The organism is Paenibacillus agaridevorans, from assembly GCF_018604145.1.
Taxonomy (GTDB): Bacteria; Bacillota; Bacilli; order Paenibacillales; family Paenibacillaceae; genus Pristimantibacillus; species Pristimantibacillus agaridevorans.
Window position 1 is genome coordinate 4,770,759 of sequence record NZ_CP075889.1, and the last position, 230,686, is coordinate 5,001,444.

Here is a 230,686-nt window from a genome sequence, read left to right on the forward strand (position 1 = left end):
CACGCCATCGGCTCGCTCGCCTTGTCTGGCGCTGGCTGAATCAGCAGAAGCTGGGTCATAACGATTTCGAGCTGCTGGCGCAGGGTTTGCTCGATCTCCGTCAGGTGAGCTTGCAGCTTGCCCGATAATATCAGACTGGCGTACAAGCCCTTCTGCTGTGTCTGAAGGTAGCTTTTGCGCAGCATCCCATACTTGCCAATCGGCGTTACCTCCTCCGACAGTGCCAGATTCGGAAGCAGATAGTCCCCCTGACGGGTGTAGGTCAACTCCATGCTCATCCTTCCCTTCCATTTTGTTAGCTTCATTGTGATGGAGCGATGTTTCTTTTGCAAGGCTGCGACTCTGATTTTGCTGTATGGAAGAACGCTCGGCTCGGCGCTGCTCTCGAATCGTTGATTCTAGTTCTCGCAACAGCATTTCTGACACATCGCTGATTGAAGCTCCCAGTTGAGAGAGCGTAGGCAATGTATTGAAATAGCCAATACCTGCTAGCTCTTCTTCGCCAATATAGTTCGTAGCGGCAAAACCGCAGCGTGTCAGTAGCATATAGGCTACGGCATGCTGTGCGTTCTGGCGAAACAACAGCTCTACATGCGATGACTCCAGCCCTTCCAGTAAGCTATACTCCAGTTCTTTCATCAACGCTTGCACATAATCGGCACTATTGTCCTCTACTGCCTGCCTTGCAGCGGCGATCAGCAATTGAGGCAAGGTGGCATATGCTTCCTCACTGTCCAATGTGTTGCTCAGTGTTTCGGCAATCGCAGCGCTGTCCTCTGCATTGACCTGCCAAAGTGTTACCTCCTGTGTCTTGCGGCTCTGGGTATCTGAAATATCAAACACATGGCGCAGGCCTAACGTGCTGCCCCGATCCTCAATCAGCGCAATGCCCTTGGCTCCCCGTTTTACCCAGCGATCCAGTCGCTTATTCCACACCTCTATGGGGGCGCAGGCCGTTGCATCCGGGCGCTGTGCAAATAGGAGCAGTTGGTCATGAAAAGCATATTTATAGTTCCATGCTGCCGTCCGCAAAAAGGCGGCCCACTGCTCAGGATAATCCGTAACCATACGAGCCGTTTGTGCGGAAAGCTCCACCATTTGCTGCATTTTTGCAGTCAATGCCCTCTCCTCCCTTTTTAGCGCTCAGCTCCGCGTGGCAGCTTTTTGTGTGGTGCTCGTGGCGCTTCTGATCCTTTCGCCAGCAGCTTTTCCAGCAGGTGCTCCTTGCGGTAGCAATACACATAGAAATTGTAATCGCCCGCAAAGGGAAAGCAGCGTAAATAGTAGCGATGCTCCTTGGTTTGCATGGAAAACCCATATACGTCTGTACTCCATGCACCACCAATACGCGCCTCCGGATGCTGACTGCAAAAGCGAAGCATATGACGGCGACTCTTCAATACCTCCTGCTCACCCATAGCTTGAAATACCTTGCTCAATTCATCTTTAAACGCAGGCGTTTCATAGGGAGAGCTTCTCGTAAACCAATTGACCCAAAACTCTTCCCCTGAGCGCCCAAAATCGCCGCGCAAATGCCCGATACAGGCTCGACCAATTTCCTCCTCAGCAGATGCGGAATAAAAATAAGCCGCATCCTCTGGTGCGGCAGCTTGCAGCTTTTCATCCATAGCTTTTCCTCCCGGCTGGTGTAGTTAATGGGTTCCCCCTGTTCCAAAGTCGTCATAGCTGGACAAATTGGCATGATAAAAGACAACATCTCCATCCAGCAGGGAAAAGGTTGCCCCATAGGGATCAACAAAGCTGCGTTGAAAGCCCTCCAATTGCCATTGATTGCTGAGCGGCGCATCCTTATATTGCAAATGCGGCTCCTTCAGCTTTTGATTGCGAATCGTTTCCAGCTTGAAATTCACAATAATGTAACCATTCCGAAGAAAAATCGGAGACTTATCGTCCAGCCGATTCGTGCGTCCGTACTCTGCTACATTAAATCCCTTGGGTACAACATAAGGCGCGGCTGGCAGGCTGTATTCCCCAAACCAGCGTTGTACCGAGGCTTGGACGCGAGCAGCATTAACGCCTGACGGAGCCTTCGTGCTGCCAATCAAGGTCCGCAATTGCGGCGGCAGCAGCATAACATCATACCCACCTATGTAGGTGGCCTGCTGCGCATTTTTCAGAAATTGACGAATATACGTCTGCTGCTCTCCAGTTGAACCGTTTAATGCCCATAGAGAGGTAGCCGTTTGCGTCAACTCCTGCTGGGAGACATTTCGCAAGCGCGTGTCCAGCGTCACCTGTCTTCGCTCTGTATCTGCACTGGAGCCGATTCGGATGAACCGTGTACTGCCCGAATGATAGTACAAGTCTACCTCCTGCCGACTTTTTCCCTTACTGTCTACAAAATAAAAGGTAGGCGTAATTTTAATGCCATCGCCTGAACCGAACATGTTACCGAGCGTCTTCACCTCAAATTTGAATTGATAGCCTGTTTTTACCCCAATATTTTTCTTGCCTATTTCCGGATGACTACCGGGACGAATTGGCAGCACAAATGGAGCGGTATTTCCTCGTGCTGCACCGTCAATGCCGTTTTTCCCAACCCAGTAGCTATTTCCGGTTGGTGTGGCACTGCCCTTAGCTGTACGAAACACCGTTTCCCACTGATAATCGGCAATATCCGTAATCCGAAAATCGTAAATGCGTCCGATTACCTCCACATCAATGGTCTGCGTGGCAACATGATGCGTATTGTCCAGATTGGCATGCATTTGTGAGGTGAAGGCTACTGGACTGTTTTCAGCAAGCGTTCGGAACAGCACAATATAGTTGCCTTCATCCACCCAAGCGGGCAGATAAAAGGCAGTCTGTAGCTCCCCGACAGGAATGGAAGTCCAGGTTTCCTTGGGAATCAGCGTTGTCCGATCTGCCCGATACACATCAAATGGAAACCAAACCTGCTTGTCCCGCATATATTTGGCATAATCGCGACTGCCATAGCCTGTAATGCTGCGATGCTGTCCGCTGGTTGGAATTGATACGGTGAATGGGCGATTTAAAATGAGCGCTGAACGGCCAGCAGTAGGCTGTGTTTTCTGGTTATGCGCCTTATCGTCGGATACCGTTGCCAGATTAACCACGGGAGTATGCACGGTTACAGGATTGATGCCTTGAATCGGGAAGCTTTGGGCTTGTCCACCACCAATCCCCTTCACCAGCTTATAGTCCAGCTTGCCTGTGCTTGGCTGACTGACCTTATTGCTCTTGCTTGCATCAATGACATAGCCATGACCATACAGCACATCCTGTCCAATCATCGGCGGCGCAGGAATGCTTCCCGGCGAGGGGGCGGTTTCCTCTGTTTGCCGACTATCCATTACCGTTTGTCCGTTGAACACCAGGGAATCGTTTTTCACCTTGATCTTGCCAATGGCTGCCTCCGCCTGTGGCTTCCAGTTTTCACTAGGGACACTCGGACGACTGCTACCGCCCTGTAAGGTTTGTCCGGGCAGCGTCACATTCTGATAGACGGGATCAGTCAGGTACGCGGAAGCGTCTGCTGTATGCGTGGTAGCTACATTAGGTAACGTATAACTCTTGGGCTGGAGTACCACCTGTCCAGTAGGTAGTGCATAATTTGAAACTGTAGCCCGTTCCAAGCCATACACCTCTAACCGATTAATCAGCCAATAGCTATACTTCCGCTCCACCGTATAGCTATTGGTCACCGTCTGTGTATCTGAGCGGGAAACAGGCACAGAAGTGCTGTTTCCCTTACTGTCTGGCGGGCCGGGAACATATTCTGTCCACCGCAGCGTATACGTCCGACTGACGGTAATCGGGTATGATTTCATTCCCTTTACCTCTGAAAACTTGCTACGATACAAATAGGACGTTGCCCCAGCCTGTACATAAAGGCTCTCCGATGTAGGAATCCCCTGTAGCACATCAAATCTCTCGGCTCCACGTGTGTCCGCACGAATCACCGCAGTGGCTGAAGGATTCATCATTTCCGCTTCCTTGGTTCCCCCAGGCTGCTGCTCCTCATCCGTCCCGCCATTGGCAGGCTTGTAGATACCGATGATGTTTGAGCCGCCTGAACCAACGAGAATAGAGCGCTCACGCAGCTTGCTGTCGCCCTTCTCCTGAATGAACATCTGCTCATCTGGCTTATTATTGTTGGTAATATAGGAACGAATCAGCTCATGGACTTCTCCCTCATGTGTGAGCTTCTCTTCAAAGGTGTGCTGCACCTCTGAGCCTGTGGCATGCTCGCCCTTATCGATTTCCTTGATTCGTGTTCCGCCGCTGGTTAAATAGATGACCTTAACCTCGTTTTTCTCATGATATTCCGCAATAAGGTCTGATCCGCCCAAGGCAACGGTAAAGCTGCGAATACGCACCTTGTCATTGGTTTCTGGATTTTCCTGTAGCCACTTCTTTTGCGTCTTATCCTGCTTGGGTGATAAATAGGAACGGACAATCGTATAGGTTTTGCCGCCATCTTCAATAACTGCGGGGAATTCGTGATTGATTTCCTCCCCGATTTTATACTTGCCCTTTAGAAAGGTAACCTGGGGCTGCTTAATGATTCTGCCGTCCACCGTTTTGGCAATGACATCGACAGGAAAGTCGGCGCTCCTGTATGGAATGTGCAGACCAAAGTAATCGTCCAGATCATCTGGATGCCGCCAGCCCTCAGCTCCCTTGATACCGGACAACGTATAAAACGGCCCTTTCCGAACCGAACCATCGCCATTGACGGATACCATAACTGCGTAAAAGTAAAGATCATCATTATCCTTGATGCCTTCCATGCCAGCTTTCCAAAGTCGCTGTGTCACGACTTCTTCGGGAACCTCATAAAATGAGGTTAGGGGTTGTCCTGGTACTGCTGGATCAGGATATTGTCCGATTTGCTTCACCTCTTGATCGAGAAACAAGGCATGTGGCTTGCTTCTTGGATCACTACATTGCTTGGGCGAGGTGGTGGAGCATACCTGCTCTCTTGTCACGACCCAGCCAACCGTCCGGTAACGTATCGAGGTTGTAGCGGCAGTGCTTGTGATTTCAAACTGAATAGCACCGTTTTTAATATTGATCTCTGGTGATGCAGCCTCTGCTGGCTGTATTGCAACAAATGGCATAAAAAAAGTGCATGCCAGCAGCATGCACAAAAGACGCTTATACAGTTTTATTTGCTTCATACAGCTATTCCACCTTTGAAATAGTGTGATTAAAAAATAGACTGGCCGTAGGTGAGACCTTTAGTGAACTCCCCCAGTCTCCGCCAACACTGGTCTTCATTTTTATGTCTGAGTATCCCTCATACCATACATTCTTCTTAAAGCCGGCATCCTTAGGAAACCACTCGTCGTAAATAAGTTGTTCGTGTTTGTTAAAAGAGATAAATTTAACTCTGAATTTAACACGAATGTAATCCCCTCCGAAACCATCATAATAAATCATGGATGGCTCAGGCTCCAGATAGCCAGTCACTTGGATCTTATTGGTTTTTACCCAGTCCACATACTGGCGAATATATTTCAGCTCTGCATTGGAATTTTGCATTTTGGTTGCAAATACAGCATGTGCCCATGCATCATCTATCGTTTGGTAATCCACATTTAGCCATAGCCCACCAAAGGTCTTTAATCTTCCCAACCATATGTCTATATTCTTCTTATTGTATTCAGGAATAACCCCGTAGAGTTTTGCGGATACCTTGCTGTTTGCAGGAAGTGAGTACGGATACGCCAACTCATACATTTCATTCGGTATGTCTGCCAAAATATACGGATAGTCCGCAGCATTTTTAGGGAGATTGGTCTTTCGGATTAGCCGTCCCCACTCATCTGTATCCGCTTTGGACAGTTCCTTTGTTTGAATCAGTACCGTTGCTGTCTTACCTTCCCATTCGACCTCAGCACCCAGCACCTCACTAACAAAGCGCAACGGCACAAACGTTCTACCGCCAGTCATGACAGCCTGTGTATCCAATTCCATTTGCTTCCCATTCACAATTGCAGTAGCGGAGCCGATGGTTAGACGAATATCCTGTCCATCACGAGAAATCGGTACAGAGCGACTTTTCCCCTCCCAGCCTACCTTGGCTCCAAGTGATTCCGCTACGAACCTTACAGGTACTAGCGTTCGTTTGTTGGCATCAATATAGGCCTGAGCATCTGGAAACCAAATCTTCTTGCCGTCCAGCACCACACTTACAAAGGTAGGCGGTAGACTAGATGAACTAGCACTTGCAACAGGCACGCTAACCAGCAGAATGACTATTAGCAGAGCCAGTGTCCACTTCCTCATCATGCTTAACCTCTCCGTTCATTTTAGTTTACATTATTGGAAGGATAACCCTATTACCTTAAGCATAGTCGCTACTGAAGGGGCTGTCCAGCCTCTCCGCTTATCTCTAGGGCAACGGCATATATCCATTTTGTGCAGCAGCCTTCTCGCTAGTGAACGTTTCCTCAATCGGATAATTGTAAGGGCTAGAGCGACGATAGTATACCTTCATCTCTCCCTTGCGTGCACCTACAATCTCGGGCAGCTTGATGATTCGACTACCACCAAACGCATAGCTGTTGTAAACCTTGCTACCCACCGGAATACCTTGCAGGAACGCAATGACACCCACATCATCAATGGTATTGTGCCAATCCTCCTGCGAGATGGAGGGCAGGGTAAAGGTATAGGCTACGCCGCTTCGCAAGGCATCCTCATTATGCTGATTAATGCGGAAGGCCAGTTCATCCTGAATGGCCTGAACAATGGTGCTCTGCCGGACTTGATTGAACAAGACTGCATCACTCATGAGTGGAATATCTGACACCTGCAGTTCAGAGCGAAGGCCCTCGTACCAGCTTCGAGTCTGTTCAGAGTAAACCAATACCTGCTCGTCGAGCGTAAAGGAAAAGCTATCGCCAGCCTTGTCAGAATATACATAAGGCTTCTTCAAGCCCCAGGCTGCTCCCATTACCGTCTGACCACTACTATCCGTCCATTCATCCTCCGAATACACATAAAACCCGTCATAGGCGACAATGGCTACTGCAGGGATATACCGTCTGAGAACGCCTTGCGCTGTCGGATCATCGGCAATACCAAAATTCAAGTACAAGGTTTCATAAAACGCTTGAATGGCCGCCTCCTTGTTAATGGCAACACGCTTGACCGATTCGTAGTGTGACTCCTTACGCTCCTCGGCATTCAGGATCAGCGCCTGCGCGGCCGCGTCTGCTGCTGCATCCAGAGCAGCATCGTAGCGCAGCTCCAGCAGCAGCGTTTTTCGTAGCAGGTCCGTTTCAAGCTGGTTAATCATTGCAAATGGAAAAAAGATCAGCACGCCGATCACTGCCCATTCAATCCACTTCATTGCGTACCACCCCACCATAGGGAATCACTATTTTCTCACTTGGGCTGATGGCGTTGTTCATAAAATCAAACATGACCGTGCCTGGCGTGCGGCTTTTATTGAAAACCGTTACCGCAAAGCTATCTCCTACCCGAAGCCTATAGCGGCGTAGTGGATCATCCTTTGACAAGGACTGGTCAGGAAATAGAGTCGCCATGATTTGTGCTAGGTAAAAGTTGTCCGTGTGAAGCTCATACCGATTTTGAAAGGTTTCAGGCCTCGTCACATCCATATAAACTGGTACATATTTTTTGCTTTCATGCAGCATTTGCACATCAAATACTAGCCCCGTTGCTGACAAAGCCTCTACAAAATCGTTATACATCGTAGGCGAGATGTATCCTTTATCCCGGACACTGTCTACAAACGTCGTTGTCGCTTTCATGGCAACAAGATCTGATATATCATCCTGCTGCTGGAAGGCGGAATAAATCGGATAAATGTACAACAGTAAAACTGCCAACAGTATCGCAAATACCTTCATATAACTGTTCATCGCATTCTCCTTTAGGATGATGCCAGATGGATGCGGAGCAGATCGCCATTCGGATCACGATCATAATTGACCTGATAACGTCCACTCATCCGAATTCGTGATGGTAGCCAGTTCACCCGCTCAATAGGATCAGAATACCGAGCACCATCTACCACTAGTTCCACGTCTTCATCCTCCAAGTGAGCAATCAGGTGAAATACCTCGCTGCCAGACAAACGCCCATCTCCTGCAATCGGGGTAAAAGACTGCTGAAGGCTGCGATTCAGTTCTCCTTCCGCCAGATAAGCAGCATCCGTCAAGGCAGCACCCGTTTGAAACAGCCATAGCCCACTACCTGCGGCCAGCAGAAACAACAGGCAAGATGCGCTCATCTCCAGCATGCTTCTGGTTGCATGTCCCATTTGATGGCCTCCTTAGCCAGAAGCAACGGGTAGACAAGTGTCCACCCGCAGCTCCACATCAATTCTTATTGCTGACGGAAAATAATACCGCGAATAACGTTGCTGCGATCCAGCACTAGCTGCGCTTTAAATTTGCCGCTCGGATTCACATAGTTCACATTCGCTTCATCCACCGTATGGCTCAGCTTCCCCGGCGCTTCTCCAACGACTGTACCGTAGGTAATGCTGTCCAGTGGCACGCCTGCATTTATCACCTTACCGTACCATTGTCCTGTCGGATTTTTACCCGTCACAATTTGAATGCCGAATTGATCCTGATCGCTGAACTTGCGCAGCGCATTCACCACTTGGCTGCCGGACAGGGTCGTATTGTCGTACACTGTAAATGCGGTTTGCGACAGCTCGGTTTGAATATTACTGAAGTTGCTCTGTGCCGCCTTTGTCGAATCCTGTGCCGACGTAAACAAAACGACAGCCAGCGTAATCAACGCGATGGCAAGGAAGATCCCCGCGGCCATCACCAGTGCTTTTTGTGCGTTAGACATTTATACATCTCTCCCTTGGAATAAAAAATACAAATCCAAAAGCCCTCTCCATGGGGAAAGAGCCAGTAAACACTATTGAATTCGTTGAAGCTGCTCATAATAAACCGACATTTGATTCAGGCTGGCCCAAATTAACGGCAGCACCAAATAACCAAAAATGAGGGTCATCATCGGGGCGAAGCCAATCCATCTGCCCCAGCCTGCCTTATGCTCGATTAATTGCTCGTACTCCTGCTTGCGTTGCTCCTGGGAGAAGGCATATTCTGACTCCAGATCATCAAAGACCTCGTCCAGCGGCAAACTCTGCACAGCCAGCTCCAGCTTTTCTACCGTGCGTGCAAAGGGAAGAAACGGTACATCCTCCTTGAGCTGCGCGAGCGCCTGCTCCGCTCCCTGGTCGAAATGAAGCAGGCAAGCTTGAAGTGGCTCCTTGAATAGACGGGCAAACTGCTCCAGCCAGATAAGCAAATCCTCCACCGACATACGCTCCATATCGGCTAGCATCGCAATAACCGTATGCAATTGATCCACCTCATGCTTCATTTCCATCTTCCGCATTTGGCGTTGAAACAGACGAATTCCCACTGGCAGACAATAGCCTGCCCAGCCTGCCAGCATGACAAGCAAGGCCTGCCACCACTTCACATAGTGCTGGTCAAGCTGCTCCAGCTTACCCAAAACCCGCCGCGCATCTGCATAAAGCTGCTCACTCGTTTTCCCTTCCTTGGCCTCACCTCCCAATAACGATAAAACCGACTCCATTGAACGCTCCCTCACCCCCTTTAATTGCTGGATAATCTGACGATCCAAAGCCACAGCTACCTGCGCACGCACTTGCTCCTCCGGCGTAAGCTGACCAAACAGGATGCCGGAGCGTGCCGGAGCATACAGCAATTGATGGCGGTCAGCAATATACAGTGCGGTAAAAATGCCTGCGGCAGTTAGAAAGGCCATTAGTCCAGCTACTATTCGACGCAAATAAAACCATTCCAGACGCAGCGGAGAGCCGCTTTCCTTGAGCAGCCTAATCATCCGCACGGCTTCATTGGAGCCAGGAGATGGCCCCAGAAGATGCACGAGCTTGCGTACCCAGCCCCAACAATACAAACGCTTTTCCCATGCAACTCCACTGGTGACTTTAGGTGCTGTCTCCAGCTCCTGAATATGCCGCAGCAGGATATAGGAGAGCCATACCACCAGCAGGAGGCCAAGCTTGGCTACCCAGCCAAAGGTACTGGCATAGAAGACCTCCATAGCCGAAAAATAACGGCTTGCCCATAACTCTAGCGGCTGTGTGAATAAAAGCGGCAGCAGCGCAATAACCGACAGTCCCTGCAGCAGAAAGCCAAGTCGTTCCCGTCTAAGCAGTTCTAGGCTTAGCTCATTTGTCAGCTTACCCAGCGCCTTCAAATACAGAGAACCGCCCTTCGTTTGCTTGTCCCCGTATTCTTTGATCAGGTGGGAGAGTCCAGCCAGTCCCTTTAAGTAGCGATTCGGCGCGGTTTCCAAATACTGCTCCAGTCGCTCCTCCGTGTGACTGTCAGACAGCACCTCCACTAGCTCCTGTCCATGTAACGCCATTTCATAGGCGGCGGAATCCGCTGCCTCATAGAGTGCCTCCTCCACCATGCCATGTCGGTGATAATGATGCCGAACGTCGCCAAAAAACTGTCGCAGTTGGCGCAGCAAGCGAACCTCCAAACGCTGCACGGCAACATCCGCCACCATCCCATGCACCACCCAGCAGCCAATGAGCAGCATAAATAGACTGATCGGATCACGCACCCACAGTAAGATTGGAATACTTGCCGATAAAAGCACACCCCACGCAAACAGCGTCATACGCATTGTTTCCAATCGCAGCTTCCATTCGTCACCGAAATGCAAAATGGTCAGCCTTCTCCGCATGTAGCTCAAATACGTGCGAAGCAGTGGAAGTCTGCTGCATAGGAGATAAAGGCGCTGCATTCCCTGATGCAGCACCTGCTTTTTGCTAGTCTTGGCAGGCTGTCGCAAGGCCTCGTATTGCCGAGCCGCGCCAACCTCTGAGCTGTATCGAGATAGCCATAGAAAGGCCACCGTAACACCAAAGAACAATACCATTACTGTTCCTAGCAGCAAGGAGAGTCCCTCAAGCCTCATGATCATTCCTCCAGTGGCTTAAAAACGCCAAAAAGGCTGCTTGATCTGGTCCAGACAGCCGCTCCAGAATCGCCTTGCGGCAGGCTGCGGATAAGGGCTGCACAGCGACATATTGTCCGTCCCGATACTCCACCACATTTCGGGACTCATACAACGCACGGTCTGTCGAGCGCTGAAAATATGCCGTCATCGTTTCCATGAAGGCGGCCATCTTCCCTTCCAGCGTGGGCTGATCCTGGTAACGCATCGGGTAGGCTGCCTCCTGCTCCAGCGGCACGCATTCTGTGATCCGCTCAATATAGCGTCGTCCATTCAGATCACGGCGCAGATGGATATCAAAGTTAATGACGCTGACCACCTGCTGTTCAGCTATTCGTTCATTGGTGAACACGCCTGTCTTTAGTAGAGAATTACGGAGCGCATAGACCAGATCTCGAAACGTCTTGGCATGATGGGTAAACAGCGTGAACAAGGAGGCGACCTGTGCCATTTGTATCATCCAGGCTGCCACAGGATCAGTCGCCACCTCTCCCAAAATATTGACCGAGCCATCCGTTTTTTTCTGAATGTCCAGACCAGCTTGACCAGAAATGGTATCTGTTTCACGAAGGCTGAGAATGTTACGATTCGGGTAAATCTTGCGTAGCTGTAATTCAAAGCTCATTTCCTGTACCCGAATAGGCAGCAGCGCTGAAATATGCCGTACCATCGCCATCAATAGCGTTGTCTTGCCGCTTCCCTGTGCGCCTGTAATCGCTGTAATGCGTTCGCCCATTACAAGATAACGAATCAGTCCAATCGGCAGCTCCGCATGTTCATCCTGAATCAATTGCTCCAGTGTTGCACTCCGTACATCAAATTTGCGTACAAAAAAAGCCCACGATTCTGACAATCGAGGGCGTAGCACAACAATACGGGAGCCATCTGCCATTTCATTGACCTTATAGCCGTTTGCTTCGGACAATTGACCGGGAAAATTATGCTTGTAAATGTTTTGGCACACCCTACGCAGCTCCTGCTCTGAGCCGAAGGACAAAAAACTCAGATGAATGGACTTCCCTTGATAAAACATCCAGACACTATCATAGGAGTGCGGGACTTCTCGAAGGCTTTCGCGATTCATCCCTTCTCCCTCCCAAACGAAAGGAGGGATACCAGATACACCGCCGGATACGCCATCAATGTGCATGTCCCGCAGCTCGTCCACCACACTAAAGCCCTTGTATTGCTGATAAATCCGTTGAACCACAAGCTCCAGCTTATCCTGCACCTCAAGCTGCGGCTGCTCCTTTCTGTAGATGTCGCCAATTTCCTTGGCTGTGATGCGATAAACCTCCTCTCCTTCATCCTCCAGCAGCTTTGGCTCAGCCAGCTCATACCGCTGAATCAACTGACTAAGCGCCTCATATCCATGATGCTTCTTATATACATGCAGCAAAACATCGAAGTAATCCTGCGGTGAAAGCTTATCCGCTTTATCAAAGGGAATCAGTCGATTCAGACTAGCATCGTCCAGCATGAACTGTCGGGAAAGCAAATCAGCAATCACCTGCTTCACATATTGTTTGTCCCGCAAATCACCAGAGGTAGCACCGCGTAGCGCCCGTTTTAGCTCTGCCCGCTTGCTTTTGCGCCGACGATACCCTTCCTCCGACAAGCCGTAGTCGGTCAGATTGGCGCTTGTCAGTTCATGCAGCGTGTCTTTAATGTAAGCTGTCATTCCCTCCAGCGTATATATGGGAGCTTCCTTCGGCTGGTCGGGCATGATACGGCTCATACGAAGAAACAGAAAAAAGGCTCCTGCCAGCAGTAAGCCCATAATCAGCAAGCCATGCCAAACCGCCATCATCGACTGTGATCCTCCCTTCCTCCGAAAAGAGGCTGATTTAATCCGCATTGCTTGATGAGAGCCTGCGCTAGCATCCTTACCTCTCGTACATAGTTGATATTTTCATGCACCTTTCCTACGTGCCGATTCCGAAAAAAATAACGGAGTGCATCGCCATTTTGACGATCATCCAGCCAGCGCGTATTGTAGCTGATCGAATAGGCATCGTGATGCTGCTTGCCAAGCGGTCGTAGCAAATTTTTTGCAGTTAATGCAGAATGGCGATCATACTGTCCAAAGACAAGCACATGCTTTTTGCTCTCCAGCAACTCCTGCATGCTGGAATGTCCAAAGAACTGCTGTAGCACCAGCTTATTCTGTGGCAGACAGATGACCAGCACATCCGCCTCCTGTAGCAGCGCCATCGTCCAGGCACTCCTTGCACCGCAGCCTCCATCAACAAGCACCAAATCATAAGCGCGTTTCGCCATATCCAGCATGGAGGTTAGCCAAGGCAACGCAGTAATGATAAAGCTTTCATCCGTTCGTTGCGAGCCTGGCAGCATATCCAGGCGATCCTTGAGCAGCGGCAGCGTGTAATTATAGATCATAGCAGGCTGAAGCTTATGGTTCTGTACGAGCCGAAGTAAGGCATCTACTCCCATATCTGTGCCGCTTAACATGTCGCCATTTTCCCGCGCTGTACGCGAAAAACCCTGCTCTAAGGCTGTAAAGCTACTGGGGCTGTGACCAAACAACACCGAACGCGCCGTATACTCCAGCCCTAGCAAGGCGGCTACCGCCGTCAGATTGCTTGTAGTTCCAGCCAGTCCGGATACCGGACTCCAGAACACAATCGTATGTCCCACTGATGGACTCCCTCCCTTTCTTCTCAGCTTCATTGCTTGTGCACTGTCAGTGTCTTCCCCTGATTCGTACCTTTCGCAGCCGCTTCCATGCCTGCTGCACTGTCCTTTCGTCCCATTCCAGCAACTGCTCAGCCATATTCAGCACGTTACGACGATAGTTGCCTGTTAGCCGTCTGACATCCAATCGACCATGATGCTGATTGTCCAGTTCCACCGATGCATCCCTTTCATCCAGCGTAAAACGAAAAACTGCATCCTCCCACTGGAAATGATGCGAAGGCAGTAGCTCGTCCAGATAAGCCTCCGTTACACTTACTGGCACAAGGCTGGTTAGCATTTTATAAAAGGACAACGGCTTTCCTTCTGCCTCATGTAGACACAAGCGCTGCATCAGGTCTGCATTTCGTTGTAAATGAAGCCGTCCAAAGCTGCTGCACCATACCCGCCTGTCATAGGCTGGCAAGTCTCTTCCCTTCACAAATTCAGTATGATCGGTGTCCAGCAGTAGAACATCATAATCCCAAGCTGCTATTTGCTGCCCAAGGTGGCGTTCCAGTTGATCAAGCGTAATAAAGCCGCTGGCAATGTCTATCCCTTCAAACTCACGGACAGGCGCACGGTAATCGCTATCTGGTAAATAGCTCTGTATACCCTGCGTCAACGTGGAATCCACCAGCAATACCTTTAACTCCATTGCGGAAAGCAGCTTACCCAAAACGAGTAGCAGATGGCTTTTATCTGGCGCACCTAAAAACACAATCCTTTTCATTGTTTTTCATCCCCCCCTTTACTGATTAAAAATCTCCTGAAGCTTGTCCGAATTGCCACTGAGCGACTCCGAATCCGTTGTTTGCTCCTGTTCAGAAGAGACAGGTGTTTTGGGTGCTTGCTGCTCTCGTGTCGAAGGTTCATCCCTTCCCTCACTTACTGGTAAAGTCGCAGGCATTTGCTCAACCGCAGGTTCTTCTGCAATCGGCTCTTGCACTGCTGCTGGCTCAGGCTGCGGCAACGTCGGCTGCTGTGCCAAATTGCTTTGCAGCGTAGCTGCACGCTCATTCATAAGCTGCTGCTGCACCGTAATGTTGCCGGAAATGACCCGTAGCTTGTCTGCCTCGCTCATGTTATCCAGGTTACTCTCCAGCGTTTTGCGAAGCCTGCGTGCCAGCTCCGTCGATGCCTTTTCAAGCATATTCGGGTTATGCTCCAGCAAATCCAGCACCACTTTACTGGCAGGATAGTTCGCCACAGCCGCTGCTTGCAGACCAGCCTCTACATAGGTCAGTGCATAGAGCCTGGCTCCCTGCAAATAGGCATCTATAGTAGCGCTGGAGAATAGCATCCGATCCGATTCGCTTAGCTCCAGCCAGATCACTGTTCCTTCCCGCTCCAGCACATGCTTTTTGGATAGCACAACAAAATCCTCACCTGTCGGAAACTGAATCCGTACATCAATGTACTGTTCCTTTTTCAGCAGCGTGGGGAGCTGTATAATTTGAAGCTCCTGAATACGTGCGTCCTTGGCAACGGGCTTGCCCTCATAAAGCATAAATGGATAAATCGGAGCATCCGCCTGTAATTCAATTTTGGCATATTTGCCGATTAGCGCATTTTTATCGGTCACTACATTGGCTTTCAGGGTAGCAGCAGGCACAATAACGGATCTCAAATCATCGGCGGCAATCCTACTGCCAGCAGGCAGGGGGCGAACCAATGCCCAGGCCTCCCCTTGCTCCTGCTGCTCCGTCACCTTCATTTGCTCGATTTGCTGCTCATATTGAGAAATGATGGCCTGTTGTTGCTGTTGCTGTCTGGCTTGCTTTTGGACATTAAACACAACCGCTGCTACCAGCAGTATCACGCTGAAGGTGATGCTGGCTATTACTAGCAGCCTACGATGGCGATACATCCATGACATATCCTCAAGCTCCTTTCCTGTGACAATTCACTTTCTTTTAAAATTCGTATCCATTACCTTTTCCATACCCTCGCTTTAACGGGCATCCCTCCTTTGGATCGGCTTCCGCTTCTCACTTGCCTGATGCTGCTCCAGACGCAGCTGCGCCCATGGCGGAATATGCTCCGGCTTGACGCTCCCCATCATGTCATCTCGGTTCCAGCGCTGCTCCTTACCCGAAAATACATTTTTGACATATACAGCCCTGCCTCTGGAATGAGCTGACATGCCAAAGCCACCTACAGCAACGACAAGCTGATGATTGGCCGTCCGATATTCAGGGCGAAGCCGTTCAGGACGAATAGCCAGTAGTTCATTTTCAAGGCTGGCTTCATTAGTAAGCAGGTTACACTCGTTTGCCGTTAGCACGGGCATATTGAGCGGCTGCTCATCTCTTTCGTTTCGCAAGGAAGCCACCTCATCCTGAATACGCTCCACAAAATCCTGCATCGCCGCTAAATAATCGCTGCCCGTCTCCGCTCCATAATACTGCTCCATATTTAGGGGATTTTGTCGCATGCAATAGCAAACCAAATAAGGCTTGTCCTGCTGCCGCTCGTCTACAGCCAGAATCACCTCAACCTTACCAATTTCGATGGCCTGAATAACCTTGTATGAATGCACCATCCGTATGCTATGTTCCATTAGGCATCCTCTTTTCCATGCTTTTCTTGTTCACCTTTCTGTTTCTTGCTGCTTGAGATACAAGGATATTGCTGATCCCGCTCATCTTCTTGCTCATGGCGGCTAAAGCCCGGCTTTTCCTTCATCATGCGCTCATAGGCGCGTCGCTTCCCCTTCGTATAATCCATTTCTCTCTCACCTCCTCTCCCCGGAAAAGGGCACAAAAAACTCTCCATTTTGCTGGAGAGCCGGTTAACCTATTCGGTTTTATTGCATATTGGAGCATTAACGTTCATGCTCGCGCTGCCGTTTGCGATACCAGCCCTCCAGCAGTTGCACAATGAGGTCTTCCTTTTGCTTTTCAGTGAATTCCCTTGGGAAAAAGCGGTCGATCCGTTCACGCTGGATATGCATCTTTTCCTTCTGGTTCGGCTTTTCCTCCGTAAGAATTGAGAAAATCACGTCCATATTCAGCCGACCGTCCTGGCTTAGCTTTTTCATACGTTGTGCCTGCGCCAGTGACGGCGTGCAATCCTCAGACTGCATGGTTTCGTACAGGTTTTGTTGCTCTTTTTCGGACAAGTAAGAAAGCTCTACTGCCGGATTAAAGGCGATTTGCTTCTCATCCACCATTTCGAGAATGGTTGGGGTGAGTTCGGTTAGGCGGATGTAACGTTGAATTTGATTGCGGCTCTCACCAACTTGTTCTCCAAGAATTTCGACCGAATACTTTCCTCTTAAATCCTGCCCAACTTGGGTAGCATTTTCTTTACTCGGTCTTCCTGCCTGCCTTTTCATCGCTTCCAGCTTCATCTTATAGGCAAAGGCCTTCTCACTTGCTGATATGTTTTCCCTCTGTAGATTGCTATCCACCATAATAATCGTTGCCTGATCGTCGTCCAGTTCCCGAACAATACAGGGCATCGTTTCTATACCTGCAAGCTCACTGGCCTTTTTTCGCCGATGTCCCGCCACCATCTCAAAGCTGCCATCTGGCTTTGGTCGCACCAGGCCAGGAACGAGAACGCCATATTGCTTTACACTGTCTGCCATTTCCAGCATCGCCTCATCTGCCTTTACCTTGAAAGGGTGGCCGGGAAACTCGCTAATTTCAGCAAGTGAAATGTCCATTACCTTTTCCCGCTGCGCGTCGGCGCGACTTTCATCTGTCGAGAATAAATCATCGACCGTGCTCAGCTTGATGCTGGCGCGTCTGTCGTCTTTCGCTGCCAATACGCTGCACCTCCTTCGTAAAAGCGGTATAAGCCTTCGCTACTTGACCATTTGGATCATGCGCATAGATGCTCTTTCCTTTAGCACTGGTTTCCGCAGCGCGGATAGACAAGGGAATCTCATCTTGAAAGACACGCAGCTTGTCCCCATACTCTTGTCGAAGCACATGGGCAATATCCTTAGCGAAATTCGTGCGGCTATCTACCATCGTAAGCAGCACACCATCCAGCGCCAGCTTCGGATTAATTTGACGACGGACACGGGCAATGGTTTGCAAAAGCTGGGCCATCCCCTTCGCTGGCAAATAATGCGCTTGTACCGGAATAATGACACTATCTGCTGCTGCCAAGGCATTGATCGTCAGCATTCCCAGACTTGGCATGCAATCAATAAGAACATAATCATAGTCAGACTTCACCCTGTCGATATACGAACGCAAAATCGTTTCGCGGCTCATCGTGTTCACAAGCGATACCTCAACCGCCGACAGCTCAATATTGCCCGGTATAAGCGCCACGCCCTCCTGATGCTGCAAAATTCCTTCCTGTGAATCGTAGGCCTCCTCCATCATCGTTTTGACAAGCAGAGTAGCCAAAGAAACAGGAATACTGTCCGGCTCCCGGTAGCCCAAGGAATCTGTCAAATTCCCTTGGGCATCTGCATCCACTAGCAATACTTTTTTGCCTTCCTTAACCAAGCCAATTCCCAAATTCACAGCCGTTGTCGTCTTGCCGACACCGCCCTTTTGATTAGCCAGGGCGATTACCTTGGTCATCGCATTTCCTCCCTTCAACGTAAAAAAGCCGACTGCGCTGAATTTCAGGGCAATCGGCTTTTAAAAGATATCTATATAAAAAGAGAGCGGCCAGTAATTCTAGGCGCTCTCTTGGTCCTATCAAATTGAATTTCAGATTAATTACTCTTCTATTTTAAATAATTTACTTTCTTGAGATAATTCAACAACAATATGGGCTTTATCAAGTAGGCTTACGGGCAACTTATCCTTCAGAATAGAAACCACTAATTGAATATTTTCTTTACTTACATAATCTGCAACTTTAATCAGTTGATTATCATGCATTAATTCTTTTTTGTCATTTAGAAGGAAGTGCAAACTCGGTATTTTTTCCTCATCAGCAAATAATATAGCCGCAAGATCAAAACATAAAATTTCACCTTGTTTTTTGCCTGAGCTTAAATTAGCATTAAATGCGCTGAATTTATATATTTGCTGCTGGCTCTTTTTATGAATAACTTTATCATACTTCAATGCATACTTCTCACCATACAATTCAAAAGAAATTTCAGAAAAATGTTTATTAAACTTATGAATTTGGCCTTTTAACTTTTCTTCAAAACTTCCTGAAAATAAAACATCATCAATGACTTTAATTTGAGCATCAATTTCACTAATATTTTTCTCTACTTCATCTAATTGCGAGATAATACTCTCATATTCACCCTTAATTCGATACTTATCATTCAACTCAGTTATAATCTTTTCTAACTCCTCAAAGGAGTCACCTTTAGATATAGTCATTGCCAACTCTTTCTCCTGAGATAACAATGTATTTAAGTTCTTTTCTTCAGTCTCAATTTTTACAGTTAAAGAAGGTAAATCAGCAGTTATAAACTTAATTTTTTCTACAACCATATTGTTGTGGTACGCTACTAACTCTTCAAAGGTCTTTTGTAAGTTAGAAATATTTGCATTAGCCTCAGCATACAGTACTTCCAATTGCTTCAAGTCAATATTAGCTTTGCTATTTTCAATCTCTTTTTTGGCCTCTTCTATGAGGTTCTTTCTAATTTTCATTTTACTTATGTTTGAGCTACTTTTATTTATTTGAAATTTTACGAAGTTAAGTTGATCTAACTGATTTTCAAAATTTTCGTTTAAATTGAAATTTGATTTTTTCTCATTTAATTGAGCTATTTCTGCTTCAATCATTTCTAAAGCAATTTCATAAGCTGTTTTTGTTTGCTTTTTTTCCAGTCTTTCCTTGAAGGCTTCTTCTTGTTTTATTTTTGCCACTAATGCTTGCTTCTTTGCCCCTTCATCAAAGTCACAACCTAATAAGAACAAATATAAAGTCTCATATTCCACATCAGAGGTATACTTGTCCAAAGTCTTAAGTGTATTACTTATATTCTCATCCTTGTATCTAATATTGTGAGAGATGATCTGTCTGAATGTGGGTTTCTCAGCCTTATGGTCGGGAAAAAGAAGCCTCTGTAACTCGTCTTCAAAATCCTTATCAAGTATTGACTTTCCATTAATTTTCCTAATATTCTTTTTTCTTGGCAAAAAATTGCGCTCAATTACTACTTCATCTGACGCCTCATCTGATAAATCCTCAACAAGAATAAGAGTAATCAGTACTTCTTCGGTTACAAGAAAATCTTTAACCAACTCATAGACTTCCTTTTTATTCTCTGTATCAGAATATATTATTGAAGCGTTAGACCCTAAACAAAAGTCGATTAGCTTTAATACTGTTGTTTTTCCTACATTATTCCCAGTAGATTTATCATCATTGGATGGTGTTTCGTCAATGATTAGGTTCAAACCGGATTGAAAAGTCAGCTCCCTTATTGTCCCTGTGCGACTCGTTATTTTCAGTGTTTTTATGAACATAATTCCACCCATCCATCATCGTCTATCTTTGCAGAATCAATTAGATAAAGCCAATCTAAACAAAGCATGAAAGTGGGAAAAGACATGTTATATTGGCTTTTAATCCTTTGATACAGATCAAACACTGGTTGTTTGGCATGTTGTTTAAGTTCTTTCAAAACTAAAAATCCATTATAGTAAATGCTAAGCTGTGGATGTATATTATCCGGCAATAACATGGCTATATCCCTCCGGATTCTTAAAAATTTTGCATCGTATAAAAGCATCTACGACTAAAATACAGACGCAGAGCTCCAATTCTTCATACGGAATTTCAATATAATTTTTGCTCTCGATAATTATCTTGGTTATGTTATCAATTATACTGTAGAAAAGTTCTTTAGAGTTAGCTTTTTCATGTTGATGCATTGTATACTGCTTTTTGATAATTTGAAAAACGGAAAAGCTTTTATTCGAGCCTTCCCTATCAAACTCAGCATATTTTTCATCTAACTTTTGGTAAAATATCTTGTAATCATCAATTGTGTCTTTGACATCCGATAAATCATTGAAGGTTATTTTCTTATCAATCTCAAAGGAATTAATCTCTGGAGATTCAATACAGTTAGCAAGATTCTCATTTGCAAGTATGTTTATGATGGTCGCAAGATTCGTATCTACTTTAAGTAGATCAACATCATTTCCAAGTTCCTTTTTTACAAACTCAAATACCTCACGCTGTTTGTCGATTTCCATGCTCAGTATAACATTTAATAATGTGTTTATATCCACAATGTCATCCGTGGGAGAAAAAACAGCATTATGTGGATTAATAAAACTCATATCCCGAAGTTTGGTTGCGTCCTTAGCAATTGAAACAAAAATGAAACGGTAGCCTGAATACTTACGGAATATATCCTTATTTAACGAGCCTTCAATTTTTTGTTTTGTACAGGTTGAAGATACTTGAGCAACAACTTTGTGGTTTACATCCACCAAATCAATACCTTCAACATTCTGTTTAAGTATATTCATATTAACCAACGTAAGTCCAAACAATAAATTCATTAATTCGGCAAAAAACGTCTCTGAATATATATTCAAATCCAATAAATTGATCTTTCCTCGTTTTTCAATTCGTCTTGCCAAAACTTCCAGCTTTTCTTCTATATAATTGAAGTATTTACTTCGATTCATTAGCCATACATACCCCTATTCAAAAATGATTTAAACCACGTTCATTGACTATTCGACAAATCATTGGAAATTCCTCTCCCATTGAAGTCCATAAAAAAAGCGTCTAATTAAAGACGCTCCACACACTTTACTACATGTCTACACACTCGACGTCAAAACCAAGGTCCAGCACGACCGAAACCTCGATTTTGTCCTTCAGTACCTTATTTTTGAAATCTGCGCCATCCTTCGTGAAGGTCATGAAACCCGCAAAGTGTTGAAAACAAAGGATTTCTACGTATCTATTCGTTGCATTCCTACTACGGCCTCCACATGACTCGTCCAAGGAAACATATCCACCGGAGTCACTTCCATCGTGCGGTAGCCGCCGTCCTCCAGGACTCGAAGGTCGCGTGCGAGTGTGGAGGGGTTGCAGCTGACGTAGACGACGCGTTCGGGCTGCATCTTCAGGATCGTCTCCAGCAGCGCGGAGTCGCAGCCCTTGCGCGGCGGGTCGACGACGATGACGTCGGCCATGGCGCCTTCCTTGCTCCAGCGGGGAATGACGACCTCGGCGGGCCCTGCTTCGAAGGTGGCATTCTCGACGCCGTTCAGCGCCGCGTTGCGCTTGGCGTCTTCGATCGCTTCCGGCACGATCTCTACGCCGTACACGTGGCCCGCTTTGCGAGCTAGGAACAAGCTAATCGTGCCGATTCCGCAATAGGCGTCGATTACGTTCTCGTTGCCCGTCAGCGCCGCGTATTCGACAGCCTTGCCGTATAGGGCAACCGTCTGCGACGGGTTGACCTGATAGAAGGAGCGCGCCGAGATGGCGAAGCGAATGCCGTCCAACTCGTCATAGATCACGTCGCTGCCCCACAGCGTACGGGTTTCGTCGCCGAAGATGACGTTCGTGTTGCGCTCGTTAACGTTCTGCACGATGCTCTTAAGGCCCGGCAGCTCCGCGCGAAGCGACTCGATCCACTCCGGCTGGCGCGGCAAACGCTGACCGTTAGTGACGAGAACGACCATGATCTCGCCCGTGACGAAGCCGGTACGCACCATAATATGGCGCAGTACGCCTTCTCCCGTCGTTTCATCGTACGGATTGACGCGCAGGTAACGCGCGATCCGCTTTACGACGCGCAGCGCTTCATCATTCCGATCATGCTGGATAAGGCAGTCGTCCATGTCGATGATGCGGTGCGTGCCGCGTTCGTAGAAACCTCCGACCAGCTCGCCGCTCGCGATTGCCGTTCCGATGGGCACGGCAGCCTTGTTGCGGTAGCGCCATGGGTTCTCCATGCCGATCGTAGGATGGACGACGATGCCGCCCTCTTCCCCGTCCCCCGCAACCGTCAGCTTGCCGATTCGCGTCAGGTTGTCGATGACATGCTGCCTCTTCCAGGTCAACTGGGCCTCGTAATCGAAATGCTGAAGCTGGCAGCCGCCGCATTCTTCGTAAATGTCGCAAGGTGGGTTCAGTCGATCCGGGCTTGCCGCTAGGAGCTCGTCCAGCTCGGCGTAGCCGTATTGTTTCTTCTGCTTCGTAACGCGCGCGCTGATCCGCTCGCCGGGCAAAGCACCGGGGACGAACAGCGTATAACCGTCGACTCGGCCGACGCCTTCTCCGTCATGAGTCATGCCGCTGACATCCAGCGTCACTTGCGCATGGTGCGCAAAAGGTCCAGCCGGCGCCTTCGCGGAAGCTTCCCTCCCGCGACGTCCCGTTCCCGAATTTGCCGTGGCAGTCCCCGTAACCGCGGCAGTTCTCCCCTCGGCTCCGCGCCTGTCTAAGCCCATTCTCTGCTCGGATCCACGCTTGTCCCGTCCGCTTCCGCCACGTTTCCCGCCAGCCTGCGATCTACTGCCCTGCGACTTTGCACCATGGGCTCCCGCCTGCACTCTACCGCCCTGCGGCTTCGCTCCTTGAGCCCCTGCCTGGCCTCTGCCCTTCTGTCCTTGCTTTGCTTTCTTCATAACACCGTTCTTCCTTCTCTTCCTGTCCGGCAGAACCGCGCCGCGCCTCTCAGCGAAAAACAGCTAGCCGAACGCGACTAGCTGTACACAGCGACTACCGGATAGGTTTATGTGGTCCGCGGCACGGGCCGCGGCGTTCTTATGCAGTGAGGCCTATCCCTGTTCCGAGGTTTTACTGATACGTCGATACTCCGCTTTCGTCCGCGAATATCCGAAGATGGGACGGAAGTACGGAGAAGGTACACGGCAGCGCACCGCCGTATTCGCCGTCGAGATTAATTTGCACGTAGTCCGGCGTCTTCACCTTAAGCTCGTTCGTGCGGAAGTGGATAACATGCGAATCGTTCAAATGTTCGCCGCGCAGCGCGAGCGTGACCAGCTTGATAAATTCGGCCAGGTTCATTCGCTTGATAAGCAGGACGTCCAGCAGCCCGTCGTCCAGCTTGGATTCCGGCGCAAGACGTTCGAAGCCTCCGACAGAGTTGCTGTTGCAGATGAGGAACATCATGAACTCGTCATGGAAATCGCCGACGCCGGCCGCCTCGAACTTCAGCTCCGTGGGACGCAGACGCGTCATTTTCTCCAGACCCTTCATATAATAGGCCAATTGACCGATCATCGTCTTAAGCTTGCTTGGCACGTCGTAAGTCAGCTCTGTCAAGGAGCCGCCCCCGGCAATGTTAATGAAGTAGCGGTCATTGGCCTTGCCTACGTCGATGGGTCTCGTATATTGCCCGATAATGAGATCGCAGGCGTATTCCCAATGCTTGGGGATGCCGGTCGCTCTCGCGAAATCGTTAGTCGTGCCTACCGGAAGTATGCCAAGAGGCGGTCGATTCGGCTTGTTCGCCAGTCCGTTGATGACCTCGTACAACGTGCCGTCTCCGCCAGCAGCGATGATCATATCGTAGTCGCGATCGGCAGCGTCTGCCGCAGCGAGGGTCGCATCTCCTTCGCCGATCGTCGCATGACAGGTCGCCTCGATACCGCCCTGGTCAAGCCGCTGAAGAATGTCGGGAAGCCTGCGCTTCATCTCTTCCCTACCCGAAGTGGGGTTATAGATTAGTCTTGCCCGTTTCATCGAAACCTCGCTCCTCCTCTTTCATTGTCTCCTGCTCCTGCTTATGTCAGGTATCCGCTGTCGCGCAGCCAATCCGTCATCCGTGCCTTTAACCATCGGGGTATAGCCGGATGGGGCAGCATCGCCCTGCCATTGTATCTGTAATTCAACCCTTGCAGTCTCGAAGGGATAACGTGATTGCTAAAATATCCGGGGCTCAAAAACAACGGCACGACGATTACTTCGCGGTCCCGTTGTTCGGCTTGAAGCATCCTCAGCACGTCGGCCGCCATATCCGGCAGCAGCATGGCAGAAGCAGCGCGTCCGAATCCGCCCAGCAGGCGCAGCCGCTCCGCAAGTCCGGACAACCCCGCTTGCCAGCGCTCGTGGAACACGGGCTCCTTGCTTCCATGTCCGATAACCAGCAAAGCCTCTCTGGCAGGGTCGGTAGATAACTCCGCAATATTCGCCAGCAGCAGCTCGGCGATCTCCGGATCGTCGTCGATCGGCTTCCCATAGGTTACGCGCGCCTTTACGCGGAACGTCCCCAGATCGCCCTCCAGCTTCGACAGCGGCGGCAGACCGAAGGCTTGACCGATCTCGTCCACATGCGTGCTACCCGAAGAGACAAACAAAGGGATAACAAAAATATCGTTCACGCCTTGCCGTTCCAGTTCGTCGATGCCATCCTGGATCAACCTTCCCGCTACGATCTCCAGGAACGACGAAACGACGGGGACTTTGGCATCCATTGCAGCCGCATTCACCGCTTCGTCAACAAGCTTGATCCAGTTCTCCTCGCGCGAGCCATGGCTAACGACCAATATGCCGGGTGTATGCATCCGATGCGCCCCCTTATTTGCCGAGACGCTCCAATGCCATCTTGTAACCGTCGTTGCCGTAATTGAGGCAACGCTTTACGCGAGAGATCGTTGCCGTGCTTGCGCCCGTCTCCGCTTCGATCTGGTTGTATGTACTCCCTTTGCCCAGCATGCGCGCTACTTCCAGGCGTTGAGACAAGGATTGAATTTCGTTTACCGTGCAAAGATCGTCGAAGAAGACGTAACATTCCTCTACCGACTTCAAGGTAAGGATCGCCTCGAATAGTTGGTCAATTGCTTTATCGTTCAGCTTCTTCAGCTGCATGCGCATTCACTCCCATAGTCACTATAAATTCTATTGTATCCTTTTGTCGGCGTTTGTTCAAACACAACCGTTCCCCTTCGCTGTATTTAGGAAGAATGTACGGGCTAATAACTATAAATTTATTAGGGAATCGGGACATTCGTCCAATCCAAGCGTTTGCCTATGCCATAAGCTAGTAGAAAAGAAGGGTTGTGATCCGTTGTGAATCCTTATCAGAATCCCGGAGCTGGCGGGCGCGGCAACAGCCACGGGAACGGTACAAGGAACATGCAAGTCAGCGAACAGGGCTTCTCGCATCGACAAGGCCAAAGCATGCTGAACCGTCCATATAGCGGCTTGCATGGCGGCTTCCAATATGACGACATGCCAACAAGGCAGCATCAGCCGCAATCGTACCCGACATATCCCGTCATTGTCCACCAGGAATCACCGCGAGAGGGTCAGTCGAACCTGCTGCCAACCGTCTTGCCGCCGACGCAGAACAGTCTGCTGCCGGCTCCCCCACCGTCCTCTGGAGGAGTTGGCAAAGGGTTCTCGCTTGCAAACTTGCTCAAATACGCGAATCCAACCGAGATCAAAGGTTTTGTTGACCGTATGGGCGGACTGGACGGCATCCTCTCCACGGTAACCAAGGTGCAGAAGGTCGTCGGAAGCGTCTCCCAGATGGCTCCGCTCATGAAAGTGTTTATGGGCTCCTTCGGCAAGAAATCCCAGCCTGCACCAAGCGACAACGGAGGTTCCGGACTGTCTCGTCCGCGACCTCGCAAACGCCGCACCACTAACAGTGGAAGCGGACGGAAGTCGTCAGTGAAACGCCAGAGCCGCCCAAGACGCAGAAGGTGAGAAAACCTCTATCGAGGCCTCTCGACGATGAGCGAACTCCAGCTTTGCAAAGCAAAGCCGCTTCGGAAGCATGAGGTAGGTTTTATCGCCAATAAGAAATCCGTTTTCGAGGACCGAAAACTTATACTTTCTTATGTGGTAAAAAATGCAACGACACAAGGGACATTCCGATCATCGTCTAGTCCGGAGAGGATAACGATGAGGGAGTGTCCCTTGTTAGTTGAGAAAACCTCAATCGGGGCCTTTCGAAGAAGGGCGACCGCGTTTAGAGGCAGGTTTGTGTTGATGTGTTGTACGGCTCACAGGAACAATGCCTTGATGATCAAGAAGAAGATCATCGCGAGCACGGCCGTAATCGGAATCGTAATAAACCAGGCCACTACGATTCTGCCCGCTACGCCCCAGCGTACCGCCGAGAAACGCTTCGCGCTTCCTACACCCAGTATCGAGGACGTGATGACATGCGTCGTGCTGACGGGAAGATGGATCATCGTAGCCGTAAGGATAACCACAGCGGATCCGATATCGGCCGCGAAGCCGTTGATCGGCTCGATCTTAAATATTTTGGTACCCATCGTCTTGATGATCTTCCAGCCGCCGATAGAAGTGCCTAGCGCCATCGCAGTTGCAGCGGAGAGCTGAACCCAGAACGGAATATGGTCCGTGCTGTCCTGGACCCCGGCAGCTACCAATGCGAATACGATAATGCCCATCGCCTTCTGCGCGTCGTTTGTACCGTGCGAGAACGATTGGAACATCGCCGTAATGACCTGCCCGCCTCGGAAGCCTTTGTTGATGGTATGCGGACTGCTCTTCGCGAAAATGCGCTTAAGAAGCCACATCAACAGGAAGCCGATCGTGAACGCAATGAGAGGGGATATAAGAAGAGCTTTTAGAATATCGATGAATCCGCTGGCATTCAGGGAATTCATACCCGCTCCCACGATTACCGCGCCGGCCAATGATCCGATGAGTGCGTGAGAGGACGAGGACGGAATGCCGAACCACCAAGTAATTAAGTTCCATGCAATAGCAGACAGCAAGGCGGCAATGACGATCTCGATGCCGAATTCCAAATCTGCCGGGTTGGCCACGCCGCTGCCGATCATCTTGGCTACGCCGGTGAACGTAATCGCGCCGACGAAGTTCATGACCGCAGCCATGAGGACGGCAAGTCTTGGCTTGATGGCGCGAGTCGATACCGAGGTCGCGATCGCATTGGCCGTGTCGTGGAACCCGTTAATAAAGTCAAAGGCTAGCGCCAGGAAAACGACGATCCATAATACATATATCTCCATGTGTACGACTCCTGCTCCTCTGGATTAGCTGTTACGCATAATGATCGATTCCAGTATATTGGCTACATCCTCGCAGTAGTCGGTCGTTTGCTCAAGACGCTCGTAAATTTCCTTGCGCTTGATAAGCTCGATCGGGTCCTTTACGTTAGCGAACAGACTTGTCACGCTGACGCGAAGCAGATCGTCGGCTTGATTCTCAAGTTCGTTAATGGCGATTGTATGCTCTCTCATCGCTAGCAGCTTCTTTTGCGTGAGCAATTGAATCGCCTTGCGAATCTGATGAGTAGAACGTACGATAACGTCGGCGAACAACGTAATATATTCGTCCTTCTCACGAACATTGTACATTTCGAACCGGGAAGCGCATGCTTCGATTCCGTCCAGGACATCGTCCAACGAGGTCGTGAGGGCCATAATGTCCTCGCGTTCGATTGGCGTGATAAAGGTTTTATTCAGTTCTTTTAAGATGGTGTGCGTAAATTGATCGCACTGGCTTTCCATCTCTTTCATTCGCTTGGCGAATGCCGTCAAGTTCGACAGATCCGAAACGCCTGCAGCGAAATATTCGGTGGCTTCAACCAACGTATCGCCCATCGCTTCGAGCGTTGTGAAAAAAATGTCCTTTTTCTTAAACATGTCAATCCCCTTATCCACTAGAAAATGGTATGTCGCTGACGGACAGTAACTCGCCCTAACGTAGTTTACACTACAATTGTTAAGGGAATGTAAACATCCATGAAAAATTTAAACATATTTTTTCGCGTACCACAATAGTTCCATCGTAATTTGTGATGAGAAAATCTCAACGTAAACACTCCTATGCGGTAAATAACGGGAAAAGAGGATTCCGCAGCGGAATCCTCTTTTAACGTTCCGCCTCCTTAGCTTATCCAGCGCTGGCGGATTGTACCCATGCCACATGCTCGGCGAGCGCCGGCTTGTTAGGCACGATATGTATATAAGTTTTGCCCGGCACCAGCGAGATCTCGGCGCCTTCCTTCGTTGCGAACCGGATCATGTCGTCCGGAGCGGACACCCAGTCGATATCGATCTTCTTTCCTTTCTGGAACAGGTAGGCATTGCCTCCCGACACCAGGTCGACGGACAGTCTTCCGACATCATCAAGCGTCCTGTGCGTTGTCTCGAATACAATCAGATTGGCCGCGGCAAGCGTAGCGTTGTTGTTCAAGTCGATATGAGGTTCGCCGTTGATCGACCGACTGTAAAGACCGGAGGTCTCATCGTAGATATAACCTACCTTATAGCTGTCCATCAGAAATTTGATCGTAATGTCGCGCGCATCCTCGGCGCCAGACGCGCCGGCGACCGTTCCGTTCTCCGAGAACTGATAGACGGGGACTGGCTTGTCATCGCTGTACTTCTTTTTCTCGGCGCCTTCGCGGAGCTTCTCCAGCGAAGAATACAAATTATGCGGAGCTTTGCGGTCCTTGCTTCTCCAGAAGTACGAGCCTGCGTTCGTGATTTCGTCGAGATAAGGTTTGCCCTGCTTCTGCAGAATACCGTAAGCCTCCGGACTCCCGCCCGCATGGGCCATTACCGCTCCATAGCTGTCGGCGATATCGATCAAATATTTGCGGTTGCTGCGAATCGGACCAATCGTGTCGGAGAGCGACTCCGTGCTTTGGAAGATCGCGACAAGCCTGGTAATGCCGCCTTCGGCGAGCACTTCCCAGATGACGTCGGCTCCCGTCAAGCCGGACTGCGGTCTGGCCGCGGAGAAGTTGTTGATCATAACGGCCATCGGTCTAAACTTTGCCTCTTGCGCAAGTCCGATGCCGGATAAGGGCGCTGTGTAGGGAAGCGGCGCAGCGGTCGGAATTGGAATTGCTTCCATCGTCGGAGAAGCCGTCGGCTCCGGCGGTACGTTAACGGGAGCTGCATTACTGCCGCCGCATGCTGCCGTCATCACGAATGTAGCCGCAAGCATAGCTGCGAGACTTCCTCGCAATCGGTTGTTCATGAATAACCCGCCTCTGCTAGAAAGTTGGTAATCATAGAATCTTTTACCGTCTATCTATTATTTAAGCACAGGTAAGGGCGAGATGTCTCGACAAAAATTATCTTTTTTCCGTCAAATCGACCAGTGAAGCCAATCCTGCTGCTTGCGGTCGAGGCCTGACAGCCACTCCGCGGTCACGCGAATCGCCTCTTCCTGATGCTGCTTGGAGGAATAGGTATGGCCCGCTTGGAAAATAATCTCTTTGTCGCACAGCCCCTCGCTTCTCGTCCAGAACACCTTCTGATACAGGAAGCTGTAGTCGACGGGAATGAGCTCGTCGCTCGTGCCATGAACAAGCAGCACCTCTCCGCCGAAACGTGTCGCCGATTGGAACGGCTGATGCTCCATCAGGGATTCGAAGAACACAGTCTGGAGAGAGTAACCGGCATAGTCGGTTCTGCCTTTCGTGACCGCCTCGTCATAGCCTGCCTTCCCGACAATTCGAACAATGTCGGTAAACGGATATCCGACGGCGGACCACATGATAAGCCGCTTGACCCGCTTATCCTTCACCGCGGTCAACAAGGCGACGGCGCCTCCCAGGCTGTGCCCCAGCAATACGATACGCGAAGGATCAACGCAATCCATTCCATACACATAATCGATGGCCGTCCTCGTCTGATCGATCATGGCATTGAAGCCGAGCGCTCCGTAGTCCCCGTTGCTCTCTCCGCAGCCGCCATAATCGAAGCGAAGCACGTAGGAGCCTTGCGCCGCAAGCTCCCTTGCCGCCTTTACGAATAGACGGTCCACGCCGACCCGGCTGCCGATAAATCCATGGCATATGACGATGGCCTGACGTTTCTCGTCCAGATGATGACCTCTCGTTGGATAATGCAGGGTAGCTTGCAGATCCAGATCCCCATGCTTAAGAGTCAATTGCTTCTCCATGACCATTCCTCCAATACCAAAATTCTATATATAATAATTCCTATAAGTTAACTATGAATTAGATGCATTCATCCTAACATTTCCACGGGCAGACTGTCAACGGGTATCCCGCATGGAGTTGGCAATTGCAGCGCACACTAATACAAAAAAGCCGATCCTCCCACAAGAGATTCGGCTTGGCGTGCAGTAAAACAATATCAACATCGGAGGTGAACGAAATGTCTGAAACGCCATTGTGGATTGCTTGGCTTCGCGACAACTGGCTATCGATTATGTTATGCGCCGGCGTTATTATCGCCGTCATATTCGTCATAGCCAATCGGAAGCTGCTTTTCTTTAAGGAGTAGACTGCTCCCGCTTATAAGGTATCGTGATCGTCGCGATCGTTCCCGCTCCCCGTTCGCTGTCGATACGAAGCTCGCCGCCGTGCAGCTCTATGATTTCCTTGCAAATCGCCAGCCCCAGGCCAGATCCGCCTTGACCGGAGCTGGCTTTGTAGAATTTCTCCGTAACATGGGGCAGATCCTCCGCTTCAATCCCGCATCCCGTATCCGAAACCGTCACCCGCGCCACGTGCAACTCTTCCGATACTGTAGTCGCCACGCGAATCGTCCCTCCCGGAGGCGTGAACTTGAACGCGTTGTCGATGAGATTAATAACGACCTGCTTGAGACGGTTCGCGTCGCCGCTGACGACAATCGGTCCCGCCGCGTAAGACGCCATCAGCTTCACTCGCGTCCCTTCCTCCCGCACGGCCAACTGTCTGACCGTTTCCTTGACAGGGCCGTTCAAGTCCAGAACCTCGGTATGCAGCTCCATAGAGCTTGCGGACAGCTTGGAGAAGTCCAGCAGATCCTCGACAAGACCGGTGAGCCGTTCCGTTTCCTTGCTAATGATGGAGAGCCCGAGCTTGACCTCTTCGTCGTCGCGGTCCGGCTCGCTTTCCTTCAACGTTTCGCTCCAACCCTTGATGGAGGTAAGCGGGGTTCGCAGCTCATGCGATATCGACGATATAAAATCATTTTTGAGCTTCTCCCGTTTGTTTAGCTCGCTCACCATCACGTTAAACGTCTCGGACAGCTGACCGATTTCGTCCCCGCTGCGTTTCATCGCCCGCTTCGTCCAATCTCCCTCCGCCATATACCTCGCCGCCCGCTTCAGCTCCTGAATCGGTCCCACGATGCGCTGCGCCAGGAACAGGCTTAAGCCCAGAAACAACAGGATAACGGATATCCCCGTGATGACGGCCATCTGGATCAGCTGCCCCACCATGCTGTCTACCCGCTCCAGCGACGACGTATACCGCAGCAAAGAAACGACGCGCGTATCCCCGCGCAGCGGAATCGTGACGGATGTCACCCGCTCGCCGTAATAAGGATCCACGCCGCTCCAAGTGCCTGTTTGTCCCGCCATTGCGCTTCTAACGTCGGCCGACGAATAGCGAATGCGGGGAGCGAATCCGTCCGAGTCAATACGCAGTTCTCCCTCGCTGCTGAGCAGCTGGATTCGAGTGGGACCCCCGTCGGCCATATTTTGAAGCAAATAATCGGCCTGGTCATGCAGACTAAGCGAAGTCAGCGACCGGCTGTGCTGCGTAAAGGCAGATTCGGCGCGCTGCTTCACGGAGCTCTGCGCGCTGCCGTAATAATAATTCCAGATGAGTATGACAAAAGCTGCTCCCAGCACCGCGACAACCAGCGCAATCAGCAGCAGATAGCTCCATACCATCTTCGCCTTAATGCTTCTCATTCCGCAGCTCCCCGTCTCCAGCGATAACCGAACCCCCAGACCGTCTCGATGAACGCCGGTTCCGAAGGACTTGCCTCCAGCTTCTGTCGAATGCGCCGGATATTGACGTCCACAACCTTAAGATCGCCAACATAATACCGACCCCATACCTCGGTCAAAATATGATCCCTGCTCACGCTTTTCCCCGCGCTCTCCATAAGCAGCCTTACCAGCGCCCACTCGGTAGGGGTGAGCACGATCTCCCGGCCGTTTTTCCATAACCGCCGCTGAGATACCGACAGACGGAACGGACCGCTGACGACTTCATCGGACGGACTCTGGATATTTTGGATACGGACCGGCAAGCTTTCCTCGGGAATGGCCTTCCCTTCGGATTGCGTCAATGCTCCGTCGATGGCGCTTGCTGATTCCGATGCAACAGCCGATTCCGCCTGAGAAACGGCTTCTCGATCTACCGCGGTCACCGGCTGCGGCTCCGCATGCATCCGCCGGTAGAGCGACTTGATCCGGGCGACTAGTTCGCCAGGGCTAAACGGTTTCTGCACATAATCGTCGGCGCCTAGCTCCAATCCCTTGATCTTGTCCTCTTCTTGCGACTTCGCCGTCAGCATGATGATACCCATCCGGGGATATCGCGCTCTAAGTTGCTCGCATACTTCGAACCCGCTGATTGTAGGCAGCATGACATCAAGCAGCGCGATATCGAACGGTCCGTCGCTTTCAGCGCAAGCAAGCGCTTGTTCGCCGTTCTCCGCCTCGGTGACGATCATATCGTTGCGCCTGAGATTAATGCGGACAAACCCCCGTATCGATTCTTCATCCTCCAGCAACAAAATTCGCATTGGATATTCCCCCCTTTCTCCGCTTATTCCGAGAATTCGATCCGAATCCGCTCCAGAAACTGCTCCTTCTCTTTCAGCATCTCCCCGGCCTCCGCCCTGGAATGCGCAGTTAATGAAGTCGCGTCGCCGAGCGTTTCATCGTACAATACTGCCGCATATAGGTTGCCCCCGTATGTGCCAAGCGTTCGGAAGGTCCGCTTCTCTTCCCGCCACACATGCTCCACGCCATCCCACTGATTTTTCGGTACGACATGGATGGAGACGAGATCGGCCCTCTCCGTCGTGTCCGGATTGTAATATTGCAGCGTGACGACTCCATAGCTTGCTCTTGGCGGTTTCTCCAGCGTGTACTTCCCTTGCCAGGCCTCAGGAATGTCGAGAAGCAGACCGTAGCTCTCGTCTACGTATTGCTCTGCGATCTTCCGGAATTCGTTCCTGCCGTCCCATTGCAGCCACTCCGTAATCCACAACGAATCGGAATAAGGGACGCCCTCTTGTCCCGGGGCCTCCCATGTCCGCTGAAGCTCGATGATACCATCGCCGTTCATATCGCGGCTGACCGTTGGCTTGCCGGCAAAGCCGTAGCCCAACTTTTCCTGCTCGGGCGTCGGGAACACAAGCGACAGATCGCGCCCGTTCCAGGCATACATATAAGTGAGCATGCTGTGCGCGCCAGTGCCGCCCTCCAGCAGTATCCCTTGATGGCGTGGAGAGATGCTCCCCATCTTTATGCGCTCGAACAGATTGACGCCTTCCGGCAGCGTTGTCTTGGCTCTTGATGCCAGCTTTCCGTCTTCCCACGTGTAGACGGCCAATTGAAAGACGGGCATGATGAGCTCCGCCGTCGTACCGGAGAAGGAGGTTCCGCTTATAACCGCGAGCACCTGCTTGCCGTCGCGATTAAGGTCCGCTGTATCGGCGAGACTAAACGGCAAAGAGGCTGCCGGCACCATCGTCAGCTTCCCCTTATCGTTGCGCGCCGCCTTGTTCGAGAACGAATACATCTCCAGCATCGATGGACTGTCGAACGCGCCTGCCCAGCCTACCGCGAGCTCCATGACGCCGTCTCCGTCCATATCTATGATGCTCAGCCAAGTCATCTCGCGAGCAAGAGGCTGCTGTACGAGCAGCCATTGCCGCCAGCCATTGTCCGTTTGACGCAGCGTCATAATCTCCGGCGAGCTGTATTCATTATAGTAGGTAACGACCGCTTCGTTTTTGCCGTCTCCATCCAGATCGATTAACCGGACCGCTTCCATGACATCGTTGCTATGCGGCAGCATGAGAATGCTGAACTCCGGCAGCGCCTTCGTCACAGCTGCCAGCAGCTGCTCCTTGTCCTCGCCGATTTCCGGCTTCAGCAGCAGATCTGCAGGAGCCGCCGTATATTGGCAGCCGGCAAGCATCAGCAAGCTTAACATCGCTCCCAGCGGCATCAGCCTCATGAATACCTTCAAGCTGCCGCCGCCGGATTTCCGAGAAACGCTTACGGATTCTTCGCTCGTTGCGCTCTCGCGGTATGCAGTTGGAGCAGTAGTCTGGCTGGCATGCGACATAGCTGATACAATCTCCTTCAAAGGTCAAGGCAGTTCGTCCACCGTAACGAGCGTGTAACCCAGCTTGTGCAGGTCGTCGATAATCCCCGGCAGAGCCTCGACCGTATTCTTAATATGCTTGCTTCCGAATGAATGCATTAATATTATACCATTAGGCTTCGTGTCTTGAATAATCATCTGACGCATGTCGGCGGGAGAAGTACCCGCCCAATCCCTCGTGTCCACCGTCCAGCCCGTGTGCACCCGGTCTTGCGCTTTAAGAATCTGCTTTACCGTATCCGACATCGACCCGTATGGAGCCCGGAACAATGTCGGCTTCTCGCCAAGAACGTCCCGGATCGCCTCATCCGTTTTATTAATCTGCTCCAGGATGACCGATTTCTCTTGTTTCTTGAGATCTTTATGATTTTGCGAATGATTGCCGATCGTATGTCCTTCGTCCGCAATGCGCTGCAGCACCTCGGGATACAACTTCACTTGCTGGCCAACGACAAAGAACGTCGCTTTGACCCCTTTTTCCTTCAAAATATCCAAAATCGCCGTCGTATATTTTTTATCAGGACCGTCGTCGAAAGTGAGTGCCACCAGCTTCTTGCCATTATCGCTATTTCCCTGTTCTGCCGGAACGGATGGTTTGTCCGGCTGACCGCCGGCATTGGCGCCTTCGCCAGGTTTGCCTCCGGAATTGCCGGAGCCCGTTCCTCCGTTAACGGAGCCATTACCGTTACCTGCTCCGACTCCCGCACCAGCACCCGTGCCGCCGCCTGCTCCGATACCGGCGCCGTTGCCCGTGCCGCCGCCTGCTCCGATACCGGCGCCGTTGCCCGTGCTGCCATTCTTTCCTCCGTCACCATTGCCGTTTTGACCGTTTGCTCCTTCTGTTCCGTTGCCGCCGGCATTATCGCCACCGTTGCCCGCCCTTCCTCCCGAGCTGCCGTTGCCGGAGGAGCCGCTCTGACTTCCGCTTCCCGTTCCATGCCCGTTTTGCGGCTCGCCAGAGCCGCCCTGGTCTCCGGAGCCTCCGACGCCGGTCAGCGTACCGTCCTGATCCGCTGCCCCTCCGCCTCCGTTACCCGAGCCTGAAGCCGTTCCGCCTTGGATCGTCTCTCCGCCCTTGACGACGGACGGGATGATTGCCGACATCCCCATCGACATCGATCTCCCTGCCGCGCAGCCGGCAACCCAGAAGAATACCGCCACAATAACCATTAATAGAACCAATCTCCGACGACGACGTTTTTTTGTCCTGTCCATCCTTCTCACCTTCTAATCTGCTGATAGTTTAATCTTATCGGAAGAATAGATTTAGAGAGTTACAAAAGAGTAACATCATTCGGGAAATAATGACAAGAAATAGTGACAGGGGGAATGGATTCAAGCAGACGGTTAAAAGCTTCCACCTCCAGCACACCTTCGCGGACCGTAGCCAGCCCTTCTTCACGATAAGGGTACTGGTCGATGGACAACCAGCCTTGGTAGCCCAGGCAATTGATCTCCCAATTTACTATGCCAAAGGACTCTTGTTGATGGAAAATTATTCATTTATAATAATTGTTGATATTTTCATAATTTTCAGCCAGGAGAGTGAGCGTATTGAAGAAAAAAGCATTTGCAGCCATTATAGGTGTATCCATGCTGGCCAGTATGGGAACGGGGGCATTTGCGGCGACGAAGCTGCAGGAGATTAAAGCCTTTCTAAACCCTGAAATAAAGGTACAGGTCGACGGAACTTACGCTGATCTGCGTGACGTAAACGGCAACGCCATTGCACCGATCGTCTATCAAGGCGCCAACTATTTTCCTATCCGCGCCGTGTCCGATGCGCTTGATGTAGCGGTAGATTATGACGAGGCAACCAAAACGATTATTTTGGGCGAGAAGGTTGAAGGCACCTCTATCGCCAAGGGATTCGATGATATGTATCACACGAAGGACCCGGTCCAAACGACCTATAAAGGCAAGGATTACAAAGAAGCTTTTTACGACAACGCTTCCGGCAACCGCAATGTTAGTTTTATGCTCTATCCGGATAAAAACTATCAAACGTTATACCTTCAGATTGCAGCTGTCGGCGGCGATCTGACAGACTTTACGATTAAAGACTCGGAAAACGACATTATTCTGAAAACAGAAAATGTCATCAAATCCGAAAATGGCCTGGTTACCGTCAAGGTTGATATCGGAGGCGTTGAAGAGCTGTACATCTATGGAAGTGCCAATAAGGACACAACTGTTTTTATCCCTTTGACTACATCCTATTATAAATAAGATTTATCTTCATAACGGATACCAAGAACCGATTGGCAGTTGTTGTCCGCACAGCAAAAAGGCCTCAATCCCTAACTTAGGGTTTGAGGTCTTTTTATTTTGAACCGATCAGTAGGGCAGCTAGCTCCTAACGAAGAGCCTTCGCCGCGATGTCCGTGCGGTTCTGCATCCCCTCGAAGGAGATGACGCTAACCGCCTCGTAGGCGCGCGCGCGAGCTTCCGCGATGTCGCGGCCGCGGCCGACGATGCCGAGCACGCGACCGCCGTTCGTCACGAACTGGCCGTCCTTGAGCGCCGTACCCGCGTGGAACACAAGCGCGCCTTGCGCTTCCGCTTCCGCGATGCCCGTAATGATGCGGCCTTTCGGATAGGAAGCCGGATAACCTTCGGATGCCGCCACGACGCATACCGCCGCTTCGTCGCTCCATTCGATGTCGAGATCGCCCAGACGTCCGTTCATCGCAGCCAGCACGATGTCGACGAGATCCGTCTTCAGCCGCGGCAGCACGACCTGCGTCTCGGGATCGCCCATGCGGGCGTTGAACTCGATCGTCTTGGGACCGTCCTTCGTGATCATCAAGCCAGCAAATAATACGCCGCGGAACGGACGTCCTTCGCTGACCATTGCCTTAGCCGTCGGAATGATAATGTTCGTGATCGACTCCTCGATGATCGCGGAATCGATATGGGGTAGCGGCGTGTACGTGCCCATGCCTCCCGTGTTCGGTCCTTTGTCGCCGTCAAAGATCGGCTTGTGATCCTGGGCCGGAACCATAGGTTTTACGGTTTCGCCGTCCACGAACGCCAGGATCGACATCTCTTGCCCTTCGAGGAATTCCTCGATGACGATCTGGTTGCCCGCTTCGCCGAACACCTTGTCGACCATCGCTTCGCGAAGAGCCTTCTCGGCCTCTTCCATGGAGTAGGCCACCGTTACGCCTTTGCCGGCAGCGAGACCGTCCGCTTTGATGACGATAGGAGTGGACTGCTCGCGCAAGTACGCGGAGGCCGCCTCGTAGTCGGTAAACGTCTCGTACTTGGCTGTCGGGATGTTGTATTTTTTGAGCAGATTTTTCATAAAAATCTTGCTGCCTTCAATCTCCGCGGCCGCCTTGTTCGGACCGAAAGCAGGGATGCCCGCCGCTTCGAACGCGTCCACGATGCCGTCCGCAAGCGGATCGTCGGGACCGACGAATACAAGATCGATCGACGCTTCCTTGGCGAAACGGGTCAGCTCGTCGAACTGGGATACCGGAATCGGCACGCATTCCGCGATTTGCGAAATGCCTGCATTTCCTGGCGCGCAGAACAGCTCCTTCACTTTATCGCTTTTCTTGAGCGACCAGCAGATCGTATGCTCGCGTCCGCCGCTGCCAATGACCAATATACGCATAATGAGTGCAAGCCCCTTTTCTTGTAACGTGGATTAATGTTTGAAGTGACGGACGCTCGTAAACACCATTGCTATGCCGTTCGCGTTCGCCGCAGCGATGGATTCTTCGTCCTTGATGGAGCCGCCGGGCTGGATGATCGCCTTGATGCCGGCTTTCGCCGCAAGCTCGACCGTATCGCCCATCGGGAAAAACGCGTCGGAAGCCAGTACCGCGCCGACAGCTTTCTCGCCTGCTTGTTCGATCGCGATGCGCGCCGCGCCGACTCGGTTCATTTGGCCTGCGCCTACGCCTACCGTCATGTCGTCCTTAGCGAGCAAAATCGCGTTCGACTTCACGTGTTTCACGACCTTCCATCCGAACAGAAGCTGTTTGAGTTCTTCCGGAGTCGGCTGGCGCTCCGTGACGACTTTCAGATCCGCTTCCGTAATGCTGTGCACGTCGCTCTCTTGAACGAGCATGCCGCCGTCTACGGACGTGACGACCCACTCGGATTTGCGTTCGGCCGCAGCCGTCAGCTCGCCGAGTTTGAGCAGGCGGATGTTTTTCTTCTTCGCGAGGATGTCGAACGCTTCAGGCGTGTAATCCGGCGCGATGATGATCTCCAGGAAGATGCCGCCCAGCAGCTCGGCCGTATCGGCGCCGATCGTGCGGTTAGCCGCGACGATGCCGCCGAAGATCGATGTCGGATCGGCTTCGTACGCTTTTTGGTACGCTTCGTGAATCGTTGCTCCGATGCCCACTCCGCAAGGGTTCATATGTTTGACCGCAACGACAGCGGGCTCGTCGAATTCCTTCAGGATGGAGAGCGCGGCGTTCGCGTCGTTAATGTTGTTGTAGGACAACTCCTTGCCGTGCAATTGCTCGGCAGTTGTGACGTTGCCCGTCGCCGCCAGCGGCTTGCTGTAGAAAGCGGCTTTCTGGTGCGGGTTCTCGCCGTAACGCAGATCCTGTACCTTCTCGTAAGTGACCGTGTACGTCTCGGGAAGCGGCTCGCCCGTTTGTTTGGAGAGGTAGTCCGAGATCAGCGCATCGTAAGCCGCCGTGTGGCGGAATACTTTCGCGGCCAGACGTTTGCGCGTCGCTAGCGTCGTGTCGCCGCCCTCTTTCAACTCTTCCGCAACGGCAGCATAGTCGCCGGCGTCGACGACAACCGTGACGAATGCATGGTTTTTGGCTGCGGAACGAAGCATGGTCGGGCCGCCGATGTCGATATTTTCGATCGCCTCCTCGTAGGTCACGTCAGGCTTGGCGATTGTTTCTTTGAACGGATACAAGTTAACGACTACCAGGTCGATATACTCGAGTCCCAGATCTTTCATCGCTTTCTGATGTTCTTCGTTGTCGCGAACCGCCAGCAGGCCGCTGTGTACGGCCGGGTGCAGCGTCTTCACGCGTCCGTCCATAATCTCGGGGAACCCTGTTACATCGGAGATGCCGATGACGGGAACGCCTTCCTTCTGAAGCAGGTTGAACGTACCCCCTGTCGAAATAATTTGCACGCCTTGCTCTGCGAGTGCTCTCGAAAACTCAACGATGCCCGTCTTGTCGGACACGCTGATCAACGCTCTGCGAATAGCCACTTTTAACGTCCTCCTTGGATTGGTTGGATTGGATTGAGTCAATAACGTTATGATTTCTAACGGACAACAGCGAAGCTATTTGCGCGTTTTCTACCGTTTTTAACTTTAACGGACAGGAGAAACGTTAATTGAACGTAATCAAGGTTAATATTGCCCAGATCGCGCAAATAAGGTCGCCTGTGTCCGTTGAACTATGATACTACTACGATACGGTGACATGCCGCCCCTCGAGCTTGACTCGACCAGCCGCGATTGCGCCGACCACGTTTGGCAGCAGCTCGCGTTCAACGGCTTGGATACGGGGAGACAATGTTTCGATGCCTTCTCCGTCGCCGACAGGGACAACTTCTTGCGCGATAATCGGTCCGCTGTCGAGACCGCCGTCGACATAGTGTACCGTAACGCCGGTCACCTTTACGCCGTAGTCCAGCGCCTGCCCCATTGCATTTACGCCGGGGAATGCCGGCAGCAGCGACGGATGCACGTTGATCATCCGGCCATAATAAGGCTCGACGATTGTAGGAGTGAGAATGCGCATGTAGCCGGCAAGCACGATGAGATCCACGCCGCGCTTCGTGAGTTCGGCGACGATTTCCGTTTCGTAAGCTTCGCGGTTCGGGTAATCCTTGGGTTTGAATACGAAGGCGTCTACGCCTGCCCGGCTCGCCCGTTCGACGACCGGCGCAGACGGCTTGTCACAAACAAGAAGCTCGATGGTCACATCGAGCTTCCCCTCCCGCACCGCATCCGCAATCGCCTGGAAGTTCGTCCCTTGTCCCGAAGCGAATACCGCAATGCGAAGCGGCGCCATTATACTTCCGCTCCCGTGAACGTTACGACGCGGTTGCCTTCCGTAACCGTGCCGATTCGGTAAGCCTTCTCGCCAAGCTCTTCGGAGATTTTAATCGCCTTCTCTGCTTGGTCGGCTGGCACAACGATAACCAGACCGATGCCCATGTTGAACGTCGTGAACATGTCGCGGTTCGAGATCGCGCCCTTGTCTTGCATCAAGCCGAAGATCGGCAGGATCGGCCACGAGCCATAAGCGATGTCTACGTTCACGCCGTCAGGCAGCACGCGCGGGATGTTCTCGATGAAACCGCCGCCCGTAATGTGCGCCATGCCTTTCACTTGCACTTCCTCGATCAGCTTAAGGGCTTGCTTCACGTAGATCCGAGTCGGCTCAAGCAGCACGTCGCCCAGCTTGGCGCCGTCCAGCTCGTCCAGCTTCTGATCCAGCGAGTAACCGGCTTCTTCGAGCAGCAGACGGCGAACGAGCGAGAAGCCGTTGCTGTGGATGCCGCTGGAAGCGAAGCCAAGCACCGCATCGCCAGGTGCGATCGTGGAGCCGTCGATCATTTTTTTCTTGTCGACGATGCCGACCGTGAAACCGGCGATGTCGTATTCTTCTTCGGAGTACATGCCAGGCATCTCTGCAGTCTCGCCGCCGATCAGCGCGCAGCCGGATTGGACGCAGCCTTCGGAGATCCCTTTGACAATCGCTTCGATCTTCTCGGGAACAACTTTGCCGCATGCCAGATAGTCGAGGAAGAAGAGCGGCTCTGCGCCTTGCACGATAATATCGTTCACGCACATCGCTACTGCATCTATTCCGATCGTGTCATGCTTGTCCATTGCGAACGCCAGCTTCAGCTTCGTGCCGACGCCGTCCGTTCCGGATACGAGCACGGGCTCCTCGTATTTGTCCTTGTCCAGTCCGAACAGGCCGCCGAAGCCGCCCAGCTCCGCCAGAACCTCCGGACGGTAAGTGCGCTTCACGTGTTTTTTCATCCGTTCGACCGCTTCGTTGCCCGCGGCGATGTCGACTCCAGCCTTTTTATATGCTTCTGACAAAAGGTTCCACTCCTTATTTCGTTCTCAGAAAAGTATCTTATCCCGCAAAATACAACTCAAGTGAGCAAACTCGCAGGTTTGGCAGACTAACTTTCGTCTTGCAAATAAGTCGACTACGCCGACTTATTTGCTCCGTGCAGCCGCTTTGCGCGAGATTAAGTCGGTCTCGCCGACTTATTCGCTCCGCGAAGCCGCCACTCTGTCGCACGGAGCGCTGACGCGGCTGTCCTAGCAGCTGCAGCTTTTGTCCGACTCCTCATTAACCGGAGTCGGGTAATCGTTGTCGAAGCAGGCGAGGCACATGCCGCGGTTGTACGCACCGTCGTTGCCGCCCACGGAGTCGACGAATCCGTCATCGCTCAGGAAGGATAAGGAGTCCGCATTGATTTCCTGACGGATTTCTTCGACTGTGCGGTACGAAGCGATGAGCTCCTTGCGATCCGGCGTGTCGATGCCGTAGTAGCAAGGGTTCTTGAACGGCGGCGACGTAATTCGCACGTGCACCTCCGTAGCTCCCGCTTCTCGCAGCAAGTTGACGATCCGGCGCGACGTTGTGCCGCGCACGATGGAGTCGTCGATCATGACGACGCGTTTACCTTCGACGACCTTGCGAACCGCGGACAACTTCATTTTGACGCCCTTCTCGCGCAATTCCTGCGAAGGCTGGATGAACGTCCGGCCCGTATACTTGTTTTTGATAAGCCCCAGCTCGTACGGAATGCCCGTCTGCTCCGCGAATCCGATCGCTGCCGAAATACTGGAGTCCGGTACGCCGGTTACGACATCCGCGTCGACGAACGCCTCGGTAGCCAGCTGACGTCCCATCCGTTTGCGCGCGGAGTGGATATTGATGCCGTTAATGTCGCTGTCCGGTCTCGCAAAATAAATATATTCCATTGCGCAAGTCGCTCTGCGTTCGATCTTCGCGTAACGATCCGTGCGTATGCCGTTCGCATCCAACACTAGGAGCTCTCCCGGCTGAACGTCGCGAACGTACTCCGCGCCGATTGTCTCGAACGCGCAAGTCTCGGAAGAGAATACGTACGCATCGCCCAGACGCGCCATCGCCAGCGGACGGAGTCCGTTGGGATCGGAAGCGACGATCATCTTCTCATTCGTCATGATGAGGAAAGCAAAGCCGCCGACGATACGCTGCAACGCTTCCTTGGCCGCCGTCTCGAAGTCCTTCGAGGAACGGGCGATCAAGTGCGCGATCACTTCCGTGTCGCTGGATGTCTGAAAGATGGAGCCGCTCATCTCGAGCTCGTGTCTAATCTCGGGCGCGTTCACAATATTGCCGTTTGTCGCAACGCCTAGGTCACCATCACGGTATCTGAAAATAAGCGGCTGCGCGTTCCCGAGTTGGCTCGAGCCCGATGTGGAGTAGCGGACATGGCCGATAGAGCGATCGCCCTTCAGCATGTCCAGCTTGTCCTTGTCGAACACTTCCTTGACTAACCCCATGCCGCGATGGTAGTTAAACGCATTGCCATTGTCCGTATCAACCGTACAAATTCCGGAGCTCTCTTCTCCGCGATGCTGCAGCGCATGGAGGCCGTAATAAGATAGTCCTGCGGCGTCGGGATGACCGAACACGCCAAAGACTCCGCACTCCTCGCGCAACTTGTCAAAAATATCGTCCCGGCCAATACCCTCATTGTAATGATCGCCGGTCCAAAGCACCTGGCCATCTAATGTTGCACCGTCGCGTACCTGGCCGCCGAGAGCCGTGCGATTAGGCACGGCGCTCGCTTGCGCAGAACGGTCGATTACTTCATGAGACATGGAATCGCATCCTTCCAAACCTTCTCCAGTTGTTGTACCGGCGCTGCGATGCCGGATTTGCCATTGACGTTAATGGTGAGGCTGCTGCCCGATACTTTCCCGATGACCGCAAATTGAACGCCTTGCTCGCTCAAAAGAGCTGTCAATGCGTCCGCCTGCTCCGGCTTCGCCGACAGCAGAATGCGGGATTGCGATTCGCTGAACAGCAGGTGGTCCGGACGAAGGTCGCTGGTCAGCGATACTTCCGCGCCAACGCCGCCGCTGATACAGGACTCCGCCAGCGCTACCGCGATGCCGCCTTCCGACAAGTCGTGCGCCGAAGCGACGAGCCCTTGCTGAATAGCGCCCAGGACGGCATCTTGAACTTGCTTCTCCACGTCGAGATCGATGACCGGAGGACGTCCCGCAGGAGCGCCGCTCAGCACGTATTGCAGCTCGCTGCCGCCAAACTCCGCTTTCGTGTCGCCGAGGAGCACGATGACGTCGCCTTCGGACTTGAAGCCTTGCGTCATGATATGGTCGACGTCATGCACCAGGCCGACCATGCCGATGACCGGCGTCGGGTAGATCGCGCCTTTGGCATTCTCGTTGTACAAGCTGACGTTGCCGCCGATGACCGGCGTATCCAGCTTCACGCAAGCTTCGGACATGCCATCCGCCGATTTCTCAAGCTGCCAGAAGATTTCCGGCTTCTCCGGGTTGCCGAAGTTAAGGTTGTCCGTAATTGCCAGCGGCTCCGCGCCGGAGCATACGATGTTGCGGGCCGCTTCCGCGACCGCGATCCGTCCGCCCATCTCGGGGTCCAGATGCACGTAACGTCCGTTGCAGTCCGTCGTCATCGCCAGCGCTTTGCGCGTACCGTCAACGAGAACAACCGCTGCATCGGAGCCCGGGCGCACGGCCGTAGCCGTACGAACCATGTAGTCATATTGGTTATATACCCACTCTTTGCTCGCAACCGTCGGGGAAGCCAGAACTTTCTCGAGGGTGCCGTTCAGATCCGTAATTTCGTCAAAAGCAGCCGTGTCGATCGCTGCGCTCTCGCGGAACGAAGCAGGCTCGCTGGACGGTTTGTTGTACACCGGACACTCGTCGACGAGCGCTTTGACCGGCATGTCGGCTACTTCTTCTCCTTGGTGGAACAACCGAAGACGTCCGTCATCCGTCACTTTGCCCACTTTTGCGCAAATAATGCCCCAACGATCGAAAATTTCCTTCGCTTGCGCCTCATGCCGAGGCTCGACAACAAAGAGCATACGCTCTTGCGACTCGGACAACATCATCTCGTAAGGCGTCATGCCCGTCTCGCGCTGCGGCACCTCGTCGAGATACAGCTCAAGACCGTTGCCTGCCTTGGAAGCCATCTCCGCGCTGGAGCAAGTAAGGCCGGCCGCTCCCATATCCTGAATGCCCAGAACGATGCCGGAGTTGATCAGCTCGAGCGTTGCTTCCATAACCAGCTTTTCCATAAACGGATCGCCGACTTGGACCGCCGTACGTTTCTCTTCGGACTCCTCGGAGAGCTCGACGGATGCGAATGTCGCGCCATGAATACCATCGCGTCCCGTTGCCGGCCCAACGTAGAAAACAGGGTTTCCTACGCCTTTGGCGACGCCGCGCTGGATTTTGTCATGATCGATCAGCCCGACGCACATGGCGTTGACGAGCGGATTGCCTTCGTAGCTTTCGTCGAACATCACTTCGCCGCCAACCGTTGGAACGCCGATACAGTTGCCGTAGCCGGCGATGCCGCTGACGACATTTTCGAACAAGTATTTAACGCGCTCATTGTTCAAGTTGCCAAAGCGCAAGCTGTTTAGTATGGCTACAGGACGCGCGCCCATCGAGAAAATATCGCGAAGAATGCCGCCGACACCCGTCGCCGCGCCCTGGTAAGGCTCGACAGCGGACGGATGGTTATGGGATTCGATCTTAAACACGACTGCCTGGTTGTCGCCGATGTCGACGATGCCCGCGCCTTCGCCCGGCCCCATCAGGACGCGAGGTCCGGTGATCGGGAATTTTTTCAGAATAGGCTTGGAGTTCTTGTAAGAGCAATGCTCCGACCACATGACGCTGAATACGCCGATCTCCGTGTAGTTGGGCTTGCGGCCCAGGAATCCGCAAATCAGTTCGTATTCGTTATCCGTAACGCCGAATTGCGTGTAAATGCGCTGATCCGCGATTTGCTCCGCAGTCGGCTCCTTAGCTGTTAATTGCTGCGCCATGTTGTTCCCTCCATGCATTCAAAATCGATGTAAACATTCTCAGTCCGTCTTCCGAGCCCAGAATCTGGCTTACCGCGCGCTCCGGATGCGGCATCATGCCGACGACGTTGCCCGCTTTGTTGCTAATGCCCGCGATATTGTCGACGGAGCCGTTTGGATTTGTTTCGCCCGCATAACGGAATACGATTTGATTATTCGCTTTGAGCTCGGCCAGCGTTTCTTCGTCGCAGAAGTAGTTGCCTTCGCCGTGAGCGATCGGAATATCGATAATTTCGCCTTGCGAATATTGATTCGTGAAAGCCGTATTGCTGTTCACCACTTCAAGAGGCGTACCATGGCAACGGAATTTCAGGCCCGTGTTGCGGATAAGCGCGCCAGGGAGGAGATTTGCTTCCGTCAGAATCTGGAAGCCGTTGCAGATGCCAAGAATATATTTGCCTTCGTCTGCCGCTTTCTTCACTTCGTTCATGACGTTCGCGAATTGCGCGATAGCGCCGCAGCGCAAGTAATCGCCGTAGGAGAAGCCGCCTGGCACGAGGATAGCGTCGTAGCCGGACAGGTCCGTAGCGGTGTGCCAGACGTAGTCGACCTGCTCGCCGATCGCTTCAACTGCCTTGTAGCAATCGATGTCGCAGTTGGAGCCAGGAAATACGAGAACCGCAAATTTCATGATCTTAACCCTCCAGCTCGAAGCGGTAGTCTTCGACCACTGTGTTCGCGAGCAGCTTCTCGCACATCACTTTCAGGCGGGCTTCCGCTTCCGCGCGATCGTTTGTGTCAAGCTCCACCTCGAGATATTTGCCGATTCGCACTTTGCCAACTTCCGCGAACCCCATGGAATGGAGCGCGCCTTGTACGGCCGTTCCTTGCGGATCCAAAACGTTTTCCTTAATCGTAACGTAGACGGTTGCCTTCATAATAGCCTCCTGAATGTGTGTTTATAATGGTAATTCGTTGAACATGCTTGTTGGATAGTTGATGCAGTTACTGTATGATGCTCGTTTGGTGCTTCTATGTCCGCTTCCTACGACAGCTCCTGCCCCGTCAAGCGACGGTAAATCTCGCGGTAGCGCGCCGTCGTGGCCGCAACGACAACCTCCGGCAGCGGATCCGGCATGCTGTCGCGGTCCCAGTCCGAGCCCAGCAGGTAAGTTCGGACCGGCTCCTTGTCCATGCTATCGATCTCCACGTCGTAGGCGTAGCTGCCTTCCGACCAGAAGCGCGACGAGTCCGGCGTGAAAATTTCGTCGATCAGGATGACCTTGCCGTCGATCAGGCCGAATTCGAACTTGCAGTCCGCGAGAATGATGCCGCGCTCCTGGCAATAGTCATGCGCGAAGCGATACAGAGTCAGGCTGCGGTCACGCAGCTCCTCGGCTAGAGCTTCGCCTACCAGCTCCGCCATCCGCTCGAACGGGACGTCTTCGTCATGGCCGACGTCATTTTTGGCGGCCGGCGTAAAGATCGGTTCAGCAAAATGTTCGTTCTTCCGCATGCCCTCCGGCAGCTTGATGCCGTTGATCTCGCCCGTGCTCGTATACTGTCTCCAGCCGCCGCCCGTAATGTAGCCGCGCACGACGCATTCGATATCGATGCGTTCGGCTTTGCGGGTCACCATGATGCGGTTCTTAAGCAGCTCCGGCTCCGTCACGATATCGCCCAGCAACGCCACGTCGGTATGCACCACATGATTTTCCTGCAGCTCCTTCGTTACCTCGAACCAGAAAGCCGACAGCCGATTCAGCACATTGCCCTTATCGGGAACAGCCGGGTCCAGCACGTAATCGAACGCCGAGATCCGGTCGGTCACGACGATCAGGAAGTGCTCCCCGAGATCGTACAGCTCCCGCACCTTGCCCTTGTAGACCAGCGGTGCCTTAACGTAATCGACGGCCGTTGATAATGCCTGCGGTCTTGCGCTTGCGCTCATTCCATTCATCCCCTCGTCCCCGCCTAGTTCAAGCCTAGTCTTGCGAAAATCGTATCCACATGCTTGAGATGCCAAGCAGGGTTGAAGCAGTCGTCGATCTCCTCGGAAGACAGCACCGTCGTAATTTCCGTCGTTTCTTCCACGATGGAGCGGAATTGGCGCTGCTCTTCCCAAGCCTGCATCGCACGCGGCTGCACCGTGTCGTACGCTTGCTCGCGGCTGAAACCTTTGTCGATCAGCTTCGTCATGACGCGGCCGGAGAACGGAACGCCGTAGGTCGCGCTCATGTTGCGTTTCATATTTTCCGGGAACACCGTCAGGTTCTGAATAATGTTGCCCAGTCTGTTAAGCATATAGTTAAGCAGCATCGTCGAATCAGGCAGGATGACGCGCTCCGCCGAAGAGTGGCTGATGTCCCGCTCATGCCAGAGCGGCACGTTCTCGAATGCAGTCAGCATATGGCCGCGAATGACGCGGGACAGGCCGGACATGTTCTCGCAGCCGATCGGGTTGCGTTTGTGCGGCATCGCCGACGAGCCCTTCTGGCCTTTGGCAAACGGCTCCTCCACCTCGCGGAATTCGCTCTTCTGAAGCGCGCGGATTTCCGTGGCGAACTTGTCCATCGACGTCGCGATCAGAGCCAGAACGCCTACATACTCGGCGTGACGGTCTCGCTGCAGCGTCTGCGTGGAGATCGGAGCGGCCGTGATGCCGAGCTTGTCGCAGACGAATTGCTCAACGAACGGATCGATGTTCGCGTACGTGCCGACGGCGCCGGACATTTTGCCGAATTGAACGTTGTGCGCCGCGTGCTGGAAGCGCTCCAGGTTGCGCTTCATCTCTTCGTACCACAGCGCCATCTTGAGACCGAACGTCGTCGGCTCGGCGTGTACGCCGTGCGTGCGCCCCATCATCGGAGTGTCCTTGTACTGAATGGCTTTCTCGCGAAGAATGCCGATAAATCTTTCGATATCCTTAAGCAGGATTTCGTTAGCTTGACGGAGCAAGTAGCCCATCGCCGTATCGACGACGTCCGTGGAAGTCAGGCCGTAATGCACCCACTTGCGCTCCGGTCCTACCGTCTCGGATACGGCCCGGGTGAACGCGATCACGTCGTGGCGAGTCTCCTGCTCGATCTCGTAAATCCGGTCGATGTCGAAGCTGGCCGAAGCTCGCAGCGCTTTAACGTCTTCCTGTGGAATAATGCCAAGCTCGGACCAAGCCTCGCATGCGCACAGTTCAACCTCCAGCCAAGCTTTGAATTTATTCTCTTCCGTCCAGATGGCTCTCATCTCGGGTCTGCTATAACGTTCTAACATGATGGCATCACACCTTCCAAATCGTAGTTTCTTCTATCCATTGCAATGCCGCCTCCACGTTAGGGGCCAGCACGTTCACATGACCCATCTTCCGCTTGAATACGGCGTCCTTTTTCCCGTACAAATGCACCTTCGGAGCAATGCCGGCATGAGTCGCCGCATCGTCGCCTTCCGCCAGCCTTTCCAGCAGCGGCTCCACATGCTGCCCCAGCACGTTGACCATGACGACGGAGCTCATCAGCGACGTATCGCCCAACGGCAGGCCGCAGATGGCGCGGACATGCTGTTCGAACTGCGACGTGCGACAAGCCTCCATCGTGTAATGTCCGCTGTTATGCGGACGCGGCGCGAGCTCGTTGACGTACAGCCCGCCGTCCTCCGTCACGAACAGTTCCACCGCGATGAGTCCGACGACGTTCAGCCCTTCCGCGATCCGTACAGCTAGCCGCTCTGCTTCCGCAATCACGTCTTCGCCGACGCGAGCCGGCACGATAGACAGATGCAATATATTATCGACATGAATATTTTCCGCAGGAGGGAACGCTTTTATTTCCCCTTTGGAGCTTCTTGCCGCAATGACCGATATTTCTTGTTTGAACCTGATGAACTGCTCCAGCACAAGCTGAGTACCCGCGCGGGATAACGTCTCGTAGGCTTCCGGAATTTCATCCTCGCTGCGAATGACCCATTGTCCCTTGCCGTCGTAGCCCCCGGTCGCCGTTTTGAGCACGCAAGGGGTTCCAAATGCGGCAACCGCATCCCGCAGAGTATCCTCGCTTGCGATCTCGCGATACGGCGCCACGCGGACGCCAGCCGCTTCGATCGCCCGTTTCTCGCGGAGACGATGCTGCGTCGTGTACAGCAGCTCGCTGCCTTGCGGCACATAGGACCGCTCCATCAGCTTTGCGGCGACGTCTGCATCAACGTTCTCGAATTCGTAAGTGATGACGTCCGACGCTTCCGCAAGCGCCAAAGCCGCATCCATATCGTCGTACGCCGCCACGATTTGCCGGGATACTTGTCCCATCGGAGAATCCGGCGTCGGATCTAGAGCGACGAACCGGTAGCCCATTGCGCTGCCTGCATTAGCAAGCATTCGTCCGAGCTGTCCGCCGCCTAAAATCCCGATCGTGCCGCCAGGCAGAATCGTCTTGGCGCCATCCGATCCAGTCGTTGCGCGCGTCATAACGTCTCGCTGCTTTCCAGCACTTCCTGCTTCACGCGGTCGCGCCTGGCTTGCACGCGTGCCGCGATGTCGGGCTCGAACGCTCCCAGTATCTGGGCTGCCAGCAAACCGGCGTTCGTGCCTCCGGCGTTGCCGATCGCGACCGTCGCCACCGGGATGCCGCCCGGCATCTGCACGATGGAGAGCAGCGAGTCGAGGCCGCTCAGATTCGAGGATTTGACGGGAACGCCAATAACCGGCAAAGTCGTCTTCGCGGCGACCATGCCGGGCAGATGCGCGGCGCCCCCCGCTCCCGCGATAATGACCTTAAGGCCGCGCTCCGAGGCGCTTTCCGCGTATTCGAACATCAAATCCGGTGTGCGGTGCGCTGACACGACCTTCTTCTCGTACGGAATTTCGAGCTCCTCCAGGATGTCGCAAGCCAATTTCATTGTGTCCCAATCCGACTTACTGCCCATGATGACGCCTACCTTAGCAGACATTGGTCCAAACCCACTTTCCTTTTTTAATAGAGGTTGTAACTCGCACTTATAGAATACATTGGTTCCAGGAAATAGAAAAAAGCCCCAGAGAGATCGGTTGCCGATCTGCCGCAGGACCATAGCCGAGAACGTCCGCCATGGAGGGCGATATCGTTCTTTTTCGATGAATCCGGGCAGGACCGCGCAATCCACCAGCCTAAAGACAGCATAAGGCTGCCCCATGCGGGAGCAACCTGTCATGCAGCCCCTTTGGCAAGGGCGTTGCGTCAATGTTCCGTCTATCGTTCCTATGAACTTGCCGAATGTCCGATTCATCTAGCTCGTAGTCCAGAAATTAAGGTTTCCAGGTAGAAACATTCGGGCCAATCCCGAAAATATACGAGTTAATAGGTTGTTCAAAAAGTCCGCTTTCCATTACGAAGTATTCCCTGAAGATTACTCGACATCGAATATTGAATGCAACCGAACCTTCCGTTGCTCACGTAGCTCTGCTACGCTCCGCTACTCAGTTTCTAGTTGCCTTCAATCTTCTCGGTACTGAAAACCAAACTTTTTGAACTTTCACTAAAAGGGACAGCCTTTCGTCCCAAGCCTTCTCTAGTTTAAACAATCGTTCTTCCACTGTCAACAAAATACGAACATTATGAAGCTTCTATATTTTAAAGTTCGTTTTTTTCTCAATATTGCTCAATAGCCCCGTCCTTCGCCTCTTTTTTGGGGCTCGAATCCCCATTTCTTCCATCCTTCGTCTAGGTACATGTTCTTCTGAATACATATAGAGATAAGGTTTAACGGGACGTACCGAATATATAAGGAGGTCATTGTCTTGATCATTCATACCGTCAAGAACGGGGACTCGCTATGGAAGCTGTCTCAAAACTACGGCGTTCCTTTGTCGCATATTCTCGTCGCAAACGGCTTGTCTCAGCAAAGCATATTGGTCATCGGGCAGGCTGTCATCGTGCCGACGGAGCCGTCTCCCGCTTCTCACAAGGTGCTTGCAGGCGAATCGTTATGGCAGATCGGCCAACGATACGGAGTCACGCTCCAGGAGCTCGCATCCGCCAACGGCATTCGGAATCCCGCCCTTATTTATCCCGGCCAGATGCTGAAAATTCCGACCGCGGCCAAGCCGGTTATCGAGGTCAATGCCTATACCGAGAAGCTGGAGCAGAACGGCGTGGCCATCGTGAACGAAATCGGAGAATATTTGACCTTTCTGAGCCCGTTCAGCTATCGGGTTCAGCCCGATGGAAGTCTCAGGCCGCTGGACGATACGGCCATCATCGCCGCGGCGTACGCAAAGCGGGCCGCTCCCATGATGGTGATCACGAATTTCGTGGACGGCAACTTCAGTCCCGATATCGCCCATGCCGTCGTAGCCGAAGAGGAGGTTCAAAATCGCGTCATCGCGGGTATCGTCGCCGTTATGGCGCAGAACGGCTATATGGCGCTGAACGTAGACTTCGAATATGTACCGCCTGCCGACAAAGAGTTGTATAACGCGTTCCTGCAAAAGCTTGTCGACACGCTGCGCCCGCAAGGCTATCTCGTCTCCTCCGCGCTTGCGCCCAAGCTGTCCGCCACGCAAACGGGCACGTTGTACGAGGCGCATGATTACGAGGCGCACGGACGCATTCTCGACTTTGTCATTCTGATGACCTACGAATGGGGCTGGTCCGGCGGACCGCCGAGAGCCGTCGCTCCTCTAAACGAAGTGCTAAAGGTCGTCAATTACGCGCTTAGCGTCATCCCGGCTGACAAGGTCGTCATGGGCATGCCGCTGTACGGCTATGACTGGACGCTTCCATACGTCTCGGGCGGCCGATGGGCGCCGACGGTCAGCCCCTTCGCGGCCGTGGAGCGAGCGGCGAAATACGGCGCCGAAATTGAGTACGACGAGGAGTCTCAGTCGCCGTTCTTCCATTATTATGACGAGCAGGGCAACGAGCATGTCGTCTGGTTCGAGGATGCTCGCAGCGTCCAAGCGAAGTTCGACGTCGTAAAGCGGCTTGGACTGCGCGGAGTGAGCTATTGGGTGCTTGGCGTCTCTTTCCCGCAGAACTGGTTCGTCCTGGGCGAGAACTTTACGATCAAAAAATACGTCCGGTAATTCGTAAGCGAAGGTAAAGACAAACAAGGGGCCGTCCGAGAAGTGAACTTTTAAGGTAGCCCCGTTGTCCTTATGGCTCGATTATATGGGTAGGCTTGTTCAAACATATATGAAAATTCATACACAATCCACCAAATAGGCCAGCAACTGACCAAACGTGTATGAAAATTCATACACAATCCACCAAATAGGCCGGCACCTGGCCAAACATGTATGAAAATTCATATACAATTCACCAAATAGGTCGGTATTTGGCCAAACGTGTATGAAAATTCATACACATGTCACCAAGCTGGCCTGCATCTGGCAAATGACTATCCAATAAATCAGTGAAAACGGAATGCTGGCCGCCTCGTTTTGGTTGAATGTTAAGTGGCAGGCATCCACTTCGCCACTTTCCTGAAAAAGCAGGTACGCAAAAAAGTTGGACGGAAGTGTTTTTCCGCCCAACTTTTTATTTTTGAGACTTATTGGACAGCCCCTTTTTTGTAGCCATTTCGAGGTTGAAACAATCAGATGCGGGTAACGGTGTAGCCCATCTCTTCCAGAAGCGCGACTACCCCGTCCTCGCCGGGCAGGTGCAGAGCACCTACGACGACAAAGAACGTTGAAGCTTCCTTGTTGTTCAAGTAGCCGTCGATACCTTCCGCCATTCCCACGTTGCGGTCCCTCAGCACGGCGTTGTAATATTCCTCGTTCGACTTCGTATCTTCCGCGAGCTCGGTCAGCATCTCGATATCTCCGTCCACCCACATCGAAGACAAATCCTGCACGCTGTCGCTTTCGTTGTAGAAGCCATAGACGGAACCCATGAGCATCCCTTCCTGCAGCTCGGCCGAGAAATTATCGAACATTCTGTACTGCAGCTCCGCCGACTCCAGCTCCAAAATCGGAATTTCCTTCTTGATGGCTTGATCCATAAAATATTGATCGATGCCAAGCTCCGCTTCGAATTCCGAATCCTCTTGAAGCCAGCTGTCCAGAACAAACGATGCGAACCAAGGTTTGAGCGTATCAAGCGTGTTGGTTTCCAGCTCCAGATCCGTCAAGAGTTGCACGACTGCTTCGTACCCTTCCGTAGACAAATGATTGCGAAGCGTCGTGCCGTCCTTATAGTAACCGAGATTACCTAGCAGCTTCTCATAATCAACCTCATCCGATTCTCCGTTCACTTCCACTGACAAGAAGTCCGCTTCCTGGAAGGCATCCGTGATTTCGTCGCGAAGAGGATACATCGCATCGTTGCCGACGTGGATGGAACCAAGCAGATAAACGACGTTTTCGCCGTTTTCCACCTTGTACATAAAGCCGCGGCTCTCTTGGATCGTATCAATGAGGACCGCGCGAACGTCCTCAAGCCATTCGATCTCGTAGCCGGATGCGCTAATGATAAATCGCAGCGGCACGTATGTAGTCTTGTTGAGGATCTTGGGAGCAGCATCCAGCTCTTGCGGCTTGGAATTGACATACGCCGTCTTGCGGTCGATCTCCAGGATGATGGTTGCCTTATCGCCGGTAGCCGTAACGACTCTCAGCTTTTCGTTCCAGTCCAGCTCGAAAGCCAACTCCTCCAGCAGCATGCGAACCGGGACGAAAGTAACGCCGTTTTGGATAAACGGCTTCTGTTCGCCGAACTTGACCGGCTGTCCGTCAATCCAGATGGAGGGAGGCGTTGGCGCGGCCGCCGATGCGCCGGTGGCCAAGCTTAAAGATAGTAATAGTGCTGCGATAAATGCCGTAAAACGTTTCATCTGCCGGCTCTCCTCTATCCATCAAATAGGTCTTTGGTCTTATTTGAACCAAGATAACTCCTATTCTATCAAATCTTTTCCATATTTGATAGAGCGGAAATGGTAAACAGGAGCATTGCTAAACCGAAAAAAGCCCCACCCCCGCCATCAGGCGGGAGTAGGGAACTCCAATGCAAATTCTCCAAACGATCAGCCTTCCAGCCATACCGTCTTCTCCGAGATCGGCGAGCGCTTTTGCGCAGGAGGCGCCATGTCCGGGTAGCCGAGGTAGATCAGACCTGTAATCTCTTCCTTGCCTTCCGTTAATCCAAGCGCGCTGCGCATCAACGGATTGTACATCGGCTCGCCCGAGCGCCAAATCGCGCCCAAGCCATGGGCGTGAGCAGCAAGCAGCAGGTTCTGAACGGCAGCTTGGGCAGCCGCCAATTCTTCCGAATATACGGCGCGCGCGTCCTCCGACTTGGAGTAGACAGCCGCGATGACAACGGGCGAACGGTATGCCTTGGCCCGCTCCTTCTGCAGCTTCCCCTCTAACTCCTCGGCACTCATCTCGGGCCAGCCCGACTTCGCCACATTGGCGTACCCTTCGCCAAGCGCCGCTCTGCCGTCGCCCGTCATGACGATAAAGCGCCAAGGCTGCGTGTTGAAGTGGCTAGGCGCCCAGCTTGCCGCTTCCAGCAGTTCCTCGATGACCGAGCGATCCACGGGATCGCTTTTCACTCTGCCGATGGAACGGCGCTTGCGTATCGCCTCCAAGACGTCCATAGACTTGCGCTCTACAGGCGCATTCGTTGCGGGTGTTTCCATGCTCATTGCTCCAGTCTCCTTCTGTGCCCATGTTTAATTAATATTTCAAATATAGCTTGCATTTCGTTATTGGTTAATTGCAAGGATAAACGGCTTCGCCGTCCTGCTGTGCAAGAACGCACCGTTTGCCGGTGAAATATAAGCCACTCACTGCCTATCGGACATAAACGACGCTATTCTTCGATTTTTTAGGTTTTCGAAAATCTAACAGACACATGGGATCTTATTGGCATCATCATCGCGCAAATTGGCTCCATTACGACTCAATATTGTCTTTCCGGTCCGTTAGATTTGGTTGAGGTTAAAAATCGGACTAATAGCGTCGCTGGTGTCTGTTAGATTTTTCATCTTTTTTAGTCATTGAACAAATAAGCGTATTCGCCATATCCTTCTTCGGCAAGCTTTTCCTTCGGCACGAACCGGAGGGAAGCCGAATTAATGCAGTACCGCAGCCCCGTCGGTTGCGGACCATCTTCGAAGACGTGGCCGAGATGGGAGTCGCCTTCCTTGCTCCGCACCTCGACGCGAACCATGAAGTGGCTCGAATCCGTATGCTCCGTCACCGCGGCTTTCTGAAGCGGCTTCGTAAAGCTCGGCCAGCCGCAGCCCGCGTCGTACTTGTCCTTGGAGCTGAACAACGGCTCGCCCGACACGATGTCGACGTAGATGCCGTCCTCCGTATGGTCCCAGTATTCGCCAGTGAACGGACGTTCCGTCCCGTTCTCCTGTGTTACGTTGTATTGAATGGGGGTCAGCTTTCGCTTCAGTTCCTGCTGGTCCTTCTTTGCCGACCAATGCTCCGAGATGAAGGCGTCGCGGCCGGAGCCTCTGCGGTACATTTTGTAACGGAACGGATTCTTGTTGTGATAATCCTGATGGTACTCCTCTGCAGGGTAAAAGACGTCTGCCTCCGTAATCTCCGTCACGATCGGCTTGTCGAAGCGTCCGCTGCTTGCAAGCTCGGCCTTGGAAGCCTCGGCCTCCTGCCGCTGCTCCTCCGTGTAATAGAAGATACCCGTGCGATATGATTCGCCGCGGTCGTGGAACTGGCCGCCTGCATCGGTCGGATCGATCTGCTGCCAGTAGATGCCGAGCAACTTCCGGAACGGGAATACCGCCGGATCATAAGTGATCAGCACGGCTTCCGCATGTCCCGTCGTTTCGGAGCAAACCTCCTCGTACGTCGGGTTGACGGTATGACCGCCTATATAACCGGATACGACCGAGACAATGCCCGGCATTTCCTCGAACGGCGTCACCATGCACCAGAAGCATCCGCCCGCGAATGCGACCTTCTCGTACTGGTTCGATTGTTGTTCTGCCATGGTTGCCACCTCACCTTTCTGCTAACATGTCTCTATTATAAACCAACATTTGCACTTTCGAAAACCAAGGACGCCGCCGCCCCTCTTTGTTACAATAAGATGACATTCGCAACCTTTCGGCATAAAAAGCGTCCTTACTGGTAGGCAAAACGGGACAGGGGCAATAGCGCACACAACGGTTCGTTCATCCGCGGCGACACAGAATTCAGGCTTGAGAGGTGAATGAATAGATGAATGAAGTAAGTTTGGAAAGCAACCTTGCAAGCCGTCAGGAGCATGCGACGCGCAAGCGCAGAAGCGTAGTATCGCTCGTCGTGTTCATATCCGTATGGGCGGTGCTCATCGGCGGCGGCTTCTATATGGCGAAGTGGTACACGGATCGGATGCAACAGGATATTACGGCAGATATCGAACGGCAAACCTCCGCTCAACTCCAGGTGATGCAGCAGGCGTACGACGCCAAGCTTGCGGATCTGGATGCCGGCTATGCGGCCGAAATGACGGAGCTTAAAGGCAAGATCGACGCTTTAAATGAACTGCTTACGTTTACCAAGGATAACGCCGATACCAAGACCGATAATAGCAACAAGCTATATACGCAGCTTAACGAGGTCAAGAAGCAACTGGACGAATTGAAAAAAAGCTTGGACGTGCTTAAATGAACATCACGGCCAAAACGTTGAATCGCACGGCGCTTCTCGCCTTGTCGCCCTTCGTCGGCATCTTGATCTGGCTTATCGCCAGCGGAATGGCCGTCCAGCTCTCAGGACTGGACGGAGCGGAGTTTGCCTCCTCCGAACCGCTCGCCAGAACGGAGGCCCTGTTATCGGAAGCCTACGGCGGACTGGATGCCGCTCGCGAAACGGCTATAGGAACCGGAGAGTCCATCAAGAAACAGCTCGACTTGTACAATCGAACCAACGCGGAGATGACCGCCATTTCCAAGCTTGCCGCCACGCAAGCGGCAAGGCCGCTCGCTATCTACGACGCGAAGATTACGTCGAAGCTCGGCAAGCCTTCCGCCACGATCGATACGGACAAGCTTCGCGCTCAGCTGTTCTATCTGAGCAACGATTCGTTTAAGAGTTACGCGGTCAAGATCAAGCTGAAGTCAGGCGATGCCATGAAGATGGTGCTCGGCGGCTCCGAGATCGGACAAGCCCAGACTACGATGCAAGCCGTCCAGTCGCATAAGGCGGCGGTCGGCGTCAATGCGGGCGGCTTCGCCGACGGCGGCGGCAAACGTTATCCGCTGAGCAACACGATCGTGGACGGCAAATATGTGACCGGCTTCGAAGCTTCTTATTCGGATTTGTTTTTTGTCGGGATGAACGATAAAAACAAATTGATCGGCGGCAAATTCGCCAGCAAGGACAAGTTGGACGCCCTGAAGCCAAAATACGGCGCTTCCTTCGTCCCCGTCTTGCTGCGCGGGGGAGCCGCCCAGAGCATTCCGCTCAAGTGGCAGGTCAGTCCTCGCCGCGCGCCGCGTACCGTCATCGCCAACTACAAGGACGATCAACTGCTCATCCTCGTTACTGACGGGTACAATGAAGCAGGGAGCTCCGGCGCGACGCTCGGAGAACTCCAGGATTTGCTAAAGGGTTACGGCGCGATAGACGCTTATAATCTGGACGGAGGCGGATCCTCATCGCTTGTCTTTAACGGCAAGCTTATTAACAAGCCGTCGGACGGATCGTTGCGCAAGCTGCCTACTCATTTTTTGTTTTTCAAATAAAAAAATAAAACTGCCCCGGAAAAACGGCGGTCGCGCTATCGGAATTTTAGCGCGACCGCCGTTTTTAGCATTCCCTTCGACCTTATAAATGGCTTCTGCGATCGCGTCCGATTATCCTGCATTCTTTGCTGCCATGTTGTACAGTGCGACGTGCTGCTTCACATGGTGAGGCTTCACATGCGTTACTCGCACGCACTCCACAGCCGCGAATAACAATACTTATATACTTCAAAACAGATATTATTTGTTGTTTTACGATAAATCTCGTGATAAACTCAACCTAACATTAAAGAACCGAGGTGTTGTTTTTGAAACGAGAAACGTTATTTTTAAAGGCAGCTGTCATCGTGATGGGAATTCCGATCCTTGCTTTATGCGCCTTCGGCTTGCCGACGATCGCGAGCGATCCCGCCGAACGGTATCCCGAATATTGGCTGTATGCCATTATCGCTGGTATATACGCTGCGGCAATCCCCTATTTCATCGCGTTATTTCAAACCATGAAGCTTCTCGCTTATATTGACAAGAACCTGGCGTTCTCGGAGTTGTCCGTTACGGCACTGCGGAACATCAGAAATTGCGCCATCGCCGTCAGCGCCTTGTTCGCGGCTTGTCTGCCCTTCCTCTATCTCATCGCGGACGTGGACGATGCTCCGGGTATGATCGTAGTTGGGATGGTATTCGTATTCGCTCCGCTCGTCATTGCGGTTTTCGCTGCCGTGCTGCAGAAGCTCCTTAACAACGCCATTGCGATTCAAGCAGAAAACGACCTAACGATATGAGGTGAATGAAATGGCTATAATCATTAATATTGATGTTATGCTTGCGAAGAGGAAGATGAGCGTAACGGAGCTTGCGGAGAGAATCGGCATTACGATGGCGAACCTGTCCATCCTGAAGAACGGCAAGGCCAAGGCGGTCCGCTTATCGACATTGGAAGCAATTTGCAAGGCGTTGGACTGCCAGCCCGGAGATCTGCTGGAATACAGAGCGGATGAATAAACATCGATTCATAGCAAAAAAGCGGCACCATGACATGATTTCTTGTCCTTGGCTGCCGCTTTCTCATGGATCCATCCAATACCTCTGCGTCAACAACGTCAACTCGTCAGGATACTTCAATGACTTCTCTCACATCCGTCGCGGTTCCTTCTGCAGGATACGTATTGGTAAGTTCCCCCGCAATCTCGACGTTGACCTCGTCGCCTACTTCAATACCTTCCAACAGCGACTCGTCCGATACGGTCACCCATACGGCATCCGGCTTCACGACGTCGAGCAGCTCTTCGAGCGCTTCCTTCGTCGGCGCCAGCTCCAGATCGGTAATGTCCGCACTCTGCACGACTAGCAGCTTGGGCACATCAATGGCAACGACTCGCCCTTGCTTGTAATCCCACTCTTCGTTAGCTGGATCCGTTGCCCGTTGTTCTTGGTGCTGCTCCTCCTGCGGCTGATCCTGGACGTTGCCCGCTCCTGTCTCGTCCGAACACCCCGTAAGGAACAGCGCCCCCGCCAATACCGTTACTCCAAGCTTAATCATATGGATCACCCTCCATGTACAAGAAATATGTTGCAATCTCTTACATAGGCTTACCCCAACATGAGCGATGAGAAACAGGCATTAAAGGAAAGCAGCCGCGGACAACAACTTTTTGGAGCTATAAAGCGTTTTTAACGCCTACAGTTCTCGTTCGCCTTCCTTCTGATGCCATAAGCGTTACTAACGCCTATGGACACTAATCAGAGTTACTTTCCGGCCCATAAGCGTTTTTAACGCCTATGAACGCTAATTAGCGTTACTTTCCAGTCCATCGGCGTTTTTAACGCCTACAGCTGCTCGTTCGCCTTCTTTCAGAAGCCATAAGCGTTCCTAACGCCTATGGACACTAATCAAAGTTACTTTCCAGCCCATCGGCGTTTTTAACGCCTACAGATGCTCTTTCGCCCACTTTTTGGATCCATAGGCGTTACTAACGACTATGGACACTAATCAGAGTTACTTTCCGGTCCATCGACGTTATTAACGCCTACAGCTGCTCGATCGCCCACTTTTTGGATCCATAGGCGTTACTAACGACTATGGACACTAATCAGAGTTACTTTCCGGCCCATCGGCGTTTTAACGTCTACAGCTGCTCGTTCGCCTACTTTTTGGAGCCCATAAGCGTAACTAGATGCTAATCAGAGTTACTTTCCGCTCCATCGGCGTTTTTAACGCCTACAGCTGCTCTCAGTATCTTCAGTCTGGTATGTCGCATAATTTCCTAAACAAAAAAAAAGCAACAGCGCCGGTCCAGCGCTGCTGCTTTCCATTTGATTATTCGCCGCCCATAAATACGTAACGGCAGATGATCAGTACCGCGAGTATCCACATGAGCCAATGTACTTTGTATTTGCCTTTGCCAGCAATATTTGCAACGGATGCAAGCAAGACGTAGGATACGATACCGAAGGAGATGCCGTTCGCGATGCTGTAAGTGAAAGGCATCATCGCAAGCGTCAGGAATGCCGGAATCGCATAAACCATATCGGAGAAGTCGATCTCCTTTACGGATTGCATCATCAGCACGCCGACGATAATCAGTGCCGCCGCAGTCGCCGTTCCGGGCACAAGCGCTACGAGCGGCGAAAGGAAGATCGCCAGCAGGAAGCAGATGCCCGTCGTTACCGCCGTCAAGCCGGAACGTCCGCCTTGCGCGATACCCGCGGAGCTCTCGACGAAAGCCGTTACCGTGCTCGTTCCAAGGACAGCGCCGCCACCAACGCCGATCGCGTCGACCATCATCGCTTTGCCCACAACTTTTTTCCCTTTTTCGGGGTCCTTCATGACGCCGGCGCGGTTAGCCGTGCCGACAAGCGTACCGAACGTATCGAACAGCTCGACGAACGTGAAGGTCAGAATAACTGTAATCAAGCCCACTTCCATAACGCCCGCGAAGTCGAAATGCCATACGTTCATCGTGGAGAAGTCGGGAATCCAGGTTTTTCCTTCAAGCGCTTCGCTAATGTTAACATGACCGGAAATCAGCGCGATAACCGTCGTACCCAGAATACCGAAAAGAATAGCTCCCGGCACGCGCAGGACCATCAGAATCGCGATCAGAGCGATCGCAATGACGGTAAACACCACATTTTCATTGTGGAAGCTTCCGAGGGAGATAAGCGTACCCCCGTCCTCGAAGGCGATAATCGTCATCAGACCGCTGTTCTTAAGACCGATTACGGCGATAAACAAACCAATGCCGACCGTAATCGCGTGCTTCAGGCTGTCCGGTACGGCCGTAATGAGCATCTGGCGGATCTGCGTGACCGTCAGGATGATAAAAATAATACCGGAGATGAACACCGCCGTAAGACCCATTGCCGGGGATATCGGAGTGTCCGTTGCGGCCGAAGCGAGAATAACCGATGCAAAGTATGCGTTAAGCCCCATGCCCGGCGCGAGCGCAACCGGGAAGTTCACGAACAAACCCATCGCGATCGTGAAGATGCCTGCTGCCAGTGCCGTAGCCAGGAAGACAGCCGTCCAATCCAGACCCGTCGGCGACAAGATTGCCGGGTTGACGGCCAGTATGTAAGCCATCGTCATGAAAGTCGTCAGTCCCGCCATGACTTCAGTTCTGACATTTGTTCCCAGTTCCTTCAAACGAAAGAAACGTTCCATTTTGAATAACCCTCCCAAAATTGTGTTGGAACAAACAAAGAAGCCTAGTAAAAAATGCATAATGGCATTTCTTCTAGGCTCTGCAAAAAGGGAAGAAAACATTCGCCGGACCGCAGCGAACTTGCTTTCTTCACCCTTTTCGTAGCCTGATCATTTACGGTGACCGAGTAGAGACTCTCAAGCCGATTCTTGAGATTATACGAAAAGTTCCTATGCGGTTGTTGTCTTCCGACTTTAATTCTAATGAGAGAGCAAACGTTTTGTCAACATTTTTCACGAATAATCAACTCGAAATTTATTCCATTATTCGTAAATGGAACGTTTTCATTTAAATTCCAGTTACCAATTGATCGGAACTGCCTACTCGATGATCAAAGGCAGCCCTACGGCGACCAAAATGATGAGAACAACAATGATCCACACGACCGGTCTTGCCATATTCATCGTCCATCCGATGCCGAACCGCTTTTCGACAAACAGAGCCGGGTCATTCGGGTTAAAATAGATAACTCCCAGCTTCCAATGGCGATCGTGATCTGCGGCCGACGCAACCGTTGTTTGCGGCTTGCCTCCGCCCTCCGACTTGAGCCGGCTTCCGCCTTGTCCCGTTTTGACGGACAGCGCTATGGAGGATACCACCATCAGTCCCACCACCAAGATCGTGGCTAACGCAGAAACATTGCCGGACCAGTCGAGCAACATCCCCACAGGTATCATGCCGATGGCTGCCATAATCATAAAACCGAAGATGATCAAATAAGCGGACCAGATTCGGCGGAACCTCAAGTTGCGATGCAGCGATCCTTCCGGATCGGATGCTTCCGCCACTTGTTTGCTGCGCCCAATGACGACATTCGTAAAGACGAAAACAATCAGAAGGAAGGCTTGCACGAATACGGGCCAAAGGACGGAAGTGTAGCTTTTTGCCACGCTGCGTGTCACTTCTCCGTTAAAATCGTATTTCATCGGCATGAGCTCCGGGAACCGGTCGTAACCGAGCACGCAGACGAGTATCGTCCCCATAATAAGCAGCAAATGCGGGATAAACCAGTAATGAGGCTGGGTAAGCTTTTCCGTGCGGAAGGCCGTGCTGACCATAATGCGCTGAGGCGCGTCTTTAAGCCATTGTTCTTTTTCTTTGATGGCCTTTACGGCCCGATGAATCTTGTAATAGATGCCAAAGGAAACGATTATATACAATACGGTATGGGCGGCGAGCGCGATTCCCCAGGCGTTGTCGCTGGAGATCCGGAACGTAATAATCATCAGCGAAGCCGTCAGCAACGCGCCGAGCCCTCCGTTCCACCACAAGTAGCTTTTGCGCAGCGCTCTGATGTCCGGGTGGTTCTGCCCTTCTTCCGGAATCGTCACGCCGAAGCTTTCGATCCTCCTCGTCAGCAGCGGAATGACGGTTGTCGTCAGCACGACGGGAATCATAATAACAAGTACCAGCAGCAACATCCAATTATTAGCCATTCGTATTCTCCTCTCTCCTCATGTCTTCGAACACTTCGTGGCATAACGCGCCGAACTGCTCCTTCGTCAATCCCCGACAGATCGCATCCGCGATCAGCGGCTTCAGTTGTTCATTTAGGCGTTGATGGTAAGATTCGTCGGCGGGGGGCATCGTGTCCGGATGTACGACGACGCCTTGCTTCCGGTTAATCTGCACGTACCCCTCCTGCTTCAAAATTTGGTACGCCTTGTTCACGGTGTGAAGGTTGATGCCCAAATCCGACGCGAGACTTCGAACCGATGGCAGCGGCTCGCCTGGACGCAGCCGTTTCCTTGCAATGCCCTCCACAATGGCATTAACGAGCTGCGTATACAGCGGCACCTCCGATTGCAGATCGATTTCCAACAGCAATGGCTTCACCTCCGAAAATACATCGATTAGTTGTTATATATCAACTATAACAGCTGACACTATAAGACGCAATAGGCAAATGAAATACGCAGACTGTTGGGCCAAAGATGACCAACATATATGCAGCCTACTGGAGGACAGCTCGAAAGCTCGAACAAATAAACGGAATTCCTCCCTCTATTGCTGAAGTCTGCTGTCTTGAAGACGAAATAAAGGGAAAAGTGCCCTATATTCCAAGATATTTTAGGCTCTGCACGTGATAAGCCATGGATTAGATGGAGAAATTCCCCTTATTGTCTCAGAACCAGGTTCCGACGCCAGAATAAAGGGGGTTTTTCCCATTAATTCGCTTCGGCTATAACTCCGCTGCGCTCAACTTTCCCATCACCCTGCAGATTACTACCCCATCATTGCAACCTTGCCGGTCTGCGGCAAGATGTTGCTGCCGAGCCCAGTCCGTGAACATTCGGTTGAAAGTAGGTCCGGGAATGCGGGGAATGCGGGGATTGCGCGAGCAAATAAGGGCACAAAAAAGACGTCCGGCTAGCCAAGGCCAAGAGCCTCGACAAACCGAACGCCAGGGAAACGCGCAACCGTTATTCGTTTTCGTTTTTAAAGAAATTCGGCAGATAGGCGCGATTCGCTTCCAGCATCTCCTCCAGCAGCGCCTTCGCAACCGTCACGCTCGGCACCAGCGGATGATGGACGAGCGCCTGCAGGGCGATGCCTCGATCGCCGGTAATCGCCGCTTGGATCGTGAGCGACTCGTACGTCTTGACCGCATGAAGCAGCCCCGTCACATGTTCCGGAATGGTGCGCAGCGGAATCGGCGTCGGTCCTTGCGCCGTCACGACGCAGTTGACCTCGATGCTGGCATCCTGCGGCAAAAACGGAATGATATTGCCGTTCTTCACGTTCAGCGTCTGGATGTCGCGCTTGTCCGTATACAATGAATGCATCAGGTTTACGGCCGCTTCGGAATAATAAGCGCCACCGCGCTGCTCCAGCTGCTTCGGCTTCTCCTTCAGATGGACGTCCTTGTACAATTCGAATAGCTCCGTTTCGACGCGGCTTACGATGTCGGCGCGCGTGCCGTCCTTTTCCATCGACGCCGTCATGTCCGCCAGCATCTTGTCAGTCATATAGAAGTAACGCAAATAATACGTCGGGATCGCGCCAAGCGAGCTCAGGAAGTCCGCGTCCCAATCCAGCGCGGTCACATTGGAAGCCGTATACTCCCGGCCTTGGCCGATCAGCTCCGGCAGCTTGTCTTCGCCGTTTACGTACGCCGCGGTTACCCAATGCAGATGATTAATGCCCACGAATTCCGGCAGCACTTCGCGTTCGGTCACGCCGTATTCCTTGGCCAGAAACTTATAGAAGTTGATCGGCGAATTGCAGAGCCCCACCGACTTGACCTTCGTATGTTTCAGCACGGCTTCCGTTACGATGCCAGCCGGATTAGTGAAGTTGAGCAGCCAGGCGTTCGGAGCGAGCTCCTCGATATCCTTGCAGATGTCGAGAATGACCGGAACGGTGCGCAGCGCCTTGAACATGCCCCCGGGCCCCGTCGTCTCTTGGCCGATGACGCCGTGGCTGATGGGAATATGCTCGTCGCGGCGGCGCGCCTCGAGCAGGCCGACCCGCATCTGAGTCGTCACGAAATCCGCGCCTTTGATCGCTTCCCGGCGGTCCAGCGTCAGATGAACCTCGATCGGCAAGCCGGATTGCTCCACCATCCGTTTGGCCAGCGCGCCGACGATGTCGAGCTTATGTTTGCCTTGTTCGATGTCGACGAGCCACAGCTCGCGAATCGGCATTTCGTCGTACCGTTTAATAAATCCTTCGACAATCTCCGGCGTATATGAGGAACCTCCGCCGATCACGGCGACTTTGAGCGGTTGTTTGTTCATTGCAATACCCTCCTATAAAGTGATTTTTCGTAATCTTGCGTCCATCTCCGCGTCTATCGACAATCCCGCGCTGTCCATCGCGCTCATAACCGCGCCGATCACGGGGTCGATCGTAAGCTTGACGACGGAAGCGCCCGGCGCCTCGGCGCGGATGGCCTCCCGGATCGCGTCGACCATATGCGGCGAGCTGCCCCGCATCATGACGCTGCCCGTCAGCACGACGTCGAACGTATCGTCCTGCATGCCCAGCCTGCGAATAAGCGCCAGCACGGCATTGGCATGCTCGCGGCCCGTTTCCTCCAGAATGCGGATCGCCACGTCGTCTCCTCCGGCTGCCGCCTCGAATACGAGTCTCGCCAGCCCGGCCGGCGGACGCAAGCCGTTGTAGAGCGCGTCGTCGTACATCGCCTCCACGGACGGATAACCAAGCTTGGCGGGGACGGTCTCCGACAGAACGGAAGGTTTCTCGCGCCCTTCCCAGGACCGGATCGCCGTGCGGAACGCATGAACCCCGAGATCGGTGCCGGACCCTTGACCGTCCCCGAACAAATAGCCGAAGCCGCCATATTGCAGCTCGTCTCCCGCAACGTTGCGTGCTGCCGCGTTAAAGCCCGTTCCGCTGATGATCACTGCTCCGTAGGACTGATGCGTGCCCGCGCGCATGCCGATCATCGTGTCGCAGGCGATTGCGTACCGCTCATAACCGAGCGAAGCGATCATCGGCCGAAGAATTTCGTAATCCGGCTCTCTATCGGCTCCGGCCAGCCCGAAGTACGCGAACGTCACTTCCCGCTTCGATACTCCCGCTTCGGCCAACGCCGCGTCGCAAGCCTCCTCGATATGGGTTTTTGCCTCTTGGAACGCCGTTTGATGGTTGCCGTTGCCGCTATGTCCGCGACCCAGCGCCTCGCCCCGTTCGTTTACCAGCAGGGCATGCGTTTTTGTTCCTCCCGCATCTATGCCTAAGTATAGGATAACCTTCACGCTCCTCGTTCATGGGGTATAGGTAGAGATTACTCCTGTATTAGCTCTACTATAATAAAGAAAAACACCGTCCCTCTACGCTAAAGGAACGATGTTCTGATACGATCTTACTGTTTTTGCCCGAAATCGGGGATTTTTAATCAAACCCTCAGCTCGGAGGGCAGCTTGCCGATATGGCTTTTGAACAAGCGGTTGAAGTTCGACAGATTGCGGAATCCGCATTCCGCCGCAATATCGATCATTTTGAGCTCCGTCGTCTCGATCAGATCGACTGCCCGCGACAGCCTGAGCTGGATCAGGTAGTCCATCGGCGACGTGCCGACGATGCTTACGAACAAGGCGCTGAACCGCGACGGGCTGAGATGGGCCAGCTTCGCGAGCTCGCCAAGCGTCCAGCCCTGCGCTATATCGCCTTCCATGGCGCGCAGCACCCGGCGGATCGTCTCCGTCCCTCTGGCAAGGGCTGCCTTTTCCCTGGATTTGTTGACAAAATATCGGTTTGCGTAAGCTAGAAACCTTACGAGCTGCGACCTTACAACGGCCTCGAAGTGAGGCTCTTTGCGACCGTATTCGTCCTTCATCTCCTCCAGCAGCGCTCTCAGCCTGGGCAGCTCCGGATTGCCCCGGTCAAGCACGTGATCGAACGTTCTGCCGGTTCCCCGGAACGGCAGCAGCAGCTCCGTATCATACCGCTGTTCCAGCGCGAGATAGGCCGGATCGAACATGATAACGCCAATCACCAGCCCGCCCGTATCGAATGCGCGATGCAGATCGCCCGAGTGGATGAGGACGATGTCGCCTTGCATCAGCTCGTACCGGCTGCCGTTGATAAGGATGTAGCCGACGCCGCTCACAATGTAGTTGATTTCCAGCGCATCGTGCCAGTGAAGCCGCTGGAAAAGCGGGCTTACGCCCTCCGTTTGCGACACAAGCAACGGAAAGTCCTGCGGCATCTCGATCCGATCCCGGATGATCGGCGGATTCGGTTTCATCGTCCCTCTCCTCTCCTTCCTAATTCTTTATAGGAAAGTATAGCAGAGTTAAACGAATCATGTCGCCTGATCCAAAGGCGGCTACACCATGCTGGCAGTCTTTGCTGTTGAGATCGCGCCCAGAGTCCATTACAATGGAAACAATACTTACTTAGTTAAAGAAAGGACTTTCTCCATGACCGAACAATCCAAATATCAAATCTTGTTGTATTATAAATTCGTTCCGGTGCCCGATGCGGAGCAGTTCGCTGCCGAACATCTGGCCTACTGCAAGGAATTGAATGTAAAAGGCCGCATCCTGATCGCGGACGAAGGCATTAACGGAACGGTTTCCGGAACAGTCGAGCAGACCGAGCAGTATATGCGGGATATGCACGCCAATCCGCTGTTCGCCGACATGGTGTTCAAGGTTGACGAAGCAGAAGGACATGCCTTCCGCAAAATATTCGTCCGCTACAAGAAGGAGCTTGTAACGCTCCGTTACGAGAAGCCGCTTGATCCCAATACGCTCACGGGCACGCATCTGTCTCCCAAGGAGTTCCACGAATATTTGCAAAGAGAAGATGTTATCGTCTTGGATGGACGCAGCGACTATGAATTCGATCTCGGCCATTTCCGCGGAGCGATTCGGCCCGATCTCAAGACTTTCAAGGAATTCCCGGAATGGCTTCGCGAGAATATGGCGGACCTGAAGGACAAGCCGATCCTGACCTACTGCACTGGAGGCATCCGCTGCGAGAAGCTGACCGGCGTCATGCTGAGCGAGGGCTTTACGGACGTCTATCAGCTAGACGGCGGCATCGTCACTTACGGCAAGGACGAAGAGGTAAAGGGCAGACTGTTCGACGGCAAGTGTTATGTGTTCGACGAGCGAATCTCCGTTCCCATCAACCGCACGGACGAAAGCATCGTGGTCGGCAAGTGCTACCATTGCGGAACTCCTGCCGAGACGTACATTAACTGCGCCGACGATACCTGCCACCGCCAGCACATCGTTTGCCCGGACTGCGAAACATCGCGCAATGGCTTCTGTTCCGCGGAATGCGAGGACAATGTTAAGATCGGTTAGTGTATATAGACATGCAACAAACTCTCTTCCGTTGCCAGTGGAAGAGAGTTTGTTGCTCACGCGCATCAATTCGCTTCTTTTAAATGACGTTCCGCCGGCGTCACTATTCGAATGACTCCTGTACGTTCATTCCACGTTATGTATTGTTTCTCCTCCAGAGCCCGAATAGCCGTTGCAATTCGCAATTTCGATCGACCGGTCAATCGCGCCAACCGATCCATATCGATATGTGCCGATTCAAATCGGTATAAAGCGTAAAACATCCGGAACAACTTACGCGCTGTCTCGTCCAACATTCCGAATCACCTCCACGTCCACAATACGTTCAAGGTAAAATAAACGGATTGACTGAGCTGAGTAACAGTACGCTTTCATGACATCCTTTACTATTGAAATAACCCGTATGTTCCGAATTGAAACGTTGCCGTTCCGGTCATTATATATGAGCTGAACGGTCTTGCCGACGTAACCTTCCATAGAGCCCACCTCATCGAGTACTTGATAGTAAGTTCATTATACACGAACATTTGTTCCTATTTCAAGTCAAAAAACGTAATAACCTCCTTCGTTCTTTCGGGTTGAACCGAAATCGAAGGAGGTTCCATGGACTCATTCGTTTATTTTGCTGATTGCTCCTTTAATCTTACAACAATAGCCGCAGCTTCTGCGCGGGTAACGATGCCGGCTGGCTTGAACAGCCCTGCTCCCGTGCCTTCCATCAACCCGCTGGCTGCAACTCGGGCTACATACGATTGCGCCCACAAAGGTATTTGCTCCGCATCGCGAAACTGGCTAAGCCCTGCATCGCCTCCAACATGATCCGTTCCGGCTATGACACGCGCCAGCACTGCGGCCAGCTCAACCCGTGTCATGCCTTTCTCCGGACGGAAGCTGCCGTCGTCGTACCCCGCAATCCAGCCTGCTTCCACAGCAGACGTTACTGCATCAGCGGCCCATTTACCGATCGTTTCTTTATCAGTGAAACTTGGGGCTTGCCCAGTGCCAGCTTGCGGCGTCAGAGTCCGTGCCAACATCACGATCAGTTCCTGACGGGTCACAGCCTGATCGGGACGGTAAGTTTGATCGGCATAACCCGTAACAATACCCGCTTGCACTGCTTTTTCAATCCAGGATTGCCCCCAGTGGCCGGCGATATCGTTCAGTTCTTTCGTTGGCTGCGGGCCGGCCGCCTCATCCTTCAATACCATGACGGCATAAATCCCCAATTGATCAACTTCGGCAATAAAGCTGTCGCCGTCCACTTTGCCCTCTACTTTAATCCACATTTTTTGTTTAACATCATAACGCATAAGAGTTGGTTTTTGCTCTTCCCCTGATTTGCCTGCATCGAATGCGATGCGAAGGATAACTTTCTTTTTGAATGCGCCTGCCGGATCCTGACTTAACTCGAATACCGGGCTAATCCGATTTTCCGCTTGCAAATCCTGCAGCTTTTGCTCTTCCAACTTGGCAATTGCAAACTGCCTGCTCGTATCTGTAGCTCCGGCCGGGATTGTCAGCTTAATTTGCCGGTCAAGGCTGACCTCCCCAGCCCCTCCGGCTGGCAAGTATAGCTGTCCCGAAGTAGATTCCGTCGCTCCCGGATAGATAGGCGGATTGACGACTGGCGATGCCGCAATTGTAATGGTCACAGTCGCCGTGTTCGAGTAACGATTGCCATCGTGAACCCGGAATGTGAACGAGTCTTCTCCAGTTGCGTGACCATGCGGCGTATACACGAATTCTCCCGTTTCCTCATTACTGAGTTCCACCGTCCCCAGCTTACCGTTTGCAACAATTTCATACCTCAAATCCGACACGCTCTCGGCTTGCAAAGTACCTTTTAATTGTTGATCTGCAGCTCCTGCTTTAAGATTGAGGGTAAAACTGCTATTATGGGCAATCGGCTCCACTTCCTCCCCCGTCAAGGGCAGTTCCAGCAATACAGGTTCACGGGCGATAAGCAGCAGGGATTCGCTTTCCGAATGTGTCTCGCCGGTGATAAGATTTTTCCAATTGGTCACAGTCTCGCCGTTAACGACAACGCGCACTGTTTTATCGCTCCATGTGTAATTCGTCGCATTGATCAGCAATTTTCCGTTATACTGCACGGATCGCCACTCCGCCTCGAATACCAGCTCGTTGGTATCGGTATCCATTAATTGCACATTTATCAAACCCTGCTCCTCAAACTCGCTTGTCATGGCATTGCGCAACGCGAGTGATGAAGCAGCGGCAGGGAATATTAGCGTATCTTCGTGCTGTAGCAGAACATCGCGCTCCACAGTCGGCAATGGACGATCATACTCATCGAAAGATAATGATTGATCACCGATAATGACTAGCTTCCCTCCATTGTCCACAAAGGGTTGCAAAGCATCGAAGGTACTTGCCTGCACATGTTTCGAATTTGGGATAAAGAGCGTTTTGACGTTCGCAAGCGCCCCGCTCGCGATCTGATTCTCAGATACAAATCCGACCTTCAGACCGTTGTAACTAATTGCCTCATAAGCTTTATTGCTTGCGGCAGGATGGTCAACGTCATACATGACAGCCGGGATCGAATAGAGAATAGCCACCTCGGTTTTATCCTGTTGAAAAGCCGTTACCTGATCGGCAAGCCGGTTCAAATCAAGATGCGTCCGACCCATAGCTGCGATGACATCGGGACGATGCAAAATACTGCCTTTGAAATCGCTGTTTTGATCGTACGTTCTTTCCCAGACCCAGATCGTTGCCGCGCTCAGGCCATGAATGCCTCCTTGCCACAACACGGAACGCACATGCGGTGCAAACTCTGGAATATAGCGCTCCTCGCCGTCCACGATCATATGATGCTCTGAATTGAAGACAGGAGCCTGCTTCATCGAAGTCTGCAAATCATAAAATTTCAATTCGCTTATAAAGTTTCTGGTTGGGCTGCCATAAATATTGTAGTTATCATTGCCATTAATTTGGGAGAGTTGGCTAAATTCCTCCGGATCTACTCCCCATGTCAAATTGCCAATCTCATCTAGCGCACGATTCATAATTTTTGCATGCAGAGGAATATCGGGCGCCATTTCATGGATGATATCCCCCATCCACTTATGCCAATCAGAGAAAAATTTATTATTGAATTTCACATAATCATAGAATGCAGGTGTTCGGGTTACTCTGTCCGGCAGCGCCACATCGGAAAAACTCGTATAGCTTGTGCGATGCAAGGCGTTAAGAGCTGCAATATCGCCCTCGTATTTCTCCTCCAAATAAGATTGCCATGCCGGCGTATTCGCTTCATCCATGTTGGAATGGTGAACGCTTTCATTAGATAGCGTAATACTATGCAACGATTTGTAATCCTTGACTAAAGGAATGACCAGCCGCAAATAGTCCTCCATCAATTGTCGCGCCCGCGGGTTGTCAATCGTGAATTTGATCCCTAAACTGTTGCTGCGAAGCTCAGGCCACTTCTCCAAAGCCCATGCCGGAAAATAATGCGGCGACAGCAGAAGCGTAACCGCAACATCGTTTTCCTCGGCTGCTTTCAGAGGTTCAATAACGTTTTTTTGAATAGGAACAATATCCCCAACATAATCGTCGTTGCCTAACTCAACGAATTTATTGGCATCAAAACTTCCATTGACCACCAGATTCTCGCCGGATCCATTTTTGACATACATGCGCACATCGTCAATCCATAGATTTTGGGTCACATTTTCTGAAGCAATCATCAATCGAAACTTGCGATCATTTTGCCCGCTCTTATACTCATAAGTGAACTCCTGCCAATCAAAGGTGCCTTGCGGGAACGAGGAGCGATGTACCCAGCCCGGACCTCCCGGAAACCATGCATTGTTCACCTCTTCTCCTTTGGCCCACACTTTGATTTCATAGGTCGTGTCCGGTTCAACATTTACTTCCTGCCAAACATTTATATATTTCCCAGGGCTTTTAGGAGTCTGATTGCTAATGCGAAGCGACCCGCCGCTATCGCCATGACCGATCACCAAATCACGTACTGCTTGAGCGGATACGCTTGATTTATCGATATTCCAATCCGTAAAGTTTTCCTTGGGCTTAATCACCGAGTTAGGTCCAATCTCTATTTGGATCGCATTAGCCCCGTATTCCTTAAATAAAGGAATATCTTTTTTCGCCTGTGCGAAATGGCCATATCCCGTGAACAACACGGGTTTACGCACAATTTCATCACTTATCGAGGAACGAGTGTCTGCAATAAAAGCCGTTTTGTCGATATCAATAGAACCTGTGACATATCGATCCACCGCAAACGGTATCTTCTCTTCGCTTATATACGCCCGCACATTGCCGGCAGCCTCCTCATACAGCTTCTCAAGCTCTTTAATTACATAGGAAGCCCGATCATAATATTGCCGATCAATATCCTCTAGTCCATAAGCAATAAACTGATCGATAATCGTATAATTTACCCGCTCATAATCAACGGCAAGCCCGGCTGTTTCAGCCGTCGTCAACAATGCTGCGAGCGCCGGCAACTTTAAACGCAATTGCTCAAATTCCACTGCCAGATCCTGCGGATTGGCCAACACATTAATCGCCAACTGATCCTGCTTTACCAGATTACCTGCTAGTGACTGTGCAGATACAGAGAGTGTGTAACTGCCCTGCTCCCTCATAGTAAGCGGAAGCTCCTTTTTCCACACTTTTCCCCCCGGTATCACTACTTCATAGTTTTGAAGCCCTAATATTTCAGAGGTAACGGCCAGTGTAACGGTTTCCTCGCCAAAGTTAGGAATTGCGAGATCGTATTGTTGATTGAAACCGGCAGCGAACTCTGTAGGTCCATCCAGTACGACTGTCCATGTTTCGTCTTCCTGGAGCAGCAGCAATTCAGCCATATCCTTCGGGTTTTTCCCTCTGCCGATCGCTCCCGTCCATTCAATCCAGCCCCTTCTGGCATTACCATCATTATCATTGATGAGCAAAGTCATCGATACTTTGCTGTCGGGTTTATCTGCCAAAATGGCCTCCCAAGGCAGCTTGGCTTCATAATTTGTCGTGGTACCGTTTCTGCTGACATGATATTCCACCGCCTCCTTGGGCAGCTTTGCCTCTCCATCACTCCATCTCCAAATTTGCTTTCGCCCGTCGTTAAGTACGTTGAAGCCATACTCGGGCCCATACAACTCTGTATCAGGCGTAAACGCAAGTTGCAAACTGTCCCCTAGCCACATGTCGCCGTCTGCCACTCCGTGATGGATGTTATCTTCAACCTTAATCGCAATGTACAATGCATCATCGTCGTAAGCAAACTTGGCCTCTGCCGACAAATCCTCCGGGCCCTTCCAATCCGACATCAATACTTGCCGTTCTTTATCACCAGGCAATAAAATACCGGTGGACGAATGCCATTTGTCCCAGTTGCCGTCAACTTCCAGCGGCGCCGTTTTTCTAATCGGGACCTTCCGTCCTTTTCCGGCGGCTGCTATGTAAGCTTCAAAATCCAGCAACTCCTCTCCTTCCGCTTCAGCAGCAATCGTATAGTTGAACGCAATCGGCTCTATTTCCCCTCCATCACTTGTTCGCGCGTAAGCTTTAATCTGAACCGCCTTATCAATCATTATGGGCTGTTCATACGCTTTCGCCGTCGCAGAATGATTTGGATCGCTTCCGTCAGTCGTATAATAAATGGTTGCTTCCTGTCCTTCTGCAGCCAAGGAAAGCTTCGTCCCTCTCTTTACTTCTCCTGAGGGAGGATTGGCTGAAAGTACAATCGACTTGCCCTCGAAACTTCCATTTCGAATCAGATTGCCGTCGGTTCCCTGCTTAACCATTCTCACTTCATCTACCCATAAATTCGTGGTCCGCCCCTCCAGCAAAATCATAAAGTCAAAGGAGGTTTGGTTTGATCCGGTTTTATAATTGATGCTGAATTCCTTCCAGTCGTATGTTCCTGTCAAGTTGCTCCGAAGCGCCCAGCCTGGTCCCCCGCCAAACCAGGCTCTCCCTACGGAGTCCCCCTTCGCCCACAGGCTGATGGAGTAGTTTGTATCTGCTTCCACAGGAATGCTTTGTTTGGCAAAATAATATTTATTCGGCACACTATCCGCGTTAAACTCGAACTGCAACGCATATTTGCCTTGATGAACGTCAGGCTCGCCGACCAGCTCATAACTGCCGGCGGACACTCCTTCAAACTTCCAGTAGTCGACTTTCTCCGGTGCGCTGTCCGCAGCATAAACACTGACATGGAACAGGTTCGTTGCTAGCAACGATACAATCAAACTTACTGCAAGTACCCATCTTCTAAACTTTACTCGAGTCATCTTATCCCTCTTTTCAATTCATTTACGGATCATTCAAAGCTTTCGGTTAAGCGCTTTCACTTTCCCGCATCGAATACATTTCTCCTTCTGTTGCTCCGGCAAGAACATTCGTATTGCCGGAGTAAACCAACAGCAGAACACTTACTATTAGACATTTGGTTTGTTATAGAGTCGTTCACCCTTTAACAGCCGAGCTTGAAAATCCTTGAATAATATACTTCTGGCCCAGAAAGAAGACGATGAGCAGCGGTACGACGCCTGCGGTGGCGGCGGCCATCATCATGTTGTAGTCCACGCCCGCTTCCAGCATAAAGTTCTGCATGCCAAGCGGCACCGTGAACAGCCTTTTGTCCAACAGGAAAATCAGGGCGTTCTCATAATCGTTCCATGTCCATGTGAAATCAATAATGGCGAAGGTCGCCAGGACCGGTTTGGAAAGCGGCAGAAACAGCTGAAAAAAAATCCGGAAATGGCCTGCTCCGTCAATAAAAGCCGCTTCCGATATTTCATGGGGAATGCTCATAAAAAACTGCCGGATCATGAAGACGCCAAATACCGTAAACAAGCCCGGGAGAATGAGAGCCCAATGGGTGTTGTAAATATTCATCCAATCAAACATAATAAATTTCGGGACGAACAGCACTTGCTGCGGAATCATCATCAGACATAGATAGAGGAGAAAAACGGCGTCCCTGCCCTTGAACGGAATGCGGCTGAAGCCGTATGCGGCGAAAGCGGCCAGCAAAGGCGCTCCAATCATCAGAACAAGGGAGATTTTCAAGGAGTTTAAATAAAACATCGCAAATCCGTCTCCGGTCGTCCAGACCTTGATGTGATTGGTCCAGACCGGGTCGGTCGGAATCCACTGAATCGGATAAGTAAACACGTCGATTGCTTTCTTGAAGGAAGTGCTGATCATCCAGATCATGGGCGACAGCAGCAGCAGGCTGGCTAGCGCCATCAAGATCGTGTTAAAGGTTTTGGTCGATTGTTCTCTGACTTTTCTGATTTTTCTGTCTTTAATAGCATCCATGTTGCGAATTCCCCTCCGTTAGTAATGGACCCACTTTTTCTGGCCTGCCCACTGAATCAATGTAATAAACAAGATAATCAGGAACATGGTCCATGAGACGGCTGACGCATACCCCATTTCGTAGAAGCTGAACGCTTTCTTATAAGCGAAGATGGAGAAAACCGTCGTACTATTGGCAGGGCCTCCCTGAGTGATGGCGTAGATCATGCCAAAACCTTTGATGGAGCCGATAAAGCCGGTAATCGTCAGAAATAACGTCGTCGGACTGACCAAAGGAAAAATGATCTGACGCAGCAGTTGCCCGAAAGTCGCTCCGTCTATCCTCGCGGCCTCCAGCTGCTCCGAAGACAACTCCTGCAGCGCAGCCAAATAAATAATCATGTTGTACCCGATGCCGCCCGCGGTCATCATGACCAGCACCGCATACATCGCCGTATCCGGCGAAGCGAACCACAGCGGCGGCTCGGATATGCCCACGGAACGAAGAAATGCGTTAATCGGGCCGTTGGTGGGTTGGAACAGCACCATCCAGACGAAGGCAATGGCAATGCCGCTCGTGAAATACGGAGCGAAGAAAAAGGCACGCAGCGTCTTCTGGAAGTAAGTTCTGTTGTTAAGCATGACCGCGATCAAAAAACCGAGCATGATTGAAATCGGTACGGGGATCAACACCAACAGGGTATTTTTGACCGATTCAGCAAATAAATCGTCTCTCACCATCATCCTGAAATTATCCAATCCGATAAAACGCGGGGGTTGCCCGCTAGCAAATACCCAATCCGTAAACATCAAGTAAAAGGAGAACAGGGCCGGAATGAGCATAAACACCGTCATTCCGATCAGATTGGGACCAATAAATACATAACCAATCAGCCTCTGCCGCTTCATCCAGTTCACGATCGGTCACCGCCTTTCTCTATAAGTTGGAAGAAACGCAGGTTTCTAGTCCGCGCTTCTCCCGAGCATTGCCGTTATTGCGATGAAGTTTTCAAATTTGCGTTATGAACCCGCGCCAATTCCTTGGCGCCTTCCTCCGGAGTCAGCTTTCGGGAAAACACATTGTCGTAGATGGCCTGCTGTTCGCTTCCCGTCTTCCGATCCAGACGGCTTAAGCCCAGCGGAAGGTCCCCGAACATAACCCGCTTGATCGAATCCAGATCATAGGTATCCTCTACGCCTTTAAACATGAGAGCAACAGCTTCGTCGACAGGGAAATCCTTGGATGCAGGCACTCTTCCGCCAGCCGCCATCGGCAGCATGCCGCTATCCGCGTACCATTTGATAAACTTCTGCGCGGCTTCCGGATGTTTGGTACGGGGGTTTATCGAGATCACGTCGCCCAGACCGCCGGCGTTAATGTAATCGGATTGATCCTTGTTCACTCTGGGAGCCGGCGCTGCCGCCACCTTGAACGTCCGTGGATATTCCGCCATATTGTTCGTCGTGCGGAAAACTTGGTTGGTGGAAAACAGCATGGCCGTTTCGCCTTTCACAAACATCTGGTCCAATGCGGGCTTGGACGTTATCTGCTCCGTATGGGGCATCAAACTTTTGTCCGTGAACATCATGTCCGTATACACCTGCAGCGTTTTGACCGTCAGCGGATTATCGAAAGCCGAGGTGCCGTCCGGGTTGGTTAAGGTCAGGCTCTTTTTCAGCATGGAACCGTTGATAGGCACATTGAAGTAGTAATCGCTTTGCGCCAATCCCCAAACGTTGTCATCCTTCAACTTGGCTGCATATTCCCGAAACTCGTCCAGTCCCCATTCCGTCGGAACCGGCAGTCCTTTGGCATCGAGCATATCCTTGTTAAGCCAGACAAAGGACGGCCCCTTCGAGGTAGGTACGCCGTAATATTTGTCGTCCACCTTCCACAAAGCGGCTCCTTCGCCCATTTTTTCTTCCACGCCGAAATCGGTGAAATCGCCTACATCAAGCGCGTTGCCCGCTTTGACCCGCTTCTCGTAGAGGCTGTAATCATAGCTGACATACATGTCCACGGGCTGACTCGACACGAGCGCCGTATCCAGCTTCAGATTGCCGGCTTCGTCGTTGACGAACCGCACATATTCCACCTGGATATCCGGATTTTCTTTGTTCCAGTTGTCGACGACTGTCTGAGGCCCGTTCTCCACCGGCACAGCTCCCCAAAAGGTGAGCTTGATTGGATCAGCGCTTGCCGTCGCGCCGGGTTTGGCGCTAGGGGATGATGCCGGCCCCTCCGTTCCGCCGTTTCCATTCCCGTTTCCGTTTCCGCTGCAGCCGGCAAGCATGAGAGACGCCACTACAGACCATGCCACGCCTGCGGCCAACCACTTTCTGTTTTTCATTGTTCTTGCAACCTCCCTAATGAGATGTTTGTTACATCCCAACTATATCAATTGGCTCCCGGGCCAATAAGGGACGAAACTTGCCGATTAGCCGTACAAAACTTACTTATTCTTGTCTCTCCTGAAGGAGCTGGGCGTTTGTCCGGTCATACGTTTGAATGTTTTGATAAAGTAGGCATCGTCGGCAAAACCCGTCTGGCTTGCGATTTCTTCCACGCTCAATTTGGAATAAAGCAAAAGGCGTTTGGCTTGCTCGATCCGGATGTTTCGCAAATAAGCTATGGGAGTCAGCCCTGTTTTTTTGCCGAATATGGTGCTTAGATAGTCCACGTTGATAGCGACCAGCTTGGCCAAGTCAGTCACCTTCATATTTTCCCTGTAGTGCTCCAGCATATATTGAATAACCCGGTTAACCTCCGGATGGTCCGTATAGCTTACTTTCTCCTCCTGCTTCCGCCTAATGTGCTCCTGTATCGTCTGTTGCACTTGTGCGAGCAGCGATTCGTGGCTCATCGCGGCGTTGACGTACGCCTCGTCCTTGTACAAATCCGCGCCTTCCTCCGCATTCCTTCCGGCTAACATTTCCAATACATGCAGCAAGCGGACAGCCAGTTGCTTCACGTCGATATGCGAGAACGACATCCGCTTCATGCTCTCCCAGATCAAGGCAGCCGTCTCGGCGCATTTGGCTGCATTGCGTTCCTCGAATGCGCGCACCAGCGCCGCCTCCAGCTCGCCGATTGGCGGCAGCGCCGTCTCCTCCCCGACAGGCAGCTCCATGATGTCATACCAGCTGCCGTTCAATTGGTTCAGCACTCGCCGCCACTCCCGGGCGAATTGTTCCAGACCGCCGTCCGCCGCCGGCTCGCCGGGACGGCAGAACCCGCTGTCGCAAGCCTGGCCAGCCTTGTCGGGGAAGCTCCAGCAGAAGAAGGTCGTCTGCCCGCCGTCGCAAAAGGATTGCACCAGCAGATACTCCTCCGTCCGGATTCCCGCCTGATGGGGAAGCGCGGGATCGGCTCCGCTCAATACTGCTGCAATACTAAGCCTCAGACTATGGAATTTGCCGGCGGCTGCGGGCAGCGCGATCGGCGCTGCATGCGCAGGCACGCGATTTCCGCTGATTTCCGCCCAGATTCTATGATACAGCGGATACAGCGCCTCCCCCGCTTCCTTCAGCTCCCCCAGCAATTCCTCCCTGATCCTAGCCAGATTCTCCAATAGAACCTCATCACTCAGCGATAGCTTAAGCAAATAATTAAAGGCTCCGTATTGAAGCGCGTCGCGCGCATAATCAAATTGGTTCATGGCCGTCAACATAATAAACCGGCTGCGGATTCCGGCCTTCCGCGTTTCCTTAAGCAATTCAATCCCGTCCATGCCAGGCATGACAATATCGGCAATGACCACATCCGGCTTCCACTCCAAAATGGCCTCCAAAGCCTCCTTGCCGGTCCCCGCCTCGCCCGCAACGCAGAAGCCGTGGCTTTCCCAGTCCAGCGTTTCCCGAATCGCCTCGCGGACATAACCTTCATCTTCCACCAGCAAAACCGTCCACATGGCCACTATCCCCCTTCTCTGAATAAGGCGCGGCAATCAGTAATGGCAATCGAATCCTGACCGTCGTTCCTTGCTCCCCGGAAATAATCTCGAGATTGCCCTCCCGCTTGAACAGCAGTTGCAGCCGCTCCCTCAAATTGCTCAGCCCGATCCCGTGACCGCTGCGCCTGCCGGTCCTTGCAGCCGCCTTCTCCATGCCCATGCCGTTATCCGCCACTTTCAGCACAAGCTCGTTTCCCTCCGCGCGGGCCCCGACCCGAATGATGCCGCGACCTTCGGAGGCGTCGAAACCATGGACGATGCAATTCTCGACAAGCGGCTGCAAGCTAAGCTTGGGGACGAGCGCGTATTGCACCGCCTCCTCCGCCTCGTACACCATTGTAAATTGCTCCCGAAAGCGTAATACCTGAATCGATTCGTACGAACGCAGCAGCTTGATTTCTTCCTTCAAGGCAATCAACTCAATATCTGAATTGAGACAGGCTTCCAGGATGGACCCCAGCGAGGTGCAGATGCCGGCAATAGCGCTCTGCTTTTCTTTTCTTGCCATCCATTTAACCGTGTTCAGGGTATTCAGCAGAAAATGCGGATTCATCTGAAACAGCAGCATCTGGAAGCGGACAACCTGCTTTTGCCGCTCCTCCTGTTTCAGCCTGTCAATAAGTTCGATGACATCGTCTATCATCCGGTTAAAGCTTTCGCCAAGCGATCGTACCTCGACAGTCGCTCCTGCGCCCACGGATATTTTTACATTCAGTTTTTTGTCCGAGGCTTCCTCCATACTGCGCTTCAGAACATCGAGCGGCTTTGTCATACGCGTTGCCAAAAAGAAAGTAACCAGCACAAAAACGACCACCAGCACGCCCAAAAACAAATAAACGATTAGCCTGAGCCGCTGAACCTCCTGTTGCAGCTCGCTTAAGGGCATTTGGCTGACCACATACCAGTCCAGCTCTTCCACATAGCTGTAATGGACCATCGTCAAAGCTTTTGAATCCTTGTAGTGTCCTTCCTTCTCCCGGGCTGAGATCATTCTGTCCATATCGTTCGGGCCAAAGGAGGTATCCGCGTTCTGCAGCACGGTTTCCCCCTCGCCGGTAAAGATAGTCAGATCGCGGCTGGCCGGGCTGTCTTTTAACGTGTTACGGAACCATTCCTGTATGTTGATGCTGATGCGCGCCAGCCCGTATTTCCCCCTGAGTTGGTCATCGAGCAGCGTGTACAGGCTGAGCAGCTTGTCCCCCTGGCTGTCCTTTATATCATTCCAGTCATCGGCTACCCAGCGGTAAGGACGTGCGCCAACCTGCAGTCTGTCCTGCCAGGCTTGCAATTCCGCCAGATCATTGGTCAGCTGCGCGTTGGGGGCGTACGATGTATATACATGGCCTTTGCGGTCAATAAAACGAAAATAAAGCTCCGTTTGATGGAAAAAGAAGCTGTTGTTTATGCCGAACATCTTGCTCTCGATCACTTTTTTTCTGTGGAGAGGATCGTAGTTATCCGGGTCATACATAATCTGAATCAGGCTTTCGTCCTGACTCAGCATGGTATTGGCCTTATAGGCAAACGCCATCATATCGGTGAGAGAGGTATGAACCTGCTGCATGCGCTCGGACATGCGCTCCATCATATCCTGCTGCCGGATGGATTCGAAATGCTGGAATAACCAAAAAATGGCGATGCACAAAGGAAGCATCAAAAGGAGAATATAAGCCGTAAAAAGTCTGTATTTTAACGTGTTCGGAAGCCACTTCCGCCATTTCCGCGCCATCTCCGACTCACTCCCCGCCGATATAGTCATGTCTCCAATTCATCCTTTTTATTGTAACATGCCTTAGAGCGGGGACGGCATGCCGAAAACTTGCAACTTCGTATGACAATTCCTAGAACTGGACAGCTTGCGATACTCCTCCTAATCCCCGTGGTCATAAGAAAATACTCCCTTCTATTTGCTGAACAACGCAGATAGTAGGGAGTATTTATATGGAGCTACCGCTATTATTATTTTCCGGCTTCCATTTTCTTGATGTACTCGTTCATTTGAGCAACATATTCTTCGCCGCCATTTTTGTACCAGCCTTCAAGCAGCTCATCAAACTTCGTTACCGGTTCGGCGCCCATAATGATTTTCATCGTGGTCTGCTCCCAAAGCTTCGTGTAATCGATAAAATTCGGCTTTTTGGCAGCATCGGGCACAAAGGCGTTGTCCTTTGCCGGAACAACGGTTGCAATCGCCTTCTCAAGCCAAGGAACTACAAGGTCAAGCTGCTCCTTGGACATGCCTACCGACAGGAAGAAGCTGGTGTCATTTGCACGTCTCATACTGGAACGACGGAAGTGGGAAGCCGGCGCCGGAGGATCCATGGCAACCTTGATGCCATCCTTGACTTCATAGTCGATTCCTTCGTAGCCATCTGCCGTTTTCTCCCACATATCATCAGAAATCCATGAATTCAGGACATCCACGATTTTTTGCGGGTTTTTGGCCGTGTTAGTAATGGCCCAGAAGCCCCACAAGCCCGTCGAGGAAGCACCCAGGGAACCGCCTTCCACTGTGCCCTTATCATTTTGCACGAATACATATGCCAATTCGGCTTCCGGGTTATTCGCTTTCAGATCCTTATTGATGCCCACGTAATGGCCTGCGAAGCCAGGGAACACCCCGGTCAAACCTCTGACAAAACGCTCGCGCTGCTTAGCGCTGTCGTTTGTCGCGGAATCCGGATCAAAATATCCGTTTGTATACATTTTGGCCGTAAATTCGAGCGCTTTCTTGTAGTTATCCGTCTTGCGGTCATACAAAGGATTCATATACTCGAATTCTCCGCCGCTGGAAGCTTGCCAGCCGGTCAGACCGAAAGCTCCCGGCACGATGACTTCCAATACCTTATTAGTTGCATTGTATGCACCGCCATACCCGTAAGTATCCTTTGTGCCATTGCGGTCCGGGTCTTCGTTGGTAAACTTGTTTAAAATCTCTTCGAACTGAGCCAGCGTAATTTCTCCATTGTCCGGCAGAGTAAAACCGATGTTGTCCAGCCAGTCCTTACGCAAGTAAAAAGCATCATTTCGAACAACAGACGTACGCGGAATACCATAAATATGATCATCCTGTGTCACGCGCAGCTGATCCCAGGAAGCTTGATAAGTATGCCGTTGTAGAAATTCGGCATTTTTCGTGTATTCGTTTACAGGGATAACAATGCCTTCCTTGACCGCATTCAAGAAGTTTGCGTCCGCGGAATCAGGAAAGAGCACGACATCGGGATAATCGTTAGAGGCCAGCATCAGCTGCAATTGCTCGTTGTAGCCCGTAGCCGGCGGCACTACGAATTCCAGCTTGACATTATTTTTCTCTTCCAGCTCGGCAATAAACTTTTTATCGCTTTCCGTCTGCTCCGGCGTATTATAATTTGCCATAACTTTAATCGAGACCGTTTCTTCTTGCTGCGGCGGAGCAGTCGTATTGCCGGGAGACGGACTAGTCCCGCCATTTGTTCCCGAGTCGGTTCCCCCATTGCTGCCTTGCGAACAAGCTGTGACCAATAAAACGAGTATTATTATAACGGCCAATAACGGAGATTTTTTCATGGTATTGCAAACCCCTCTCTACATCGATAAATTTATGATTAGCCTTTCACTGACCCCAACATTATGCCTTTAACAAAATACTTTTGCAGAAACGGGTACACGCACAGAATCGGAACCATAACCAGAACCAAGGTTGCATACTTGATCGTTTCGCTGGTCATCATATCATCGCCCATTTCTGCTGCATTCGCCGTTTGAGCAATCGCGCTTGCTCCTTCTATCACCTCCCTCAAGTAAAGCATTAACGGCCAATTCTCGCTGCTGCGAATGTAGATAATCGCGTTAAAGAAATTATTCCAATAAGCAACCGCCGTAAATAAACACAGCGTAGCTATGATCGGCATGGATAATGGAACGACGATACGAAACAAAATATAAGGATCGGAGGCGCCATCCATCTTGGCCGCTTCCTCCAGTTCTTCCGGAAGCGATTCAAAAAAGTTTTTCATCAGGATCAAGTTAAACCCGCTGATCAATGCCGGCAGGATAAGGGCCGACAACGTATCGAGCAATCCCAGTGAGCGCATCAAATAAAAATTCGGGATAAGCCCTCCGTTAAACAGCATCGTAAACAGGACCATCAGCATCAATGCGCTGCGTCCCTTCAATATCTTTTTGGACAACGGATATGCGGTCAGAATATACAGCAAAATTCCGATGCCTACTCCTAATGCCGTAACGATTATCGTATTGAGATAGCTACGCCATAACAAGTCCTTCGCCATGATGTATTTGTAGGCGCTTAATGTGAATTCTTGCGGCCATATCATCATGGGATTATTGACATAAGCGTTGTAGGAGCTGAACGATACCGAAGCAACATTTAAAAATGGATACAACATAATCAAACAAACCAGCGCAATCAGAACGTAATTTACAATGTCGAACGGTTCCGGTCTTTTTCGGATCATAAGTTTTCTCCTGTTAGTTCAAGGAATTACTCCGTAATGGGTAGCGGACTTTTTGAACAACCTCTATAATTACCAAAGTTGTTTGCCGAAGAAGCGCGCAATCCGGTTGGCCAGCAGCACCATGACCAAGCCTACTACAGCTTTAAACAAACCTACGGCGGCCGCGAAAGCCATTCGTCCGTCTATGAGTCCGATCCGGTACGTGTAGGTTTCGAAAACATCCGCTACGTCATAGGTCGATGGATTATACAGCAGGAATACTTGTTCGAATCCATTGTCCAGAATATGTCCCATCTGCAGGACGAGCAATACGGTAATGGTCGTGGCGATGCCCGGCAATGTAATGTACCGAACTTGCTGCATGCGTGTCGCGCCGTCCATCTTGGCCGATTCGTACAAGGTGGGATCGATTCCGGTCATCGCGGCCAGATAGATGATCGTCCCCCAGCCAGCCGATTTCCAGACCTCCGCCGATACGAGAATCGTCCGGAAATACTCCGGCTTCAGCAGGAACGAAACCGGGTCGTAACCCATTTCCTTTATCATGTAATTGACTGGCCCCGTCGAAGGCGACAAAAAGTTAATTACCATTCCCGCGAGCACAACCCACGAAATAAAATGAGGCAGGTACAGAATCGTCTGGCTGACTCGCTTAAAGATCAGGTTCCTGATCTCATTAAGCATAAGGGCCAATAGGATCGGCGCCGGAAAACCAAACAAAATCTGATAGAAGCTGAGCAAAAGCGAATTACGCAGCACCTTGTAAAAGTTTGAGGACTGAAACAAGTATTGAAAGTTTTCCAGGCCTACCCAGGAGCTATCCCATATGCCCCGAACGATGCTAAAGTCCTTAAAAGCAATGACGATTCCAAACATCGGGATATACTTGAAAATGATTAAATAAGAGATACCCGGTATTAGAAATAGATACAGCCATTTATTTTTCGCAAAATGACTGAATGACGAACCGATCTTCATCGTCCTTGGATGCCCTGAGGCTTGCAGGACGTCGACGGTTTCCTCTTGCCTCATCTAGTGCCACCTCCTCTCTGTCGGGAATATAGCGGTCCGACATTCGACTTTTGTTCGCTGCCTTTAACCGCTTGTTCGTTCCTCTTACCTAAAGGATAGGTTTGATAGAACTTTCAAACAATCCCGCTGCATCTACATTTGAGGTGACAAATTTATCTCCTGAGACTGAAAACACTTTCAATCGAACTTCTTCAGCTAGCCTTGAACAGGATTTGCTCCCGCCTGCAGCAAAGGTATCGTCATCTCAACAATGGTCCCTGCCTTGGCTCTGCTGCGGACCGTTAGCCCATACTGCTCTCCGAAGGCCAGTCTGATTCGCTGATTGACATTTCTTAGGCCAATATGCTCATTCTCTTGCAGATGATCCCTGCGGAAGCTTTCATTTAGCTGCATGACGGCAAGCGAAGGTATGCCAATGCCATTATCCAATATCCGAACAACGATGACCCCTTCTCGGGTAAATATGCGAATTCGAATAATCCCCTTGTGCGGACTGTGTTTTATTCCGTAATAAATCGCGTTTTCTACGATCGGCTGCAGCGTGAGCTTCACGATTCTGCATTCCAATAAGCGGTCTTCCACCTGGCAATCGAAGATAAACCTATCCTTATAGCGAATCATTTGCATCTCCATGTAAAGCCGCACGTGCTCGATCTCCTTCCGAATAGGAACGAGATCCTCCTTCGTTTCCAGCGTCAGTCGCAATAACGTGGACAAGGACAGCAGCATCTGCGTCGCTTCGTTATTTCTGCCGGTCAGTCTAACCACCTTCCAATTAATTGTTTCCAGTGTATTAAACAGAAAGTGGGGATTGATCTGAGCCTGCAGCGCAATGGCCTGCGCCTTGCGGAGCAGTTCATACTTCTCCTTAAGCTTAACTTCGAAATTTTGTCCTTGATGGAATGAATTAGAAATATTGCTTAAAATGTAACCCGTCTCGTTCCATGACGTTGTAGCCGAGTCCTTGTTCAACATCATAAAAGGGTTATCCTTATGTTCGATAAGCGAAAGAATTTGCCGAATCGGACGATAACCTCTTGCCGCAATGATAAAAGCCAAAACAATCGAGGATATAGCGCTTACGGTAAGCACTACAACCATAAGCTCGATAATGCGGGTCCGCTCCGCATGATAAGCCTCTAAAGGGACGAGCGATACATATTTCCAGTTTTTAATGGACCGCGATGGCTGTACCGAGACTACCTGCTCCCGACCGTCCTGCTTCACGATTCGGGAATTGAACCCTTCCGCCACCAGCCTGTACAATGCCGGGTCCGCTTCTTCGAGTTTTTCATTTAGTTTGCTTGTATCCCTGCCGAACATAATGCGGTTCTGCTCGTCCAAAATAATGACATTTTGCTGCTGATCAGTAGGACCGAGCAGCGCCTTCAAGCTCTGAACGTTCATATTGATTCGTATCGAACCAACGCCGTTCTGCGCCTCGACGCCAGGAGACATCTTGTTGATGAAGGTCAACAGCGTTTTATCTCCGCTAGCCGCTTGATCAGTCATCCAATAGTAAGGTTGATCCCGGTTGATCTGATCATTGCGCCATGAATGATAATAATCGTTGGATAATCCGCCTCCCGCGTCGGCGGTTACTTGATAATCATGAAATCCGGAATGAATGAAGATGGAATCAATATAGGAGCTTGTCAGCTTGACCATTTGCAGAACTTGTTGAATTCGCAAGATCAATACGGCTTCATCATACTTAAGCGGTTCGGACAGCTTACTGCTTTGAAGCTGAATGACGTCGGGGTCGGATTTCAATCTGACGGAGAGTTGCTCGACATCGAATAAAATCATGTCAAAGGAGTCTCTTATTCTAGCCAGCTCATGAAAGGAGGACTTTTCTATCTCTACCCGCATGTCTTTATCGTTATGGGTATATACAATCAAACTGATGATAACCATCGGTACGATAATCAAAGTCATAATGAGAATGAAATTCCGCCATAATATACTGTTGAATTTATACTGCCGTATATAACTCCACCATTGCATGATTGCCGTCTTCATAGCTGATCCCTGTATTCGGAAGGTGTAAATCCGGTCTGCCGCTTAAATAGCTTGTGAAAATACTTTGTGTTCTTATATCCCACAAGATATCCGATTTCATATACCTTATATTTCGGATCCCTCAAATAATCCACGGCCTTCTTTATCCGCAAGTCGATGACGTAGTCGGAATAGGTCTGCCCTGTTTCCTGCTTGAACAGCCTGCTGAAATAGACCGGATTAAGTCCGACATGCATCGATACGCTTGTTAACGTCAGATCCATCTCAAAGTACTCTGCAATGTAGTGCTTAGCCGATCGGATAATGATCCGGTCATTATTGTCATTACGGGTCTCTCCCTCAGAAGGAGTCTGCACTTCTATATCCAGCACGGGCGACTGCTCCTCATTGCGGGTCAATAGCGCCAGCAAGCTTGGATAGATCTCCATTTGGTCCAGGCGGACCGTTAAACCCAATAAAGAGGACACCGAACGCTGAATTTGCAAAAAATATTGCTCTACCCGCTTCTGGAAGTCATCCGAGGCGCAATCGTTTAATGCATTGCAAATGATGACGAACTTGCCGCTCTCTCTATGAATACAAACATAATTGATTCGATCATATTCCTTGGTAATCGCGATGCTGATCGCTTGACGTTTTTCCGGCTCTCGCTGACTATTTCCTTCAACAGGCAAGCCAGACCAGCAAACGGTCATCAAGGAAGTCCGAGCTTTAGCGGGATCAATATCAAGCGACAGCTGCCGAAGCTTGCGGCTTAGCTCACCCTCGTCCTTGCTCCACCCTTCGCCAAATAAAAGATTGAAAAAAAATTGCTCCATCAGAAGCTGTTTAAGCGTTTTGACATGCTGGTTCTGAATGAGCTGCTGCTCGCGCGCCCGCCGCTCCTCATCCAATTCCTGTGCCAATCTCTTAAACACCGCCTCAACCTCATCCAGATCAGTCGGTTTCAGAAAGTAATGAACCACATTGTAGCGGATCGCTTCTCTGGCTAGCGCGAACTCTTGAAATCCGCTCAATATGATGACTTTGATTTCGAGTTTGTTTTCATATACATACCTTGCTACATCTATCCCGCTCGCAAAAACCATCTTAATATCCGTCAGAATGACATCCACTCGATGCGCTTGCAAATAGGAGATGGCGTCGCTTCCGTCGGGCAGCTTGGCCATCACGGAAAAGCCCAAACTGGTCCAATCTATCATATCTGCCAATCCTTCTCTAATATCTTCCTCGTCGTCTACGATTAACAGATTATACAATTGGAAGACCTCCTCTATGGTGCAATTAAGAAAAATCGTAAGCGCTATCATTCGCTTTACTCATTATAATTGTGCCCTTTCTGCTGAAACAAGACAACAACGTTTACTTTTAGGGGTGGGATTGCTACCTGAGTCCTTCCTGGAGGACCAAATAGGAGAAGGGGCTATCCCGTATTAGGAAGCCCCTTGATTTTGTGTCTCCGCTGATCAGCGGGCGGATTCCACCTGCTTTAAAACTTTCGCCAGCACGCTAAATGCTTGCCCGCGGGTCGCAGGAGCGTTCGGTCTAAAGCTTCCGTCGGGAAAACCTTTTACGATTCCCGCTTCGGCCGCGCGAGCAATCGCCTGCAACGCCCATGCAGAAATTGCGCTTTGATCTGTAAAATTGGCATCGCTTCCGTAATCGCCAAAACCCAATAATCTCATCAGGATGACGGCCATCTGCTCCCGGGACAAAGGCTCATCCGCTCCAAACCGATTGTCGCCGAGACCGCTTATCCACCCTAATTCATAGGTAATAGAAATCTGTTCCTTCGCCCAATGCCCCTCGGTATCCGCAAACACCTTGTTCGCTTCAGCCTGCGGAGCCAATGCGCGAACAATCAGCGTAATGAACTCGGCACGGGAAATGTTTTTCTCCGTTCTGACGCTGCCATCCGGGTATCCGGTGACGATGCCGCTCTCGGCAAGCTCCATGATGGCCTGCTCAGCCCAGTGGCCCGACAAATCCGTAAAGACGGTCGGCTGTGTCTCCTTGTCTCCGGATAAATCGCCATCGGGTTCAGTTGGATCGTCTGTACCTTCCAAATCTTCATCGGAAGGCGGCTCTCCCTTATCCTCTTCCGAATCTTCATCCGTATCGCCCGCGTCCGGTCCGTTACCCCCGCCTTGATCGGGATCCGGATTCGGGGCTTGATCGACAATCGCTTCGAACGGATGATCGTTAGCTCCGGCGTATTGTTCCGACGTCGATCCCGAATGCCCAATGATCTTTACGCCCTCCGGATTGGAAGCAAGTAAATCATTACCGATCGCGGTTGTCGGACCATCGATTCTTATAGCGGTTAGCGAATTCATTCGGAATGCCGCGTCTCCGATTACGGCTACGCTCCCCGGAATCGCGGCGGAAGTCAGCCCGTTATCCCGGAATGCCGAGTGGCCGATTGCCGTAACGGAAGACGGTATGACGACACTCGTAATCCCCGTGTTCTGAAAGGCGGATGCTCCGATGGAGGTAACGGGCAGACCGGCAATCGATTCCGGTATGCGGACGTCCCCTCTGCCGAGGAAGCCGACAATGGCAGCCTCCCCTTCATGCTCAACATACTGGAAGCTGCCTGAACGAGCGAATAGCCGATCCCAGACCCCAACTACCTGCGGATATACGGTTGCCTGGAGATCATACGCGCTGGTGTAATAAGCCTGATGGGCGACCTCGGAAGGAATGGGCACCGTCAGTACTGCCGTGCCGTCATCCCGTAATTCGCTGTCCAATATAAAGCTATCCAGACTCGTCATCGTTCCGTCGTTCAAACGCTTGAATTCTCCCGTTATTCTTAATCCCCCGAATGCCGTCTTTGTCGGCGTAACCGGGAAGTCCTCCTGCGATACAACGAAACGAAGCGCTTTGGGACTGCTGCTTGTACCGATCTGATTGACCTGTATATCCAACGGATGGTCAATCGGCGCAGGCTTCCATGACTTCGGCATATGGACGGCGACTTGAAAGGTATGCGTCGAATTGTAATCGGCCAGCGGCACGCCTGCAGTCGGCTCCACGACTAGCGTAACGTTGCCATTATTAGGAGCCTCATTATGGCGAATGACCGAATCCAGCTCAAGGACAGATTGATCGGACTTGGTAGTAAGCGAGCCTGTGATTCGTAGACCGTTCAATGTATTTGCAGCAATGGCAACCGGGAAGCTGGATACCGGCACAATGAGCCTGATTTCGTTCCTTCCCGTATTCATGCCGGCGCGATTGACATGGACCGGCAGCAGCTCATGCAGATTGGCCATATTTTCCGGCACATGAACCGTTAACTGGATATCGTGTTCGTCATATTGAGCCAACGGGACCGTGACGGTCGGACGGACTGCGAGCTTGTATGTCTGGTCCTCGCCAATCTCGCTTGAAACGATGACGCTGTTCAACGATCGCAACGTGCCGTCCGCTCGATCGCGCAATGTGCCGGTAATTCGCATATTATCCAGAAGATTCGCGCTCGGCAGCATCGGGAATAAATCTTCCGCCGGTATCACAAAACGGAGCGTTCCGTCCCCGTCATTCGCCTCTTCCTGCTCGGCCCAAGTATGGAACTCCAGAGTTGCGACCTGTTCCTCCGGCTCCTCTACGGACAAACCCGGCCGGGAAAAATCGTATGGCGCCAATTCGCCGCCGCCCAAAATTTCTTTGGATCCATCGGCAAGAGTCGCCGTTAATTGATAATGGAATGACGCTTCGGGATTGTCTACCTTGATCAGGAATTCGTATGGATACCCGATCTTTTCCGCCGTAAAATGCTCATCGCCGATCCTATAATCCATCGTTAGCTTGCTCGTCGCGTCATTTTTGTCACTCACATACACATAAGCATGATAGTTGTCAGGCGATACTTGGATGACATGTCCTTTCCCTCGCACATGCTCTATTACACTACCTTCTGTATCATTCGAAATGGCGTAATTCGCATTCGCGAAAGCGGGCGCCGTCACATCCGGCTTGTGCAGAATAACGGAACGAATCCCTTTAGCGGGAATGCTGATCGTAAACGAGCCGTCCACGACGTTAAGCTGCGTCATCGTGCCATCCGCCTCATATACGTCCGCCACGCCCGTATAGGAGCCAACGGGATCGACTTTATCGCCTAGCGTAATGGTCGAGTTAATCGCTTGATTGCCTTCGTTAATCAGGGCAAGACCGAGCACCCCGTCTTTACGCGCCGCAATATAATCGATTTCGACGGTATCCGGTTCAATAATTCCGCGATCAAGCCATAGCCACATGTCGTCCTCGCCATAAAACGTTCCCGGCGCATGGCCGTATTGATTCGACGTAAAATACGCATAACCCGACTGATGAAGCGATGGGAATTCGATATTCTGCTCGGACTTGGACCATACGCTGTTAATCAGGTAATCCTCGAGCATGCTAATAAATACGGGAATATGATGCCAATAAACCGAGGTATAATCAGGGCCTTCGTAAGGATAGTTTTCCATCATCTGATGAAAGATCACCCGGTCCTGATAATATCCCGCATAATTGCCAAACCGACCTAGCATCGCATGTCTGGCCATCGTTTCAAAGAACGAGTCTTTGGTATAAACGGATAGCTTCGTCAGCATGCCTGCCCAATTGTTCATCGTTATGACATTGCCGTGCCCTGGTGTCTGTGGATGCTCGGTTCCCATCCCTGTTCTTGCGGCAAGCCAGCCGGGAGCGCTAATCGTTTCCAGCACAGGTCCTACCTCTTGCGGCGGCTTGGCCTCCCCATCCACATTACCCAGTCTCCACTTCTGCTCGCCATGCCACCAGAAATCGAATCGTTCGGCAAATAACGGGCGAGGCGCCGTACTCTCATGCGTGACCGTATAACTCGACGAAGGATATCCGTTATGATAACCCTTCATGGTGAGTCCGGTCAGCAGCAGCTGCGCGTTAGCTTCGGCGCCATCCAGATATTTATGCTCTCCGGTAGCTTCGTACGCCGCAATCAGCGTCGCGACCATCGGGATGTAATCGCCGTAAACAAACGAGCTGATAAACAATTTTTCGCGATTCGCTCCCGTATTCGGATTTGCAACCAAATAACGGTCCGCCTGCTGAATCAGCTTTGTGCGGTTTTCTTCGTTCCCGGTATATTTATACATGGCAGCCTGGTCCGCGATTCCCGCGAAGTTTGCCTGCTCGGATACCGAACCTGCCGCAAGATCCAAAAGAACCGGCATTCGGCCTTGGGACATCTCGTACAAACCGCTGTACACATGCGACGAATATTGCGTGACGGGACCGCCTACCGAACTCGGAAGTTCGCCTGCATATTTGGAATCGCCAGTGCCCGTTATTTTGAAATGAGGTCTATTTCGGCTTAACATAAATGCCAACGTAGGAATCGCCCGCTTGTCCAAAATATCCTCGTCGCCAGTCAACAAGTACCGCTGCAGAGCCTCCATGCTGTTGGATACGGTCGTCAAATTTTGTTCTTCCATATTATAGTGGGCCATGTTGACCGGATCCCATCCGCCGTAATCGTCGTCCATCATCAGATCCGTCGCATTATAGATCGCCTCGTTAAGCGAATGGAAGTAATTGCTTCGAATATCCTTTACATTGTACAAATCCTCTGCCACATGTTTGAACGTATCGTACCATGAGCCCGCTTCATAAATAATCCGGTATGAAACCGAATAGCTGCCGCCAGCTTCGAATACGCTTTGCTCTGTTCCGAACATAGGCGCGGTAAATTGAGGGCGGACATCTCCCTGCGGTCCGCGTAATACGAGTCCAAAGCCGGATGTATCCGGATAGGCAACATCCAGCGGCACCGACGACGGATCCATGGCAATGCCCGCCGTTATCTCTTTGCCCTGATAACGAAGATTGCCTTCCGCATAATGAAGTGTAGCCATCGGGGTAAACAAATACGACTCCGGAATGATGGTCGCTTCTGCCGGAACCGCCTTTTTGACATACAGCAACGGCGCCGTTACGGTATCGTATCGTTCGTATTCCGTCTCGTCGCCGTTGAACAGCATAAACGAATAGGAGCCTTCATTCGGAAATGTTGCATCTAATGTCACCTTAGGCTCATAACTCAGATCATCCAGCTCGAATTGAACGCTCAGCTCGGCCTCTGTATTCTCGAAGCTCAGATCGATGCGATTATCGCCCACCTGTTCGAAGTCGCTCGGAATAAACCAGACCGGCACGCCCGTTTTAAAGAAGTTATTAACAAACGTCGTAACCGAGTCCGATCCAAGCGCTACCGCCTGCCTTAGCTGAATAAACTGCTCGCTTTCGCCGACGAACTCGCTGGACAAGGCTGCCATCATCAGGAAGCCGAGCTCCTCCGTCTTGCCCTTTACCTGCAGCCAAACGTCTGCCTCTTTGATGAAAATTTCATTTTGAACGAGGGATTGCTCGACTTCCCCTTGATAGAAAACGACCTTCACCTTCTCATTTTCAATCGTTGCCGTCTTCACCGGGGTGACATCCGCTTTCGCCCACTCCGGGAATTCAGCAGATGGAAGAAAGGAAAACGGATCCTCCGGCTCGGCGATCTCAAGCAAAGCATTTTTATCCTCGGGCGGAACCAGGTCCAGATCTTTGGTCAGGAAAAAACCTTCGTTCCGCGGGAAGAAGGCGGACGTATCCACAAGCGACAGCTCCACAACTCCCGCGTCCAGCTCGAAGGTTCCCGCTTCCGTCCAGCGGAAGCCTTCTTGTCCATGGGTGCCGAACGTCTTATTGACCCGCTGCCCATCGACCTCCACCTGGAACGTTCTGGTCCCCGGCATATTCGTAGCGTAATCCCGGTCACGAACCCACAGCTTATATGTGCCTGCCGATTGAATATTGGCCACGGCTACGGCCGGTTCTCCCTCATCAACCCCCTCGACGAGTCCTATGCTGCGTCCTGTCACATGTTCGCCGGTTAACGTCCATGTTCCGAAGGACACAAAATGCCGGGGAATCAAATAATAATGCTGCTTTTCAGCCAAGACTTCCATGGACGATTCCACAATCGACTCCAAGCTCGAATCCGTGCTTGGATCCATGGTCGAAGCCACCGCTTGTCCAAATGAGCCTGCAGGAACGAGCTGCACGACTATTACTATCATCGCCATCCATACTACTGCCAGTTTTTTCATAAATCCTCCTGTCCCCTTATGTAATCGAGCGTAATAACAAAGGTCCGCTCGTTTCCATGCTAGTTTTGAAAGGGCTTCCAAACAATCCCGCATTTTTTACAATTACGGAGACAGAATTATCTTTTTCATGTAAACCTTCATGAAACTGCTCGTAAAAAACATCAAACAAAAAGCTTGGATAATCTCTTAGTGAAAGAGATTTCCAAGCCCGTTAATTGCATTTTGTTTATTCCCACTCAATCGTGGCTGGCGGCTTCGAGGTAACGTCATACACGATACGGTTGACATTGTCGACTTCGTTAACGATACGAACGGAGATTTTCTCCAGCACGTCCCAAGGGATGCGCGCCCAGTCGGCCGTCATGCCGTCGATGGACGTTACAGCGCGGATGCCTACCGTGTAGGAATACGTGCGAGCGTCGCCCATGACGCCTACGCTCTTCATGTTCGGGAGTGCGGTGAAGTACTGCCAGATCTCGCGGTCGAGACCCGCTTTGGCGATCTCTTCGCGGAGGATCGCATCCGATTCACGCACGATGTGCAGCTTCTCTTCCGTTACCTCGCCAAGGACGCGAATCGCAAGGCCCGGACCCGGGAACGGTTGGCGCCATACGATGGCTTCCGGCAAGCCGCACTCTTCGCCGACTTTGCGCACTTCGTCCTTGAACAGCGCTTTAAGCGGCTCGACGAGTTTGAACTTGATGTCCTCCGGCAAGCCGCCAACGTTATGATGGGACTTGATCGTTTGCGCGGTAGCCGTGCCGCTCTCTACGATATCCGTATACAACGTGCCTTGCGCCAGGAATTCGAAATCGTCCAGCTTGCCCGATTCCTCCTGGAATACATAGATAAATTCGTTGCCGATGATTTTACGTTTTTGCTCGGGATCGTCAACGCCTTTCAGTTTGTCCATAAAGCGGTCGCGCGCGTCGATCTTCAGTACTTTCATATCGAATTTGCCGACGAATGTTTCCATAACGCCTTCCGCTTCGCCCTTGCGCAACAGATTATGGTCGATAAACATACAAGTCAGTTGATCGCCGATCGCCTTGTGAAGCAGAATAGCCACAACGGACGAATCAACGCCGCCGGACAATGCGCAAAGCACTTTTTTGTCGCCGACCTGGTCGCGAATTTCGCGAATCGTATCGTCAATGAACGTTTCCATCGACCAATTGCCGTCGCAATCGCAAATGTTGTACAGGAAGTTGCGGATCATCTCGTTGCCGAACTCCGAGTGGCGCACCTCCGGGTGGAACTGAACCGCGTACAGCTTGCGTTCCTCGTTGCTCATGCCGGCGATTGGCGCGTGCTCCGTGCTTGCATCGACTTTGAAGCCTGCAGGCGGTTCGATGACGAGGTCGCTGTGGCTCATCCATACCGTCTGCACGCGGTCAAGACCGTGCGCAATGTGGCCACCCTCCGCGAATTCCACTTGCGCTTTGCCGTATTCGCGTTTGCCCGCGCGTTCGACTTTGCCGTTTAGCTGGTGGGACATCAATTGCATCCCGTAGCAGATGCCGAAGATCGGCACGTTCAAGTCGTAGATCGCAGGATCTACAAGCGGCGAATTTTCTTCGTATACGCTAGCCGGTCCTCCCGAGAATATGATGCCTTTCGGCGCCAATTCGCGGATCCGTTCCACCGGCGTGTTATATGGCAGCAGTTCGCTGTACACGCCCAAATCCCGAATGCGGCGCGCAATCAGCTGGTTGTATTGTCCTCCGAAATCGAGAACAACGATAATTTCATTTTGCTTCGTCATGACCGAGCCTCCCTCAATTGATGCAGTAATTATACATAAGCCGCTCAAATAGAGTCAAGGTGCGAAGCGCGTTCTTGGGTGCTTCCTTCGACAAAAAACATCCCTCTCGCATCTATTCGAGAAAGGATGTTTCCGTCGTTCAACGTTTCTTCTCTATCCATGCGCCTAAATAAGAGGTTACGTTGCCCGCGTCTGATCCTTCGCTTGCATCTTATTGGAAGCAGTCCGCGTCTTGCCTCCGCTTCCTTGCGAGCGTTTCAACAATAAGCGACATATGCTGCGCAGCTCTTCTACTGTCGGCGCATTGCGCAATGCTCCAGGAGGCTCATAATAGGAAGCCTCCAGCCAATTTACCAATCGAGAGAGCCGGTCGCGCCCGCTTTGGTCCATCGTCTCGCCTAACAGATCGGCGGTTTCGCGCAATGTCAATGGGGTCGACTGCTGCGCCGCACGGCCATGCTTGATCGCCCGTCTCTGAAGCAGCTTGATGACAGTCTCCGCCGCTTGGATCAACTCGGCTCTCTGGCGTGCCTTCGCCGTATGCAGCCGAGCCGAAGCAGCGGCTTCGGCTGCCGCCCAGCTGCGACTGCGCGGCTTCCATTCGACAGTGCGATCCTGTTCGAGATCGCCGATGCCCGAATTTTCTCGACGCGGCAACTCCGCTTGGGTGTCCGTGCGTCTTAATTCTTCGCGCACCACACCGGGCGAGCTACTAGCACGTTCGACGTTCGCAGCCGGCACGCTGTTGCCTGCGTCATCAGTTGCGCGCACAGCGCCCCACGGCGGTTCGCCGCCCGCAGCGCTCCGCGCGAGCACAGCGCTCGCCGCGCCATAGCGCCGCAGCGCGCCCCGCAGGCGCAGTCGCTCCCGCTGCGCCACAGCCGCGGCCGCGGCTGCCGCCGCTAGCGCGGCTCCGCCTGCGGCGGCAGCTGCGCCCGGCGACGCCGCCGCAGCGTCCCAGGCGCTGCGCGCCGCGCTCGCGAGCCCTGCGGCCGCTCGCGCCACCGCAGAGGCGGCCTCCTCAGCCGCCGCCTCGAACCTCGCAAGGCCGGTCGCGCCTCCGGCTAGCCCGGCCGGCACAGAGCCGTCCGCATCCGCCGACGCTCCCGTACCATCGCCTGCGGCTGCCGAAGCGATCTCCGTCGCGCCGCCATAACCGGGGGTCGGGTCGAACGGCACCCATCCCGCCCCGGGAAAATAAACCTCAACCCAGGCATGCGCATCCGATCCGCGCACTTCATAGACGCGCTCGGCCGCCGCTCCCGCGCTCCCTCCGCTGCCCGTCAATGCGATCTCGCCCGTAGCATCGCCTGGCGTAAAGCCCTTGACCCAACGCGCCGGAATACCTTGCGAACGCAGCATGACGACCATTGCCGTGGAGAAATGGACGCAGTAACCTTGACGCTGCTCGAACAGGAAGTGGTCGACGAAATCGCCTCCCTCCGGCGGCAGCTCGCTGCCCGACTTCGTGTAGCCATACGTGGTCTCCAGGTAGAGCTCCACCGCCTTCACGCGGTCGTAGAGGTTGGTCATGCCCGCTCCAGCCACCTCGGCCGCCAGCGCGGACACCCGGCTTGGCAGCGATGCCGGCAGTTGGAGGTACGGCTTAAGCTCCGCCTCCGTCAGTAAGCCGCTTGAAAGGGTCGCGTTTGTCTCCCGCGATTTTTCGCCTGGCCTGCCGCCATTATCGATTGCTTGGACAGCGCCGCCGCTCCCCAGCGAATGCAACGCCTTCTCCTCCGTCACCGGCATATAGCTTGTAACGGAATAACGCTCCAGCTTCGCCGTCTCGGAAGCCGCATACAGCGCGTCCGCCGCCTCGTTAACCAAATAGCTGCCCAGCTTGCGCCTTGGGTCGGCCGCGATGAGCTCCGTCACTTTCCCGTTCACGCCAGACGCAATAATCGGCATCTCCGCCGCGGGGTTTTCCCACACTAACGTTTGGCGAATGGGCCGGCCAAGCAAGACAGCAGCACCGTCTCCACTTCCGTTGCTCGCCGTTCCTGCCGACTCCGTGCCTTTGTCCGTTCCCAAAACAGGCTTCAGGGTAAGCGCCCTGTCATCGCTGATCCAGCCCCTGCCGTCGTACGTGGATTTGGATTCGCCGCGCCAATACGCGCGTACGGGCGATAATCCTTTAAACATGATGCTATCGTCGCTGCTGAGCGGCATCCCTAACTCGCTGTCGTCAAAACCGTACCCGGTAAACGCTCTGCCGAGCTGTCCGCCGTTCCAGCTTCTCATCGTCGCCACGGCTTTGCCTTCCCCTCCAATGGATTGAAAGCTCTGCTGCAGCCGGTCCGTCATGGCCGTCGTCCATTTCGCGGGGGCCAGCTCGCTCTCCCTGTCCACGGTTGCGAGAAGCGCGCCGCCCGCGATAACCAGCGTGACAAAGAGCGCGCCGGCCAACCAGCTTTTGTCGATATCCTTTAGTCGCTTCTCGCTGATGTCCAGCACCCGACGAACTCTCGGCACAGCCACGATTGCGGCCAACAGCAGTCCTTCCGCCGTCGTGCGCAAAAATCCGGCAAGAACGTCCATCCCGAGCCAGATGTGCAAAATGCCCAGATACAACAGCGTTACCGCCGCAATGCCAAGCGCCGCCTGCCTGACCCAGACAAGCGCCTGCAGCGCCGGCGCCAGCATGGCCCAGCCTACGAATAACATAAGCGTCCGGAGCTCGCCCGACATGGCCCAGAGCCCGCCTCGCGCTATTTGCTCGATATTGTCTCCGATCAGTCCCGGGAAAGCCAGGAACCACTCCGCCGGGCTTTGATCCTGTCCCTTGTACAACCACATGATGCAAAATAGGCATATACATGCATGCAGCAGAACCGATATCATCCATGGCATGCGGATAAGCCCCGCGGCGAGCATGCAGCCTATAATGGCCAGCAGCGGCATGGGATGATAGATGACCGCCCATTCGCCCGCCCCCGTCCAAGGCAGCAGCCATTCCGCCAGCAAACCGAAAAGCAGGAGGCTGGTCAACAGTCTGTACATCAGCGTTCCTTCCGAATGCCGATCATAATCATTATCCGAGGGCATAACGATCCGCCCCCTTCCCGGCCTTGAGCCATGCCGCTCCGGCTTCTGCCGGAGGCAGCCAGCGGATACGTACGCCAAGCTTCTCCAGCTCCCTTTGGCTGCTCCGCATCTCGCTCGTCACATCAGTACCCTCCATAACCAGATGGAGTGCCGGTCTCCCGGCTTGCTCGGCGGAATAGATCGGCAGAGGCAGCCATTGATGAGCTTCCTTCCAATTGCCGCTGAACACATGCACGGCCCCTCGTGCAGGCAGCAAAGCATGGCTGAGCCAATCCCGCCCGCTTCCTTCCGTCTCGGCCCGCAAGCTTGCCAGCAAGCCAAACAACTCCTGCAGTTGGTTCGTATTCGCGGAAGTCCCCTCCATTTCGAACGTCCAGCCGGGCGTTACGAGCCTGACATGCGCTCCGGCGTCGAATAACGTTTTGGCTTCGAAGGCAGCCCAAGAGAGACAAGACTCGAATCTGGCATCCTGACCTCCATAAGACTCCGCCAACGTATCAATGTACATGGTCGAGGACGGATACTGCTCCAACATGGCCGATTTGACGCGCAGCCCTCTGCCCCTGGCAGCAGCCCGATAGTCAAGATGGCGAATAGAGTCTCCATCGCGGTAAGGCCTGCTCTCCGGCCCGGAACCGGATACGGTTCTTTTGCCCATGTCGCGGTCGCCAATCCTGCCGCCCCATTCCGCGGAAGCCTCCGAATCATAGGCTGTTTCGTCGCCGATTGCCCCTGTTACTGGCGGCATCGATAATCCGGTGCCCTCCGGCAAGGACGGCCATACCTTCAGTTCATCGCGTATGTTCAGCGTTGTCCGAATAGCCGTTAATCCCAGCCAATCGCCGACGGTAACCGTTATATTCCTGAAAGCGTAGACGCCTCTGTGTCGAAGAGGAAGCTCGTATGTCAAGACGCTGCATGCCTCCGAGCCCGCAATCGCCACGTTGCGGCAAGTCATCGTGGACGGAGACATCAGCGATTCATTGCAAATATCATCCTCCACGGCGATCCAGACAAAAGGAAACCGCCAGCGCCTTTCGATTTCCACGGAAATGACGGCTTCTTCCCCCGCGGCTTTTTCCCCCTCGCCAGGCAGCGTCCGAACGATTTTTAAACCTCTGGATGCCGCAAGTGGCAGCACGCCGCTAAACAAAGCAACGCCGAGCAAAACGGCAAAAGCGTACCATTCAAGCGCGCCGCCGCGTATGACAGCCGCGCCTCCGCAGCCCGCCAGTGCCAAAATAATGACGCACCAGGCAACCCGGCGCGTGCGGTAATAAGGTTTTTCAGCCTCGGGCCACCCGCCTGCCGCATTCGACTTCCTTCCGTCTTGCTTCGCTCGCTGCCTATCCCGCTTCCTTCCATCTTGCTTCGCTCGCTGTCTATCCTGCTTCCCTTCGTCTTGCTTCGCTCGCTGTCTATCCTGCTTTCTTCCGTCACGACCGGCTTCCCCCGGATTTTGTTTGCTCGCTCGTCCCGGCATCATCGGCGCCCCCTGCTGTTGTAGACGGCTCCCGCTTCCGGCGGGAAAGGCGTCGACCGAACGATAGAGGCCATGAGTCCGCTTGCGTCTTTGCCGCCGGCTCCCGATCTTCCCCTGAGCGCAAGTCTATGCGACAGCACAGAATCGGCGGTACCCAGCAAATCGTCGGGAATGACATAACCTCTTCCCTCGATATATGCGGCGGCCTGCGCAGCGCGCAGCCAATCCCTGAGCGCGCGCGGACTCAGTCCGAGTGCAATGTCAGGCGATCTGCGAGTAGCGTCCGCCACCGCGACCATATACTCCAGCAGCGAGGAATGGACATGAGCCTGCCTGGCTTCGGCTTGCATCTGCAGCCATTCCTGCGGCGCCATGACAGGTCTGATGCGTTCAGGCTCCACGCGTCTTCCCAGCGCATATTGCTCCAGAATACGTTTCTCGTCGGCAATGCCCGGGTATCCGATCGACAATCGCATCATAAACCGGTCCATCTGCGCCTCCGGCAGCGCGTTCGTCCCTTCAAAGTCTAGCGGGTTCTGCGTCGCGATCAGCATAAAGGGTACAGGAAGCCGTCTCGTTTTCCCCTCTACCGTCACTCTCCGCTCCTCCATCGCCTCCAGCAGCGCGGATTGCGTGCGCGGCGACGTCCGATTGATTTCGTCGGCCAATATGACATTCGCCATAATCGGTCCGGGACGGAATTGCAGCTCGCCCGACCGTCCGTCCAGGACGAGACCGCCCGTCACATCCGCAGGGAGCATATCGGAGGTAAATTGAATACGCTTGAACTCGCCGCCAACGGTTCGGGCGATCGCTCCTGCCAGCATCGTTTTGCCTACGCCGGGAATATCCTCCAGCAGCACATGTCCGCCTGCCAGCATGCTGATTAACATTTGTTTTATAAGGGCTCCCTTGCCGACCAACACTTGCTCCACCTTGCCCTGAAGTCTGTGAAGCAGCGCCTGCGGCGGCTCCGCCCAGGAATGGCCGGGACTGCCCGTCGTTTCTACTTGCTCGTAATCATTTCCTATAAATTGAGGGGTTATCATCGTACTGTCGCCTCCCGAAAAATAAATCTATCTATTTTTCAGTCTCGCCAGTATCGCCCCTGTTTAGACCTGCTAGATTTCCTTGCCGGTCTTACTCTGCACCGCATTCCCGTACTATCGTTAATCTCGCATTTCCTCTACTGCCCGATCCAGATCTCTCTCCGCTCCTTCGTCAATACATAATTCTCAATTTCCATCCCGAACTGAGCCAGTGTCGCCCGGATTGGCACATCCAGCTTCACCTCGTGTCCCTGTCCCGATGATGCCTGGTCCGTCAGCCAGAACCATTGTCTGCCGTCCAACGTCACTTCGATGACGCCTTCCTTCTCGTCGAGCTCGGCCTTGCCGCCGAGCCATTCGCTCAGCTTGTCGAGCGGAACGCGAATGGTGCCGTTCTGCAGCGTATATTCGGAAGCCTGGAGCTCCAGACTTTTTTCTCCGCGATGAATGATAAGCGCCGGTTCAGCCTGCTTCGTGATGCCCCCCTTCCGATCCAGCCTGGAAGCGAACGCTGCCAGCGATTGCTTGTCCGACTCGGTGACGCTCCCCCTGCTCCACTTCGATCGACTCGCAACCTTGAACTGCATAGGATCAACCCCGTCGCTCAGAGCGGCAAAAGAGTAACCCAATTGCTTATAGTAGGCAATGATAGAAGGCAGCGCCTTCACCGTCTCCGCGTGACCGCCGCTGTCGTGCATAAGCACGTTAAGCGTGTTTGCGATTTTGGATGCGCGTATGTTCGCGATTATTTCCGAGGCCGGCACGTCAACACGCTTGGAATCGCCGCTGTCGACGTTCCAGTCATGCACCTTGTAGCCCGCCGCCTTCATCGCGTCGAAGTATCCTTGGTCGAAGTTTGCATAGGTGCCGCCAGGCGCCCGGACGAGCGTCGTTCGGATGCCCGCGGCCTGGAAAATCGCGTCATCCGTCCGCATAATTTGGTCCGCGAAGTTCCGGAAGCCGCCATACAGCTCCTTGTAGACATGATTGTATGTATGGTTGCCGATGGCATGACCCTCGGCAACGATCTGCTTCACCAGCTCGGGCTGGCGCTCCACCTGCTGCCCCAGCAGAAAGAAAGTCGCAGTCACACCCTCCCGCTTCAAAATGCTCAGCACCTCCGGAGTATGCTTGCTCGGGCCATCGTCGAACGTCAAGTAGACGACTTTCTTCTGCTCCGGCTGCGTGGCGGCTTGTACATCCCCGGCTGTGACCGTTCCCGAGACGTCCGGCTTCGTGCCTTGAGAAGTTTGACCAGACTCCGCAACGCCAACCGATCCACCGTTGGCCGACTTTACGGTCTCTCCCCCGCTATTCGCTCCATCGTTGGTCGACTTTATTGTGCCCTTGTCGCTACTCGTTCCGTCGCTGGTCGACTCTACTGTGCCCTTACCGCCATTCTTTCCGCCGTCGGCAGACTTTGCGTTATCAGTGCCTCCTTGGTGTGCCCCGTCATGAGGGGTACGGTCGACACTATCCCCGCTTGCAACGGTACTGATTCCTTCCATCTCGGGTTGAATCTCATTGTTTCCTCCTCCTGCTGCTCCCGCTTTAACCTTCTCCAAATTAGTCGTTTCCGCTGTATGGCCATCTCTATCATTAGGCGAAGGAGCTTGTCCCGCTTTGCCGTCCGGCTTTGCAAGCAGCGACTTCGCCTCGTACTGATAAGTAACTGTCCGCAGATCCCCAACGTTGCTCGCCGCACCCGCCGCTTTCCCCTGCCAGCCCAGTCCGCCGTCCACTTGCATAACGCCAAACCACAATATCGTCACGCATAAAGATGCTTGTACTATTCGTCTCATCGGAATGCACCATCCTCTATCGTGTTCCTTCTTATTACCGAATTGATAGAGTATATGAATCAGCATTCCGCCTGATGCCTGCAATCTTGCGGCTTTTCTCGCATTATCTATGCCATGCAAAAACGCCTTCCGAAGTAGGTTCGGAAAGCGTCTTTTGTATATATTAGTTTGTCGGTCTCGACGACTTATAGGCCGCCAACCGAGCACATCGCTAGTTTTAGGCGGCCTCGACGACAATCTCGCTCGCCTCAGCAGCGCCGTCACCGTGCAGCTAACCCGCTCCCAGCTCGCATCGCAACGCTTAAGCGGCTACTTCCGCTTGGCTCTCGCGTTCAGCGTCTTAGCGGCCTCCAGTACTTCGGCTGCGTGGCCCTTCACCTTGACCTTGCGCCATTCGCGGACCAGATTGCCCTTCGCATCGATCAGAAAAGTCGAACGCACGATGCCCATGTACTCCCGGCCGTACAGCTTCTTCAACTGCCAAACGCCGTACTGCTCGCATACCTTGTGCGCCTCGTCCGCCAGCAGCACGTACGGCAGCTCCTTCTTCGCGATAAAGTTCAAATGCGACTTCACGCTGTCCGTGCTAATGCCGAGCACCACCGTATTGTGGTTCTCGAACCCGCTATAGTTGTCCCTCATATCGCAAGCCTGCTCCGTGCAGGTCGGCGTCATATCCTTCGGGTAAAAGAACAGAACAACCTGCTTCCCCCGCAAATCCATAAGCGACAGCATCTCACCAGTCGAAGCAGGCAGCTTGAATTTAGGTGCTTTTTTGCCTATTTCCAGCGTCATCGTTTCTCTCTCCTCTCTCAGCCACTCCGCAATCTAAGATCCCGCCCCGCGATACCGCTTCACGCCGTGATTCCATAGAGCAAGGCCGAGTCCGAATACGATCAGTCCCATGACCGGCGTCAGCAAAGCAAGCTGCGACAAGTCATCCGCTTTTTTCTCCAGGAAGAACGATGCCGGGATAACCCCCACGAACGCGAACGGCAGCAGCCAGGTGAGGAAAAAGCGGATGATTTTGTTATAAATGTTCACGGGGTAACGCCCGTAATTCTGAATGTTGTAGATCAGCGGCACGATGCCCGTCGGGGCGTCGGAGTAAAAGGATATCGCGCTCAGCGCCGTGTACATCCCCGCATAGATCAGCACCGCGCCAAGGACGAGTAGCAGCAGCACCAGCACATCAAGCACGCCGAACGGCAAGCCGAGCTCCGCCCAGCAAAGCCCCATAATGATAGCTCCGACCAAGGAGCCGATCAGCGATGGCGGATCAACATTCTCCAGCAGCACCTGGAACAGACTATGCGCGGGACGCGTCAGAACGCGGTCCATCTCGCCTTTCACAATATAACGTTCGCTGAAGTTCCAAATGCCGAAAAACGTGCTGAACACGCCGTACGGAATCATGAAGAAACCATAGACGAACACGACCTCCGCCTCCGACCAGCCGCCGAGCGTGGGCGTATGCTGGAACACGACGAGGATAAAGATAAGGTTCATCCCTTGGAACAATAAATCGGAGATGACCTCGATCCAGAAGTCGGCGCGGTAGGTGAGCCTTGTTTTGGCATAGTTTTTGATATACTCCCAAAATAAAGCCATATATCGAATCATGTCTTAACCCCCTTGCACGAACAGCCGCTTGCGAGCCGCACGCCATGTCAGCCCGATCGGAACGAGCAGCAGCAAGAACCAGAACGCTTGAAGTCCGAACACTCCCGCGGCTTCGCCGATCGGCGTACGTCCCGTGAAGACCGAGCTCGGCAAATACGTGATGGCCTGGAACGGCAGCCACTGCATAATCCCCGACAGCCAGCCCGGGAAAAAGGCGATCGGCACGACGACGCCCGAGAACAAATCGACCATGACCCGCTTCATCCGCATCATGCCCTCGTTGTTCTCGACGAAAAAGGCAAACAGTCCCGTCAAAATATTAATCTGCGAATTAATCAGAAAGCTGAAGAACAGCATGACCAGATACACAAGCCATACGACAGGATCGGTCGGAAGCTTTACCGGGAACAGCAGGCATACGATCGCCAGCCCCGGAATCATGAACAACATGAAGCGGAACAAACCTTCCCCGAAGCCCTGCATCATCTTAACCAGCAAGTAAGAATAAGGCCGAATAAGCTGCACGGATACGCTGCCGTCGCGAATCTCGTTCGCGATTTCCCGATCCAGATTGTTGAAGTAAAACGCCCGAGCCATCCAAGATACCGCGATGTAAGTCGTCATCTGGGGAACGGTGAAACCCGCCAGCGACTCCTGACTTCCGTAGATAGCCAGCCACAGAAAGTAATACGCCCCGATATTAATGGCATAAATTACGATGCCGCTGTAATAATTAACGCGATAAGCAAGCATCATCAGGAACCGGATGCGAATAAAATCCAGATAGGCGCTCGTCATGACGAAGCGATCTCCTTTTTCGCCGCTGCCGCCTCTGCTGAGCCGGATTGGTAGATCGCACGGACGATCTCGTCCGTGTTCGTCTCGAAAATTTTAATGTCGCGAATATCCGCTCCGCCGACGACTCTGGCCATCGCGTCGGATACGCTGACGGAATGCGGCACGAACAGCTTGGCCGTCACGTCGTTTTCGACACTCCATGACACATCCAGCCCTTCGGTCAATCCGCTCAGCCTGGCAATCGGCGTATGGGCGGCGAATTGGAACTGGATCTCGCGGCCTTTGCTCCACCTGGCTTTGAGCTCCTCCAAACCTCCATCGTAGATGATCTGCCCGTCGTCGAGCATAATGACACGTGAACATAACGCCTCGATGTCCTGCAGATCATGCGTAGTCAGCAAAATCGTCGTTCCTTCTTCTTTGTTCATCTGCATCAGGAAGTCGCGGATTTCCGTCTTGACGACGATATCGAGACCGATCGTTGGTTCGTCGAGAAACAGGATCGACGGATTATGCAGCAGCGACGCCACCAACTCGCAGCGCATCCGCTGACCGAGACTCAGCTTGCGGACGGGGCGGTTCAGGAGATCGCCCAGTTGCAACCTTTCGACGAGATTGTCGAGCCGCTTGCGGAAGTCGGGTTCCGACACGCGATAAACCTTGCGAAGCAGCTGGAACGATTCGATAACGCCGATATCCCACCAAAGCTGGGAACGTTGACCGAATACGACGCCGATTCCGTTCACGAACTTCTCGCGATCCTTGAACGGAACGTAGCCGTTCACCTTTAATTGACCGGCTGTAGGCACAAGAATGCCTGTCAGCATTTTGATCGTTGTCGACTTGCCGGCGCCATTCTCTCCTATGTATCCGCAAATCTCGCCCTGCGGAATCCGGAACGAAATATCTTTTACCGCACGGACCTCCCGATACTCTCGCTTGAACAGATCCTTGAAGGCGCCTGAGAGTCCTTCTCTATTCTTTTGCACGCGGAAGTCCTTGCGCAAATCTTTGACATCAATAGCTAACATTGCGTTGTAGCAGCCCCTCTCGCTTCGACATTTCCTGGGAAATAGCGATTATATTGTACCCCAAATGATAAAACTTGCAACTATATGCGCCTGAGCTTTATAATTTTATGATATGTAATCATACCTCAGTTATCGTGGGTCGTAAACGGAAGGTTACAGGGAAGTCCTATGCAGCCTTAATCTATAGCAGCGGCACAACCATGATCTGAATCAACTTGGCGTCTATTCGAAAGGAGACCTATTAAACGCAATGCGTACGCGGTCAGAATCCCCTAAAAAACAGTCACGTTGGAAGTGGCTTATCATTACTTTATCGATCATCATCGTCGCCGTAGTCGCGGCCCTCGTCTATTGGGGAGTCGGCGTCTACAGCGCGCTAGATGATTTTAAGAAGGAGCCGGAAAAGTCCCGGTTCACCGATGTCACTCCCGAGAAACCCGTCGAGGTTCCCAAGTGGGAAGGCAAGGAGCGCGTGAACATTCTGCTGCTGGGCGGCGACGTCCGCGACGCGGACGAGAACGGAATAGCGCGGTCTGACTCCATGATGGTCGCATCGTTCGATCCCGTCACGAAGAAGGCCCATCTTTTCTCCGTGCTTCGAGATACTTATGCGAGAATCGAAGACCACGGCAAGGGGCGCATCAACTCCGCCATTACTATGGGAGGACCTAATCTCGCCATGAAGACGGTTGGCGACCTGCTTGGCCTCGAAATCCAGTATTTCGTCTACACCGACTTCGAAGGGTTTAAATCGCTTATCGACACGATCGGCGGCATTTACTTCGACGTTGAAAAGGATATGCGCTATACGGACAACGCGGACGGCAATCGATACGACATCGATCTGAAGCAAGGCTACCAGTTGCTGGACGGCGACAAGGCGCTTCAGTACGTTCGTTTCCGTCACGACGCCATGAGCGATTATACGCGGACGGAGCGTCAGCGTAATTTCCTTAAGGCTGTTGCCTCCGAGCTGCAGTCCGGCTGGAACCTGATCCGAATGAAAGAAATTCTGGAGAGCGTTTCGCCTTATATCGAGACGAACTTGACCGTGGGAGATATGCTGAAGCTTGGACAGCTAGGCGTAGAGAGTCATGTCGGCGGTACGGCTCAAATCCCTCCGATGGAGCTTGTCAGCGAAGAGCATGTAGGCGGCGCGTCCGTCATCGGCATTCGCGACGAAGACGCGCTGATCGGATTCGTGCAGGAAATCCTGTCGACGGACGAGACGATCCCGGTGCCTTCGGAGTCGCCCGCAGCGGAAGGATCATCGGAGGGCGATGGCGGCGGCACGAATAGAGGCTCCGGATCTTCCGGAACTTCAAACCGCTCCGGCTCGAGTTCTTCCGCCCGCTAACGAGGCGCAAGACCAGCCGCCCCTCAAGATCCGGGCCCTGCAAACCTATATCGCGTAAAATGAATAGAGCACCTATGTGCTCTATTTCCTTGTTCCGGCTAAGTTGTAGGCGTTATAAACGCCTACACGCCCCATTTTCGGCGCTTGCGAGCTACATAGGCGTTATTAACGCCTATACGCCCTACTTTCGGCGCTTGCGAGCTCCATGAGCGTTATTAACGCCTATACGCCCTACTTTCGGCGCTTGCGAGCTACATAGGCGTTATTAACGCCTATAGCCCTACTTTCGGCGCTTGCGAGCTCCATGAGCGTTATTAACGCCTATACGCCCTACTTTCGGCGCTTGCGAGCTACATAGGCGTTATTAACGCCTATACACCCTACTTTCGGCGCTCGCAAGCTACATAGGCGTTATTAACGCCTATACGCACCACTTTCGGCGCTTGCGAGCTACATAGGCGTTATAAACGCCTATACACCCTACTTTCGGCGCTCTCAAGCTCCATAGGCGTTATTAACGCCTATGCGTCCCATTTTCGGCGCTTGCGAGCTACATAGGCGTTATTAACGCCTATACGCCCTACTTTCGGCGCTTGTGAGCTCCATGAGCGTTTTTAACGCCTATGCGTCCCATTTTCGGCGCTTGCGAGCTACATAGGCGTTATTAACGCCTATACACCCTACTTTCGGTGCTTGCGAGCTACATAGGCGTTATAAACGCCTATACGCACCCACCAATTTCGGAGCTCTCGAGCTCCAACTTTTTAACCTTATTAACTATTCATCTCCACTCGAAAGGGGTTCTCCTACTCATGACCATTCATCGTCCTACCTCCGATCGACTTTATCAAGAAGCGCTTCAGCATATCGTCGGCGGAGTCAACAGCCCTTCCCGCTCTTACAAAGCCGTCGGAGGCGGCGCGCCCGTCTTTATGAAACGCGCCGAAGGCGCCTACTTCTGGGATGTCGACGACAATCGATATATCGACTATCTGGCCGCTTACGGCCCCATCATTACTGGACATGCCCATCCGCATATTACGGAGGCCATTATCGAGTCCGTGCGGAACGGCACGCTGTACGGCACGCCGACCGAGCTCGAAATCAAGCTGGCCCGCATGCTCAAGGAAGCAATCCCTTCCATGGACAAGGTGAGATTCGTCAATTCCGGCACGGAGTCCGTCATGACGACGATCCGGGTAGCCAGAGCCTATACGAAGCGGAACAAAATCATAAAATTCGCCGGCTGCTACCATGGCCATTCCGATCTTGTCCTCGTCGCGGCCGGTTCGGGTCCATCCACGCTGGGCATCCCGGACAGCGCGGGTATTCCGACAAGCATAGCCCATGAGGTTATCACCGTTCCGTTCAACGATCTGGACGCGCTTAAGGAAGCGCTGGAGCGCTGGGGCGACGATACCGCCGCCGTTATGGTGGAGCCGATTGTCGGCAATTTTGGCATGGTGATGCCGCATGAAGGCTATCTGGAGGGTCTCTGCAATCTGACACGCGATGCAGGCGCGCTTGTGATCTATGACGAAGTGATTAGCGCATTCCGCTTTCACTACGGATCGTCGCAAACCTATCATCCCTTCCCTGATCACAAGGCGATCGAACCGGATCTCACCGCGCTGGGCAAAATCATCGGGGGCGGCCTCCCTATCGGAGCTTACGGCGGACGCCGCGAAATTATGGAGCAGGTCGCGCCGCTCGGCCCCGCTTATCAAGCGGGAACGATGGCAGGCAACCCGGCTTCCATCTCCGCGGGCATCGCCTGCCTGGAAGTGCTGCAGGAGCCGGGCATCTATGACCGGATGGATCGTCTGGCCGCCAAGCTGGCTGACGGAATGAGGGAGGCTGCGGCCGCGAACGGAATTCCGCTGACGGTTAACCAGATCCGCGGCTCGTTCTCCGCCCACTTCTGCGATCATCCCGTCACGAACTACGACGAGGCGCAGGATACGGACGGCGAACGCTTCGGCGCTTTTTTCCGCGCCATGCTGGACCAGGGCATCAATCTTGCTCCGTCGAAGTATGAAGCCTGGTTCTTGACGACCGCGCACACGGATGCCGATATCGACGCAACGATCGAAGCCGCCAAAAAAGCTATGGCGCAGCTGTAATTTCTGCACCGCGTGCAAATCCAACGCGCGTTTTGAGGCGGTACGGGATTCACGACCCACTACCAAAAGAAACATTCCATTCGGGAGAGGAGCTGCTTGGAGGATGAAGGAAGAGTTGCTGACTATTGTGAAACGTTTGGACGAACGCCGCGAGACGGCGCCGTTGTCGCCTGCCCAAGTATGGGACGCAAGCCTTGACGAGGATATCGTAAAGCTCGGGAACAAGTACCCTCCTGCTAACAAGCAGGCAATCGCACTTATGGCCGGCCTGCATCTTCGCAACGATAGTCTGGATCGTTCCCATTCTTACGCCCAGCAGATCGAAGACGACGCAACGGGAAGCTACTGGCATGCGATCATGCATCGGATGGAGCATGATTTCTGGAACAGCAAGTATTGGTTCCGCCAAGCGGGCCGCCATTCCGTCAAGGAACGCACACGATCTGCTATTGCGGAGTGGTTGTCGACTCAGCCCGGATTAGACACTTTCCCGGCCAATCCCATTGTTAACGCCCTTAAACGATTCCGGGACGCCGACGGCTGGAATACGGACGACTTCGTCGACATCATCTCCTTGCAGGAATCCGGCAAAGCCACCGAGGATACCCGAGTCCTGCTGGAGCAGCTTCAGCGGATCGAGCTGATGGAGCTGTTCCGCTATACGTTGGAAGCCGCGAATCGATAACACCGCACCGCGCCAAACAGCCTGTCTCATCGATGAGACAGGCTGTTTGCGCGGCAAGAAAGCTAGATGACAATCAAATGAAGCTGCAGTCCGAGACTCATGCACACCCGTGTAGCCATAATCCCACGCAGCCTTATAAGGGGAGTTCTCCCCCATCCTCGTCAAGACGGATAATCCATTACAACCAGCCGATCTTCCGCCTCCGAGGAGATTCCCCCGCGACCGTCGGTGTTGTTGGTGATGAAATAGAGCTTGTCGCCGACCAGCTTGACGTCCCGGATCCGGCCTTCATCCTTGTGAATGACCGCCATCTCGCCAGTAGACGGCGTATATCGGTAGATCGCCTCGCCTCGGAGCGTCGCGATGACCAGTCTTCCTTCGTCGTCGATGATTGTACCGGACGGCGCGATCGCGGGGTCTCCCGTATGGTACGCCGGAGGCGTCAGTCCTTCCTTCTTATCGTCTCCATAGACGGTCGGCCAGCCGTAATTGGCGCCAGGCTGGATAAGGTTAATCTCGTCATGGCCGCCGGGATTGCCCGACGGGCCATGCTCCGTGCTGTACATGCTGCCGTCCTTCGTCCACGCCAGCCCTTGCGGATTACGGTGGCCGTACGAATATACGTAGGAATTCGGGAACGGATTGTCGGCCGGGATGTCCCCGTCCGGCGTCATCCGCAATATTTTGCCGGCCAGACTGTCCCGGTTCTGCGCTTCGCTTCGATTTTCCGCATCGCCCGTCGTGGCGTAGAGCATGCCGTCCGGCCCGATCGCGAGCCTGCCGCCGTTATGGTTGGCACTGCCGGGAATACCTTCCAGAAGCGCCTTCTGCTCGGACCATTCGGCGCCTTCCCGCTTAAGCTGGACGATGCGGTTCAACGCCTTGCCCCCCTCCTCGTATGTATGATATACATACGCGAGCTGGGAATGGTCAAAGTCCTGAGCCAGCTGGAGGCCCAGCATACCTCCCTCACCTCGATGCAGCACGGCCTTCTCCAGCCTTACGTTCTGACGCTTCTGCTGCCCGTCGGAGATGACGACGATATTCCCCTCACGCTCTGTCACAATAAACTCGGATCCATGAATCGCAATGGACCAAGGAATTCGGAGCTTCTCGGCCAGAACGGCATACGGTTCTCCGTCATCGCTCTGAGCGGGTTCCTCGCTAGCGTCCGGCTTCTCCGTGGGCGCCAAACTCGGTTCGATCGTCTCCGTCGGAGACGCAGAAGGAGACGGAGACGATCCTCTCTCTTCATTCTCCGCCCCGCTGCAGCCAGCTAAAATCGCAAGGCTAAGCATCCATGCCAGGGTAGCCATCTTCGTTCTGGACATCGTAACATCCCTCCTGAGAGTTAACAGATTATTTATTAAGAGGTTGGTGAGAAAAACTTCTATCGAAGTCCCCTTGTTCTCTTTACGACTGCGGCACTCACATCACGATCGATCATCGTACCAAAGTCGTTGTTCCCTCTTTCCTGTATTCCAAGCAAACAAGGACAACATAGCGCCTTGGCGTTTCTGTTGTCCTATCCTTCGAGTATAATTAGCTTCATCAGCTATATGAACGGAAAGTCCCATTATCCAACCGCTTCCGCCCCTGCCAGCTTGTCTAGCAGTTCAGCATGCACAAGCCCGTTCGTTGCGGCTATATTCCGAACCGCAAGATTATAGGGGCGGCCATGCGTGTCCGTTACCAACCCGCCGGATTCTTGTACGAGCAGCGCTCCTGCCGCAATATCCCAGCTGCTGAGGCCGATCTCCCAGAAGCCGCTGAGCCTGCCGGCTGCAACATATGCAAGATGCATCGCCGCGGATCCTGCGATCCGAAGATTGCGTACCTCCGGCGCCACGCTCTGGATCCCCTTTAAGTTAAGCGGCAGCGCATAATGATGATCCGCCGGCAGTCCGGTCGCAATCAGACTGCCGCGCAGCGTCTCTTCTCCGGAGACGCTCATTTTTTTGCCATGCACGTAAGCGCCTTTCCCCTTCTCCGCCACAAACAATTCGTCCTTGCACGGATCATAGATGACGCCTACGATGACTTCGCCCTGATAGGCTAACGCAATAGAAACACAGAAGAATGGGAAGCCGTGCACGAAATTAGTCGTGCCGTCGATAGGGTCGACGATCCATAAGTATTCCGCGTCGCTCATCTCTGCAAGCGCTCTCGACGACGCTTCCGGACCAGGCTCTACGCCTTCTTCGCCCAAGAAAGAATGATGGGGGAAATGCGTTCCGATCAGGTTGCGGATCAGCCGCTCCGAGCCCTTGTCCACCTCGGTCACAAGGTCGTGAGCCGAGTATTTGAGCTCCAGCTTGGAGTAGCCGCCCAGCTTGGTCATAATCCATTCGCCCGCTTTGGCGGCGCAGTTGATGGCAACCGCGGTAAAGCTCTTGCCGCCAATGATCGAGCCGTTACTGCTTTCGTTCAAGTCTATCACTCTCCCAGCTATAGAGGTAGTTGTCCATTCCGAATTCATCTTTTTTCCGTTCATATCTCCTCATCTTATTATAATACGTCCGTTGCCCGTGACTGGTTTCATCGTAATCCATCGAATGCCCGCTGTTCGTCAGACGGCAGATATACCCTCGAATATGAGCTGGATCGCAAGCGCCAGCAGCGTAATCCGGAGCAGCCACAGCAGCTTGTTGCCGCTCAGCTTCACTGCGATTCGCGCGCCGATCCGTCCTCCGATCCAGGCTCCCGGAACCAGGGCAGCCACTAACAACCAGTCAATCTCGCCTAAAGCTACATGCATGCCGCTCCCCAGAATGGCGGAGAGGAAGATGACGAACATGGACGTAGCGGTCGCTACATGCGGCGGGAAGCGGTAGAGAAGCACCATCATAGGTACGAACAAGGAACCTCCGCCTATGCCGAACAATCCGGAGATCAAGCCGACGCAAAATCCAATAGCCAGAGCCGACCATAGACCGTATCCATACGTATGAACGTTTCCTTGCGCATCTGTGATCGAACGTTGGATAGACCACTCCTTCGCAAACGGTTTCATATAGTCCCGTCCGATCAATAGACCTGCCAGAAGCAACATCAGCGAACCGAACAAGAGCTGGAACACGCCCGCCTGCATAAGGCCGGTCAGCGCCGCGCCCAGAATGGAAGCAGGACCGCTCGTAATAAAGAAAAGCAGACCGCTTCTGAAGTCCACAATTCCTCTCTTTGTGTAGCTTAATGTTGAAGCAAGCGCCGTCACGATCAATACCGTAAGCGAAATACCGACTGCCGTCGCGTGTTCGATCGGTTCGCCGATCAGCGTCGGGGCGAATAAGAGCAGGCCGGGAACGATGATGATCCCCCCGCCCAACCCGACGAGACTTCCGAAAGCGGCAGCCACAACGCCCAGCAGCATTAACAAAATCCATTCCATTCTTTGAAAGCCACCTTATCTATTCCGAATCGCTTATGGCAAAATTCTCAATCGTAGAACCATGCCATTATTATTCGTTCGGTTCAATCTCCACACAGCCGCCGTCCAGCACCTTTACCCCTTCGCCTCTCCGCTCCAGCTCCTTCAGATCCTCCATCAGCTGGAACAGCGCCGCGTCCTTGTGCTTCGCCTCCAGCATACAATCAAGCGCCGACGTCGTTCGCGCCGCTTGCCGCAAGAAGGCCAGCACGGGCTCCGCAGCAACCAGATCGGCATGGCCGCGCGGATCGGACAAGCTCTTGGGACTGGAGACATGAATCTTGGGAGGCAACTCCTGCTCAGTGCCGAGTCCCAGTCTGTCCCGCTCTATCCGCCAGGTTTCCGAGATGCGAGGCCAAAGCGCTTCTGTAAGCTCGTCCTCCGGAATGTCGCCTGGATTAACGGCGTGATGATGGATGTCGAGCACCATGGGCACGCCTGTCTCCTCCGCCGCTGCCAGCGTCTCCTTTACGTTAAACGTCTTATCATCGTTCTCGAGCGTCACGCGCCGCTTTATTCGATCTTCCAGCTCTCCGAATTGGCGAACGAAACGTTCGGCCGAAGCAGGCTTGTCTCCATAAGCGCCGCCCATATGGATGTTATTTTTGCTGCGCTCGTCCAGCCCCATTGCTTCAAGCATCCGTACATGGTACTCCATATCCCTGATGGAGTTCTCCAACACTTCGGGACGCGGCGTACTGAATACGCAGAAGTGATCGGGATGGAAGGAGACGCGTATGCCCTGCTTCCGTGCATAATCGCCCACCTCGCGAAAGGACTCTTGCAGCGCCTGGAACGGGTCCCAGTCTGACAATGCATCATGAGTGGCGAGCGGAATCAGCTTGGAGGAGAACCGATACATTCGAATATCGTGCGCCATACAATGCTTCAGAATCCGCAGCGTGTTCCCCAAGTTCTCTTCTGCCAGCCTCTCCAGCCTTCTGAGCGCCGCATCGCGATCGCCCTGCTTCGAGAAGTTGGCATAAGTCTGCGTACGGGAAGGCGAGGCGTTCTGGACGGCCAGACTCATGGCGACGAATCCGAACCTTACAATCATGATTTATTCCCGCTCTCCGAAAAACATTTCGTGCGCAAGCGCTGTCTGCACCCTTGATTCTTCTTCCGTCAGCTTGCGCACAAGCTCCATCTCCACTTGGGTGACTTCTTCTCCCTGGAAATTGATCTCCGCGATCGACGCCAGTATGCGTACGATGGCAATGGCCTGGTTGCCTGGCGTATAGGCGATGACCTTCTGCCCTGTCGGGAAAACGCGGAAACCGCTTTTTACCATCTTGCCCTTGCCGTACTCCAACAATTCATATAACTCCTGCTCCGACTTAAACTTGCATACCGAGTTAAACTCCGTCTCGAATCCCATATGTATGCCTCCCTTGGATATCGATTAGCTGTAATCATAATTGCCCTATATGGACGGGTACAGCCGAGACGCTTCTTGCGCGCCCCGGCCGCTGCCGAAAGTCCCTTCCTACTTTTTGAACACTTATTGCACGCTTTCTCCCGTGTAATCGATGCGTTGCTTGGCAGCATGACGTTCGACAGCCAGATCGATCAAGCTGGTAAGCAACTTTTTATATGGCAGTCCGGATTCGCGCCACATGAGCGGGTACATGCTAAATGGCGTAAAGCCCGGCAGCGTATTGACCTCGTTAATGAACAGCTTGTTGTCTTCCTTGCGCAGGAAGAAATCCACGCGCGATAGTCCCGAGCCGTCGATCGCCAGAAATGCCCGCACGGCCAGCTCGCGTACTTGTTCCGCGATCCCTTCCGGCAGCTCGGCCGGAATGATCATGCTGGACTTGCCGTCGATATATTTTGCCTTATAATCGTAAAATTCATTAGAAGGCGCAATTTCGCCGGGCACGGATGCCTTCGGTTCATCGTTGCCGAGGACGCTAACCTCGATCTCGCGCGCGTCTACAAACTCCTCGACGATGACCTTGCGGTCGAATCGCAGCGCATAATTAACCGCCTCGATCAGTTCTTCTCTGTTGCGAGCTTTGGACACGCCTACGCTGGAGCCCAGATTGGCCGGCTTTACGAAGCAAGGATAACCGAGCGACACTTCGCATTCCATAATAAAGAAAGAAGCGTCCTTCTCCCACTGCGTGCGGTTGAAATAACGGAAGACGCATTGCGGCAGTCCCTCCTGCGCGAATACCTTCTTCATCATGATCTTGTCCATCCCTACGGCAGAGGCGAGAACGCCGGCGCCTACATAAGGGATATTCGCCATTTCGAACAAACCCTGGATCGTGCCGTCTTCTCCGAACGTGCCGTGCAAGAGCGGGAACATGACGTCGATCGGCGCCTCGGCCGACGTATCGCCGCTAATCGCGATAACGTCAGTCTGTCCGCTTATATGCGCATCTCCGCCGGGAACGATGGCCGTATGGCCAACTTGTCCCGAACCGTTGTCAAGCGCTGCAAACAGCGGCGCCAGCGAGCCGGACGAGCCGTTTTCGTTGGATTGGAATCTCAACGCCTCCGCCGACTCCGGCGGAGACAGCAGAACGGGACCGCTCTTCCATTCGCCTTGCTTTGTAATATAAAAAGGTTTGATTTCGTATTGTCCGTAATCGAACTCGCCCATTACGGCGAATGCCGTCTGCAGAGACACCTCGTGCTCTCCGGATTTCCCCCCGTATACAAGACCTACTCTAACTTTGCTCCCCATGGCAATCCTCCGGTACGTTTATATATTTGCGCTCAGGTCGCCTGCGCTGCCATGCCGAATCAACATCAGATCATATCGGAGATATGGAAGAAACGATATCTTGTCGCAGGCGTCCAAGCATAAGAATCGCGATAATCCCAGTAACGGTGCCTGCTGGCGACCGTATTGGCGTTCACGAGCGGCTGGCCTGCGGAATCGAAGGCGGTGACGATGGTGCTGTGCTGGAATCTCCCGTCGCCATTCCAATCATAAGTAATGATGTCGCCGAGCCCGAGCTCGCCCGCCGATTGCACCATAGTGGCGCGAAGTCCGGATTTGCGGGCGGCGCTCAAAAACGCCGTCATGGAATTGGCGACTGCCCAGCTGTAGCTCCACCACTCCTGGCCTTTGTTGCGGCCCTTGTACCACCATCCGCTGCCCCTTCTACCAGTATAGTCCATCGTTGCATTGCCTGCAAAGAGACATTGAGAAACGTAATTCGTGCAATTCACCTCGAACAGCTCATAAGCCGGGTTGCCTTCGTTCCACCAACGATCCGCATAGGCGGCAGCCAAATCCCTCCTGTAACGAATAGCTGCAGACCGGAGTTTGAAACCCGGCATTAGGTCATAATTTAAGTAAGGCATTGACGGCGCGATCGCCGCGGCGTCAGGAGCTGATTCCTGCTCCTCTTGCCATTCATGAACGGATGCCCCGTACTTGGGACGGCGTTCGGCAATGACGGGTTCGATCTGCATGACTTGCCATCCCCCGTCGGCAAGCCTTAGCCAGAGACGTTCGATTTCGTAACGCTCTTCCATGTAGAATAATCCCGACTGTTCCATTCTGCGTTTTACGTGCAGGCGCAGCAGGACGGACACTTCGCCGGCAGACTCGTTCACTCGGATCAACTCGGCTTTCGTCTCGCTCCCCGCGGGAAGAACGCCGCGGAGCAGATCCCGCTCGCGAAGCCGCTGCAGCCGTTTGCCGAATCGTTCGCCGTGAACGGGATCAAGTACGTAATCCGTCAAGACCCGGGCATGCTGATCCGTCTCCGCTTGATTGTACAAGCGGACATACTGCTGAATCGCCGCCTTCCAGTCCTTCTTTCCCTCCTGCGGCTGAGAGACAAGTCCGGAGGACTGCAAGAGCGAGCTGAGCTTCGCTTCCTTCTTCGAGGCATTGGCCATCCCCTCGGGCGCCGGCTCGGAGCGCGGCCGCCGATTCGGAGTCCCGGCTGTCGGCGACGTTTTCGCGGCGCGCTTCTGCCGCCCGCCGGCGGCCCCGATTCGGCTGCTTGGTTTGGACATCGTAATCCCTCCTGGCTATCAATATCCATGAATAAATAATGGCGCCGAACGCGTTTGCAAGAAGGGAGTCACCGTCCTTGCGAGACGCGCATAGAACAACTGGTTCATTATATGACGGAGCCCGCGAAATCATGTGAATTGTGGTCATAATTGGACTTTACGATGCCCTGTTTTAAAGCTATACTAGAGGCATAAGGTTTTTGAAATCGTGTTTCACAGGATGAAACAACGATCATTTTTTTAGAAGAGGAGAATAATGATGTCCAAACAAAATCAATATTCTGTTCGCACGACGCTGGAATCGGGCGGCAAATCTTATGCCTACTACCGTCTAGGCGGTCTGGAAGAGCAAGGCCTGGGCGACATTTCCAAGCTTCCGTTTTCCATCAAAGTTTTGCTGGAGGCAGCCGTTCGTCAATTCGACGGCCGCGGCATTACTCCCGAACATGTTAAGCAATTGGCCAACTGGGCAAACGGTCGCGAAGACAAGGAAATTCCTTTCATTCCCGCCCGTATCGTTCTGCAGGACTTCACGGGCGTACCGGTCGTCGTCGACCTTGCGGCAATGCGCGACACCGTAAAGAAAGCCGGCGGAGATCCGAAAAACATTAACCCGCTCGTGCCGGTCGATCTCGTAATCGACCACTCCATCATGGTAGACGCCTTCGGCAGCCCTGAAGCGCTTGAGTACAACACGAAAGTCGAATTCGAACGCAACGAAGAGCGTTATCGCTTCCTGCGCTGGGCGCAGACGGCATTCGATAACTTCCGCGCCGTTCCTCCGGGCACGGGCATCGTTCACCAGGTTAACCTGGAATACCTCGCTTCCGTAGCGGCTACAAAGACGGTTGACGGCGAGACGGTCGTTTATCCGGATTCCCTGGTCGGCACGGATTCCCATACGACAATGATCAATGGTCTCGGCGTTGTGGGCTGGGGCGTTGGCGGCATCGAGGCGGAAGCCGGCATGCTGGGCCAACCGCTGTACTTCGTTATGCCGGAGGTTATCGGCTTTAAGCTGACGGGCAGCCTGGCGGAAGGTTCCACGGCTACCGACCTTGCTCTGACCGTCACCCAGATTCTCCGCAAAAAAGGCGTTGTCGGCAAGTTCGTCGAGTTCTTCGGACCCGGCCTCTCCAACATCAGCCTGGCGGACCGCGCTACCGTTGCCAACATGGCTCCGGAATACGGCGCTACGATCGGCTTCTTCCCTGTCGATGGCGAGACGCTGGACTTCATGCGCCAAACAGGCCGCAAAGAAGAGCAAATCGCATTGGTAGAAGCTTACTACAAAGCACAGGACATGTTCCGTACGGACGAGACTCCCGACCCTGTGTTCACCGACGTAATCGAGCTGGATCTGTCCTCGATCGTTCCTTCCCTTGCAGGACCGAAGCGTCCTCAGGACCGTGTCGAGCTGACGTCGATGAAGGAAGCTTTCAACGATATTATCCGTACTCCGATCGACAAAGGCGGCTACGGCCTGTCCGACGAAAAGATCGCTGAGCAGGTTCCGGTACAGCACAATGATGGCGTTCAGTCCAAAATGGGCACTGGCGCGGTCGTGATCGCCGCGATCACAAGCTGTACGAATACATCCAACCCTAGCGTTATGCTCGGCGCGGGTCTCGTCGCGAAAAAAGCCGTCGAGCGAGGCCTTACGAAACCTGCCTATGTAAAGAGCTCCCTGACTCCAGGCTCTCTGGTTGTAACGGAGTACCTGAAAAAAGCCAACCTGCTTGACTCGCTCGAAGCGCTTGGCTTCCACGTTGCCGGCTACGGCTGCGCGACTTGCATCGGCAACTCCGGCCCGCTTCCTGACGAAGTAAGCAAGGCTATTGCCGACAACGATATGACGGTGGCTGCCGTATTGTCCGGCAACCGTAACTTCGAAGGCCGCGTCCATGCGCAAGTAAAAGCCAATTACCTGGCTTCGCCGCCGCTTGTCGTTGCTTACGCGCTTGCAGGCACGGTTAATATCGATCTTACGAACGATCCGATCGGTCACGACCAAGATGGCCAGCCGGTGTACCTCAAGGACATCTGGCCGACTAACGCCGAGATCAAAGACGCTGTCGCAACGGCGCTGAATCCGCAAATGTTCAACGACAAATACGAGAACGTATTTACGCAGAACGAGCGTTGGAACGCCATCGACGTGCCGGAAGGCGAAAGCTACGAGTGGGATGCGAAGTCGACTTACATCCAGAACCCGCCGTTCTTCGAGAACCTGGGCTCCGAACTTTCCGATATCTCCGATATCCCTTCGGCAAGCGTGCTTGCGCTCATGGGCGATTCCGTTACGACGGACCATATCTCCCCTGCGGGCAACATTACGGTTAACAGCCCGGGCGGCAAATATTTGATCGACAACGGCGTAGAGCGCAAGGACTTCAACTCCTACGGCTCCCGTCGCGGCAATCATGAAGTCATGATGCGCGGCACGTTCGCCAACATCCGGATTCGTAACCAAGTGGCTCCGGGCACAGAGGGCGGCGTAACGACTTACCTGCCGACAGGCGAAGTCATGTCGATCTACGATGCATCCATGAAGTATCAAGCCGAGGGCAAAAACCTTGTCGTTATCGCAGGCAAGGAATACGGAACGGGCAGCTCCCGCGACTGGGCAGCCAAAGGCACTTACCTCCTGGGCGTGAAAGCTGTCATCGCCGAAAGCTTCGAGCGTATTCACCGCTCCAACCTGGTCGGCATGGGCGTTCTCCCGCTGCAATTCCAGGAAGGCAATGGCTGGAGTACGCTTGGCATTACGGGACGCGAAACGTTCGACATCGTCGGCTTGTCCAACGATGTTAAGCCAGGCGAAACCGTAACCGTTAAAGCTACCCGCGAAGACGGCACTACGTTCGAATTCCCTGCGATCGTTCGTCTGGACTCCCTTGTGGACGTGGACTACTACCGTAACGGCGGCATCCTCCAAACGGTGCTTCGCCAAATGATCGCGAACATGAACTAAGAAATAGAGATTAAACAAAAAGAACCTCACAACACTATTTTGGTGTGTGGGGTTCTTTTTTCATCCCGCGCTTACTTGCTCATCGTCCCCATCCGCTTTGCCGATTCTTGGATGACCGGGGCATATCCGCGCATCGTCTTTAGCGTCATGCGGCTGGAGGGCCCGGAAACGGATAACGCCGCAGACAGATTGCCGGATCGATCAAAGATGGGAGCCGATAGCGCCGCGGCGCCGGCTTCGCGTTCCTCGAAGCTTGTCGCATAACCCAGCTCCGTCACCTCTGTCAGATTCCTCGAGTATTGCTTCTTGTCAAAAGAATCCGGCCACTCCAACGATTCGAGGATACTGTTCCTTACCGACTCCTCGGAGAAGGCAATCAACACCTTGCTTGACGCGCCGGCGTAGAGCGGCAGCCTGACGCCAATCGGCGCCACTCGGCGCACAGCCTGGTTGCTCTGCACTGCCTGTATGCGAATCCGCTCCGAGCCGTCCCGCACGTAGATACTGACAGTCTCGCCGAGCTGATCGCGCAGTCGCACCATCTCCGGCAGCCAGATTGTGGCCTGGTCGTCGGAGCCCGACAAATTGGCCGACAGCTCCCACATCCGCAATCCCAGATGGTAGCGGTCCGTCGAACGGTCGCGCTCGATAAAGCCCTTCTCTTCGAGGGTAGCGAGCATCCGATGTACGGTACTTTTGTGCAAGCCGACATGTTCCGCAATCTCCGTCATTGCCCAATCGGTTCGATGCGTAAAGCACAATAATATATCCAACGCGCGGTCAACGGCTCGCACGGTCGATTTCCCATCCTCCACGAACACGCACCTCCTCTATTTATAATATATATATCCCCATTAAGTTTCAATGAATGAAACCGAATTCCATAATGATTGAAATCTATTCTCATTAGTATACATGAATCGCTCCATGGACGTAAAGATCATTGAATCATTACAAAATGATTACAGTCTATTAACATCCCCCTAACAATGCCTCGACATGAATTGACAGGCCGCCCGTATAGGACTACGATTAAAGTACTATACAATTAATAGCGCTTACATCGTCTTCATAACATAATCGCTTTTTGCAGAAGGAGGGCCTGACGATGAACGCAACTATCGGAACTCCGCAGCCGCTTGAGAGCGTTGGACTAAGCGCCGTCCCTCAAGCCTTGCCCCTTCCACCCTTTCTAAAAACCAGTCTTGCTGTAGCCCAGCGGCGCAAGCATAAATGGATTGCAACGATTGCAGCTATTATCGCCATGTTTTTTATCGCGATTGTCATTTTCCATGGTTATGTAGCGTGGATGCTGGCTTATCCTTATGTTGCCCCGCTTGCCTCCAATCCCAAGGAAGCGATCGGCATCGATTACGAGGAAGTTATATACCCCAGTCATAGCGGCGAGACGACCGTCAGCGGCTGGTATCTTCCCGCTCCGGCAGTAGATGGTTCTAGCGATTTTTCGAAACGTACCGTCGTCTTTAGTCACGGATACGGCGCGAACCGCGAAGAAAGCTGGGTGCCCATGTACGATCTCGCCAAGCTGCTCCACGATCTAAGCTACAATGTCCTGTTATTCGATTACGGCTATGCCTCCAAACAATACAAGGCTCCCGCTACAGGAGGCCGAGAGGAATCGCAGCAACTGCTGGCTTCCGTCAACTACGCGCGTTCCCGCGGCGCGGAGGATATCGTCGTATGGGGATTTTCCATGGGTGCGGGCACGGCGCTCCAGACGGCGCTCGTAACGGACGAAATCGACGCGATGATTCTGGATAGTCTGTTCGTCCCGAGCTCGGAAGCGCTGTTCGATAATTTGATCCAGTTCGTGGAACTTCCGAGATTCCCGTCGCTCCCACTCATCGAGACGATGATTCCGCTCTGGACCGGCACAGACTTCGGCTCGATTCCGGCGGAGGAAGTTGTAGCGCATCCCTACGATATGCCCATCTACATCATACACGGGACAAAGGACGCCAAGGCGTCTTACGAGACGGCGCAAGCAATCTCGGCAAACCAAAAAAATGCGATGTCCCGCTCCTGGATTGTGGAGGATGGACAGCACGAAATGATCTTCCGGAAGCATCCTACAGAATACATCGGCCGAGCCGCGATGTTCCTCAGCCAGGTCGATTCCGTTATCGCGGCGGAGCATGAAGGCGAGCCCGCCGTCCAAGTCGCGGCTGCCGAATAACAGAAAGGAGCAAGGAGCATGCCCTGATAAATGCGGGCAGCTTCCTTGCTCCTTTCTTGCGTTCCTTCTAAAAGGTTATTGTTTCAGCAATGCCAGAAATTCCGAGCGCAGCGGCGAGCTTGTTCTGAACTCGCCTCGAACGGCAGAGGTTACCGTCTTGCTGCCAGGCTTCTTAACGCCTCTGGAGCACATGCAGAGATGTTCCCCCTCCACGACGACCATAACGCCATGGGGAGAAAGTTCTTGCTCCAGAATATCGGCGATCTGCGTCGTAACTCGCTCCTGCACTTGAAGCTTTCGCGTAATCGCATCGACCAGACGCGCCAGCTTGCTAAGTCCCGCGATCTTGCCGCTGGGAATATAGCCGATATGAGCCTTCCCGAAGAAAGGCGCCATATGATGCTCGCATAGGCTGTAATAGACGATGTCTCTGACGATGACCAGTTCTTCGTGCTGCTCGTCGAAAGACACGCCGAGCACTTCGCGGGGATCGACATCGTAGCCCGCGAAAATTTCCTCATACATCCGTGTAACACGCGCCGGCGTTTCGAGAAGTCCTTCTCGCTCGACATCCTCGCCGATCAGCTTCAGAATTTCCTTCACATGATGTTCGATTTGCTCCCGGTTGCTTGCCACTTTCGAATTGACGTAATCCTTCCGTCCCGCCATTCGCCACCGCTCCTTCCGCTCACTGCCGGTCCCCCGTTATTTGCGGGGAAACTTTTGATTTTTCATCATATTTTGAGCTTTCGACATTTGTTGTTTGTTTAGATTGTAGCCCATTTGCTTCGCCATCTTCTGAATCATCGCAGGATCGTTTTGCATACGCTCGATCTGTCTGCGAAGATAGAAAACGCCGATAAGAAATCCGCCAACCGCTCCGAGAATCAAAGTAACGATCGGGATTACGATATTGTACCATTCCATGCCGTTCACCTGCACCTTTCCATATTTCGATAACACTTACAAAGCTGACATCCATGTATCATAGCATGTCCAAGCCCTGCGGCGCAATGAATTCGCACAAGGTAAAACGGTTGTATAGTCCCCTGGCAGCCCAGCGCGTATAATTAGGCGAATTACGCGCGTTCTCGCTCCCGAATCGCCCCTATTGCCGCTTCGATCGAAGCAATGGCTTCCTCGTCCCGTTCCCTCATCGAAGCCTGTTCCAGAGCTTCTGCCGCGGCCTCGCCGCCGATCCGGCCAAGCGACCAGGCAGCCGTCCCGCGCAGCACCGGCCTGGGATCATCGTGGAGTACACGAATAAGGTCCGGTACGGCACTTGCTTCCTTAAAGTTGCCAAGCGCGATGACCGCGTTGCGCTGAATCGGCTTCCGTCCGCGCCAAGCGGAGGAGGTATGACCGTAACGCTCCTTGAACTCCTTGTTCCCCATCGTCAACAGAGGAATGAGAAGCGGCTTGGCGAGCTCGTTATCCGGCTGCAGCTCGGGCTGATTGGTCCAGTTTTTGCCCCGGTTGACGGGACATACGATCTGGCATGTATCGCAGCCGTACAGACGATTCCCGATCTTGCGCATAAATTCGTCCGCCACCATTCCCTTCGTCTGGGTCACGTAAGAGATGCAGCGCTGAGCGTTCAGTTGGCCCGGAGCGACGATCGCCCCGGTGGGACAGGCGTCGATACACTTCGTGCAAGAGCCGCAGCCTTCCGTTACGGGCTCGTCGGGGGGCAGCGGAAGATTGGTAATCATCTCGCCCAGATAAATCCAGGAGCCCAGCTCGGGGGATATAATCGAGCAGTTTTTGGCGCTCCAGCCAAGCCCTGCCCGCTCGGCAACCGCCCGATCCGACAGCTCTCCTGTATCCACCATGCTTTCGACTCGCACGTCCGGAACGCGCTCCATCAGCCATTGCTCGAGCCTCGCCAGACGGTCGCGCAATATTTTGTGGTAGTCCTCGCCCCATGCGGACCTGGACATGATGCCTCTCCTGGCGCCGGGTTCCGACTTCGGCGGGTCGATGAGCTTGGATGGGTACGCAACCGCTATCGCTATAATGCTTTGGGGGCGGTCGAAAATCAGCGACGGGTTCGTTCGTTTCTCGATATCTTGCTCCTCGAAGCCGGATTCATAGCCGAGCTCGCGATGGCGAATGAGGCGTTGCTTGAGCGTTACGAACGGGTCGGACGATGCGACGCCAATCGCGTCGATGCCCAAACTTTGCGCAGCCTCTTTCATCTCGTCTTTCAACGCTTGCCACTCGTCTGTCATCGCCATCGGCTTATAACCGTTTGATCGCTTCGCGCGCCAACTCGTCGCAGCGATTGTTCCATTCATTGTCGCTATGGCCCTTCACCTTTACATACTCCACCTTGTGCTTGCCCATCAGCTCCCACAGCTGCTTCCACAGATCCTGATTCTCCACGGGCTCCTTCTTGCTGTTCTTCCAGCCGTTGCGCAGCCAGCCATGAATCCAGCCCTTCTGAAAGCAATTAACGACATACGCGGAATCGCTGTACACTTTGACCGTGCAAGGCTCCTTAAGCAGCGCGAGCCCCTCGATCACGGCCTGGATTTCCATCCGGTTATTCGTCGTCGCCTTATCCCCGCCGGAAATCTCCTTTTTATGCGCACCGTAAAACAAAACGGCCCCCCAGCCGCCGGGCCCCGGATTGCCCGAACAGGCTCCGTCTGTATAGATCATGACATCTTTCAATGGTAACCCCCCATTCTTTCTAGCATAGTCTTGATATATCCTGACTTTTACAACCGCCTCAACTGCGGGATTGGCCATATTATCGCTTCCGCCCGGCCTATGATAAGTTCTCTCGGTACGGCATGAAACGTTCGGCTGTCCAGGCTCGCCCGCTCACGCCGATTGTCTCCCATGACAAAAAAATTCCCTTGCTGGATAACTTCAGGTCCGTAGTTCATACCTTCGATGGGCGAATCCGTATATGGCTCGTCCACCGGCTCGCCGTTAATATACAACTGCTGCCCCGCTATCTCGACCCGGTCGCCCGGCATGCCGACGATTCGCTTTACGAGATATCGCAACTTGCCCTCAGATCCCGACGGATCCTCCAGCACGATGACATCGCCCCGGCCGGGACTCCCCAGCAAATAGCCGATTTTGTTAACGAACAGCCACTCGTCCTGTACCAGCGTAGGCTCCATGGAGCGGCCATCCACGGTTGAGAGGTTAAATACGAAATAATGTAATAACAATACAAGTCCTAATGATAAAAGTATCGTCTTTAGCCAATCCATCAACTCGCGTCGCAGCGTCTTCATTGTTCGGCTTCTCCGAACCTCGTCAGCCATTCCTCGTAGTAACGTATCACCACGTCGTCCTGAAACGGTTCCCGACTGCGTTCAATCCGCGACAACAGAGCATTCAGCCCTTCTCGCACCTTATCCTCGACTTGTCTTGGATAATGGTACAACTGCTTGTGCTGTTCGTATTCGTCCTGATCGACGATATAACGACTTCCGTCGGCCGTTCGAATGACATCAAGATCATAGTCGATGTACGTCAATACGCCGCCCTGCAGATAAGGAGGGGATGCCACGTTGCAATAATAGCGCACCCCGCTTGTCTCCAGCAGCGCAACGACATTAAACCATTCGCCGGGGATAAAGAAAGAAACGGCCGGCACTCTGCTGATCCACTGCTTGCCGTCGGATTCCTGGATGGGAGTCTGCCTGTTAATGAGAACGATCATCGATTCGGCGCGATGCCCGGGTGCTAGCGCATCGTCCGGCACAAGCCAATTCTGCTGCCACAGCCGGTGGATTTGACCATTGTGTTTGAAGCTTTTGATCACGCATCGTTCATATATTTCCATGCTGTCCATGCTCCTTGCTAATGGTAGTTCGAACGCGCATATATAGTAATAAGAAAAGCATATCCGAGCGCCAATTGCAACGGCGATGCTGGATATGCCCCTAATATACCGTCCTTGAAGGACTAACTCTCTATTTACCCGGCAACAATGCTAAGCTTCTGGAACGCATGGAAGAAATCCGACGTTTCGTACCCCATCGATTCATACAGAGGCAGTACAGGCTCATTATGTTCGTCAGCCGTAATAAGGATCTTGCTGACGCCACGCTGTTCGAATCGTCCGCGCAAACCCGTTACAAGGGCCTTGCCGATGCCGATCCGTTGATGCTCGGGGGAAACCGCGATGCGATAATAATACCCTTTGTTATTGTCGATCGTGCCGATAATCATGCCCACGATCTCTGATTCTTTGACAGCGACAAGCACCAATTCGCTATCCCATGACAATTGGCGAGCAAATGCTTCCATCGTTTGCTCATAACATTCCTCGGTAAGCACTTCCTCAAGCAATGCAGTAAGCGGTTTGTAATCGGATAATTGGAAGGAACGAACGTTCATACCTTAACACCTTCTATACCTTGTCATAGTCGAGTACTTGTCTATCATACGACGAATTCCGCCAAAATCACACTAAAAAATTTAAAATTCTTAAAAAAATCTATATAAATCGCCCGTTTTCTATTGAAAACGCTTAATATTAAGCGCTTACACGATTTATCGCTCATGCAATTTTTATTTTTTCCATAATTATGCGTTTCTTTTGCATAAATCAAGGAAGCTATGGGAAATCTACAGGTTGATGTCGGCCGGAAAGTCGCGTTCAAGCATTGACTTTTTCAACAACGATGTTGATTTATTCATTCCGATAGAGGATAATGGGAATGATTACACACTACATACCATTTAGGAGGACCTTATCAATGGCACATCAACTTCCTGCTTTGCCTTACGCGCACAACGCTTTGGAACCGCACATTGACGCAACGACAATGGAAATCCATCACGGACGTCACCATAACGCTTATGTAACGAACCTGAACGCTGCACTGGAGTCCGCTCCCGAGCTGCAAGAGAAATCGATCGAAGATTTGATCGCTGATCTTGCAAGCGTACCTGAGTCGATCCGTACGGCTGTCCGCAACAATGGCGGTGGACATGCTAACCACAGCCTGTTCTGGGAAACAATCGGACCGAACGCGGGCGGCGCTCCTTCTGGTGCTCTTGCAGCGGCTATCGAGAGCGAGCTGGGCGGCTTCGACACGTTCAAAGCTGACTTCGCTAAAGCTGCAACTACTCGTTTCGGCAGCGGCTGGGCGTTCCTGGCAGTAGCTAACGGCAAGCTGAAAGTATACAGCCTGCCTAACCAAGACAGCCCGATCATGGAAGGCGAAACGCCAATCCTCGGCCTGGACGTTTGGGAGCACGCTTACTACCTGAACTACCAAAACAAACGCCCTGACTACATCGCAGCGTTCTGGAACGTTGTGAACTGGGACGAAGTGGGCAAACGTTACGAAGCAGCGGTTAAGTAATATCCGCTTGGATTATACAAAAAACGTCAACCTTCCGGAACACCGGCGGTTGACGTTTTTTTGTGGGCGTCCACGCCCGCCAGTTCCCCATTGTACTCGCTTTTTCATACACATTCGCTCGTCCACTCCCGCCAACGCCCCGTTGTACTCGCTTTTTCATACACATTTGCTCGTCCACTCCCGACAACGCCCCGTTGTACTCGCTTTTTCATACACATTCGCTCGTCCACTCCCGCCAACGCCCCGTTGTACTCGCTTTTTCATACACATTTGCTCGTCCACTCCCGACAACGCCCCGTTGTACTCGCTTTTTCATACACATTTGCTCGTCCACTCCCGCCAACGCCCCGTTGTACTCGCTTTTTCATACACATTTGCTCGCCCCCGTCTGCCAGCGCCCCGTTGTACTCGCTTTTTCATACACATTCGCTCGCCCCCGTCTGCCAGCGCCCCGTTGTACTCGCTTTTTCATACACATTCGCTCGTCCACTCCCGCCAGCGCCCCGTTGTACTCGCTTTTTCATACACATTCGCTCGCCCCCGTCTGCCAGCGCCCCGTTGGACTCGCTTTTTCATACACATTCGCTCGTCCACTCCCGCCAGCGCCCCATTGTACTCGCTTTTTCATACACATTTGCTCGTCCACTCCCGCCAACACCCCGTTGTACTCGCTTTTTCATACACATTCGCTCGCCCCCGTCTGCCAGCGCCCCATTGTACTCGCTTTTTCATACACATTTGCTCGTCCACGCCTGTCATAATTTCACTGAAAATTACCTAATCACTGGCTGCTAAAAGTTTAATCTCACGAACATCAAGAATTACATCCTTTTTTCTGAGAATTTGTGGTTCAGTCAAAACCACTCTTACACTGTCTCCTATCTTGTAATCATCATGTTTTAATTCATTCCCTTGCACATCTTTAAACATAATTTCACTATCGATTTTTATCGCACAATAGTATCCTATATCGTCACCTGGTCCATCATCAATCGGACAACTCACATAAAGCTCTTCATCATCAATTTTGAAAATAGAAGTATCGAAATATTCAATCTTTTCTTTGCCACACCCTACTAAAATTACACTCAAAGCAATTAGAAACGTGCAGATTTTTTTATTCATGTTATCCTCCTTTGAACTTTTTACAAATATACTTACGCATCTTATTATACACATTCCCTCAGGTATATATTTCCATATTAAACCAGCGCTCTTCTTACGGCTATACATGACCGTCTCGATACCTAGCTCATGGGATGTGAATGCGGCAATCACCTCGGCTTCGTTAAACAGAAACAGATTCATCTCCACGTTATGTTTCAAATTTGACAAACAAGGTTAATGAATGAACAAGCAGCCGATCACCTAGCCGCACAGTCGGTAACAATTCCCATCGACGCTGCAAATCTATGGAAAGAGGTGCTTTCGAAATGAGTACAACGAATACTTCTTACCGAACAGGTGAATACGCGGAACGGGAAGGCGATTACATCTGCGAGGCGGGACGCCGTCTTACGCTGAAAGAAGGCGACAAGTTCCCTTACTGTCCCATTACAGGTCTCGACACGAACTGGTACTACGCCGAATCTTAACAACCAGCCGTCTAAGTGAGAACAAATAAGAATATCTGCAGCGGAGAAGAAGCAGTCCCAAAAGCAGTTTTATTCGCTTGATGAGACAGCTCCTTCATGAAAGAAACAGCAAAAACAAAGAAATGGCGGTGCTCGGGTTCATTTTGCCCCTGCACCGCCATTTCTTGCCTTCTGATCCATTAATACTTTCTTCCGTGAACTGGTTTTCTGTACCGATCTGCACATTGTCGCCAGGTTTAAATCTTCACTTAACGTGTGCCTTGCGCATGCTCCTCCAGCTTGTGGAACAAATCCTTGAAAATCGCATCCCGATTGACCCCATTGGCGCAGCGAATGAAATGACGGCCGTAATCCACGCTCCAGGTCACCTGATCCGTCAGCAACGGACTATGCACAAAATCGGTCGGGACATACGAAGGATCCAGCAAGTACGCGACAGCTGACAAATCCCAAATAACCCGGGAATATCCAAAATGATCGCCACTGCAGCCTTCATAGCGTTCCGCCAGAAAATCGCCAATTTCCCCTTTGCCTCGCACATAACGCTCGATCTCCGGCAAACTTGTAATCAGATGAGAAGCAACGCCGGCGCATGGAATGAGGACGGACGGTACGCCGCTGTCCAGAATGACCCGCGCCGCATGTATATCTTGAACCAAATTGAATTCTTTCGTATCCCTCCATGAGAGCGCGTGACCACCGAGCCAAATGACAACGATTTTGCGAATAATGGAAGGTTCCAGCAAAATCGCCGACGCAACATTCGTGATTGCGCCGATCGCGGCGACGTATAGCGGTTCGTCATCGGGCATCGCGAGCGCTTTGGCAACGAGATCGCGCGCCGCCGGGCTGTCGACGGGCGTATGCGCGCCGGGCAAATAGCTTTCCGAGCCGCGAAATACGATCCCCTCTCTCATACGCTGCAGCCTGGTCAAAATGTGTACGATTTCGTCATAGCTTTTTTCCATCCCGTCTTTGGGTCCGTTGGATAGATCGTTAAAGAAAGGAGCGGCATAGACCGCCTCCAGCCGTAGTCGTTCCGGGGACAGAAGCGCATGGGAAAGTGCGAACTGGTCGTCAATCTCGTTGAAAGTGTCGGTGTCGAGCACCATGCGAATTATTCCGTCGCGGGGTTTCAAGCGTTCCATCCGAAAGTTCTCATCAAGCTCTGGATACATAAAATGCGCCGCCTTCTTGTTGGTCATTGACCGGACCTCCCTAAAATTATATGATTTGGTTTAATGATTTTATTTTCAACCCAATTGTACAGAAAATTAAGGAATGATGGTTACACCATCCGGCTAATTTATTTTATGATTCGGCTATATTCCAAGGAGAGGACGAATGAGTTGAGCGCTCGCACAGACTTCATCTTTCAAGCTTGGCACGAGGCCGGAACATCGGTTTCCATGCACCGGCATCGCTGTTATGAAATTGTTTATTACCGGCAAGGCAGAGGGTCAACCCGCATCGGCCGGGATGAATTCATCTATGAGCCCGGAAGCTACGCTGTCGTACCTCCCGACACGCTTCACGACGAGATTCGCCGCGAAGCTACGGAAGTGCTGTGCGCCGGCTTCCGGCTGATCGATTCCGAGTTTCCTTCTTCCGTTCGGGAAGGGTTATATCACGATGATGACGACTGCACAATTGGCAAGCTGCTGCTCGCGATGCAGCACGAAATCACAGCCAAGCCGCCGCTTTATGCGATTCGGCTTAATCTCTGTATAAGCGAGCTTCTCGTTGCCCACTTTCGTCTTTGGGGCGTGGCCGAACGGGACAAGCAGGATCGGCCGCTCTATTTTGCCCGCAACTATATGGACGAGCATTATCAAGAGCGGATCGATATCGCCAGCTTGGCGCGCATGTCGGGCTATAGCTACGATAGATTCCGTCATCTGTTCAAGTTGGCCTACGGTGTATCCCCGTTGAATTATGTATTGGAGCGACGAATCGACTTGGCGAAAAAACAGTTGGAGCAGACCGAAGTTACGGTATCAGCCATTTCCGCCGGCTGCGGCTTCTCGACAACCGCGCAATTCTGTACGTTGTTCAAGCGGGAGGCTGGATTGAGCCCACTGAGTTATCGAAAAATATCGAGAATGGCTGACTTCAAATCGTCTGAACATGCAAGTATGTCTTCGCGCCCTGTGGACGGCGGGGATGCTTTGTAGTCAAAGATAAGCAATGTATTGAAAACACCGCCCGGTGTCATCAGGCTTGAACTGATTGCCGCCAGTACCGCTGACGATACCCGCGTTATATAGAGGACGGAGCTACGGACCAATCTCCGGAATTCGCACGGAATAGGCGAAAGTGCATATGATACTTTATGTGCGTGTTCAAAAAGTCCGATTTTCAGTACCGAGAAGGTTGGATGAAGATTAGGGACTGAGGAGCGGAGCGTAGTGGAAGCTACGTGAGCACCTGCAATGTTTCCGGAGGAAACATCCTTCGAAAGCATACGCTTAGTCACGGCTGAGTTCAAGATTCGATGTCGACATACTTCCCGAGAGGCTTCGTAATCAAAATCGGACTTTTTGAACTACCTCTTTAGGATATTCGTCTAATTCGTTCAGATCGAGATCGGAGGTCAACATGACAGACATAAGCCCAAGCATCAACACCAAGGATCAACATAATAAAATGAGCGTACGATACGCAGCAACCAGAGGTTGTGGCTGCGGGGGCAACATTCGCAGCAGTGAACGAAGCTTGTTGCCCCTTCTATTGCCTGGACTGGGACTGGGAGGTTCAGGTCCTTGGGGACCCGGATCAGGACCTTGGGGACCCGGACCAGGACCTTGGGGGCCAGGGCACGGACCTTGGGGACCCGGACACGGACCTTGGGGACCCGGGCACGGACCTTGGGGACTCGGACACGGACCTTGGGGGCCGGGGCACGGACCTTGGGGACCCGGACACGGACCTTGGGGGCCAGGGCACGGGCCTTGGGGGCCAGGGCACGGACCTGGCGGCGGATCTGGGCACGGACCTGGCGGCGGACCGGGGGGACGCCTGCAGTTCCCTTTTGAAGATACATTAAATGAGCATGATTCCGACAATGAACCGAACATGTACGACACCCATCAGACCACTCGCCCGCCTCATGGTTCTGGCGGTTCCGGACACGGGACGGGGCATGGCTCTGGGCACGGGCAAAGTCACGGCTCCGGTCATGGGCACGGCCATGGATCCGGACACGGACACGGGCCGGGGCACGGTCATGGACCCGGACACGGCCATGGACCGGGGCAAGGTCATGGACCCGGACACGGCCATGGACCGGGGCACGGTCATGGACCGGGGCACGGTCATGGACCGGGGCATGGACCAGGACACGGACACGGTCACGGGCCTGGCTGGCATGGTCCTGGGCTGGGACCATGGGGCGGACCGGGCTTTTGGCCGCCTGTCCCCCTTCCGATTCCTCTCCCCATTCCTGTTCCGGTATCGGGTCCAGGACCGGCAATTGCCTCTGCGCCTCAAGCCTTCGTAACGGTTGTCATCAATGGCGGGGCCGCGTATCCGGGAGTGACGAACAGCTTCACGATTCCATATCGGCAAGGACTTACGATCGGAAGAGCGCTTGCTTCGACAGGCTCTGTCGGCTTCTCCGCAGACGACCAGATCGTCAGCATCGGCGGAGTTCCGATAAGCGGCAATGTCGGTTATCAGATCAAGCTGAACGGACGAACCGTACCGGCAACATTACTAAATTACACGATTCAGCCTTCCGATACCGTTACTTTAGAGCTTTACGCATTATAAGCCGCCATCCCGGCTGCTAACCTCTTTACCCTGCGAGTCATCTTCCGCCAAGCAATTACAGGCATTACACCAAACAGACGCCCCATCCTCCCAGTCAGGGTAGGATGGAGCGTCTGTTTTTTCAATGCCTAATCGCTATGGCAGTTGAAGTTGATCCCGACATGCTAACCGCATGTCCCCACTTAAAGCTTCACCGACAACCCGCTCGCTCTGCTCTCTTCCGCCGCCTCAAGAAACCGGATGATCTCCACCGTCTCCGAAATCTCAACCGCGGGTTTCCTTGTTTGCAAGAAAGGGATGACCTGCTCCAGCAAGCTGGCGTAAAAAGGTTTTGGCGCGGAACCGACCTGGACATAAACCGTCTCATCGAGGCGATGAATATGCGCACCGAACTCGTCATTGCCATTGAGATTGCCGCGCAACGTACCGATTCTCCCATCCCGCCATCTGCCTTTGATCAGCTCGTACTCTACCGTAGATTCCACCGATACTTCCTCGCAGCCAGGACCAAGGATGGCGTACAGCATCTCTGCTGCATGAATACCGTACCAAAAGTAATGAGACTGCGTAGCCTGAATATGCAGCGGACCAAAAGCTTCCGCTCCCGAGATTGAGGCAGCCGCTTCTCGACCAAGCTCCGCGCTAAGCGCTTCTGCGTATCGCAGCGAAGAAGAACTCATGATCGCAACGCCGTTAACGTCGGCGATTAACGCGATTTCCTTGGCTTCGGATGTCGTTAACGCCAATGGTTTATCAATGAATACCGGCTTGCCGTACTTCGCGATGGCCCGGAATTGCTCCAGATGGACCCGTCCGTCGGCCGACTCCAGCATAATCGCGTCGCACTCTTCCGCCACCTCTTCCAGCGAATCTGCGATACGCACGCCGTATTGCTCCCGCAGCTCCCCCGTATATCCCGCTACCCGATTGAAGCTGAGCGGGAAGTCCGGAGAGCCTCCCGGATACGCGGCGACAACTCGCCCGCCGGTCACATGATAGGGATGCGTTGCGTCATGCAACAGCTTGGTAAATATGGATACGTGCGAGGTATCGAGACCAATCATACCAATTCGAAGATTATTCATACGTCCATGTTATCTCCTTCCCCCATATGCGGCCTGAATATCGCCATACGCCCAATGATCGCTCGGCACGTCGGGCCAGAGAGGATCAGCATGAACATTTGGCTCTACGCCAAGCAACGCGTTGATCATAACAACCGCTTCGGCTCGTGTCAACGGCCGATCCGGACGGAAGGTGCCGTCTTCATACCCCTTCACGAGTCCGCTCGACTTCAAACGCGTTACGGCGTCGCTTGCCCAATGTCCCTCCATATCATGGAAGGATGCCGTATCGGATGGCTTCGCGCCGTCTGAGGCCGTCTCGTCGAGAGCCAGCGCCGCCAATACGACTGCCATCTCAGCCCGCGTAACATCCCGCTCCGGCCGGAACGTTCCATCCTCATACCCTCGCACGATTCCGGATGAAGCCAACTCATCAATATAACGCTTCGCCCAGTGGCTGCCTGTGAGGTCGTAGAACGCCACCGTCTCGCCCGTCGTCCAATCTTCGCTTTTCGCTGTTGCGTTCGTCTTAGGAGCCCCCCATGCACGCACGATCATGGCTGCCATCTCGGCACGAGACACTATTCGGTCGGGACGGAACGTTCCATCCTCATACCCTTGCATATAAAGCTGGGCGTCAGCCTCATTGACCTCCCAGCCGCTCACGACCGCTGCTGAGAATGTGCTAAATCGATCGACTGTAATGGAAACGTAGACCTCGCCGGGCTCCAGTCCATATACGAGCTTGCCTTTAACCAGTTCCATGCTCCCATCGCTATGCTCGATATATACGCCCAGTTCGCTTGCCGAAGTAGAAGAAACGATATCCGGATCGAGCGGAAGCAGAAGAGTGACAGGTTTGCCCCCGACATCCGTGTCAATATCGACCGGTGTTCCAATTAACCGGATCCTGCTCCCTCCAGCACTCTCCGCGATGCCTGCATCGTTATTGGCCGCAGCTTCCAGCTTCAATCTCTCCCCGCTCGTACGCAGAGCCTTGATGCGGAATGACAGTTCTTGATTTAATCCGAGCCAGCTATCGCCAGACAGGGAGATTCGAATCTCGGCGCCGGAAAGGACCAGGGATAACCCCGCTTTCGACAGAAGTTCGGAAGCGGACTGATCCAGTTCAAGCACCCACTCTACTGCCGCTCCTCCCGTTTCGGGCATACGAATGTCAATAACCGACGCGCCGTTTGCATTCTCCGTCAAGCGGCGAGCCAGTTCCTCTCCAATAGCCAGTCTGTCTGACAGTTGACCGTCCGGTTGCTTTGTGCGAATCACATGGAAGTCAATGCCTTCAAGCGATCCATTAGAGGTTGTCCCCTCTACGACTATCGTCTCTGTGCCGCCCGTTCCCGAAGGAGGTCCGACCGGTGATTCCGGCTCGCTCGAACCGCCGGTAACGGACACAGAAACTGCATTGGACGTCACCGTCACCCCGTCAAGCGTCACTTGAACCGTCAATTGGGCAGTACCCGCTCCGACAGCCGTAACGAGGCCGTCTTCATTTACTGCTGCTACAGCGGAATTACTGCTTGCGTATGTCGTAACGGCACCGGACAAGTCCTTCGTTGTACGTCTCTGCTCCAGCAATCCTGTCGTTTCGAGCATTGCCGTTTCCCCAGCCTTGAGCTCGGTCTCCGATATCGTCAGCTGCGCCCCCGTCAGATTGAGCAGCAACTCTTCAATCGTATATTTATACAAAATAGGCGTCTCCGGATCTGTAAACATATAAAAGTTTCCGAAGTCATCCTGCGTCAGCTTGCGCACGCCGGTCGCTAATACTTCGATTTCTTTCGACCTGGCATCCACCTTAAAGAAATTGCCGCCTACAGTGGCGTATACATTGCCATCCGTTCCCGTCGTCATCGAACCGTCGATCCAGCGGCCTCGAGCATTCGGAAAAGCAGGGTCCCTATGCACGATTTCCCTCGACTCGATGTCAAAAATAAATATGGTGCCGTTCGCGAGCCCCCACACATTGTCGTCCGGGCCGATATGCAGCGCCGTAATGGCTTGTTTCCCTGCTGCTGGAACAAGCTCGAGCACCTTTTCCTTTGCTGCCACATCCCAGACGAACAGCTTGGCGTCCGTTTGCGTCGTCGCCCCGCCTTGCCCCCCGTGTATGGAAGTGCCGCCGTACAAATAACCATTTTTATACACCAAAGAAAGAATGCTTTGATCCGGAACAAGATTGGGGTAAATGTCGGGCTCTCCCCTGCTTTCCAGATCATAGACGGCAAGCGCTCCGCCCAGCATGCCGTTTTTCGGAACAGTTCCGACGAACAGCTTGTTCATATCCTCCGAACCCGCCATGCCGAACGGACGATCCTGATTGATGTCGCCCATGGTAAACAAACGACTCGGATTCAATTGCTCGGAGTTGGTGCGGTCCCAGGGTTTGGACAGGTCATATTCAAAAATGGCGGCACCCGGATAAACGCCCAGATACAGCTTGTCGTGAACAACCGTCATCCCTTCGCCTTGCCCAATCCCTTCATAGTACATGCTTTCGCCTGATGAAGGCGCATACACGCCAAGATTGCCCTGCAGGTAGCCTGCGGAATATATTTTCCCGTTCGGCCCCTTCGAAATCTCATGAATATTGACAGGCTCGGCCGGCACTTGTACGTCAGTCAGCTTGACTGCGCCCGTTTCCAAATTATATTTGAACATCTTGCCCGTGTTGCCCGACAGTCCAACAAGGCTATACCCCGGGAAACCAGGCTCATTTAACTCGACATAAGCATACGCGATTGCGGCGCCTTCGATCGAAGCTCCCGTAGTGCGGTAACTGTCCGTGTCGAGGTTATACTCGAACAGCTCTCCTCCGGTTCCGGCGAAATAAATTTTATTCGCAATCGGCGATACAGGAGAAACTCCTCGGGAGAAGTTAATGAACGTCGTCGAAAGCTCGCCCGTATCTTCATTCTCGAATTCGATCATGTCGCCGCTCTCGATATCGATAACAAACGTTTCGTTCGGGTTATTGGCCTCCTTGCGGGCAAACAGCTTGCCGTCTGCGATATTTAAATCATAGACGGACACAATATTGCCGAAGCCCTCAGGCAACAAATCGCGTTTGGCTCCCGTGGCAAGATCATACTCCACCAGGCGCGGAACATTGCCGACGCCTGCATAGATTTTATGCGTCGTTTCATCGTAGGCGGTTACGCGAGTCCACCGTTCTCCGGACGTTTGAGTCGACAGCGTTCCGTAATCGGTAAATCCTCCTCCATCCGGATCATAGGCATATAGATGAGCCGTTGGATAGGTGCTGCCATACATAATGCCGTCTTTGCCGGCGGCCATCGGATACAGGACGGAATCCTTCGACGCCAGCGGATGCCCCAAATTGATCAGTTCGTCCGAATCCGGGATATATCGGTACAGCAATCCGAGATTATACGCTCCCAGGTAAACGGAGCCGTCGCTAGACATCGTTACGGACCAGGCGCCGGACGTATCCGGCATCGGAAGACTCTTCACCACTTGTTCCGCCTCGATGTCGATCACAGTGAATATAGAAGGCGCCCCCGCAACCACCGTATATATGACATTGCGGCCATTGTTGTCCTTGCCGATAGCTCCGCGCATCAAAGTCGCTTTACGAATCTGCGGGCCCAAATTTTCTCCCACCAGCGTAATCGAATTGTCCGGAGTAGGCTCCTCCGGAATATCATGCGCGCCTCGCAGCAGCTTGATGTCGTCTACATAATAGGAATAATTTTTAGTAGGGCTTCCGGCAAACAGGATTGCCGCATATTCCGCATCATCCGGTATAGTACCTGTCACGTAATGGTCGAACCACACGTCAACCGGTTCGGATACAATACTCCAGTTTTGTTTGCCCGTATAACTGCCGTCCACCCGGAAATAACGCATATACATATCGGCTGATCCGGCCTCGATCAAAGTGCGGGCTTTGGCCGTATACGTTGCTCCCGGCTCGACCGGAACGAGGTCGCTGATCACATTAATGAACGCCCCCTGCGTGTTCCGAATGTGCAAGCTGTGCTCCCCGGAGCTTTGATGCGTATCCGTAACAGAAAAAGAATCGGCATCGGCAGGTTTCGTCTTGCTCCAACCCGGGATGGCGCCATCGACAACAGGCTGCTCCATGCCGCCGTTGACCATCTGTTTCATGATATTGACCTCGTCTACATAGAAAGTAAAAGAATTTTTTGCTCCGGTTATTAGCGCCACTTTAAGCTTGTGCCCGCCCGGCTGTACGGTAAACGGCTGCTCGATATATTGCCAATCCTCTTTGGGTGCCGTGATCGCTTGATACAGATGGAAATCCCGTCCATCGGCGCCTTTTACGAGCTGTCCGTTCGTATCGTAAACGTATACATAAAAGCCTTGAATCGATCCAAGCTCCAGATAGACCTGGGTCGAAAACAAATAAGACGTGTTTTCCTCCACATTTATCAAGCCGGATTCGATACTTATCGCCGGCTGACCTTTATCCTTGACCAAATGAGCCTTCAAACTCCGCTCACCAACATGCGCTTGCTCGTTGCTTATGACTGGATTGCCTGATCTGATCAACCAATCTGGAATTTCGCCAGCTTCTCCTGCGTTCTCAAAGCCGGCGTTCGCAATATGGTACGTTTCGCTCCCGGAGCCATGAGATACCTTACCGGTCACACCCATGGACATGGCAGCGAGCAAAAAGCAAAGCAGCAACCTCAATGGCTTGGACTTGCTTGTAAACATCATTATAAACACTCCTTTCGAAATCACGCGCCTACTTCGCTGTCTGCCTTTTTCGTCCGCCGCACCAATAGATACGTGTATATTACATGTATACAACTGATCCTGGCAGCAGTCAAGTTATATTTTGTGACATAATTAATTTTAGTAAGCGGTTGCTTTTTCCACACAAAAAAATCATGTGAGTGTTATTGACACCCTTTAAAAAGTAAGTTTGATTAGTAGACAGGTAAAAATAGGTAGGATTAGGTGGGGCTATCGTAGGCTAGTTGCTAAACAGAAGATAGGGGAACATCCCCTTTTATACGTAAAAGGACCTCGAATTCCACTGTAAGTGGAACTGAAGTCCTTTTCTCAAGGCGAAACGGCTGTCGCCGTCCTTTGGCAGAGCCGCGCATTTCATTCCGAGAATTATAGGTCAAGTATGGACATAACTTATACTTTCTTATAATTTTAAAATCCGACTTAATGCGGGGGGCTCAAATTATTTGCGTATCGCCTTGCCTTTGCCGGAGATCAGCTTAAGCTGGTCGTTTTCGTAGCCGATCCGATAGCTGACTTGATATTTGCTCAGTGCGTACTTGCCGTCTTTGCGTTCGTCGACGGATAAAATCGCCGTTACGGTCGCTTCGTTGTCCTCTGGAGAAGAGACGTGCGTATCGTCAATGACGACGTTACGAGTTGTCAAATATCCCTCGCGGAATTTGACATAGCTCGTCCCTTCCTTCCATCCTTCTCCAAGCAACGAATAAGCATACACGTAATCGCGATTGTTCAGACTGTCGTAATAATGTTTCACCAAATATTCCGCCATCTGATCCAGAGAAACATCTTGTTCTTTCTCATCGTGCGTCTCCACAACCTTCAGATTGGGAAGCCTGTCCATCGGCTGCCTGGACCATCCCTCTGCCATCGACAATACGTTCGAGATCGGTATGCTAAAGCCGATGCCTTCATCCTCCAGGCCCGCCGAATTAATCCCTAGCACGGCGCCGGTATTCATGTCGACAAGCGGACCTCCGCTGTTGCCGCGGGCGATCGGAGCGGAGATTTGGTACAAATCCTTGTACGTGTACGGCGCGATCTGGAAGCTTCGTCCGACGCCGCTTATAATGCCTGTCGTGACCGTGTTCTGGAAGCCCAGCGGGCTTCCGATCGCCATGACATCATCGCCGACTTCCCCGCGCTCATATCGCATCATGGACAGCGGCTGGGTGCCGGCAAGCTCCTTCACCCGCACAACCGCCACATCCGTTTCGGTGCTGATTCCGATAACCTCTCCATCGAGATCGCGCGCATCAGCCGTCTTCACTCGCACATGCCCGACTCCTTCCACGACATGGGCGTTCGTAATGAGATCACCCTCGAGATTGTATAGAAAGCCGGAGCCCTGCAAGCCCGTTTCCGTCTCGATCATGACAACCATCTTCTGCGTTTCAAAAATAATATCCTTTAGCGACTTCTTTACTTCGCCTACGGCGATAAGCGGAGTGCCGTTTAATTGACCCGGCACTTGCTCGTTTACCGCGTAACCCGCAGCAGCGCCTCCCGCCATAATAAGAAGGGAGCCGATGAGCGCAATCCGCCATTTGATTCCCATATCCATGCTCCTTAATCCAAATACCAAGTCTTATTATCGATAACGGCAACGACATCCCCCTCATAAATGCCGCTCACTGTCGCCGTAAATGTCATCTCTTCGCCCGGTTCGATATATTCCGGCGTTGCGCTCGCCGTTCCGCTTCCCAGCACTTCACCGGTTGAACTCTTAACGGAATAAGTAATTTCGACGCCGTAAATCGGTCTTGTAGCCTTGTTTCTGAGCTTGCCGACAACCGAAAGGTCGCCTAAATCATCCAACGAATGATCAATGCTTATGACCTCGATCGCGTCCGTCTGATTAATCAAATCTTCCTCCGCCGCGTTTTCCATCGCCTGCTGAATTCGAAGCTGCTCCGCTTGCTCATAAGCATGTTTCTCTTGCTTGACGCGCTCCTTAAGAGCTAGCAGCTCCACATCCTCCTTTGCCCAAGTCAACGCTTTGTCGCAGGCTGACAACGCACCGGAGAAGTTTTTGCGCTGGAGCAAATACTCCGTTTCGGCAATCGTTATCTTCCGTATACTGGCCAGGATAAGAGCGCGAAGCTCCTCCGCCTCCTGCCCGATTAAGCCGTTCACGACGTTCAACATTTCTCCGTGCTCCTCGATCGTCGTCAAGGCGGTCAGATCGCCGGCCAGCTCCAGCAGTGTAAGCTCCATGGAAAAGCCGTCCGCCTTCTCCTTAAGCTTGTCGTAGATCGGCTCCTTGTGTCCGTTCAGCTCGGACTTCAGATGCTCGAGCTCGCTCAGGGCAACCTCCGCATCGCCTTTGTCCAGCCTTTGCCGAATTTCAACGGACAGTCGCTCGAGCTCCGCCGCATGATGAACCGTTTCGTTATCGTCTAAAATCGCGCGAAAATCCGGCCGGGCTTTTATCGCTTGCTCGAGCAGCGCGATCGCCTCGTCGTACTGCCCGCCCAAGGCTGCCGCCCTTGCTTCGACCTGCAGCCGCAGCACGTCTTCGTTCGTTTTCAGTTCATGCTTGTAGAACAGGAAAAGCCCCGACGCAACGACAAGAACCAGCGCCGCGAGTCCGAAGAAGACGGGCCAGAGCGTCTCGCGCTTTCGTACGGCTTGCGTTCCTTCCATCGTCTCGACGTCTCCCGGGAACTTCGTTTCTTTCGTATCGATCCGATTCCCATCCGCTATTTCCAGCGATGCCGCACTCTCCTGCTCCGCCAATCCGACCGCGCCGTGATCCCCTTGTTCCACTTGAATCGTTATGGCATGAAGCCTTCTTCCGCATTGGCTGCAGAACCTTGCATCCCTTGCGTAGCTTCTTATACATTGATGGCAATACAAGTAAGTCATCTCCCAGCCCAGTAACTCTCTCTATCTCTCTATTCTAGCTCAAACAGTAAAAAATCACCATTTCAAAATAGTGGCAGGCTTTCGACTCAGCGTTCTCCCTGCAGCCTGCCGCAACAAGGCGAAACGGCTGTGGCTTCCTTTGGCGGCGGGACGCGTTCTGTTCAGTTTTTTTGCAAAAAGACAGCCGACGCGGCGCTGAGCCATGAGCGACTGTCCCTTTAAGTGCGAGTTCAAAACTTCTATGGCTTAGAGGCCGCAGCCTGTAACGAGTCTTCGAGAAAGACACTCTACAAACAGTCTTTTTCTCTTAGACAGTCGACCGAGCCGTTTTAAGATTCCTTCGGCAAGCCCAGACTCTCCAGCATATAACGCCTCACATCCGCGGACAAATCATCCCGCTCCAAAGCGAAATCGATCGTCGCTTGCACGAAGCCCAGCTTGTCGCCGACATCGTGCCTGCGGCCATCGAAGCGGAATGCCGTCAGCGAAGACAATCGGTTCAGCTCTTGCAAGCTGTCGGTCAATTGAATTTCTCCTCCTTTGCCAGGCTTCGCGGCTTCCAGCAAGCCAAAGATGGACGGATGCAGCACGTAACGTCCCACTACCGCATAATTGGATGGCGCTTGACCTGGCGCCGGCTTCTCGATAATATTTTTAACTCTGGCTACTCGGCTCCCTTGCTCGATGTCCACGATACCGTATTTATGAGTCTGATCCCAGGGCACTTCCATAACCGCTACAACGGATGATTGCTCCTGCTCGTAAATTTCGATCATTTGCTTCAGGCAAGGCGGGTTCGAGGTCAATATGTCGTCGCCGAGCAGTACCGCAAACGGTTCGTCCGCGACGAACCTGCGAGCGCACAATACGGCATGCCCAAGCCCGAGCGGCTCCTTTTGCCTGACATAATAAATATCCGCGAGCTGCGAAATTTCTTTGACGATGGCAAGCATCGTCTCGTTATTGCGCGCTTCCAGCTCCGCCTCCAGCTCGAATGACTTGTCGAAGTGATCCTCGATCGCTCGTTTGTGCCGGCCGCTTACGATGACGATGCTGTCGATCCCGGAACGAACGGCTTCCTCTACAATGTATTGAATGGCCGGCTTGTCGATCAGCGGCAGCATCTCTTTGGGCTGCGCTTTCGTTGCCGGCAGGAACCGCGTGCCGAGTCCTCCCGCAGGTATGACGGCTTTCCGGATTGATGTACTCATACGCAATTCGCTGCTCCTCTCTTAAAGACGGTTGCGACTGGCAATCAACGTCTTATTCTCTGTCTCCATCATACTCGTTTTGGGATGAAATCGCCAATTCGAAGCCTTGTATTTTGACGGCTGGCTCCATTCTATCGAAGATAAGATGAAGGTTGGATGAACTGTATTGACTTATGTTACAGTTTGTAATAATTTTAAGGTAACACTTGCGCAAAAACGCGCGAAAAGAGAGAACATCATACTGGAGGTAACGATTATGCACAAAACCATTATTATCGGAACAGGTCCTGCAGGCTTGACGGCGGCCATCTATCTCGCCCGCGCCAACATGGAGCCCCTCGTCATCGAGGGCTGGCAGCCTGGCGGCCAGTTGACAACAACAACAGAGGTCGAAAACTTTCCCGGTTTCCCGGATGGCATCCTCGGAAGCGAGTTAATGGACAATATGCGAAAACAAGCGCAGAAGTTCGGCGCTACGTTCAAGATGGGCTCCGTCAAGAGCGTCGACTTCGGCAAGCGGCCTTATACGCTTGAAGTTGAAGGACTTGGGCAGCTGCAAGCAGAATCCATCATTATCTCGACAGGCGCGTCCGCCAAGTATCTCGGCATTCCCGGAGAGCAGGATAATATCGGTCGCGGCGTCAGCACTTGCGCCACTTGCGACGGCTTCTTCTTCCGCGGCAAAAAGCTGATCGTCATCGGCGGCGGCGACTCCGCCATGGAGGAAGCAAGCTTCTTGACCCGCTTCGCCACCGAGGTTCGCGTTGTAAACCGTCGCGAGGAGCTGCGCGCTTCGAAAATCATGCAGGATCGCGCCCGCTCCAACGAAAAGGTAGCCTGGAGCCTGAACCGTACGCCGCTGGAAGTCGTAGCCGGCGAGAACGGACTGCAAGGCCTGAAGGTCCGTAACAACGAGACCGGCGAAGAAGAGCTGCTGGAAGCGGACGGTGTATTTGTCGCCATCGGCCATACGCCGAATACAGGCTTCCTTGGCGGACAGATCGAGACGGATGCTCAAGGCTACATTTTGGTGAAGCCGGGCACTTCCGAGACGAACATTCCCGGCGTGTTTGCTTGCGGCGACGTGCAGGATACCACCTATCGCCAAGCAATCACGGCCGCTGGCAGCGGTTGTATGGCCGCTTTGGACTGCGAACGTTACCTTGAAGCGCAGGCTCACGAAGCTGCGGCGCTCGTTTAATTTTCGGATTCGCGTCTGGCTCGGACTTATCCAGCGAAGGATGCAGCCTCGGCTTTAATGCGGAGGTTGTATCCTTTTTTCGTGCTCGTACAACCACCCTTCCACACTACCATCGCCCCCGCCTGCTAGAGCCCCATTGTACTCGCTTTTTCATACCCATTCGCCCTTCACCGCCTGCCTGCATCCCATTGTACTCGCTTTTTCATACACATTCGCCCCTCACCGCCTGCCAGCGCCCCAATGAACTCGCTTTTTCATACACATTCGCTCGCCCAGGCCCGTCCCGCCCCATTGTACTCGCTTTTTCATACACATTCGCCCGTCACCGCCTGCCAGCGCCCCATTGTACTCGCTTTTTCATACACATTTGCTGGTCCAGGCCCGTCCGCGCCCCATTGTACTCGCTTTTTCATACACATTCGCCCGTCACCGCCTGCAAGCGCGCTGGCGAATGCAGATAACGATTAAAGCCTTGACATCCAGCCTCTAATTTGTAATAATTATAAATAAGGAATTGATCTAATTATACTATCCAATCTCTTGCAGCCCCAATGCATACACCCGATCACAGTAGAGCAAACTAGTCGTTGGATTGAAATGATATGTTTTCCTATTGCAGGATATCCAAGGAAACAAGGTTTCACTGCCGCTATTCCGGTTTACTTATATGAAATAACCAATCTCAACAATCGAAAGGATGAAAAAACATGACTACCAAAACAACAAAAACCGTCCAACAACATCTCAATCGGCAGATCGCCAACTGGAGCGTTCTCTATATTAAGCTTCACAACTACCACTGGTACGTAAAAGGCTCGCAGTTCTTCACGCTCCACGCGAAGTTCCAGGAGTTCTACGAGGAGGCGGCGCTGCATGTCGACGAGATCGCGGAACGTCTCCTAGCGGTGAAAGGCAAGCCAATCGCGACAATGAGCGAGTACTTGGAGGAATCCACCGTTAAGGAAGCCAGCGGCAAAGAATCCGCTGAAGGAATGGTCGACCAACTCATCAAGGACTTCTCGACGGTTATCGACGAGCTTAAGGAAGGTATGGAGGCCGCACAGGAAGCCGGCGACGAAACAACGGCCGATATGCTCCTCGCCATCCATACTTCTCTGGAGAAACATGTGTGGATGCTGAACGCGTTTAATGGCAAATAAGAGCGAGAAGGAATACGAGCTGAGCCCCTACTTTCTGGTGACGCAGCTTGTTTCACTTAACTCCAGGCACCGCGAAAGTAAACGGAATTGGCGTCGAAACCTCCCTTCACTTTCGTAGGTATCAGAAGAAGGTACAAGAACTAAAAATTTTTAGAATTTCAAGAAGACGAGCATCGCGGTTTAAGCGCGATGCTCGTCTTTTGGTTGCCACATGAGAAATCCTCTATCGAGGTTTTTCGAAGATGAGCGGACCGCGTTTAAGGGTAGGATTTATCGCCAATAAGAAAGCCGTTTTCGAGGGCCGAAAACTTATACTTTCTTATGTGGTAAGAAATTCCCGAGCTTAAAGGAATTCATGATTAACCCTACTCGTCATTGCTCCGAAGTCCCTCCGCCGCCTTCAGCTTTAAAGCCGCTCTTGCTGGCGCAATATTGACGAGCACCGAGAGCAGCAGAAGCCCGAGCATGATCGGCAAAATGATCTCATAGAGGTAGGACGGCTCGAACGCCATATAATCCGGCATATCCCGCCTCGCAGCTTGCGTAAACAATAAAGCGCCGCTGGCGCCGATGCCCCAACCGGTCAGCAGACCGGCTGCGCTGATAACAATACCTTCGAGCATAAACATCCAATAGATTTGTTTGCCAGGCACGCCGATGCAGCGCATCATCGCGATCTGCCGGCCTCTTTCTCTTACTGTCCGATACTGAACAACCGCGAGTCCCATCAAGCTGATGATCCCGGAGAATACCGCGCAGCCTACGAAACCGATGCCTAACTGCTTGTTCATCAGATACTCCGCGCTATTATTCAGATAAGGCACCGTAAATCCCAGTACCCCGTTTAAAGCGAATCGATCCTCCAACTGTTGGGCGAGCTCGACGTCCCGATAATCGAAATCGAATAAGACGAAGCCTAGCGCCCTCTGATTTTCCCATTTGAAGCCAAATGCCTTAAGTTCGTCCACGACATCCGCGTGCATAAAAGTCTCGCCGTAATAATCGATGACGTGAAGATACGCCTCTTTCTGGAGGAATCCCGCTACGGTGAGTGATTTCTCGAACAACAGCACTTTGGGTTCATCCATTGCTCTAAGCTTTTTGTATTCATACACCGGGAACGCAGCAGTGTCGCCCGCCTTTAGTCCGGGTTTAAAGACATCGTCTCTCGTCTTGTAAAAGTACGGCAGCATAATATAACCGGGATCATTCAACACCGCTTCCCAAGCTTCCTCGTCGCTGCCGAACCTGGGATCGCGTTCCGCCAGCGGGGGAAGCTCTCTCTTCAGCAGCTCCTCCGTTACGGGCAAGATGGCTTGCGCCACCCAATCCGGCGTCATTTCGATCATAAACGGCTCAGAAATCATGTGAGCGTCCACATGCTCGGAGATAAAATCATCCCCGGCCGCCACGGACAAAATATGCTCCCGCTCCGACTCCGACTGGTATGAAGCATATCCGCCGTTGCCCAGCACCGTCTGCGGGGTCTGGCTGACGTCGCCCGATGCCGTTATCAATCCCATGATGGTCACCGTAAACGTCACGATCATCATGATCAAAGCGAATAATAACGCCGTCGTGTACGTTCTTCCGGATTGGCTGCGGGGATACTTCGTCGCAAGCATGACCGAGAGAGGCGGAATCCCCAGCCGCCCGAACAACCTGCTCAGAGGCCCGCTCATGATGGACAACAGCCGTATGAGGAGGAACAAGAGGAAGCAACATGCGCCTAACCACGAGACGCACACCCACAACAAGTTTCCCCCGCTCATATCCGGTGTCTCGACAAATGCCAGATAGAAGTGAATCACCGTGAAATAGACCCCTGCCCCTGTCAGTACCCATCCGAACAAACGATGCTTGTATCCTTTTCGTACCAGCCGCTCGCCTCCGCCGCGCAGCGCTTCGACTACCGGGAACCGGCCAGCCTTGCGTGCGGCGAATGCGGATACGACAGCCAGGAAAACGAAGATGGATATAAAGAGCAATACCGCGCCAACTATCGAGAGATGCGGATGAATTGGAATATGCATGCCCGTCATCCGTTGCAAAACGTCGCTGTACGTACCGTAGAACAGAGATACCAGACCGTATCCTGCGCCTATTCCGATAAGCGAGCCGACTAAGGCGCTAAGCAACGACAAGAGCAACGCTTCGGCCGCAAACATGGCGCCAATCTGACCGGGAGACAAACCGATCGCTCGCAGGACGCCGTACATGCCCCTTCTCGACTCCGAGATCATAACGAGCACTTGCCGCATGAAGATCAGGCTGGAAGCAATGGCTACCAAGCTGATTATCCCGATGATGATGGTGAAATTTAATCTTTCGAGTTTGTCACGATAATCGGCCTTCAAATAATGAATCTCGTAATTCAGCTCCGGAAGGATGAACATCGCTCTGTCAGGCAGGGAATCATTAACCGTCCCCGTCCATATAGCGGGATAGATGCCCTCGCCGATCTTCGCAATCTCGCGCGCCAGCGCCTCCGATACGATCGCCGTGCCGCCATAGGCGCCGTAATCCCTGAAGCCCGTCAAACCTTGCTCCGGCGTTATTTCGCGAACGCGCAGCAGCTTGGAGCCGTCCGAGGCGATGAGTTCCAACGCATCGCCGGCCGCAACGCCGAGCTGCGACGCCGTCTCCTCGTTCAGAATGACCTCGTTTTCACCAATGCCGCGGCTCCACAGCTCCTCTCTTGCTGAATCGAACCTCGCCGCCTTCTCCATAGAGAAGCCAAGGACCAGCACCGACTTCAGCACTCCGCCCTCTTCGCCATTTGAGTCAAGAGCCCGGAGCGTCGCCTCCGTACCGATATAAGGCAACACCCGATGGTCGGTCGATCGTTCGTCCACGTATTTCTCCAGCACGGCGACTTGTTCTGAGGTAAATCCGGCAGAAAGCTGCTCCTCCGGCGTCAGCTTCGAACTGATAGGGCCCAGCCTCGTCTCTATCCACCGTTCTCCGCTAATGCGGACGGAATCGTAATTAACAAAGCTGACCGCGATGAGCATCGCGCCGATCGCCCCTGCCGCGATCGTTAGCAGCGTCTGCTTCCATTGCTTGCGGAGATTGCTCCACGCCATCCGCCATACGATGCCGGAGCCGATCATAATCCGTTTCCTCCGTCATGAACGATTCTGCCGTTCTGCATCCGGATTGTACGATTCATGCGCGACGCGATGCCCGGATCATGCGTGACGACCGCGATCGTCGTTCCGTAATGGCGATTAAGCATTTCCAGCAGTCCGATGATTTGCTCCGCCGTATCCGTATCAAGCGCGCCGGTAGGCTCGTCCGCCCATATAATGTCCGGTCTTGCGACAATGGCTCTGGCTATGGCGACGCGTTGATTCTGTCCGCCCGACAACTGAGCCGGATAGCTGTTCTCCTTGTCCGCAAGCCCAACCTCGGACAAAGCCTCTCGCGCTCTGACTCGAGCCTTCCCCGTGGGCATGCCGGCTGCAATAAGCGGCATCGCCGCATTCTCCCACGCCGTCAGTACAGGAACGAGATGATAGGACTGGAAGACGAAGCCCATCTTCGCCAGTCTGAGCTTCGCGATTTTGGCGTCATCCCACTCATGAATCGGCGCGTCGCCGATCCATATTTCGCCGCTGTCGCATGATTCGATGCCCGCGAGAATGTGGAGCAATGTCGTTTTGCCGCAGCCGGACGGTCCCGTAATGGACACCATCTCGCCCTTGTCCAAGTTAAGCGATACTTCCCTAAGCGCCTTCGTCGCCGCGGTCCCTTTGCCGTAAGTTTTGGATAATCCTTGTACGCGAATAAACATGCTTTTCACCTCTTGTTCTGCTAATGACGTAACTGTAGCAGAACATTATGCATTCCTAATGAACCAAATGTGCAGATATTATGCAGAAAGGGCTGGCATCTCCTATCTTCCCCTTATTCCTTCATGACCGGCAGCGTTACGACAAAGCTGGCTCCCTCGCCATAACGGCTTCGTACCGCCGCCTCCCCGCCATGAGCTCGAGCGAATTCGCGGACAATGGCAAGACCCAGGCCAAGCCCCGTTCCGCGTCCTCTGCCGCCTTTGGCTGTTTCCGTTCCCCGATAAAAGCGGTCGAACACCCTCTCCAACTCCTCCTCTTCGATTCCCGGACCGTCATCGCTGACTGTAAGCTGGATCGAGCCTCCCGCTAACGCTAAATCTACCGTCATCAGAGATTGGGCATGACGGAACGCATTGCCGACAAGATTAATTAACAATTGCTTGATGCGTCCGCGATCTCCGTACATCGTTGCATCCGGAAGTCCCGTAATGTCATGCCGTATGCCGCGTTCCTCTCCGGCCGCCGAAAGCGTCTCCAACACCTCTACCGCCAGCTCAGTCATAGAAAACCAGGACTTGAACAGCGGCAGATGTCCGCTCTCCGCAAGCGCCAGCTCCTGCAGATCGCGGACGAGACGGCTTAACCGCAACGTCTCGTCATGAAGAACGGCAAGCTTGTCCGGCGCCAGAGGAGCACCTGACTGCAACGCATGATCCAGCGTGGCTCGCATAATGGCAATCGGCGTTCGAAGCTCGTGAGCGATATCCGCCACCATCGTCGTTCTGACCGTCTCCAGCTGTTGGTTGCGACGCAAGAGGTCTCCAATTTCTCCCTTCAAAGACGTCCAATCCCGCTCTCCGAAATCACCAGGCAAATGGCGAAGCTGCGCCATATACGTCTTCAATTCTTCCGCTAGACGCCGACCGGCCTGATCTTCCGTCCGATTCAACTTATGCTGAAGGATCAGACCGCAAGTCAATACGAATAACCCCGTCATGCAAGGAACAACAAATTTTATGAACCATGAATGGCCAAAGGAGGTAATGCTCGTCTCGGTATAGCCGACAATTCGACCTCCCGTCATAACCGGCAGCTTGCGTCCCCCGCTCCATTTATCGCCCCGCGAAACCCCTGCTACTTTCTCGTAATGATCATCATCGCCTGCATAGATCCGAACGGCGAAGTCGGAATCCGCACCATACACATACGCGTCTCGCACAAGCCGCTCCTGCAATCCGTCAAAGCCGCCACTCAACTCGACATACATGACTGCATAGCCGTTCCAATACAGCTCTGCCCTCTCCCGTTCCCTGCTCTCCATGCCCAGAAGTACAATTTGTACGATCCATCCTGTAAGCAAAGCCGCCACTATGCTAATCGCAACCAGTCGCAGCCGCTTTGCTGGTCCATTCCGTCCGCGTCCAATGGTCAAGCCGTCAGTCTGCGCGCCGTTCATCCCTGTCACCTAGCCTCTTCGGAAAACCGATACCCGATGCCATACACAGTCTCGATGTAAGGCTTCTCCGCTTCGTGATCGCCAAGCTTCTTGCGCAAATTGCGAATATGCGAATCAATCGTCCGCTCGTAGCCGATATAATCGTCGCCAAGCGCTTCGTCCATGAGATGGGTTCGCGTGAACACTCGTCCAGGATGGGAAGCAAGCTTCCAGAGCAGCATAAATTCCGTGCGAGTCAGCTCCAGACGGCGATCCTCGAGCTGCGCCGCATATTTGTCGTTATCCAGCAGCAGCAATCCTCGCTGTAATCGCATATCTTCGCGATGCCTTCCGTCCTCCCGGACGTTTCCCTTGGATGTGCGCCGCAATACAGCTTTCATTCTAGCGCCCAGCTCCCGCAGACCGAACGGTTTCGTCAAATAATCGTCCGCTCCCAGCTCCAGCGCCAGCACCTTGTCAAACTCATCGCCTTTAGCCGTCACCATAATAATGGGCAAGCCCCATTCCCGCTCGTTGCGCTTGCATAGATCCAGCCCGCTCTCTCCTCCGGGCAGCATCCAGTCCACCAGCAGCAGATCCGGCTTCTCTTCCCTAATGAGCGCCTCGGCTTCCGACAGCGTCGCCGCTCCGTGAACCTCGATATCTTCCCGCCGCAAATAATCCGCGCATTCCTTGAGCAGCTCGGTCTCGTCTTCGATCCATACGACCTTCAATCGGCTCCCCCCCTTAATGAGGTTGTTCAAAAAGTCCGCTTCCCATTACGAAGTAATCCTAGAAGCTTACTCGACGTCGAATATTGAATGCAGCCGAACCTTCCGGTGCTCACGTAGCTTCCACTACGCTCCGCTCCTCAGGTTCTAGCTTCATCCAATCTTCTTGGTACTGATAACCGAACTTTTTGAACTCGAATATAATGTAGACGATTATTCCATAAATTCACTCCGATGTCGATTGATCTTGCATCCGGTTGCAACACTTCGCTTTTTTGGCACGTTCTTAATGCATAAGGCAAGGTGAAACGGCTACGCCATCCTTTGGCGGCGCTGCGCGTTTCATTCCGAGAATGTATGGCGAAATCCTTTCCTATATTTTTTAATAAGACGAACAGGAGGATTCCTTTGAAAACAATAGGCAAACTCATTCTGCTGGCAGCTTTGCTGACCGGCATTGCGATGGCATACCTGCCTCAAACAACGTTCGCATGCAGTTGCGCGGAGCCGAAGCCTGTTACGGATGCCGCCGAAGGGGCACAAATCGTATTTGCCGGAAAAGTTGCTGATGTAACGGAGGCCAAAAGCAAACAAGGCTTTTTCATTAAAAATATCCAGTTCGAGACGGAGACCGTGTACAAGGGTGAAGCCGGCTCGCGTATGACGGTGTGGACCGGCAGCGGCGGCGGCGATTGCGGTTTCTTCTTCCAGCAAGGCATGTCCTACCTGGTTTATGCCTACGCTTCCGGCCCCGACGGGAACGGAGACGAACCGGGTACGGGGATATGCACTCGTACGAAGGCGCTCTCGCAAGCTCAAGGGGATCTTGATCTATTGGGTCAAGGAATGCCGCCGAACAAAGATCTCAATCAACGCATTGCCGATTCGGCGAAGGATATTGACGTCAAGCTTCCATGGCCCGTGCTTGCCGGCGTCGTTGCGGTAATAGCGGCAGGTATCGCGATTGGGTTGGTGCTGAGAAAGAAACGCGGCGCCGGACGTTGATACACGGCTAGTGCGATTCCGCTTGCCGTTGCATAAGGTGAACCGGCTTTCGCCGTCCTTTGGCGGTGCGGCACGTTCAATTAAGGATAAAACTACCCTCCGTACAGAAAACGATGGAGGAAGCAGTGGAGGAAGCTCGAGGAGCGGCAAGGCAGATAAACAGCTACGGTCGACGGCGGCGCACGGCTCTGTAACCCGATTTTTTCGGGTTACAGCTCACCATGTCGCTCCGCACGGCCCAGTAACCCGATTTTTTCGGGTTACAGCTCACAAAGTCGCTCCGCACGGCTCTGTAACCCGATTTTTTCGGGTTACAGCTCACAAAGTCGCTCCGCACGGCTCTGTAACCCGATTTTTTCGGGTTACAGCTCACAAAGTCGCTCCGCACGGCTCTGTAACCCGATTTTTTCGGGTTACAGCTCACAAAGTCGCTCCGCACGGCTCTGTAACCCGATTTTTTCGGGTTACAGCTCACAAAGTCGCTCCGCACGGCTCTGTAACCCGATTTTTTCGGGTTACAGCTCACCATGTCGCTCCTCGCGGCTCTAGTAACCCGATTTTTTCGGGTTACAGCTCACATTGTCCACTTGATTCCGGCTAACTTGGTTGAATTATAGCGGACTTATCCGCTATATCAGACGGTTGTGGCCGAATTCAGCTCGATATGGTGGATTTCTCCACTATCATGGAGCCGATCCGATCCGACTAGCTTTGGCATCCACGATTGTCGGTACCACCGACAAACTCGTGCGATTTGGTTTCATCTCGAGATAAATAGAGAAAGGATCGCGAGAAATGCTTTCCTATATTCCAATGAGAAATCAACTATCGAGGCCGTTCGAAATGAGCGACATCCAGCTTTGCAAAGCAAAGCCGCTTCGGAAGCATGAGGCAGGTTTTATCGCCAATAAGAAATCCGTTTTCGAGGACCGAAATCTTATACGTTCGCATGTGAAAAAAAGCTCGCCACGCTCGCTCCCTTAAGGGTGCTGAGTTTTGGCGAGCTTCTTTCATTTGTTTTCGCAACGGCGTTTCCTGTTCCCATTGCTCGGCAACGGAGTTTAATTCTTTAATGCCACCCTGCAAGCGCCCAGCTTCTGCTCGCCCCAGAACGCCTGGAGCGTTTCGCCGTCCCGAAGAGCGGCTACGCCCGCGGGCGTGCCCGTGAAGAGCAGATCGCCGGGGCCAAGGCCGTAGTTCGCCTCGATATGGTGGACAAGCGCGGTCACGCCGAACAGCATATCCTTCGCACAGCCGCGCTGAGCGACTTCTTCTCCGCGCTGCAGGGTGAACTCCGTCTCCGCAAGAGCTGCCTCGCCCGGGTACGGAATCCAATCGCCCAGCGGGGCCGAAGCCTTGAATCCTTTGGCCGCCAGCCAAGGATGCCCCTTTGCCTTAAGCTTCGACTGCACGTCGCGTAGCGTCAGGTCGAGCCCCAGCGTCATGGCGTCAAAAATTTCGTCTGTCGGAGCGCCTGGTTTGTACCCTTCTCCGACGCGCAACACGATCTCCAGCTCGAAATGAACCTCGCCGACGCCGCCCGGCAGCTCTACCGTGCTTCCATCCATCGCGGCTACTGCATGGCTCGGTTTCGTAAACACCATTGGGGACTCCGGCACTTCGTTGCCCAGTTCCAGCGCATGCAGCCGGTAGTTGCGGCCGATGCAGTAGATGTTTTTAATTTCTTTGGTTTCGACGGTATGCGACCCCATGCGAAAAGCCTCCTTTATTGAGAAAAACTTTTATCGAAGTACTTCGGTGATCAGCGACCTTCAGCTTTGCCAAGCAAAGCCGCTTCGTAAGCATAAGGAAGTTTTTATCGCCAATAAGAATTTGTTGTTCGGTAAGCCGAGCGCGTCATGGATTGGATCAGCCCTTCTTCTGCGCGGCAATCTCCTCCGCGAGCAGATTAAGCTCCGTCCACCGCTCCATAAGCGACTCCAGCTTTTCTTCCAGCTGCTGCTGTTTGGCGGCAAGCTCTTGAAGCCGCACCGAATCGCTGCTGGCCGCTTCCATTTCTTCGGCTACGGCGGAGAGCTCCTCCTCGGCTTCGGCGATCCAACCGTCGATCGCTTCGTAGTCCTTCTGATCCTTGTACGACATCTTGAGCGCGCGCTCGCGACCGGATGAACCACTCGCGGCCGCACTGCCTTGTGCGGCAGAAGCTTCGCTTGCGGAGCCGCTCGCTTTGCCTCCATTCGCGCCAGAACCTGCTCCGCCAGCGAATCCGCCCGACTTGCTGCTATTCCCTCCGCCGCCGGACATCGCTCCGCTGCCGCCTCCCGCTCCTGCGGCAGAGCGCTTGTCCGCATACTCCCGGTATTCCGAATAATTGCCGGTATGCTGCGTAATGACGCCGCCTTCTTCGAAGGCGATAATGCGATCCACCGTACGGTCGAGGAAGTAGCGGTCATGGGAGACGACGAATACGACGCCGGGGAAGTCGTCGAGATAATCCTCCAGCACGGTCAACGTTGCGATATCGAGATCATTAGTCGGCTCGTCGAGCAGAAGCACGTTCGGCGCGTTCATCAGCACGCGCAGCAGCTGCAAACGCCGCTTCTCGCCTCCCGACAGCTTCGAGATCGGCGACCATTGCAGCGCCGGAGGGAACAGGAACCGCTCCAGCATCTGGCCGGCGGAGATCGTCGTGCCGTCCGCCGTCTTCACCTGCTCGGCATCCTCGCGTATATATTCGATAACGCGAAGACTTTCGTCCATCTCCTCGCGCTCCTGCGAGAACCAGCCCAGCTTTACGGTCAAGCCGCGCTCCACCGTTCCTTCGTCCGGCTGAATCTTCCCGGCCAGAATGCGAAGCAGCGTCGACTTGCCGCTGCCGTTGCGTCCGACGATGCCGACGCGATCCTCCGGCACCGAGATATAGCTGAACCCGGAGAAAAGCTGGCGATCACCGTAGCTTTTGCCTACATCCTCGGCTTCGACGATCTTCTTGCCCAGCCGCGATGAAGCCACCGACAGCTCCAGCTTGCCGTCCGCTCCCTTGGGTCCTGCCGCCTTAAGCGCCTCGAACCGGTCGATCCGCGCCTTCTGCTTGGTCGTCCGGGCCTTTGCTCCCCGCCGAATCCACGCCAGCTCATTGCGCAATAAGTTCTGGCGCTTCGCTTCCGATGCGGCCTCCCGCTCCTCGCGCTCCAGCTTGAGCTCCAGAAAGCGGCTATAGTTCGCCTGGTAGAAATGGGCTTGTCCGCGGTCCAGCTCGATCACGCGGTTGCTGACCCGATCAAGGAAATAGCGGTCATGCGTAATCATGAGCAGCGCGCCGCGCCGTTTCTGCAGCATCCCCTCCAGCCAGGCGACCGACTCATTATCGATATGGTTCGTCGGCTCGTCCAAAATCAGCACGTCGGATGGCAGCAGCAGCGCCGCCGCCATGGCTACCCGCTTTCGCTGGCCGCCCGACATCGTCTCTACCTTGGCGCCATGATCGTGTATGCCCAGCTTGGAGAGCGCCGTCTTCGCTTCGTTCTCGAGTCCCCACGCGTCCAGTTCGTCCATTTTCGCGTTCGCCGCGATCAGCTCCTGCTGCAGCTTCTCGCTGCCCGCATTTAGCCCGATAGCTTCCATGGCCGCCGCATAAGCTTGAACCGCCCGCAGTTGCGGGGAGTCCCCGCCCAGCACATGCTCCAGAGCCGTCTCCCCAGCCGCGAATACGGGGTCCTGCGACAACATGCGGATGACAACCCGATTTCCCACCGATACGGTTCCGGAATCCGGCTGCTCCAGCCCTGCGATGACCTTTAGAAACGTTGACTTGCCCGTGCCGTTGACGCCGATGATGCCGATTTTGTCTCCGTCCTCGACCCCGAACGTGACATCCTCGAACAGCAGCTTCTCGCCATAGCTTTTTGTTATATGTTCAACCGATAATAGATGCATGAGCAAACCTACTTTATATTTAGTATGAAACGATGGAAACCATAAGTATCATACCATAATCGGCGGCAACCACGCGACGCTTGTGAGCGCAAGGCTCGATCACTCCAAAAAAATAAAGAGAAGTATCTGGCCTATGACCAAATCCTTCTCCCCGGCATACCACTTATTCATTATGAACTCCCCCGCGGCACACCGCGCTTGCGCAACTAATCGATCAACCAGCCGCCGCGAGAAACTTGATAGGTAAACCGATCATCGTCAAAGTCCAGCCCGAATCCCGCTTTGGGCGGAACTAGAAACATTCCGTCTTGCACGGAATAGGCGCTGTCGTCCATCCCTTCGATCGCAATATCGTCCCATTCCACGAATTGAAAACCTTTAAGCCAGGAGAATCGGAAACGGAAAACCGACGACGAGCCGGAGCAAGCTTAGCCACAATGTGTTAAGAATGATGTCCGTTGTCAGGGGGTTGCTAAAGATCAGGCGGAAATTGTCGAGGCCGACCCAGGGACTGCGTACGATTCCGTCATGAAGATTGTAATCCTTGAACGCGATCACGAGCCCCGCCATTGGCGTGTACTTGATTAGAAGATAAAACATCGCTCCCGGAATAAACATCCATAAGAGCGGCACATTTTGTTTGAACCGTCTACTTGCGCTTGTTCCCATACGTCACCTCCTGGTTGCTCGCAAAGCCCGTTTTCATTTCATCGTACCTCCTCCGTCCGACAATAATTGGATGTGTGCTTATCGCATTCGAGTTCCTATTCATCATTGAGCTTTTGGAATGCCGCGACAAGATACAATAAAAACGAAGCTAAACCAAATGAGGAAAAAGCGTACTAAACACTTTCAATCGAATAAACATTTTCAGCAATTTTCCCTTGAAAGCCTGATTAAACAAGAAGAAACGGCTGTCGCTGCCCTTAGGCGGCACAGAGCGTTTCATTGCGGGAAATAGAGGTCAGGTTTAAAGAAACAAAAAAAGCGGCAGTCTTGGACGAGTAATAAAGTCCAAAACTGCCGCTTCGCTATTATACTGACGTTTTCCGTTCATTAAGCTGTAATGAAATACCGACTAACCTCGCGCCGCAGCGTCCGCATAAAAAATGACCGCAAAAAACTTCGCCGTCTCCTCGCCATGATTCCGGTACGTATGGGGCCGATTCGCGTGGAAATGAACGGCGCTGCCTGCCGGCACTTCGTAGCGTTCATCCCCGTGCTCCAGCTCCAGTACGCCCTGCTGGACAAATAAATACTCCTCTACGCCGTCGTTATGGGGCTCGGAGACATGCTCGCAGCCCGCCGCTATATCGACCAGGTAGGATTCGAATTTGTTCCGCAGCCGATACGGGAACAGCGGAAATGTCCGGTACGCGCCCTCTTCTTCCGCAAACGACTCCAGATCTCCAGGCGTCGCGATTGTGACGTCCGAATCCACCTCTTCGATCAGCGTCGTAAAAGAGATGCCCAGACCGTTTACGATACGCCATAGCACCGAAATAGTCGGATTGGAGTCTCCCCGTTCGATCTGGCCCAGCATCGCTTTGCTCACGCCGGTCATCTCGGCGACGTTGTCGAGGCTGAGGCCCCTCGACTTCCGGATGGCGTGCAAATTTTTGCCAACCTTCTTATGGATGGGCTCCAAACGGAATCGGCCTCCTCGCATTATCGTTTTGTCGTTTCATTCTAGCCTATCATGAGAAAAACTTCAATCGTATACACTATTGCGGCAACAAAATCGAGCCTCCCCCGCTACCAAGCAGTTTGCGGGAAAGAGTCGTCAGCATCTCGTCGGTCGTCCGGTCCAGATCATATGCGGGTCGGAAACCCCACTCCTCGCACGCGGCCGAAGCATCGATCGCGTCAGGCCAACCGTCCGCAATCGCCTGGCGAAGGGGATCGATATGGTAGAGGAGCTCGAAACCCGGCAGCTTTCTTCGGATGCTGGCCGCAATCGCTTCGGGATCTATGCTCATGGCCGTTATGTTATAGGCATTGCGGCGCTTTAGCCGGGAAGCGTCGGCTTCCATCAACAAGGCGACGGAAGCGATCGCGTCCGGCATGTACATCATATCGAGGAACGTTCCTTTCCCGATATAGGAAGTATAACTTCCGATTTTGAAAGCTTGAACGTACATCTCGACGGCGTAATCGGTCGTTCCGCCGCCAGGAGGGGCGGCATGCGAGATCAAGCCGGGAAACCGCAAGCCTCTTACGTCTACGGCATACTTCCTGTAATAATAGTCGCATAACTGCTCGCCGGCCGCTTTGCTGATCCCGTACATCGTTCCCGGACGCAGCGGCGCGTCCTGCGGCGTGCCTTGCCTGGGGGCGTCCGGTCCAAAAGCGGCGATCGAGCTCGGCACGAACAATTGACAGCCCAGCTCACGGGCCGTCTCCAGCGCGTTCAGCAGCCCTCCCATATTCAGCTGCCAGGCGAACAATGGCTTCGCTTCGGCCGTCGCGGACAGGAGTGCCGCCAGATGGATGATCGTGTCGGCCCGATGGGCCCTGGCCGCCTCATAAAACGCCCGTCCGTCCGTGACGTCCAGCAGCTGGAAGGGTCCGCCTTGCGCCGCCTCGCTCCGGTCTTCCCGAACGTCCGTCGTCAAGACTGCGTCACTCCCGTACAATTCCCGCAGCCTGACCGCGAGCTCGCTCCCGATCTGTCCAAGCGCACCGGTCAACAGTATTCGTTTCATCCCGCCTTCCTCCTATCCAATGATTCCGAGTTCGCGGCCCGCCTTCTCGTATGCGGCGAGCGTACGGTCGAGCATTTCCGATGTGTGCTCGGCAGTCGGCATATTTCGGATGCGCCCCGTTCCTTTAGGCACGGTTGGGAACACGATCGCTTTGGCGTATATGCCTTCCCCGTACAGCATGGCACTGAAACGCTGCGTCTTCCCTTCGTCTCCGATGATACACGGAGTGATAGGCGTCTGAGTCGGGCCGATGGAAAATCCCAGCTTCCGGAGACCGTTCTGCAGATAGGCCGCGTTGCTCCACAACCTCTCCTGCAGCTCCCGGCTCTCTTGCAGCCGATCGATCGCCGCGATGCTTGCCGCAACCGCTCCCGGAGGGAGCGACGTCGAGAAGAGGAACGGCCTGCTGCGCGCCTTGAGCCAATCCGCAACCGATTTGGAGCATGCCACGTACCCTCCGACGACGCCGACGGCCTTGGACAGCGTGCCGATCTGCAGATCGACGCGGCCGGATAACCCGAAGTGCTTCACGGTACCCGCACCGCCGCCGAGTACACCCGAACCATGGGCATCGTCCACATAGGTGATCAGGTCATAGGTCTCCGCGATATCGACAATCTCGGGAAGTTTAGCGATGTCGCCATCCATCGAGAACACGCCGTCCGTGATGACCATAATCTTTGCGTATTGGCCCGATTCTCTGGCCTCCCTCGCCTTTCCTCGCAGATCGTCCATATCGGAGTGGGCGTACCGGATGACCTTCGCCTTCGTCAATCTGCAGCCGTCGATAATGGACGCGTGGTTGAGCTCATCCGACAGAATCGCATCCCCTTCGCCCATGATGGCCGAGATTGCCGCCATGTTGCAGTTGAATCCCGATGGATACGCGACTGCTGCTTCCGTCCCTTTGAACGCCGCCAGCTTCTCCTCCAGCTCGACGTGGAGAGACATCGTCCCGTTAATCGTCCGGACGGCGCCGCTGCCGACCCCGAATTGTATCGTAGCCTGTACGGCAGCGTCCACGAGCCCCTTGTCGGTCGCCAAACCCAGATAGTTATTGGAAGACAAGTTCACGAACGACCGGCCTCCCATTCGGATAACCGGACCGTTCGCGCTCTCCAGCGGTTCGATCGTGTTGTATAACCCCCGAACCTTTAGATCGGCCAATTGAGCGTTTATAAACGAAGACAAAGTAGAGCTCCCCATTCGAATTCCCCCATTCGTCGCTTGGACAACTTGTATGTGATAGTATATTTTATTACACTATCACATTTATATGTTATACTACATAAATGTGCGATATATTGCAAGACAATTAAAACATCTTTCGAGCCCGCATCTTTCATCCGACTGCCCAGACGTCGGGGCCTTTAGCGGCAAATGCTATAACGCCCCTCATTTTACAGACAACGCAGTAATGAGAAAAGCCGTCAGAGTAGATCACCCTGACGGTCTTTGCTGCTTTGGCAGGCAGTTTGTCGGTGTCACCAACAAACTCGTGCGATTTGGTTACTTTCAGCACCCATGGACCTATAATTCACCAACAAAGACAGGACCGCAAATAGCGATCCTGTCTTTGTTGGTATCTGTTTATTAAATCAAATCCGCTTGCTTGAGCCGGCGCTGAACGAGAATCGCGGCTTCCGCCTTATATACGCTAATATTTTCCGAATAACGCGAATAGGAGGCGTCTCTTATTACGTGCCGCGTTTGTTTATATCAGTTCGGATTTCTTAAGCAGTCTGCGCACAATTAAGGCAACTTCCGCACGTGTGATGTTCTCGTTTGGGGCAAGCATTGAATCGGAACGACCGGTAATAATCCCAGCTGTCACAGTGTTTGCAATGCCGTCCTTCGCCCATTCTGAAGCGGAGGATACATCCTCGAACAGTTGCAATGCGGCATCGATTGATACGGAGGGCAGCTTCGCTTTCAGTCCAGTTATTGTCATCGCCCTGGAAAGAATCGTCATAGCCTGCTCACGAGAGATCAGATCTGCAGGCCTGAACGTGCCATCCGTATACCCGTCGATCAGTCCATATTCATACGCCGTCAATACCGCATCGGCGTACCACGCTCCCTCAGCTATATCGCTGAACGGCGAAGTTTCATTTTCCGGCTTCAACCCCAGTCCACGTACCATGATCGCCGCAAACTCCGATCGGGTAATAGACGCATCCGGGTTGAACAATCCATTGCCCGTTCCTTCTACAACCATTCTCGAGCCCATATCGTTCACTGCTTCGCGGGACCAGTGATCGATAACATCATTAAATTCGATTGGATGCCAGATTACAGTATACGTACTATTTGTCAAGCTGTTGACAAGAACGTAATAGCTGCCGTTCTCCATAGTTACTTTCGTCGGTACATGTCGAACCGCACCATCAGCATCAATGACGATTGCAGTTGTGATTTTAGCGGGATCGACACCATCCGGTATCGTAATCTTACGCTCAATGTATGCAACAAACTTCCCAATTTCTACCATTGAATCACCATATAGGACCTTGACAGAAAAGTCCAACGGCGGAACTACGATAGAGAAGTTTCTGGCTGCCGCCGAGTTTTCCACGATCCTTCCCATTTCCTCCGAAGAATACGCAATTTCGATCTGGATTTTAATATCCTGCAATTGTACATCTTGTCCAAACTGTTGCGAAATTGCGGCGATATTGATCTGCTGTGCCGGCAATCGGTATGAAGCATGATCCGTTGCAAATTCAATGACTGCCTGTTTCTGCTCCAAACTGGAGATCATCCGTCCGTTCAATTCACCGATCAAGACATTCGATGTTGCTCCTACAGGGATTCTGATAACTGCCCCCTGCTGTTCCTCATCTAGTCTTGCTTGCAACTTCTGTTCATCTACTAAGATAGTGGTAACAGAGCGGTTATTGATATAAGTGGTTACAGACGTCCCGGCACTTACAGGCTCATCGTTCACGAATACGATTACTGACGTATTTGGTGTATTCGGTACATACGACTGTGTATACACATAGAGTCTCATAGTAGTTGCAACGCTTATGTTTCCTGCTTCGTCTTCTGCAGTAAGGCTAATCTCGTATGCACCGTCGGACCAATTCGTCTCCGGGCTCCATATCCAAGCTCCCAGACTGTCGGTTGTAACATAGTGCTCCACATCGTTTACCTTAATCACGATCGCGCTGTTTGGCTCTGCGGTTCCATTAAATTGCGGCCGTCTATTGGTGGTGTAGACTCCGTCAGCCGGACTCGTAATAATCGGAGCCCCCGGTGCTGTTGCATCATACTCAATAGTGTGCGGTTCTGCGGCTTTATTCGGATTATTAAGCATACCCTCTGCTACATTTGCCTCAATATTTACAGTGACAGCGCCATCTGAAGATGGTGTAATCGTTGCTGTAAAATTCTGATTGTCACTGGTCTGCAGATTGCTCGCTGCGCCATTCGTGACCGTAATATCCGTCGGTTCGAATCCGATAACAGGTTCGCTGAACGAAACCGTGACGGTGTACGATGCATTGTTTGTCGGATTGTTCTCTGTGGATGTAATGGATACATTAGGCGCCGCATTGACCGTATAGGTGACGATGAAGCTGTCGCTGAGTCCGCCGTTAGCCGTGACGGTTACCGTCTCCGTATAGGTTCCGGGCAGCAATCCGGCTTTTGGACGTATGATAAGCGATACCGAGCTAGTTCCGGCCCCGATAGTCGTCCCGAGGGTGCCGTGCACAAAATTCGTCGTTGCGCCGCCGCTAAACGCGAGGTTCAACCCCGTGATCGTACCGCCGATATAACCGACTTTATTGATAGAGAAGGACTCGCCATTATCGTTAAGTAAATACCCTTCCGTCTTGGCCGGAATCGTTAACGTACCGTCCACCGACAACGAGAGGGTCGGCGCTGGCGCCGCATTGACCGTATAGGTCACGACAAAGCTGTCGCTCAGTCCGCCATCCGCCGTGACGGTTACCGTCTCCGTATAGGTTCCGGGCTGCAATCCGGCTTTTGGACGTATGATAAGCGATACCGAGCTAGTTCCGGCCCCGATAGTCGTCCCGAGGGTGCCGTGCACAAAATTCGTCGTTGCGCCGCCGCTTAGGGCGAGGTTCAACCCCGTGATCGTACCGCCGATATAACCGACTTTATTGATAGAGAAGGACTCGCCGTTATCGTTAAGTAAATACCCTTCCGTCTTGGCCGGAATCGTTAACGTACCGTCCACCGACAACGAGAGGGTCGGCGCTGGCGCCGCATTGACCGTATAGGTCACGACAAAGCTGTCGCTCAGTCCGCCATCCGCCGTGACGGTTACCGTCTCCGTATAGGTTCCGGGCTGCAATCCGGGCTTTGGCCGAATGTTGACGGATATCGAGCTTGTACCGGCCTCCATAGTCGTCCCAAGGCTGGCGTGATTAAACTTCGTCGTAGCGCCGCCACTAAGCGCGATGCTTAGTCCGGTTATGACCTCAGAACTTGGACCGTTCTTAATAATCGAGAAGGAATTATCATTATCGTAATATGAATAACCTTCCGTTTTTGCAGGAATCGTTAACGTATCTTCCACGGACAGTGAGAGGGTTACGGGCGCGGCTACGACTGTACCCGAATACTGAATGATATTCACTGTCAAAATAATGGCTAAAAAAATCGCCATCTTGGCGCGAAATTTGTTCATGAAATCTCTCCTTTTTCAAATATCAAAAATTTTATAACTTGAGACAATCAACCGTCCCCCAATCAGAAGTACTGTTCCTCGCTAAATCAAATCGCGTTTAAATCTTGTACGATTTCTAGGAAGCTGAGGCTAGTAACTTAGAACTAGAACCCAATCTATCATTTTCTACAAAAATTGCTAATTTCCTGCTCTAAAATACAAAGAAAATTTAAAAGTTGACCGTGGGCTCGAGCTCGACGAACTAATTGCAGCGAGCACAAAAAAAGGCCTCCGTCTGCAAAACAACGGAAGCCTTCCCGGTATTCCATATTCAAATTAGCGTTTGCCGATCATGTTCTCCGGACGGACGTACTGGTCGAACTGCTCCGACGTCAGAAGGCCGCTTGCGATTGCGGATTCCTTAAGCGTCAGCCCTTTTTTGTGCGCGTTCTTTGCGATAGCCGCCGCGTTTTCGTAGCCGATATGCGGGTTGAGCGCCGTAACCAGCATCAGGGACTGGTCCAGATTACGTTTGATGACTTCTTCGTTCGGCTCGATGCCGACCGCGCAGTTGTCGTTAAACGAAATCATGGAATCCGCCATCAGCGCCACGGATTGAATGAAGTTGTACAGAATAACCGGCTTGAACACGTTCAACTCGAAGTTGCCTTGGCTCGCCGCCATGCCGATCGCCGCGTCGTTGCCGATAACCTGGCAAACCGCCATGGTCATGGCTTCGCTTTGCGTCGGATTGACTTTGCCCGGCATGATGGAGCTGCCCGGTTCGTTCTCCGGAATGGAAATTTCGCCGATGCCGCAGCGCGGACCGCTGGCCAGCCATCTGACGTCGTTGGCGATCTTCATCAAATTCGCTGCCAGCGCTTTGATCGCGCCGTGCGTATATACCATTTGGTCATGGCTCGTCAAGGAATGGAACTTGTTGCGCGCCGTTATGAACTTTTTGCCCGTCAGTGCCGTTACTTCCTCGGCTACCGCGACCGCGTAATCCGGATGAGCGTTAAGGCCCGTGCCGACAGCCGTGCCGCCAAGCGCCAGCTCGCGCATCGTGTCCACGCTCTGAATGAGCATCGCGCGCGTGTTGTCCAGCATGGAGTACCAGCCGCTGATCTCTTGGCCGAACGTAATCGGTGTCGCGTCCTGCAGGTGGGTACGGCCGATTTTTACGAGATTGTCGAACTTCTCCGCCTTCGCGCGAAGCGTGCCGTTAAGCACGTCCAGCGCAGGGATGAGCCGGTCTTCGACCGCGATGACGCCCGCGATATGCATAGCCGCCGGGAATGTATCGTTCGAGCTTTGCGAGCGGTTGACGTCGTCATTCGGGTGAATGCGCGTTGCGCTGCCGCGAGCTTCTAGAATTTGGTTCGCGCGGCGCGCGACCACTTCGTTGACGTTCATGTTCGTTTGCGTCCCGCTGCCAGTCTGCCAAACAACGAGAGGGAATTCAGCATCCCACTTGCCGCTTAGAATTTCGTCGACGGCTTCGCCAATGACCGCTGCCTTCTCCTCATCCAGCACGCCAACCTTCAGGTTCGCGAACGCGGATGCTTTCTTAACGATCGCCATGCCGTAGACGACCTCGAGCGGCATCTTCTCGCCGCTGATTTTAAAGTTTTGCAGACTGCGCTGCGTCTGCGCCCCCCACAGCTTATCCGCGGGAACTTGAATTTCGCCCATCGTATCCTTCTCAATCCGGTAATCCATTACAGCAACGTCTCCTTTGCGTTAAAAATGATTCCTTCTTGCAATACAATACATGTTCAAAAAGTCCGGTCTCACTTCGTAATGGGAAGCGGACTTTTTGAACTACTATAGTAAATAACCTCTTTCATTTATAACGCTTATCGGACGCAGAAGCAAGCCGGAGCCTTTATTTCAACACCCATTCCTGCGCTCTCTTGCGCTCCTGCCAGAACCGGCGGTAAATGCCGTCGCTGGCGATCAGCTCGAGATGATTGCCGTAGGCAGCGCTTGTAAAACCGGAAAAAACCCGCGGGATTTTTCTCTTTTTTGCAGCCGGTCATTCCCTTATGCTTAGTGTCGAGATCCATGAACGCCGCCTGCGGCATAAAGAGGTGATTCCGCTATGAAATCCGTTATTCAGCTGTTGCATTTCGGCTACCATCAGGCCATGAGCTGCCTGTTTCCCGTCGCCATCTTCGGCACGTTAGCGCTCTCCGGCATGGTCGAATGGCCCTTCATCCATCGTTATGACGCCATTTTGCTCGTCTTGCTCGCCGTGCAATTCCTGATGTATCGCAGCGGGTTGGAGACGCTTGATGAAATCAAAGTGATTTGCGTATTCCATCTCATAGGATTGGCTCTTGAAATTTATAAGGTGAAGATGGGCTCGTGGTCGTATCCGGAGCCCGGGTTCACGAAGTTGTTTGGCGTACCGCTCTACAGTGGTTTTATGTATGCGAGCGTAGCGAGCTTCATGTGCCAAATTTGGCGCAGACTGCGCATGGACATGACCGGCTGGCCGGGACTTCCCGCCGCCGGCTTGCTGGGAGGCGCGATCTATTTGAACTTTTTTACGCATCACTTTATTCCCGACTTCCGTTGGTGGCTGACGGGGCTTGTGCTGATCGTGTTCTGGAGAACATGGATTCTGTACCGGGTTCGCGGCGTCACGTACCGAATGCCCTTGACGCTTGCCTTCGCCATCGTCGGCTTCTTTATCTGGCTGGCCGAGAATATCGCGACCTTCTTCGACGCATGGAAATATCCCGACCAGCACCAGTCCTGGCAGCTCGTCGGCTTTAGCAAGATCAGCTCGTGGTTCTTGCTGGTAATCATCAGCGTCATCATCGTGGCGCAATTAAAGCATGTAAAAGCGGGCAGGCAGCCGCGGGGGAGCGGAGATTGATTGCACTGCCTATCGGACATAAATGACGCTATTCTTCGATTTTTCAGGTTTCAGTTAAGATCAGCCTTTACTTAACTGCGCTGCCGTCAACAATGAATCGACAGCCTCATACAAGTCTTGAAGTTGCAAAATATCCTTTACAACAAAGGTGATACGGAAAATTCTATTGTGGCAACAAATAAACAAGCGCCTGAAGAAGCTTATGGCTTCGTCAGGCGCTTGTTTCCATAGTATAGGGGGCGGTCTCGTCAGGGCTTACAGACCTTTGGCCTCGCGGTATGCGGCCATATAAGCGGCGGCCTTCTGCTCGATGATCGAGAAGTCTCCCGACTTCACCGCGTCCTTCGTCAGGTCGGAACCGATGCCGACGGCAACAGCGCCCGCCTTGATCCAATCCTTCAGATTGTCCAGCGACACGCCGCCGGTCGGCATAATATTCGCCTGCGGAAGCGGTCCCTTGATGGACGGAATAACGCCAGGCGAATACAGATTGCCAGGGAACAGCTTGACCACGTCCGCGCCAAGCTCGAGCGCGTTCTGAATTTCCTGGATCGTCATCGTACCCGGCATAACCGGCACCGCATAGCGGTTGCACAGCTTGATGGTGTCCGGATTCAGCGCGGGGGCAACTACGTATTCCGCTCCTGCCAGAATCGCGGCGCGAGCCGTCTCCGGATCCAGCACCGTTCCCACTCCGATGATGGCGAAGTTGTCCGCTTCCGGAGACACGTCGCAGGAATATTCTTTGGACAGCTGCTCGATCGCGCGAAGCGCAAACGGTACAGTCATGGTGATTTCGATTGCCTTGATGCCGCCCTTAATGGCGTGTCTCGCCATCTCGGCTACTTCCTCCGCCGAATCGGCGCGAAGAACGGCCACGACTCCGGCATCCGTCAATTGCTGCAATACTTTCAGCTTTTTCAACACGCTAGTCCCTCTCCCTTTTTCGTACGTCTATGTTCGAAATTGTTCGTTTTCTCTAGCGTCATTATAGAGCTTTTCCGCAAATCCGGCAACTAGGAGCCTGCGTTCGTCACTCGCTCGGTAGCCTAAACCCATGAAATCCAATTATACCTCCGGGAATCGTCGTTTAACAAAAGCGCCTCGAGACGCGCTACTCCTTACAGCTTGTAGTCGATCTCCAGAAACTTCTCGACTTCCTTCTCCCAACGCTCCGAAACGAAGGCCGTGTGCAGGTCGTGATGGTTGTAAGCGTCATATTCCTCCTGGCTGTCGAATTCCATGGCGAAGCCGAAGTCGTAGTCATTTTTAACGCTGACTTGCTTGTACACCTTAAATCCCTTCACTACGGGGATGGAAGTGAGAATTCGTTCGCCATCCTCTAGGAACCGGCGCTCCGCTTCGGAGCCTTTCTCATGCTTCAGCGTGAAAATAACGGAATGCAGAATCCAGCCGCTTTCTTTGCTCATTATGCAACTCTCCCTCTTGTATAATAGAATCCTTGTCTATGTCATTATAAGGCGCATGCCTGCTTATGGCGAATGACTGCCCGCTTTGGCCGAAATAAAAATCGTAGCGGATCCCTATCCGAATCGTCCATTCTCTGGCTATACTGGTAGCATATTAGAGAAGAGGGATGAACTGATGTCCACCATTCAACTTAGCAAAAAAAGTTTAAATCGGACGCTGCTCCATCGCCAGCTGCTGCTCGAACGCTCCAGCCTGTCTCCTCTTGAAGCGGTCGAGCAACTGGTGGGACTGCAAGCCCAATCGCCGAAACCGCCCTATTACGCTTTGTGGAGCAGGCTGCAGGATTTTGAGCCATCCATGCTGTCGGAATTATTGCTCGGCAGGGATGCAGTACGCATCGCGCTTATGCGGTCCACCATCCATCTTGTGTCCGCCCGCGACTGTCTTTCCTTTCGTTCCGTCCTGCAGCCGGTGCAGAATCGCTTGCTAATGGGGACGCATGGCAAATCGCTAGTCGGCGTAGACATGGAACAGCTTGAGGAGACCGCTTTAAAGCTGCTCGCAGAAAGCCCCCGCACATTCGAGGAGTTCGGCAGGCTGCTTCAGGAGAATTGGCCTTCCGTTGCGGCAGGCTCGCTGGCGGCAGCCGTCCGTGGCCGCTTGCCGCTCGTTCAATTACCGCCAAGGGGCGTATGGAGACGTTCTGGCGCAGCCACGCATGCAACAGTAGAAGAGTGGCTGGGGGAGCCTTTGCGGGAAGGGAATGAACACTCGTTGCTAGAGCTGATTCGCCGCTATTTGCGCGCCTTCGGTCCCGCATCGGTCAAGGATATCAGCGTATGGTCCGGACTCTCCAAGCTGGGTCCCGTTCTTGAGAAGCTGCGCCCCGAGCTTCGGACATACCGGGACGAAGCAGGCCAGGAGTTGTTTGACATGGCCGACTTGGCCTTGCTTTCGGAAGATACGGCTGCTCCCGTCCGGTTCCTGTCGGAGTTTGACAACATGCTGCTATCCTACCAGGATCGAAGCCGGATCATGGATCCGGCTTACAAGCAGCTCGTGTTTACGGTGAACGGCATCATTAAGTCCACCTTCCTCGTCGACGGTTTCGTAGCAGGGCTGTGGCGCATTGAGTCATCGAAACACGCCGCTATCCTGCACCTTCGTCCGTTGGGACCGATAAGGGATGAAGCTCGTGGAATGCTGGAGGAGGAGGGCGGCCTCCTGTTAGCTTTCGCCGAGCCCGAACGCGAGCCTTCAATCGTCTGGGAAGCCGATTAGACGATTCCCCCTTGATTTCCGCTAACGACGCGTTATAATACTTTATAACGTCAGTGAACGGGACAGTAATTCATTGGAGCAACGTTGCATAGCGAGCCGGGATGGTGGGAGCCGGTCAACGTCCGACGAACGAAGAGGGCCCTGGAGGCGGCTTTCCGAGAGACTCATCGTGGTCTCAAGGTCGGTCCGGTTCGGCCACGTTACGGCCAAGACAAGATCCGAACGCCATTGCGCATTCGGATAATCAGAGTGGCACCGCGGGTATTCCCCGTCTCTAGCAGAGACGGGGATTTTTTGCGTTCATGCGGCTGGCCGCCTCGACATAGGAGGAATCAACATGATCAAAGAAAGACTGGTGGATGCTCTAGCTCCTCTTCTCCCCCTTGCCAAGGAAGAAATTACGTCCCTGCTGGAATTCCCGCCAAACGATGAGCTTGGCGACCTGGCTTTGCCATGTTTCGTGCTGGCCAAGAAGCTGAAGCAAAGTCCGGGGCAGATCGCCGCGGCTCTTGCGGACACTATCGTCCATCCTCTCTTTCGCGCCGAAGCGGCAGGACCTTATTTGAACTTCAAGCTGAATCGATCCGCATTCGGCGCAGAGCTTCTGGAGCGTTCGCATTCGGAAACATTCTGGCGGCCAAATATCGGGGAAGGAAAACCCGTCGTCATCGACATGTCCTCCCCGAACATTGCCAAGCCGTTCGGCATCGGGCATCTGCGTTCCACCATGATCGGCAACGCGATCTATCGCATACTGCGCGAAGTGGGATACCACACCGTAAACGTCAATCATCTCGGCGATTGGGGCACGCAATTCGGCAAAATGATCGTCGCCTACCTCAAGTGGGGCGACGCTTCCGCGATTCGGGCCAGCGACAACCCCACGAAGGACTATCTGTCGTTGTATGTGAAATTCCACGAGGAAGCGGAGCGCCATCCCGAGCTGGAGGACGAGGCGCGGGAGTGGTTCCGCAAGCTGGAGACGGGGGATTCGCTGGCAACCGAGCTGTGGCGGGATATGATCGGCGAAAGTCTGAAGCAGTTCACTAAGCTGTATGAGCGGCTCGGGGTTACATTCGATCATGTGCTTGGCGAAAGCTTCTACAATGACAAGATGGAGTCGGTCATCGAAAAGCTTCGCGACCAAAGCTTACTGGAGGAAAGCGATGGCGCCCTTGTCGTCCGGCTGGACGAATTCGGGATGCCGCCTTGCTTGCTCGTCAAGTCCGACGGTACCTCGATCTATGCCACGCGCGACCTGGCGACCGCCATCTATCGCCGCGACGTCATGAAGGCTTCGCAGCTGCTTTATGTGGTGGGCGGCGAACAATCGCTGCATTTTGAGCAGGTATTCAAGGTGCTCGGCAAGATGGATAACGTATGGGAAGGCCGTTGCAAGCATATTCCATTCGGGCTGATGAGGATGGAAGGGCAGAAAATGTCCACACGCAAGGGGAAGGTACTGTTCCTGGAGGATGTTCTGAACGAGGCCGTGGCGCAGGCGAGACGCATCATTGAGGAGAAAAATCCCGTTCTCCGCGACAAAGAAGCCGCAGCCGAGGCGATCGGAATCGGCGCGGTCGTGTTTGGCGACTTGAAAAACACGCGCACGCTCGACGTCGACTTCTCGCTGGCGGACGTGTTGAACTTCGAGGGAGAGACCGGACCTTATCTGCAATACACGTATGCCCGGATGGCAAGCATTCAGCGTAAGGCGGCGGGGATGGCCGAGTTGCAGAACGATGGCGATGAGACTGAATCAGGCGGCGATCAACCAGCAGCAAGCACGACGCCTTTATCTCCTGACAGTCTGCACGCCAACGGCCCGCTGACTGAGAGCCGCTCACACTTAGCTGAACATGATCACGTGTGGCCGCTGCTCAAGCAGATCTCGTTTTATCCAGCCCGTCTGGCTCTGGCCGCCGAACGGCACGAGCCGTCCGTGCTCGCTCGTTATCTTTTGGAGTTGGCGCAATCGTTCAACCGGTTCTACCACCACGTCAAAGTGCTGGACGGCAGCGTTTCGGAGCAGTCATTTAAGCTCGGCCTCGTCCTCGCGGCTTCCAAGGCGCTCGGCAAAGGATTGACGCTGCTAGGCGTAAGGACGCTCGAGGAGCTCTAAGTGACAGGTTGCTGCGAGCGCCCCGTGACTTCTTGGCGCTAACGAAAAAGGTCTGCCTCGCCAGTCATTACTAGATGACTGGTGGGGCAGACCCTTCGTACATGGCATGGCGCGTGGCCTTCGGCTGATTGTGTATGATTTTTCATACACGTTCACTCGCCCACGACCGTCTGCGCGCCATTGTACTCGCTTCTTCATACACATCCGCTCGCCCACGACCGTCTGCGCGCCATTGTACTCGCTTCTTCATACACATCCGCACGCCCACGCCCGTCTGCGCGCCATTGTCTCGCTTTTTCATACACATTCGTTCGCCCACGCCCGTCCGCGCCATTGTACTCGCTTTTTCATACACATTCGCTCGCCCACGCCCGTCTTCGCACCATTGTACTCGCTTTTTCATACACATTCGCTCGCCCACGCCCGTCTGCGCGCCATTGTACTCGCTTTTTCATACACATTGCCGCCAGCGCTGCGACCTACTAACGCCCAGCCGCATCCTCCGCTCTCTTAGGCCCGCGCGTAAACAACGCGAAACACACGACGGCCGCCGCGATCAACGCCATCATGACGATTGCCAGCGGCAGAGCCGTCCCTTCGCCGCCAAGGCCTACGAGCGGCGCTGCGATTCCGCCGAAGACGAAGGAGAGCATGCCAAGCAGCGCCGAGGCGCTTCCCGCCGAACGTCCTTGATCCTGGAGCGCCAGCGATGTTGTCGTCGCGCTGGTGATGCCGATGCTGGATACGACGAAGAAAAAGCCGGCAATGACCATCGGCAAGCCGAGATCAAGCAAAACGGCAGCCATCAGAATAATCGCGCCGAGGCTTGCCATCGACAGACCTGCCGTAAGCAGCCTGCGTGCAGACACTTCGCCTGCCAACCTGCCCGCGATTTGGCTCGCCAGGATGATGCCTGCGCCGTTAAGCCCGAACACAAGACTATATCCGCGCGGCGTCACGCCGTACAGCTCTTGCAGAACAAAGGACGATCCGGAAATATAAGCGAACATGGCAGCCATCATAAGGCCCTGCGTGAACGCGTAGCCCATAAAAACGGAATTGCCCAGCAGCTTGCGGAACGTCGCCAACGTATTGCGCAAACCTCCGCGAGATCTGCGATCGACAGGTAGGGTCTCCCGAAGCCCTACGTAAACGGCTGCCAGCATGAGCAAGCCCGACGCGCTCAGAACAGCGAATACCCCCCTCCATGACGTAAACGTCACGATCTCCGCTCCGATCATTGGAGCTAGAATCGGGGCAGCCCCGTTAATAAGCATCAGCAGCGCAAAAAACTTCGTCAGCTCCGCGCCGGCATACAAGTCTCTTGCGCTGGCTCGGGAAATTACGATACCCGCTGCACCTGCAAAACCCTGTACGAAACGAAGCAAAATAAAAGTCCATATGCTCGGAGAAAACACGCATAGCAATGAAATGACGGCATATACGGCCATGCCGATTAACAAAGGCATCCTGCGTCCTCTTACGTCGCTGATCGGTCCAACGATCAACTGCCCGAGCGCGATGCCGACCAGGCATGCGGTCAAGCTGAGCTGCGCAAGCGACGTCGAAGCGTTAAAATCATCTGCAAGCGCCGGGAGCGCTGGCAAATACATATCGATGCTAAGCGGGCCTATACCCGCAAGCAGGCCGAGTATGACGGCTATGAACAGACGTCTGGATTTAACCTCGCGTTCGGCAATGGTGTTAGTGGAAGACATGATGGTGCATACTCCTCTCTTGCTGCAGCAAATCCCAGCTTTCATTGTAGTCCCGGCAGGCCGCATTTGGCAATCGCATACCAAAAAGAAGCATTCGGGGCTGATTTCTGTTAAAATGGAAGCGGCGATACTCATAGCGGAGGTTACAGCATTGGACTATATTGTATTGGATATCGAATTTAACGGCCGCAAGTTTGCAAGCGATCTGCCCATGGAGGTCATCGAGATCGGTGCCGTTCGGCTTAACGAGCGTCTCGAGCTTGTAGATGAATTTACGGCTTTTATAAAACCGGTTTATTTTGCAAAATTGAATAGCTTTATTCAGAAAAAAACGGGCATCCCGCAGCAATCCATCGATACGGCGGAACGGTTCCCGCGCGTCATCGGCGCTTTCCTGCAATGGCTTTCGCGAAGCGAGTCTCCGCTCCTTGTCACTTGGGGCGGCGAAGACTTGAAGCGAATCGTGCTGGATACCCGCATGCACAAGCTCGACGATGCCTATTGGTTAAGCGTAAATTACTTTGACCTGCTCAAAGGCTTTCTGCGTTATCGCGGACTCACGAACGACGTAAGCGTTGAGGCAGCGCTGCAGGAACTGGGCTTAAGCTCAGAGGGCTCCGCCCACCGGGCGCTGGACGACGCGCGGATGACGGCGGATATTTTCCGGGCGGCATTCCCTCACCTCGACTTCAGCTTCACGCAGAAATACAAGGATATGCACTCCAATGCCAAGGAACGACGGCTGGTCAAAAATGCGATTCGGCTGCTCCGCTCCCAGAAGAAGGAGCCGACTTGGGAAGCGCTCGTGGAGCATGTGTTCAAAGACAAGGTCAAGCTCGATAATCCCAAGAAGGTAGCGGAATTGCAAGCTTACTTCGAGGTCGAGGCCGCAAAGAAACCCAAGCCGCCTGCACCGAAGCCGCGCAAAGAGGCTGACGCCGACAGCGAAACTGCTCCTACGCAAAAAGTCAGCAGCGAAGCTGCTCCTGCTCAAAATGCAGGCAGCGTAACTGTCCCTGCTCAAAATGCAGACAGCGAGTCTCCAGCCGACAATGGCGGCCCGGATGCAATCGGCGGCGAAACAGCTTCGAACGCCATTGCGGACAATACCGGCGAGCAAGTCTAGCTCCCCCTGCTTACGTACAAAGGAAACAGGCCGACCTGCTTTTTCCGTTCCATAGCAATTAACAAAGTTGCAGCTGTTCTGCGAGAAGTTGGTTATTCTCGCGACGAATAGCTGCTTTTTTGCATCCGAGCTTCAATACCATTTTTTTTAGCGCAACCTTTCCTTTCTAGCCACGTCTATTTGTAGAGCAATTATTCCTCATCAATGGTAGGAGTGGAAAATGATGAAAACACACAAATTAGCCAAAACTCTGCTAGCCGTTTCGCTTTCTTTTGGAGCCGTGCTGGCCGCAGCTCCCGCACCTGCCGCTTATGCGGCGGAAGTCGCCGCGGTTAAGATCGATACCGCCGCCCAAGCCATCGATCGGGCCAATGCGCTTCATCTTATTCCCGCAGCTGCGAAAGCAGACGCCAAGCTTGTTGACGGAATTTGGGAAATCACGTTCAGGGGAGAACAATCGTTCCCTAGAACGACTAACCCGTACTTGGCTGGCTTCATTAAATTGCAAGCAAAAGACGGCAAGGTTACGGAGTATGCGGCAAGCTTGCAATCGGATTACGTCGTGGAGTATCCCAGCGATCCTAACGATGAAAGCACCTTTAAGTTTACTATCGAAGAAGTACGGGATATCGCCTCCAAATTCGTAGAGCAGCAAAACTGGACGCTGGATGTCCAATGGATGGACGATCCATATCCCATCTCCGATTATATCGCAGGCAGAGAATTCCATACGGCCAGAATGCATATCATTCGCTACGACCGGTCCCACAACGGAATTCGAGACGGATCAAACGGAGGCTATGTGACTGTTGACCGGGTAACGGGCGACGTCCGAGCCTATTCGGTTTATTGGAAAGAGCAAACCTATAGTCCGAATTCCGCCCAAAATGCCGCCGGCCTAATTTCTTTGAATGAAGCAGCCAATCGCTTCTATTCCGCTGTTGATCCGTTTTTGAAATGGCAGGCTATTTACGATCCCGAGCAGCCAAGGCTTATCTATGCGCTGCATCCTCAATATTTGATGACCTACGACGGCAAGTTCCCGAAGGAATATCAATGGGAGAACCCGACGATTCCGGAAAAAATCAAACCCGCCTATTCCAGCGTTTTGGCCAAGAAACGATTGTTGTCGATGTATGATTTGAATCTGGAATACGTGGGAGGCAAGCTGACCTACAAGCTGCGCTTGAAGCCGGAGATCAACTTCTTCCAGGAAGGTCTGCAGCCATCCATCGACGCGAATACGGGCGCATGGCTGGATTTCTTGAATCATCCCCTTGAGAAGCCTCTGCCCGACGCAGGAGAATGGCTCGAGCAGGCTGCTCCATTTGTCAAGGCAGGATATGCTGCCGCGTTTCTCTGGGATAACGAGCTGCTGCGACTAGAGAACGAACCTTTTATTCAGAATGCCTATACGCTTGTTCCATTCCGGGAGTTGTTGACAAAGCTGGGAGCCAAGATCGGCTGGGATCCCGTGGCACGCAAAGTAACCGCAAGCAAAGACGGCACGACCATCGTGCTGACCGTAGATTCCGATACAGCCATCATTAATGGCGAAACGAAGAAGCTGGAAGCTCCAGCGCGGATCAAAAACGGCAGGACCTACGTCCCTGCAAGACTTGTACTGGAGACATTCGGGGCGGATGTCGGCTGGAACGACGAATCCAGACTTGTCATCGTAAAGACTGCCGACAACGTGCCAAATCCATCTGCAAACGAGCTGAAGAAGCATCGGTATCAGGCTCAGCTTAATTGGGAAAATAAAGCGCTCAAGTAAGCGGACTTAAGCTAGCGGACTGCAGACACGCCGAATCGGGGATAACACATGAGAAGAAGAACGGGGACGCTCTTGGGAGCGTTGATTGTCCTATTGACGGTCTGGGCCGGGGCTGCTACTTATATGTGGCTAAAGGCCGATCGGCATCAGCATGCGGAGTCGAACAACATCCTCCATCGCTTCAATCAAGCCGACATCGAACGTCTTAACGAGATGGTCCATCGCCATCGGGAAGGCAAGGGCGACTATTTGGTACTCATTCCACCGATTGTGGATGGAGGTTACTGGATCCACGATGTACATTCTGACGGCAGAACCATCACGTGGACGATCGACAATACACGGGACGGAATGAGCTCCGGAGCCGACAAAGGGAAACAGGAGTATATTTGCAAAAACATTCAACTTCGCGAAAACTCCGAGCGTTATGTTTATGCGTTGGAACAGTGCGCCGGCGAAGGCGACGAAATCCTGCCCGTTTTCACCTACAGGAAGGATAGCATCGCCGAAAACACGAAAAAGCATCGCTAGATTCATTAACGCTCGGCTTTTCTGCTTAATCGCACTGCTTCGGAGCTAGATCGAAATTATTGATCCTTCAAGATCGCCTCGCCTGTAGAGTAAAGGGCTGGGACTACCAGCCCCTCCTCATCAAACCGTACGTGCGGTTTTCCCGCATACGGCTTTCCGACGTTCTTCACCTTGCGCAGTACGTACTCTTCCAGGTTGTGACGGATTGTAACCCTGCTTCCTTTAGCATCTTGAAGAATCCGGATTGACGCAGCCTCCACCTTTTAAACTTCTTCCGGCAGAAGATCATCAGCCTCTTACGGATATACCAGTCGATCTTGGCCAAGAAGCCATTGGCTAGGCCTTTGTCCGCTTTGGCATAATAGTTTCTCCACCCCACTATTTTCGGGTTGAGTACTGCGATGATCTCGCTGGTCATTTGCTTCAGTAGCGTTCGCGACGACGTGCATGCCTTTACTTTCGTCTTCATCTTCTTCATCGCTTTCTGCGACGGGAAGCACCGGAGAATTCGTGCCACTTTTCCCCCTTTGCGCATGACCGGCAGTCGACGAAAATGATGGCCGAGAAAGTCGAAGCCTTGATCGTCCTCCCACACATTCACCAGCTTGCTTTTCTCCGTATTCATGCTCAGCTCCAGTTTTGCGAATACAGCTTTCAATACCTGTATCGCTTCCAGCGCTTCTGCTTTTCGATGACATAGGATGACCAGATCGTCAGCGTAACGGACCAGCGTTCCGAGCTGCGTGTAGTTCCTCTCCCAGATCGTGTCCAGGTAGTTCAAGTAAATGTTAGCCAATAGCGGAGAAATGACGCCTCCTTGCGGGCTTCCGATGTCCGAAGCATAGAACTCGCCTTCTTTCATCACGCCTGCCGTCAGCCATCCGCGGAGAAGTTTCAGTACTTTCCGGTCGTTGACTCGTTGTTCGACGAGTGCCATCAGCTTCTCATGTGAGATGTTGTCAAAGTAGCCCCGAATGTCGACATCCACGACCCAATATACTCTCCCCTCGTTCGCCGTTGTCAGGATCTTTTGCAGCGCATCGTGCGCGCTGCGTTTCGGACGAAACCCATAGGAGAAGTCTTTGAAGTCGGCCTCGAAGATGCCTTCCAGTACGAGCTTTGTCGCCATCTGTACCAGTCGGTCTCTCACCGTCGGAATGCCGAGTGGTCTTGTCTTTCCATCATCTTTTGGAATATCTACTCGGCGTACCGGCGTTGGTCGATAGGTACCGTTTCTCAGTTGACCGCATGTCTCCGCGATAAACCGCTTCTCGCCATAGTCTTCGTTGATCGACTGGATCGTGATTTTGTCGACCCCGGCACTCCCTTTATTGGCCTTTACTCGCATCCACGCATAGGTCATGATGTCCTCGCGACTGATCTTGTCATACAGAGCATGGAACCGCCGTCCTGGCTTTTCCTTAGCTGCAAGGTAGAGGGTTCTTTGAAGTTCTCGAGCTTTTTCTTTGGCGTTGTTAGCCTTTGCGGCATTCACTCACTCTTACCTCCTTGGTTCCCATGAACGAAGTGGGGTATTGTCTTTCGACGCCCTTCCCTCCACAAGGTTATGTTGTCCTTGCTTCCTCGGTACTACGGCCCCCTCCGACTCCCTTCCCACCGCTAGCCACTTCACCTTTCAAGGCTTATAGGTTTGCTCGTTACGGCCCCTTGCTGCCGTGTGGGGGAGGGTCTCCCTAGTTCCGAACATAACTGTCTCCACATGCCGATCCCCATACACCGGAGGGTTCTTCCGTGCTGCTCCAAGTTCTGTGCACGTTCCATGGCCTTCGCCCGTCCGCTCAAGGCTCGGCTCCCTCTTGTCCCTTGCGGGTTCCTTTTGACGATGCGGCAGGATTCACTCGGATGTTACGGCCTGAGGGCTTGCTTCGCATGATTTTTTTTTTTTTCATGCTTTTCGTAGGGCTTCAACCCATGAATTTCTCCATGACCTGCCTACTAGCTACGGGGCAGCTTGGCCTTTACCCCGGCTGAACTTTCATCAGCTAGTTATGCCCAGCTTGGCTAGGCGCACAACGGACAAAATTAACACTATTTTCCGATTTTGCAAGGTTACTATAATCTAACGGACACACATGACGTTATATGCATCATCCGAACGTCTAATGGCTTGATTACGACGAAATAGTGTTCTGCCTGAGGCTGTCTATTCACTGTAGATAAGAACGAGTTGCGTGCTGGAAAGGGGCAATTGTGTGCTGGAGGGAACCGCTGAGTGGGATAATCGGAGGGCTGAGGAGTCGGATTCTACTTAGTAACTAATGGCATTTCGACGTCGAATAAACCCAGGTCTTTGAGGAAGTAGCTTCCTCAACGTGAGTTTCAAATTAACGACCATGGCAGCCAAGTAACCTTTAAGCTGCAACGCTTTTCGGCTTTTCGTTAAGGGTCTCTCTAAACCACAGTCATTCTTCAATTCTTGGTTCTTTCGTTCAACCAGCATGCGCTGTTTGCGATCTAATTTGCCGCTAATCGTAGCGTTGTAATCCTTGGCAGCCTCGTACACTTCATAATAGTCACTGTGAAATACCCGGCGCTCTGCTTTTCCTGTTGTACATGCCGAGCGTAAGGGGCAACTTTCACAGTCTGTCTTTTCAAAATAGTATTGCCAACCGCTGCTTTGAGGAATATGACGCTTTTTTACGGTATCCTTTTCGTTCGGACAAGTGTAGCAGTCCTTTTCCTTGTCATAGCTAAATCGGGTGAGGTCGTATCCCTTTGAGGGGTTACTTCCCAGGATGACAGGGGCTACTACAGGGATGCCAATAGTGGCAAGCATAGTGCGCTGCAACCCGTGGCCGTAGGCGGTGTCACCTAACATGGCGCGTGGCGAAATTTCGAAAAAGCTTTGTACATCTTTGGCCATCGCGTACATAGCTTCTCTGTCATGTTCATTCGCAGGCACGACGTTCACATTCAGCACAACGGAGCTGGTCCCACACAAATTTTGTAGTTTGTAGCCACATGTGACGGTGGATGTATTCTTTCTCCCGACTCGAGCGTGCGGGTCAACAGCGCTCATAAGACGATCCTTTGTTCTTTCATGGCTCGGGATTTTTTCAAACACAATCTCTTGTTCGGTTTGGTTCCGCGCAGAGTCAATCGGGTCGCCATCAGTCGGCGGTACAGGTCTGCTGTTCTGCTCTAATATGTCCTGCAGAATGCGTTGCAAATGCTGAGAAGTCTCGCGCTCTTTTTCCGTGAGTTCTTTTTGCAACAAAGCAGACACATCCTCGAGTTGAAACCATTGAAGCAAACCATAAGCTTGTGCCACCAACTTGCTGAAAGCGAGCATGTGACCAGCAGTAGATGGTTGTACGGAGGTACGAGCGTAGAGTCCATCGGTCTCAACCGAAGCGAGTGCGAGTTGGTATATCGCACGATGGCTACGTTTTAAATGTTGAAGGACCCGGATCATAGCATGTTGAATCAAGCGATAGGTGCGCGGCTTGGAGAGTGCGGGATTTGAGGCAAACGAGTCGATGATCCATTTCTCCGAGTGATCGCCCCAAAGGCCATGGCTGTACATTTGGGCAAGAATGTAGAAGTGGCAGGCTTTAAACATGGCGGTTCCCATACGTGAGCGGTCCAAGCCAATCGTACTGTGATCAAACCCAAAGAAGTCGACGGGCAAGCCTAAGAAACGCTTGATGAACAAGTCGCTAATTATGCGCTCTTCCACCTGGCGGTCGGAAAGACCGTAGTATATCTGAATGAGATGGACTTTAAGCTTCAGTGAGGGAGCATATGGGTGCTGTCCGCGCCCCGAGTAGAGCACGGAGCACAGTGAATCTGCAAAAGAAAAGTCTATCTTCTTCTCTAAGTGACTCCAAAAAGGATGCTCAGGAAGCTTGGAGTATACCATCATATCTGCAAAAGACATTTGATCGAACTCTTTGTAACGCACACGTCTATTCAACACAGCACAAACCCCCGGCCCAAGTATATTTTCCATTATACCTGGGTTCGGGGGGGGGATGGAATATGGAATTTCAGTTACTCACAATGAATCGATAGCCTCTGCCTGTCCGTTAGATTGGGTAGAAGTCAAAAAACGGGCAATAGCGTCGCTGGTGTCCTTTAGATTTTTGAGCCCCTCGTCAAATCGGATTTTTTTCGAGAAAAGGACCTCATCTCCCACTTTACGGTGGAATTTGAGGTCCTTTCACGTATATATTGGAACGTTCCCCTATCATTCGAACACTTTTGGGACAGCCCCGTCTTTTTTGCCTATTACACGCGCCGCCGTCTCCTCGTCTCTCGAACAACAAGATCAAGGCAGCGCCAAGCGCCTCTCGAGAATCGGTGCCTTCGATCTGGCCCAGCTTGCTTAGTCAGTGGTTATCGTGACAGCGCATTCATCGTCAATAACCATTTTGTCTAATGTCAATTAACCAAAAATTGCTCTGGCAAACAGCCCCGCCCATAAGCTATATTCAAATATGGACTTCATTACACGACCGAAAGCGAGCTAAACCTCATGAATCGCAGCACGAAAGGTATTACCACATATGAGCTTCTTTATGTAGCAGGCATTGTAGCCATCTCGTTCTCTTCCATCTTTATCAAATGGTCTCAAGCCGACGTTGCCGTCATTGCCATGTACCGGCTGTATCTGACCAATCTGCTCCTGCTGCCGTTTGCCTGGAAATACCGTCGCGAGCTGTTCGCGCTTACGAGGAAGCAATGGCTGATGCTAGGGGCCTCCGGTCTTATGCTGGGCCTTCATTTTCTGCTCTGGATGGCTTCCTTGCGCCTGACGACCGTCGCAAGCTCCACCGTCATTCTTACGCTTGAGCCCGTTCTTGTTATGCTGGGCTCTTACTGGATCTATAAGACAAAAGCCAATTCCGCCATGCTGGCCGGCATGGGCATCGCCATCATCGGCTCCGTTATGATCGGGGCCGGCGATTTCAGTCTGTCCGGCGATGCGCTGGCGGGCGATATCCTCTCTTTCTTCGGAACCGTCGCTGTGGCTGCGCATATGCTGATCGGCAAAGGTCTCCGCGACAGCGTAGGAGCGTTCCCTTACAACTTCTGGGTGTTCCTGTTCGCCGCTACCGCGCTGGCCGTCTACAACGTCGCTGTCGGCAATCCGTTTACGGGCTACTCCGGACAAGAATGGGGGTTGTTTCTGCTGCTCGCCATCGTGCCAACCCTGTTCGGACATTATTTGTTCAACTGGCTGCTCAAATATATGAACGCGACCGCCGTGTCCATGTCCGTGCTCGGTGAGCCCGTCATCTCGTCGCTTCTCGCTTGGGTGCTGCTAAAAGAAGCGTTGACCGGCTATCAGTTGGTTGCCGGCGTCTTCATCCTGTCAGGAGTATGGTTATTCATTCGGCGGGGGCAGGATCGCGCCGGGCTTGCTTCCAAGGCGGCCTCGAATGGCTCCGCCGTTTGACGGCAGCGCCCCATTCTTGGCGAAAACAAATCCAGAAAATCCCAAAAGTGTTCGAATAACAGGGGAACATTACTACATCTTGTCATTCTCCAATAACGACATATCCGTTCGAATGTTGTCTCTCCGCCGCTCCAGAAGCTCCCGCTGGAAGTCGCCGAACTCAGAATAATCGCCGATGGAGCCCTCGTCTATGAGGAGCGCGGCCAACTCGCCAAGCAGCACCGCCCTCTCGTAGTTCGCCCTGGTCTCTTCGCTGGACCAGAACGCTTCCTCCGTCAGCCCCGTCTTGTCGATTCGCCGCTGCATCAGCTCCGCCGCAGGCCCGCTCTCGGAATCCGCATCCATCAGCGCCGCCCTTTCGTTGGCAATGACGGAATCTATCTCTTCCTTCGTGGCCGTTAGCCCTTTATCCCGGGCATAAGCAACAGAAAGCTCGGTCGCCGTCAGTTCGTCCAGTATTTCCTCGTCGCTCGGCACCGCGAAGTCCGATACCGTCGCGGCAAGCTCCGCATTTGCCTTATAGGAGTGGAACCGTTCAACCGTAATGGCAACGCCCTGCCCCTCCACAAGAAGCGGCTGTTTGTTATCGCCTGACCTCGAATCAATGCTAAACATCGTCAACAGCAGCAGAACGGCAGCCAGGCAAACAAGGACGACTATGCGCTTCTTCTTCAGTGGTATGCACCTCCATGTTCTTCCTATCGCCATCGAAGCTCTCCTCTTATACGCAGTTTTCCGGCTGAAAGACTCAAAAAAGCTGCCGCGCAAGCTCGTAATTTCACATCCAAAGCAAACTCGGAAACATATACGTTTATGTGGTAAATGCAAAGAGACCTTGCGTATAAATCGCAAGACCTCTTTATAAAGAACCTGTTTACGTGTAGCCGTTCATTTTACAACAACCACAACAGCAAAAGACAGGCCGCCGCCAATACGAGATGAATCCAGCCGAAAGCCTTCGCGGTCCTGTAATCCTTGCTCCCCCTGTCCGCCATCGCGACATCGATCGTGAGCAGGAACAGGCCGCAGGCTGCGCAGAGCAGACAGAGGTATCCCGAAACGCCGATCGTCAGCACGCCTACTTCCATATCGGATCCCCTTTCTTACATCGCGTTCATACCGACCCTTCTGATCTTCACGTTTACATCGATATCGAATTCAAGCCGCTTGTACATCTCCTGCCACTTCTCCTTCGACCCGATGTTCTTATTCCAATAACCCGGCTTCTTCGCCCGAACCTGCTCGCCGAAGCCGAAAATGTCGGAGCCCTTGAGCTGGGTCTGCCGGATGACGTTCTGGTAGAACACGGCGGAGGTCTCGCTCTGTACTTGCTCGATTCGCCGTATCGTTTCGGGATCGTCAATGGATAACTCGCCGTTGATCTTCTCCTCCAGATTGGCTTCTAGCTCCACCAAAATGCGAAAACGGGGCAGGCCGTCCTTGATGTCCAGATTGATTCTGGAATAACGGTGCGTGACGTTCGTCATAACCGTCTTGTTGGAATTGCCCTTCTCTAGCTGGACGACTGCCCGGTATCCCGCAGGATTGACTCCTCTAATGCCTAGAAACCCCGAAATCTCCGCCGGCTTGGTCGTTCCAACCAAATGATTGCCGCGGAAATACGCGAGCCCTTGCACGCCCACGTTTTCGTTCTCCTTTATATCTATATAAGGCAGAAATCCTTCCTGACCCAGCTTCGACGAATTGCTCCAGAACTGTCCAATGTAATTCTTCGGAAACTTCCCCATGCGGATCGAATTCTCCAGAGTCGACATCAAATATAACGTAGGCACGCGCTCCAGCTTGGGAGAGGCTTCGATAAGTTTCTCCGCGCGGCCATTTGCCACCATCATCCACGCCATTCGACGAACTTCCGGGTTGCGCCGAAAGAAGTCGTTAATATTCTCGATTCCCTTTTTGGCAACGGATTCGGATAATACAATGACTCTCAGATGGCCGAAAAAAATACGAGCCGAAATTTGCTGCTGCAGGTTCATGAACGCATCGTCGACGGTATGGCCTACGACGCTGATGACCCAGACGGTATCTTTCGTCTCCCCATTGCCTCCCCCAGCTTCGCCGGGACCGAGCGGGATGCGACCAGGCAGAGCGATTTGAACACCGATGCGGACCATCCCTTTGCTTGGAGGAGGCAGGGAGCCCTTTACATGCGATACCTCTTGCTCCTCTTCCTCGCCCTCTTGGTTACTGACTTCATCGATGGAAACGCCCAGCACGACCGCTCTGTCATCGATCTCAAGCCTGTCCCAGCAGCCGGCGAGCAATGGCATAAACAGAAGCAGGGCCAATACGGTCGCGATCAGCCTCGTCTTCGCCATGCCGCTCATGCCTGCGCCCCTTTCTTCCTTCGCGCCAACGCCAAGAGAAGCAGAATAAAGGGGTAGACGACCGTCACCAACAAGCCGTAACGACCCACGTCTTCAATAATGCGATACATATACTTGACGTTCTGCGGAAGCATCGCCATGAAATAGATGAAGGGCAGCATGACAAAGGACAAGGTGCGGTGCTCCTTCATTCCAAAAAGTTGTTTCATGGCATAGATCGTCAGGAAATAACTGGACAGCAGCGTCGTAAAAACGGCAGTTACCCACACCGCCAGGAAGGCTGCGTCCAATCGCTCCAGCACGTTGGCGGGCAGCGAAGTCGCTTTCGCGAGCTCGAGAGTGGGCCATAACAGCATCTTGATTTCTTCTGAACCGAACACGCTGACAGCCGCCGTCACAATGATCAGATATAAGCCCCCTGCTATAGCTATTCCAGAAAAGCTTGCTTTCATCGCCTTTTCTGGTTTGCGCATGGACGGAATGATCATGGTAATGATAAAGGAGCCCTGGAATAATCCGCCAACAGTCAGCATACCCAATACTACCTTGCCGGAATGGGTCGAGATGATAGGCTCCAGATTAAGCAGCTCGGCATTTTTGAGCGAAAGGAACGCGATCAGCAGGCACGGGACAAGAAGGAAGGGGAAGTAAAAGTTATGCATATACGCGAACTGCACGATCGACTTGCGCACGGCAGCTGCCGCCAGCAGCAGCATGCAGATAACCGTCACTTCTACGGGAGTCGTCTTAAGAACCGTCGTGACGACCACTTCGCCGAATTCCCGTGCGGTCAGCGATGTCAATATCGCGAAGAACAGAATGATCACGAGGCTTCCGATCGCCGCTCCCCACTTGCCAAGCACGCTGCTGCTATATTGGATGATCGTCTGATCGGGAAAACGAATGCCCAGCCAAGTGATGACCGAAAGTCCCGCCAAAGCAACGAGCATGCCCAGCAGCGTGACGAGCGGCGCGGCAGAATCGGCCGCATTCGCCGCGAAAAGCGGCAGGGGCAAAACGCCGACGCCGATTATGGTGCTGACAAGAATGGCCGTAGCCTGGAATACCGTAATGGAACGGTTCGAATCAGAGGATTGGGAATCGTTCATGGAACGGATATCTCCTTTCCGCTTTCGTTGTTGGGTTAGTTCTCAGCTAGATTGGTCCCCGTCTGGGCGTTCTCCGTCCTGATGTTTCTCCGGAGGCCGAAGCTTGACATCATCCTGCGGAGCCAGGAAGGACGGCCTTCTATTCATCCAATTTAGTGGACTGCGAATGAGCACGTCTTTCATCCCTTGAAAGTTGCCTGGAACAATCGGGCTAAGATAAGGGACGCCGAACGATTTTAACGAAAGCATGTGGTTGGCGATGAGGATTAAACCGATCATGACGCCGTAGAGCCCGAACGTGCCCGCCATGAAAATGAGAGGAAACCGAAGCAATCGAAGCGCCAGCGCTGCGTTGTAAGCCGGGGTGGCGAAAGAACCAATCGTCGTAAGCGCGATGATGACGACGGTGATGGGGCTCGCGAAACCGGCAGCTACGGCCGCTTGTCCGATAACGAGCACGCCGACGATGGAGAGCGCGCCGCCTACCTGCTGCGGAAGCCGTATCGTCGCTTCGCGCAACACTTCCATGGACACCTCCATGATAAGCACCTCCACGACCGCGGGAAATGGAACGCCAGCCCTGCCGCCAGCAACCGCAACCGCAAATTCCGTAGGAATCAGCTCGGGGTTAAACGAAATGACGGCTACGTACAACGCGGGAAACACGAGGGAGAAGATTAACGCTACAAGCCGAGCCAATCTGATGGCGCTCATTAGCAGAAACCGCTCCGTGTAATCCTCTACCGTCTGATAGAATTGCGCGAAGATTGTCGGCACGACAAGAGCCAGCGGTGATCCATCCACGAGGATGGCGACCCGGCCTTCCAGCAAATTCGCTACGATTTTGTCCGGCCTCTCCGTGTACTGCACCTGCGGGAACGGCGACCACTTATTATCCTCGATGAACTGCTCCAAATATCCGGAATCCAATATGCCGTCGATGTCGATGTTCGAAAGCCGGCGTTTCAGCTCCTTTAGAAGGTTGGGATCCGTAATATCGCGCAAGTAGCAGAGGGCAACCTTGGACTTGGTTCGCCGGCCGATCTCCATGGATTCCACCCGCAATTGCGTGGATTGCAGCCGATAACGAATCAATCCCAGATTAGTGCCGAGCGTTTCAATAAAGCCTTCGCGCGGACCTCGTATAACCTGCTCGGTTGCCGGCTGCTCGATGCCTCTTTTCTCGATGCCCCGGGTAGATATTAGAAGAGCCGCCTTCACGCCTTCGATCGCGATGACGGTATCACCCGCAAGCACCGCGCTCAATAACCTGTCCATCATTTTTTCGGTTTCGACGCCGCAATGGTACAACGTCTCATTGACAAGAAACTCCGCCAGCTCCTCCCTAACAAGCAATTCGGGATTTAAGTGACTGGGCACATTCATAAGAGGCTTCATGATCTCTTCGTTCAGCATCGTCTGCTGCACCATATGGGAGAAGCAGTATATGACCGCGGAATAATGTCCAAAGATGCGGAAGCGGCGAACGGAGAAGTCGGCGCTTTCGCCGACTGTCTCCTGCATGATGGCGTCGAGCTGGTCGAGATCGCCGTCGAGCTCCATCCCCTCGTATTCCTCCAGCGTATGGTTGACGCTTATCGACTCGGACTGTTGCCTATACGATTGTCCCTTCCTGCTTAACAAATTCATCCATTCACCACCGACGGCAATTATATGCCCAAGATTAAGTTATCTCGAGTAGTCTCTGCCATCAGGGGAAATTCTATCCATGGACCCGGAAATGGGCAAGAGGCCCTTGCAGTCATTCGCCGCATGGACCTCTCTCGTTAAATAGAATGGATCATAGAATACGTTTCCCCAAAAATGCGGCTGCCAACGCTACTGCCAATCCGGACGTTCGGCCTTCTTTATCTTTTAGCGGGTTTACTTCTACGATATCCATAGAAGCGATGGCGCGACTGGCCGCCAGTCCCTCCATCGCGAGTCGCGCTTCGCGGAATGTAAGCCCGCCATGCACGGGCGTCCCGACACCGGGGGCTTCTCCAGGATCCAGCGCATCCATGTCGAGACTGAGATGGATGCCGTCCGAATCGTTGCCTGCCAGAAGAAGCGCGCGCTCGATAACCTCCCGGATACCGAGCCGATCGATGTCCGATATTGTAAAACAATGAATGCCATGCGCGCGAATAAAAGCTTTCTCCCCATCGTCAAGTTGTCTGATGCCTACGAGTACGATATTCCGACTGCGCAGAAGCCGTCTCGTCTGTCCGATATCCGTCTGTTTAAATGCAGCGAGTCCCGAAGCGATCGCGAGCGCCATCCCGTGAGCGTTGCCGGAAGGAGAGGTATGCTCCGTGTTCAAATCCCCATGGGCGTCCACCCAGATCACCCCCAGCTTGTCGTATACGCGAGACATGCCGGCAAGCGTGCCTATCGCTACGCTATGGTCACCGCCAAGCACAAGCGGGAAGCTTCCGTACAAGGCGGCTCGCGCCACGCGATCGGCCGTTCGTTCGCACATCGCCCTCACTTGCGGCTCATATTTGATGATCCCGTCTTGTCGGCTTCGCGGCGACAGGTTAAGACTGCTGTTCGCATAAACTGTCTCTGAATTCGTATCCTCACTGTCGGCGTCCAGATGCGGTTGTTCCAGCCGTACCTCGTCACAGCTCACCCCATGCGGAGCCAGATGCTTCAATTCATCCAGCAAGCCTGCCGCCAGTATGCTCGCCGGCCCCTCTTCCGCACCGACAATGGCGCCTCCCAAGCCAAACGGCACCCGGATTACCGATATTTTATCCCGCGAAATGTTCATGCCGCTCATCCTCCCATGATGACTTTACAGGCAGCTACGGAGTGGCAGATTCCAGAACTCGCTTGATGCGTTTTACGGCCCAGTCGATATCCCGCTTTCCGATGACTAGCGGCGGGGCAAGACGAATCGTCCGTTCATGTGTTTCTTTGCAGAGAAGGCCTTCCTTCATCAACGATTCGCAAAACGTTCTTGCCGGAACATGAAGCTCGATTCCGATAAACAACCCTTTGCCTCTGATTTCACGGATAATCGGCGAGCGGATATCCCCAAGCTGCTGGAGCAAATAGGAGCCCAGCTCGTCGGAGCGCCTGGCCAGGTCCTCCTCTACGGTGACGTCGATAGCCGCCGACGCCACCGCGCATGAGAGCGGATTGCCGCCGAACGTGGAGCCGTGCGAGCCCGGCTCGAACACATCCATAATCTCATGCTCCGTCGCGATTGCGGAGATCGGCATGACGCCTCCGCCAAGCGCCTTTCCCATCACATAGATGTCCGGCGTCACGTCCTCCCAGTCCATTGCGAAACGTCTGCCCGTTCGCCCGAAGCCCGTCTGAATCTCGTCGGCGATGAGCAGAATGCCGCTGCCGGCGCAAAGCTCGGCCGTTTCCTTGAGATAACCGTCCGGCGGAATAACGATACCCGCCTCGCCCTGGATCGGCTCTAACAGCAAGGCCGCGGTGCGCGGCGTAATTGCCTGCTCCAGCGCCCGGATATCTCCATAGGGGACCGGCACGAAGCCGGGCGTGAAAGGGCCGAATTCCCTGCGGTATTCTTCGGTCGTCGAAAAGGAAGTAACGGTAATCGTTCGTCCGTGGAAATTACCTTCGCATACAATGATCTCGGCTTCGTCTTGCGGGATCCCTCTATTGCGGTAGCCCCATCTGCGCGCGGCTTTTAGCGCGGTCTCTACCGCTTCGGCACCGGTGTTCATGGCAAGGATGGAGGGCTTTCCGGTATACCAGGCCAGCTTCTCGTAGAAGGCGCCCGAGATTCCATTATGAAACGCTCTGGAGGTCAACGTCACTTTGTCCGATTGTTCCTTGAGCGCGGCAATGATGCGAGGATGCCTGTGGCCTTGATTGAGCGCGGAGTAGGCGCTCAGCATATCCATGTACCGATTGCCCTCCGGATCGGTAACCCAGATTCCTTCCCCTTTGGCTATAACAATGGGCAGCGGCTTATAATTGCGGGCTCCGTATTGCTCGGCCAGCGTCATGGCGTCCCGTGATGACGGATTCGGCGTTGGCATGTTCATGCGAAAGGCCCCCTCGTCGCCTAATGTGTTATTATCCTATTCACGGGACAACGCCTGCGAACCCAAAATCATTATTTTTTGGGCTGGCGGGCAGCTTCACGACGAACGTTGTGCCGATCCCAATCTTGCTCTTTGCTTCAATAGCGCCCCCATGAACGGCGACAAATTCTTTGGCAATGGCAAGCCCCAGTCCCATCCCTCCGCTGTTACGATCGCGGGCATCGTCGCTGCGATAAAACCGGTCGAAAATATAAGGCAAATGCTCCGGCGCTATGCCCGGGCCCGTATCCGCAATGGCTGCGACGACCACTGGCGCTTCGTTGCCGGCAGCTTCATGCTCGGCTTCGATCCCGACAGTGACCGTTCCCCCGTCAGGCGTATAACGCATCGCGTTCCCGATCAAGTTCAGAAATACTTGAGTCATGCGATCCCAATCCAGCCATAGCTGGGGGTTGCCGCTTCGGTCCTCCAGGACGAGCGTCATCCCGCGCTCCTCCGCTTCCTCGCCGTATCGGTTCAAGATCCGTCTCAGCAGCTCTGCCAGCGAGCCCGCCTTACGATCCAGCACAAGCTTGTGCGCTTCCGCCATCGACAATTGATGCAGATCGTTAACCAGCTTGCCGAGCCGGATCAGCTCATCCTGCAGCGATAATAGCTCATGGGGTTCGGCGGCTCTCCCCTGCTGCTGAAGCAAGTCCAGCCGGCCTTGCAGGATGGTTAGCGGCGTCCGCAGCTCATGGGCAACGTCCGCCACCAGACTCCTTCTGGCCATTTCCGTTCGCTCCAGTTGAGTCGACATCGCATTAAACGACGCGGCCACTTTACCGTATTCATCCTTGCCGAGCACAGGCACCTGAGCGCCGAGTTCTCCGCCGCCCAACCGATCGATGGCGGGCACGAGCGCCTGAAGGGGAGCAGTCATCCGTTTGGCAAGCCAATAGGCCACGATGAGCGATACAAGCAGCAGAATAACCGAGAACGCCAGCAGGATCACCGTTACGGAGCTTCCGATCCCGTATTGGAGCTTGGTCAGATTAGCCGCCTCGGGATGGTAATAATACAGAATGCCGACTTTGACTCCATCCGCCACGAGATCATGTTTCTCCCCGAATGTTCGAATCTCGGCTTCATTGCGGGAACCGGCTAGAAGCAGCATTTCCCGATTTTTCGATACCAGGAGAAAGCTGGTCTCGCGCGGATTAGCGTCATCGGACGAAAACAGCTTTGCTGCATCAATGCCGCTCCATGTTCCGTCGTGAGCGATGTAGTAGTCCAGTAACCGGTCCGCCAGATGGGCGATCTCTTCGTCGCGATTCGCGATATCCATATATTTTAACGCTCCGTTTACGACAAATACGGCAATCAGGATATGAATGAGGCTCAGACTCCCGACCAGCGCCGCCATCGCGAGGAACAGCTTGCGCCGAACGGTCATGAGGATGCACCGCCGCCGAACCGATAGCCGAAGCCGTACACCGTTTGAATATAGACGGGGCTTGACGGGTCGGCTTCGATTTTTTTGCGAATGCGGCTAATGTGCGCGTCCACCGTCCTCTCATCGTTGAGCAAATCCTCGGCCAGCGCAGCCTGAAGCAGCTGCAACCGGCTGTACACGATGCCCGGCTTCGCCGCCAGCGTCAGAAGCAGCTTCAGCTCGGTAGGCGTCAACGTTATTTCCTCGCCCTGCTTCCAGACTCTGCATTGCGATTCCGAGATCGCGAGTTCGCCCCGCTGCAGAATCCTCTCCTTGTCGCCTCCCGCTCCTCCCTCCATCCGCCGAAGAACCGCTCGGATTCGCGCATGCAGCTCTCTTAGAGAAAAAGGTTTCGTCAGGTAATCGTCGGCGCCCATCTCGAGACCTACGATTTTGTCCGTCTCGTCCGTCCGGGCCGTTACCATGATGATGCCCATCGCAGTCTCGCGACGCAGCTCCCGGCAGACGTCGAGGCCGCTCATCTCCGGCAGCATCCAGTCCAGAATGGCAAGCTCCGGCTTATGTTCCTTCGCCAGACGAAGCGCGTCAAGGCCCGTCTTTGCCGTTACCACGACGTACCCTTCCCCCTTCAGGTAAGGCTCCACGAAGTCCAATACCTTCTGTTCGTCATCTACAAGCAGCAGCGTATGCGCCATTCAAGATCCTCCCTTTGTTGAAAATATAGAAACGAAGTCGACATCCTTTTTCCGATTTTTCCCGGAATGTAACGCGCTTCGCCGCGATAAGGCGACAGTCGTTTCACCTTGTGCTTCTAGCCTTGTGCTTCTAGGTTGTATGTTAGAGCTCCGGAATCGCCTTGTCAAAAAAGAATAACCTCTCTCCGCAATTTCACGGAATACGAAAAACTTCGTCACAGGTTCACAACATTTCATTGCTACAATCGGTACATCCACTTAGGAAATGAGGCGAAATCATAGATGAAACGACTACGATCCCCGCTGGTTCCGATGCTCTGCATCGCTGCCCTCTTGGCGCTGCTTCCCCTCGTAACGGCGGCCTGCGGCATGTATAAGCTGAAATATCCGGAGGAGATCAATATGGCCGATATGAGCGGTCATGCCGATCATGCCGGGCAGATGAACTCCGGAAGCGGCACGGCAAGCGATGGAGGCTCCTCCTGTGCAGACATGACGGAGGCGTCGTCCTCTGCGCCAACTTCGGCCTTTGAGCTGACGGCCTATAAGACGAAGGTCGATATCGGCGGCCGAACCGTCTCCGCCTGGACCTTCGACGGGACGACGCCCGGTCCCGAGCTTCGAGTTCAACAAGGGGACCGCGTCATTGTCAAGCTTAACAACAAGGATATCGACAGCGGCGTCACCATTCATTGGCATGGCATCGTCCTCCCCTGCTCGCAGGACGGCGTCGCCGGCGTGACGCAAGACGCAATCGGCCCCGGCGAATCCTTTACGTACGAATTCATAGCGAGGCATGCCGGGACGTACTGGTACCACTCGCATCAGCAGAGCTCCGAGCAGGCTCAAAAGGGCCTGATAGGCAGACTGATCGTGGAGCCCCGCGAGGATTATCTTCGGTACGATAGGGACTACGCGGTCACGTTGCAAAAGCTTGCCGACAAGCATTGGCTGACCAACGGCAAGCGTGAAGGCGACACGCTTGCCGCGAAGCCCGGGGAGCGTATTCGGCTCCGCCTGATCAATAGCTCCAGCGAGGTGCAATGGATGGGCGTTGCTGGAGCGGATTTCCAAGTCGTCTCGATGGACGGACAGGATCTAAACGGTCCGGACGTCATCCGGGATCAATGGATTCCGATCGGAGGCGGGCAACGTTATGACGTATTGCTGACCATGCCTCAGAGCGGCCAAGTAGAGGTGTACAGCCGGAATAAAGAAGCGTTGCGCGTTACGCTCGGGGAAGGGACGGCACCGGCCCGGCTGGATAAGAAAGGCGCGGAATTCGATCTCGCCTCCTATGGCACGCCTCTTGATGACGGCATTACGGCCGACATGACGTTCGACCGCGAATACGAGCTTGTGCTCGGCTTACTGGATATCAACGGCAAGCGATTCCATGATATCCCTCCCCTTATGGTCAAGGAAGGCGAATGGATCAAAATCACACTTAAGCACGAGTTTGGCGCAGAGCATCCCATGCATATGCACGGCCATCTGTTCAAGGTGCTTACGAAGAACGGCAAGCCGTTGACGGGAAGCCCTGTATACGCCGACAGCGTTCTGCTCTTCCAGGGCGACGAATACGAAATCGCGTTTCAAGCCGACAACCCCGGCCTATGGATGGAGCATTGCCACAATCTCGGCCACGCGGCGAACGGCATGTCGATGATGATTAATTACGAAGGCGTCACGACGCCGTATCGCGTTGGTACGAAGTCGGGCAATTTGCCGGATTAGCGCCCGGCCCGGCTGATGCATGTACATTTTTGCTGAGAGAAATGGGGCGCGTATCGTGGGCATTTTTGTGGAGATATACCGCGCGTACCGTAGGCATTTTGCAGAGATATGCCCCGCGTATCATGGGTATTGTGCTGAGATATCCCGCGCGTATCATGGGCATTTTTGCTAAGATATGCCGCGCGTAACGTCGGCATTATGCAACGCCTGCATTTTGGGATATAAGGAACGGGTAAATGGGAGAAAACATTACTTTATAATGGGGGAAACGAAAATGTTGAGAAAAACGTTGTTTGCAATCGCAGGATTAATCGTAGGTTTTGTAGGCGGCATTATCGTCAGCGAGGTTATCGCCATCACCGCCTACTTGATGTTAGGACAATCTGCTTGGTTGAAGGGATTAAAGTATCTCCCATGGATCCTCTCGATCCTTTGCGCCGTCGCAGCCTTTATTTGGGTCCCCGCCAAGAAGGAGTCGCGCAGGGCGACTTAACCCGGGCGCGGACGAACGCGAACGAAGCTGGGCAGCTCCGGCAGCGCTTCAATAGCCCGATTTTTTCGGGCTATTGCGCTCGGCGGGGCCGGCGGCGCTGCTATAGCCCGATTTTTTCGGGCTATTGCGCTCGGCGGGGCCGGCGGCGCTCCTATAGCCCGATTTTTTCGGGCTATTGCCCTCGGCGGGGCCGGCGGCGCTCCTATAGCCCGATTTTTTCGGGCTATTGCGCTCGGCGGGGCCGGCGGCGCTGCTATAGCCCGATTTTTTCGGGCTATTGCGCTCGGCGGGGCCGGCGGCGCTGCTATATAGCCCGATTTTCTCGGGCTATTGCGCTCGGCAGCTTCGGCGGCGCTCCTATAGCCCGATTTTTTCGGGCTATTGCGCTCGGCAGCTCCGGCGGCGCTCCTATAGCCCGATTTTTTCGGGCTATTGCGCTCGGCGGGGCCGGCGGCGCTGCTATAGCCCGATTTTTTCGGGCTATTGCGCTCGGCGGGACCGGCGGCGCTCCTATAGCCCGATTTTTTCGGGCTATTGCCCTCGGCGGGGCCGGCGGCGCTCCTATAGCCCGATTTTTTCGGGCTATTGCGCTCGATGGGGCCGGCGGCGCTCCTATAGCCCGATTTTTTCGGGCTATTGCGCTCGGCGGGGCCGGCGGCGCTCCTATAGCCCGATTTTTTCGGGCTATTGCGCTCGGCGGGGCCGGCGGCGCTCCTATAGCCCGATTTTTTCGGGCTATTGCGCTCGGCGGGGCCGGCAGCGCTGCTATAGCCCGATTTTTTCGGGCTATTGCGCTCGGCGGGACCGGCGGCGCTGCTATAGCCCGATTTTTTCGGGCTATTGCGCTCGGCGGAGCCGGCGGCGCTCCTATAGCCCGATTTTTTCGGGCTATTGCGCTCGGCGGCCCTTCGTACTTTGCTGCCGCAGTTTCAAGTAACTTGGTTACTCGTGATTACAGCTAGGCTGATGCATGAAACTTTCGTATGATGGGTGCCGCAGTTTCAAGTAACTTGATTACTTTGCTAAAAGGGGGATTGTGCTTAGTTCATTTCTTTAGCATATAACACAGTTCATAGCCGGTTGTAAATATTTCTCCCCCGCCTATTCCCAAGCTCATCTGTTAGTACATACGCGTGAACACGCTGTTTGCCGGTCCGCAGCGGTTTGATTCGATGTTTGGCTTGAAGATTCTTCAGTACTTTCCGACTCACGTCCTCGCCTCGTTTTAAACAATCTTGCACATCCTTCAGATAGATTGGCTTGTTGATATAAGCAGCGTAAGCAATTACCTTCTGTTCATAAAGAGATAACTCTTCTCCCTCTACTGCTCCTAGCGCTCCCAATAACTCGAACAAACTCGTTCTGCATTTATCCGGTCTCTTGCTCAGCTCGTCCCAAGTAAACGGGTAGTACAGATAACCTTTGTTTGCCAATGTACGTACTCGATGCCTTTCGAAATCGAATCTGTCGCGGGTAATGTTCTCCGCATGCGCGACAAAGCCCTCGCTCTCAAACGCAATGCCTAACGGCTCATAGAAGGCGTCAATGTAAATCGAAACTCCCGTAAAGGTAACAATCTCGAATTGCATCGTAAAACCTTTAAACGTTCGAAACGCCGGCCACAACACCTCTTGGAACATTTTCTTTTCCGCCAACAAATCCTTCTGGAGCATCTCCAGCCTTTTGCCGGTTGCTTCACAAAGTTGTTCTCTCGCAAATTGATCAAATAACGCGCCGAATGACATTCGCTTCAACTCCTTCAGACAAATAAAAAAGCGCCGCTATCTCAAAAAGAGACAACGGCGCGTGCTTCGCGCTAAGACGATTGATTGTTCCATTATACATGTTCTTAGATTACTAGGGAAGAAAAATCGTAATTCTTAAGCGTTGTTTCGCCGAAGAACAGACTTGCATAGCCTAACAAATAGAAGCTCGCTCTGCGCATTTCGGAATGGTTATCGACATCGCCTTTTTCGTAGACGAGCGGTTGGCTCCCGCTGTCCTTAGGCGGCGCGGCGTGTCTATCGAGATGTTATGAACTAGATGGTAGGGAGGAACGAAACATACCGCTCGTTTGATGGAAAAATCAAAAAATGGCGGTGCCAAAAGATTATCTATTGCCGCCATTTGCGGGTATTGGTTAATTGCCGCTGTATTCTTATGATAGCAGTTGACAGACGAAAGCCGCCTCCGGATGAATCTCTGGCAGAGTTATCGGCGCGGGGCTGGCTCGAAAGCCCGACTTTTCCGGGCTATAGCTGCTCAGGCGCGGCTTTACGCTCGATAGCCCGGCCTTATTAGACACCCCTTCTCACTAGCATATAATAGTTGTACACTTCATCGTCGATCTCGATAACGTTCATGAAGACGAAGCCGCATTTCTGGAGAACTCTGTTCGAGGCATCGTTGGCGAGCAGAGCAACGGCGCTCAGCACCTCGATGTTCGCATGCGCGAACAGATAGCCTGTGACCGCCTGCACGGCTTGCGTAGCATAGCCTTTGCCCCTATGGTCTTTGGAGATGGCATACATGATCTCGCGGTTAGGCGCCGGCAGCTCCTCCTTCGGGCCGGTGCAGCACCAACCGATCAATTCTCCCGTTTGTTCCAGCATAATGGCCAATCGAAGCCGCAGCTCTCCCACGTCCTCCCCATTGCTTGCCAAGCGCAGAAATTCCCCGTTCTCCGGTATTTCGTAGTTTTCGAGCCACTCTCTCCGCTGCTCCAGGGACACGTTCCAGCCAGGCAGCCACGCATGGATCTCGGGCTGCCACGTCAGCGCGTGGATGGCTTCCGCATCCTCCGCCATGTATGCTCGGAGCCGGATGGACCCCACTACCAACGTGAACGGTTGTTCGCCCGAGTCCTGCCTGGACATTCTATTCATCATTGCTCACCTTCCCGCATGTACTGGTACGTCTATCATACCTCGTCGGGACGATCCATCGTACGGTCCAAATAGTTATAACTAATTTGTATCAACTTCCCCGCGAGGCAGCCAGCCCGATATCAGCGCCCCGCCATCCGGACCGTTGCTCGCCTCAAGCTCCCCGCCGTGTTTCCTTATAATGCGCCTCGAGATGGTTAGGCCGAGCCCGGTGCCGCCTGTGGAACGATTTCTCGAAGCTTCCCCGCGATATAACGGCTCAAATACCCGCTGCAGCTCCTCCGCCGCGAAACCCGGGCCCGTGTCTCCGATTGCGAAGCGGACGAGGCCGGCGTCCCGGTAACATTGAACAGTGATGACGCCCCCGCCTCCTTCGGGCGTATGCCGGACGGCATTCTCCATCAGATTGACGAAAGCGCGTTCCAATAAGTGGCCTTCGCCGCATATGGAGCAATGACTCTCCAATCCCTCCGCGGCAAATATAATCCCCTTTTGCTCCGCCTGCGGCTTCAAGCTCTCCATCGATCTCCGGAGCACGGCGGTCAGATCAACGGACGACGCATTCAGCTCCGGCTCCACGTAATCCAGCTTCGCGAAGTCGAACAACTCCTCCACGAGCCGATCCAATTGCACAGACTTCTCCTTGCATACGGACAGGTAGCGGGCCATCTTCTCGGGCGATCGGGCAATCCCTTGCTCCAGGCCTTCCAAATAACCTCGCAGCGCGAATAACGGCGTTCGAAGGTCATGCGCCAGCGCCGCGATGACGAAGCGGCGTTCCTCCTCAAGCTCCTTTTGCTTCAGACGGGATTGACTGAGCGCCTTCAACATGAGGTCGAAAGCGTCCCGAACCTCGGCGATCTCGGTCAAGCGAACCGCCGGCAGCGCAATCTCCCGTTCGCCGGCAGCGACCTGCCGGGCCGCCGCGCCGAGTCCTTCCAGAGGCTTAAGCAGATATCTCCTCATTCTCATCGCCACGACGAACAACGCTAGCAACAGTCCTGCAATAAGCGCATGAACGGGCAATACGCTGGTTTTGTCCGCGCCTCCCGTCGCAATCCGAATTGTTCCATACTCCATATAAAACGCCCCCAAGTAGAAGACCCAAGGAAGCAGCAGAAAAAAGAACAGACATAACAACAAAAACTTGCGAATGCGTAGTGTCTTCATCTCAGCCTCCTTCGAATCGGTAGCCGACTCCCCAAACATTGACCAAGTGCCGCGGCTTGTCAGGGTCGGACTCGATCTTGTCCCGCAACCGACCGATATGGACTCTTACCGTATGCTTGTCCCCGACGCCTTCCCAGAACTTCTGCAGCAATTGCTCATAGGAGAATACTTGGCGAGGATGCTCCGCGAACAACGTCAACAGCTCATATTCCTTCGGCGTGAGCATAACGTTTTCTCCATCGATAACGACTTCCCTGGCTGTCAAATTCAGTTGAATGCGTCCGTAGTCCAAGATGTTCTCCGCGCTTAGCCGCTTGCTGCCCATGCGGCGCAATACCGCTTTCACGCGGGCCACGATCTCCCCCGGCGAAGCGGACTTGACGATGTAATCGTCTCCTCCGAGCGTCAGCCCTCTGATTTTGTCCACGTCGTCGCCGCGCGCGCTTAAAAAGAGGATCGGCACGTCGCTGTCCCTCCGAATCCGTCTGCACAAGTCGAAGCCGTTCTCTCCCGGCATCATGATATCGAGCACGAGACAGTCAATGGCCTGCTGCTGGAATATCCTCCACGCCTCGGCCGCATCGCAAGCGGTCATCACTTCGAACTTCTCGTTCTCCAGGAAATCCTTTATCAATTCGACGATGCTTGAATCGTCGTCTACGACAAGCACCGTTGGCATCAAACGCATATCGATCCCACCTTCCTCTCCTACTTTACCACGATTCCCGCGAGAACCAAGCTGCCCTTGCCGCTTTGTGACGGATTGTTCCTGTTCTGTGACCCCTTGGATGCTTGGTTCGAGATACTTTCTTGTTATGATTTTCTTCGAGCAAGGCAAGTCGCAACATGATCGGATTATTCGAAACGGCTTCAGCCGCTTCAATATAACAAAGGGGGATTTCCATTCATGTTATCGGTTCAAATCGTGTTATTTGACGGCTTCGACTTGTTGGATGCCATCGCGCCATACGAAGTGTTCTGCGCTGCCGCCAAGTATACGGATGACGCGATTGTCGTAGAACTCGTCACTGCCGAAGGCAGCAGATCCGTCGCAAGCGGCGTAGGAGGGCTCAAGATCGAAGCGACCGGCAGACTGGCTCCGGAGAAAGCCGGCATCATTGTCGTCCCCGGCGCTTCCGGGGATGTCGTGGGCGATGGTCCGGACTCCGTTCCGACCATCTTAGCTCGCGCCATGGGCACGGAATTGACGGGGCTCGTCGAACGGGCGCTCGAAAGAGCCGATGTCGTCGTCGCTACGGTATGCGGAGGTTCCCTTCTGCTGGCTATGGGAGGACTTCTGGAGGGCAGGCCTGCAGTGACGCATCATTTGGGCATGGACGTGCTGGGTGCGACCGGAGCCGCTCCCGTGCAAGCCCGCGTCGTGGATGACGGTAATCTGGTTACCGGCGGAGGCGTTACGTCGGGTCTGGATGTCGCGCTGCATCTGGTGGAGCGCGAGCTGGGACCGCGTATCGCGCATGCGGTAGAGCGGTTGTTCGAATACGAGCGCAGAGGTACGGTATGGCGGGCAATTGGGCTGGAGCCTGACGCCTCCAATCCGCCAAGCTCCGTTCGCCCCGGCGAACCAGCCCCGCTCGCTGTACTCAACTCGGATGGACACGCCCCGCTCGCTGCGCCCAACTCGGACGGACACGCACCGCTCGCCGTGCTCAACTCGGACGGACACGCCGATATTCCGACGATCCGGACTTCCTCCTCCGACCTGGCCGGCAACTGGGAGACATTCATTGCCACGCCCGTAGGTAAGATGCCGGTCCTGCTTTCGATTGTCATTCGGGACGGCGATCTCCAGGGGACAGCCACGCAAGGCGACGAGACCGTGGAGCTAATCCATCCTGACTGGCAAAATGATAGGCTGAGCTGGTCTCTTCGAGTGACGAAGCCGATGCGCTTGAATTTGAAATTCGAGGTTGCGGTTAACGGAGACGTGATGACCGGAATCGCCAAAGCAGGCATTCTGCCGGCATCCAAAGTGACGGGTAAAAGGGTAACGCCTGGTGAAATCGCGGGAAAATTCGAGGAAAACGGTCAATGAGAAAAGGGATATTTTCTTACAAAATGTTGGCTGCCATCGCCATCCTGTTCATTTTATACGCGCTGATCCGGAATTACATCATCGATCCCGGAGCGGAAAGCTTCCTGAGCCATAAGATCGGCTTGAAACGCGAACTGAATCTGCCGATGTGGCTGAATGTCATGTATATCCACGTCGCGTTTGCGTGCCTGGCCATGGCGTCCGGGCTGCTTAACTTCTCGTCCCGGCTGCTCGAGAACAACCGGAAAATTCACCGTGTCAATGGCTATACGTATATCGTATCCGTTCTCTTCGTCGTCCTTACGTCCGGGTACATGGCGCCTTATGCCACCGGGGGCAAGATCAGCAGCATGGGATTTAACTTCATGAATTTGATATGGCTGTTCATCACGATTACTGCCCTTGTCCAAATCAGAAAAAAGAGAATCATTCGCCATCGGAACTGGATGGTCCGCAGCTATGCCTTCTGCTTCGCGAACATGGCGATCCATCTGGTCTCGACATTGTTCCATCAGGGCTTCGGCTTCGACTACGCAGACAGCTACGCCATCGGCGTATACGGCGCGCTTGCGCTGCTGCTGATCATCCCGGAGGCGCTGATCCGAACGGTCCTGAAAACCAGCGAATAAGCGATGCGCCCTTCCATGACAAACGACGGCCACTGATGGGACCGCCGTTGTTTTTAATATCGTTTTGCCGAATCGTACCAAGCGTTAACCTCTTCGGTCATTTTGTCTCCGCCGCCGGCTTTCCAGTCGGAGACGAACTGATCGAACGCGTCGATCGGCTTTTTGCCGTAGATGATTTCGTTAAACACTTGCTGTTCCAGCTTTTTCAGGTAATTCGAGTTACTTTCCGGTCCATCGGCGCTTTTAACGTCTACAGTTGCTCGTTCGCCTACTTTTTGGAGCCATAAGCGGTACTAACGCCTATGGACGCTAATCTGAGTTACTTTCCGGTCCATCGGCGTTTTTAACGCCTACAGCTGCTCGTTCGCCTACTTTTTGGAGCCATAAGCGTTACTAACGCCTATGGACACTAATTCGAGTTACTTTCCGGTCCATCGGCGTTTTTAACGCCTACAGCTGCTCGTTCGCCTACTTTTTGGAGGCATAAGCGGTACTAACGCCTATGGACGCTAATCTGAGTTACTTTCTGGCCCATCGGCGTTTTTAACGCCTACAGCTGCTCGTTCGCCTACTTTTTGGAGCCATAAGCGTTACTAACGCCTATGGACACTAATTCGAGTTACTTTCCGGTCCATCGGCGTTTTTAACGCCTACTGCTGCTCGTTCGCCTACTTTTTGAAGCCATAAGCGTTAGTAACGCCTATGGACACTAATTCGAGTTACTTTCCGGTCCATCGGCGTTTTTAACGTTTACAGCTGCTTGTTCGCCTACTTTTTGGAGCCATAAACGGTACTAACACCTATGGACACTAATTCGAGTTACTTTCCGAACCTCATGTCGCCTACATATAGCGGGTTTTTCCTAAATCTTTAGATGAACGGCATTGCGCCTGATCGCTTGCAGCCTCATCATCGTCGAATGGACGCCCCGCTCCAAATAGTCGTGCGGGTTCTTGTATGCCTGGAAGATTCGTTTATACATTGCCGAATTCTTTGCAATCAGCTTAAACATCTCTTCTCGCACATGCGCATGCATGTCTCCCTTCCGATTGGACAGAGCAGACGTTTTCCCACTTCTGCAGAAGAGGCCATTCCGGCATCCATCCCCGGAACGGCCACACTGAGGCACTTAAGGCGTCGCGCTCAATTTTACGACCTTCACTTCATCCGGATCAAGCGTTAAAGTGAATTGTCCATCAACAAGGGAAAGCGGCATGCCTGCCGTCAATTCCTCGGCAGCAATCATCGTGCCCAGACCCATGGCCTGGCCGTCGAACGATATAGTCGACGTAACGGCCGAAGTTCCTTGGTTCATGAACGTGAGATACACTTCGTCTCCTTCGCCGTATCGTTCCATCGCGACCGACGGGGAGTCGGCGCTTGCCAAAGCGAGCGGCTCCCAGCCAGCCTCGGCTACGGCCTTCACCATCGGCACGTAACGAATGAACAATGCCCGGTCGCGATCATAGAAGCTCGCATTCTTCCAATAATTCGTCGCATTGTCCGCCGTGGCGCTGAACGCGCTCGGGAAGATGCCGTAAAATAGCAGCTTCTCCATGTAGCGCTCCATGTACGCGTTGCCGAATTTGTTGAAGTCCGTGTTCTGGAGCATCAAGTACGGCTTCGCTCCCGACAGCGTTCTGTATTTGCTGAGCGTCTCGTCCGTGTCGGGGTTAAACGTGTCTCCCGCCCCGAGCCAATTGCGCTCGTTGCCCATCGCGTCCAGCCATGGCATATACATCGAGTAGGCGTGAGGCGTTCCGTTTGCCATCAGCAACCGGCCGTCTCCATGAAGCTCGTCCGCCAGGCGCACCGTCGCTTCCCAACTGGAGAACGCCCGGTGTATGGCGGGCCGCTTTGTTACCTTGGAGAAAACCAGCGGCGCAATCGCGTATTCGAAGTGAGCCCGATTATAGTTGAGCGTATAAGGCCAACCGTCCAGGGTGTCCAAATATTCGCCGTCCGGCTTCGGCCCGGTCGTGTTGTATCTGGCGTCCATCTTATCCTCGCTAAAATACATCTCATAGCCGTTGGAATCGCCCGGCAAGTCCGGATTAGCGTTGATCATCCAGAGCGCGCCTACGTTCCAGGGAGTATCCAACCATTGCAGGTAAGGATCTCCAGCCGGATTGCGCATGGCCGCGGCTTGCGCCATCTGAGCTTTCTCCTCCCCGAGCAAGGCTGCCGCGTCCCTCGCGCTCTCCGCGGTCGCAACCGTCTTGGGCGATTGCGGGTCGATGCTCTGCCACCAGGAGGACAGCTCTTGATAGTGGAATACCAAAATGTCGTTGGCGTTGGCATAAGCCGTATCCACGGGGTCGTCGTCGCCTTCCTTAAAGCGGAATCCGAAGTCCTCGTTGTCCGGTATGTCAGAGATAGAGGCAAACGGCATCCAGATGCCCTGCTCCGGTATCCGGACCTCGTAAAACTCCGGGAACAGATCCATGTATTTGTCGAACGCGCCGCGGAAGCCCTGTTCCCCGTCAAACCCGTAAATCACGAATCCGAAGTCCGCTGCGGAAGGGAAATTCGCGGTATCCGGCGCAAGGCCAAGCTCGAACGTAATCGTCAGTTGCTTCGTGCTGCCGTTGTAATCGAGCCGGTAATGAGTCGGCTTGTTGTAGTCCGTGCCCAACGACAAGCCTGCTCCCGTTGCCGGATCATAGATCGCGGATATGGGATAGATGGACAACGATCCCGTCTCGAAGTCGGGAATTTGGCTGTTGCTGTATACGTTGCCGGCCTGTCCCGTCTGGATGGTCCTTTCGCCGCGGACGTAATCGCCCCACTTCCACCCCTCCGCATTCACCGGCAGGGCAAAGGTCAATGTCACGGCCCGGTCGTTTCCGCTGAGATCCGACAATCGGCCGGATACTTTTATCCCTTCGGGCCGCACCTCGAAATCGGCTTCGATCTCGAGGTCAAGCTGATCCGCGAGACCATTAAACGAACCTGGGTTGTTGCCCGCCAATCGCTCGAACGCATAGACGTCGGAATCCGATTCGTGATCGCGGACCAGGAATCCCGATGCGACGCCGGCCGAAGCCAGCTCTCCGTTATTCCATTTCAACGAAGATACGCCGCGTTCGCCCAATGACAACTCCAGTCCGTCCGTCGTCTGAAGCGTCGTGTAAGCCGTGCCTGCCTGATACGGCAGAGGAGTGACCAGCGCATCTTCGAATACGGCCGCTTCCGTCGTTATTTCCTTTACGGAGAAGTCGTCGAACCAGACATCCCCCCGGTGCCCGTCCCGGAAAATGCCATAAACCGATATCGTCTGGACCGGCTTCTGCGGCTGGAAGTATAGCTGACCTCTTGTCCAATCCTGCGTGCCCGTGGCAAAAGGCGCCGTCAAGGCGAATTGACTGGTTCCGTCCGTATAGAACACGTCCATGTACAAAGCGTAACCTCGATCAATGTCTCCGGAAACATTGGCGGCTTTGCTCCAGCCGCTGAAGACGATCAGCTTGGGCGTGCTTTGGTTGACATGAAGCGTCTGATAAATGCCGGATGCGTCAGCCCCCGAAGTGTTGCTTAGCTTGACGCCCCGGCTTCCGCCCCGCCCGCCGGCGGCTTCGATCGTATAGCCGTTGCCGAACGAACCCCAGCCTTCGATCGCGGTTCCGGCCACGTTCTGAAGCGTGCCGTTAGCCAGCAGCTCCGTGCCCGTCGCCGCGGGATCCCGTTTTCCCATGACCGCCCCTCCGGCGACGTGGTCCGGCAATTCCTCCAGCGAAAAATTATCGAACCAGACGGTGCCGCTCCGGCCGTTAAACAACGCATAGACGGTAACCGATTTGACCGGCTTGGCCGGAACGATGTACAGCTGCTGCGGTTCCCAATCATGCGTGCCGCCCTCGAACGCCGCGTATAATCCCCACTCTTGGCTGTCGTCGGCATACGTTACGTCCGCATAGATCGAATAGGAGGATCCCGGCGAGCCGCTTGCGGAATCCGCTTTGCTCCAGCCCCTGACGAGCAAAGGTTTGACGGCAGTCCGGTTAAGAGTAGCAGTCCGATAAATGCCGTATTCCGAGCTCGTCCCGGAACTGCTGATTTTAACCGCCGAGCTGCCTCCCCTGCCTTCGCCAGCGGCAACTGCGTAACCGCTCTGCCAAGAACCCCAGCCGGCGATCTCGCCGCCGTTCGACGATTCGAACGCGCCGCCCGGCAGCAGATCGGCCGGCAGCTCCTCGACGGACAAGTCGTCGAACCAGACCTTGCCGGTCTTGTTGCGGAACAAAGCATATATGGTGACGGCTTTAACCGGCTTCTCCGGATCGATATAGAAAACTGCCTGCTCCCAATCGTGGGTCCCCGTCTGGAAAGCTTTCGCCTCGCCGTACAGATGCGAATCGTCGACGTAAGTCAGGTCCACCCATAAGGAATAATCGGTGGATACGTTGCCGCTTGCGGTTTGGGCTTTGCTCCATCCGCTCACCTTAAGCGGCTTCGTCTCCGTCCGATTAAGCTCGATATACTGATAAGCGCCGCATTCGCCAGTCGTTGCCAGCTCGCATGTCAACGAGCGGGTTCCGGAACGGGCGACAGAGCTATCGACCGAATAACCGGCATACCAGCCCAACCAACCGGAAGCTCCTCCTCCGCTCAAGGATTCGGCGCCGCCGTTTGTCAATAATTGCGTCGAAGCATGAGGATAATCCGGTTCCGAATAATAAGCCTCGGTCGATGAATAAGGAAATGCCATTAATCCAAACACGAGAAGCGCGCAAAGCAACGTCGATACCAAACCTCGCATACGATCGTTCACGTTTTTTCCTCCTCAATAGTTTATGATCAAACTTTCCTTGGCCCGCACAACGACATCCACGGCCAATATCGCCCTGCCGCCATCAACGCGGCACTCCACCCCTCCCTCATTGAATCGTACCGTCGCTTCGGCGACTGCCTCCAATCGCTTGCTTCGAATCGACTTCAAACGCAGCTCGCCGCCCAACACTTGCAACGCAAGCCTTCCCGGCACCATCTCTACAGAGCCCCAAGCGTTTCCGGCAGCCCAAAAGGAGCGGAAGAGCTCTCTCTCGTTCGTTGCGGGCGAGAAAGCGATTTCCCCATCGCTCATGTCGAACTGAAATCCGCTCATAGCCAGCAGCAGCGCGTAAGAAGACATCGCGCGGGCGTAATGGCTGCCGCATTCGAATTCGTTCCATGGATTGCGCCGCACGCCGTCGTAACGTTCCCGAACCGCTCGGACGACAGACAGCCCTTCTTCGACCAAACCTTCGTAGATCATGTGGCTTGCCGCCTGGTATTCGAAGCCCGTCATGCACTCATCCGCGTAAGGAGCCGGCACGAGCGGCTGGCCGCCTCTCGGCCACGTGCACACCAGCAAGCCCCGCTCGTCGTTGAGCGCGTATACCCGGTTCGAATTGGCATGCTCCCGCATCGACGCGAAATTATAGCGATAAATACTGGCCAGCGCGCTTCGCACCTGCGAGCGTTCGAATATGTCCCCCAGTCCGGCCACCCGCGCGTGCCACTGGCCGATAACTTGGTCGATATGGCAGCCTTGCCCGATTTGATATTTGATCTCTCCAAGCTCCGGGTCGACCGGATAGGCGGGATCCGACAGATCCAGCAGCTGATGGTAATATTCGCCGTTGAACGCGTTGGCGTCGATCCAGCTTTTTCCCTGCCGGTATATGGTTTCGTACTGATCGGCATCCCCGTCTCCGAGCGCCCGTCCCATGCGGGCCGCGGCCAGCAACGCCGCCTGGTAATATCCGTTAAGATACGAATTGGGGCCGTATAGCTCGACGTCCAGCGTATGATGCTGGGCGCCTTCCAGGATACCGTCCCGATTGCGATCCCAGCCGTGCTCGTTATCCGAAGCCCAGGCGAACTCGAGCGCCTTCTTGACGGCAGGCCACAGCTTCCTCAGCCACCCCGTATCGCCGGACAGCCTCCATTCGCGATACGTCCGTACGATAGCCCCCATCTGACCGTCGACCGCCGCGTGGTAATCGGACTTTTCCCGTCCAAGGGGCAGCATCGTCCGGAAAGCCATCTTCCCATTGGGATACTGGTTATGGGCATAATCGAGCGACCGCATGGAACGAGCCAGCGCGGGGAACAGGAAGGCCGTAGCCTGCTCGTAATTCCATACATGCGTGCATGAGCCTTCGCATGAGCCTTCGTCCGTATGGCAGCCTTCGAAACCGTACAAGGAACCGTCCGTTAGCCTCATGACCGTAGGAGACTTAAGCGTGGACAGATTGGCGGATACCGCCTCGATCACCGCTTCCGGCAAGGTCGATTGAAACAGCGCCTCCTTGAACGCCATCGTTTCCCTGAGCAGACGGCCGTAGTTGGCGTGCGCGTAAGCAGCCGCGGACTGCGCAGCTTCGAACTCGGTAGCGTAATGTTTTCTCCATTTGCCTTCCAGCGAACTGCCCTCGGGCAATGGATTCCAGTCGTTGACCGCCCAGGGAAAGTGCCAGGCCAGAACGAATCGAAATTCCGCACGCTCGCCGGGCCTAAGCGTTCGGTGACCGACCACGCTGCAGGTATCGAAATTTTGTTCCACGACCCGGTAGACGTCAAGATCCCGGGGCTCCGCATATTCGCGCTCGGGCAAGCGGCCCGGCCGCAAAAATTCCTTCCAGAACACCGTAACGTTATCGAACCATTCGCCGCGGTACCAATAGGTCTGCAAGCTGGCGTCGGGAGTATCTGTCGACAGCGCGATTTCCCCGTATTCCGGATCCGTCTGGGGGATGGCTGCCGTGGACAGTTTGACGCCTTTCATGATATCGTCCCGAAACGGAACATTGACCGATCCTTTCGTAAACGGGTTGGAGACGCAGCCCGCCAGAGAAACGTCCAGTACATCCTTCGACCGATTCTCCACTTCGTATACGAATATCGCGACGGGGAGAGAGGAGTCCCGCTCGTTCATCGGGATAAACGGATTAAACGCGGTCAGCTTGACGGAAAGCGGAGAACCTTCTTCCTCGAAACCGAGCTCGGCGATCGGAAACTCGCCCCGGAACGTCGAATCGCGAAAGTGGGGAAAGCCGGCCATCTGACCGCGTCGCGGACCGAAGCCGTAGCCTTCGAATCTTCCCCTGCCTTCTCCCGAATACGGCGGCTGCTTGTCTCCTTGAACGACTTTGGCCAACACGGTGCGCCCCTCCCGCTCCGCCTTGACCGCGAAAAACGAAAAACCGTTAAGACTGAATTTGGACGGACGGTTGCGAATTTGCCAGTCGATCAGTCCGCCGTTGCCCGACAAACCGATGCTTCCCGTGCCGATTCCGCCGAGAGGAAACGAAATCTCCCCCGTATTCGCGCCCGTATATACAAAACCTTGCTTCAACTTTCCCCGCCTCCTTGGTCAGCCTTTGAGCGATCCGGCGGTCATGCCGGCGATAATATATTTTTGAAGAATCAAATAGAACAGGAGCAGCGGCGCAATGGACAGGAACAACATCGGAAACAAACTGGTCCAATCGACCGAAAATTGTCCGATATTTCTGAAAACTTCCAGAAGCAACACGCCTTTATCCCTCGACTGTAGGAACAGGAGCGGCGTAATAAAGTCGTTCCAAGTCGCCAGCACGTTTAGAATCGTCACCGTCGCGACGACCGGCGTCAGCAGCGGCAGCGTGATGGACGCAAAGGTTCGAAACACCGAGCACCCGTCTATTTTGGCGGCCTCCTCGAGCTCGAGCGGCACCGTCGATTCGATGAAGCCCTTCAGCAGAAAAATAGAGAAAGGCAGGCCATAAGCGATCTCGATCAGAATGACGCCCGTGAGGGTGTTCATGAGCCCCATCTCGGATACGAGCTTGAACAACGAGAGAATGCCCATCTGGTAGGGCACCATCATCCCCGCGAGAAAGACGCCGAAAATAACGCGGGAGTAAACGCGGCGCCTGCGCGCAAGCGTATAGGCGGCCATGGAAGCGAACAAGACGATGCCGGTCACGGCGCCGGCGCTAATGATCAGATTGTTCGACAGCGCCCTGCCGAATTGCATTGTTTGAAGCGCGTTCGCATAGTTGGTCCATAACCAGCTTTGCGGCAGTCCGAGCGGATGAAGCAGAGCTTGCTCGGGCGTTTTAAACGTCGTGACGAACAAATAATAGACGGGAATGATAAAGACGGCGGCCGCGATCCACATCGCCGCTTCTCCCAGCCGGAGGCCGAACCGCCGTTTCAAGCTGCTTTCGCGTAATCGTTCCATCTAGCGCTCCCCCCAAAGTCTGACCAGCCTGAGCTGCAAATACGTAATGAGGCCGACAATGCCGACAAACAATATGCCGAAGGCGGAACCGAAAGCGTAGAAGCCTTCTCCGAGCCCCTTCTTGACCATTAACGAAACGATGGTTTCCGTGGCATGGCCGGGTCCGCCGGACGTCAGCGAATAAATAATATCGAATACTTTGAGTCCGCTGATCATGACCGTGACCGTGCAGAACGTGATCGCGGGAGCCAGCAGCGGCAGCGTGATGCTCCGAAACGACTGCATCGGACCGGCTCCATCGAGCTGGGCGGCTTCGTAATACTCGGGATTGATGCTTTGCAGATTGGCCAGATAGATGACCATGTTGTAGCCCGCCCACTGCCACACTTGGGTAAAGATTACCGCGTAAAGGGCAATATTGGCATCTCCGAGAAAATTGATTTTGCCGATGCCGATCGCCGCGAGCCCTTGGTTAATAAGACCGAAATCCGACGTGGAATACAGGTAGCTCCATAGAAATCCGATGATCAGCGGACTAAATACGGCGGGTAGGAAAAAGACCGAACGCAGCAGCGCGCGCGTCTTGAAGCCCCTGTTAAGCGCCACGGCAAGCGGGATGGCGAGCGCGTTGATTAATAACGTCGATATGAGCGCGTAGACGAGCGTGTTTCGGATGCCGGTCATGTAGATCTCTTCGCGGAAGATCGCCTTGTAATTTTTCCAGCCGACAAATTCCACATCGTGAGGGTTGATGTCGGACCAATTCGTAAAGCTGTAGACGAAGGTGCTAAGCGCGGGATATATGAAGAACAGACCGTAGATGGCGAGCGCCGGCAACAGGAGCAGCGCGTAAGTCGGCTCCAGGCGGCCGTTCATTTTCCATTTTGTCAAACCCATCCGGTTCGCTTCCTTTCCTGATCCATTCTAGGGGGTGTAATAAAAAGGGAGGCGCACCGTCGTTTGACGCCGCCTCCCCGTGTTTTATTTGTTTCTAAGCGATTCGGCTTTTTTGTCGGCTGATTCCAGCGCCTGCTCCGGCGTTGCATGCCCACCGACGACGGCCTGAATCATTTTGCCGAGCTCGTCGATGATGGGATTGCGCAGCGTTCCCCAGCCGTTAGGAGGGAAATACACGTTGCCCTGCTCGAATGCGGCTTGGGCATCCGCGTATTCTTCCGGCATCTCGAACACGACGCCTTTCAAGTAGGAGGAACCGCCTTTGTTGTCTTCCCAGTATGCCTGCTGCCCTTCCGGAGTCGACAGCAGCTCCAGCACTTCGAACGCGGCCTCTTTGACCTTCGACTTGGCATTGATGCCGAACGCGACTCCCGGTCCGCCGACCATCCAGCCCGCTCCGCCTTTCGTCCCCAGATTCGGGAACATGCCGATGTTCATGTTGGGGTTTTTCTGCTTAAACGTGTCCATATACCAGGGGCCGGATTGGAACATGGCCGCTTTGCCGCTCGTAAACTCGTCGATCGCCTGTTCTTCTTCCAAGCCGAGCATGTCTTTGGTAAAGATGCCTCGTTCCAGATACTGCGTCCACGTCTGGAGAGCCGGCAGCAACGCTTCCTTCATCGTCGCTTCGCCCTTGCGGAACGCCTCGTCGAAGTCCTTGCCCTCCGCCGTGCCAATATAGTCGTTCAGCGCCAATGCGATGAAGGACTGCATGGCGACGTTCGCGTTTTTGAGCCCGATGGCTTGCGGTTTGATGCCGTTGTCGAGGAATGTCTGGGCGACGGCAAAATATTCGTCCAGCGTCGTCGGAACCGTCAAACCATATTGAGTAAATAAATCCTTGTTGTAATACACGCCGTTGAACCAGCTTGCTTGCGGAAGTCCGTATAGCTTGCCTTCGAAGGTGACGTAGGAAGTACCCGAATCGTGGTACTTGCCGGCGAACCGCTCCGTTAAATCTTCGAAGTAGCCCAGCTTTACCGTCGTGTCGTCGATTAATCCGCCGACGATATCCGGCCCTTCGCCGGCGGCCAATTGCGTCTTGATGATGGTGTCATATTGCGTCGCGTCAATGAACTGGTACTCCAGATCCACGTTAGGCAGTTTCTCTTCGATCAAGGCCAGCAAAGATGCCATGCTTTCTTCTTTGTTCCAATAAGAGAGACGAACTTTGGTTTTGGCGCCCGTTTCATTCGGCTCCTTGGACGAACCCGTTCCGGCCTCTTGGCCGTTCTGACCCGTATCCGGCGAAGCAGGCTGATTATTCGACCCGCAGCCGGCCAAGACCGTAGTGGCTGCCAGCAGCATGGATACGACGGTAAACATCATTTTTTTCACGTACGGCACACATCCCTTTTTATGTTCGAATTGGAAGTTGCGATCCCGGGCATCGCTGTTTCTTTCTGCAACTTAAGTATAGGACAGGGACAATAAGGCCGGATATATAAGCTTTTATCGATATCTATCAGAAAATCGCTAAAGTGAGGCGTCAGCGTTCAGCGGCATGCGGACCGTGACGGTTGTGCCCTTGTCGACTTCGCTTGATAAGGATACCCCGTAAGGCTCGCCGAAGGAAAGACGAATCCGGTCCCGGACGTTCCGAAGGCCGTAACCCGGCGAATGTTCGGACAGCAATCGCATAAGCTCGTCCTCTTCGATTCCCACGCCCGTGTCGCGTATCTCGAACACCAAATCTTCTCCGTCCTTGTAGCCCTTGAGCGTAAGGAGCCGCTCTCCTTCAAGCTTCTCCTTAAGACCGTGGTCGATCGCATTCTCGACCAGAGGCTGCAGGATCATCCGAATCATCGCATGCCGAAAGATAGTCTCGTCCAGCTCGTACACGACTTCGAAAGCGTGCCCGGACATGATTTGTTGGATTTCGACGTAAGTTTGAACCATCGTGAGCTCGTCCCGAACGGAAATCTGTTCCCTTCCTTTGTTTAACGCCGTCCTGTAAAATTTGGCAAGCAGCGTGACGGTTCGACTCACCTCGAACGCCCCTTTTCCGATCGCCTGCGAATTGATCAGCGACAGCGAGTTGTACAGAAAGTGGGGCTTGATCTGCTCTTGCAGCGCTACCAGTTCGGCTTCCTTTCGGGCGATGCGGTTGACGTACGCCTCCTCGATCAACACGTTGATCTGCCTGAGCATATGGCCGAACCGATTCGTCAGCTGTCCGATCTCATCCTTGGACGCCGCGGAAACCATGATGTCCAGCTCGCCTTCCTCCACCCGCTTCATTCTCTCGTTCAGTTTCATGAGTCCATGCAGGAGCGTGCGGGAGAAAAGCAGCACAATGACGAACAACACGGCAACGCAGATGACGATCATTACGAAGGTCGCCTTTAGAATATCCTCCGTTCGCTCTCCGATATGGCTTGTGCTGGCATAATAGAACATGGACCAGCCCGAATCGGAGATGCTCCTGCGATAGCTCAAATAATCCCCATCGCCCGCCGATTCTCCTTCGTCCTGTTTAAACGTCGAGAATATGGCGTCTCCGGTATGGCTCTCTATCGCGATGCGGTCGTCTCCGCCCACTTTCCCGATCACTTCGTTTATCAAACGATCGAAATCGAATTCGATGTACAGGATGCCTTGGCGAATGCTTTGTCCCGGTTCGTAAATGTTGCGCGTGGCAAATAGCTTCTCGCCGTCGCTCCACCAGCGTGTTGCCGTTTCAAGGACGGTCTCTTTGTACCACTTCGCCTCTTGGACTAGAGAAGCCGGCTGAATAAAGTTGCCGAATGGAGACTGGCGGTTCTCCGAATAAATGACGATTTCCTTCATTTCGGACATAAAAAAAAGATAGTTCCAGAAGATCGGCTCCACGTCCTCGTTCATTTCCACGGCGAACTGATAGACGTCGATCTCGCGGTTCGTAACGGCATTTATGACTTTAGGGTTAAAGACGATGGATTTGATGGGGTATTCCTGCCGCTCGAACCGGTAGCCAAGCTCGGAGGAAAGCTGATTGGCCGCCGTCACCGCCGACGTGTTCAGTTGGCGCTTTAAATCTTCGTTAGCGCTCCCGTACGAATAAACGCCGAGAACGCTAAGCGGCAGAATGATGACGATGCAATAGGACAAAATCAGCTTCTGGCGGAGAGGCATGTCGCGAAACGCGCGAAGCAGCCCTCTCATGGCCGCTCGCCTTGTTCCCGGTACTGCACGGGCGTGCAGCCGAACTGCATTCGGAACAACATGGAGAAGTAAGAGGGATTGGGGTAACCGACCGCTTGGCCAATCTCGGCGATTTTCGTATGGGTCGTCGCGAGCAGTCTCTTCGCGTTCTCCATCCGTACCGCAATGATGTATTTTCCCAGGTTTTGGCCCGTATGGTTTTTAAACAGATGGCCGAGATAGCTGGCGGAAAGAAAAACTTCCGAGGCCAAATAATCCACGCTAAGTCCGGAATCTCCATAGCGGGATTGGATAAGCGCCTGGACGTCACGGACCACCTTCCGCGTGTTCTCGTCGGATCCGCTCCCTGTTGGAAGTTCGCTTCCCCTTTGCACACCCTCATCGGATGACGAGCGGTCATCGAAGCCCGAGGCCTGAAGCTCCCGGTGCTTCCGGCATTTTTCGATCGCCTTGTCCATGACGGCAGCAAATTCTTCTAGATCAAGCGGTTTCAGCAAATAGTGGATGGCTCCGAGGTCGATGGCTTCCTTGGCGTATTCGAACTCGCCGAAGGCGCTGTATATAATAAGCTGAACAGACGGATTAAGCAGTTTGGCGTGACGCGCCAAATCGAGGCCGTTCATGCGGGGCATCTTAATATCGGTAAACAGGATGTCAAAGCTGTCGGAACGAAGCAATTCCAACGCTTCCTCGCCGTTCGAAGCGGTCGATACGTGTAGAGGCAAGCGTAAATTCTCGATAATGGTGCGTATCGTCCCCGTCTCGATTACTTGATCGTCTACAAGCAGAATAGCATACGTGGATTCCAAAACTTCGCCACCTTCCTCCCAAGATGCTCAACATTATAGCAGGAGGAAGAAGGGTTGGGAAGACAGGCCGTGCGGCATCCACACAACTGACTGACATGCGCGAACGCCAAAAAGACGAAACGGCATGGGGCTGCGTTTCGTCTTCTATGGCTTATTTCATGACCTTCCTTGCCCACTTGAGCTTCCCTTTGTAGGGCGGGAACAGGAAGCCCGGCTCGAAACGCGTCGTGCGCTTGAGCAGGCTCTTCCGATGGGAGAACAGCTCGAAGCTGTGCTTGCCATGGTACGCGCCGATGCCGGAGGAGCCGACTCCCCCGAAAGGAAGATGGTGGTTGACGATATGCGACAAGGTGTCGTTAACGCAGCCGCCTCCGAAGGAAAGCCTGCCCATCACTTCGCGTTCCGCCGCTGCGTCTTCCGTAAACAGATACAGCGCAAGCGGCTTGCTGCGACCGCGAACAAAGTTGATTGCCTCTTCCAGGTGAGCAAAAGTCAGCATGGGAAGAATCGGACCGAACAGTTCGTCCTCCATCGCCGCGACGCCTTTCCCGTCCTCGGAAGCCTGGCCCGCGTCAATCAGCGTCGGAGCCAGGTACAGGTCGCTCCGGTTTCGCTGGCCTCCCCATACAACGCGTTTCCCGTCCGCTTCTATGATCGCCGCAAGCCTGTCGTATTGCCGCTCGCTTACGATTCGCCCATAATCCTCGCTTGTTGCGGGATCGTCGCCGTAGAACTGCCGCACGGAGTTCCGGAGCAGCTCCGACAGCCGCTCCCTTACCGACTCGTGCACGAGCAGATAATCCGGCGCGATACAGGTCTGCCCCGCATTGATCAGCTTGCCCCAGACGATTCGTTTCGCCGCAAGCTCCAGATTGGCCGTCGCGTCGATGATGGCCGGACTTTTCCCGCCCAGCTCGAGCGCAATCGGCGTCAAATTGCGGGACGCGGCTTCCATCACGATGCGCCCCACCCCCGTGCTGCCGGTAAAAAAGATATAGTCGAAAGGCGCATGGATGAGCGCCGAAGTCACCTCTTTGTCTCCCTCCACGACTCTTACGTAGGCGGGATCGAAGGTGTCCGCGATCAGCTCTCTTATCGCGGCCGACACATGCGGCGTTACCTCGGACGGCTTGACGACCGCGCAGTTGCCCGCGGCGATCGCGCCGACTAGCGGCTCCAGCACAAGCTGGACGGGGTAGTTGAACGGTCCGATGATAAGGACGGTCCCATAAGGCTCATAGACCAGCCTGCTGCGGCTGCCGAACAACGTCAACTGCGTCTTCACCCTGCGCGGTTTCATCCACCTTTGGATATGCTTTATCATATACGTAATACTGCCCAGCACGAGGCCGATCTCCGTTGCAAAAGCTTCCGCTTCGCTCTTGCGCAGATCCTTGTACAGCGCTCGAAACAACGCCGCTTCATGCTTCGCGATCGCTCCCTTTAGCTTGCGCAGCTGCTCGATGCGAAACGCGGCGTCCGCTGTCTCTCCGCGTTCGAACCAGCGGCGATGCCCCGCCAGGATCGCCTCTACGTCCAGTCCGCTTACCCCCGTACCGCTGACGTTATGTTCATGCGGCATAGCTCTGCCCCCATTCTGCCAAGTCTATTGTTTTCATAGACTCGCTTTTTTATTTTAGTTTAACACTACAAGCTTTCTAATCGCTACTTGCTGATTCCTTGTCTCAGTCGCCTTTCTCGTTACGATGCAAAAAACGCCCATCCCCCCAGGGACAGGCGCTTGCTTTTGTTATCGCCGCGATGCATAAGATTATCGCTTTGGCAGCAGCTTCACGTATTCATCGGACAGCTTCATAAGATTAAGGATATAGTCGTAATCTTGTCGATATTGGCTGAAGTCCGCGACGGGCTCCATCGTTTCGATATCGTAAGCTTTGCCGTCGTCGAAGCCTTCGCCCGGGACAAACAAAATATCATCGTTGAAAAATGATCCTGTTGGCAAATAATAACGCATGCCGATGACATTCCGCGTCGTATTGATCAAGTCTTTGCCGAAGACGGTTGCGCCCTTCTCCTTGAGATCGAGACCAAGCAGATTCGCTATCGTCGGCATAATGTCGACCTGGCCGCCGACTTGATCGGAGGTCTCGCCTTGCACGCCCGGCACATGAACGAAAAACGGAATATTAAAGCGGCCGATCCGGTCATCATATTTGATGCCGAGCTCTTCTTCGACGAATTCGGTCGGATTCTCTTTCGTTTGCAGACCGAAGTGATCGCCATAGACGACAAGCATGGTGTCGTCCCACATTCCGCTTTGCTTCAGATTCTCAATCAGCAGACCTAACGCATAATCCGTGTAGTTCGTCGCTTCGATGTAATAGCCGAGTTGCTTCTTCTCGAGGGAAGCCGGAATTTCGATATGCTTGAATTTGGCCGGCACCCAGAATGGATTATGGCTGGATGTCGTTATGAATTGGGCGTAGAACGGCTGGCCTTTCTCATGATGCTGCTTAAGCACGTCGAATCCGACCTGGTACATTTCTTCGTCCGATGCGCCGAGCGCATTAAAATTATCATTGTTGAAAGCGGGTTTATCATAGTATTTCGTAAAACCCAGCGCGGGATACATTTGATTGCGATCCCAAAACGTGACATCGTTAACATGGAATGTGTTGCTTACGTAACCTTCGGACGCAAGCAGTCTGGGCAGTGCCGGCACGGCGCGGTCGCCGTAGCCCTTGGACATGGCTTCCGTGCCTGTCGGGTAGATGCCCGTGTTGACGTTCCATTCGGCATCGGAAGTATTGCCCTGACCGATCTGCTGAAATACGTTGTTGAAGTAGAAGCTGCCTTCATCGGAGATCAAGTCGTTTAGAACCGGCGTCACCTCTTGTCCGTTAACGGTCAAGCCGACCATAATATCCTGAAACGATTCCAGCTGAATGACGATGACGTTTTTCCCTTTGGCCGCGCCGAACAGCTTCGGCGTGCCTGCTTCCGTCGCTTCCGCGCCAAAATGTCCGCCCACAAGTTCGGCGAGCGCTTCCGCGGTTTTATTGGGATCGCCGTCCTTAATCGCCTGGTTTTCCTTGCGCTCTTTAATGGCCGTAGCTACTTGATAATTCAGAACGCCAAGACGCTGCGCCTGCACCAGCTCGTTGGAGATGTGCAGGTCAGAGCGGATGTACAAAACCGACGCGCCTAACGCCACGACAAGCGCAATGCCGACATAAAGCGGCTTGCCCGCTCCGCTGCTTCCTTGTTTAGATGCTCTGCCGCGCATGGCGATCAGCGCTAATGCAATCATGACCACGAGATCGAGGAACAACAAATAAAACTTGGGGTTGATAGCAGACTTAACGCTGTCTCCAACCTGCCCCACCTGATCAAGACCGCTCAGTGCCGTGTACGTCGGAATGCTTCCAAAGAAGGAGAAATATACGGTGCAAGCGAACAATACCAACGCAAGCAGTCCATTAACCGCCCCGAATACGAGGGGCTTCCAGCGGCTTGTCGTAAGAAGCTCCGCGATACATAAAATGACAAGAACGGCAGCCGCGTCCGCAAGCAGACGATCGATCTGCACCGTTCCGAAGTTAAATTGACGGAATAAGACCATCTTCAACATGATAAGAACAAAGGTCGCCCAGAAAGGCGAACGACGATATATATCTAAAATTGCATTCATGTTTCACTCACACTCCCTGATCGATACCGTTTCAAAAAAAGAAAAACCGTCATAAAGACGGTTCCTCGCATCATTCATCAATGTTAAATTTATATTAACGTAATTCGGCGCAGAAATAAATAGGGAACTCCCTCCAAATCCGTATGATTACGATTGATTTTGCTCCGAATCCCCATGCCACAGCTTGCGGAACGAATCGCTGGACTCAAGCAGCGCTTCCGCGGTGCCTTCCGCTTCGATTTTGCCGTCCTGAAGGACGATAATGTGATCGGCTCTTGCAAGAGCAGCTTTTCTGTGGGAAATGACAAGGCAGGTGGCATCCCCCCGCTCGCCGAACAGCCGATCCCATAGCTTCTCCTCCGTCTCGACGTCCAGCGCGCTGGACAAATCGTCAAAGACGAACAGCTCCGACTCCCGTACCAGCATTCGTGCCGCAGCCGTACGCTGCGCCTGTCCGCCGGACAGCTTAACGCCGCGCGGGCCGATCGTCGTCTCAAGCCCATCGGTAAACTTCGCCAGATCGTCCTCCATGACGGCCGTGCGCAAGGCGCGATCCAGCTTGACTTCATCGTCGGGCTGGCCGAGTAGAATATTCTCGCGCAGCGAATCGCTGTACAGCCTTGGTACCTGTGCGGTATAGGCGCTTCTCGGCGGGATAAAGAAGTCTCCGAGCTCCCCCTTTACCATCCGTCCGTTCCATCGCACGATGCCGCCATCCTTGGGCAGCAGCCCTAGCAGGACGCGGGCAAGCGTTGTTTTGCCGGAGCCGATCGGTCCTGTCACGACCGTAAAGGAGCCTCTGGGCAGCCGCAGCATAATATCCTCGATTCCTCTCCCCGTCTCCGGATAGCGGTAAGTCAAGCCCGTCGCTTCCAGCAGCTCAAGCTGCTCGAACGAAGCTACGCCGGCGCTTCCTCCAAGCGCGGACCCGACAACCGAAGACGAAGACTCGCCTCCTGGGCTGACCGCATGATCGATGACCGCGCCTTTTCTCTCCAAGCCAAGCGCCCGATGCGCCGTCAGAACGGAGGCCGGAGCGCCCTGCAGCATAAAGGTTAGTCGTCTCAGCGCCACGCCCATCTGCTTGAAGTACGTGAGAAACTTGCCGAAGTTGGAAATGAACTGGGTAACGAACGTTAAATAATAGACGAACAGCGCAAAATCGCCGACCGTGAATTCCCCGCCCCTCATCTTCTGTCCAGCCAGCAACAGTATCAATCCTGTGCCAATGTTAACGGTATTGGAGAAGATGGAGTCCAGCATTTCGGTCATCAGCTTGTCCTTCAGCATGGTGCGCCTGCGATTCTCTCCAAGTCCCCGGAAGCGGTCGACGACGCGTCCCTCCGCGCCGGCCACTTGTATGGCCTGCACGTTGCCGAACATCTCGCTAATCGCCCCGGTAACCTTGGACGTTGCTTCCCGGCTCGCCTCTCTGTACTTTTGCAGTCTGGCCGTCGCCAGCTGCGCCGCGATGACTACGAGCACAAGGGGCAGGAAAACGAGCAAGGTCATGCCCGCATCGATCCCGATCAGAATATAGCAGGATACCGCGGCGAAGCACGTCATCCCGAATACGTCTACCGACCAGCTGACGGCCTCTTCCGTCTGATCCACATCATCGCGGAAGTAGCTGATCCCTTCGCCGGGCGAGCAAGGAATCGCCTTGGCGCCGGGTTCCTTGAGCACATGCTCCAGCAGATTCCGCCTAATGAGCATGCCGATTCGAAAGCGGAATTGCACATCCGTAATAAAGCCGAACCAGATAAACACGCTGCGGGCAAGAGCAGCGGCAATAAGCAGCATAACGATCAAACCTACGCCAAACTCCGCAGGCTGATCAGATACAAGGGAATCAAAAAACGCTTTGGTCAGGAGGCCTGGAAAAATCGGCATCAAATAAATAATCGTCCAAAGAACAGCGTTGGCGATGTACCAGCTCTTGCGATAGCCGATCAAACGCATCATATAGGTGAATGTGCTCAAGCCGTCACCTCCTCCAATCCAATTGCAAGCATGCGGCTAAACCGCGATGAAGGATCGCCCGCCAGCTTTTCGCGATCTCCGCTCTCCGCCAGCACGCCTCCATCCATAATGGCAATTCGGTCCGCGCGCTGAATCGTGGACAGCCTGTGGGCAATAATGATGCATGTCCGCCCTTGAAGAAGCCTGTCCACAGCCTTCTCCAGCCGCTGCTCCGTGAGCGGATCAAGGCGGGATGACGCCTCGTCCAAAATGACAAGGCCCGGGTTCTGCAGAAAGACGCGCGCGAACGCGAGCAGTTGCCCCTCTCCTGCCGACATGCTTCCGCCGCCGGAATCGAGCGTTGTATCCAGACCATCCTTAAGCGAGCGCAGCCAATCCCCGAGTCCAAGCTCTTCTAATACGGCGCAAATCGCTTCGTCTGTAATAGATGAATCGTAGAAGGTCAGATTATCGCGGACCGTGCCTTGAATGATCTCGATATTCTGGGTAACGATCGCGACCGTGCTACGGAGCTCGGATAACTTCATATCCCGAATATCGGTTCCGTTAAGGCGGATTGCCCCGTTCTGAGGATCGTAGAAGCGCAGCAGCAATCTCGCGATCGTCGTCTTTCCGCTGCCTGTACGCCCTAGCAATCCCAACACCTCTCCAGGCTTCAAATCAAGATTGAGACCCTTGATGGTCGGGGACTCTCCGTAGCTGAACGACATCCCGTTAAACGATACCGCAACTGGACCTTCCGCAAGCTTGACGCCGGGACCGTCCTTAATGCCGGACTCCATCGCCATCAACTCGCGAATGCGATGCATGCTGGCGTCCGCCTTCTGCAGATCCTCGATCTGGGTCCGGATCTTCTCGATCGGCTTGGCCAGCAGCTCCGTGTAGAAAAAGATCAAATATACGGTGCCGATCGTAATGGCTCCCGTCTTCCACAGATATGCGCTGATGACGAACGCCATAACGTTGCCGAGCGCAAATACGATGATCGTCGTGATCCACATCGACGCGAAACCGAGGAAGGCCTTCTGTCTAAGCGGCAGCATGCGGCGAATCAGCCCGTAGAATCGTCCCATGACGTAGCCGGAAGCGCCGTTCGCCCGCGTATCTTCCGTCCCCTCCAGATGCTCTCCGGTAAAGCCATAATACTCCGCGTTAATGCTTCTCCAATCACGCCACACCGGCGCGGCGTATTTGCGGATATGCTGCACGATAAACACCGCGAACACGACGAAGAGCAGCATGCCGGCTCCGATCCAGACGTTCTCGAGAAACAGCAGGACGATGATACCGATCATAAGGAGCAAATTGCCGCCAAGATGGATAATGAAGCTGGAGAAAAAATTGGCCAAAGCGTTGACGTCGCCATCCACACGCTCGATAAGCGAGCCCGACGTATTGGACTTATGAAAGTCCATATCCAGTCGCAAACAATGCTCCGCAAGATCGCCGCGAAGCTTGTTCGTTGTTTTCCATGCGAGATTTTCGCCGACATATGTCGATATGATCGCGATGATCTGCTGCATGATAGAGAAGCCGATAAATAGCAGGGCTGCGTACATCAGCTTTTCCAGAGGCTCGTCCGAGCCTGCCGTGTCAATGAAATAGCGAATGACTTGCGGACTGGCGAGCTGCAGGCCGATCAAGCCGAACAGCAGCAGCGTCAGAGCGATCAGCGAGCCTCGGTGCGGGAACAAATATTGCCCCAATAACTCGGCATACACCTTCATCCCGCCGGCTTTTGTTGTTTTGTTCATGATCCTCACTTCCTACTTTCTCCCATTTGACAAACGTACGTTCCCCCATTCTATCATAAACTCTCGGAGATAGGTTGTATCTCTTGCAGCGATTTGATATTTTTGAAGTACTATAGTAAGGCGAGGAGACGAAATAACGATGGGCATCAAATTGGTTTCTTGGAACGTGAACGGACTTCGGGCTTGCGTCGGCAAAGGTTTCCTGGACTACTTCAAGGAGATGGACGCGGACATCTTCTGCCTCCAGGAGACGAAGCTGCAGGAAGGTCAGATCGAGCTGCCGCTGGGGGACGAATACTACCAATTCTGGAATTACGCGCAAAAAAAAGGGTACTCCGGCACCGCCATCTTCACGCGATACAAGCCTATCTCCGTCCGTTACGGCATGGAGACCGACGAAGAGCCGGAAGGCCGCATCATTACGCTGGAGTTCGAACAGTTCTACATGGTTACCGTCTATACGCCGAACGCCAAGCGCGACCTCTCCAGGCTGGAGTACCGGGTGGAATGGGAAGAGCGATTCAAATGTTATTTAAACGAACTGGACAAGCTGAAGCCTGTCGTCGTATGCGGGGATTTAAATGTCGCGCATGCCGAGATCGATATCAAAAACGCGAAATCCAACCACGGCAACTCCGGCTTCACCGCGGAAGAACGCGGATGCATGACAAGCCTGTTGGATTCCGGTTTCGCCGATACGTTCCGCCGGCTCTATCCGGATCGTTCTGACGTATACACCTGGTGGTCTTTCATGCCGAAGGTGCGCGAACGCAATATTGGCTGGCGGATCGATTACTTCCTCGTGTCTGAGCGGCTGGTCCCGCTCGTCAAGGACGCCGGCATCGACGCCCATATTCTCGGCAGCGACCATTGCCCCGTCACGCTGGAGCTGGAGGAATTGCAGCGCTAAGCTAGCCATGTCCGGGGGCGGTTGTTCGCTGCGCGCCAATCGGGGAGCAACAACGCTAACTTGTCAGTTCTTCTGCCATGACCGCCCATAGAGGCCACGCTTCCAAATAAGCAGGCAAATCTTGCGGATGGTGCATGAGACAGATCGCGATTCTGCAATAGAGCTGAAACACCGTCTCAAGAATAACCTCTCTTGGCTCGGCCGTCCGTATGTTCAAAGCATTGTAGGCGCCCAGCAGTGTCTCGACGTTCAAATCGTCCGGAGACGAGCAGAACGCGTAAGTAAAATCGTAAACAATCGGCCCGGCGATCGGCGACGGGTCGATAACGCCTGTCATTTTGTCCTCGTCGAATACGAAATTATGAACGCCGGTATCGCCGTGCAGCCAGTACTTATCCTCCTGGCCCCAGTCCCGAAGCTTCTCCTTCCATACTCGTTCGACCAGTTCATGGTCCTTCGCAGGCAGGCAGTCGCCAATCCGTTCCGACGCGAAAGCATGGCTTCTCCCGTTGAATTCGCGCCACGACTCGCAAGGCGAATCCGGTCTTCCATATCCTTGGAACGATTTTTCCGGCGTATAATGATTAAGCAGACCTCGCGCCAGCTCGCTCATCCAATCCTTTTTGCCGCCGCGATTGACGTGCGTCGTTCCATGCTGATACTCATACAGCAAATAACGATGCTCCTGATCCACATGTAGCAGCTTAGGCAACAAGGAAGCCTCTGCGTAGCGGTTAAGGAATTGCGCCGTTTCCCGCGTATATTCGGCCTCTTCGAGCTTTAGAACGTACGACGCCGCTCCGTTCCGGGATAGTATATAGACTTGCCCCTCCGTCGTTCCTTTAACTGCCTCGGCAGCCAGCTCCTCCACTCGGCCTACAATTCTCATGTCTGCCAACTTCTCCATCATTTCACGCAACGATCCGTCCATCTTCGTCCCCTGCTTTCCATGTCATCCAACCTTAACCTTCCAATAGATTAAGTATAGCCCATTCTCCAAGCTGCGCCCGGTAAAGTTTAGCTATAAATTTACTCTCATCTTGCGGAGACAGCTTAAAGGGATTTACAGTTCTAATAACGATTCATTAACGACTACGGATCAGAAATCAAAAACCATGCGGTCGGAATCATGACGATTCCATGGCATGGAAAGGGGAAGATGATGAAAGAATACCAATGGCAAAACTGCCCGCCGAACGTTAGACGGCAGGCAGAGCTGGTCACAAATTATTTGAAAGATTATTTAGAAAGCGCGCTTATCGGAGTATATGTACACGGCAGCATCGCGCTTGGCAGCTTCTTGCCGGCCAGGAGCGATCTCGATCTGCTGATCGTCGTTGATCGCACGTTGACGGCCAAGGAACGATTCAAGCTGATGATCGCTTTTCTCAGCCTGCATCGCCAGCCTGTGCATGTGGAAGCCAGCATTGTGCGAAAGTCGGATATGGACGACTGGACATTCCCGACACCCTACGAGTTCCACTTCAGCGAACATTGGCGGAAGCGGTTCGAGGCGATGCAGTCCCGCGAGGACGACTCGTTCTGGCAATTCGAAGACGAGGCGACGGACAGCGACCTGGCTTGCCATGTCAAGCTTGCGAGACAAGCGGGAATCGCTTTATACGGTCCGGAGCCGTGCGACATTCTACCGGAAGTGCCCCATGATGATTTCTGGCAATCCATTCGTGCCGACGCGGACTATTACGCGAAGCACAGCGGAGATCTGGAGAACGCGGGCATCTTGTCCCTACTGCGCATCTGGGCTTATAAGGAGCTAGGCGAGATCCTCTCCAAGACCGATGCCTGCCGCTGGGCAGAGGGTGCTCTTCCAGAAGAGTTTCGCCACATTGCCTTGAGTGCGATGAATGAATATGCGATGAACGCTGTCCCCGCCCACTACAACCAGTCCGAACTCCTCGCCTTCAAAACCTACTTGATGGATCGAATCGATGCGGCTGTTACGGTTGGTTGATCGTTTCGCTTGTAAAATACAATCTCACAAAGCACTTCTTGGAAGGAACAACTATATCTGGCGGCAGCCATGTTAAGCTTGAAATATGCTACAATGAATTATATTCCAAATTGTTGGAGGTGGAGAAAATGCGCTGGCAAGAAGTACAGGAACGGTTTCCGGAGGAATGGGTTGTTATGGAGGCTACGAAAGCTCACTCGGAAAGAGGACATCGCTTTATCGAGGAAGTAGTTGTAATCGATACGTTTAATGATTCTACAGCAGCCCTCCGCCGCTACAGTGAACTGCATCGGCAAGAACCAAATCGAGAATACTGTTTCTTTCACACCTCTCGTCCAGAACTAGTAGCGAGAGAACGTTATGTTGGAATCCGAGGCCAGAGATGAACATAACAGAGGAATACGGATTACCTTTTGTCAAGCTCACAATTGTTTTCAGGGGAAGGGAACTTGAAATGAACAGAAGGTCGAGATTGGGAGCATGGACTACGGCTTAGAGATTGACGGTATTATTGGATTTGACTTTATGAAGGCAATTGATTTAGTGATTAGTGTCAATGAAATGACTGTCAGATCGTTTTCGTAATAGTGATGCATGTAGCATCTCTAAACATCCTAACCCGCACAACCCGCCTTTGTGGTTTTGCATAGCCGCGTTTTGCCTCCACAATCAACCCCCAGTCCGGGTAAGGACTGGGGGTTTAGTTGTTGTCGAGTTATCTTAATTTATCTAAGAGGTTGTAAACGTTCAGAAAGCGCGGTATATGCTTCTAGGCTATTTTTGTTTCAATAAATTCAAAATAGCTTGAATCGCTTCGGCACGGCTTGTATGCCCTTTGGGATCGAACACCCCATTGCCTTTCCCTTGCATCAAACCAATCGCCAACACTTGATTAATGTCATCTTGAGCCCATGTTGCGATGCGGTCGGCATCGATAATTCGATCAAGCGCTCCGCTTGCATCGAACGTTTGGCCTGTCAATCGCACATAGGCTCTGAACAACATGACTGCCATCTGCTCCCGGCTGATCTCTGCATTCGGAGCAAAACGTTCTTTGTCTATTCCTTTAACAATACCCGCCTCATAAGCTGCAGCCAATTCTTTTGTATACCATGCATTGGCGTTCACGTCGGAATAAGTGACAACCGTAGTGCTTGCAGGCAACTTCAATGCGCGAACTAACATCGCCGTGAATTCCGCGCGGGAGATCAGTTGCTTCGGTTTGAAGCTGCCGTCTGTGTAGCCCTTGACAATACCAAGATCGACAGCTTCTTTAATCGCGACTTCCGCCCAGTGCCCGGCGATGTCTGTAAAATTGGTCGAAGACGCATCCGGTGTATCCTTATCATCCGGATCGGAATCCTCAGCCGTTTCCGATGGCACTGCCGGTTGTACGGGATTAGAAGGATAATAGGTATACGGCAGTGTCTTGAATGTCCCTGTCAAAGCCTCGCTTTCATTGCCTGCCGCATCGATTGCAATAATCTTGAAGTTAAAGTTCGTGTTCTCTGTCAGCGATGTAACCGTATATTCATTTGAAAATCCGCTAACTGTGCTAATGAATTGATTGTCCAGATAGATCTTGTAACCAGATACACCGACATTGTCGATCGCCGCAGACCAGCCCAGTTTCATGCTTGTTTGCGAAATATCCGTTGCAAACAACTCGCTTTGCGGCGGCCACGTCGGACTGATCGATTCGCTTCTCGTCACGAAAGTGGAGACGGTGGCATTGGCTAGCAAGTTCCCGCTAGAATCCTGAACCGCAAATGCTGGAATAGACAGAGTATAGCTTGCGTCATTAATCAACTCATCACTGGGCTGAATAACCAGATCATAACCTGAAGCTGTTACCTGGACAGGCACTTCCACGTCACCAAGATATAATTTCACTTCGTGAAACGAAGTTCCCGGTTGAATAATTTCGTCGAATGTTGCAATCATTCTCTTGTTGATCGATACGTTTGCCTGCTGATGCAGTGGATTCAGATTCCGTAAAACAGGCGCATATATGTCTGCCCGATCGATTCTATACTTATATAAATCCGCACCATTCGCAAAATACAAGTTGCCCTCATGATCTTGCGTCAAATGCGTGCCGCTATCTGCGAGTAATTCCATTTCCAACGTTTCTGCATCGATGCGGTATATACCGCTAGGAATTCTGACATACAAATCTCCACTCTGATCAACGATCAGATAAGTTGGTTTAAATGCGTGGTAGGTTGCGCACCATGAACAAGAATAGAGCTCTTTTGTCAGAACAGTCTCCTTGGTCGTCGGATTGAACTTGAACAACGTATTCATGGTCATTCCCCATATATTCCCATCTTTATCCCATTCTAAGGAAGAGATTAGGGTTGCGCCAGGTACCGGTGCTCCTTCCCACACAACTTCCTCAAGCGTTTGGTCCCAGATAAATAACTTTGCTTCTGTTTCTGTCGGATATCCCCCAAGTCCTCCCCAAATCGATGTCCCTCCATAGATCAATCCGTTTTTGGATAGCAACGGGACAATGCTTTGATTCTCGACGACTTGGCGATGAACGCTGTAATTGCCTGCTTCGGGATTATAAATGGTCAAAGCGCCGCCCAGCAGCCCATAATCGGGCACTGTTCCCATCGCGAGCACGTCCCCTGACCAGGTAAAGCCGTATGGCCGATCTTGACCTTCCGCTTTCAGTCCGACGATCGATTGAGGATTTGAGCCGATCGCATAAGGCTGTGCAAAATCAAAGCTGTAGAGGTAAGCACCGGGGTAGATGCCCATATATAATTTGCCGTCATAAAATAGGCCCGACTCGATTTGGTTAATTGCGCCTTTCGGATATTCATAAAACTCATCCTTAATCGGATCATAAGCGGACAATCCGCCCGATTGAAAGCCGCTCGTATAGATTTTCCCATCGTGACCTGTGCCCACCCAGTTGATAATCGTTGGTTCTCCCGAGATTTGGCTTTCCTCTATTTTAATGCTCCCTTTCGTCGGGTTAATCATCCGCATTCTGCCTACGGCATCAATAGAGATTAATGTCTCGCCTGGGAAATCAGGCTTGTTCAAGTGGACCCAGCCAAAGCTTCTTGCACTCCAAAACCTGGAGTCTTCTCCAATCTGCGTTTTGTTCTTCGTCACGGGATCATAACCGATTATTTTTCCTGCACTGAACATATAAACCTTGTTATCGGAGCTTAAGGGTGATACATCAATGCCGCTTATATTGGTCAAAGTATCGATCCATTGCTCCTCAACCAGATCATAGACAAGCACTACGCCTGCATTCACAACTCTGGCGAATAAATAATCTCCCCTAACATTGACATCGTATACGCTCGATTCATTCGCATAAGCCGAAGGGAGCGCAATCTCATTCTTTGTGCCCGTGATGCTGTCGACTTCAAATAATCTGGCTTTTTCAGTGCCGAGGCCGACATAAAGCTTGCCATCCCACCAATCGATCGAACGCGAATATTTGACCCCTTCGACTACACTGCCATAATCACGGAATTGTCCTGTCTCGGTGTTGTATTGAAAAACTTTACCATTCGGGTAAGTGCCGCCGTAGATATTCCCCGCGTCATCAACGGCCAAACGCCACAGGAATGTCTCTCCTTCAATCGCTACTCCCAAATCGGACATTTGACCTTGCTGTCCGCTGCTGCCAGGCGTCCAACGAAACAGTTTTCCGCCGATGGTAGAAATGAATACGTTTCCATCTTGAGCGGTAATCACGCCCCATGAACCTCCCGCTCCAGGCAACGGATGCTGCTCCACAATGGCATTCGTATGTGAATCGATAACAAAAAATCTCGCAGTCGCTCCGTTGATAACGGTGTATGTCCACTCCTCGTTATTGGGACCTGTGCCGTAGGCGGCAGCATTTATGCCGACATTATGAACTGCCGGTCCAAGATTGAAACTTTTCTTCTCTTGCTTGACATAGGTAACATTATCAAAATAACATATGCATGTCCCCAAGCTATTGGAGTGCAGCATAATTTCCGCGTATACGGCATCAGCAGGCACATCGTCGATAAATGTCAAGGAAGACCACTCGTTCAAGGGCTGCGTATAATAGGCCTTAATTTTTGAACTGAGCAATTCGTTGCTTTGGTTATAATAATACATGTAAATCAAAGGACTTCCTTGCTCGACGTAGGCATCAACTTTTAACAAATAAGGATTGCCTCCGCTGATTGGTACTTTATTGCTCCGCAGATAAACTGAAGTTTCCGTACTTGTATCCACCAACTTCATCGCTTTGCCTGCCCGGCCTCCGGGTAGATTGTCTTCAATAGTGATACCGCCCGTGCTCCAAATTTGATTCCAGCCGGGAATCTTGTTGTTGACGAGCGGCAGCTCGAATCCGGCATTTGGTACATCGGATGTCAGCATTTCAAGCGACACGTCGTCAAAATAACCCGTAAAGGTGCCTGGTCCATTGGAGTGCAGCATGACTGCCGCATGCGTAGCTTCTACAGGCACTCTTGTCTCCATATAAAGTGTCTTCCACTCATTAGCAGTCGCTCCGTAATAGCCCTCGATCGCATAAGGAGATATTTCATTCCCGTTACTGTCATAGAAATAAATGATGATGACTGGCGCACCCGATTCAATATAAGAATCCACGGATAACAAATATCGTTTGTCTGCCTGAATCGGAATTTTATCGCTTCTCAGATAGACCCCGCCTGCCGTGCTCGAATCCTCCAACCGTAAGGCTCTCCCGGCACGATTGTCGGGCAAGTTGCCCGACACACTGATACCCGTTGTGCTAAATACCTGTGTCCAGTTTTGGCTTTTTCCGCTGACAAGCGGTTTCTCGAATCCCGCGTTGGCTACTGGACCAACTATTTGCTCGATCCTGAAATCGTCGAAATAAGCAGAGCATGTTCCGACTCCATTCGAGTGCGGCATTACCGCAGCGCTTACTGCTCCTTCAGGCGCGACTGCTTCCAAATAAATCGAGGTCCATCGCTCCGAAGGAGTCCCATAATAACCATCCGTTACGCTCGTCAACTGCGTTCCATTCTCGTCGTAGAAATAAATAATCATCACCGGCGCGCCGGATTCAATATAGGTA

181 protein-coding genes, 2 pseudogenes and 2 riboswitches (2 of these 185 only partly in view) are annotated in these 230,686 nt (G+C 53.2%); of the genes and pseudogenes, 35 read left to right on the plus strand and 148 right to left on the minus strand.

The features are described from left to right. From KJW29_RS36670 to KJW29_RS19580, 24 genes are all read right to left on the minus strand, one after another. Nucleotides 1-305, minus strand: the 5' portion of a protein-coding gene (locus tag KJW29_RS36670) for a TnpV protein (RefSeq protein ID WP_343222837.1). The gene continues 70 nt to the left of window position 1, outside the view; only the first 305 of its 375 coding nucleotides appear in the window; its start codon is at nt 303-305; the stop codon falls past the left edge of the window. 831 nt (nt 306-1,136) lie between these two features. After that, complete coding sequence (locus KJW29_RS19470) at nt 1,137-1,628, minus strand: hypothetical protein (protein ID WP_214625805.1); 492 nt, start codon at nt 1,626-1,628, stop codon at nt 1,137-1,139. A gap of 24 nt (nt 1,629-1,652) precedes the next feature. Further along, the gene (locus KJW29_RS19475) at nt 1,653-5,165 is read right to left on the minus strand and encodes a DUF5704 domain-containing protein (protein WP_214625806.1); all 3,513 of its coding nucleotides are present in this window, start codon (nt 5,163-5,165) and stop codon (nt 1,653-1,655) included. 4 nt (nt 5,166-5,169) lie between these two features. Then, on the minus strand, nt 5,170-6,279 hold the full coding sequence (locus tag KJW29_RS19480) for a copper amine oxidase N-terminal domain-containing protein (protein WP_246608287.1): 1,110 nt from the start codon (nt 6,277-6,279) through the stop codon (nt 5,170-5,172). A gap of 103 nt (nt 6,280-6,382) precedes the next feature. Continuing rightward, the gene (locus tag KJW29_RS19485; RefSeq protein WP_214625807.1) at nt 6,383-7,345 is read right to left on the minus strand and encodes a hypothetical protein; all 963 of its coding nucleotides are present in this window, start codon (nt 7,343-7,345) and stop codon (nt 6,383-6,385) included. Continuing rightward, the gene (locus tag KJW29_RS19490) at nt 7,332-7,880 is read right to left on the minus strand and encodes a hypothetical protein (RefSeq protein WP_214625808.1); all 549 of its coding nucleotides are present in this window, start codon (nt 7,878-7,880) and stop codon (nt 7,332-7,334) included. The genes KJW29_RS19485 and KJW29_RS19490 overlap by 14 nt, the downstream gene beginning before the upstream one ends. Nucleotides 7,881-7,891: 11 nt before the next feature. Next, a complete protein-coding gene (locus KJW29_RS19495) occupies nt 7,892-8,281 on the minus strand; it encodes a hypothetical protein (protein WP_214625809.1) in 390 nt (129 codons plus the stop codon). 65 nt (nt 8,282-8,346) lie between these two features. Continuing rightward, nucleotides 8,347-8,826 carry an ABC transporter permease gene (locus KJW29_RS19500; RefSeq protein ID WP_163977853.1) on the minus strand — a complete coding sequence of 160 codons (480 nt, stop codon included), beginning with the start codon at nt 8,824-8,826 and terminating at the stop codon, nt 8,347-8,349. Nucleotides 8,827-8,898: 72 nt separating this feature from the next. Continuing rightward, nucleotides 8,899-10,968, minus strand: coding sequence for a hypothetical protein (locus KJW29_RS19505; RefSeq protein ID WP_214625810.1), 2,070 nt, complete (start codon nt 10,966-10,968; stop codon nt 8,899-8,901). After that, complete coding sequence (locus tag KJW29_RS19510; RefSeq protein WP_214625811.1) at nt 10,958-12,817, minus strand: Flp pilus assembly complex ATPase component TadA; 1,860 nt, start codon at nt 12,815-12,817, stop codon at nt 10,958-10,960. The genes KJW29_RS19505 and KJW29_RS19510 overlap by 11 nt, the downstream gene beginning before the upstream one ends. Beyond that, nucleotides 12,814-13,665 (minus strand): CpaE/TadZ family protein, encoded by an 852-nt coding sequence (locus KJW29_RS19515; RefSeq protein WP_246608288.1) that lies wholly within the window; start codon nt 13,663-13,665, stop codon nt 12,814-12,816. Before KJW29_RS19515 ends, KJW29_RS19510 begins: the two co-directional genes overlap by 4 nt. Before the next feature lie 46 nt (nt 13,666-13,711). Then, nucleotides 13,712-14,434: a hypothetical protein gene (locus tag KJW29_RS19520; RefSeq protein WP_214625813.1), complete on the minus strand. Its 723-nt coding sequence runs from the start codon at nt 14,432-14,434 to the stop codon at nt 13,712-13,714. An 18-nt stretch (nt 14,435-14,452) separates the two neighbouring features. Beyond that, nucleotides 14,453-15,580, minus strand: coding sequence for an SAF domain-containing protein (locus tag KJW29_RS19525; protein ID WP_214625814.1), 1,128 nt, complete (start codon nt 15,578-15,580; stop codon nt 14,453-14,455). A 75-nt stretch (nt 15,581-15,655) separates the two neighbouring features. Beyond that, entirely contained in the window at nt 15,656-16,264 is a 609-nt protein-coding gene (locus KJW29_RS19530) for a hypothetical protein (RefSeq protein WP_214625815.1), read from the minus strand. Next, entirely contained in the window at nt 16,264-16,431 is a 168-nt protein-coding gene (locus KJW29_RS19535) for a hypothetical protein (protein WP_214625816.1), read from the minus strand. The genes KJW29_RS19530 and KJW29_RS19535 overlap by 1 nt, the downstream gene beginning before the upstream one ends. A 97-nt stretch (nt 16,432-16,528) precedes the next feature. Then, the gene (locus tag KJW29_RS19540) at nt 16,529-17,476 is read right to left on the minus strand and encodes a ParB/RepB/Spo0J family partition protein (RefSeq protein WP_214625817.1); all 948 of its coding nucleotides are present in this window, start codon (nt 17,474-17,476) and stop codon (nt 16,529-16,531) included. After that, the gene (locus tag KJW29_RS19545; RefSeq protein ID WP_214625818.1) at nt 17,424-18,251 is read right to left on the minus strand and encodes a ParA family protein; all 828 of its coding nucleotides are present in this window, start codon (nt 18,249-18,251) and stop codon (nt 17,424-17,426) included. The genes KJW29_RS19540 and KJW29_RS19545 overlap by 53 nt, the downstream gene beginning before the upstream one ends. 141 nt (nt 18,252-18,392) lie before the next feature. Beyond that, complete coding sequence (locus KJW29_RS19550; protein WP_214625819.1) at nt 18,393-20,114, minus strand: DUF2326 domain-containing protein; 1,722 nt, start codon at nt 20,112-20,114, stop codon at nt 18,393-18,395. After that, nucleotides 20,105-20,332, minus strand: coding sequence for an ABC-three component system middle component 6 (locus KJW29_RS19555; RefSeq protein ID WP_214625820.1), 228 nt, complete (start codon nt 20,330-20,332; stop codon nt 20,105-20,107). The genes KJW29_RS19550 and KJW29_RS19555 overlap by 10 nt, the downstream gene beginning before the upstream one ends. Beyond that, nucleotides 20,316-21,290, minus strand: coding sequence for an ABC-three component system protein (locus KJW29_RS19560; RefSeq protein ID WP_214625821.1), 975 nt, complete (start codon nt 21,288-21,290; stop codon nt 20,316-20,318). Before KJW29_RS19560 ends, KJW29_RS19555 begins: the two co-directional genes overlap by 17 nt. A 273-nt stretch (nt 21,291-21,563) precedes the next feature. Next, nucleotides 21,564-23,249 carry a 23S rRNA (uracil(1939)-C(5))-methyltransferase RlmD gene (rlmD, locus tag KJW29_RS19565; protein WP_281426272.1) on the minus strand — a complete coding sequence of 562 codons (1,686 nt, stop codon included), beginning with the start codon at nt 23,247-23,249 and terminating at the stop codon, nt 21,564-21,566. Between the two features lie 172 nt (nt 23,250-23,421). Beyond that, complete coding sequence (locus KJW29_RS19570) at nt 23,422-24,330, minus strand: diacylglycerol kinase (RefSeq protein WP_087571447.1); 909 nt, start codon at nt 24,328-24,330, stop codon at nt 23,422-23,424. Nucleotides 24,331-24,371: 41 nt separating this feature from the next. Then, the gene (locus KJW29_RS19575) at nt 24,372-25,151 is read right to left on the minus strand and encodes a sirohydrochlorin chelatase (protein WP_214625822.1); all 780 of its coding nucleotides are present in this window, start codon (nt 25,149-25,151) and stop codon (nt 24,372-24,374) included. A gap of 13 nt (nt 25,152-25,164) precedes the next feature. After that, a complete protein-coding gene (locus KJW29_RS19580; RefSeq protein WP_087571445.1) occupies nt 25,165-25,455 on the minus strand; it encodes a YerC/YecD family TrpR-related protein in 291 nt (96 codons plus the stop codon). Nucleotides 25,456-25,656: 201 nt separating this feature from the next. Between KJW29_RS19580 and KJW29_RS19585 the strand changes: the two genes are divergently transcribed. Further along, the gene (locus KJW29_RS19585) at nt 25,657-26,298 is read left to right on the plus strand and encodes a hypothetical protein (RefSeq protein ID WP_214625823.1); all 642 of its coding nucleotides are present in this window, start codon (nt 25,657-25,659) and stop codon (nt 26,296-26,298) included. A gap of 299 nt (nt 26,299-26,597) precedes the next feature. Here the strand turns inward: KJW29_RS19585 and KJW29_RS19590 are convergent, their stop codons facing one another. From KJW29_RS19590 to KJW29_RS19605, 4 genes are all read right to left on the minus strand, one after another. Next, nucleotides 26,598-27,596, minus strand: a complete 999-nt coding sequence (locus KJW29_RS19590; RefSeq protein ID WP_214625824.1) for an inorganic phosphate transporter — start codon at nt 27,594-27,596, stop codon at nt 26,598-26,600. Between the two features lie 24 nt (nt 27,597-27,620). Further along, nucleotides 27,621-28,232, minus strand: coding sequence for a DUF47 domain-containing protein (locus tag KJW29_RS19595; RefSeq protein ID WP_087571442.1), 612 nt, complete (start codon nt 28,230-28,232; stop codon nt 27,621-27,623). A 250-nt stretch (nt 28,233-28,482) separates the two neighbouring features. Then, on the minus strand, nt 28,483-29,577 hold the full coding sequence (locus KJW29_RS19600; protein WP_246608289.1) for a DUF3048 domain-containing protein: 1,095 nt from the start codon (nt 29,575-29,577) through the stop codon (nt 28,483-28,485). Between the two features lie 111 nt (nt 29,578-29,688). Continuing rightward, nucleotides 29,689-30,507, minus strand: coding sequence for an alpha/beta hydrolase (locus KJW29_RS19605; RefSeq protein ID WP_214625825.1), 819 nt, complete (start codon nt 30,505-30,507; stop codon nt 29,689-29,691). A gap of 218 nt (nt 30,508-30,725) precedes the next feature. Between KJW29_RS19605 and KJW29_RS36515 the strand changes: the two genes are divergently transcribed. After that, entirely contained in the window at nt 30,726-30,854 is a 129-nt protein-coding gene (locus KJW29_RS36515; RefSeq protein WP_281426273.1) for a hypothetical protein, read from the plus strand. Here KJW29_RS36515 and KJW29_RS19610 read toward each other — a convergent pair. From KJW29_RS19610 to KJW29_RS36520, 4 genes are read right to left on the minus strand one after another with little or no spacing between them, the layout of a single operon-like run. Beyond that, nucleotides 30,844-32,256: a sensor histidine kinase gene (locus KJW29_RS19610; protein ID WP_214625826.1), complete on the minus strand. Its 1,413-nt coding sequence runs from the start codon at nt 32,254-32,256 to the stop codon at nt 30,844-30,846. The genes KJW29_RS36515 and KJW29_RS19610 overlap by 11 nt on opposite strands. After that, a complete protein-coding gene (locus tag KJW29_RS19615) occupies nt 32,253-33,098 on the minus strand; it encodes a response regulator transcription factor (RefSeq protein WP_214625827.1) in 846 nt (281 codons plus the stop codon). The genes KJW29_RS19610 and KJW29_RS19615 overlap by 4 nt, the downstream gene beginning before the upstream one ends. Before the next feature lie 23 nt (nt 33,099-33,121). Further along, nucleotides 33,122-34,654, minus strand: coding sequence for an FG-GAP repeat domain-containing protein (locus tag KJW29_RS19620; RefSeq protein ID WP_214625828.1), 1,533 nt, complete (start codon nt 34,652-34,654; stop codon nt 33,122-33,124). A 24-nt stretch (nt 34,655-34,678) separates the two neighbouring features. After that, entirely contained in the window at nt 34,679-35,908 is a 1,230-nt protein-coding gene (locus KJW29_RS36520; RefSeq protein WP_214625829.1) for a polysaccharide deacetylase family protein, read from the minus strand. Nucleotides 35,909-36,238: 330 nt separating this feature from the next. On the opposite strand from KJW29_RS36520, the gene KJW29_RS19630 reads away from it, so the two are divergent. Next, the gene (locus KJW29_RS19630) at nt 36,239-36,922 is read left to right on the plus strand and encodes a copper amine oxidase N-terminal domain-containing protein (protein WP_246608290.1); all 684 of its coding nucleotides are present in this window, start codon (nt 36,239-36,241) and stop codon (nt 36,920-36,922) included. A gap of 127 nt (nt 36,923-37,049) precedes the next feature. On the opposite strand, the gene purD is transcribed toward KJW29_RS19630, so the two are convergent. From purD to purE, 12 genes are all read right to left on the minus strand, one after another. Further along, nucleotides 37,050-38,315, minus strand: a complete 1,266-nt coding sequence (purD, locus tag KJW29_RS19635; RefSeq protein WP_214625831.1) for a phosphoribosylamine--glycine ligase — start codon at nt 38,313-38,315, stop codon at nt 37,050-37,052. Between the two features lie 33 nt (nt 38,316-38,348). Further along, nucleotides 38,349-39,896: a bifunctional phosphoribosylaminoimidazolecarboxamide formyltransferase/IMP cyclohydrolase gene (gene purH / locus KJW29_RS19640; protein ID WP_214625832.1), complete on the minus strand. Its 1,548-nt coding sequence runs from the start codon at nt 39,894-39,896 to the stop codon at nt 38,349-38,351. Between the two features lie 202 nt (nt 39,897-40,098). Then, a complete protein-coding gene (purN, locus tag KJW29_RS19645) occupies nt 40,099-40,707 on the minus strand; it encodes a phosphoribosylglycinamide formyltransferase (RefSeq protein ID WP_214625833.1) in 609 nt (202 codons plus the stop codon). Further along, nucleotides 40,707-41,750, minus strand: a complete 1,044-nt coding sequence (gene purM, locus KJW29_RS19650; RefSeq protein ID WP_214625834.1) for a phosphoribosylformylglycinamidine cyclo-ligase — start codon at nt 41,748-41,750, stop codon at nt 40,707-40,709. Before purM ends, purN begins: the two co-directional genes overlap by 1 nt. 228 nt (nt 41,751-41,978) lie before the next feature. Beyond that, entirely contained in the window at nt 41,979-43,535 is a 1,557-nt protein-coding gene (gene purF, locus KJW29_RS19655; RefSeq protein WP_214625835.1) for an amidophosphoribosyltransferase, read from the minus strand. Beyond that, nucleotides 43,520-45,763, minus strand: a complete 2,244-nt coding sequence (purL, locus tag KJW29_RS19660; RefSeq protein WP_214625836.1) for a phosphoribosylformylglycinamidine synthase subunit PurL — start codon at nt 45,761-45,763, stop codon at nt 43,520-43,522. Before purL ends, purF begins: the two co-directional genes overlap by 16 nt. Next, a complete protein-coding gene (gene purQ / locus KJW29_RS19665; protein ID WP_087571428.1) occupies nt 45,741-46,433 on the minus strand; it encodes a phosphoribosylformylglycinamidine synthase subunit PurQ in 693 nt (230 codons plus the stop codon). Before purQ ends, purL begins: the two co-directional genes overlap by 23 nt. A 4-nt stretch (nt 46,434-46,437) precedes the next feature. Further along, nucleotides 46,438-46,683 carry a phosphoribosylformylglycinamidine synthase subunit PurS gene (gene purS / locus KJW29_RS19670; RefSeq protein WP_179215887.1) on the minus strand — a complete coding sequence of 82 codons (246 nt, stop codon included), beginning with the start codon at nt 46,681-46,683 and terminating at the stop codon, nt 46,438-46,440. 104 nt (nt 46,684-46,787) lie between these two features. After that, a complete protein-coding gene (locus KJW29_RS19675; protein WP_246608291.1) occupies nt 46,788-47,702 on the minus strand; it encodes a phosphoribosylaminoimidazolesuccinocarboxamide synthase in 915 nt (304 codons plus the stop codon). Between the two features lie 14 nt (nt 47,703-47,716). Continuing rightward, nucleotides 47,717-49,012, minus strand: a complete 1,296-nt coding sequence (purB, locus tag KJW29_RS19680; protein ID WP_214625837.1) for an adenylosuccinate lyase — start codon at nt 49,010-49,012, stop codon at nt 47,717-47,719. Nucleotides 49,013-49,019: 7 nt separating this feature from the next. Then, nucleotides 49,020-50,198: a 5-(carboxyamino)imidazole ribonucleotide synthase gene (purK, locus tag KJW29_RS19685; RefSeq protein WP_214625838.1), complete on the minus strand. Its 1,179-nt coding sequence runs from the start codon at nt 50,196-50,198 to the stop codon at nt 49,020-49,022. After that, entirely contained in the window at nt 50,195-50,680 is a 486-nt protein-coding gene (purE, locus tag KJW29_RS19690; RefSeq protein ID WP_214625839.1) for a 5-(carboxyamino)imidazole ribonucleotide mutase, read from the minus strand. The genes purK and purE overlap by 4 nt, the downstream gene beginning before the upstream one ends. Nucleotides 50,681-50,983: 303 nt before the next feature. Further along, nucleotides 50,984-51,082: riboswitch (purine riboswitch) on the minus strand. A gap of 424 nt (nt 51,083-51,506) precedes the next feature. On the opposite strand from purE, the gene KJW29_RS19695 reads away from it, so the two are divergent. Continuing rightward, nucleotides 51,507-52,793 carry a LysM peptidoglycan-binding domain-containing protein gene (locus KJW29_RS19695; protein WP_214625840.1) on the plus strand — a complete coding sequence of 429 codons (1,287 nt, stop codon included), beginning with the start codon at nt 51,507-51,509 and terminating at the stop codon, nt 52,791-52,793. Between the two features lie 512 nt (nt 52,794-53,305). Here the strand turns inward: KJW29_RS19695 and KJW29_RS19700 are convergent. The 3 genes from KJW29_RS19700 to msrB all read right to left on the minus strand — a co-directional run bounded on the left by KJW29_RS19700 (nt 53,306) and on the right by msrB (nt 56,676). Next, entirely contained in the window at nt 53,306-54,544 is a 1,239-nt protein-coding gene (locus tag KJW29_RS19700; protein ID WP_214625841.1) for a TraB/GumN family protein, read from the minus strand. A gap of 189 nt (nt 54,545-54,733) precedes the next feature. Continuing rightward, nucleotides 54,734-55,357, minus strand: a complete 624-nt coding sequence (locus KJW29_RS19705) for a nitroreductase family protein (RefSeq protein ID WP_246608292.1) — start codon at nt 55,355-55,357, stop codon at nt 54,734-54,736. Nucleotides 55,358-55,704: 347 nt separating this feature from the next. Then, entirely contained in the window at nt 55,705-56,676 is a 972-nt protein-coding gene (gene msrB, locus KJW29_RS19710) for a peptide-methionine (R)-S-oxide reductase MsrB (RefSeq protein ID WP_214625842.1), read from the minus strand. A gap of 230 nt (nt 56,677-56,906) precedes the next feature. On the opposite strand from msrB, the gene KJW29_RS19715 reads away from it, so the two are divergent. The 4 genes from KJW29_RS19715 to KJW29_RS19730 all read left to right on the plus strand — a co-directional run bounded on the left by KJW29_RS19715 (nt 56,907) and on the right by KJW29_RS19730 (nt 59,416). Then, a complete protein-coding gene (locus tag KJW29_RS19715; protein WP_187101723.1) occupies nt 56,907-57,338 on the plus strand; it encodes a hypothetical protein in 432 nt (143 codons plus the stop codon). Next, nucleotides 57,335-58,414: a phosphodiester glycosidase family protein gene (locus KJW29_RS19720; protein WP_214625843.1), complete on the plus strand. Its 1,080-nt coding sequence runs from the start codon at nt 57,335-57,337 to the stop codon at nt 58,412-58,414. The genes KJW29_RS19715 and KJW29_RS19720 overlap by 4 nt, the downstream gene beginning before the upstream one ends. 350 nt (nt 58,415-58,764) lie before the next feature. Then, the gene (locus KJW29_RS19725; protein ID WP_214631214.1) at nt 58,765-59,196 is read left to right on the plus strand and encodes a DUF2975 domain-containing protein; all 432 of its coding nucleotides are present in this window, start codon (nt 58,765-58,767) and stop codon (nt 59,194-59,196) included. Between the two features lie 10 nt (nt 59,197-59,206). Beyond that, a complete protein-coding gene (locus KJW29_RS19730; RefSeq protein WP_087571415.1) occupies nt 59,207-59,416 on the plus strand; it encodes a helix-turn-helix domain-containing protein in 210 nt (69 codons plus the stop codon). A 106-nt stretch (nt 59,417-59,522) separates the two neighbouring features. Here KJW29_RS19730 and KJW29_RS19735 read toward each other — a convergent pair whose 3' ends face one another. The 7 genes from KJW29_RS19735 to KJW29_RS19765 form a co-directional block, all read right to left on the minus strand. Beyond that, entirely contained in the window at nt 59,523-59,954 is a 432-nt protein-coding gene (locus KJW29_RS19735) for a DUF3221 domain-containing protein (RefSeq protein ID WP_187101725.1), read from the minus strand. Between the two features lie 777 nt (nt 59,955-60,731). Continuing rightward, nucleotides 60,732-62,078 carry an NCS2 family permease gene (locus KJW29_RS19740; RefSeq protein WP_087571404.1) on the minus strand — a complete coding sequence of 449 codons (1,347 nt, stop codon included), beginning with the start codon at nt 62,076-62,078 and terminating at the stop codon, nt 60,732-60,734. A 122-nt stretch (nt 62,079-62,200) separates the two neighbouring features. Then, a riboswitch (purine riboswitch) is annotated at nt 62,201-62,301 on the minus strand. Nucleotides 62,302-62,438: 137 nt separating this feature from the next. Next, nucleotides 62,439-63,554 (minus strand): DUF1648 domain-containing protein, encoded by a 1,116-nt coding sequence (locus KJW29_RS19745; protein WP_214625844.1) that lies wholly within the window; start codon nt 63,552-63,554, stop codon nt 62,439-62,441. Then, nucleotides 63,547-63,945: a GntR family transcriptional regulator gene (locus KJW29_RS19750; protein ID WP_087571402.1), complete on the minus strand. Its 399-nt coding sequence runs from the start codon at nt 63,943-63,945 to the stop codon at nt 63,547-63,549. Before KJW29_RS19750 ends, KJW29_RS19745 begins: the two co-directional genes overlap by 8 nt. 596 nt (nt 63,946-64,541) lie before the next feature. Continuing rightward, complete coding sequence (locus tag KJW29_RS19755; RefSeq protein ID WP_214625845.1) at nt 64,542-65,858, minus strand: 6-phospho-beta-glucosidase; 1,317 nt, start codon at nt 65,856-65,858, stop codon at nt 64,542-64,544. 12 nt (nt 65,859-65,870) lie between these two features. Continuing rightward, the gene (locus KJW29_RS19760) at nt 65,871-66,842 is read right to left on the minus strand and encodes an N-acetylglucosamine kinase (RefSeq protein WP_214625846.1); all 972 of its coding nucleotides are present in this window, start codon (nt 66,840-66,842) and stop codon (nt 65,871-65,873) included. Nucleotides 66,843-66,982: 140 nt separating this feature from the next. Then, the gene (locus tag KJW29_RS19765; protein ID WP_214625847.1) at nt 66,983-67,834 is read right to left on the minus strand and encodes an AraC family transcriptional regulator; all 852 of its coding nucleotides are present in this window, start codon (nt 67,832-67,834) and stop codon (nt 66,983-66,985) included. A 175-nt stretch (nt 67,835-68,009) separates the two neighbouring features. On the opposite strand from KJW29_RS19765, the gene trhO reads away from it, so the two are divergent. Beyond that, nucleotides 68,010-68,903 (plus strand): oxygen-dependent tRNA uridine(34) hydroxylase TrhO, encoded by an 894-nt coding sequence (gene trhO, locus KJW29_RS19770; RefSeq protein WP_214631215.1) that lies wholly within the window; start codon nt 68,010-68,012, stop codon nt 68,901-68,903. Between the two features lie 65 nt (nt 68,904-68,968). Here trhO and KJW29_RS19775 read toward each other — a convergent pair whose 3' ends face one another. From KJW29_RS19775 to KJW29_RS19880, 22 genes are all read right to left on the minus strand, one after another. Further along, complete coding sequence (locus KJW29_RS19775) at nt 68,969-69,199, minus strand: hypothetical protein (protein WP_214625848.1); 231 nt, start codon at nt 69,197-69,199, stop codon at nt 68,969-68,971. Between the two features lie 321 nt (nt 69,200-69,520). Then, nucleotides 69,521-75,193 (minus strand): S-layer homology domain-containing protein, encoded by a 5,673-nt coding sequence (locus tag KJW29_RS19780; RefSeq protein WP_214625849.1) that lies wholly within the window; start codon nt 75,191-75,193, stop codon nt 69,521-69,523. Between the two features lie 175 nt (nt 75,194-75,368). Beyond that, nucleotides 75,369-76,226, minus strand: a complete 858-nt coding sequence (locus tag KJW29_RS19785; protein ID WP_187101745.1) for a carbohydrate ABC transporter permease — start codon at nt 76,224-76,226, stop codon at nt 75,369-75,371. A gap of 18 nt (nt 76,227-76,244) precedes the next feature. Beyond that, nucleotides 76,245-77,114 carry a carbohydrate ABC transporter permease gene (locus tag KJW29_RS19790; protein ID WP_214631216.1) on the minus strand — a complete coding sequence of 290 codons (870 nt, stop codon included), beginning with the start codon at nt 77,112-77,114 and terminating at the stop codon, nt 76,245-76,247. Nucleotides 77,115-77,197: 83 nt separating this feature from the next. Then, the gene (locus KJW29_RS19795) at nt 77,198-78,556 is read right to left on the minus strand and encodes an ABC transporter substrate-binding protein (RefSeq protein WP_214625850.1); all 1,359 of its coding nucleotides are present in this window, start codon (nt 78,554-78,556) and stop codon (nt 77,198-77,200) included. Nucleotides 78,557-78,658: 102 nt separating this feature from the next. Next, nucleotides 78,659-80,116 (minus strand): response regulator transcription factor, encoded by a 1,458-nt coding sequence (locus KJW29_RS19800; protein WP_214625851.1) that lies wholly within the window; start codon nt 80,114-80,116, stop codon nt 78,659-78,661. After that, nucleotides 80,088-81,917 carry a sensor histidine kinase gene (locus tag KJW29_RS19805; RefSeq protein WP_214625852.1) on the minus strand — a complete coding sequence of 610 codons (1,830 nt, stop codon included), beginning with the start codon at nt 81,915-81,917 and terminating at the stop codon, nt 80,088-80,090. The genes KJW29_RS19800 and KJW29_RS19805 overlap by 29 nt, the downstream gene beginning before the upstream one ends. Before the next feature lie 200 nt (nt 81,918-82,117). Continuing rightward, complete coding sequence (locus KJW29_RS19810) at nt 82,118-83,707, minus strand: extracellular solute-binding protein (RefSeq protein WP_214625853.1); 1,590 nt, start codon at nt 83,705-83,707, stop codon at nt 82,118-82,120. Between the two features lie 38 nt (nt 83,708-83,745). Next, nucleotides 83,746-84,618 (minus strand): carbohydrate ABC transporter permease, encoded by an 873-nt coding sequence (locus KJW29_RS19815; RefSeq protein WP_214625854.1) that lies wholly within the window; start codon nt 84,616-84,618, stop codon nt 83,746-83,748. Between the two features lie 69 nt (nt 84,619-84,687). Continuing rightward, the gene (locus tag KJW29_RS19820; protein WP_246608293.1) at nt 84,688-85,650 is read right to left on the minus strand and encodes an ABC transporter permease; all 963 of its coding nucleotides are present in this window, start codon (nt 85,648-85,650) and stop codon (nt 84,688-84,690) included. 195 nt (nt 85,651-85,845) lie between these two features. Then, on the minus strand, nt 85,846-87,672 hold the full coding sequence (locus tag KJW29_RS19825; protein WP_214625855.1) for a sensor histidine kinase: 1,827 nt from the start codon (nt 87,670-87,672) through the stop codon (nt 85,846-85,848). Then, entirely contained in the window at nt 87,669-88,931 is a 1,263-nt protein-coding gene (locus KJW29_RS19830; RefSeq protein WP_214625856.1) for a response regulator, read from the minus strand. The genes KJW29_RS19825 and KJW29_RS19830 overlap by 4 nt, the downstream gene beginning before the upstream one ends. Nucleotides 88,932-89,138: 207 nt before the next feature. After that, nucleotides 89,139-94,805 (minus strand): S-layer homology domain-containing protein, encoded by a 5,667-nt coding sequence (locus KJW29_RS19835; protein WP_214625857.1) that lies wholly within the window; start codon nt 94,803-94,805, stop codon nt 89,139-89,141. Between the two features lie 226 nt (nt 94,806-95,031). Next, nucleotides 95,032-96,570: a glutamine-hydrolyzing GMP synthase gene (gene guaA, locus KJW29_RS19840; protein ID WP_214625858.1), complete on the minus strand. Its 1,539-nt coding sequence runs from the start codon at nt 96,568-96,570 to the stop codon at nt 95,032-95,034. Nucleotides 96,571-96,747: 177 nt separating this feature from the next. Next, nucleotides 96,748-99,618, minus strand: coding sequence for a transglutaminase-like domain-containing protein (locus KJW29_RS19845; RefSeq protein WP_214625859.1), 2,871 nt, complete (start codon nt 99,616-99,618; stop codon nt 96,748-96,750). Further along, nucleotides 99,605-101,104 carry a DUF58 domain-containing protein gene (locus KJW29_RS19850; RefSeq protein ID WP_214625860.1) on the minus strand — a complete coding sequence of 500 codons (1,500 nt, stop codon included), beginning with the start codon at nt 101,102-101,104 and terminating at the stop codon, nt 99,605-99,607. Before KJW29_RS19850 ends, KJW29_RS19845 begins: the two co-directional genes overlap by 14 nt. Then, nucleotides 101,101-102,150, minus strand: a complete 1,050-nt coding sequence (locus KJW29_RS19855) for an AAA family ATPase (RefSeq protein ID WP_214625861.1) — start codon at nt 102,148-102,150, stop codon at nt 101,101-101,103. Before KJW29_RS19855 ends, KJW29_RS19850 begins: the two co-directional genes overlap by 4 nt. 137 nt (nt 102,151-102,287) lie before the next feature. Next, nucleotides 102,288-103,952, minus strand: coding sequence for a polysaccharide deacetylase family protein (locus tag KJW29_RS19860; RefSeq protein WP_214625862.1), 1,665 nt, complete (start codon nt 103,950-103,952; stop codon nt 102,288-102,290). A gap of 309 nt (nt 103,953-104,261) precedes the next feature. Further along, complete coding sequence (gene bcp / locus KJW29_RS19865) at nt 104,262-104,747, minus strand: thioredoxin-dependent thiol peroxidase (protein WP_214625863.1); 486 nt, start codon at nt 104,745-104,747, stop codon at nt 104,262-104,264. 33 nt (nt 104,748-104,780) lie between these two features. Then, the gene (locus KJW29_RS19870) at nt 104,781-105,572 is read right to left on the minus strand and encodes an ABC transporter permease (RefSeq protein ID WP_087569897.1); all 792 of its coding nucleotides are present in this window, start codon (nt 105,570-105,572) and stop codon (nt 104,781-104,783) included. 6 nt (nt 105,573-105,578) lie between these two features. Beyond that, nucleotides 105,579-106,373, minus strand: a complete 795-nt coding sequence (locus KJW29_RS19875) for an ABC transporter permease (RefSeq protein ID WP_087569804.1) — start codon at nt 106,371-106,373, stop codon at nt 105,579-105,581. Further along, the gene (locus KJW29_RS19880) at nt 106,370-107,404 is read right to left on the minus strand and encodes an ABC transporter ATP-binding protein (RefSeq protein ID WP_214625864.1); all 1,035 of its coding nucleotides are present in this window, start codon (nt 107,402-107,404) and stop codon (nt 106,370-106,372) included. The genes KJW29_RS19875 and KJW29_RS19880 overlap by 4 nt, the downstream gene beginning before the upstream one ends. Before the next feature lie 250 nt (nt 107,405-107,654). Between KJW29_RS19880 and KJW29_RS19885 the strand changes: the two genes are divergently transcribed. The 3 genes from KJW29_RS19885 to KJW29_RS19895 all read left to right on the plus strand — a co-directional run bounded on the left by KJW29_RS19885 (nt 107,655) and on the right by KJW29_RS19895 (nt 111,569). Then, complete coding sequence (locus tag KJW29_RS19885; protein WP_214625865.1) at nt 107,655-108,761, plus strand: LCP family protein; 1,107 nt, start codon at nt 107,655-107,657, stop codon at nt 108,759-108,761. Between the two features lie 812 nt (nt 108,762-109,573). Continuing rightward, the gene (locus KJW29_RS19890) at nt 109,574-110,884 is read left to right on the plus strand and encodes a glutamate-1-semialdehyde 2,1-aminomutase (protein ID WP_214625866.1); all 1,311 of its coding nucleotides are present in this window, start codon (nt 109,574-109,576) and stop codon (nt 110,882-110,884) included. Between the two features lie 103 nt (nt 110,885-110,987). Next, nucleotides 110,988-111,569, plus strand: coding sequence for a hypothetical protein (locus KJW29_RS19895; protein WP_214625867.1), 582 nt, complete (start codon nt 110,988-110,990; stop codon nt 111,567-111,569). 161 nt (nt 111,570-111,730) lie between these two features. Here the strand turns inward: KJW29_RS19895 and KJW29_RS19900 are convergent, their stop codons facing one another. The 7 genes from KJW29_RS19900 to KJW29_RS19930 all read right to left on the minus strand — a co-directional run bounded on the left by KJW29_RS19900 (nt 111,731) and on the right by KJW29_RS19930 (nt 118,980). Then, entirely contained in the window at nt 111,731-112,900 is a 1,170-nt protein-coding gene (locus KJW29_RS19900) for a PQQ-dependent sugar dehydrogenase (protein WP_214625868.1), read from the minus strand. Between the two features lie 245 nt (nt 112,901-113,145). Beyond that, the gene (locus KJW29_RS19905) at nt 113,146-114,000 is read right to left on the minus strand and encodes an inositol monophosphatase family protein (protein ID WP_246608294.1); all 855 of its coding nucleotides are present in this window, start codon (nt 113,998-114,000) and stop codon (nt 113,146-113,148) included. A gap of 138 nt (nt 114,001-114,138) precedes the next feature. Next, nucleotides 114,139-114,957, minus strand: coding sequence for a sulfite exporter TauE/SafE family protein (locus tag KJW29_RS19910; protein ID WP_214625869.1), 819 nt, complete (start codon nt 114,955-114,957; stop codon nt 114,139-114,141). Between the two features lie 70 nt (nt 114,958-115,027). Beyond that, entirely contained in the window at nt 115,028-116,053 is a 1,026-nt protein-coding gene (gene uvsE, locus KJW29_RS19915; RefSeq protein ID WP_214625870.1) for a UV DNA damage repair endonuclease UvsE, read from the minus strand. 3 nt (nt 116,054-116,056) lie between these two features. Further along, entirely contained in the window at nt 116,057-116,374 is a 318-nt protein-coding gene (locus KJW29_RS19920; RefSeq protein WP_087569812.1) for a hypothetical protein, read from the minus strand. A 123-nt stretch (nt 116,375-116,497) separates the two neighbouring features. Beyond that, nucleotides 116,498-117,691: a D-alanine--D-alanine ligase gene (locus KJW29_RS19925; protein WP_214625871.1), complete on the minus strand. Its 1,194-nt coding sequence runs from the start codon at nt 117,689-117,691 to the stop codon at nt 116,498-116,500. Between the two features lie 65 nt (nt 117,692-117,756). Continuing rightward, on the minus strand, nt 117,757-118,980 hold the full coding sequence (locus KJW29_RS19930; protein ID WP_246608295.1) for an amidase domain-containing protein: 1,224 nt from the start codon (nt 118,978-118,980) through the stop codon (nt 117,757-117,759). 259 nt (nt 118,981-119,239) lie between these two features. Here KJW29_RS19930 and acnA point away from each other — a divergent pair, with 259 nt between their 5' ends. Then, nucleotides 119,240-121,954, plus strand: a complete 2,715-nt coding sequence (acnA, locus tag KJW29_RS19935) for an aconitate hydratase AcnA (RefSeq protein ID WP_281426383.1) — start codon at nt 119,240-119,242, stop codon at nt 121,952-121,954. 71 nt (nt 121,955-122,025) lie between these two features. Here acnA and KJW29_RS19940 read toward each other — a convergent pair whose 3' ends face one another. After that, on the minus strand, nt 122,026-122,769 hold the full coding sequence (locus tag KJW29_RS19940; RefSeq protein WP_214625873.1) for an IclR family transcriptional regulator: 744 nt from the start codon (nt 122,767-122,769) through the stop codon (nt 122,026-122,028). A gap of 293 nt (nt 122,770-123,062) precedes the next feature. Here KJW29_RS19940 and KJW29_RS19945 point away from each other — a divergent pair, with 293 nt between their 5' ends. Continuing rightward, nucleotides 123,063-124,151, plus strand: a complete 1,089-nt coding sequence (locus KJW29_RS19945) for an alpha/beta hydrolase (RefSeq protein WP_214625874.1) — start codon at nt 123,063-123,065, stop codon at nt 124,149-124,151. A gap of 75 nt (nt 124,152-124,226) precedes the next feature. Here KJW29_RS19945 and folE read toward each other — a convergent pair whose 3' ends face one another. The 7 genes from folE to KJW29_RS19980 all read right to left on the minus strand — a co-directional run bounded on the left by folE (nt 124,227) and on the right by KJW29_RS19980 (nt 128,516). Further along, nucleotides 124,227-124,820 (minus strand): GTP cyclohydrolase I FolE, encoded by a 594-nt coding sequence (gene folE, locus KJW29_RS19950; RefSeq protein ID WP_087569816.1) that lies wholly within the window; start codon nt 124,818-124,820, stop codon nt 124,227-124,229. 36 nt (nt 124,821-124,856) lie between these two features. Beyond that, nucleotides 124,857-125,078 (minus strand): YneF family protein, encoded by a 222-nt coding sequence (locus KJW29_RS19955; protein ID WP_087569900.1) that lies wholly within the window; start codon nt 125,076-125,078, stop codon nt 124,857-124,859. A 152-nt stretch (nt 125,079-125,230) separates the two neighbouring features. Further along, the gene (gene queG / locus KJW29_RS19960) at nt 125,231-126,388 is read right to left on the minus strand and encodes a tRNA epoxyqueuosine(34) reductase QueG (protein WP_425517568.1); all 1,158 of its coding nucleotides are present in this window, start codon (nt 126,386-126,388) and stop codon (nt 125,231-125,233) included. A gap of 4 nt (nt 126,389-126,392) precedes the next feature. Then, nucleotides 126,393-126,827 (minus strand): ribonuclease HI, encoded by a 435-nt coding sequence (gene rnhA, locus KJW29_RS19965; protein ID WP_214625875.1) that lies wholly within the window; start codon nt 126,825-126,827, stop codon nt 126,393-126,395. Between the two features lie 47 nt (nt 126,828-126,874). Further along, nucleotides 126,875-127,405 (minus strand): signal peptidase I, encoded by a 531-nt coding sequence (lepB, locus tag KJW29_RS19970; protein ID WP_246608296.1) that lies wholly within the window; start codon nt 127,403-127,405, stop codon nt 126,875-126,877. Next, nucleotides 127,402-127,959 (minus strand): DUF402 domain-containing protein, encoded by a 558-nt coding sequence (locus tag KJW29_RS19975; protein WP_214625877.1) that lies wholly within the window; start codon nt 127,957-127,959, stop codon nt 127,402-127,404. The genes lepB and KJW29_RS19975 overlap by 4 nt, the downstream gene beginning before the upstream one ends. A gap of 134 nt (nt 127,960-128,093) precedes the next feature. Then, complete coding sequence (locus KJW29_RS19980) at nt 128,094-128,516, minus strand: GNAT family N-acetyltransferase (protein WP_087569820.1); 423 nt, start codon at nt 128,514-128,516, stop codon at nt 128,094-128,096. A 362-nt stretch (nt 128,517-128,878) separates the two neighbouring features. Between KJW29_RS19980 and KJW29_RS19985 the strand changes: the two genes are divergently transcribed. Next, nucleotides 128,879-129,490, plus strand: coding sequence for a superoxide dismutase (locus KJW29_RS19985; protein WP_214625878.1), 612 nt, complete (start codon nt 128,879-128,881; stop codon nt 129,488-129,490). A 777-nt stretch (nt 129,491-130,267) separates the two neighbouring features. Here the strand turns inward: KJW29_RS19985 and KJW29_RS19990 are convergent. Then, nucleotides 130,268-130,615 (minus strand): hypothetical protein, encoded by a 348-nt coding sequence (locus KJW29_RS19990; RefSeq protein ID WP_214625879.1) that lies wholly within the window; start codon nt 130,613-130,615, stop codon nt 130,268-130,270. Between the two features lie 308 nt (nt 130,616-130,923). Between KJW29_RS19990 and KJW29_RS19995 the strand changes: the two genes are divergently transcribed. Continuing rightward, nucleotides 130,924-131,085, plus strand: a complete 162-nt coding sequence (locus tag KJW29_RS19995; protein WP_179215706.1) for a hypothetical protein — start codon at nt 130,924-130,926, stop codon at nt 131,083-131,085. Between the two features lie 11 nt (nt 131,086-131,096). On the opposite strand, the gene KJW29_RS20000 is transcribed toward KJW29_RS19995, so the two are convergent. Beyond that, on the minus strand, nt 131,097-131,246 hold the full coding sequence (locus KJW29_RS20000) for a hypothetical protein (protein WP_214625880.1): 150 nt from the start codon (nt 131,244-131,246) through the stop codon (nt 131,097-131,099). A gap of 87 nt (nt 131,247-131,333) precedes the next feature. Then, the gene (locus KJW29_RS20005; RefSeq protein ID WP_246608297.1) at nt 131,334-132,290 is read right to left on the minus strand and encodes a nucleoside hydrolase; all 957 of its coding nucleotides are present in this window, start codon (nt 132,288-132,290) and stop codon (nt 131,334-131,336) included. 144 nt (nt 132,291-132,434) lie between these two features. On the opposite strand from KJW29_RS20005, the gene KJW29_RS20010 reads away from it, so the two are divergent. Both KJW29_RS20010 and KJW29_RS20015 read left to right on the plus strand, forming a co-directional pair. Beyond that, entirely contained in the window at nt 132,435-133,259 is an 825-nt protein-coding gene (locus tag KJW29_RS20010) for an AraC family transcriptional regulator (RefSeq protein ID WP_214625881.1), read from the plus strand. 424 nt (nt 133,260-133,683) lie between these two features. Continuing rightward, on the plus strand, nt 133,684-134,856 hold the full coding sequence (locus tag KJW29_RS20015; protein ID WP_214625883.1) for a hypothetical protein: 1,173 nt from the start codon (nt 133,684-133,686) through the stop codon (nt 134,854-134,856). A gap of 182 nt (nt 134,857-135,038) precedes the next feature. Here KJW29_RS20015 and KJW29_RS20020 read toward each other — a convergent pair whose 3' ends face one another. From KJW29_RS20020 to galU, 5 genes are all read right to left on the minus strand, one after another. After that, entirely contained in the window at nt 135,039-135,941 is a 903-nt protein-coding gene (locus tag KJW29_RS20020) for a Gfo/Idh/MocA family protein (protein ID WP_214625884.1), read from the minus strand. A 9-nt stretch (nt 135,942-135,950) separates the two neighbouring features. Further along, entirely contained in the window at nt 135,951-140,645 is a 4,695-nt protein-coding gene (locus KJW29_RS20025) for an S-layer homology domain-containing protein (RefSeq protein WP_214625886.1), read from the minus strand. Nucleotides 140,646-141,123: 478 nt separating this feature from the next. After that, the gene (locus tag KJW29_RS20030; protein ID WP_246608298.1) at nt 141,124-142,239 is read right to left on the minus strand and encodes a S1C family serine protease; all 1,116 of its coding nucleotides are present in this window, start codon (nt 142,237-142,239) and stop codon (nt 141,124-141,126) included. Nucleotides 142,240-142,250: 11 nt separating this feature from the next. Continuing rightward, nucleotides 142,251-143,540, minus strand: coding sequence for an FxLYD domain-containing protein (locus tag KJW29_RS20035; protein WP_214625888.1), 1,290 nt, complete (start codon nt 143,538-143,540; stop codon nt 142,251-142,253). Nucleotides 143,541-143,878: 338 nt separating this feature from the next. Then, on the minus strand, nt 143,879-144,760 hold the full coding sequence (galU, locus tag KJW29_RS20040) for a UTP--glucose-1-phosphate uridylyltransferase GalU (RefSeq protein WP_087569829.1): 882 nt from the start codon (nt 144,758-144,760) through the stop codon (nt 143,879-143,881). Nucleotides 144,761-145,016: 256 nt separating this feature from the next. Between galU and trxB the strand changes: the two genes are divergently transcribed. After that, nucleotides 145,017-145,961, plus strand: coding sequence for a thioredoxin-disulfide reductase (gene trxB / locus KJW29_RS20045; protein ID WP_214625889.1), 945 nt, complete (start codon nt 145,017-145,019; stop codon nt 145,959-145,961). 707 nt (nt 145,962-146,668) lie between these two features. Then, nucleotides 146,669-147,121 (plus strand): Dps family protein, encoded by a 453-nt coding sequence (locus tag KJW29_RS20050; protein WP_087569831.1) that lies wholly within the window; start codon nt 146,669-146,671, stop codon nt 147,119-147,121. 365 nt (nt 147,122-147,486) lie between these two features. Here the strand turns inward: KJW29_RS20050 and KJW29_RS20055 are convergent, their stop codons facing one another. The 4 genes from KJW29_RS20055 to KJW29_RS20070 all read right to left on the minus strand — a co-directional run bounded on the left by KJW29_RS20055 (nt 147,487) and on the right by KJW29_RS20070 (nt 153,087). Then, nucleotides 147,487-150,234: an ABC transporter permease gene (locus KJW29_RS20055; RefSeq protein ID WP_214625890.1), complete on the minus strand. Its 2,748-nt coding sequence runs from the start codon at nt 150,232-150,234 to the stop codon at nt 147,487-147,489. Continuing rightward, a complete protein-coding gene (locus tag KJW29_RS20060) occupies nt 150,231-150,917 on the minus strand; it encodes an ABC transporter ATP-binding protein (RefSeq protein WP_087569833.1) in 687 nt (228 codons plus the stop codon). The genes KJW29_RS20055 and KJW29_RS20060 overlap by 4 nt, the downstream gene beginning before the upstream one ends. 113 nt (nt 150,918-151,030) lie before the next feature. After that, entirely contained in the window at nt 151,031-152,374 is a 1,344-nt protein-coding gene (locus KJW29_RS20065) for a sensor histidine kinase (RefSeq protein WP_246608867.1), read from the minus strand. A 5-nt stretch (nt 152,375-152,379) separates the two neighbouring features. After that, nucleotides 152,380-153,087, minus strand: a complete 708-nt coding sequence (locus KJW29_RS20070) for a response regulator transcription factor (RefSeq protein WP_246608299.1) — start codon at nt 153,085-153,087, stop codon at nt 152,380-152,382. Between the two features lie 405 nt (nt 153,088-153,492). On the opposite strand from KJW29_RS20070, the gene KJW29_RS20075 reads away from it, so the two are divergent. Continuing rightward, entirely contained in the window at nt 153,493-154,089 is a 597-nt protein-coding gene (locus KJW29_RS20075) for a hypothetical protein (protein ID WP_214625892.1), read from the plus strand. Between the two features lie 1,061 nt (nt 154,090-155,150). Here KJW29_RS20075 and KJW29_RS20080 read toward each other — a convergent pair. From KJW29_RS20080 to fumC, 11 genes and pseudogenes are all read right to left on the minus strand, one after another. Continuing rightward, complete coding sequence (locus KJW29_RS20080; protein WP_214625893.1) at nt 155,151-155,801, minus strand: fumarylacetoacetate hydrolase family protein; 651 nt, start codon at nt 155,799-155,801, stop codon at nt 155,151-155,153. A gap of 157 nt (nt 155,802-155,958) precedes the next feature. Continuing rightward, a complete protein-coding gene (locus KJW29_RS36860; RefSeq protein ID WP_425517569.1) occupies nt 155,959-156,621 on the minus strand; it encodes an ATP-binding cassette domain-containing protein in 663 nt (220 codons plus the stop codon). Nucleotides 156,622-156,639: 18 nt separating this feature from the next. Further along, nucleotides 156,640-156,954: pseudogene (locus KJW29_RS36865) on the minus strand (ATP-binding cassette domain-containing protein); the annotation flags it as partial. 198 nt (nt 156,955-157,152) lie between these two features. Next, nucleotides 157,153-157,986, minus strand: a pseudogene (locus KJW29_RS36870) (ABC-F family ATP-binding cassette domain-containing protein); the annotation flags it as partial. A 206-nt stretch (nt 157,987-158,192) separates the two neighbouring features. Further along, the gene (locus KJW29_RS20090; RefSeq protein WP_214625895.1) at nt 158,193-158,351 is read right to left on the minus strand and encodes a hypothetical protein; all 159 of its coding nucleotides are present in this window, start codon (nt 158,349-158,351) and stop codon (nt 158,193-158,195) included. Between the two features lie 13 nt (nt 158,352-158,364). Then, the gene (locus KJW29_RS20095) at nt 158,365-158,655 is read right to left on the minus strand and encodes a hypothetical protein (RefSeq protein ID WP_214625896.1); all 291 of its coding nucleotides are present in this window, start codon (nt 158,653-158,655) and stop codon (nt 158,365-158,367) included. Nucleotides 158,656-159,064: 409 nt separating this feature from the next. After that, a complete protein-coding gene (locus tag KJW29_RS20100) occupies nt 159,065-159,634 on the minus strand; it encodes a helix-turn-helix domain-containing protein (protein ID WP_214625897.1) in 570 nt (189 codons plus the stop codon). Nucleotides 159,635-159,710: 76 nt separating this feature from the next. After that, nucleotides 159,711-160,691, minus strand: coding sequence for an NAD-dependent epimerase/dehydratase family protein (locus KJW29_RS20105; protein ID WP_214625898.1), 981 nt, complete (start codon nt 160,689-160,691; stop codon nt 159,711-159,713). 12 nt (nt 160,692-160,703) lie between these two features. Further along, nucleotides 160,704-161,897, minus strand: a complete 1,194-nt coding sequence (locus KJW29_RS20110) for a glycine C-acetyltransferase (RefSeq protein WP_214625899.1) — start codon at nt 161,895-161,897, stop codon at nt 160,704-160,706. Nucleotides 161,898-162,405: 508 nt separating this feature from the next. After that, nucleotides 162,406-165,354, minus strand: a complete 2,949-nt coding sequence (locus KJW29_RS20115; RefSeq protein ID WP_214625900.1) for an S-layer homology domain-containing protein — start codon at nt 165,352-165,354, stop codon at nt 162,406-162,408. Between the two features lie 315 nt (nt 165,355-165,669). Then, a complete protein-coding gene (gene fumC, locus KJW29_RS20120; protein WP_187101792.1) occupies nt 165,670-167,055 on the minus strand; it encodes a class II fumarate hydratase in 1,386 nt (461 codons plus the stop codon). A gap of 382 nt (nt 167,056-167,437) precedes the next feature. On the opposite strand from fumC, the gene KJW29_RS20125 reads away from it, so the two are divergent. Further along, nucleotides 167,438-168,220: a DUF817 domain-containing protein gene (locus tag KJW29_RS20125; RefSeq protein ID WP_214625901.1), complete on the plus strand. Its 783-nt coding sequence runs from the start codon at nt 167,438-167,440 to the stop codon at nt 168,218-168,220. Between the two features lie 255 nt (nt 168,221-168,475). Here the strand turns inward: KJW29_RS20125 and KJW29_RS20130 are convergent, their stop codons facing one another. Together KJW29_RS20130 and KJW29_RS20135 are read right to left on the minus strand one after the other, a co-directional pair. Continuing rightward, the gene (locus KJW29_RS20130) at nt 168,476-169,144 is read right to left on the minus strand and encodes a bifunctional 2-keto-4-hydroxyglutarate aldolase/2-keto-3-deoxy-6-phosphogluconate aldolase (RefSeq protein WP_214631223.1); all 669 of its coding nucleotides are present in this window, start codon (nt 169,142-169,144) and stop codon (nt 168,476-168,478) included. Nucleotides 169,145-169,341: 197 nt separating this feature from the next. After that, nucleotides 169,342-169,650, minus strand: a complete 309-nt coding sequence (locus KJW29_RS20135; RefSeq protein WP_214625902.1) for a Dabb family protein — start codon at nt 169,648-169,650, stop codon at nt 169,342-169,344. A gap of 175 nt (nt 169,651-169,825) precedes the next feature. On the opposite strand from KJW29_RS20135, the gene KJW29_RS20140 reads away from it, so the two are divergent. Together KJW29_RS20140 and argS are read left to right on the plus strand one after the other, a co-directional pair. Further along, nucleotides 169,826-170,932, plus strand: coding sequence for a winged helix DNA-binding domain-containing protein (locus KJW29_RS20140; protein ID WP_214625903.1), 1,107 nt, complete (start codon nt 169,826-169,828; stop codon nt 170,930-170,932). Between the two features lie 337 nt (nt 170,933-171,269). Then, the gene (argS, locus tag KJW29_RS20145) at nt 171,270-173,054 is read left to right on the plus strand and encodes an arginine--tRNA ligase (protein WP_214625904.1); all 1,785 of its coding nucleotides are present in this window, start codon (nt 171,270-171,272) and stop codon (nt 173,052-173,054) included. A gap of 142 nt (nt 173,055-173,196) precedes the next feature. On the opposite strand, the gene KJW29_RS20150 is transcribed toward argS, so the two are convergent. Continuing rightward, a complete protein-coding gene (locus KJW29_RS20150) occupies nt 173,197-173,457 on the minus strand; it encodes a hypothetical protein (RefSeq protein WP_214625905.1) in 261 nt (86 codons plus the stop codon). A gap of 79 nt (nt 173,458-173,536) precedes the next feature. Further along, nucleotides 173,537-174,772, minus strand: coding sequence for a multidrug effflux MFS transporter (locus KJW29_RS20155; RefSeq protein WP_214625906.1), 1,236 nt, complete (start codon nt 174,770-174,772; stop codon nt 173,537-173,539). On the opposite strand from KJW29_RS20155, the gene KJW29_RS20160 reads away from it, so the two are divergent. From KJW29_RS20160 to KJW29_RS20170, 3 genes are all read left to right on the plus strand, one after another. Next, the gene (locus tag KJW29_RS20160) at nt 174,771-175,898 is read left to right on the plus strand and encodes a 3'-5' exonuclease (protein ID WP_246608300.1); all 1,128 of its coding nucleotides are present in this window, start codon (nt 174,771-174,773) and stop codon (nt 175,896-175,898) included. The two genes, KJW29_RS20155 and KJW29_RS20160, sit on opposite strands and share 2 nt — an antisense overlap. Nucleotides 175,899-176,118: 220 nt before the next feature. Further along, nucleotides 176,119-177,675 (plus strand): copper amine oxidase N-terminal domain-containing protein, encoded by a 1,557-nt coding sequence (locus KJW29_RS20165; RefSeq protein ID WP_214625907.1) that lies wholly within the window; start codon nt 176,119-176,121, stop codon nt 177,673-177,675. 48 nt (nt 177,676-177,723) lie between these two features. Continuing rightward, on the plus strand, nt 177,724-178,206 hold the full coding sequence (locus KJW29_RS20170) for a DUF4362 domain-containing protein (protein WP_214625908.1): 483 nt from the start codon (nt 177,724-177,726) through the stop codon (nt 178,204-178,206). A gap of 166 nt (nt 178,207-178,372) precedes the next feature. On the opposite strand, the gene ltrA is transcribed toward KJW29_RS20170, so the two are convergent. Together ltrA and KJW29_RS20180 are read right to left on the minus strand one after the other, a co-directional pair. After that, complete coding sequence (ltrA, locus tag KJW29_RS20175; protein ID WP_214625909.1) at nt 178,373-179,701, minus strand: group II intron reverse transcriptase/maturase; 1,329 nt, start codon at nt 179,699-179,701, stop codon at nt 178,373-178,375. A 774-nt stretch (nt 179,702-180,475) separates the two neighbouring features. Then, entirely contained in the window at nt 180,476-182,146 is a 1,671-nt protein-coding gene (locus KJW29_RS20180) for a transposase (RefSeq protein ID WP_246608301.1), read from the minus strand. A gap of 558 nt (nt 182,147-182,704) precedes the next feature. On the opposite strand from KJW29_RS20180, the gene KJW29_RS20185 reads away from it, so the two are divergent. Next, the gene (locus tag KJW29_RS20185) at nt 182,705-183,628 is read left to right on the plus strand and encodes a DMT family transporter (protein WP_214625910.1); all 924 of its coding nucleotides are present in this window, start codon (nt 182,705-182,707) and stop codon (nt 183,626-183,628) included. 72 nt (nt 183,629-183,700) lie between these two features. Here KJW29_RS20185 and KJW29_RS20190 read toward each other — a convergent pair whose 3' ends face one another. From KJW29_RS20190 to KJW29_RS20230, 9 genes are all read right to left on the minus strand, one after another. Further along, nucleotides 183,701-184,336: a hypothetical protein gene (locus tag KJW29_RS20190; RefSeq protein ID WP_214625911.1), complete on the minus strand. Its 636-nt coding sequence runs from the start codon at nt 184,334-184,336 to the stop codon at nt 183,701-183,703. Between the two features lie 185 nt (nt 184,337-184,521). Further along, the gene (locus KJW29_RS20195; RefSeq protein WP_087569856.1) at nt 184,522-184,716 is read right to left on the minus strand and encodes a CLC_0170 family protein; all 195 of its coding nucleotides are present in this window, start codon (nt 184,714-184,716) and stop codon (nt 184,522-184,524) included. Between the two features lie 15 nt (nt 184,717-184,731). After that, nucleotides 184,732-185,976 carry a Ger(x)C family spore germination protein gene (locus KJW29_RS20200; protein WP_214625912.1) on the minus strand — a complete coding sequence of 415 codons (1,245 nt, stop codon included), beginning with the start codon at nt 185,974-185,976 and terminating at the stop codon, nt 184,732-184,734. Continuing rightward, nucleotides 185,973-187,085 (minus strand): GerAB/ArcD/ProY family transporter, encoded by a 1,113-nt coding sequence (locus KJW29_RS20205; protein WP_214625913.1) that lies wholly within the window; start codon nt 187,083-187,085, stop codon nt 185,973-185,975. Before KJW29_RS20205 ends, KJW29_RS20200 begins: the two co-directional genes overlap by 4 nt. A gap of 42 nt (nt 187,086-187,127) precedes the next feature. Next, nucleotides 187,128-188,735, minus strand: a complete 1,608-nt coding sequence (locus tag KJW29_RS20210) for a spore germination protein (RefSeq protein ID WP_214625914.1) — start codon at nt 188,733-188,735, stop codon at nt 187,128-187,130. A 151-nt stretch (nt 188,736-188,886) separates the two neighbouring features. Continuing rightward, nucleotides 188,887-189,861: an arginase gene (gene rocF, locus KJW29_RS20215; protein WP_246608302.1), complete on the minus strand. Its 975-nt coding sequence runs from the start codon at nt 189,859-189,861 to the stop codon at nt 188,887-188,889. A gap of 34 nt (nt 189,862-189,895) precedes the next feature. Next, nucleotides 189,896-191,116 carry an ornithine--oxo-acid transaminase gene (gene rocD, locus KJW29_RS20220; RefSeq protein ID WP_281426274.1) on the minus strand — a complete coding sequence of 407 codons (1,221 nt, stop codon included), beginning with the start codon at nt 191,114-191,116 and terminating at the stop codon, nt 189,896-189,898. A 40-nt stretch (nt 191,117-191,156) separates the two neighbouring features. Continuing rightward, nucleotides 191,157-192,551, minus strand: coding sequence for a sensor histidine kinase (locus tag KJW29_RS20225; protein WP_214625915.1), 1,395 nt, complete (start codon nt 192,549-192,551; stop codon nt 191,157-191,159). Continuing rightward, the gene (locus tag KJW29_RS20230; protein WP_214625916.1) at nt 192,548-193,246 is read right to left on the minus strand and encodes a response regulator transcription factor; all 699 of its coding nucleotides are present in this window, start codon (nt 193,244-193,246) and stop codon (nt 192,548-192,550) included. The genes KJW29_RS20225 and KJW29_RS20230 overlap by 4 nt, the downstream gene beginning before the upstream one ends. Before the next feature lie 282 nt (nt 193,247-193,528). Here KJW29_RS20230 and KJW29_RS20235 point away from each other — a divergent pair, with 282 nt between their 5' ends. The 3 genes from KJW29_RS20235 (at nt 193,529) to KJW29_RS20245 (ending at nt 196,438) form a co-directional block, all read left to right on the plus strand. Continuing rightward, on the plus strand, nt 193,529-194,983 hold the full coding sequence (locus tag KJW29_RS20235) for a multicopper oxidase family protein (RefSeq protein ID WP_214625917.1): 1,455 nt from the start codon (nt 193,529-193,531) through the stop codon (nt 194,981-194,983). Nucleotides 194,984-195,257: 274 nt separating this feature from the next. Next, nucleotides 195,258-195,476: a DUF5957 family protein gene (locus tag KJW29_RS20240; protein WP_214625918.1), complete on the plus strand. Its 219-nt coding sequence runs from the start codon at nt 195,258-195,260 to the stop codon at nt 195,474-195,476. Beyond that, nucleotides 195,437-196,438, plus strand: coding sequence for a hypothetical protein (locus KJW29_RS20245; RefSeq protein WP_214625919.1), 1,002 nt, complete (start codon nt 195,437-195,439; stop codon nt 196,436-196,438). Before KJW29_RS20240 ends, KJW29_RS20245 begins: the two co-directional genes overlap by 40 nt. Before the next feature lie 108 nt (nt 196,439-196,546). Here the strand turns inward: KJW29_RS20245 and KJW29_RS20250 are convergent, their stop codons facing one another. The 4 genes from KJW29_RS20250 to KJW29_RS20265 all read right to left on the minus strand — a co-directional run bounded on the left by KJW29_RS20250 (nt 196,547) and on the right by KJW29_RS20265 (nt 200,219). After that, nucleotides 196,547-197,221 carry a hypothetical protein gene (locus KJW29_RS20250; protein WP_214625920.1) on the minus strand — a complete coding sequence of 225 codons (675 nt, stop codon included), beginning with the start codon at nt 197,219-197,221 and terminating at the stop codon, nt 196,547-196,549. Between the two features lie 552 nt (nt 197,222-197,773). Further along, nucleotides 197,774-198,364 carry a GNAT family N-acetyltransferase gene (locus tag KJW29_RS20255; RefSeq protein WP_343222615.1) on the minus strand — a complete coding sequence of 197 codons (591 nt, stop codon included), beginning with the start codon at nt 198,362-198,364 and terminating at the stop codon, nt 197,774-197,776. 78 nt (nt 198,365-198,442) lie between these two features. After that, nucleotides 198,443-199,531: a sensor histidine kinase gene (locus tag KJW29_RS20260; protein WP_214625921.1), complete on the minus strand. Its 1,089-nt coding sequence runs from the start codon at nt 199,529-199,531 to the stop codon at nt 198,443-198,445. A gap of 1 nt (nt 199,532) precedes the next feature. Beyond that, the gene (locus KJW29_RS20265; RefSeq protein WP_214625922.1) at nt 199,533-200,219 is read right to left on the minus strand and encodes a response regulator transcription factor; all 687 of its coding nucleotides are present in this window, start codon (nt 200,217-200,219) and stop codon (nt 199,533-199,535) included. Nucleotides 200,220-200,438: 219 nt separating this feature from the next. Here KJW29_RS20265 and KJW29_RS20270 point away from each other — a divergent pair, with 219 nt between their 5' ends. Together KJW29_RS20270 and KJW29_RS20275 are read left to right on the plus strand one after the other, a co-directional pair. Further along, the gene (locus KJW29_RS20270) at nt 200,439-201,587 is read left to right on the plus strand and encodes a DJ-1/PfpI family protein (RefSeq protein ID WP_214625923.1); all 1,149 of its coding nucleotides are present in this window, start codon (nt 200,439-200,441) and stop codon (nt 201,585-201,587) included. Then, the gene (locus KJW29_RS20275; RefSeq protein WP_214625924.1) at nt 201,584-202,216 is read left to right on the plus strand and encodes a DUF2306 domain-containing protein; all 633 of its coding nucleotides are present in this window, start codon (nt 201,584-201,586) and stop codon (nt 202,214-202,216) included. The genes KJW29_RS20270 and KJW29_RS20275 overlap by 4 nt, the downstream gene beginning before the upstream one ends. A 53-nt stretch (nt 202,217-202,269) precedes the next feature. On the opposite strand, the gene KJW29_RS36525 is transcribed toward KJW29_RS20275, so the two are convergent. The 13 genes from KJW29_RS36525 to KJW29_RS20335 form a co-directional block, all read right to left on the minus strand. Next, on the minus strand, nt 202,270-202,404 hold the full coding sequence (locus tag KJW29_RS36525; protein WP_281426275.1) for a hypothetical protein: 135 nt from the start codon (nt 202,402-202,404) through the stop codon (nt 202,270-202,272). Between the two features lie 674 nt (nt 202,405-203,078). Further along, entirely contained in the window at nt 203,079-203,252 is a 174-nt protein-coding gene (locus tag KJW29_RS20280; protein ID WP_214625925.1) for a hypothetical protein, read from the minus strand. Nucleotides 203,253-203,345: 93 nt separating this feature from the next. After that, on the minus strand, nt 203,346-206,987 hold the full coding sequence (locus tag KJW29_RS20285) for a hypothetical protein (protein WP_214625926.1): 3,642 nt from the start codon (nt 206,985-206,987) through the stop codon (nt 203,346-203,348). Nucleotides 206,988-206,999: 12 nt separating this feature from the next. Next, a complete protein-coding gene (locus KJW29_RS20290; RefSeq protein WP_214625927.1) occupies nt 207,000-209,555 on the minus strand; it encodes a GH116 family glycosyl-hydrolase in 2,556 nt (851 codons plus the stop codon). Nucleotides 209,556-209,573: 18 nt separating this feature from the next. Then, nucleotides 209,574-210,425: a carbohydrate ABC transporter permease gene (locus tag KJW29_RS20295; protein ID WP_214625928.1), complete on the minus strand. Its 852-nt coding sequence runs from the start codon at nt 210,423-210,425 to the stop codon at nt 209,574-209,576. Then, the gene (locus KJW29_RS20300; protein ID WP_246608303.1) at nt 210,426-211,322 is read right to left on the minus strand and encodes a carbohydrate ABC transporter permease; all 897 of its coding nucleotides are present in this window, start codon (nt 211,320-211,322) and stop codon (nt 210,426-210,428) included. It lies immediately after the preceding gene. Between the two features lie 84 nt (nt 211,323-211,406). After that, the gene (locus KJW29_RS20305; protein WP_246608870.1) at nt 211,407-212,711 is read right to left on the minus strand and encodes an ABC transporter substrate-binding protein; all 1,305 of its coding nucleotides are present in this window, start codon (nt 212,709-212,711) and stop codon (nt 211,407-211,409) included. 147 nt (nt 212,712-212,858) lie between these two features. After that, the gene (locus tag KJW29_RS20310) at nt 212,859-214,526 is read right to left on the minus strand and encodes a sensor histidine kinase (protein WP_214625930.1); all 1,668 of its coding nucleotides are present in this window, start codon (nt 214,524-214,526) and stop codon (nt 212,859-212,861) included. Further along, nucleotides 214,523-215,335 carry a response regulator transcription factor gene (locus KJW29_RS20315; protein WP_214625931.1) on the minus strand — a complete coding sequence of 271 codons (813 nt, stop codon included), beginning with the start codon at nt 215,333-215,335 and terminating at the stop codon, nt 214,523-214,525. The genes KJW29_RS20310 and KJW29_RS20315 overlap by 4 nt, the downstream gene beginning before the upstream one ends. A 151-nt stretch (nt 215,336-215,486) precedes the next feature. Further along, a complete protein-coding gene (locus KJW29_RS20320) occupies nt 215,487-216,917 on the minus strand; it encodes an aldehyde dehydrogenase (RefSeq protein ID WP_214625932.1) in 1,431 nt (476 codons plus the stop codon). A gap of 189 nt (nt 216,918-217,106) precedes the next feature. After that, the gene (locus tag KJW29_RS20325) at nt 217,107-218,987 is read right to left on the minus strand and encodes an LTA synthase family protein (protein ID WP_214625933.1); all 1,881 of its coding nucleotides are present in this window, start codon (nt 218,985-218,987) and stop codon (nt 217,107-217,109) included. Between the two features lie 147 nt (nt 218,988-219,134). Then, nucleotides 219,135-220,970 (minus strand): ABC transporter ATP-binding protein, encoded by a 1,836-nt coding sequence (locus KJW29_RS20330; protein WP_214625934.1) that lies wholly within the window; start codon nt 220,968-220,970, stop codon nt 219,135-219,137. Then, entirely contained in the window at nt 220,967-222,724 is a 1,758-nt protein-coding gene (locus tag KJW29_RS20335; protein WP_214625935.1) for an ABC transporter ATP-binding protein, read from the minus strand. Before KJW29_RS20335 ends, KJW29_RS20330 begins: the two co-directional genes overlap by 4 nt. 145 nt (nt 222,725-222,869) lie before the next feature. Between KJW29_RS20335 and KJW29_RS20340 the strand changes: the two genes are divergently transcribed. Then, the gene (locus tag KJW29_RS20340) at nt 222,870-223,634 is read left to right on the plus strand and encodes an exodeoxyribonuclease III (RefSeq protein ID WP_214631230.1); all 765 of its coding nucleotides are present in this window, start codon (nt 222,870-222,872) and stop codon (nt 223,632-223,634) included. 55 nt (nt 223,635-223,689) lie between these two features. On the opposite strand, the gene KJW29_RS20345 is transcribed toward KJW29_RS20340, so the two are convergent. Beyond that, the gene (locus KJW29_RS20345) at nt 223,690-224,565 is read right to left on the minus strand and encodes an aminoglycoside phosphotransferase family protein (RefSeq protein ID WP_214625936.1); all 876 of its coding nucleotides are present in this window, start codon (nt 224,563-224,565) and stop codon (nt 223,690-223,692) included. A gap of 198 nt (nt 224,566-224,763) precedes the next feature. Here KJW29_RS20345 and KJW29_RS20350 point away from each other — a divergent pair, with 198 nt between their 5' ends. After that, nucleotides 224,764-225,606, plus strand: coding sequence for an aminoglycoside adenylyltransferase domain-containing protein (locus tag KJW29_RS20350; RefSeq protein WP_214625937.1), 843 nt, complete (start codon nt 224,764-224,766; stop codon nt 225,604-225,606). Between the two features lie 774 nt (nt 225,607-226,380). Here the strand turns inward: KJW29_RS20350 and KJW29_RS20355 are convergent. Beyond that, nucleotides 226,381-230,686: the 3' portion of an S-layer homology domain-containing protein gene (locus KJW29_RS20355; RefSeq protein ID WP_214625938.1), read on the minus strand. Its footprint extends 353 nt past the window's final position; the window shows 4,306 of its 4,659 coding nt (coding positions 354-4,659); its start codon lies beyond the right edge, outside the window; its stop codon occupies nt 226,381-226,383.

Coding starts and splice junctions, on each gene's coding strand:
- KJW29_RS19470 (WP_214625805.1), bottom strand. CDS start 1,628: ATGGATGAAAAGCTGCAAGCTGCCGCACCAGAGGATGCGGCTTATTTT.
- KJW29_RS19475 (WP_214625806.1), bottom strand. CDS start 5,165: ATGAAGCAAATAAAACTGTATAAGCGTCTTTTGTGCATGCTGCTGGCA.
- KJW29_RS19480 (WP_246608287.1), bottom strand. CDS start 6,279: ATGATGAGGAAGTGGACACTGGCTCTGCTAATAGTCATTCTGCTGGTT.
- KJW29_RS19485 (WP_214625807.1), bottom strand. CDS start 7,345: ATGAAGTGGATTGAATGGGCAGTGATCGGCGTGCTGATCTTTTTTCCA.
- KJW29_RS19490 (WP_214625808.1), bottom strand. CDS start 7,880: ATGAACAGTTATATGAAGGTATTTGCGATACTGTTGGCAGTTTTACTG.
- KJW29_RS19495 (WP_214625809.1), bottom strand. CDS start 8,281: ATGGGACATGCAACCAGAAGCATGCTGGAGATGAGCGCATCTTGCCTG.
- KJW29_RS19500 (WP_163977853.1), bottom strand. CDS start 8,826: ATGTCTAACGCACAAAAAGCACTGGTGATGGCCGCGGGGATCTTCCTT.
- KJW29_RS19505 (WP_214625810.1), bottom strand. CDS start 10,968: ATGAGGCTTGAGGGACTCTCCTTGCTGCTAGGAACAGTAATGGTATTG.
- KJW29_RS19510 (WP_214625811.1), bottom strand. CDS start 12,817: ATGATGGCGGTTTGGCATGGCTTGCTGATTATGGGCTTACTGCTGGCA.
- KJW29_RS19520 (WP_214625813.1), bottom strand. CDS start 14,434: ATGAAAAGGATTGTGTTTTTAGGTGCGCCAGATAAAAGCCATCTGCTA.
- KJW29_RS19525 (WP_214625814.1), bottom strand. CDS start 15,580: ATGTCATGGATGTATCGCCATCGTAGGCTGCTAGTAATAGCCAGCATC.
- KJW29_RS19530 (WP_214625815.1), bottom strand. CDS start 16,264: ATGGAACATAGCATACGGATGGTGCATTCATACAAGGTTATTCAGGCC.
- KJW29_RS19535 (WP_214625816.1), bottom strand. CDS start 16,431: ATGGATTATACGAAGGGGAAGCGACGCGCCTATGAGCGCATGATGAAG.
- KJW29_RS19545 (WP_214625818.1), bottom strand. CDS start 18,251: ATGACCAAGGTAATCGCCCTGGCTAATCAAAAGGGCGGTGTCGGCAAG.
- KJW29_RS19550 (WP_214625819.1), bottom strand. CDS start 20,114: ATGTTCATAAAAACACTGAAAATAACGAGTCGCACAGGGACAATAAGG.
- KJW29_RS19555 (WP_214625820.1), bottom strand. CDS start 20,332: ATGTTATTGCCGGATAATATACATCCACAGCTTAGCATTTACTATAAT.
- KJW29_RS19560 (WP_214625821.1), bottom strand. CDS start 21,290: ATGAATCGAAGTAAATACTTCAATTATATAGAAGAAAAGCTGGAAGTT.
- rlmD (WP_281426272.1), bottom strand. CDS start 23,249: ATGAAGAAAGCAAAGCAAGGACAGAAGGGCAGAGGCCAGGCAGGGGCT.
- KJW29_RS19570 (WP_087571447.1), bottom strand. CDS start 24,330: ATGAAACGGGCAAGACTAATCTATAACCCCACTTCGGGTAGGGAAGAG.
- KJW29_RS19575 (WP_214625822.1), bottom strand. CDS start 25,151: ATGCATACACCCGGCATATTGGTCGTTAGCCATGGCTCGCGCGAGGAG.
- KJW29_RS19580 (WP_087571445.1), bottom strand. CDS start 25,455: ATGCAGCTGAAGAAGCTGAACGATAAAGCAATTGACCAACTATTCGAG.
- KJW29_RS19590 (WP_214625824.1), bottom strand. CDS start 27,596: ATGGAGATATATGTATTATGGATCGTCGTTTTCCTGGCGCTAGCCTTT.
- KJW29_RS19595 (WP_087571442.1), bottom strand. CDS start 28,232: ATGTTTAAGAAAAAGGACATTTTTTTCACAACGCTCGAAGCGATGGGC.
- KJW29_RS19600 (WP_246608289.1), bottom strand. CDS start 29,577: ATGAACAACCGATTGCGAGGAAGTCTCGCAGCTATGCTTGCGGCTACA.
- KJW29_RS19605 (WP_214625825.1), bottom strand. CDS start 30,507: ATGGAGAAGCAATTGACTCTTAAGCATGGGGATCTGGATCTGCAAGCT.
- KJW29_RS36515 (WP_281426273.1), top strand. CDS start 30,726: ATGTCTGAAACGCCATTGTGGATTGCTTGGCTTCGCGACAACTGGCTA.
- KJW29_RS19610 (WP_214625826.1), bottom strand. CDS start 32,256: ATGAGAAGCATTAAGGCGAAGATGGTATGGAGCTATCTGCTGCTGATT.
- KJW29_RS19615 (WP_214625827.1), bottom strand. CDS start 33,098: ATGCGAATTTTGTTGCTGGAGGATGAAGAATCGATACGGGGGTTTGTC.
- KJW29_RS19620 (WP_214625828.1), bottom strand. CDS start 34,654: ATGTCGCATGCCAGCCAGACTACTGCTCCAACTGCATACCGCGAGAGC.
- KJW29_RS36520 (WP_214625829.1), bottom strand. CDS start 35,908: ATGGACAGGACAAAAAAACGTCGTCGTCGGAGATTGGTTCTATTAATG.
- purD (WP_214625831.1), bottom strand. CDS start 38,315: ATGCGTATATTGGTCATTGGCAGCGGCGGACGCGAGCATACGATCTGC.
- purN (WP_214625833.1), bottom strand. CDS start 40,707: ATGGCGCCGCTTCGCATTGCGGTATTCGCTTCGGGACAAGGGACGAAC.
- purF (WP_214625835.1), bottom strand. CDS start 43,535: ATGTCTCATGAAGTAATCGACCGTTCTGCGCAAGCGAGCGCCGTGCCT.
- purL (WP_214625836.1), bottom strand. CDS start 45,763: ATGGCGCAGCAATTAACAGCTAAGGAGCCGACTGCGGAGCAAATCGCG.
- purQ (WP_087571428.1), bottom strand. CDS start 46,433: ATGAAATTTGCGGTTCTCGTATTTCCTGGCTCCAACTGCGACATCGAT.
- KJW29_RS19675 (WP_246608291.1), bottom strand. CDS start 47,702: ATGAATGGAATGAGCGCAAGCGCAAGACCGCAGGCATTATCAACGGCC.
- purB (WP_214625837.1), bottom strand. CDS start 49,012: ATGTTAGAACGTTATAGCAGACCCGAGATGAGAGCCATCTGGACGGAA.
- purK (WP_214625838.1), bottom strand. CDS start 50,198: ATGACGCGCGCAACGACTGGATCGGATGGCGCCAAGACGATTCTGCCT.
- purE (WP_214625839.1), bottom strand. CDS start 50,680: ATGTCTGCTAAGGTAGGCGTCATCATGGGCAGTAAGTCGGATTGGGAC.
- KJW29_RS19700 (WP_214625841.1), bottom strand. CDS start 54,544: ATGAAACGTTTTACGGCATTTATCGCAGCACTATTACTATCTTTAAGC.
- KJW29_RS19705 (WP_246608292.1), bottom strand. CDS start 55,357: ATGAGCATGGAAACACCCGCAACGAATGCGCCTGTAGAGCGCAAGTCT.
- msrB (WP_214625842.1), bottom strand. CDS start 56,676: ATGGCAGAACAACAATCGAACCAGTACGAGAAGGTCGCATTCGCGGGC.
- KJW29_RS19715 (WP_187101723.1), top strand. CDS start 56,907: ATGAATGAAGTAAGTTTGGAAAGCAACCTTGCAAGCCGTCAGGAGCAT.
- KJW29_RS19720 (WP_214625843.1), top strand. CDS start 57,335: ATGAACATCACGGCCAAAACGTTGAATCGCACGGCGCTTCTCGCCTTG.
- KJW29_RS19725 (WP_214631214.1), top strand. CDS start 58,765: ATGGGAATTCCGATCCTTGCTTTATGCGCCTTCGGCTTGCCGACGATC.
- KJW29_RS19730 (WP_087571415.1), top strand. CDS start 59,207: ATGGCTATAATCATTAATATTGATGTTATGCTTGCGAAGAGGAAGATG.
- KJW29_RS19735 (WP_187101725.1), bottom strand. CDS start 59,954: ATGATTAAGCTTGGAGTAACGGTATTGGCGGGGGCGCTGTTCCTTACG.
- KJW29_RS19740 (WP_087571404.1), bottom strand. CDS start 62,078: ATGGAACGTTTCTTTCGTTTGAAGGAACTGGGAACAAATGTCAGAACT.
- KJW29_RS19745 (WP_214625844.1), bottom strand. CDS start 63,554: ATGGCTAATAATTGGATGTTGCTGCTGGTACTTGTTATTATGATTCCC.
- KJW29_RS19755 (WP_214625845.1), bottom strand. CDS start 65,858: ATGAACAAACAACCGCTCAAAGTCGCCGTGATCGGCGGAGGTTCCTCA.
- KJW29_RS19765 (WP_214625847.1), bottom strand. CDS start 67,834: ATGAAACCGAATCCGCCGATCATCCGGGATCGGATCGAGATGCCGCAG.
- trhO (WP_214631215.1), top strand. CDS start 68,010: ATGACCGAACAATCCAAATATCAAATCTTGTTGTATTATAAATTCGTT.
- KJW29_RS19775 (WP_214625848.1), bottom strand. CDS start 69,199: ATGTTGGACGAGACAGCGCGTAAGTTGTTCCGGATGTTTTACGCTTTA.
- KJW29_RS19780 (WP_214625849.1), bottom strand. CDS start 75,193: ATGACTCGAGTAAAGTTTAGAAGATGGGTACTTGCAGTAAGTTTGATT.
- KJW29_RS19785 (WP_187101745.1), bottom strand. CDS start 76,226: ATGGATGCTATTAAAGACAGAAAAATCAGAAAAGTCAGAGAACAATCG.
- KJW29_RS19790 (WP_214631216.1), bottom strand. CDS start 77,114: ATGAAGCGGCAGAGGCTGATTGGTTATGTATTTATTGGTCCCAATCTG.
- KJW29_RS19795 (WP_214625850.1), bottom strand. CDS start 78,556: ATGAAAAACAGAAAGTGGTTGGCCGCAGGCGTGGCATGGTCTGTAGTG.
- KJW29_RS19800 (WP_214625851.1), bottom strand. CDS start 80,116: ATGTGGACGGTTTTGCTGGTGGAAGATGAAGGTTATGTCCGCGAGGCG.
- KJW29_RS19805 (WP_214625852.1), bottom strand. CDS start 81,917: ATGACTATATCGGCGGGGAGTGAGTCGGAGATGGCGCGGAAATGGCGG.
- KJW29_RS19810 (WP_214625853.1), bottom strand. CDS start 83,707: ATGAAAAAATCTCCGTTATTGGCCGTTATAATAATACTCGTTTTATTG.
- KJW29_RS19815 (WP_214625854.1), bottom strand. CDS start 84,618: ATGATCCGAAAAAGACCGGAACCGTTCGACATTGTAAATTACGTTCTG.
- KJW29_RS19820 (WP_246608293.1), bottom strand. CDS start 85,650: ATGAGGCAAGAGGAAACCGTCGACGTCCTGCAAGCCTCAGGGCATCCA.
- KJW29_RS19825 (WP_214625855.1), bottom strand. CDS start 87,672: ATGAAGACGGCAATCATGCAATGGTGGAGTTATATACGGCAGTATAAA.
- KJW29_RS19835 (WP_214625857.1), bottom strand. CDS start 94,805: ATGAAAAAACTGGCAGTAGTATGGATGGCGATGATAGTAATAGTCGTG.
- guaA (WP_214625858.1), bottom strand. CDS start 96,570: ATGACGAAGCAAAATGAAATTATCGTTGTTCTCGATTTCGGAGGACAA.
- KJW29_RS19845 (WP_214625859.1), bottom strand. CDS start 99,618: ATGCCCTCGGATAATGATTATGATCGGCATTCGGAAGGAACGCTGATG.
- KJW29_RS19850 (WP_214625860.1), bottom strand. CDS start 101,104: ATGATGCCGGGACGAGCGAGCAAACAAAATCCGGGGGAAGCCGGTCGT.
- KJW29_RS19855 (WP_214625861.1), bottom strand. CDS start 102,150: ATGATAACCCCTCAATTTATAGGAAATGATTACGAGCAAGTAGAAACG.
- KJW29_RS19860 (WP_214625862.1), bottom strand. CDS start 103,952: ATGAGACGAATAGTACAAGCATCTTTATGCGTGACGATATTGTGGTTT.
- bcp (WP_214625863.1), bottom strand. CDS start 104,747: ATGACGCTGGAAATAGGCAAAAAAGCACCTAAATTCAAGCTGCCTGCT.
- KJW29_RS19875 (WP_087569804.1), bottom strand. CDS start 106,373: ATGACGAGCGCCTATCTGGATTTTATTCGCATCCGGTTCCTGATGATG.
- KJW29_RS19880 (WP_214625864.1), bottom strand. CDS start 107,404: ATGTTAGCTATTGATGTCAAAGATTTGCGCAAGGACTTCCGCGTGCAA.
- KJW29_RS19885 (WP_214625865.1), top strand. CDS start 107,655: ATGCGTACGCGGTCAGAATCCCCTAAAAAACAGTCACGTTGGAAGTGG.
- KJW29_RS19890 (WP_214625866.1), top strand. CDS start 109,574: ATGACCATTCATCGTCCTACCTCCGATCGACTTTATCAAGAAGCGCTT.
- KJW29_RS19895 (WP_214625867.1), top strand. CDS start 110,988: ATGAAGGAAGAGTTGCTGACTATTGTGAAACGTTTGGACGAACGCCGC.
- KJW29_RS19900 (WP_214625868.1), bottom strand. CDS start 112,900: ATGTCCAGAACGAAGATGGCTACCCTGGCATGGATGCTTAGCCTTGCG.
- KJW29_RS19910 (WP_214625869.1), bottom strand. CDS start 114,957: ATGGAATGGATTTTGTTAATGCTGCTGGGCGTTGTGGCTGCCGCTTTC.
- uvsE (WP_214625870.1), bottom strand. CDS start 116,053: ATGATTGTAAGGTTCGGATTCGTCGCCATGAGTCTGGCCGTCCAGAAC.
- KJW29_RS19920 (WP_087569812.1), bottom strand. CDS start 116,374: ATGGGATTCGAGACGGAGTTTAACTCGGTATGCAAGTTTAAGTCGGAG.
- KJW29_RS19925 (WP_214625871.1), bottom strand. CDS start 117,691: ATGGGGAGCAAAGTTAGAGTAGGTCTTGTATACGGGGGGAAATCCGGA.
- KJW29_RS19930 (WP_246608295.1), bottom strand. CDS start 118,980: ATGTCCAAACCAAGCAGCCGAATCGGGGCCGCCGGCGGGCGGCAGAAG.
- acnA (WP_281426383.1), top strand. CDS start 119,240: ATGTCCAAACAAAATCAATATTCTGTTCGCACGACGCTGGAATCGGGC.
- KJW29_RS19945 (WP_214625874.1), top strand. CDS start 123,063: ATGAACGCAACTATCGGAACTCCGCAGCCGCTTGAGAGCGTTGGACTA.
- folE (WP_087569816.1), bottom strand. CDS start 124,820: ATGGCGGGACGGAAGGATTACGTCAATTCGAAAGTGGCAAGCAACCGG.
- KJW29_RS19955 (WP_087569900.1), bottom strand. CDS start 125,078: ATGGAATGGTACAATATCGTAATCCCGATCGTTACTTTGATTCTCGGA.
- queG (WP_425517568.1), bottom strand. CDS start 126,388: ATGGCGATGACAGACGAGTGGCAAGCGTTGAAAGACGAGATGAAAGAG.
- lepB (WP_246608296.1), bottom strand. CDS start 127,405: ATGAAGACGCTGCGACGCGAGTTGATGGATTGGCTAAAGACGATACTT.
- KJW29_RS19975 (WP_214625877.1), bottom strand. CDS start 127,959: ATGGAAATATATGAACGATGCGTGATCAAAAGCTTCAAACACAATGGT.
- KJW29_RS19980 (WP_087569820.1), bottom strand. CDS start 128,516: ATGAACGTTCGTTCCTTCCAATTATCCGATTACAAACCGCTTACTGCA.
- KJW29_RS19985 (WP_214625878.1), top strand. CDS start 128,879: ATGGCACATCAACTTCCTGCTTTGCCTTACGCGCACAACGCTTTGGAA.
- KJW29_RS19990 (WP_214625879.1), bottom strand. CDS start 130,615: ATGAATAAAAAAATCTGCACGTTTCTAATTGCTTTGAGTGTAATTTTA.
- KJW29_RS19995 (WP_179215706.1), top strand. CDS start 130,924: ATGAGTACAACGAATACTTCTTACCGAACAGGTGAATACGCGGAACGG.
- KJW29_RS20000 (WP_214625880.1), bottom strand. CDS start 131,246: ATGGCGGTGCAGGGGCAAAATGAACCCGAGCACCGCCATTTCTTTGTT.
- KJW29_RS20005 (WP_246608297.1), bottom strand. CDS start 132,290: ATGACCAACAAGAAGGCGGCGCATTTTATGTATCCAGAGCTTGATGAG.
- KJW29_RS20015 (WP_214625883.1), top strand. CDS start 133,684: ATGACAGACATAAGCCCAAGCATCAACACCAAGGATCAACATAATAAA.
- KJW29_RS20020 (WP_214625884.1), bottom strand. CDS start 135,941: ATGAATAATCTTCGAATTGGTATGATTGGTCTCGATACCTCGCACGTA.
- KJW29_RS20025 (WP_214625886.1), bottom strand. CDS start 140,645: ATGATGTTTACAAGCAAGTCCAAGCCATTGAGGTTGCTGCTTTGCTTT.
- KJW29_RS20030 (WP_246608298.1), bottom strand. CDS start 142,239: ATGGGAATCAAATGGCGGATTGCGCTCATCGGCTCCCTTCTTATTATG.
- galU (WP_087569829.1), bottom strand. CDS start 144,760: ATGAGTACATCAATCCGGAAAGCCGTCATACCTGCGGGAGGACTCGGC.
- trxB (WP_214625889.1), top strand. CDS start 145,017: ATGCACAAAACCATTATTATCGGAACAGGTCCTGCAGGCTTGACGGCG.
- KJW29_RS20050 (WP_087569831.1), top strand. CDS start 146,669: ATGACTACCAAAACAACAAAAACCGTCCAACAACATCTCAATCGGCAG.
- KJW29_RS20055 (WP_214625890.1), bottom strand. CDS start 150,234: ATGATCGGCTCCGGCATCGTATGGCGGATGGCGTGGAGCAATCTCCGC.
- KJW29_RS20060 (WP_087569833.1), bottom strand. CDS start 150,917: ATGTTTATTCGCGTACAAGGATTATCCAAAACTTACGGCAAAGGGACC.
- KJW29_RS20065 (WP_246608867.1), bottom strand. CDS start 152,374: ATGAACGGCGCGCAGACTGACGGCTTGACCATTGGACGCGGACGGAAT.
- KJW29_RS20080 (WP_214625893.1), bottom strand. CDS start 155,801: ATGGGGTCGCATACCGTCGAAACCAAAGAAATTAAAAACATCTACTGC.
- KJW29_RS36860 (WP_425517569.1), bottom strand. CDS start 156,621: ATGAACGCGCCGAACGTGCTTCTGCTCGACGAGCCGACTAATGATCTC.
- KJW29_RS20095 (WP_214625896.1), bottom strand. CDS start 158,655: ATGGGAACAAGCGCAAGTAGACGGTTCAAACAAAATGTGCCGCTCTTA.
- KJW29_RS20105 (WP_214625898.1), bottom strand. CDS start 160,691: ATGAAACGAATACTGTTGACCGGTGCGCTTGGACAGATCGGGAGCGAG.
- KJW29_RS20110 (WP_214625899.1), bottom strand. CDS start 161,897: ATGGGGAGCTCTACTTTGTCTTCGTTTATAAACGCTCAATTGGCCGAT.
- KJW29_RS20115 (WP_214625900.1), bottom strand. CDS start 165,354: ATGAACAAATTTCGCGCCAAGATGGCGATTTTTTTAGCCATTATTTTG.
- fumC (WP_187101792.1), bottom strand. CDS start 167,055: ATGGATTACCGGATTGAGAAGGATACGATGGGCGAAATTCAAGTTCCC.
- KJW29_RS20125 (WP_214625901.1), top strand. CDS start 167,438: ATGAAATCCGTTATTCAGCTGTTGCATTTCGGCTACCATCAGGCCATG.
- KJW29_RS20135 (WP_214625902.1), bottom strand. CDS start 169,650: ATGAGCAAAGAAAGCGGCTGGATTCTGCATTCCGTTATTTTCACGCTG.
- KJW29_RS20140 (WP_214625903.1), top strand. CDS start 169,826: ATGTCCACCATTCAACTTAGCAAAAAAAGTTTAAATCGGACGCTGCTC.
- argS (WP_214625904.1), top strand. CDS start 171,270: ATGATCAAAGAAAGACTGGTGGATGCTCTAGCTCCTCTTCTCCCCCTT.
- KJW29_RS20150 (WP_214625905.1), bottom strand. CDS start 173,457: ATGAAAAAGCGAGTACAATGGTGCGAAGACGGGCGTGGGCGAGCGAAT.
- KJW29_RS20160 (WP_246608300.1), top strand. CDS start 174,771: ATGATGGTGCATACTCCTCTCTTGCTGCAGCAAATCCCAGCTTTCATT.
- KJW29_RS20155 (WP_214625906.1), bottom strand. CDS start 174,772: ATGTCTTCCACTAACACCATTGCCGAACGCGAGGTTAAATCCAGACGT.
- KJW29_RS20165 (WP_214625907.1), top strand. CDS start 176,119: ATGATGAAAACACACAAATTAGCCAAAACTCTGCTAGCCGTTTCGCTT.
- KJW29_RS20170 (WP_214625908.1), top strand. CDS start 177,724: ATGAGAAGAAGAACGGGGACGCTCTTGGGAGCGTTGATTGTCCTATTG.
- KJW29_RS20185 (WP_214625910.1), top strand. CDS start 182,705: ATGAATCGCAGCACGAAAGGTATTACCACATATGAGCTTCTTTATGTA.
- KJW29_RS20190 (WP_214625911.1), bottom strand. CDS start 184,336: ATGGCGATAGGAAGAACATGGAGGTGCATACCACTGAAGAAGAAGCGC.
- KJW29_RS20195 (WP_087569856.1), bottom strand. CDS start 184,716: ATGGAAGTAGGCGTGCTGACGATCGGCGTTTCGGGATACCTCTGTCTG.
- KJW29_RS20200 (WP_214625912.1), bottom strand. CDS start 185,976: ATGAGCGGCATGGCGAAGACGAGGCTGATCGCGACCGTATTGGCCCTG.
- KJW29_RS20205 (WP_214625913.1), bottom strand. CDS start 187,085: ATGAACGATTCCCAATCCTCTGATTCGAACCGTTCCATTACGGTATTC.
- KJW29_RS20210 (WP_214625914.1), bottom strand. CDS start 188,735: ATGAATTTGTTAAGCAGGAAGGGACAATCGTATAGGCAACAGTCCGAG.
- rocF (WP_246608302.1), bottom strand. CDS start 189,861: ATGAACATTTCGCGGGATAAAATATCGGTAATCCGGGTGCCGTTTGGC.
- rocD (WP_281426274.1), bottom strand. CDS start 191,116: ATGAACATGCCAACGCCGAATCCGTCATCACGGGACGCCATGACGCTG.
- KJW29_RS20225 (WP_214625915.1), bottom strand. CDS start 192,551: ATGACCGTTCGGCGCAAGCTGTTCCTCGCGATGGCGGCGCTGGTCGGG.
- KJW29_RS20230 (WP_214625916.1), bottom strand. CDS start 193,246: ATGGCGCATACGCTGCTGCTTGTAGATGACGAACAGAAGGTATTGGAC.
- KJW29_RS20235 (WP_214625917.1), top strand. CDS start 193,529: ATGAAACGACTACGATCCCCGCTGGTTCCGATGCTCTGCATCGCTGCC.
- KJW29_RS20240 (WP_214625918.1), top strand. CDS start 195,258: ATGTTGAGAAAAACGTTGTTTGCAATCGCAGGATTAATCGTAGGTTTT.
- KJW29_RS20250 (WP_214625920.1), bottom strand. CDS start 197,221: ATGTCATTCGGCGCGTTATTTGATCAATTTGCGAGAGAACAACTTTGT.
- KJW29_RS20255 (WP_343222615.1), bottom strand. CDS start 198,364: ATGATGAATAGAATGTCCAGGCAGGACTCGGGCGAACAACCGTTCACG.
- KJW29_RS20260 (WP_214625921.1), bottom strand. CDS start 199,531: ATGAAGACACTACGCATTCGCAAGTTTTTGTTGTTATGTCTGTTCTTT.
- KJW29_RS20265 (WP_214625922.1), bottom strand. CDS start 200,219: ATGCGTTTGATGCCAACGGTGCTTGTCGTAGACGACGATTCAAGCATC.
- KJW29_RS20270 (WP_214625923.1), top strand. CDS start 200,439: ATGTTATCGGTTCAAATCGTGTTATTTGACGGCTTCGACTTGTTGGAT.
- KJW29_RS20275 (WP_214625924.1), top strand. CDS start 201,584: ATGAGAAAAGGGATATTTTCTTACAAAATGTTGGCTGCCATCGCCATC.
- KJW29_RS20280 (WP_214625925.1), bottom strand. CDS start 203,252: ATGCATGCGCATGTGCGAGAAGAGATGTTTAAGCTGATTGCAAAGAAT.
- KJW29_RS20295 (WP_214625928.1), bottom strand. CDS start 210,425: ATGGAACGATTACGCGAAAGCAGCTTGAAACGGCGGTTCGGCCTCCGG.
- KJW29_RS20300 (WP_246608303.1), bottom strand. CDS start 211,322: ATGGGTTTGACAAAATGGAAAATGAACGGCCGCCTGGAGCCGACTTAC.
- KJW29_RS20305 (WP_246608870.1), bottom strand. CDS start 212,711: ATGATGTTTACCGTCGTATCCATGCTGCTGGCAGCCACTACGGTCTTG.
- KJW29_RS20310 (WP_214625930.1), bottom strand. CDS start 214,526: ATGAGAGGGCTGCTTCGCGCGTTTCGCGACATGCCTCTCCGCCAGAAG.
- KJW29_RS20320 (WP_214625932.1), bottom strand. CDS start 216,917: ATGCCGCATGAACATAACGTCAGCGGTACGGGGGTAAGCGGACTGGAC.
- KJW29_RS20325 (WP_214625933.1), bottom strand. CDS start 218,987: ATGAATGCAATTTTAGATATATATCGTCGTTCGCCTTTCTGGGCGACC.
- KJW29_RS20335 (WP_214625935.1), bottom strand. CDS start 222,724: ATGAACAAAACAACAAAAGCCGGCGGGATGAAGGTGTATGCCGAGTTA.
- KJW29_RS20345 (WP_214625936.1), bottom strand. CDS start 224,565: ATGGACGGATCGTTGCGTGAAATGATGGAGAAGTTGGCAGACATGAGA.
- KJW29_RS20350 (WP_214625937.1), top strand. CDS start 224,764: ATGACGATTCCATGGCATGGAAAGGGGAAGATGATGAAAGAATACCAA.